At 57.9% G+C, this 192,774-nt stretch carries 174 protein-coding genes, 2 tRNA genes and 2 pseudogenes; 84 read left to right on the top strand and 94 right to left on the bottom strand.

Features of this window, described 5'->3' with window-relative positions:
- Positions 1-488: 488 nt before the first annotated feature.
- The 3 genes from JJO78_RS19690 to gdhA all read left to right on the top strand — a co-directional run bounded on the left by JJO78_RS19690 (position 489) and on the right by gdhA (position 3,222).
- Positions 489-857, top strand: coding sequence for a VOC family protein (locus tag JJO78_RS19690; protein WP_075196083.1), 369 nt, complete (start codon positions 489-491; stop codon positions 855-857).
- 618 nt (positions 858-1,475) lie between these two features.
- The gene (gene rnk / locus JJO78_RS19685) at positions 1,476-1,862 is read left to right on the top strand and encodes a nucleoside diphosphate kinase regulator (protein ID WP_075196082.1); all 387 of its coding nucleotides are present in this window, start codon (positions 1,476-1,478) and stop codon (positions 1,860-1,862) included.
- A gap of 13 nt (positions 1,863-1,875) precedes the next feature.
- Complete coding sequence (gene gdhA, locus JJO78_RS19680; RefSeq protein WP_075196081.1) at positions 1,876-3,222, top strand: NADP-specific glutamate dehydrogenase; 1,347 nt, start codon at positions 1,876-1,878, stop codon at positions 3,220-3,222.
- Between the two features lie 28 nt (positions 3,223-3,250).
- Here gdhA and JJO78_RS19675 read toward each other — a convergent pair whose 3' ends face one another.
- Positions 3,251-3,622: a GreA/GreB family elongation factor gene (locus JJO78_RS19675; protein ID WP_178380767.1), complete on the bottom strand. Its 372-nt coding sequence runs from the start codon at positions 3,620-3,622 to the stop codon at positions 3,251-3,253.
- A 2,435-nt stretch (positions 3,623-6,057) separates the two neighbouring features.
- On the opposite strand from JJO78_RS19675, the gene JJO78_RS19670 reads away from it, so the two are divergent.
- Complete coding sequence (locus JJO78_RS19670) at positions 6,058-6,738, top strand: LysE family translocator (protein ID WP_075194971.1); 681 nt, start codon at positions 6,058-6,060, stop codon at positions 6,736-6,738.
- Positions 6,739-6,872: 134 nt separating this feature from the next.
- Here JJO78_RS19670 and JJO78_RS19665 read toward each other — a convergent pair whose 3' ends face one another.
- Positions 6,873-7,355, bottom strand: coding sequence for an Lrp/AsnC family transcriptional regulator (locus tag JJO78_RS19665; RefSeq protein WP_075194972.1), 483 nt, complete (start codon positions 7,353-7,355; stop codon positions 6,873-6,875).
- Positions 7,356-7,486: 131 nt separating this feature from the next.
- Here JJO78_RS19665 and JJO78_RS19660 point away from each other — a divergent pair, with 131 nt between their 5' ends.
- Positions 7,487-8,113 (top strand): LysE family translocator, encoded by a 627-nt coding sequence (locus JJO78_RS19660; protein ID WP_075194973.1) that lies wholly within the window; start codon positions 7,487-7,489, stop codon positions 8,111-8,113.
- A 300-nt stretch (positions 8,114-8,413) separates the two neighbouring features.
- Positions 8,414-9,289, top strand: a complete 876-nt coding sequence (locus JJO78_RS19655; RefSeq protein WP_075194974.1) for a DMT family transporter — start codon at positions 8,414-8,416, stop codon at positions 9,287-9,289.
- A 21-nt stretch (positions 9,290-9,310) separates the two neighbouring features.
- Here JJO78_RS19655 and JJO78_RS19650 read toward each other — a convergent pair.
- Positions 9,311-9,463 (bottom strand): annotated as a pseudogene (locus JJO78_RS19650) (transposase domain-containing protein); the annotation flags it as partial.
- 83 nt (positions 9,464-9,546) lie between these two features.
- Entirely contained in the window at positions 9,547-10,500 is a 954-nt protein-coding gene (locus JJO78_RS19645) for a GlxA family transcriptional regulator (protein WP_075194975.1), read from the bottom strand.
- 145 nt (positions 10,501-10,645) lie between these two features.
- Here JJO78_RS19645 and JJO78_RS19640 point away from each other — a divergent pair, with 145 nt between their 5' ends.
- Positions 10,646-11,524, top strand: a complete 879-nt coding sequence (locus JJO78_RS19640) for an MBL fold metallo-hydrolase (RefSeq protein WP_075194976.1) — start codon at positions 10,646-10,648, stop codon at positions 11,522-11,524.
- Positions 11,525-11,567: 43 nt separating this feature from the next.
- A complete protein-coding gene (locus JJO78_RS19635; protein ID WP_075194977.1) occupies positions 11,568-12,110 on the top strand; it encodes a cysteine hydrolase family protein in 543 nt (180 codons plus the stop codon).
- Between the two features lie 277 nt (positions 12,111-12,387).
- Here the strand turns inward: JJO78_RS19635 and JJO78_RS19630 are convergent, their stop codons facing one another.
- Together JJO78_RS19630 and JJO78_RS19625 are read right to left on the bottom strand one after the other, a co-directional pair.
- Positions 12,388-12,699 (bottom strand): AzlD family protein, encoded by a 312-nt coding sequence (locus JJO78_RS19630; RefSeq protein WP_075194978.1) that lies wholly within the window; start codon positions 12,697-12,699, stop codon positions 12,388-12,390.
- Positions 12,689-13,402: an AzlC family ABC transporter permease gene (locus JJO78_RS19625; RefSeq protein WP_075194979.1), complete on the bottom strand. Its 714-nt coding sequence runs from the start codon at positions 13,400-13,402 to the stop codon at positions 12,689-12,691. The genes JJO78_RS19630 and JJO78_RS19625 overlap by 11 nt, the downstream gene beginning before the upstream one ends.
- A gap of 115 nt (positions 13,403-13,517) precedes the next feature.
- Between JJO78_RS19625 and JJO78_RS19620 the strand changes: the two genes are divergently transcribed.
- On the top strand, positions 13,518-14,384 hold the full coding sequence (locus JJO78_RS19620; RefSeq protein ID WP_075195034.1) for a LysR family transcriptional regulator: 867 nt from the start codon (positions 13,518-13,520) through the stop codon (positions 14,382-14,384).
- Between the two features lie 395 nt (positions 14,385-14,779).
- On the opposite strand, the gene JJO78_RS19615 is transcribed toward JJO78_RS19620, so the two are convergent.
- From JJO78_RS19615 to JJO78_RS19590, 6 genes are all read right to left on the bottom strand, one after another.
- A tRNA-Arg gene (locus JJO78_RS19615) sits at positions 14,780-14,856 on the bottom strand.
- A 101-nt stretch (positions 14,857-14,957) separates the two neighbouring features.
- Positions 14,958-16,802, bottom strand: coding sequence for a protein kinase domain-containing protein (locus JJO78_RS19610; RefSeq protein WP_075194980.1), 1,845 nt, complete (start codon positions 16,800-16,802; stop codon positions 14,958-14,960).
- 9 nt (positions 16,803-16,811) lie between these two features.
- Positions 16,812-18,422, bottom strand: coding sequence for a dihydrolipoyllysine-residue acetyltransferase (locus JJO78_RS19605; protein WP_075194981.1), 1,611 nt, complete (start codon positions 18,420-18,422; stop codon positions 16,812-16,814).
- Between the two features lie 26 nt (positions 18,423-18,448).
- Positions 18,449-19,426, bottom strand: a complete 978-nt coding sequence (locus JJO78_RS19600; protein WP_036202919.1) for an alpha-ketoacid dehydrogenase subunit beta — start codon at positions 19,424-19,426, stop codon at positions 18,449-18,451.
- Between the two features lies 1 nt (position 19,427).
- The gene (locus JJO78_RS19595) at positions 19,428-20,612 is read right to left on the bottom strand and encodes a thiamine pyrophosphate-dependent dehydrogenase E1 component subunit alpha (protein ID WP_036202922.1); all 1,185 of its coding nucleotides are present in this window, start codon (positions 20,610-20,612) and stop codon (positions 19,428-19,430) included.
- A 172-nt stretch (positions 20,613-20,784) separates the two neighbouring features.
- Positions 20,785-21,327, bottom strand: coding sequence for a YaeQ family protein (locus tag JJO78_RS19590; protein WP_075194982.1), 543 nt, complete (start codon positions 21,325-21,327; stop codon positions 20,785-20,787).
- Between the two features lie 75 nt (positions 21,328-21,402).
- Here JJO78_RS19590 and JJO78_RS19585 point away from each other — a divergent pair, with 75 nt between their 5' ends.
- The 12 genes from JJO78_RS19585 (at position 21,403) to JJO78_RS19530 (ending at position 32,813) form a co-directional block, all read left to right on the top strand.
- Entirely contained in the window at positions 21,403-21,768 is a 366-nt protein-coding gene (locus tag JJO78_RS19585) for a CidA/LrgA family protein (RefSeq protein ID WP_075194983.1), read from the top strand.
- Positions 21,761-22,486, top strand: a complete 726-nt coding sequence (locus JJO78_RS19580) for an LrgB family protein (protein ID WP_075194984.1) — start codon at positions 21,761-21,763, stop codon at positions 22,484-22,486. The genes JJO78_RS19585 and JJO78_RS19580 overlap by 8 nt, the downstream gene beginning before the upstream one ends.
- A 154-nt stretch (positions 22,487-22,640) precedes the next feature.
- Positions 22,641-24,203 carry an ABC transporter substrate-binding protein gene (locus JJO78_RS19575; RefSeq protein ID WP_075194985.1) on the top strand — a complete coding sequence of 521 codons (1,563 nt, stop codon included), beginning with the start codon at positions 22,641-22,643 and terminating at the stop codon, positions 24,201-24,203.
- A gap of 75 nt (positions 24,204-24,278) precedes the next feature.
- Positions 24,279-25,328: an ABC transporter permease gene (locus JJO78_RS19570; protein WP_075194986.1), complete on the top strand. Its 1,050-nt coding sequence runs from the start codon at positions 24,279-24,281 to the stop codon at positions 25,326-25,328.
- Complete coding sequence (locus tag JJO78_RS19565) at positions 25,325-26,257, top strand: ABC transporter permease (RefSeq protein WP_036202948.1); 933 nt, start codon at positions 25,325-25,327, stop codon at positions 26,255-26,257. Before JJO78_RS19570 ends, JJO78_RS19565 begins: the two co-directional genes overlap by 4 nt.
- A gap of 4 nt (positions 26,258-26,261) precedes the next feature.
- Positions 26,262-27,260 carry an ABC transporter ATP-binding protein gene (locus tag JJO78_RS19560; RefSeq protein WP_075194987.1) on the top strand — a complete coding sequence of 333 codons (999 nt, stop codon included), beginning with the start codon at positions 26,262-26,264 and terminating at the stop codon, positions 27,258-27,260.
- Positions 27,257-28,276, top strand: a complete 1,020-nt coding sequence (locus tag JJO78_RS19555) for an ABC transporter ATP-binding protein (protein ID WP_075194988.1) — start codon at positions 27,257-27,259, stop codon at positions 28,274-28,276. The genes JJO78_RS19560 and JJO78_RS19555 overlap by 4 nt, the downstream gene beginning before the upstream one ends.
- Positions 28,277-28,333: 57 nt before the next feature.
- Positions 28,334-29,248, top strand: coding sequence for a LysR family transcriptional regulator (locus tag JJO78_RS19550; RefSeq protein ID WP_075194989.1), 915 nt, complete (start codon positions 28,334-28,336; stop codon positions 29,246-29,248).
- Positions 29,241-30,533 (top strand): Xaa-Pro dipeptidase, encoded by a 1,293-nt coding sequence (pepQ, locus tag JJO78_RS19545; protein WP_075194990.1) that lies wholly within the window; start codon positions 29,241-29,243, stop codon positions 30,531-30,533. The genes JJO78_RS19550 and pepQ overlap by 8 nt, the downstream gene beginning before the upstream one ends.
- Before the next feature lie 96 nt (positions 30,534-30,629).
- Positions 30,630-30,836 (top strand): bacterioferritin-associated ferredoxin, encoded by a 207-nt coding sequence (locus tag JJO78_RS19540; protein ID WP_007153573.1) that lies wholly within the window; start codon positions 30,630-30,632, stop codon positions 30,834-30,836.
- A gap of 129 nt (positions 30,837-30,965) precedes the next feature.
- Positions 30,966-31,442, top strand: a complete 477-nt coding sequence (bfr, locus tag JJO78_RS19535; RefSeq protein WP_007153572.1) for a bacterioferritin — start codon at positions 30,966-30,968, stop codon at positions 31,440-31,442.
- Between the two features lie 12 nt (positions 31,443-31,454).
- Entirely contained in the window at positions 31,455-32,813 is a 1,359-nt protein-coding gene (locus tag JJO78_RS19530; protein ID WP_075194991.1) for a phosphomannomutase, read from the top strand.
- 152 nt (positions 32,814-32,965) lie between these two features.
- Here the strand turns inward: JJO78_RS19530 and JJO78_RS19525 are convergent, their stop codons facing one another.
- Positions 32,966-34,135, bottom strand: coding sequence for a phospholipase A (locus JJO78_RS19525; protein WP_036202968.1), 1,170 nt, complete (start codon positions 34,133-34,135; stop codon positions 32,966-32,968).
- Positions 34,136-34,145: 10 nt separating this feature from the next.
- Positions 34,146-34,478, bottom strand: a complete 333-nt coding sequence (locus JJO78_RS19520) for a hypothetical protein (protein WP_036202970.1) — start codon at positions 34,476-34,478, stop codon at positions 34,146-34,148.
- A gap of 195 nt (positions 34,479-34,673) precedes the next feature.
- Between JJO78_RS19520 and JJO78_RS19515 the strand changes: the two genes are divergently transcribed.
- On the top strand, positions 34,674-35,087 hold the full coding sequence (locus JJO78_RS19515; protein WP_036205573.1) for a c-type cytochrome: 414 nt from the start codon (positions 34,674-34,676) through the stop codon (positions 35,085-35,087).
- A gap of 81 nt (positions 35,088-35,168) precedes the next feature.
- Here the strand turns inward: JJO78_RS19515 and JJO78_RS19510 are convergent, their stop codons facing one another.
- The 3 genes from JJO78_RS19510 to rep all read right to left on the bottom strand — a co-directional run bounded on the left by JJO78_RS19510 (position 35,169) and on the right by rep (position 40,105).
- Positions 35,169-35,699, bottom strand: coding sequence for a hypothetical protein (locus JJO78_RS19510; RefSeq protein WP_036202972.1), 531 nt, complete (start codon positions 35,697-35,699; stop codon positions 35,169-35,171).
- 17 nt (positions 35,700-35,716) lie between these two features.
- On the bottom strand, positions 35,717-37,981 hold the full coding sequence (locus JJO78_RS19505; protein ID WP_075194992.1) for a galactose oxidase-like domain-containing protein: 2,265 nt from the start codon (positions 37,979-37,981) through the stop codon (positions 35,717-35,719).
- Between the two features lie 105 nt (positions 37,982-38,086).
- Positions 38,087-40,105 carry a DNA helicase Rep gene (rep, locus tag JJO78_RS19500; protein WP_075194993.1) on the bottom strand — a complete coding sequence of 673 codons (2,019 nt, stop codon included), beginning with the start codon at positions 40,103-40,105 and terminating at the stop codon, positions 38,087-38,089.
- 143 nt (positions 40,106-40,248) lie between these two features.
- Here rep and JJO78_RS19495 point away from each other — a divergent pair, with 143 nt between their 5' ends.
- The 4 genes from JJO78_RS19495 to rmf all read left to right on the top strand — a co-directional run bounded on the left by JJO78_RS19495 (position 40,249) and on the right by rmf (position 46,351).
- Positions 40,249-41,985 (top strand): EAL domain-containing response regulator, encoded by a 1,737-nt coding sequence (locus tag JJO78_RS19495; RefSeq protein ID WP_075194994.1) that lies wholly within the window; start codon positions 40,249-40,251, stop codon positions 41,983-41,985.
- A gap of 47 nt (positions 41,986-42,032) precedes the next feature.
- The gene (locus tag JJO78_RS19490; RefSeq protein WP_273624477.1) at positions 42,033-44,363 is read left to right on the top strand and encodes a Tex family protein; all 2,331 of its coding nucleotides are present in this window, start codon (positions 42,033-42,035) and stop codon (positions 44,361-44,363) included.
- Between the two features lie 68 nt (positions 44,364-44,431).
- Positions 44,432-45,985 (top strand): glutamate--cysteine ligase, encoded by a 1,554-nt coding sequence (gene gshA, locus JJO78_RS19485; protein WP_075194995.1) that lies wholly within the window; start codon positions 44,432-44,434, stop codon positions 45,983-45,985.
- 153 nt (positions 45,986-46,138) lie between these two features.
- A complete protein-coding gene (gene rmf, locus JJO78_RS19480; RefSeq protein ID WP_036202988.1) occupies positions 46,139-46,351 on the top strand; it encodes a ribosome modulation factor in 213 nt (70 codons plus the stop codon).
- A gap of 36 nt (positions 46,352-46,387) precedes the next feature.
- Here the strand turns inward: rmf and JJO78_RS19475 are convergent, their stop codons facing one another.
- A complete protein-coding gene (locus JJO78_RS19475; RefSeq protein WP_075194996.1) occupies positions 46,388-46,840 on the bottom strand; it encodes a flagellar basal body-associated FliL family protein in 453 nt (150 codons plus the stop codon).
- Positions 46,841-47,001: 161 nt separating this feature from the next.
- Here JJO78_RS19475 and JJO78_RS19470 point away from each other — a divergent pair, with 161 nt between their 5' ends.
- Both JJO78_RS19470 and JJO78_RS19465 read left to right on the top strand, forming a co-directional pair.
- Positions 47,002-47,508: a disulfide bond formation protein B gene (locus tag JJO78_RS19470; RefSeq protein ID WP_036202995.1), complete on the top strand. Its 507-nt coding sequence runs from the start codon at positions 47,002-47,004 to the stop codon at positions 47,506-47,508.
- Between the two features lie 105 nt (positions 47,509-47,613).
- Positions 47,614-48,096, top strand: a complete 483-nt coding sequence (locus tag JJO78_RS19465; protein ID WP_075194997.1) for an Rsd/AlgQ family anti-sigma factor — start codon at positions 47,614-47,616, stop codon at positions 48,094-48,096.
- Between the two features lie 73 nt (positions 48,097-48,169).
- On the opposite strand, the gene JJO78_RS19460 is transcribed toward JJO78_RS19465, so the two are convergent.
- From JJO78_RS19460 to JJO78_RS19450, 3 genes are all read right to left on the bottom strand, one after another.
- Positions 48,170-48,880, bottom strand: coding sequence for an FKBP-type peptidyl-prolyl cis-trans isomerase (locus JJO78_RS19460; RefSeq protein ID WP_036203000.1), 711 nt, complete (start codon positions 48,878-48,880; stop codon positions 48,170-48,172).
- Between the two features lie 105 nt (positions 48,881-48,985).
- Positions 48,986-49,372: a hypothetical protein gene (locus JJO78_RS19455; protein WP_036203003.1), complete on the bottom strand. Its 387-nt coding sequence runs from the start codon at positions 49,370-49,372 to the stop codon at positions 48,986-48,988.
- Positions 49,366-49,896, bottom strand: a complete 531-nt coding sequence (locus tag JJO78_RS19450) for a DUF2390 domain-containing protein (protein ID WP_075194998.1) — start codon at positions 49,894-49,896, stop codon at positions 49,366-49,368. The genes JJO78_RS19455 and JJO78_RS19450 overlap by 7 nt, the downstream gene beginning before the upstream one ends.
- 48 nt (positions 49,897-49,944) lie before the next feature.
- On the opposite strand from JJO78_RS19450, the gene JJO78_RS19445 reads away from it, so the two are divergent.
- Entirely contained in the window at positions 49,945-51,900 is a 1,956-nt protein-coding gene (locus JJO78_RS19445) for an ATP-binding cassette domain-containing protein (protein WP_075194999.1), read from the top strand.
- On the opposite strand, the gene ppx is transcribed toward JJO78_RS19445, so the two are convergent.
- A complete protein-coding gene (gene ppx, locus JJO78_RS19440; RefSeq protein ID WP_151982892.1) occupies positions 51,897-53,408 on the bottom strand; it encodes an exopolyphosphatase in 1,512 nt (503 codons plus the stop codon). The two genes, JJO78_RS19445 and ppx, sit on opposite strands and share 4 nt — an antisense overlap.
- Before the next feature lie 373 nt (positions 53,409-53,781).
- Here ppx and trxA point away from each other — a divergent pair, with 373 nt between their 5' ends.
- Positions 53,782-54,108 carry a thioredoxin TrxA gene (gene trxA, locus JJO78_RS19435; protein ID WP_007153552.1) on the top strand — a complete coding sequence of 109 codons (327 nt, stop codon included), beginning with the start codon at positions 53,782-53,784 and terminating at the stop codon, positions 54,106-54,108.
- Positions 54,109-54,324: 216 nt separating this feature from the next.
- Here the strand turns inward: trxA and JJO78_RS19430 are convergent, their stop codons facing one another.
- The 4 genes from JJO78_RS19430 to moaB are packed head-to-tail and all read right to left on the bottom strand — an operon-like array spanning position 54,325 to position 56,829.
- Entirely contained in the window at positions 54,325-54,771 is a 447-nt protein-coding gene (locus tag JJO78_RS19430; protein WP_036203014.1) for a molybdenum cofactor biosynthesis protein MoaE, read from the bottom strand.
- Position 54,772: 1 nt separating this feature from the next.
- A complete protein-coding gene (gene moaD, locus JJO78_RS19425) occupies positions 54,773-55,042 on the bottom strand; it encodes a molybdopterin converting factor subunit 1 (protein WP_075195001.1) in 270 nt (89 codons plus the stop codon).
- A complete protein-coding gene (locus JJO78_RS19420) occupies positions 55,039-56,253 on the bottom strand; it encodes a molybdopterin molybdotransferase MoeA (protein ID WP_075195002.1) in 1,215 nt (404 codons plus the stop codon). Before JJO78_RS19420 ends, moaD begins: the two co-directional genes overlap by 4 nt.
- Before the next feature lie 3 nt (positions 56,254-56,256).
- The gene (gene moaB / locus JJO78_RS19415; protein WP_036203020.1) at positions 56,257-56,829 is read right to left on the bottom strand and encodes a molybdenum cofactor biosynthesis protein B; all 573 of its coding nucleotides are present in this window, start codon (positions 56,827-56,829) and stop codon (positions 56,257-56,259) included.
- Between the two features lie 367 nt (positions 56,830-57,196).
- Here moaB and rho point away from each other — a divergent pair, with 367 nt between their 5' ends.
- The 3 genes from rho to JJO78_RS19400 all read left to right on the top strand — a co-directional run bounded on the left by rho (position 57,197) and on the right by JJO78_RS19400 (position 61,233).
- A complete protein-coding gene (gene rho, locus JJO78_RS19410; RefSeq protein WP_036203025.1) occupies positions 57,197-58,459 on the top strand; it encodes a transcription termination factor Rho in 1,263 nt (420 codons plus the stop codon).
- Between the two features lie 280 nt (positions 58,460-58,739).
- The gene (ubiD, locus tag JJO78_RS19405) at positions 58,740-60,227 is read left to right on the top strand and encodes a 4-hydroxy-3-polyprenylbenzoate decarboxylase (protein WP_036203027.1); all 1,488 of its coding nucleotides are present in this window, start codon (positions 58,740-58,742) and stop codon (positions 60,225-60,227) included.
- Between the two features lies 1 nt (position 60,228).
- Positions 60,229-61,233: a 2Fe-2S iron-sulfur cluster-binding protein gene (locus JJO78_RS19400; RefSeq protein WP_273624499.1), complete on the top strand. Its 1,005-nt coding sequence runs from the start codon at positions 60,229-60,231 to the stop codon at positions 61,231-61,233.
- Between the two features lie 17 nt (positions 61,234-61,250).
- On the opposite strand, the gene JJO78_RS19395 is transcribed toward JJO78_RS19400, so the two are convergent.
- The 6 genes from JJO78_RS19395 to JJO78_RS19370 all read right to left on the bottom strand — a co-directional run bounded on the left by JJO78_RS19395 (position 61,251) and on the right by JJO78_RS19370 (position 67,283).
- The gene (locus JJO78_RS19395; protein WP_036203032.1) at positions 61,251-62,489 is read right to left on the bottom strand and encodes a heme biosynthesis HemY N-terminal domain-containing protein; all 1,239 of its coding nucleotides are present in this window, start codon (positions 62,487-62,489) and stop codon (positions 61,251-61,253) included.
- Complete coding sequence (locus tag JJO78_RS19390) at positions 62,486-63,604, bottom strand: uroporphyrinogen-III C-methyltransferase (RefSeq protein WP_036203035.1); 1,119 nt, start codon at positions 63,602-63,604, stop codon at positions 62,486-62,488. The genes JJO78_RS19395 and JJO78_RS19390 overlap by 4 nt, the downstream gene beginning before the upstream one ends.
- A gap of 2 nt (positions 63,605-63,606) precedes the next feature.
- Complete coding sequence (locus JJO78_RS19385; RefSeq protein ID WP_036203038.1) at positions 63,607-64,419, bottom strand: uroporphyrinogen-III synthase; 813 nt, start codon at positions 64,417-64,419, stop codon at positions 63,607-63,609.
- Entirely contained in the window at positions 64,400-65,341 is a 942-nt protein-coding gene (gene hemC, locus JJO78_RS19380) for a hydroxymethylbilane synthase (RefSeq protein WP_036203041.1), read from the bottom strand. The genes JJO78_RS19385 and hemC overlap by 20 nt, the downstream gene beginning before the upstream one ends.
- A gap of 85 nt (positions 65,342-65,426) precedes the next feature.
- Entirely contained in the window at positions 65,427-66,182 is a 756-nt protein-coding gene (locus JJO78_RS19375) for a LytR/AlgR family response regulator transcription factor (RefSeq protein WP_085681696.1), read from the bottom strand.
- 6 nt (positions 66,183-66,188) lie between these two features.
- Entirely contained in the window at positions 66,189-67,283 is a 1,095-nt protein-coding gene (locus JJO78_RS19370) for a sensor histidine kinase (protein ID WP_051946537.1), read from the bottom strand.
- Positions 67,284-67,414: 131 nt separating this feature from the next.
- Between JJO78_RS19370 and argH the strand changes: the two genes are divergently transcribed.
- Entirely contained in the window at positions 67,415-68,806 is a 1,392-nt protein-coding gene (argH, locus tag JJO78_RS19365) for an argininosuccinate lyase (protein WP_273624470.1), read from the top strand.
- Here argH and JJO78_RS19360 read toward each other — a convergent pair whose 3' ends face one another.
- The gene (locus tag JJO78_RS19360; protein WP_273624468.1) at positions 68,807-71,251 is read right to left on the bottom strand and encodes an EAL domain-containing protein; all 2,445 of its coding nucleotides are present in this window, start codon (positions 71,249-71,251) and stop codon (positions 68,807-68,809) included. It abuts the gene before it with no gap.
- Positions 71,252-71,385: 134 nt separating this feature from the next.
- Here JJO78_RS19360 and JJO78_RS19355 point away from each other — a divergent pair, with 134 nt between their 5' ends.
- From JJO78_RS19355 to JJO78_RS19325, 7 genes are all read left to right on the top strand, one after another.
- Complete coding sequence (locus JJO78_RS19355) at positions 71,386-74,256, top strand: class I adenylate cyclase (protein ID WP_273624467.1); 2,871 nt, start codon at positions 71,386-71,388, stop codon at positions 74,254-74,256.
- A gap of 87 nt (positions 74,257-74,343) precedes the next feature.
- Positions 74,344-74,523 carry an LPS translocon maturation chaperone LptM gene (gene lptM, locus JJO78_RS19350; RefSeq protein WP_041332617.1) on the top strand — a complete coding sequence of 60 codons (180 nt, stop codon included), beginning with the start codon at positions 74,344-74,346 and terminating at the stop codon, positions 74,521-74,523.
- Between the two features lie 38 nt (positions 74,524-74,561).
- Entirely contained in the window at positions 74,562-75,812 is a 1,251-nt protein-coding gene (gene lysA, locus JJO78_RS19345) for a diaminopimelate decarboxylase (protein WP_085681690.1), read from the top strand.
- Between the two features lie 14 nt (positions 75,813-75,826).
- Positions 75,827-76,792 carry a diaminopimelate epimerase gene (gene dapF, locus JJO78_RS19340; RefSeq protein WP_052479657.1) on the top strand — a complete coding sequence of 322 codons (966 nt, stop codon included), beginning with the start codon at positions 75,827-75,829 and terminating at the stop codon, positions 76,790-76,792.
- A 16-nt stretch (positions 76,793-76,808) separates the two neighbouring features.
- The gene (locus tag JJO78_RS19335) at positions 76,809-77,555 is read left to right on the top strand and encodes a DUF484 family protein (RefSeq protein ID WP_036203058.1); all 747 of its coding nucleotides are present in this window, start codon (positions 76,809-76,811) and stop codon (positions 77,553-77,555) included.
- Between the two features lie 2 nt (positions 77,556-77,557).
- Positions 77,558-78,511 (top strand): tyrosine recombinase XerC, encoded by a 954-nt coding sequence (gene xerC, locus JJO78_RS19330; RefSeq protein ID WP_273624463.1) that lies wholly within the window; start codon positions 77,558-77,560, stop codon positions 78,509-78,511.
- 48 nt (positions 78,512-78,559) lie between these two features.
- A complete protein-coding gene (locus tag JJO78_RS19325; RefSeq protein WP_041332620.1) occupies positions 78,560-80,236 on the top strand; it encodes a GGDEF domain-containing protein in 1,677 nt (558 codons plus the stop codon).
- Position 80,237: 1 nt separating this feature from the next.
- On the opposite strand, the gene JJO78_RS19320 is transcribed toward JJO78_RS19325, so the two are convergent.
- Entirely contained in the window at positions 80,238-80,471 is a 234-nt protein-coding gene (locus JJO78_RS19320) for a DUF2789 domain-containing protein (RefSeq protein WP_036203064.1), read from the bottom strand.
- A 141-nt stretch (positions 80,472-80,612) separates the two neighbouring features.
- Here JJO78_RS19320 and JJO78_RS19315 point away from each other — a divergent pair, with 141 nt between their 5' ends.
- Positions 80,613-83,441 (top strand): transporter substrate-binding domain-containing protein, encoded by a 2,829-nt coding sequence (locus JJO78_RS19315; RefSeq protein ID WP_091642220.1) that lies wholly within the window; start codon positions 80,613-80,615, stop codon positions 83,439-83,441.
- Between the two features lie 10 nt (positions 83,442-83,451).
- Here the strand turns inward: JJO78_RS19315 and JJO78_RS19310 are convergent, their stop codons facing one another.
- A complete protein-coding gene (locus tag JJO78_RS19310; RefSeq protein WP_036203070.1) occupies positions 83,452-83,814 on the bottom strand; it encodes a hypothetical protein in 363 nt (120 codons plus the stop codon).
- A gap of 219 nt (positions 83,815-84,033) precedes the next feature.
- On the opposite strand from JJO78_RS19310, the gene JJO78_RS19305 reads away from it, so the two are divergent.
- A complete protein-coding gene (locus JJO78_RS19305) occupies positions 84,034-84,645 on the top strand; it encodes a hypothetical protein (protein WP_036205590.1) in 612 nt (203 codons plus the stop codon).
- Positions 84,646-84,657: 12 nt separating this feature from the next.
- Positions 84,658-86,862 (top strand): patatin-like phospholipase family protein, encoded by a 2,205-nt coding sequence (locus tag JJO78_RS19300; protein WP_199446909.1) that lies wholly within the window; start codon positions 84,658-84,660, stop codon positions 86,860-86,862.
- A 12-nt stretch (positions 86,863-86,874) separates the two neighbouring features.
- Here the strand turns inward: JJO78_RS19300 and JJO78_RS19295 are convergent, their stop codons facing one another.
- From JJO78_RS19295 to JJO78_RS19285, 3 genes are all read right to left on the bottom strand, one after another.
- Positions 86,875-87,549: a GntR family transcriptional regulator gene (locus tag JJO78_RS19295; protein ID WP_036203076.1), complete on the bottom strand. Its 675-nt coding sequence runs from the start codon at positions 87,547-87,549 to the stop codon at positions 86,875-86,877.
- 108 nt (positions 87,550-87,657) lie between these two features.
- A complete protein-coding gene (gene cls / locus JJO78_RS19290) occupies positions 87,658-89,094 on the bottom strand; it encodes a cardiolipin synthase (protein ID WP_087148993.1) in 1,437 nt (478 codons plus the stop codon).
- Positions 89,091-90,155 (bottom strand): AraC family transcriptional regulator, encoded by a 1,065-nt coding sequence (locus JJO78_RS19285; protein WP_087148992.1) that lies wholly within the window; start codon positions 90,153-90,155, stop codon positions 89,091-89,093. The genes cls and JJO78_RS19285 overlap by 4 nt, the downstream gene beginning before the upstream one ends.
- 433 nt (positions 90,156-90,588) lie before the next feature.
- On the opposite strand from JJO78_RS19285, the gene JJO78_RS19280 reads away from it, so the two are divergent.
- The 4 genes from JJO78_RS19280 (at position 90,589) to JJO78_RS19265 (ending at position 94,077) form a co-directional block, all read left to right on the top strand.
- Positions 90,589-91,380 carry an alpha/beta fold hydrolase gene (locus JJO78_RS19280; protein WP_085681685.1) on the top strand — a complete coding sequence of 264 codons (792 nt, stop codon included), beginning with the start codon at positions 90,589-90,591 and terminating at the stop codon, positions 91,378-91,380.
- A 91-nt stretch (positions 91,381-91,471) separates the two neighbouring features.
- On the top strand, positions 91,472-92,563 hold the full coding sequence (locus JJO78_RS19275) for an SMP-30/gluconolactonase/LRE family protein (RefSeq protein WP_075195015.1): 1,092 nt from the start codon (positions 91,472-91,474) through the stop codon (positions 92,561-92,563).
- A complete protein-coding gene (locus JJO78_RS19270; protein ID WP_126810658.1) occupies positions 92,556-93,032 on the top strand; it encodes an acyl-CoA thioesterase in 477 nt (158 codons plus the stop codon). The genes JJO78_RS19275 and JJO78_RS19270 overlap by 8 nt, the downstream gene beginning before the upstream one ends.
- 55 nt (positions 93,033-93,087) lie before the next feature.
- Positions 93,088-94,077, top strand: coding sequence for an NADP-dependent oxidoreductase (locus tag JJO78_RS19265; protein ID WP_036203087.1), 990 nt, complete (start codon positions 93,088-93,090; stop codon positions 94,075-94,077).
- Positions 94,078-94,082: 5 nt separating this feature from the next.
- Here JJO78_RS19265 and JJO78_RS19260 read toward each other — a convergent pair whose 3' ends face one another.
- The 4 genes from JJO78_RS19260 to JJO78_RS19245 all read right to left on the bottom strand — a co-directional run bounded on the left by JJO78_RS19260 (position 94,083) and on the right by JJO78_RS19245 (position 98,339).
- Positions 94,083-95,942, bottom strand: a complete 1,860-nt coding sequence (locus tag JJO78_RS19260) for a cation:proton antiporter (protein WP_126810656.1) — start codon at positions 95,940-95,942, stop codon at positions 94,083-94,085.
- 29 nt (positions 95,943-95,971) lie between these two features.
- Positions 95,972-96,799, bottom strand: a complete 828-nt coding sequence (tcdA, locus tag JJO78_RS19255) for a tRNA cyclic N6-threonylcarbamoyladenosine(37) synthase TcdA (protein ID WP_273624460.1) — start codon at positions 96,797-96,799, stop codon at positions 95,972-95,974.
- 299 nt (positions 96,800-97,098) lie between these two features.
- A complete protein-coding gene (locus JJO78_RS19250; RefSeq protein ID WP_041332624.1) occupies positions 97,099-97,743 on the bottom strand; it encodes a ChrR family anti-sigma-E factor in 645 nt (214 codons plus the stop codon).
- A complete protein-coding gene (locus tag JJO78_RS19245) occupies positions 97,740-98,339 on the bottom strand; it encodes a sigma-70 family RNA polymerase sigma factor (RefSeq protein ID WP_036203098.1) in 600 nt (199 codons plus the stop codon). Before JJO78_RS19245 ends, JJO78_RS19250 begins: the two co-directional genes overlap by 4 nt.
- 242 nt (positions 98,340-98,581) lie before the next feature.
- Here JJO78_RS19245 and JJO78_RS19240 point away from each other — a divergent pair, with 242 nt between their 5' ends.
- Entirely contained in the window at positions 98,582-99,613 is a 1,032-nt protein-coding gene (locus JJO78_RS19240) for an AraC family transcriptional regulator (RefSeq protein ID WP_273624459.1), read from the top strand.
- 6 nt (positions 99,614-99,619) lie between these two features.
- Here the strand turns inward: JJO78_RS19240 and speA are convergent, their stop codons facing one another.
- Positions 99,620-101,530, bottom strand: coding sequence for a biosynthetic arginine decarboxylase (gene speA, locus JJO78_RS19235; protein ID WP_085681683.1), 1,911 nt, complete (start codon positions 101,528-101,530; stop codon positions 99,620-99,622).
- 198 nt (positions 101,531-101,728) lie between these two features.
- Between speA and speE the strand changes: the two genes are divergently transcribed.
- Positions 101,729-102,610 (top strand): polyamine aminopropyltransferase, encoded by an 882-nt coding sequence (gene speE / locus JJO78_RS19230; RefSeq protein WP_273624458.1) that lies wholly within the window; start codon positions 101,729-101,731, stop codon positions 102,608-102,610.
- Positions 102,611-102,669: 59 nt separating this feature from the next.
- Here speE and JJO78_RS19225 read toward each other — a convergent pair whose 3' ends face one another.
- Entirely contained in the window at positions 102,670-103,950 is a 1,281-nt protein-coding gene (locus JJO78_RS19225; protein ID WP_036203109.1) for an ammonium transporter, read from the bottom strand.
- Between the two features lie 72 nt (positions 103,951-104,022).
- Positions 104,023-104,361, bottom strand: coding sequence for a P-II family nitrogen regulator (gene glnK / locus JJO78_RS19220; protein ID WP_004578958.1), 339 nt, complete (start codon positions 104,359-104,361; stop codon positions 104,023-104,025).
- A 418-nt stretch (positions 104,362-104,779) separates the two neighbouring features.
- Here glnK and JJO78_RS19215 point away from each other — a divergent pair, with 418 nt between their 5' ends.
- The 3 genes from JJO78_RS19215 (at position 104,780) to trmB (ending at position 107,410) form a co-directional block, all read left to right on the top strand.
- A complete protein-coding gene (locus tag JJO78_RS19215) occupies positions 104,780-105,034 on the top strand; it encodes an accessory factor UbiK family protein (protein ID WP_036203113.1) in 255 nt (84 codons plus the stop codon).
- 59 nt (positions 105,035-105,093) lie between these two features.
- Complete coding sequence (locus tag JJO78_RS19210; RefSeq protein WP_136633757.1) at positions 105,094-106,617, top strand: YifB family Mg chelatase-like AAA ATPase; 1,524 nt, start codon at positions 105,094-105,096, stop codon at positions 106,615-106,617.
- Positions 106,618-106,693: 76 nt separating this feature from the next.
- Positions 106,694-107,410: a tRNA (guanosine(46)-N7)-methyltransferase TrmB gene (gene trmB, locus JJO78_RS19205; protein WP_007154277.1), complete on the top strand. Its 717-nt coding sequence runs from the start codon at positions 106,694-106,696 to the stop codon at positions 107,408-107,410.
- A gap of 25 nt (positions 107,411-107,435) precedes the next feature.
- Here the strand turns inward: trmB and JJO78_RS19200 are convergent, their stop codons facing one another.
- The 10 genes and pseudogenes from JJO78_RS19200 to JJO78_RS19155 all read right to left on the bottom strand — a co-directional run bounded on the left by JJO78_RS19200 (position 107,436) and on the right by JJO78_RS19155 (position 116,528).
- A complete protein-coding gene (locus tag JJO78_RS19200) occupies positions 107,436-107,969 on the bottom strand; it encodes a hypothetical protein (protein ID WP_041332628.1) in 534 nt (177 codons plus the stop codon).
- A complete protein-coding gene (hemW, locus tag JJO78_RS19195) occupies positions 107,969-109,123 on the bottom strand; it encodes a radical SAM family heme chaperone HemW (RefSeq protein WP_136633756.1) in 1,155 nt (384 codons plus the stop codon). The genes JJO78_RS19200 and hemW overlap by 1 nt, the downstream gene beginning before the upstream one ends.
- Positions 109,124-109,125: 2 nt before the next feature.
- Positions 109,126-109,737, bottom strand: coding sequence for an RdgB/HAM1 family non-canonical purine NTP pyrophosphatase (gene rdgB / locus JJO78_RS19190; protein ID WP_041332631.1), 612 nt, complete (start codon positions 109,735-109,737; stop codon positions 109,126-109,128).
- A complete protein-coding gene (locus JJO78_RS19185) occupies positions 109,737-110,192 on the bottom strand; it encodes a DUF4426 domain-containing protein (RefSeq protein ID WP_036203129.1) in 456 nt (151 codons plus the stop codon). Before JJO78_RS19185 ends, rdgB begins: the two co-directional genes overlap by 1 nt.
- A complete protein-coding gene (gene metW, locus JJO78_RS19180) occupies positions 110,189-110,791 on the bottom strand; it encodes a methionine biosynthesis protein MetW (protein ID WP_036203131.1) in 603 nt (200 codons plus the stop codon). Before metW ends, JJO78_RS19185 begins: the two co-directional genes overlap by 4 nt.
- Positions 110,788-111,936 carry a homoserine O-succinyltransferase MetX gene (gene metX / locus JJO78_RS19175; RefSeq protein WP_036203135.1) on the bottom strand — a complete coding sequence of 383 codons (1,149 nt, stop codon included), beginning with the start codon at positions 111,934-111,936 and terminating at the stop codon, positions 110,788-110,790. The genes metW and metX overlap by 4 nt, the downstream gene beginning before the upstream one ends.
- 1,324 nt (positions 111,937-113,260) lie before the next feature.
- Positions 113,261-114,070: pseudogene (locus JJO78_RS20630) on the bottom strand (dynamin family protein); the annotation flags it as partial.
- 243 nt (positions 114,071-114,313) lie between these two features.
- Positions 114,314-114,895 carry a YggT family protein gene (locus JJO78_RS19165; RefSeq protein ID WP_036203140.1) on the bottom strand — a complete coding sequence of 194 codons (582 nt, stop codon included), beginning with the start codon at positions 114,893-114,895 and terminating at the stop codon, positions 114,314-114,316.
- 23 nt (positions 114,896-114,918) lie between these two features.
- A complete protein-coding gene (proC, locus tag JJO78_RS19160) occupies positions 114,919-115,752 on the bottom strand; it encodes a pyrroline-5-carboxylate reductase (RefSeq protein ID WP_036203143.1) in 834 nt (277 codons plus the stop codon).
- A gap of 83 nt (positions 115,753-115,835) precedes the next feature.
- On the bottom strand, positions 115,836-116,528 hold the full coding sequence (locus JJO78_RS19155) for a YggS family pyridoxal phosphate-dependent enzyme (RefSeq protein ID WP_085681675.1): 693 nt from the start codon (positions 116,526-116,528) through the stop codon (positions 115,836-115,838).
- A 145-nt stretch (positions 116,529-116,673) separates the two neighbouring features.
- Between JJO78_RS19155 and JJO78_RS19150 the strand changes: the two genes are divergently transcribed.
- From JJO78_RS19150 to JJO78_RS19140, 3 genes are all read left to right on the top strand, one after another.
- Entirely contained in the window at positions 116,674-117,708 is a 1,035-nt protein-coding gene (locus JJO78_RS19150; RefSeq protein WP_027830795.1) for a type IV pilus twitching motility protein PilT, read from the top strand.
- A 174-nt stretch (positions 117,709-117,882) separates the two neighbouring features.
- A complete protein-coding gene (locus tag JJO78_RS19145) occupies positions 117,883-119,004 on the top strand; it encodes a PilT/PilU family type 4a pilus ATPase (protein WP_036203149.1) in 1,122 nt (373 codons plus the stop codon).
- 115 nt (positions 119,005-119,119) lie between these two features.
- Positions 119,120-120,526 carry an OmpP1/FadL family transporter gene (locus tag JJO78_RS19140; protein WP_177190611.1) on the top strand — a complete coding sequence of 469 codons (1,407 nt, stop codon included), beginning with the start codon at positions 119,120-119,122 and terminating at the stop codon, positions 120,524-120,526.
- Positions 120,527-120,555: 29 nt separating this feature from the next.
- Here JJO78_RS19140 and JJO78_RS19135 read toward each other — a convergent pair whose 3' ends face one another.
- On the bottom strand, positions 120,556-120,924 hold the full coding sequence (locus tag JJO78_RS19135; protein WP_136633844.1) for a hypothetical protein: 369 nt from the start codon (positions 120,922-120,924) through the stop codon (positions 120,556-120,558).
- 221 nt (positions 120,925-121,145) lie between these two features.
- Positions 121,146-123,881, bottom strand: coding sequence for a DNA polymerase I (gene polA, locus JJO78_RS19130; protein ID WP_151982878.1), 2,736 nt, complete (start codon positions 123,879-123,881; stop codon positions 121,146-121,148).
- Between the two features lie 129 nt (positions 123,882-124,010).
- Here polA and JJO78_RS19125 point away from each other — a divergent pair, with 129 nt between their 5' ends.
- Positions 124,011-124,337 carry a DUF2782 domain-containing protein gene (locus JJO78_RS19125; RefSeq protein WP_273624496.1) on the top strand — a complete coding sequence of 109 codons (327 nt, stop codon included), beginning with the start codon at positions 124,011-124,013 and terminating at the stop codon, positions 124,335-124,337.
- Between the two features lie 16 nt (positions 124,338-124,353).
- On the opposite strand, the gene JJO78_RS19120 is transcribed toward JJO78_RS19125, so the two are convergent.
- A complete protein-coding gene (locus JJO78_RS19120) occupies positions 124,354-124,878 on the bottom strand; it encodes a fibronectin type III domain-containing protein (RefSeq protein WP_127402122.1) in 525 nt (174 codons plus the stop codon).
- A 338-nt stretch (positions 124,879-125,216) separates the two neighbouring features.
- Between JJO78_RS19120 and JJO78_RS19115 the strand changes: the two genes are divergently transcribed.
- The gene (locus tag JJO78_RS19115) at positions 125,217-125,639 is read left to right on the top strand and encodes a hypothetical protein (RefSeq protein ID WP_075195031.1); all 423 of its coding nucleotides are present in this window, start codon (positions 125,217-125,219) and stop codon (positions 125,637-125,639) included.
- 86 nt (positions 125,640-125,725) lie between these two features.
- On the opposite strand, the gene JJO78_RS19110 is transcribed toward JJO78_RS19115, so the two are convergent.
- Together JJO78_RS19110 and pyrE are read right to left on the bottom strand one after the other, a co-directional pair.
- A complete protein-coding gene (locus JJO78_RS19110; protein WP_036203157.1) occupies positions 125,726-126,373 on the bottom strand; it encodes a DUF4124 domain-containing protein in 648 nt (215 codons plus the stop codon).
- Positions 126,374-126,452: 79 nt separating this feature from the next.
- Complete coding sequence (pyrE, locus tag JJO78_RS19105; RefSeq protein ID WP_075195032.1) at positions 126,453-127,091, bottom strand: orotate phosphoribosyltransferase; 639 nt, start codon at positions 127,089-127,091, stop codon at positions 126,453-126,455.
- A gap of 81 nt (positions 127,092-127,172) precedes the next feature.
- On the opposite strand from pyrE, the gene JJO78_RS19100 reads away from it, so the two are divergent.
- On the top strand, positions 127,173-127,979 hold the full coding sequence (locus tag JJO78_RS19100; protein ID WP_036203162.1) for an exodeoxyribonuclease III: 807 nt from the start codon (positions 127,173-127,175) through the stop codon (positions 127,977-127,979).
- A gap of 166 nt (positions 127,980-128,145) precedes the next feature.
- Here JJO78_RS19100 and rph read toward each other — a convergent pair whose 3' ends face one another.
- Positions 128,146-128,862: a ribonuclease PH gene (gene rph, locus JJO78_RS19095; protein ID WP_036203164.1), complete on the bottom strand. Its 717-nt coding sequence runs from the start codon at positions 128,860-128,862 to the stop codon at positions 128,146-128,148.
- A 162-nt stretch (positions 128,863-129,024) separates the two neighbouring features.
- Here rph and JJO78_RS19090 point away from each other — a divergent pair, with 162 nt between their 5' ends.
- From JJO78_RS19090 to JJO78_RS19070, 5 genes are all read left to right on the top strand, one after another.
- On the top strand, positions 129,025-129,891 hold the full coding sequence (locus tag JJO78_RS19090; protein WP_273624452.1) for a YicC/YloC family endoribonuclease: 867 nt from the start codon (positions 129,025-129,027) through the stop codon (positions 129,889-129,891).
- 118 nt (positions 129,892-130,009) lie between these two features.
- Positions 130,010-130,642, top strand: coding sequence for a guanylate kinase (gene gmk / locus JJO78_RS19085; RefSeq protein ID WP_036203170.1), 633 nt, complete (start codon positions 130,010-130,012; stop codon positions 130,640-130,642).
- A 91-nt stretch (positions 130,643-130,733) separates the two neighbouring features.
- The gene (gene rpoZ, locus JJO78_RS19080; protein WP_036203173.1) at positions 130,734-130,946 is read left to right on the top strand and encodes a DNA-directed RNA polymerase subunit omega; all 213 of its coding nucleotides are present in this window, start codon (positions 130,734-130,736) and stop codon (positions 130,944-130,946) included.
- 175 nt (positions 130,947-131,121) lie between these two features.
- Positions 131,122-133,269: a RelA/SpoT family protein gene (locus tag JJO78_RS19075; RefSeq protein WP_091642245.1), complete on the top strand. Its 2,148-nt coding sequence runs from the start codon at positions 131,122-131,124 to the stop codon at positions 133,267-133,269.
- Positions 133,270-133,372: 103 nt separating this feature from the next.
- The gene (locus JJO78_RS19070; RefSeq protein ID WP_036205609.1) at positions 133,373-133,759 is read left to right on the top strand and encodes a RidA family protein; all 387 of its coding nucleotides are present in this window, start codon (positions 133,373-133,375) and stop codon (positions 133,757-133,759) included.
- A 69-nt stretch (positions 133,760-133,828) separates the two neighbouring features.
- On the opposite strand, the gene JJO78_RS19065 is transcribed toward JJO78_RS19070, so the two are convergent.
- Positions 133,829-134,701: an NAD-dependent epimerase/dehydratase family protein gene (locus JJO78_RS19065; RefSeq protein ID WP_273624451.1), complete on the bottom strand. Its 873-nt coding sequence runs from the start codon at positions 134,699-134,701 to the stop codon at positions 133,829-133,831.
- Between the two features lie 89 nt (positions 134,702-134,790).
- Here JJO78_RS19065 and JJO78_RS19060 point away from each other — a divergent pair, with 89 nt between their 5' ends.
- The 3 genes from JJO78_RS19060 (at position 134,791) to JJO78_RS19050 (ending at position 139,328) form a co-directional block, all read left to right on the top strand.
- Complete coding sequence (locus JJO78_RS19060) at positions 134,791-135,750, top strand: hydrogen peroxide-inducible genes activator (protein ID WP_041332640.1); 960 nt, start codon at positions 134,791-134,793, stop codon at positions 135,748-135,750.
- Between the two features lie 8 nt (positions 135,751-135,758).
- A complete protein-coding gene (gene recG / locus JJO78_RS19055; protein ID WP_273624450.1) occupies positions 135,759-137,834 on the top strand; it encodes an ATP-dependent DNA helicase RecG in 2,076 nt (691 codons plus the stop codon).
- 129 nt (positions 137,835-137,963) lie between these two features.
- On the top strand, positions 137,964-139,328 hold the full coding sequence (locus JJO78_RS19050) for an HDOD domain-containing protein (RefSeq protein ID WP_036203187.1): 1,365 nt from the start codon (positions 137,964-137,966) through the stop codon (positions 139,326-139,328).
- Positions 139,329-139,664: 336 nt separating this feature from the next.
- On the opposite strand, the gene JJO78_RS19045 is transcribed toward JJO78_RS19050, so the two are convergent.
- The 6 genes from JJO78_RS19045 to JJO78_RS19020 form a co-directional block, all read right to left on the bottom strand.
- Positions 139,665-140,126 carry a DUF2489 domain-containing protein gene (locus JJO78_RS19045; protein WP_036203189.1) on the bottom strand — a complete coding sequence of 154 codons (462 nt, stop codon included), beginning with the start codon at positions 140,124-140,126 and terminating at the stop codon, positions 139,665-139,667.
- Positions 140,127-140,146: 20 nt separating this feature from the next.
- Positions 140,147-142,441: a molybdopterin-dependent oxidoreductase gene (locus tag JJO78_RS19040; RefSeq protein ID WP_273624449.1), complete on the bottom strand. Its 2,295-nt coding sequence runs from the start codon at positions 142,439-142,441 to the stop codon at positions 140,147-140,149.
- A gap of 277 nt (positions 142,442-142,718) precedes the next feature.
- On the bottom strand, positions 142,719-145,874 hold the full coding sequence (locus JJO78_RS19035) for an Ig-like domain-containing protein (protein ID WP_273624448.1): 3,156 nt from the start codon (positions 145,872-145,874) through the stop codon (positions 142,719-142,721).
- A gap of 13 nt (positions 145,875-145,887) precedes the next feature.
- Entirely contained in the window at positions 145,888-147,225 is a 1,338-nt protein-coding gene (gene aupA / locus JJO78_RS19030; RefSeq protein ID WP_085681665.1) for an alkane uptake protein AupA, read from the bottom strand.
- Between the two features lie 339 nt (positions 147,226-147,564).
- Positions 147,565-148,155, bottom strand: a complete 591-nt coding sequence (locus JJO78_RS19025; RefSeq protein WP_273624446.1) for a PEP-CTERM sorting domain-containing protein — start codon at positions 148,153-148,155, stop codon at positions 147,565-147,567.
- A 236-nt stretch (positions 148,156-148,391) separates the two neighbouring features.
- Positions 148,392-148,628, bottom strand: a complete 237-nt coding sequence (locus tag JJO78_RS19020; RefSeq protein ID WP_273624445.1) for a TIGR02647 family protein — start codon at positions 148,626-148,628, stop codon at positions 148,392-148,394.
- Positions 148,629-148,738: 110 nt separating this feature from the next.
- Between JJO78_RS19020 and JJO78_RS19015 the strand changes: the two genes are divergently transcribed.
- Positions 148,739-149,419 carry a glutathione S-transferase family protein gene (locus tag JJO78_RS19015; protein ID WP_273624444.1) on the top strand — a complete coding sequence of 227 codons (681 nt, stop codon included), beginning with the start codon at positions 148,739-148,741 and terminating at the stop codon, positions 149,417-149,419.
- 34 nt (positions 149,420-149,453) lie between these two features.
- Positions 149,454-149,786 carry a tRNA-binding protein gene (locus JJO78_RS19010; protein ID WP_036203207.1) on the top strand — a complete coding sequence of 111 codons (333 nt, stop codon included), beginning with the start codon at positions 149,454-149,456 and terminating at the stop codon, positions 149,784-149,786.
- Between the two features lie 17 nt (positions 149,787-149,803).
- Here the strand turns inward: JJO78_RS19010 and JJO78_RS19005 are convergent.
- From JJO78_RS19005 to rpsU, 4 genes are all read right to left on the bottom strand, one after another.
- Positions 149,804-149,880 (bottom strand) — tRNA-Ile (locus JJO78_RS19005).
- A gap of 114 nt (positions 149,881-149,994) precedes the next feature.
- Positions 149,995-151,845 (bottom strand): RNA polymerase sigma factor RpoD, encoded by a 1,851-nt coding sequence (gene rpoD, locus JJO78_RS19000; protein WP_036203209.1) that lies wholly within the window; start codon positions 151,843-151,845, stop codon positions 149,995-149,997.
- Between the two features lie 180 nt (positions 151,846-152,025).
- A complete protein-coding gene (gene dnaG, locus JJO78_RS18995; RefSeq protein WP_127402101.1) occupies positions 152,026-153,759 on the bottom strand; it encodes a DNA primase in 1,734 nt (577 codons plus the stop codon).
- A 152-nt stretch (positions 153,760-153,911) separates the two neighbouring features.
- Positions 153,912-154,127 carry a 30S ribosomal protein S21 gene (rpsU, locus tag JJO78_RS18990; RefSeq protein WP_007153483.1) on the bottom strand — a complete coding sequence of 72 codons (216 nt, stop codon included), beginning with the start codon at positions 154,125-154,127 and terminating at the stop codon, positions 153,912-153,914.
- Between the two features lie 239 nt (positions 154,128-154,366).
- On the opposite strand from rpsU, the gene tsaD reads away from it, so the two are divergent.
- A complete protein-coding gene (gene tsaD, locus JJO78_RS18985; RefSeq protein WP_127402100.1) occupies positions 154,367-155,422 on the top strand; it encodes a tRNA (adenosine(37)-N6)-threonylcarbamoyltransferase complex transferase subunit TsaD in 1,056 nt (351 codons plus the stop codon).
- Here tsaD and plsY read toward each other — a convergent pair.
- On the bottom strand, positions 155,419-156,012 hold the full coding sequence (gene plsY / locus JJO78_RS18980; RefSeq protein ID WP_036203213.1) for a glycerol-3-phosphate 1-O-acyltransferase PlsY: 594 nt from the start codon (positions 156,010-156,012) through the stop codon (positions 155,419-155,421). The two genes, tsaD and plsY, sit on opposite strands and share 4 nt — an antisense overlap.
- A gap of 159 nt (positions 156,013-156,171) precedes the next feature.
- Here plsY and folB point away from each other — a divergent pair, with 159 nt between their 5' ends.
- Together folB and folK (JJO78_RS18970) are read left to right on the top strand one after the other, a co-directional pair.
- Positions 156,172-156,528 carry a dihydroneopterin aldolase gene (gene folB, locus JJO78_RS18975; RefSeq protein ID WP_036203216.1) on the top strand — a complete coding sequence of 119 codons (357 nt, stop codon included), beginning with the start codon at positions 156,172-156,174 and terminating at the stop codon, positions 156,526-156,528.
- Positions 156,528-157,046 carry a 2-amino-4-hydroxy-6-hydroxymethyldihydropteridine diphosphokinase gene (folK, locus tag JJO78_RS18970; RefSeq protein ID WP_036203219.1) on the top strand — a complete coding sequence of 173 codons (519 nt, stop codon included), beginning with the start codon at positions 156,528-156,530 and terminating at the stop codon, positions 157,044-157,046. Before folB ends, folK (JJO78_RS18970) begins: the two co-directional genes overlap by 1 nt.
- Positions 157,047-157,053: 7 nt before the next feature.
- On the opposite strand, the gene pgi is transcribed toward folK (JJO78_RS18970), so the two are convergent.
- The 10 genes from pgi to dksA all read right to left on the bottom strand — a co-directional run bounded on the left by pgi (position 157,054) and on the right by dksA (position 169,076).
- Complete coding sequence (pgi, locus tag JJO78_RS18965; RefSeq protein WP_136633950.1) at positions 157,054-158,718, bottom strand: glucose-6-phosphate isomerase; 1,665 nt, start codon at positions 158,716-158,718, stop codon at positions 157,054-157,056.
- Positions 158,719-158,749: 31 nt separating this feature from the next.
- Positions 158,750-159,598: a pantoate--beta-alanine ligase gene (gene panC / locus JJO78_RS18960; protein ID WP_036203225.1), complete on the bottom strand. Its 849-nt coding sequence runs from the start codon at positions 159,596-159,598 to the stop codon at positions 158,750-158,752.
- Positions 159,595-160,389 (bottom strand): 3-methyl-2-oxobutanoate hydroxymethyltransferase, encoded by a 795-nt coding sequence (gene panB, locus JJO78_RS18955; protein WP_273624434.1) that lies wholly within the window; start codon positions 160,387-160,389, stop codon positions 159,595-159,597. Before panB ends, panC begins: the two co-directional genes overlap by 4 nt.
- A 118-nt stretch (positions 160,390-160,507) precedes the next feature.
- Positions 160,508-161,023 carry a 2-amino-4-hydroxy-6-hydroxymethyldihydropteridine diphosphokinase gene (gene folK, locus JJO78_RS18950; protein ID WP_273624432.1) on the bottom strand — a complete coding sequence of 172 codons (516 nt, stop codon included), beginning with the start codon at positions 161,021-161,023 and terminating at the stop codon, positions 160,508-160,510.
- A gap of 3 nt (positions 161,024-161,026) precedes the next feature.
- The gene (gene pcnB, locus JJO78_RS18945; RefSeq protein WP_273624430.1) at positions 161,027-162,370 is read right to left on the bottom strand and encodes a polynucleotide adenylyltransferase PcnB; all 1,344 of its coding nucleotides are present in this window, start codon (positions 162,368-162,370) and stop codon (positions 161,027-161,029) included.
- Between the two features lie 744 nt (positions 162,371-163,114).
- Positions 163,115-164,524: a sigma-54-dependent transcriptional regulator gene (locus JJO78_RS18940; protein ID WP_036203235.1), complete on the bottom strand. Its 1,410-nt coding sequence runs from the start codon at positions 164,522-164,524 to the stop codon at positions 163,115-163,117.
- 7 nt (positions 164,525-164,531) lie between these two features.
- Positions 164,532-167,492 carry an ATP-binding protein gene (locus JJO78_RS18935; RefSeq protein ID WP_036203238.1) on the bottom strand — a complete coding sequence of 987 codons (2,961 nt, stop codon included), beginning with the start codon at positions 167,490-167,492 and terminating at the stop codon, positions 164,532-164,534.
- Positions 167,482-167,658 (bottom strand): hypothetical protein, encoded by a 177-nt coding sequence (locus JJO78_RS18930; RefSeq protein ID WP_007153470.1) that lies wholly within the window; start codon positions 167,656-167,658, stop codon positions 167,482-167,484. Before JJO78_RS18930 ends, JJO78_RS18935 begins: the two co-directional genes overlap by 11 nt.
- Before the next feature lie 50 nt (positions 167,659-167,708).
- Positions 167,709-168,581 (bottom strand): tRNA glutamyl-Q(34) synthetase GluQRS, encoded by an 873-nt coding sequence (gene gluQRS / locus JJO78_RS18925; protein ID WP_036203241.1) that lies wholly within the window; start codon positions 168,579-168,581, stop codon positions 167,709-167,711.
- A gap of 54 nt (positions 168,582-168,635) precedes the next feature.
- Positions 168,636-169,076 carry an RNA polymerase-binding protein DksA gene (gene dksA, locus JJO78_RS18920; RefSeq protein WP_036203245.1) on the bottom strand — a complete coding sequence of 147 codons (441 nt, stop codon included), beginning with the start codon at positions 169,074-169,076 and terminating at the stop codon, positions 168,636-168,638.
- Positions 169,077-169,252: 176 nt separating this feature from the next.
- Between dksA and sfsA the strand changes: the two genes are divergently transcribed.
- Positions 169,253-169,981 carry a DNA/RNA nuclease SfsA gene (gene sfsA / locus JJO78_RS18915; protein WP_273624427.1) on the top strand — a complete coding sequence of 243 codons (729 nt, stop codon included), beginning with the start codon at positions 169,253-169,255 and terminating at the stop codon, positions 169,979-169,981.
- 5 nt (positions 169,982-169,986) lie between these two features.
- Here the strand turns inward: sfsA and JJO78_RS18910 are convergent, their stop codons facing one another.
- Both JJO78_RS18910 and JJO78_RS18905 read right to left on the bottom strand, forming a co-directional pair.
- The gene (locus JJO78_RS18910; protein WP_036203251.1) at positions 169,987-170,343 is read right to left on the bottom strand and encodes a pentapeptide repeat-containing protein; all 357 of its coding nucleotides are present in this window, start codon (positions 170,341-170,343) and stop codon (positions 169,987-169,989) included.
- Between the two features lie 67 nt (positions 170,344-170,410).
- Positions 170,411-172,039, bottom strand: a complete 1,629-nt coding sequence (locus tag JJO78_RS18905; RefSeq protein WP_273624426.1) for a bifunctional aminoglycoside phosphotransferase/ATP-binding protein — start codon at positions 172,037-172,039, stop codon at positions 170,411-170,413.
- A gap of 80 nt (positions 172,040-172,119) precedes the next feature.
- Here JJO78_RS18905 and mrcB point away from each other — a divergent pair, with 80 nt between their 5' ends.
- Both mrcB and JJO78_RS18895 read left to right on the top strand, forming a co-directional pair.
- Positions 172,120-174,444: a penicillin-binding protein 1B gene (mrcB, locus tag JJO78_RS18900; RefSeq protein WP_036205614.1), complete on the top strand. Its 2,325-nt coding sequence runs from the start codon at positions 172,120-172,122 to the stop codon at positions 174,442-174,444.
- Complete coding sequence (locus JJO78_RS18895; protein ID WP_273624425.1) at positions 174,441-175,016, top strand: tetratricopeptide repeat protein; 576 nt, start codon at positions 174,441-174,443, stop codon at positions 175,014-175,016. Before mrcB ends, JJO78_RS18895 begins: the two co-directional genes overlap by 4 nt.
- Before the next feature lie 61 nt (positions 175,017-175,077).
- Here the strand turns inward: JJO78_RS18895 and JJO78_RS18890 are convergent, their stop codons facing one another.
- Positions 175,078-175,983, bottom strand: coding sequence for a DUF4382 domain-containing protein (locus JJO78_RS18890; protein ID WP_273624423.1), 906 nt, complete (start codon positions 175,981-175,983; stop codon positions 175,078-175,080).
- Positions 175,984-176,261: 278 nt separating this feature from the next.
- Here JJO78_RS18890 and JJO78_RS18885 point away from each other — a divergent pair, with 278 nt between their 5' ends.
- The 4 genes from JJO78_RS18885 to JJO78_RS18870 all read left to right on the top strand — a co-directional run bounded on the left by JJO78_RS18885 (position 176,262) and on the right by JJO78_RS18870 (position 179,385).
- Complete coding sequence (locus JJO78_RS18885; protein ID WP_228210406.1) at positions 176,262-176,798, top strand: RNA polymerase sigma factor; 537 nt, start codon at positions 176,262-176,264, stop codon at positions 176,796-176,798.
- A 10-nt stretch (positions 176,799-176,808) separates the two neighbouring features.
- Entirely contained in the window at positions 176,809-177,543 is a 735-nt protein-coding gene (locus tag JJO78_RS18880) for an anti-sigma factor family protein (protein WP_075195726.1), read from the top strand.
- Positions 177,540-177,917, top strand: coding sequence for a hypothetical protein (locus tag JJO78_RS18875; RefSeq protein WP_227517804.1), 378 nt, complete (start codon positions 177,540-177,542; stop codon positions 177,915-177,917). Before JJO78_RS18880 ends, JJO78_RS18875 begins: the two co-directional genes overlap by 4 nt.
- A 154-nt stretch (positions 177,918-178,071) precedes the next feature.
- Positions 178,072-179,385 (top strand): tetratricopeptide repeat protein, encoded by a 1,314-nt coding sequence (locus tag JJO78_RS18870; protein ID WP_083637214.1) that lies wholly within the window; start codon positions 178,072-178,074, stop codon positions 179,383-179,385.
- 45 nt (positions 179,386-179,430) lie between these two features.
- Here JJO78_RS18870 and JJO78_RS18865 read toward each other — a convergent pair whose 3' ends face one another.
- The 6 genes from JJO78_RS18865 to JJO78_RS18840 form a co-directional block, all read right to left on the bottom strand.
- Positions 179,431-180,351: a lipase family alpha/beta hydrolase gene (locus JJO78_RS18865; protein WP_075195702.1), complete on the bottom strand. Its 921-nt coding sequence runs from the start codon at positions 180,349-180,351 to the stop codon at positions 179,431-179,433.
- Between the two features lie 331 nt (positions 180,352-180,682).
- Positions 180,683-181,963 (bottom strand): glutamate-1-semialdehyde 2,1-aminomutase, encoded by a 1,281-nt coding sequence (hemL, locus tag JJO78_RS18860; protein ID WP_075195701.1) that lies wholly within the window; start codon positions 181,961-181,963, stop codon positions 180,683-180,685.
- Between the two features lie 3 nt (positions 181,964-181,966).
- Positions 181,967-182,680, bottom strand: coding sequence for a thiamine phosphate synthase (thiE, locus tag JJO78_RS18855; RefSeq protein ID WP_273624421.1), 714 nt, complete (start codon positions 182,678-182,680; stop codon positions 181,967-181,969).
- Entirely contained in the window at positions 182,668-183,429 is a 762-nt protein-coding gene (gene thiD, locus JJO78_RS18850; protein ID WP_164732137.1) for a bifunctional hydroxymethylpyrimidine kinase/phosphomethylpyrimidine kinase, read from the bottom strand. Before thiD ends, thiE begins: the two co-directional genes overlap by 13 nt.
- Positions 183,430-183,467: 38 nt before the next feature.
- Entirely contained in the window at positions 183,468-183,890 is a 423-nt protein-coding gene (gene hemJ, locus JJO78_RS18845; RefSeq protein WP_036203287.1) for a protoporphyrinogen oxidase HemJ, read from the bottom strand.
- A 3-nt stretch (positions 183,891-183,893) separates the two neighbouring features.
- Positions 183,894-185,672: a chloride channel protein gene (locus JJO78_RS18840; protein WP_273624420.1), complete on the bottom strand. Its 1,779-nt coding sequence runs from the start codon at positions 185,670-185,672 to the stop codon at positions 183,894-183,896.
- Positions 185,673-185,805: 133 nt separating this feature from the next.
- On the opposite strand from JJO78_RS18840, the gene argC reads away from it, so the two are divergent.
- The 4 genes from argC to erpA all read left to right on the top strand — a co-directional run bounded on the left by argC (position 185,806) and on the right by erpA (position 188,486).
- Positions 185,806-186,843 (top strand): N-acetyl-gamma-glutamyl-phosphate reductase, encoded by a 1,038-nt coding sequence (gene argC, locus JJO78_RS18835; protein ID WP_041332668.1) that lies wholly within the window; start codon positions 185,806-185,808, stop codon positions 186,841-186,843.
- Positions 186,844-186,852: 9 nt separating this feature from the next.
- On the top strand, positions 186,853-187,593 hold the full coding sequence (locus tag JJO78_RS18830) for a DUF6776 family protein (protein ID WP_036203295.1): 741 nt from the start codon (positions 186,853-186,855) through the stop codon (positions 187,591-187,593).
- 1 nt (position 187,594) lies between these two features.
- The gene (locus tag JJO78_RS18825) at positions 187,595-188,071 is read left to right on the top strand and encodes a bactofilin family protein (protein ID WP_036203298.1); all 477 of its coding nucleotides are present in this window, start codon (positions 187,595-187,597) and stop codon (positions 188,069-188,071) included.
- A gap of 61 nt (positions 188,072-188,132) precedes the next feature.
- Positions 188,133-188,486, top strand: a complete 354-nt coding sequence (erpA, locus tag JJO78_RS18820) for an iron-sulfur cluster insertion protein ErpA (protein ID WP_036203301.1) — start codon at positions 188,133-188,135, stop codon at positions 188,484-188,486.
- A 9-nt stretch (positions 188,487-188,495) separates the two neighbouring features.
- Here the strand turns inward: erpA and JJO78_RS18815 are convergent, their stop codons facing one another.
- Positions 188,496-189,593: an anhydro-N-acetylmuramic acid kinase gene (locus JJO78_RS18815; protein WP_151982848.1), complete on the bottom strand. Its 1,098-nt coding sequence runs from the start codon at positions 189,591-189,593 to the stop codon at positions 188,496-188,498.
- A 5-nt stretch (positions 189,594-189,598) separates the two neighbouring features.
- Positions 189,599-191,020 carry a peptidoglycan DD-metalloendopeptidase family protein gene (locus JJO78_RS18810; protein WP_151982846.1) on the bottom strand — a complete coding sequence of 474 codons (1,422 nt, stop codon included), beginning with the start codon at positions 191,018-191,020 and terminating at the stop codon, positions 189,599-189,601.
- Between the two features lie 306 nt (positions 191,021-191,326).
- Between JJO78_RS18810 and tyrS the strand changes: the two genes are divergently transcribed.
- The gene (gene tyrS, locus JJO78_RS18805; protein WP_085681652.1) at positions 191,327-192,529 is read left to right on the top strand and encodes a tyrosine--tRNA ligase; all 1,203 of its coding nucleotides are present in this window, start codon (positions 191,327-191,329) and stop codon (positions 192,527-192,529) included.
- Positions 192,530-192,774 lie beyond the last annotated feature (245 nt).

Here is a 192,774-nt window from a genome sequence, read left to right as displayed (position 1 = left end):
CCCGTGATCATCTTCGGCATCGCTCTTCTCCTGTTGAGGAGTTATCGATGCGTGTCTACTGAAGTGGGGGAAGTCCAAGGCCATTTTCGACAGTATGTTAGGCGAAATTAAGCCGGCTGTGAATGGCATAAGGTTATCTGTTGCGATCCCCATTTTATTTTATATGAAAGGATTATATAGATTCACACACGATCTGTATGGATCGGGTTCTCTCGGAGCGAATTCTCTTGGGGTGGACTCATATTCGATACGTGAAATAATCCGGCAAGATTTTATCGAGTTAAGTTACGATCTTCCGTTTAATGGAATACTGGTAAGTGAAGGTAATTATCTGCTGTGGAGCTTCAATACTTACTCAGTTTTTATTGATTAGAGTGAAGTGGTGGCCAGTCGGTCGCTCCGGCCTAGCCCGCGATCTTCATCTGACGTCCTTGTCAGGGCGTCGCTAAGCAAAATCGCTATGGTTACACCGAAGATCAGGATGCAAAATGCATATAAAAACAGCCAACACGATCTTTTATTGTAGAAAGTGGAAGGAATGTGTCGACTTTTATAAAAATAAAATCGGGTTTGAGGTAAGGATGTCTCTTAATTGGTTTGTTGAGTTCAAATTAAATGAGGCGTGTCGTTTAAGCATTGCAGATGAATCAAGAGCCTCAATTGATAGCAATGAGGGTAAAGGAGTAACCATTGCACTCGAAGTAGGTGATATCGAAACTGTACATATATACTTGAATGAGGCGGGCCTTTCCCCTCCACCTATAAAAGATCATTCTTGGGGAGCAAGAGTCATTCATATTCATGATCCGGAAGGCAACCGGATCGAATTCTGGTCTATAAACTTGGGGGCTAAATAACAATGCTAAGGAGACTCTGAATAAGTCTCAACATCCGCGACAAAAGGGCCATCGCCAACCGCATAGAATTCGTTGTCGCCATGGATCAGATAAACTTCTCCGAAGCCGAGCGCCAGAACGCACAACCTCCTTATCCGCTATCTGCCGTGCTGCTCGATGGCGCCGTTCATACGAACGTACATTACGATCAGCCTGTTGGTCCCGAAGGACTGTCCCTCCCCCAGCCCACACGCTGTTGCTAAGGTTGGCCATTGATCGTGACTTCACAGCAAGACAGTCTTTGCGGCGTTAAAAGATGTTGCTGTCCATTTCAAAAAGCGAACTGGCGAGCCGCTTGGGATCGCTGGTGAAATTGAAGAGTGAAGTGGACCCGTTTGCTTAATTTTGGGTTTGGGTTATTGTGGGACTGAGAAAGACATTTTCCTGGGTAAGAAACCTATGAATTTTCCCAACACTGCACCCCTTAAATTTCATCGGACTATGTTGTCCGAGAGGGCGTTGTGTCTTGCCGCTTTTCACTATTTCCGCTGAATTCGTCGTACTAATCGCCGAGTTCGGCGAGCCCCCCTGAACAAGCACACCAATTGAATATTGCATTCCAGGCTTAGAGGAGTCGGTATGTCCGAACGTCCAGCTATTTATGTCTTAGACCATGATTTTGATCGCTTATCTGCCATGTTGGAAAAACAGCCAAATGGCAACGCGACAGCTGAAGCGCTCTTGCAGGAGCTTGATAGGGCCACTCTGGTTGAGACCGAAAACCTTCCTGCTGGCACCGTGACCATGAATTCTTTGGTCCATTTTAAAAATGAGGGGAACGACGCCGAGTATAAGCTCAGGCTCGTTTATCCGAGACAGCCAGAGGCAGATGAAGAGCATGTATCCGTCTTGGCTCCGGCAGGTGCGGCCCTGTTGGGGCTTCGAGTAGGTGATCGTATTGATTGGCCTTTGGCCGGCAAGAAAAAGCTCAGTCTGAAAATCATCCATGTGACTCACGTAAACTAAACAAGGAAGGCCCATGCATCAAAAAGACACCCTTGAAGCGCTTTACGAGCAGGTGGTCCTGAGAAACCCTGCGGAGCCAGAGTTTCACCAGGCTGTTCTGGAAGTTCTGGAGTCTTTGTCGCCGGTAATCGCCAAGCACCCGGAGTACAAGGAAGCAAAGCTGCTGGAGCGAATTTGTGAACCAGAGCGGCAGATCATTTTCCGGGTTCCCTGGGTGGATGACTCAGGAACGGTGCAAATCAATCGTGGTTTTCGGGTTGAGTTCAACTCGGCCCTTGGGCCGTTTAAGGGTGGTTTGCGGTTTCATCCCTCCGTCAATCTGGGCGTGGTTAAATTCCTGGGTTTCGAGCAGATCTTCAAAAACTCTCTGAGCGGGATGCCAATCGGAGGGGGTAAGGGTGGTTCGGATTTCGATCCCAAGGGACGATCTGACAATGAGATTATGCGGTTTTGCCAGTCCTTTATGACCGAGTTGTACCGACATATTGGTGAGTACACCGACGTACCAGCAGGCGATATAGGCGTTGGAGCCAGAGAGATTGGCTTCCTGTTCGGCCAATACAAACGCCTGACCAACCGCTACGAATCCGGTGTGTTGACCGGGAAGGGGTTGGGCTGGGGCGGAGCCCGTGTTCGTAAGGAGGCGACAGGATACGGAACCGTTTATTTTGTCCGGGAAATGCTGGCTGCTCAGGGAATGGAACTGGAGGGCAAAGAGGTGGTGGTCTCTGGTTCCGGGAACGTCGCAATTTATGCGATGGAAAAGGTTCAGCAGTTCGGTGGCAAGGTTATCGCCTGCTCCGACTCGGAGGGCTACGTCTACGACCCTGCCGGAATTGATGTCGGTTTGGTTCGCCAGATCAAGGAAGCGGAACGTGGTCGGATTAGCGACTATGCAACTCGTCGTCAGAACGGCAGTGATTTTGTGGCGGGAGCGTCCATTTGGTCGTTGCCCTGTCAGGTTGCCCTCCCGTGCGCAACTCAGAACGAACTGACCGGCTCAGACGCGATGGCGTTGATTCGCAATGGCACCATGGCTGTCGCCGAAGGTGCCAATATGCCGTGCACCCCAGAAGCGGTGAAGTTGTTCCGTGATGCTGGCACCTTGTTTGGTCCGGCAAAAGCCGCCAATGCAGGTGGTGTCGCAACCAGCGCTCTGGAGATGCAGCAGAACGCTTCTCGGGATTCCTGGAGCTTCGATTACAGCGAACAGCGCTTGAAAGACATTATGATTGAAATCCACCGAGCCTGTTTCGAGACGGCCGAAGAGTATGGCAGGCCCGGAGATTATGTGTTTGGTGCCAACACCACAGGGTTCTGTAGGGTGGCTGATGCGATGTTGGCATTCGGTGTTATTTGAGTCGAAGCAATCTTGAATCGTTAGAACGCTAAAATTCGTCAAATGTCGCCATTTTTGCGTTCGCTTCCAACTTTTCATTGTTAATGGATAAAATGACGATGCCACTTTCCTCGCCGCCGACGCTCAGTTTTATGTAGTCGCCAGGCCTGCTGCCAAACAGCGCGAGTCCAAGAGATGAGTCTATCGGTAGGTCTTTCGGATGGACGTCTCTTGGCCCAATAGCTTCCACTAACCGGAATTCATGAGGCTGGGAATCTGCACAATCTATAATCGTGACCCAGCTTCCAATCGTTGCCATTTCATTCTCTCCAAGAATAATCGCTTTTATCAGGCGACGACACTTTCTTCTCATGATTCCCAAAGTATCTAAAGACACAAGAAAACCAACATCAATGTTCATAAAACCTCTGATCAGAAACATGATAAATTCATATAAGGTGTGAGAGTTCGATAAGTAAATGCAGATGACATTACCGGAAAAAACCGTTATTGAAGGGGAAAGGTTGACCCTTTCCCCTATTGCTAATCAGGCGTTTTTTTGTTTTTTATCTTTTCTTTTCTCTTTCAATGTTTTTTTAGCCTGTTTTTTCGGTTTTTCCTTACTCATTTTCATGCTCTCAGTTATAAATAGCGCTGCCGATAGGCGCTTTATAAAAACTGGTCGGCATTTTATTCATGCAATCTGATCACCTTTGATATTTTTCGGGTTTGCCAATAGGCTACCTTCTTTATTTATTTAATCAAGTGAAGGTGACGTGTGCTCATAAGGTTCTAGTGGTTCCGGTTGCAGACATAGAAATACTAAGAAAATATCAGTGTGTGTCTTCGGTGCTCGTCCTGATGTACAGGCGTCCGTCTTCGCCCTCAAAAATAACGCCAGCGCCGATCAGGCGGCATAGTCCATGCATCGTTATGTCTTCGTTAAAATCCAAGAGTTCTGAAAGCTCATGTGGGTGGGGCAGCGGTTCGTTGATGTTCCAATAATTAGAGTCAATAAAAAAACGTAACGCGTCAGTAGCCTGCTGTTTTTTTATTAATCCAAAACAATATTTTCGAAACAAAAAAATTATTACGTTCACGAAGATCAAAGCCTCCAAATAATTATTTGGTGAGCATTTTTCGAAAACGAGCAGAAAATGGGAGGCTCAGTCGCGGAGCCTCCCTAATCTATTTTTATTGTTGTTGTTCCGAAAAATGCCTTGTGCAACTTTGGCCTGAATCCCCTCAGTATTAGTTACTACTATGCTTTCAGGCGATGTACCTAATAGCGCTAGTCCAACGGAGGAGATCGTTTATGTTATTTTGCAGTAACTTTAATGGTTGCGAGCACAGAGCGTGCCGTGCTCGCTTACTAATGGAAGGTGGTCAAGAGATACTTTCGTGAAAACATGGCTGCTCTCAATGTGTCCTGAATCCCAACCATAGCAACAATTAAAATAAAGGCAAGAGTGGAGCTTACAATAACTGGCAAGACGACGAGCGGATGGACTTCTCGCTTCTGTGAGGCCGCTAGCGTTTGCCAACTTTAGACGGAGAGCTGGATGCGCTGGAAGGAGGACGTCCGGTCAGGAGAGGAGAGACAAGGCAATAGTTTTACTACGCCCTGTTTCTTACTCTGCACCGCGCCTAGCGAGGCTGTCTCTGGAGGTCATGGTTGATCTGTTCTCGCGTCGTATTGTGGTGTGGTTCATGAAAACCACTCTAGATCGTTGCCTGGCATTGCGGTTGCAATGCTGATGGCGGTCTGGCGTTGAAGATCGAAGGAAAAAGTAATGGTTCAATCGGATAAGGAAGCAAGCATGCCGGCCGTGAGTTTCGCTAGAGGCTCTGTCCCTATCGAACAACACATCGCATTAGCCGATGTTGCAACTATCGGGAGAGCACATTGATGGAGAGGCATTCCGGTGTCTGAACTCTGAGTAACTAGTGAAACTTGCCTGAGACCAAAAGAAGAAGTTGATGGCTATCTGATGCACTACTGCACCGGGGTAAGTCCATTACGCCGAATCCGATGTCCACCACATTTCGCGCGAAACACTGCGGAACGAGGGGATCTCTGTGGCGGATGCTGTCGCCCGCCTGGACATGAGCCTCGCCGGGGCTGAGGTTTACTCTGACTATGTGCCTGCGGACCGTCCATGGATCGCCAAACTATACGGCTATCAAGGCAGGGAGCCATCTTTTCGGTTCCGTTCTTTTTATAGCCTGCTGCCCCCGGATAAGGTACGCCTCGTACATAAGGAAATACGATTCGACTCAAACTGAACACCGCGCTTTCGCTGATGTCAGGAAGATCATCTGCACGCTGAACTATATTTCGCCAGATTAATGGCATGGTAATCGCGATCAAGGCATCCTCTATGGACACCTCCTGATGCACATTGGACCTACGCCAGTCCACAAAATCGTTTTTGGCTGTCTTGTACTGAGAGTTGGACTTACCCCGGTGCAGTAGACACTCCTAGCCTATGATAAATGGGGCGTGTCCATTTTATTGGGGGAAGTCCACAAGGAATCCCCATTCCTAGGCAAGGCCACCATGACCTACAGCATGGGGCTCCCAGAGCCAGAGAATAACTTCGGCGTTGATCTATCAGTCTTCTGGGGGGATTAAGGTATTGATGGAGCAGAAAGGATCGTCAACCGCTTAATCCGGATACCCCAAAAACTCATGAACTAAAAGGCACAGTGCGTGACGTTTAACTTATGCGCGGTGTCTTTATTCATAAGCTCAAGCCTGATGCCTCGGGCCAGAATGTATAAGAAATATTTTCAATAAGTCGCTGAGAATATGGTATTAATGCCCGCAACACGCATATCGAAGGTAATATTTACATGCAAGATATTGGGGTATCCGTCAGTGGGCTGCTGGGGCTAATTATTACCAGCTCGATACTCATTGCTGTACCTGGCCCAAGCATCATGCTTTTTGTTGGGCAAGTTATTATGAAGGGCAGAAGTCATGCGTTGCGTGGCGTGATCGGCAATGCAATTGGCATGTTAAGCATTGCGATACTTCTTTCTTTTGGGCTTGGCCCTCTTATACTGAAATCCGATTTTGCTTTGCCTGCTATTAGAATGCTGGGTGCGGTCGCCTTGCTGCTTATCGGCATAGGGTATCTTGTAGCCTCAAAAGCGGCGAGTCCGGCTGCAACTGACCAGCCAGCAAAGAGAAAGTCACCGCTCACTGCGGGAGTGATAGTGGGTATAACCAACCCCAAGGCATTGATCATGTTCGGAACCATAGTTCCAAGCTTCCTCAGCGGCAATCTTGCGAGCCCCACGAACGTCCTAATCATGTACTCGATGATACCTATCCTATTGGGTATTGCGATCGATAGCGTGTGGGTTGTAGTTGCTCACAGCTTAAGCTCCCGCCTTTTTTCCAACGCAGACAGTGTCAGAATAGTAAACCGTATCGGAGGAGGCTTAATTATTCTGATGGCCCTTATTTTGGCACGCGAAGCTGTTTCTGGGTTTTTGTCAATCAACAGGTGGCCGGCACCGTGGGCGTGACCGAACTGGGGGAAGCTTTCGCTATTTGTTGAAAAACTGAGTGTGCCGTGGCACAGAACCGGGCTGCTGTTGTTCCCTCCGGTAATGATCACGGCTATTCCGTATCTGAAGATAATCGATTTCTGGTGACCGATTTACCCCGGCAAATGAATCAGCGGAAGTGGCGATTGGGGTTTGACGGTCTGGATCGCAAAGTTGCTTCGAATGTCCCGAACTCCAGGTAACTTGAGCAGCGTATTGGTCAAAAACTCCTTGTAGGCGCGAAGATCGGGTACCACAACCTGCAACAGGAAATCCGACTCCCCGGACACTAGGTGAGCCATCACCACTTCCGGCATAACACTCACCGCCTCGCAAAAAGCCTCGGCTTCCTTTTCTTGATGACGCTCCACTTTGATGTCAACGAATACGGTTAGCCCCAAACCCACTTTTTCCTGATCCAGGATTGCGCTGTAGCCCTTGATCACCCCGGATTCTTCAAGCAGCCGCACCCTCCGTGAGCAAGGCGACGGGGACAGGTCTATTCCCTCGGCCAGATCCGTGTTGGGCGCGCGGCCATCCGTCTGCAGTGCCTCCAGAAGCTTTCGATCAAATCGGTCTAACTTATGGATTGGCATAAGAATCTCCATATAAGAATAAAGTTAGCGAATAGCACCAATTTTATATTCCTTTGTGGCTGACAACGCAACCATACGCTAAACAACGGGCGGTATAATCAAGGCCTTAATACCGACAAGAGACATGACCCGTGGCTGACCTTCTACTGTTCCTGACTGCGCTCGTTGCGATTTACCTTACGCCAGGACCGGACATGTTCCTCGTGCTCGGCACCTCCGTGAGCAGTGGCCCCAGAAACGCCATGGCCGTCGCTGTGGGCCTTGCCATTGCCCGGGGCTGCCATGTCCTGCTGGCGGCGGTAGGGCTTGCGACACTGTTTGCGACTCATCCCTGGACCTACCACACGGTACGATTACTGGGCGCGGCTTATCTGTTCTACCTGGGTTGGCAATTCTTCCGGACAGGTCATTCTCTCCCTGATCAACCCCAGTCAGCGGCAGGTACTCTGCCACCAGCGGGATATCTGGCTGATTTCCATAGAGGGCTGGCAACCAACCTGCTCAACCCCAAATCCCTGATCTTCTGCTCTGTACTGCTCCCGCAGTTCATCCACCCGGAACTCTCAGGTATTGCCGGACAGTTCGCCATACTGGCACTGATTCTGGTGCTGACCGGACTGGTCTTTGATTTTGTCTACGCAGTTCTGGGGCGGGCACTCTGGGCAGTTACCAGCGGCAATGCCCGATACCGCAGGACCCAGAACAACATCTTTGGCTGTCTGCTGACAGGCATCGGGCTGAAGGTTGCGTTGGGTTGATTCAGCGAAAGCGTCCGGCTATCACACCCAGTGAGGCAGACACTCACCTGGGCGCGATTGTGGTCGCGGACAACATGATTCGCGCTGCCCAATATATACATATGAGTTGGACCGACGCTCTCCCAGGTTACCCTTCCCGTAATTGACAGCACCGGCACGGGGAATTGTATACTTGCGCAAGCTTAAGGCATCTGTACTGGTTCGCTCTAACGTTAGAGAAGAAATTGGGAGCGACACCGGGCCTTTTTGCGGCCTCCGCATACTCTAACCATTTTGTAATTCCAACAAATGGTTAGAAACATGCAAAAACCTCACGTATTCCTCCTGTTACTCATACTTGGAACGGCCTTCTGGGGAGTGTCGTTCTCTTTCGTCAAAGTCGGTGTGGCAGACGGCTCACCTTATGTCTTCCTAGCCTATAAATTTGCCCTGGCAGCAATAGTCCTCTCAGTACTGTTCGCGAAAAGATTCAACCGCCTGAACCGGAAAACCATTGCCGCCGGCGCGTTGATTGGACTTCCGTTGCTCTTAGGGAACGTGTTTCAGACTATTGGGCTACAACACACCAGTGTCACCAACACCGCATTTATCACCGGCCTGGATGTTCTTCTGATTCCGCTATTCAAGTGGGGCTTATTCCGAAAGCCAGTGCAAAACCGCATATGGATTTCCTGCTCACTTGCACTTTTCGGGCTTTACTTGATAGTCGCGCAATACGGTTTACACCTGAATGTTGGCGATCTATGGACGATGGCCTGTGCAGTGTTCTTTGCTTGCTATGTTATGGCTGTAGGGTATTTCTCACATCGATGTGACGCAATGCTGACAGTGACAATTGCGATGACGGTATGCAGTCTCGGCAGTGGTCTCGCGGCACTGTTCGATAAGCAAGCAGTATGGATGCCTTCAGATACGCACTTTTGGGAGGGGATTTTGTTTGCGGGCCTGCTTGGTACCGCTTACATGTATGGTATACAAAGCTCCGCTCAAAGGTATCTTGAGGAAGAGAAAGTAGCATTAACCTATCTTTGCGAGCCTATTTTCGCAGCCATCGCCGGCATGATCATGCTCGGGGAGCCTCTCAGTCTTCGGACCATGGCTGGTGGGGGGTTAATCTTGATCGCGCTAGTAGTAGCAGAACTTGATTTCAAGCGCCGGCAACCGCGAGATGCTTAACTGATCAGGCATCACTTCGTATTAGTGCGAGCTTGTTTTCCATTGGTGGGGCAATAGCTCTTCGATGTTGTTCTTCTTCTGGGTAGGCAGGCGGTTCAACACATCTTTCGAATAGGTATAGGGATCATGCCCCTTGAGTTTGGCAGACTGGATTAACGTCATCACCGCAGCGGCGTGCGTTTGGGTTGCTTTTTTGTAGCCCATTTCTGTGAATGAACATTCTATAGGTCCAGCGGCATTCCCGAACACTCGGAATGTCAGGCATTCTCACCAAACGTTTTGCGCCAAACCCGAGGACTTACATGGTGACGCTGCTTGAAGTGTTGCCGGAAGGACGTTGCGGTATGGAAGCCGATTCTTTCCGCGATGGCTTCCACCGAAAGTGATGTGCTTTCCAGCAGCTCACGTCCTTGCCGCAGCCGCTCACCGACCAACCACTCCATCACCGTCATGCCGGTTGCCTTCTGAAAATGGCGCGTGAAAGTGCGCCGGCTCATGGCGGTGCGGGCAGCCAACTCATCGATGCTGTGGGTGTCGGCCAGATGTTCCCGCAAGTAATCCAGTAGCCGGTTGATGTGGGCATCCTGGGTGGAGATTGCGACTGGCTGTTCGATGAACTGGGCCTGGCCGCCTTCCCGGTGCGGAGGGACCACCATAAGGCGGGCAATAGTATTGGCGATCCTGGCACCGTAGTACTCCCGCACCAGAAACAGGCAGCAATCGAGCCCAGCGGCGGTTCCTGCGGACGTAACCAGCCGGTCGTCTTCCACATAGAGGGCGTTGGTATCCAGATTTACTTTCGGAAATCGCTTGAGAAAATCCTGCTCAGCCAACCAGTGGGTTGAGGCCCGTTTGTTATCCAGCAAACCCGCATAGGCCAGCGCATAGGTGCCGTAGCAAAGGCCCACCACATGAGCGCCGCGCTCATGGCAGCGGAAAAGGGCTTCAGACAACTCAGGGGGTGGTGGTTCGTTCAGATCATGCCAGCCGGGTACCAACGCAATATCAACCGCATCCAATAGTTCCAGCCCCCCATCCGGCTGCACGGTCATGGCCCGCTCGGATGCCAGGGGCTTTCCGTCCGGGGTGATAATCAGCAACTCGAACAACGGGCCTTCGGGCAGGGCAATGCTGAACACCATGTAGGGCACGGAGAAATGGAAGGGGCTGAATTGCGGGTGAAGGATAAGGCCGACTCTGGGTAGTGCCACGATGTCACTCCTGAGGTTCATTTAACCCGATGATAACTGATTGGCCCAATTCTTTCGATCACTGTCTTTCAGGTCAATATTGCTGGTGATCAGATCTCCGTAGACTTTATTCCATCAACGAACACCCTGTTGGAGGATGAATACCATGTTGATTAAAACCTTTGCTGGCGCTCTGGTGCTGGCTTCGACTGTTTTCGCTGGCGCTGCTTTCGCCGAATCTGGCACTCAGGCATCCAGCCACCAGATACAGCAAATCCGTAATGCCACCATAAAGGTTACCTACGGAGAGACCACCTTTTTGATCGACCCCATGCTGGCGGAGCAGGGCGCTTATCCGGGCTTCCCGAATACGTACCGTAGTGAGCTGCGGAACCCTCTGGTTGGCTTGCCCATGGCGGCAGAGGACGTGATCGAGGGTACCGATGCGGTGATTGTGACCCACACCCACCTGGACCATTGGGACGATGCCGCCCAGAAGCTGTTGCCGAAAGAGCTTCCGCTGTTTGTGCAAAATGCGGCGGATGCCGAGATGATCCGTTCACAAGGCTTTCAGGATGTACGCATCCTCGATGACCAAGTGGAGTTTGGCGGCGTGACACTCCACAAAACCGGCGGGCAGCACGGCTCCGATACCCTCTATGCCGTTCCTGAACTGGCCAAGGCGCTCGGTGAAATAATGGGTGTGGTTTTTGAAGCCGAGGGGCGGGAAACTACGTACGTGGTCGGCGATACCGTGTGGCGTGATGAGGTGGTGCAGTCGCTGGAGCGCTTCCAGCCGGATGTTGTGGTACTGAATGCCGGCGCTGCGGAGTTTACCGGCTTTGAGGGCGACCCGATCATCATGGGCAAAGAAGATACCCTTCGCGTTCACCGCGCTTTGCCAGATGCGGACATTGTCGCCGTGCACATGGATGCGGTGAACCATATGACCCTGAGCCGCGAGGAACTGGCAGAGTTCGTTCAGAACGAGGGAGTTGATGAGCAGGTTTTGATCCCGGCGGATGGTGAGAGTCTTTCTTTCTGACCAGAACACACCTGAAATAAATGACCAAATGAGGAACCGTCTAATGAGTAAACGAGCCGTTATTGTCGTCGATATCCAGAATGAGTATTTTGCCTCCGGCAAACTGCCACTGGTGAATATTGAACAGGCAGCCGCCAAGGCGGCACAAGTGATCGACGCAGCGCGTCAGAACAAAGACCTGTTGGTGCATGTTCACCACGAGTTTCCGGATCCGAATGCGCCTGTATTCACGCCAGGCTCAGACGGCGTCAACATCCACGAATCCGTGGCACCGGAAGGCGATGAGCCGGTTATTCTCAAGAACTATCCCAACTCATTCCTGAAAACCAGCCTGAAAGAGTTGTTGGATTCCAACGACATTGAGGAAGTGGTGGTAATAGGTGCCATGAGCCATATGTGCATCGAGGCTACCAGCCGCGCCGCTTCAGACTTCGGTTACAAGGTCACTGTGCTAGAAGACGCCTGCGCCACGATGGATCTTGAGTTCAACGGTATGACCGTGCCTGCGGCACAGGTTCATGCCACGGCTATGGCGGCGCTTGAGTTTGCCTATGCGAGTGTCCAATCTACAGCGGATTACCTGTAAGAGCCATTATCCACTGGCCGAATGGCTTGGCGCAGTGGGAAGGCGGAATGTCGTGGAGCCTGAGTTGACTGGAAATCCAAAGACCGAACGGGGTAGAGCTCGGTAAGCGTCCGAGGATCTCATCTTGAGTCAGACACTGCGGGCGTCAGGATAGTGTCCACTTATTTTCTAGTGGACACTTAACATGAACAACCAAGCGTACCGGAGACTTTAAAAATACCACTCATGCGGAAGTTGAACGGGAATGATCCGTATGCCTATCTGAAGGATGTGCCGGCTACCAGAACGCTCTAGATAATCCAGCCGCCAGAATACCTGAAGCAATCGCCAGTAATGGTCTTTTAATCAGTAACATCACAACGGCTGTGCTCACTAACGCCAGACGAGCTCCATGGTCCCCTTCGACTGCCATGGGGGCAATAATAGCCACTAACACGGAGCCAGACATGGCATGGATGAACTGTTTGACTCGAAAGCTGATCGGCACAAAAGACATCACGTAAACACCGCCCCAGCGGGTGGCCAACGTAACCAATGCCATCGTTAGCACAATAACTAGTACACCAATGCTGCTGGTTTCAATGTTCATCACGATCCTCCCATACCAACCCGGCAAGACCACCGGCCAGTGCGCCAGTAATGACGTGGCTGTTTTCCGGCAGATACCAGTGAGCGAGTAGAGAGGACGTAGTTGCAACGACCCAGATGGCAAGCATTCGCAGATTCTTGTCACCGCCAACAACCATGGCTAGCAGGAAGCAGCCCATCACCATATCCAGACCCAGACTTTTCGGATCTGTGACCACATTGCCAAAGTAAATGCCGAGCCAAGTGCCGAAAACCCAGAATGACCAGAGTGCGAGGCCACCGCCAAATAACAAGCCCAACCCCGGCTCTTTACGACTGAACGCTTGCATGGCAGTGGCCCAGTTGGCATCCGAAGCAACCATCATTATGCCGTAACGCTTTGTCGGCGTGAGTTGGCTGAGCCAGGGGTAAAGAGTGGCTCCCATCAGAAGATGTCGAGCGTTAATGGCGAATACCGTAATCATCATGGTGAAAAACGGCACCTGTGAGCCCCAAAGGTCGAGGGCCGCAAACTGCGCAGCACCCGCGAACACGAGGGTGCTCATGAGCACAACCATGCCATCACCTAGCCCGGCCTGATTTGCTGCGAGCCCAAATGCTGCCCCGAATGCAACGACGAACAAAGAGATGGGCACCAATTGCTTGAAGCCTGACCATACCAGTGGTTTGTCGAGCCGGTGTAATTCAGTGTTAGTAATGTCCAATTTTCACTCCGCATTAATCTCACAAGCCTGGCAACTATGGATTTAGACGATGCTTTAGAAAAGCGCATATATCGACTAGGATCTATTTGATATTCGAATGTTTCCGGAGGTGTTGGTGAATTACCACGATCTTCAGGTTGGCTGGCTTAAGTGCTTCGTAGCGGTGGTGGATGCTGGCTCTTTGTCTGCGGCAGCACCGGAGGTTCATCGCTCCCAGTCGGCTGTCAGTATGCAACTTAAGAAGCTGGAATCTGCATTGGGGTGTCGGTTAATGATGCGCGGGCCACGCCAGCATCAACTGACACCGGAAGGACAGAAACTGTTGGGCTATGCCCGGCGCATGCTGGACCTGCATTCTGAGACTCAGGCTGCGTTTCATGGAGAAGAGCTAAAGGGGCGCATTAGGCTTGGCGTACCAGACGACTATGCGGCGAAATACCTGACTCCCGTCCTGAAAAGATTTGCGCCACAACACGGTTCGGTAGAAATTGAGCTGGACTGTGAACAATCCACCTCGCTCATCCCCCGCGTTGAGTGTGGTGAACTGGATCTCGCATTGGTTTCTCGGGATCACCCCCGACATGGCACTCTATTATTTTATGAACCTATGGTGTGGGTAGGATCCGCGCAGTTTCAGGTCTGGCGCAAAGATCCACTGCCAATTGCTGTCTATGAAAGCACCAGCCTTGCCAAAAGGAGCGCCATCAACTCACTGGGCTTGCAAGGACGCCGCTATAAAGTGGTTTACAATAGTTCTAGTCTGGCGGGCCAGGTTGCGGCCGTGGAGAGTGGTCTTGCGGTCGCGGTGCTGACGCAATGTAGTGCACCTTCCCACCTGGAAGTCCTTGGTAGAGACCATGGCCTGGGCCCGCTGGAGCCAATGGAGGTGTCGGTCTTCCGTAGTCAGGCATCTCAGAATTCCGAGGCGGTAGACCGACTTCACGCACTATTGGTTAAAACACTCCGCATGGCAAGTCTCTAGTACATCGGGAGCTTGTCAGGATGTCATGGCCGGATGTTTACATTTACCGCTCAAAATACGACCCTCCTAATACGCACCGAAAGGAGATGCTGAGATAATAGTGGTTCGACATTTTGACCGGTGGAGGAGGCTAGTGGGCCGGAGTAAGTCCAAGTCAGCGGCGGATCTGAAAGCCGTGCAAAGGTCACGTTAATCGGTGGTGATGCATCGGCCTAAATTAACTGGGCACTGCCAAGGCACCGTTTGGGCACAGGCGCAATGATAGAGAAAAATTCCTGCTTTTAATCTTGCCGTGCAAAAGTCACCGATCGAATCAGAGGTTTTCGGATTGCTTAGGTGCGAGTGACACAGGTGAGGAGGTTTTCTTGAGGATAACTCATTGATTTGCCAATTAATGGCCCGCCCGTCAGGATTCGAACCTGAGACCTTCGCCTCCGGAGGGCGACGCTCTATCCAGCTGAGCTACGGGCGGATGAAATCTAACGCTTTGGCGTCAATTTCGAGTGCGCAATCTTACGTGTGATGGGGTGCTCTGTCCAGTCCTGTTGGTGGCGATCTGCTGTCCATTGGGCATCAACCAGGGATATTCTTTGCCCTGGGATTTTTGGGGTAGTAACGCTCCGGCAGCCGTTCGATATGAGGGAAGAAGCGGGTGTCCTTGTAGGGCATTTTCATAAAGCCGGAGACGCCCAGGCCAGTGATCTGGCCCACAGCGGAGAGTATCTCATCCAGCAGGCGGCTGAATTCACTTTCCCGGTCCGGGTCCAGCAGGCGGTAATGGCTGTGGATCTTGAGGTGTCGGGGCAGGGCCTCGAAAATGATCATGCCGGTGTGGTGGATGTCGTTGAGGGATTCCAGCGCGGTGATGATGGCTTGCGGCAGCACCAGGAATTCTTCCGGGTCGGGGCCGTCTTCGAAGTAGGAGTGCACCCGTGACTCGTCTTCCACTTCCGGCGCGGCGCTGACTTCGTATTTCAATTGCATGCCGGGCTCGGGCACGAAAGGCTGGTCGGGTTCGGCGCGGTCGATGTGCAGGGTGTTGCGGGCGTTGAACAGGCAACTCTTGAAAATCCCCTGGCGGTAGATGGCCTGGGCCAGGTACACCATGTTGTTGACGGCGCGGATAAACGCGGTTTTCAGTGTCGGGTCATGCAGGTTCAGGGACGTGTCGATATAAACGCCATCGGTTTCCCAGCGCACGGCGAGTCCTCCTTCGACGGGATACCGCCCCAGTCGGCTGACGGCGGCCAGGAAGGCTTTTTCGGTTTCTCCCATGCCTTGCATGAAATTTTTATAGTAGCGGTCCAGCTGCACATCGTTCACATCATTGAGGGTTTCCGGGGCGCCTTCCTGACGGAGGAAAGACTTCCGGGAGCTGTAAACGACCGTGTCGATTTCATGGTCGGAGGCGCGGGTCCATACCGGCACCATGGGGCCCAGCGGTGGTTCCGCGAGATCGATCATCACCGTGCGTGCCATTCGCGACATTTCGTTCAGGTAGTAGTCACCGGCTTTTCGCCGCGTCTGTGGGTCCGGAGACAGCATTCCGTCGAGCATGCGGGCGAACTCCATCGGCAGCCCGAGGGACGCGGCGGGAATGGCCTGGTGCCCGAACCGGCAAGATTGGCCGGATGCCAGCGCATACAATGTGCCCGCAGCGCCCTGTTCATCAAAACGAGGGGAAGACAGCCCACCGTTCAGTTGTTCCTCGCCGATAAAGTAGACATCCCCCAACCGGGCGTTGGTCTGTTGCAGGTTATCGGACATCAATTCCATCACGTTGGTGGTGAGGAACTGCTGGTTAGCGTCCAGCTGGGCGAACACCGACGAGCCCCAGTCGATCAGGGCAATGTTCTCGGTGCTGGCGTCAAACACCAGGTTCGAGGGTTTGATGTCACCGTGCACGATGGGGCGCCCCGAGGGGCCATTCTCGCGGCGCAGGTTGCGCAGGATATCCGCAATCTGGTCGGCAATCCGCATGACCAGTCTGGGCTTCAGTCGGCCCTCCCGCAGGGACACCTCTTCCAGGTTCAGGCCTGCCGCGCGTTCCATCACCAGGATGGGTTGGTTGTGGGCCCGTTGATAGGCAACCAGGCGAGGCACCCTCGGATGCCGGACCTGCTCGAGGATATAGGCTTCATCCTCCAGTCGGTCCTGCAGGTGTTGGGGAAGGTTGATGCGGGTGAATTTGAAGACGTGTTCGGGGCCGGAGCTGTCCTGGTGTGGCAGGCGGCCGGCGAATACGAAGCCGTAGGCGCCTTTGCCGATCAGTTCGATGTCCTGGTAACCCAGTTGGCGGAGCTGGGCGGCGCAGAGCGCCACCCAGTCCTTGAGCTTCTTGGCATCGTCATGGCTGAGCAGATAGATCGACTGCTCTTCTGGGATGTAGAACTGCTGCAGTTGCGTCTTCTGCGCCATGATGCTCCGTCAGCCTAGATGCAGCAGCATCGACTGCGGCGATTCCAGGTAGCCTTTCCAGCGATTGCAGAAGCGTGCAATGGTGCCGCCATCGATGATGCGATGGTCGCCTGCCCAGCTCACGGTCATGATGGCCCGCTCGACCACCTGGCCATTGCTGTCAAAGCGCGGCAGTTTCTGGGTACGGCCAAGGGCCACAATCGCCACTTCCGGTGGGTTGATGATCGGGGCGGCGTAGGTGCCACCCAAAGCGCCAATATTGGAAATGGTGATGGTGCCACCCTTGAGATCCTCCTGGCTGACACGGCCCGAGCGGGCAGCCTCGGTCAGGCGAGCTACCTCGTCGGCAATGCCCAGCAGAGTCAGGTCTTCCACACCCTTGATGTTGGGAACCATCAGCCCGGCTTTGCCGTCCACGGCCATGCCGATATTGCACTGCGGCTGGTAGTGGATCTCGGTGACGTCGTCGTTGAGGCGGCTGTTGAGTACCGGGTATTCCTGCACAGCCAGGGCCATGGCCTTCATGAAGAAGGGCATCAGAGTCAGCCTTGATCCGCTGGCTTCGGCTTCTGGTTTCAGCTGTTCCCGTAGTTTGAGCAGGTCGGTGACATCGATGTCCTCACTGTAGATGAAGTGGGGAATGGTGGTCGCCGAGGTAACCATGCTGCGGGCCATGGCGGCTTTCATGCCGCGGATGGGCTCAACGCGCACTTCCTGTTCCCGGGATGGCCGGCGGCGCTCACCGCCTGAGCTTGCCGGTTGCGATTCGCCGGAGCTGTCCTGTGCCGGTGAGGTTGTGGCGGGTTTGTCGAGATGAGCCAGTACATCGGCCTTCAGTACCCGGCCATCCTTGCCGGAACCTGTGATGTCCGCCAGGTCCAGGTCGTGTTCGCGAACAATGCGGCGTACAGCCGGGCTGGCCGGCGTCCGCGGTTGGTTGCGGGATACGACGGGTTGCGCGGTGGTTGGCGTTGGTTTCGATTCTGCGTCCGGGGCTGCGTGTGACGTTTTCTGGGCCTGAGCCGGCTCGTCACGCTCACGGGGAACGAACTCAAACAGCGGTGAATGCACCCGCGCCATTTCCTGCTGCTTATGGTAAAGCTTCGTGACACGGCCGGCCTTGGGGGCGGTGATCTCGACCATGGCCTTGTCGGTCATGACGTCCACCACCGGCTGGTCTTCTTCGATCTCGTCGCCCTCGGCCACGCGCCATTCCACCACTTCGCATTCGACGATGCCTTCGCCGATGTCGGGAAGGATGAAGTCCTCCGTCGGGTCGTCGCCATCGGCTTCGCCGGAGCTGGCTTGTGCCTGGGTTGCCGGTGTTTCACTGGCCGTTTTCGGGGCTTTGGGCTCAGGCGTTGAATCATCCTGGCTGTCGCCACCTTCCTCCACCAGTTCGAACAGCGGAGCGTGCACTTTCGCGATGTCCCCTTCCTTGTGATAGAGGCGCGTCACCTTGCCTTTATAGGGCGCCGGGATCTCCACCAGCGCCTTGTCGGTCATGACTTCGGCCACCGGCTGGTCTTCTTCGATGATGTCGCCTTCGCTGACCAGCCACTTGACCAGTTCGCACTCCACGATACCTTCGCCGATATCGGGCAGTATAAAATCACTCATGATTGCTCTCCTGTCCTGATATCAACCTAGAAATCCACGCTCGACCTGATGGCCTCGTAGACCTTCAGGTGATTGGGCAGGTGCTCTTTTTCCAGCACCAGTGGGAAGGGGGTGTCCATCCCGGTCACGCGAGCGATCGGGGATTCCAGGTACAGGAAGCAGCGCTCCTGTATGGTCGCCGCGATTTCACCGGCAAAACCACCGGTCAGTGGCGCTTCGTGGGTGACCACCAGGCGCCCGGTCTTGAGTACCGACTTGGCCACGGTTTCCACATCCCAGGGCAGGATGGTTCTCAGATCGATGACTTCACAGGAAATGCCTTCTTTCTCCGCCCGTTCGACGGCGTGCTCAATCACTTCCATCTGCGCACCCCAGCCCAATACGGTGATATCGGTGCCTTCCTTGATCACTTCGGCTTCGCCCAGCGGTAGCCGGTAGTCTTCGTCGGGCACTTCCCCGACGGAGGCGCGATAGAGACGCTTGGGTTCAAAGAACAGGGTTGGGTTGGGGTCGTGGATGGCGCCCAGTAGCAGACCTTTGGCCTGATGCGGGTTGCGGGGCACCACGATTTTCAGGCCCGGTGTGTGGGCAAAGTAGGCTTCCGGCGACTGTGAGTGGTAAAGCCCGCCGGCGATGCCGCCGCCGTAGGGCGCACGAATCGTTAGCCCGCCCACGTCGAACAGACTGCCCGAGCGATAACGGAACTTGGCCGACTCGTTCACGATCTGGTCGAAGGCCGGGAAAATGTAATCGGCAAACTGAATCTCGGCCACGGGCACGGAACCCTGTGCGGCCAGGCCGTTGGCAAAACCGACGATACCCTGCTCGACCAGCGGCGTATTGAAACAGCGGTCCTTGCCGTATTTCTGTTGCAGGTTGCTGGTGGCGCGGAATACACCACCGAAAATGCCCACGTCTTCACCGAAACACAGCACCCGCTCGTTGGCGGCCATGGCAGTGTCGAGGGCGTTGTTGATGGCCTGGAGCATATTCATCTGGGTCATCTCACGCACCTCCCTTTGCTTGTTCTGCGGTTTTCGGATATTCGTCCGGATGCCGGCGGATGTGCGCCTTGAGTTTGTCGAATTGCTCGGCCAGCCCCGGCGGTACCTCGTCGTAGACGTCGCTCACCAGGGTGTCGAGCGCGGGTGGCGGCCGCTTCTGTGCCCGTTTCATGGTTTCGAGCACTTCCCGGCGCATGTTTTCCTGCAGCTGTTTCTCATCGTCCTCACTCCACCACTTCTTGCGTTCGAGCCAGAGACGCATGCGCAGGATAGGGTCTTTCTCGCGCCATACCGCTTCCTCGTCCTTGCTGCGATAGCCGGAGGGGTCGTCCGAGGATGAGTGTGCCGCCAGGCGGTAGGTCATGGTTTCAATTAGCACCGGCCGGTTGTGCTCCACCGCCAGCTTGCGGGCTTCCTTGGTGGCCTCATGCACGGCGAGGATGTCGTTGCCGTCAACACGGATCACGTCCATCTTATAGCCGTAGGCCCTGGGTGCCACGCCGTCAGCGGCGAACTGCTCGGCGGCGGGGGTGGAAATGGCGTAGCCGTTGTTCCGGCACAGGAAAATAACCGGAACGCGGTGGACGGCGGCCATGTTCAGGGCAGCGTGGAAGTCTCCTTCCGAAGCGGCGCCTTCGCCAAAGTAGGTGATGGTGCAGTGGCCTTCGCCCGCCAGTTTCTGACCGTAGGCGTAGCCCGTGGCCTGAGGGATTTGCGTGGCCAGTGGCGAGGAAATGGTCATGTAGTTCAGCTTGCGGGAACCGTAATGAACTGGCATCTGGCGACCTTTGCCATAGTCCAGTTCGTTGCCGAACAGCTGGTTCATGAACTCATCAATAGAAAAACCGCGATAGGTCAGAGAGCCCTGTTCACGGTACTGAGCCATGATCATGTCGGCGTCATCCAGTGCGGCGGTACTGCCAATAACCGCGGCTTCCTCGCCGGTGCACTGCATGTAAAAGCTCAGGCGCCCCTGCCGTTGGGCCGCGAGCATGCGTTCGTCGAGAATCCGGGTGGTGACCATCGCCCGGTAGATGCGCAGGGCTTTGTCTTTGTCGAGCTCAGGAGCCTTGGCGCCTTTGTAGAGCGAGCCGTCCTGCTTGAGTAACTTGAAGGTGGGAATTCGGAACTCCGCACCGTCGGTAAAAACCGGGTTATAAACAACTTTGGATTTTGTTGTTGTCATAATCCTCTTCCTGGGGTAGTGGCCTGAGGAACAAAACACCCCTTGTGAGGGTGTCGATGCTTGCTTTGAGTATAGCCAAACTGACGGAACCTGGTGCGGCCCGGGTCAATATCGGCTAAAGTTTACCTTAACGTAAACTGGATCGTTCTGGTAGACCCCGGCGGGGGATTTTTTACTCAGGGTAGAGCGGCAGGGGTGTCACACTGACGAGCGAGTCGTCATTGCCAATATTGACGGTGCCGTCCTGGACGGTGCATTGCAGGTTCATGCCGCGCTCAGCCAGGGCAGCCAGAGACTCGGTGTCGTCTGTCGGCAGGTCGACGATGGTGAGGTTGTCGAAGCGAGTCAGTTTGCCCTGGTGTTTCTCCCACCACAGTGGCACGGCGCGGCCACCGTAGGTGTACAGGATAACCTGATCCGCCCGGTTGCAGGCCTTGCGCAGACGGCTCTCGTCGGGCAGGCCGAGTTCGATCCACAGTTCGATCTCGTCGCTCAGGCTTTTTTGCCACAGATCCGGCTCGTCGTCCGTGCTGATCCCTTTGGTGAATTCCAGGCTCTCGCTGGCGTTCAGTATGAAAGCCAGCAGGCGTATCATCATGCGCTCGTCGGTCTCTGACGGGTGGCGGGCGATGGTGAGGTGGTGGTCACCGTAATAGTGCCGGTCCATATCCGCGATGTTCAGTGTTGCTTTAAAGATGGTTGCCTTGAGCGCCATGGGGTATCCGAACTGGTGTCAAACTTTGGGTATGGGCTAGTGTAGAGCAATTCGTTACTTGATGAGCATGACAATATGTCGATGTTGCGGGGTTTCCTGACTCTGGTTTTATGTTTCATGCTTGGCGAAGCCTTGCGACTGGTTTTCCTGATTCCGGTCAGCGGCGGTGTGCTGGGCATGATTCTGATGACAATCACGCTGATGCTTAAGGGCAGTGTCAGTGATGACCTGGCCACGGCGAGCCAGGGACTGATTTCGGTGCTGGTGCTGCTGATCATGCCGGGCGTGGTGGGTGTGTTCTTCTCTGCTGATCAGTTCAGCGGCCAGTGGCTGGCGGTGGCGGGGGCGCTCTTGGTGGGCACCTTTTTGAGTGTGCTGACCACGCTGCTGCTGATGGCGTCTCTGGTCAAGGCAGGGCAGCGGAGAGCGTCGGATGACTGATCTCCTGGAGCGTTTTCTCGCACTTCCCAATACCCTGTCTGCGAGCCCGATACTGGCGATTGGGTTAACCCTGGGCGCGTTCTTCGCGGGCAACTGGCTTTTCAGGAGGATGGGGCGACCGCTTTGGTTGCCACCGGTGGTGCTTTCGGCCTTCCTGTTGTCGGCCACCATCGCGCTACTGTCACTGGATTACACCCGTTATCAGCAGGGAGCCCAGTGGCTGATGCTGTTGCTCGGGCCAGCCACCGTCGCGCTCGGTATACCGTTGTACCAGCAGATGCACCACGTGCGGGCGTTGTGGTGTCCGATTCTGTGCACCCTGCCAATAGCGGCCACCCTGGCGGCCGTATATGCGGTCGTGATCGCCTGGGCTCTCGGGGCGACACCTCTGGTGCTGGCGTCCCTGGCGCCGAAGTCGGTGACCGCGCCCATTGCCATTGGTATTACCGAACAACTGGGCGGTTCGGTGCCGCTGATGATGGGCGGGCTTCTGGTGACCGGTGTTGTCGCAACGCTCTTTGTCGACCTGCTTTCCAGGGCGCTGTCGATCACCGACGACCGCATTCTGGGTTTTGTGCTCGGGCTGAACGGCCATGCGGTGGGAACGGCGCGAGCGTTCGAGATCAGTCGCACAGCCGGTGCCTTTGCCTCCCTGGGAATGGGGCTTACAGGGGTGTTCACCGCACTGATTCTGCCGCTGGCGTTTCGCCTTTGGTAAGCGCCCCAAACAGGGTCATTCACTTCACGAATAACGCCAAGTCGCAATTTCGATTGCTGTTCGGGTTTTCCACGACTAGTTTTTAGCGCAGACATCTGGCGTGAAGTTGCGCCGATGTGCCGCAAAAATTCTTAAAACAGCGACGGAAAACGCGATGAAAACACTACTGACTGCTTTTGTTGGTTCCATGGCCCTGGCAACAGCCCCGATGGCGATGTCTGCCGAGGCGAACAAGGAACTGAAAATGGCGTACGACGCCGACCCTGTAAGCCTGGACATTCACGAACAGCTCTCCGGCGGCATGTTGCAGTTAAGCCACATGACCTTTGATCCCCTGATCCGCTGGACCAAGGATCTCGGCTTCGAGCCGCGTCTGGCGAAAAGCTGGGAGCGTATTGACGAGAACACCATGCGCTTCGAGTTGCGTGAAGGTGTGAATTTTCATTCTGGCAACGAGCTGACCGCCAAAGACGTCAAGTTCACCTTTAATCGCCTGAAGCAGAGCCAGGACTACAAAGCCATCTTCAAACCGTTCAGCGAACTCAAGGTGATTGATGACTACACCTTTGAGCTGGTGACCAACGAGCCATACCCGCTGCTGCTGAACACCGCGACTTACATCTTCCCGCTGGACAGCGAGTTTTACACCGGTAAGACCGAAAGCGGGAAAGACAAGAGCGCCATCACCAAGCACGGCAATTCTTTTGCTTCCGAGAACCTGTCCGGCACAGGCCCTTATGTCATTACCGGTCGTCAGCAGGGCGTGCGTGTCGAGTTTGAGCGCTTCGACGATTACTGGGACACCGAGTCACCGGGTAACGTCGGCAAGATCGTGCTGACTCCGATCAAGGAAAACAACACCCGTGTCTCCGCGCTGCTGTCTGGCGGTGTGGATTTCATTGCACCGGTGCCGCCGACCGATCTGGAGCGTATTCGCCGTGACAAGAACGCCGATCTGGTGACTATGAGCGGTACCCGCATCATCCTGTTCCACATGAACCAGGACCGGGTTGAAGCGTTCAAGAACCCGAAAGTGCGCGAGGCCATTGCCTATGCCATCAACCAGGAAGGCATTGCCGCCAAGATCATGAAGGGCTTCGCTACCCCGGCCGCTCAGATGTCGCCGGAAGGTTACCAGGGCCACAACGAATCCCTGGCAACGCGGTTTGATGTCGAAAAAGCCCAGCAGTTGATGAAAGAAGCCGGTTATGAAGACGGTTTCACCATCTCCATGATGGCGCCCAATAACCGTTACGTGAATGACGACAAGATCGCCCAGGCGGTTGCCGCCATGCTGGCGCGTATCAACATCAAGGTGGATCTGAAAACGCTGCCGAAAGCCCAATACTGGCCGGAGTATGACGCCCGCGCCGCCGACATGATGATGATCGGCTGGCACGCAGACACCGAGGACTCCGCCAACTTCTACGAGTTCCTGACCTTCTGCCCGGATGCGGACAGCGGTTCGGGCCAGTACAACGCCGGTAACTACTGCAACCCGGAGATTGACGAACTGGTCAACAAGGCCAACGTCGAGACGGACCTGGACAAGCGCACCGCCATGCTGAAAGAGGTGGAGCAGCGCCTGTATGACGACGCAGCGTTCGTTCCCCTGCACTGGCAGGACCTGGCCTGGGCCAGCAAGAAGAACGTGAAGATCGAACCGATCCTCAACGTGATGAACTTCCCGTACCTGGGCGACCTGGTCGTGGAGTAACAGCCTTTATGGGCGGGCCGGCTTCGGATCAGCCTGGAGCCGGCCTTTTGTTTGCAGCTTGACCCGGAATTTTTCATGTTAGCGTTTTTGGTTCAGCGAATTTCCCAGGCCGTACTGGTCATGTTCGTGATCAGTGTGATTGCTTTCGCCATTCAGGATGGCCTGGGCGACCCGCTTCAACAGATGGTGGGCATGTCCGTCTCGCAGGATGAGCGGGAAGCGATCCGTGAGGAAATGGGACTGAATGACCCATTGGTTGTGCAATACGTCCGGTTTGCCGGTAACGCCCTGCAGGGTGACCTGGGTATTTCCTATTTTTACGGAAAGCCCACCATGGACGTAATCCTCGAGCACCTGCCGGCCACCCTCGAGCTGGTGATCGGCGCCAGCCTGATTATTATTGTGTTCTCGGTGCCCATCGGGGTGTTCGCCGCGATTCGCCCTCAGGCATGGCTGTCCAAATTCTTCATGGGGGTCAGTACCGTCGGGATTTCCATTCCGGTGTTCCTGACCGCCATCGTACTGATTCAGATTTTCTCGATCGGTATCACCGTCGACTGGTTCCCGCAGGATGCTGGCTGGGGGCAGTGGCTGAACGCCGCACTATCCACTGAAGGCGGATTGCCGTCCTACGGTCGGGGTGATGACCTGACGCCGTTATTCGGCACCTGGGAATCCGGCTTTTTCTCCCAGGGCGGCCTCCTGCACCTGATTCTGCCGTCGGTATCGCTGGCGTCCATCATGCTGCCGCTGTTCATCCGCCTGATCCGTGCGGAAATGATGGAAGTGCTGCAGAGCGACTACATCCGGTACGCCCGCGCCAAGGGCCTGAGCTCTTCCCGGGTCTATTTCCTGCACGCGCTCAAGAACACCATGCTGCCGGTGATTACCGTGGGCGGTGTGCAGATCGGCATCATGGTGGCCTACACCATTCTTACGGAAACCGTGTTCCAGTGGCCCGGTGTCGGGCTGATGTTCCTGGAGGCCATCACCCGCAGCGATATTCCCCTGATCGTGGCGTACCTGATGGTGGTAGGCCTGATATTCGTGATTACCAATACCGTGGTGGATCTGATCTACGGTCTGGTGAATCCCACCGTAAAACTGACAGGTAAGAAAGCATGACGACGGCGACTCTTTCACGCTGGGATCGCTTTCGCGAGTCCTTCCTCTGGTACAGCTTCAAGCGCGACAAGGTGGCGATTGCCAGCTTTATCGTGCTGTTGTCCATGGTGCTGGCGGCCGTCTTTGCGCCTTTGCTGGCGCCGGCCGACCCCTACGACCTGGCCCAGATCAACATCATGAACTCCGAGCTGCCACCGGTCGGCCTGGATGGCTCCGATCCGGCCTTCCCGCTGGGCACCGACGCCCAGGGCAGGGATTTGCTCTCCACCATTCTGTATGGCACCCGGGTGTCGTTGTTGATCGGGTTTGGCGCGGTTGTCCTGCAAGCGGCGCTGGGCATCCTGTTCGGCCTGCTGGCGGGCTATCTGGGCGGTCGGGTCGACTCCATCCTGATGCGGATTGCCGATGTGCAGCTGTCGTTCTCTACTCTGATGGTCGCGATCATTGTGGGTGCCGTGTTCAAGGCCAGCTTTGGCAATCTGATGTTCGGCGAAGTCGCTATCTACATGCTGATCTTCATCATTGGTGTGGCAGAGTGGCCTCAGATTGCCCGTACAGTGAGGGCCTCGGTATTGGCGGAGAAGAAAAAGGAATACGTGGATGCGGCCAAGGTGATGGGGTTTCGCACCCGCCGGATCATGTTCCGCCACATCCTGCCCAATACCCTGTCACCGATTTTCGTCATTGCCACGGTACAGATCGCCAACGCGATCATTTCCGAGGCGGCGTTGTCGTTCCTGGGCCTGGGCATGCCGGAAACACAGCCGTCGCTGGGCTCGCTGATCAAATCCGGTTTTGACTACATCCAGAGTGGTTCCTGGTGGATCACCCTGATCCCCGGTCTGGTGCTGGTGGTACTCGTATTGGTCATCAACCTGCTGGGTGACTGGTTGCGGGATGTCATGAACCCACGGCTGTACAAGGGGTAACGCCATGCCATTGCTGGAAGTAAAAGATCTTGAGGCCCGCTTCGCTGTCCGTGGCGGGGACCTTACCGCTCTGCGTGGCATCAGTTTCAGTCTCGACAAGGGCGAGCGCCTGGGGCTGGTGGGGGAATCTGGCGCGGGTAAATCCGTAGCGGCTTTCTCCATTCTCAACCTGATCGCCCGGCCCGGTTACATTGCCGCTGGCGAGATCCTGTTCGAGGGTAAGGACCTGGCAGCCATGAGCGAGCGGGAACTGCGCAAGATTCGCGGCAACCGCATCGCCATGATTTTCCAGGACCCGATGATGACCCTGAACCCGGTGCTGACCATTGGCACCCAGATGGTGGAAGCGCTCAAGGCGCATCGCCGGATCAGCACCAGGGCGGCCCGGGATATCGCCCTGAACAAGCTGCGGAAGGTACAGATTCCGTCGCCGGACAAGCGCCTGGATCAATACCCCCATGAACTGTCTGGCGGCATGCGCCAACGCGTTATCATCGCCATCGCATTGCTGCTGGACCCGGAGATCATCATCGCGGATGAGCCGACGACGGCCCTGGATGTGACGATTCAGGCTGAGATCATGGCGTTGCTGTTGGAGCTGTGCGAGCAGGACAACGTGGCGCTGATGCTGATCACTCACGATCTCGGTGTGGTGTCTCAGGTCACCCAGCGCATGCTGGTGATGTATTCCGGCCGAATCATTGAGCAAGGGCCCACCCGCGAAATCATCAATGATGCCCAGCATCCCTATACCCAGGGGCTGATCAACGCGCTGCCCCAGATGGGTGAGCCCGGCGAGCGGCTGTTCCAGATTCCGGGTTCCATGCCGTCCCTGAAGAATGTGCCCACAGGCTGCCCCTTCCACCCACGCTGTTCCTTCGCCACTGATCAGTGCAAGCGTCGGATGCCGGAGTATGTTCGGTCGGGTAATGTGGATGTGGCCTGTTACGAAGTCAGCAACCTTATTGAGCAGGAGAAACGCATGCAGGAGGTGGAATCGTGACCTCCCCGTCATCCACGCTGGTCGATATACGCGGCCTGGAGAAGAAGTTTGATCTTTCCGGTGGCCTGCTGGAGCAGATCTCATTCAAAGGCGGTCGTTTCCACCGCAAACAGGAAGCCGTGCACGCGATCAATGGCGTTGATCTGCAGGTCCAGAAAGGCGAAGCGCTGTGTGTTGTGGGCGAGTCCGGCTGTGGTAAATCGACCGTGGCCCGTACCGTCATGGGGTTGTTGTCTCCCAGCGCTGGTGAGATCCACTACGACGGCCAGCGTATCGACAATCTTGACGGTAAAGAGGTGCTGCCGTACCGCCGCAAGATGCAGATGATATTCCAGAACCCCTACGCCTCGCTGAACCCGAGGATGACCATCCAGCAAACCCTGGAAGAGCCAATTCGCTTTCATCAGCCGGATGCCTCGGAGTCCCAGATCCGTGACAAGGTGCAGGATGTTATGGAGTCGGTGGGGATCGACCCGGACTGGGGTAGCCGTTTTGGTCATGAATTTTCCGGCGGTCAGCGCCAGCGCATTGCCATTGCCCGGGCGCTGGCGGTGGACCCCGAGTTCATCGTTGCGGACGAACCGATTTCGGCGCTGGACGTCTCCATTCAGGCGCAGGTGCTCAACCTGCTGATGGAAGCTCAGGAAAGCCGCAACCTGACCTATCTTTTTATTACTCATGATCTGGCCGTGGTCGAGCATTTTGGTACCCGGGTTGCGGTCATGTACCTTGGCCGGGTGTGCGAGCTGGCAGATACCAGAACGCTGTTCAGTATGCCGAGGCATCCATATACCCAGGCGTTGCTGTCGGCCATTCCAAAGCTGGAGGACGACCGGCCCAACCATATCCGGTTACAGGGCGAGGTTCCGACACCAGTGCAGTTGCCGTCAGGTTGCGTCTTCCATGGTCGCTGCCCGTATGCCGACGACCGATGCCGGCAGGAAATACCTCAGTTGATAGCGACGGATGGCGGCGCCCAGGTTGCGTGTCACGCGGTGGAGGAAGGGCGGTTATAGCCGGTTCTCCACGATGGGCTATGATGCCTGACAACCATTCCCGACGCTGGTAACACCATGGAAATACGCTGGCTTGAAGACTTCATGGCGCTGGCCCGAACGCGTCATTTCTCACGTGCCGCTGAACTGCAGCATGTGAGCCAGCCGACGTTCAGTCGCCGCATCAAGCTTCTCGAGGAAGCCATGGGGGCAACACTGATCAACCGCCAGACCCTGCCATTGTCGCTGACACCGGCGGGGGAGGTTTTCGTTGAGCTGTGCGAGCGCGTAACGCGGGACGTTCGTGAAACCAAAGACCGGATCAGCGACATGGAGTCCGAGGCGTCTGCCCGGATCAGTGTGGGATCAACCCAGGGGCTGTTTTCCCACTTTTATCAGGGGTGGGCCCGGCAGGAGGGCTTGGCCGAGCGGCTACAACTGAACCTGAAAGCCACCAACTGGGTGGGGGAGCAATTTCTGGATGCGCTGGATAGCGGCGAATGTGACCTGGTGCTGTGCTACTGGCATGAGGATCTGCCCTGGAAAGATCATCTGAGCGAGGACCGCTACGAATGGGTGACGCTGGCGAGGGAATTTCTGGTGCCTGTAAGTGTGGCCGATGAAAACGGGCAACCACGATTTGCGCTGCCGGGCACGCCGGAGCAGCCCGTCCCGCTGATTGCCTATCACTCCCGGGGGTTCCTGCAGTCTGCCATTGAGGGGCACCTGAACAGGTGCAAGCTGCCAGCCAACCTGTTGCCACTGAATGAAAATACCCAATCGGCCGGTATCAAGGCGCTGGTAAAACAGGGCTTCGGCATGGGGTGGCTGCCACAACGAATGACGGAAAAGAGCGAGCGTTTTGGCAGCCTCACCCGGGCCGGGGACAAGCGTTGCGACGTGCCATTGGAGATCCGCTTGATTCGCCTGCGTGAGCCCCGTTCCGACGATCTGCTAACCCTCTGGAAAACACTGGAAAACAAGCATGTCTGACACCGAGTTACTGTCACTGCAGACGGACCATATTCGCACGCTTCAGCAGCGTTACGAGCACGCCATCGCCGAGCAGGGTTATGACGGTCTGCTGATCAGTTCCGGCGCCGCACCCGTGCGTTATGGTGACGACCAGGCATGGCATTTTCAGGGCTATGGCCCCTTCCTGCACTGGACCGGGCTGACCGGGCAGGAACACAGCTGGTTACTTATCCGGCCCGGGCATAAACCGCTGCTCAGTCTTTATCACCCCGTGGACTTCTGGCATGCCACTCCGGAATTGCCGGACGAGCCCTGGCTGCAGTCGATGGAGGTGCGTTCCAGTGATCGTCGGGAAGCGCCGGTAATGAACGTCAATGGCAGGCTTGCCGTTGTGGGCGACCCGTCCCAGTTGTCCGGGGTTGATGGGGAACATAATCCGGAGGGCCTGTTGTCTGCTCTGGACGAAACCCGGGTGCATAAGACCCCGTATGAAATAGCCTGCCTGGCTCGTGCCAACCACGTTGCCATGCAGGGCCACCAGGCGGCCCGAAAGACGTTTCTGGACGGAGGCAGTGAGTTTGAAATAAACCTGGCCTACCAGCAGGCGACCGGGCAGCGTGAAGCCCAAGCGCCGTACCACAGTATTATCGGCGTGAATGAACACGCCGGCACCCTGCATTACCAATACTATGATACCGAAGCCCCTGCGCCTCCCCGCAGCCTTCTGATCGACGCCGGTGTCCGTTTTCGCGGTTACTGTTCCGACATTACCCGCACCACGCCCGGGGCAGGGGAAAGACGTTTTTCCGCGTTGATTCAGGGGCTGGAACAATTGCAGCAACGGCTGTGCGGGATGGTTGCACCCGGCGTGGAGTATGTGGCGATCCATCGCAAGACCCACCAAGGCATTGCGGCACTGTTGAATGCCGCCGGAGTGGTTCAGGGGGTGGATGACGAAACCCTGGTGGAGCAGGGCGTTACCAGGGCGTTCTTTCCGCACGGTATTGGTCATTTCCTGGGAGTTCAGGTGCATGACGTCTCTGGCAAGAAAGAACCGCCGCCGTCAGACGCCCCATTCCTACGCCTGACCCGGACCCTGGAGGCAGGCATGGTCGTCACCATAGAGCCGGGGCTTTATATCATTCCTTCATTGCTGGACCCGGTATTGGATGGGCCACTGGGGAAGAACTTTAACCGTTCAGTGATCGATGAATTACGAGGGTGCGGCGGTATTCGCATTGAGGATAATGTGGTCGTTACACACGATGGCGCCAGAAACCTGACCCGTGAGGCGGGCGGTTAAAAAGAATTTGCACAAAAATCGCTCTTTGGGCTTGCAAAGCTGCATGCAAATGACAATAATTATCACTAGCTTTGTTATCGTTAGTGAGATGCTCCTATGTATGTATGCCTCTGCCATGGTGTAACAGACCGAGAAATCCGTGAAGCCGCCGACAATGGCGTCAGTTCCATGCGCCAGCTTGGCAAGGAGCTCGGTGTTGGCACGCAATGCGGTCGTTGTGCCTGTACAGCACGGGAGATTCTCCGCGAAAGCCGCACCCCCGATTACCTGGCCATGGCTGACATGCTAGCCCAGCCCGCCTGACGGATAGGGTAGTGATAGGGAGAGTGCGGAATCCGTTCTTGCCTGCACCTGATTCCTAAATGTGATTTTTTCTCCCCGCGTGAAAGACTATCCTTGTAAGGATCGCACACTCACGAAAGGAGATCCGTCATGAAAGGCGACAAGAAAGTCATCCAGTTCCTGAATAAAGTACTCGCCAACGAGCTGACCGCCATCAACCAGTACTTCCTCCATTCCCGCATGTACAAGGATTGGGGTATCACCAAACTGGCGGACAAGGAATACGAAGAGTCCATCGACGAAATGAAGCATGCGGATCTGCTGATCGAACGCATCCTGTTTCTGGAAGGGCTACCTAACCTCCAGGACCTAAACAAGCTGCTGATCGGTGAAAACGTCGAGGAAATGCTGTCCTGTGACCTCAAACTGGAAATGATCGCCCATCAGGACCTGAAAGATGCGGTTGTTCATTGTGAGCAGGTGAAGGACTACACCAGTCGTGAACTGTTCCGTGGCATCCTCGACAGCGAAGAAGAGCACATTGATTGGCTCGAAACCCAGCTCGACATGATCGGCAAGATGGGTATCCAGAACTACATCCAGCTTCAGTCGTCCGCCGCGGAGTAAACATCAGTGACAATGGATCTGTCCTGTTTTAAAGCCTATGACCTTCGTGGCCGAGTGCCGGACCAGCTTAACCCAGAGCTGGCCGAACGCATCGGTCGCGCCTATGTGGAAGTGACGGGGGCGAAAAGAGTCATCGTCGGCTACGACATCCGGCTGTCCAGCCGTGAAATCGCCGATGCCCTCTGCTCCGGCCTTATGGCCGCCGGTGCCGACGTTTTCGACATCGGCCTGTGTGGTACCGAGCTGGTCTACTTCGCCACCAGCCATTACAAAATGGACGGCGGCATCATGGTCACCGCCAGCCACAACCCGCGTGATCACAATGGCATGAAGATGGTGGGGCCGGACTCGCGCCCTATCAGTTCCGACAACGGCCTGAATGACATCCGTGACCGGGTGCCTGAGCCCTTCGGTGATGCGCCGGAACAGGGACGATATGAGCCGCTGGAAGTGGTTACCGCCTATATCGATCACCTGTTGGGTTATATAGCGGCAGGATCGCTCAAGCCCAAAACCATCGTGGTCAATGCTGGTAACGGCGGGGCGGGGTTGATTGTCGACGAGCTGGAACAACACCTGCCGTTCGATTTCGTCAAAGTGCACCACCAGGCCGATGGTCATTTCCCGAACGGTGTTCCCAACCCCATTCTGGAAGAAAACCGCGCCGCCACCGCGGATGCGGTTGTGGAGTATGGCGCTGCCATGGGCATTGCCTGGGACGGCGACTACGATCGCTGCTTCTTCTTCGACGAAAACGGCCGCTTCATCGAGGGCTATTACATTGTCGGCCTGCTGGCAGACCAGTTCCTCCGCAAAACCGGCGGCGGTAAAGTCATCCACGACCCAAGACTGACCTGGAACACCATCGACCTCGTCAACGCCGTTGGCGGCGAAGCCATCGAAAGCAAAACCGGCCACGCCTTCATCAAACAACGCATGCGCGACGAAGATGCAGTCTACGGCGGCGAAATGAGCGCCCACCACTACTTCCGCGACTTCGCCTACTGCGACAGCGGCATGATCCCCTGGTTGCTCGTCGCCGAACGCCTGTGCCAGTCCGGCCAGACGCTGTCCTCCCTGATAGACGCCAGAATCGAGGCCTATCCGGCCAGCGGCGAAATCAACCGCACGATCGATGATCCCCCCAAGGTCATTGCCGCCATCGAGGCCAAGTACAGCCCGGGCGCCAAAAGTGTCAGCCACGTCGACGGTGCCAGCATCGAATTCGACGACTGGCGGTTCAACCTGCGAATGTCCAACACCGAACCGGTGGTTCGCCTGAACGTGGAATCCCGTGGTGATATTGCCTTGATGAAGGAAAAAACGGCAGAGCTGCTGGCGGAAATGCAAAGGCTCAACGAGGAAGGTTAACTCACTGTTCTGGGGCCGGTCGGGGCGATACCGATGTCAGAAACTGTGCGGAGCCATGGATGGCGGAGCTCAAGCGCCACATGGATGTGCTTGAGCGTGTTTCTGACATCGGTATCGCCCCGAGCGGTCTTGCACCAAAAGCCAGAAATAACTCAAAGCCAGTCGTTCAACATAATCCCGATGCCAATCCGCTGAATCCGCTCATTGTAGTCAATCAGGCTCTCACCATAGCCATTGTAATAATGGACATACCCCTTGATCGTATCCCCCATCGGAAAGCTATAACCCAACTCAATCGACGTCTTGTTGTCTGACCGCAAGTTGTTCATCAGCTTCATCGACAGCGTCCGATCCTCACTCCACTTGTAGATCGCCATGTAGTTCGCATAGCCCAGATAGCGCTCAATATCCTCATTGTCGTCCTCGCTGTCATCCTCCGGCAGTCGATACCAGGGCTGAAGGATGAACAGCCAGCGATCATAGCTGTAGGCTGCCGACCCCACGATCCGGTTCCAACTGCGGGAACGGGGTTCCGACTGGCCATTGGACTCATGATTAAAGCCCAGCGTGACACCATTCAGTCTGCCAGGGCCCAGGTCATAATTCGTCTCATAGCGTACAAAGACTTCCGGCTCATAATTGGTTTCCCGGAATGGCGCTGAATCATCCGTGTTATACACCTGCCAAAACGATTTCTGGGTGTAGCCGAACCAGAGCGTCGTGCGGTCATCCAGCCAGCCAGTCAACAAGGGTACCTTGAAACTGATCTGGTACTTGGCTTCCTGGTTGTCGATGCCATAGTCGTAATCGGTTGCGCCCAGTCTCGGATTTGTGGGTTCACGATTGGCATTCTTCATATAGCTGAACGGCAGGATATACATCGGCCGATGGCCAACAAAACTGCCGGAAAACGAGAAAATAGCCTTCTCTGCGGCGACATAACGGTTCAGGATCGCCGACATCACACCGGTATCTTCTCCGTCCTCTCCTGTCGTGCTTTCTTCCGCGGGCCCCAGTGTTGCATCGCCGTTTTCCGCATTCGCTGCCTCTTCGTACTGCAGCGCCTCCGTCGACTTGTCGATGGCGTCCAGGCTCTCATCAGAGGCACCATTGCGAGCGCTGGCCGGGTCATTGATGGCGTCGTAACATGCGAGACGCTGAACGCCATCCTTGATCAGGGCACAGTCTTCCGGCTTCACTCCCTCAAAATTCCGGTTCCCGGGGGGCTCGTCCTGCGCGGTGGCCGTTCCGGGAAGGAACAGGTTCAGAGACAATAGCAAGCCAGTAAACCTCAAAAGTTCAGGGCGGCGAACGATGGGCATGGTCCAGTCCTTATGCGTTTGAAACACTGATCCAGGTGTTGGCGACGCCGTAAGCCCATACTCCGAGCAGCGTCATCACCAGCAGGGAAAATACGATTTTATGCCGGGGTTTGCGTTCAGCAGCTGCTGCAACCACCCAGCGCAGGTACATCAGCCCGATAAAACTGATGAATACCGCAAGACTTGCGGCGGCGGGAATCAATAACCACACAGGGCTCAGTGCGGCACCCTCTGCCGCGCGGCTGGAAAACCAGCCCATGGACGCCAGCAGTATGGCTACCGCGGTAAACTCGGTGATCAGTAATGGCTTTCGCCAGGGGTGTGGCTGGTTGGTATCAGGCATACATTCGAACCTTCGGTATCTGTTTGGTGCATGGTACCCGGAAAGTGCTTCCGGAGCGCTCTGACTTACGAAATGGCAACGAAAATTGATTGAAATCGGGGGTTCATTTTGCAGTTTGGTTTTTTTGGCCTGCCGCAGTCGCTATAATGCGTGCACTAACGATTATAACGCCCAATTGTGAGGTGCATTGTGATGATGAAGAGAGTCCTGGCTGCCGTATTGCTTGGTTTCGGCCTGACCGCAGGTGCCGTAATGGCCAATGTTGAAGATGAAATTCGTGCTCGCATTGCCCCGGTTGGCGAAGTGTGCGTCCAGGGTGAAGACTGTGGGCAGGCAGCTGCTCCATCTGCAAGCGCAAGCTCGGGCCCTCGTTCTGGAAGTGACGTTTACGATGCAGCCTGTACCGCTTGCCACAGCACTGGCGCGGCAGGCGCTCCCAAGAAGGGCGACACAGCCGCATGGTCACCCCGTATTGAAAAAGGACTGGACACACTGGTCAATCACGCAATCAACGGCTTCAATGCCATGCCGGCCAAGGGCGGTTGTTCCGGGTGCTCTGATGAGGAAATCGAGAGCGCCGTCGAGCACATGGTTGAGGCCAGCCAGTAGCAACTGTATTCCGGCCCACGGTAGATCAAAAAGCCCCCGATATTACGGGGGCTTTTTATTGGTTAGCGGAATGGTCGCCCGTTAGTGAATGGGCATATAGGTCAGTTGCCCTTCGATTCGCTCAGTGCCGTTTTTGGGCGTTGTCACTGCAATTGACCAGGTTTTGGGTCCATCTGCGCTGTTGCTGTCATGCAGAACATTGAGCCGGGAGTCCAGCCAGCCAAAAGCGCCGGATTGAGACATTGTCACCCAGGACGTCTGGCTCGTTTCCGCCGACTGGTTTGGTAGCGCTTTCCAGCTGGGGCTCTCCGTATTAACGGTGACTTCGGTTCGGGTAAATCGTATAAACGCCTCCCCGTCCGTGCCCAATACGGTCAGAGGTTCTTCACCTTGATATCGAAGCAATATGCCCGGGCGCGGTGCATCCAGAATGATTGCACTGAGTCCGGGAATGTCGGGTTGATGGGCTATTCGAGCCTTTACGATGCCGTCCGGAACGTCCTCTGTCTCCAGTGCACCGTGGGCCCCTGCCAGCCCGGAGGCTGACAGGGACACCAGGCCGAACAACACCGGGGCCGCCAGGCGAGCTCCGATCTGTTCGATGTGTTTCATAACAATCCTCCTGACGGTCACAGCAGCTCGAGGGTTGACTCAATGATGCCACCGCTGGTGGTGGTATCGCTGGCCACCTGCGTGGGCGCCATGCAGGCGAGATTCTCATTCACCACAGTGATCGGCGCGGACACCGAGGGTACGCGGCCATCTGGGGTGTCCTTGCTGACGAACAGCATGTATTCGCCGGCGGGCACCACGTTGTGGTTGTCGGGCATGGTCAGAGTCAGCTTGTTGCCAGGGCCCCGCTCCATGACCAGTTCAATGGCACGCTGGTCACCGTCAATGACGTGGGTCATGACTGTACGGCGAATCAGCAGGGCCTTGTCGATCTGATCCACCTGGTCGACCTTGATGTTGAATCGGTCGCCAATGGTCAGATTGCTGGGTGCACTTCTGATTTTGGGGCGGTCGTCCCGCATGGCGTAGGGCGGAGTGTAGATTTCGAAACTCGGATCGCGGCCGTCATAGGGTGCGAGTCCGAAATCCTGAAGATCCACGAACGTCAGGTAAGCGGTGTTGATTGGTGAGTGGCCGGCAACCATAACGCGGCCGTCCTCCATCAGTACCGCAGTGTTGTGATAAGTGCGGGCGCGGTGGCCGGTAGCCATTTCCGTCCATTCTCCGGTTTCCGGGTTGAACTGCTCGGCGGTGCGGATCGGGCCTTCCAGGCCGGGCGCTACCACACCGTCGCGATTGCCGCCACTGAACACCATCACGGTGCCGTCGGGCATCACAACGTTTGTGCCGTACCAGCGAGGCTGATTCAGTGGGCCGGCCAAACGCGACTCGTAGCCGATTTCGTCGCCGTTGGTGGTGACAGTATCGATGCGGGTCTGGTCGGTGGGCAGGTAGCCGCCGGGGTTCGTCAGTACTGCATAACTGGGTACGCCGCCCGCGGTCAGCAGTTCCACTTCATTGTAGTTACCGCTGGCGTCTGGTTTCAGCGGCAACATGGTGGACGACGTGGAGCCCCGCATACCACCGGCGATCGCCATGCGCAGATCTTCTTCAGATACCCCAAGATCGGCTGCGCTGGTCAGCAAATCCGTGGGCGAGTCGAGAACATCGCCAAGCAGTGAGCCGACCTGATCAAGCGACAGGTTGGTGATGTTCAGGGTGCTGCTCAACTGACCCAGCCCGGCTTCATCCAGCCTTAGTGGGAGGCCGGCATAGCCAATGTCGTTCCAGCGCTGGGTATCCGGGTTGAAACTGGCGACAATGTTCCACAATGCCTGGTCGTAACCCTGGCCGAATGGGTTGAAGGCCTGGCCACCAGCGTTGTAGAAGATGTGTCCATTCGGCAGCAGATGCATGCGTGGATAGAGCGGTAAGGAGCGATCAGCGGTGGACGGATTCTGCGTCCAGGCGCCGGCGCAGGGGTCGTAGGTCTCCGTTTGCACCACGTTGCGTCCGCTGTTCAGTGGCTCATCCGGGTACACTGGCTTTAGCAGCTTGGTGACACCACTGGCGACGAAGACGTTGCCGTTGCCCATGGTTACGAGTGATGGATACCAGCGCCCGTAGGTCATATCGCCACTTTGGCGCCAGGTGTTGGTCTCCTCGTCGAATATTCTCGAATTCTTGATACCTTCCAGTTCCGCCACCCCAAGAGGCAGGCCATCAATGCCTGGCTCGGAATAGTAGTCGGTGCCGCCAACGGCCATCACATCACCGTTGGCCAGGCCGATGACGTCGGAGCAGAACAGGGCGCCGTCGTTGGCGCTGGTGTTGTCGGCGGTATCGAGCAGGCCATCCAGCTCGGTGCCATTCAGCAGTGTTTCACTGTCGTTGCCATCCGGGTTGGCGCCGGCGTCCAGGGGAGAGGGTTTGATCCAGGATGGATTGTCGTTTTCATCCAGCGACAGAACGCGGGTCTGATCGTTGACGGACACTTCGCCAAATTCCGCAACAATGGATAACTCAACGTTCTCAGTGCCTTCCAGGGCGTTCAGGTAAAGCAGGCGACCGTCTTTGAGAAGTGCCATGGTGCCGGCCGCGGGTTTGCACTCATCCATGCCGTCAGCGCGGGTAATGCATTTTTCGTCCGTTTCGACAGCTTCACCATCCACAATAATGGTGGGTTCCGCAAAGGGCTCACTGAACGTGCCCTTGCTGTTGTAACTGTCAGGAGCTGCCGGTTCCTCAGTCTGGGTCGTTGAGTCCTCGGATGAGCCGCCCAGCAGGCTGCCGAGAAGGCCCGCGTTGGCGGTGCCTGATCCTGCGATGAGCAGAATCAGCGAACCGGTGACGCTTGATAATCGATTGAATCGACGGGACATGGTGTTCTCCTGATCTTGTTTTTGTGTTTGCCGGAAGCAAAGCTCCCTAGGCTGTTACGGATCAGGAGGTCATAAGGTTGCAGAGATTGTGAAAAAACGTGAAATTCAGCTTCCGAGGTCGCCGAGTAATGCACTGAGGGTGGCCTTACCTTTTTGCTGGTTGGCTTCCACGTCCAGGTCGCCGGTGCCTTCCCATCTCAGGTCGTCCTCGGGCAGCTCATCAAGAAACCGGCTTGGAATAGTTTCCAGCTTTTCGCCGTACTGTTTTCGCTGGGCGGCAAACGTAAGGGTCAGGGTTTCCCGGGCTCGGGTGATACCCACGTACATCAGTCGCCGTTCTTCCTCGACATTGCCTTCCTCAATGCTGGAGCGGTGGGGCAGTATTTCCTCTTCCAGACCCATGATGAACACGTGGGGGAATTCCAGGCCTTTTGAGGCGTGGAGGGTCAGTAGCTGGACCTTGTCGCTGTCGTCCTCTTCTTCGCGCTGCTCCATCATGTCGCGCAGGATTAGCCGGCTGATGGCGTCTTCAATGCCCATTTCGTCGGCCGTACCCTTGCCGTCGTCCAGCATGCGCTGGATGGATTCCACCAGATACCAGATGTTCTCCATTCGCCGTTCCGCCTGTTTTGGCGAGCCGGAATGCAGGTGCAGCCATTCCTCGTATTCGATATCGGTGAACAACTGCTTGATCACCGGAATCGGATCTTCGCTGTGCAGGCGCTCGCAGGTGTTGTCCACCCAGTGAGCGAAGCGCCGCAGACGGTCCAGCCCCTTCTCGGTAACGTGGGTTTCGGCACCCATATCGCCCAGGGCACGAAACAGGCTGACGTTGCGGGAGCGGGCGTAATGGCTGAGCTGTTCCAGCGTGCGGGGGCCGATCTCCCGGCGGGGCACGTTCACGACGCGCAGGAATGCCGCGTCGTCATCCGGGTTCACCAACAGACGCAGATAGGACATGGCGTCCTTGATCTCGTTCTTGGAGAAAAACGACTGGCCACCGGAGATGTGATAGGGGATCTGGTAAGCCTGCAGTTTCATTTCCAGCAGCCGTGCCTGGTGGTTGCCCCGATAGAGAACGGCGAAGTCCCGGAAAGCCAGGCCTTTCTTGAGTTTCTGGTCGAGAATTTCCGTGGCCACCCGTTCGGCTTCCGCGTCTTCGCTGCGGCAGCGGACGATTCTTAGCTCGTCCCCGACCGTATGATCACTCCACAGGGCTTTCTCGAACACGTGGGGATTATTGGCAATGACCGTGTTGGCGCAACGAAGGATGCGAACCGTGGAACGGTAGTTCTGCTCCAGTTTGACGATTTTGAGGCTAGGGAAGTCTTCCTTGAGCTGAGCAAGGTTTTCAGGCCGGGCGCCGCGCCAGGCGTAGATCGACTGGTCGTCATCACCAACGACGGTAAAGGCGGCCCGTTCTGCCACCAGCAGTTTGACCAGCTCATACTGGCACAGGTTGGTGTCCTGATACTCATCCACCAGCATGTAGCGGATCTTTCGACGCCATTTCTGCAACACCTCGGGGTTGTCGCGGAACAGCTGTACCGGCAGCAGGATCAGATCATCGAAATCCACCGCGTTATAGGCCTTCAGGTATTCGTTGTAGTGGCGGTAAATGATGGCAATACGCTGCTCCCGCTCATCAGCGGCCCGGCTCCAGGCGTCCTGGGGGCTGCGCATGGCATTCTTCCAGGACGAGATGGTCATCTGCACGTCAGACAGTTCATCGCCGGCATCCGCGCTGGCCTCGCGCATCATCAGGTCCTGCAGCAGGGCCTTGGCATCTTCCGCATCGAAGATCGAAAAACCGGGGTGATAGCCCAGGTGCTCGTGCTCCTCGCGGATCATGTTCAGCCCGAGGTTATGGAAGGTGGAAACAATCAATCCCCGGGTCAGTTTGCGATCCACCAGGCGTCCGACACGTTCTTTCATTTCGCGCGCGGCCTTGTTGGTGAAGGTCACGGCGGCGATATGACGCCCTGGAATGCCAAGGTGTTCGATCAGATAAGCCACTTTGCGGGTGATCACGCTGGTCTTACCACTGCCGGCACCAGCCAGTACCAGCATAGGACCCTCCGCATAGCGGACGGCTTCACTCTGTCGGGGGTTGAGCTTGTTCACAATAATTGCGCCAATCCGGGAAATTCCGAGATAACCTGGGAAGCAAACATTCTACACTAGGCAGACATGCTGTACCTTGACGATCTATCAGCTATTCTTGAGGGAACGGAGATGTTTGATCACGAGGAACGGGACGCTTCTTAATGACCCTGGCAGTAAAACAACCCAATCCCAGCCATGTACGGCTGCTGGTGCTGACGCCGGAGTATGCGGATTTTCTCTGGCTGGGTGCGCTCCTGTCACGTGATTGTGAAATGGAACCGGACCTGACCTGGTGCCCGGATCTTATCGACTGCGATGATCTGATTCGCAATACCCATTTTGACGTTATCCTCTGGGACTGTGTGTTTCATGGTGGTTCCGAAGACGCTTTCCTGCAGTACCTGTCCGTGTCCAGCAACGAAAAACCGGTGTTGGCACTGAGTGCCGAGCCAGCCTCCGAGCGTGCTGTTGACCTGCTTGCCAATGGCGCCTCGGACTACCTGAGTCGCCAGTCATTGGAAGAGTGGGGGCTGCGCCGCGCGGTACGCTGTCTTTGGTATCGGCAGCAGCTTTCGGAGTCCGCTCACGGCCAGTTGGGCCGGGAAGTGGCCAGTGGTTTTATCAACCGTGACCTGTTCTTCGATCGCCTGCAACAGGCATTGCTGAGGGCCGAGCGTGCCAGCCAGCGGCTGGCGTTGTTGCACATCAACCTGGATGATTTCCGCAGCTTCAATGAATCCTTCGGTTACCAGAAGAGTGACCAGATCATGCTGAAGCTGGCGGAACGGCTGCGACAGAATTTGCGGCGAGTGGATTCGCTGATGCGCATTGGCGGCGACGAGTTTGCGATCATTGTCGAGAAAGTGGAAGACTCCCTGGATATTACCCAGATCATCCGCAAGCTCGTGACTGCGATGGGTGAACCATTCAGCCTTGACGGCCAGAATGTCGTCGTCAGCGCCAGCCTCGGCGTGGCCACCTACCCGGAAGCGGGTGACAGCCCGGAAAACCTTCTGCGACGTGCCAACCGAGCCATGTTTGAAGCCAAGCGCGACCCAGGTACCAGTTACCGGTTTTACGATCGTCAGTTGCACATAACGGCCGGATACCAACTGCGCCTGGAGGCGGATCTCCGTAACGCTCTGCGGGGCAATGAGCTGGAAGTGTATTATCAGCCGCGCATCGACCTCGCGTCGGAAGAAGTTCGGGGGGTGGAGTGCCTGCTCCGGTGGAATCATCCGGAAAGGGGGTTGGTGGGGCCGGACGAATTCATTCCAGTGGCAGAGCGCAGCGGGTTGATCGTTCCTATCGGCTACTGGGTGATCGAACAGGCCTGCAAGCGTCTGCAGGAGTGTTCAGATCTCGGGCACCCGGGGCTGGTGTTTGCCGTGAACCTTTCGTTCCGTCAGTTCCATGATCGCAAGATGACCGAAACCATTTTCCGCATTATCTTCAATGCCAATATCGACACCAGTCTGTTGGAGTTGGAGCTTACAGAAAGCGCCATGATGCATGACCCGGAATATGCCCAGCGATGTCTGCGGGAGCTCAATCAACTGGGTATCAGTTTTGCCCTGGATGACTTCGGAACCGGGTTCTCCTCACTCAGCAATCTTCAGCACCTGCCTATATCCCTCGTAAAGATCGACAAGTCTTTCGTTCAGGAGTTGGGGCAGTCTGCCGACGCCGAACATATCATCCGTGCCATTATCAGCCTGGCTCACAGCCTGCAAATCAGCGTGGTGGCGGAAGGGGTGGAGACGGAAGGACAACTGGAATTCCTGCGCCAGCAACACTGTGATGAAATTCAGGGTTACTACTACGCGCGCCCCATGCCATGGGCAGATCTTGTGCAATTCCTGGACAACCGTAGCCGCGCTGCTTGCCTGCAGCAATAAGCCGCTGTACCTTTGCGCTTTGACTCGTAAGCATCAGATGAGGTTGCATGAACAGTATCATCAGGCGCATTGCTGACGAACTGGGTGTTCGTGAACAGCAGGTGAATGCCACCGTTGAAATGCTGGACGGTGGCGCCACCGTTCCTTTTATTGCCCGTTATCGCAAGGAAGTCACCGGTTCGCTCGATGACAGCCAGTTACGGTCCCTGGAAGACCGCCTGCGTTATCTGCGTGAGCTGGAAGACCGTCGTTCCACGATCCTCAACAGCATTGAGGAGCAGGGCAAGCTGACCGATGAGCTGCGTGCCAGCATCGATTCGGCGGACACCAAGAACCGCCTCGAAGACCTCTACCTGCCGTATAAGCCCAAGCGCCGAACCAAAGCGCAGATTGCCCGTGAAGCCGGTCTGGAGCCCCTGGCCGATGCCCTGTATGACGACCCCACGCTGGAGCCAGAGAGCACAGCGGAAGGCTATATCAATGATGAGGCCGGTGTTACCGACACCAAGGCCGCGCTTGATGGTGCCCGCTACATTCTGATGGAACGCTTTGCCGAGGATGCGGAACTCCTGGGTGAGCTGCGTGACTTTATCTGGCAGCAGGGGCAGCTCAAGGTCACCGTGGTGGACGGCAAGGAAAATGAAGGTGCCAAGTTCCGCGACTACTTCGACCATGTCGAGCCACTGAAAAAGGTGCCATCCCATCGTGCGCTTGCCATCCTCCGGGGGCGCAATGAAGGCGTGCTTGCCTACTCCATTGTGGTTGGCGATGCGGAAGACGACCGTCGCCAGCCCCATCCGGCGGAACAGCGTATCGCCGCGCGCTGGCATATCCGTGACAACGGCCGTGCGGCCGACCGCTGGTTGTCGGAAGTGGTGCGCTGGACCTGGCGCGTAAAGCTGTCCACCCAGATCGAAACCGACCTTATGGCCCAGGTGCGGGAAGCGGCAGAAACCGAGGCCATCAATGTGTTTGCCGCCAACCTCAAGGATCTGCTGTTACTGGCGCCGGCGGGCCCCCGCGCCACACTGGGGCTGGACCCCGGCCTGCGCACCGGTGTGAAGGTGGCCATCATCGACGGCACCGGCCAGGTGGTGGGGCACGGTGGTATTTTCCCGCACGCGCCCCGCAACCAGTGGGATCAGTCCATTGAACAGTTGGCGAGCTGGTGTCGGCAGTACCGCATTGAACTGGTGGCCATTGGTAACGGTACGGCCTCCCGCGAAACCGAAAAGCTGGTCGCGGACCTGAGCAAGCGTTACCCGGAGCTGAAGCTGGCGCGGATTGTGGTCAGCGAATCCGGTGCTTCGATCTATTCCGCCTCTGAATTCGCCTCCCGCGAACTGCCGGACCTGGACGTGACCATTCGCGGGGCGGTCTCCATCGCCCGCCGGTTGCAGGACCCATTGGCGGAAATGGTGAAGATCGAACCCAAGTCCATCGGTGTGGGGCAGTACCAGCACGACGTGTCTCAGGTGCAGTTGGCCCGCAGCCTGGATGCCGTGGTGGAGGACTGTGTTAACGGTGTTGGTGTGGATCTCAACACCGCATCCATCCCCCTGCTGGCACGGGTGTCCGGCCTGAACCAGAGTATTGCCCAGAACATCGTCGATTTTCGTAACCAGAATGGCGTGTTCCGTGATCGCAGGCAGTTGCTTAAAGTGTCCCGCCTTGGTGATCGTACCTTTGAGCAGTCGGCCGGTTTCCTTCGCATTGCGGGGGGCGACAATCCGCTGGACCGCTCGTCGGTGCACCCGGAAGCCTATGGTGTGGTTGAGGCTATTGCCCGCCAGAACAATCGCAAGATTGAAGGTATCGTCGGCGACGCCGATTTCCTGCGCTCGTTGAACCCGCAGGACTATGTCACCGAACAGTTTGGTCTGCCGACCATAAAGGATATTATTACGGAATTGGAAAAGCCGGGCCGTGACCCCCGGCCGGAGTTCCGCTTTGCCAGCTTCGAGGAGGGAGTGGAAACCCTCAATGACCTGAAGCCGGGTATGGTGCTGGAAGGGTCGGTCACCAACGTGACCAACTTCGGCGCGTTCGTGGACATCGGCGTCCATCAGGATGGCCTTGTGCATATCTCTGCGTTGTCGAATACCTTCGTGAAAGATCCGAGGGAAGTGGTCAAGGCAGGGGATATCGTCAAGGTGAAAGTGATGGACGTGGATATCCCGAGAAAGCGGATTGCGCTTTCCATGCGTATGGATGACCAGCCCGGGGAGAAATCCGACAACCGCGCCGGCTCCAGCAGTAAAGGTGGCAAACCTTCCGCAAGAAATGACCGCCACAAGGGCGCAGACAGCGGGCAAAAGGGTGCCATGGCCGGAGCGCTGGCACAGGCTCTGGCGTCGGCCCGCAAAGACGGCCGTTAACCCGCGCCGCTACACACTACCGTAATGGCCGCCGGTGTTCCCGGCGGCCATTCAAGCAGGAGTCATTCATGGGTGAATCCCGCCATCAGCTTTTTCAGCAGTTCACGGCCAACCAATGGGCCGGATTTCGAAAAGGCGTTGAGAAAGAAGGCCTGCGGGTCGATCGCAACGGCTTTATCGCACAGACTCCGCACCCCCGCTCGCTGGGTTCCACACTGACTCATCCCCGTATCACCACGGATTACTCCGAAGCTTTGTTGGAGCTGATTACCCCGGTGTTTGATACCACGCGAGGGATGCTCGATTCGCTCCGGGATACCCATCGCTTCGTTCAGTGCAATCTTGGGGATGAGGTGTTCTGGGCCGCGAGTATGCCGTGTGAGCTGGACGGCGACGCGAGCATTCCCATTGCCGAGTATGGCACTGCCAATATCGGTCGCCTGAAGCATGTGTATCGCCAGGGGCTGGCCGTGCGTTACGGTCGCATGATGCAAAGCATTGCTGGCGCCCACTACAACCTGTCGCTGCCTGACAGTTTCTGGAGGCTTTGGCAGGACGCCCTTGGTAACCAACAAAGCCTGCAGGACTTCAAGTCGGACCAGTATTTCTGGCTGATCCGCAATTTCCGTCGTCGCAGCTGGATGCTGATGCTGCTGTTCGGCGCTTCTCCGGCGCTGGATGCCAGCTTTGTGGCGGGTGTACGTCATGACCTGAGCAGGTTCAGCGATGATACCTGGTATGGCCGCGAGGCCACATCGCTGCGCATGGGCGATCTGGGCTATCACAACAACGCTCAGGCATCGCTGAATATCTGTTTCAATGAACTGAAGACCTATACCGACACTCTGTTCAGGGCGATTCATACCCCGTGGCCAGCTTACGAAAAGATGGGAACCCGGCGCGACGGCGAATTCATCCAGATCAACACCAGCGTGCTGCAGATTGAGAACGAGTACTACAGCGCCGTGCGGCCAAAGCGCACCACCGAGCGTGGGGAAAAGCCGATACAGGCCCTGGAGTCACGGGGCGTGGAGTACATTGAGGTGCGTTGCCTGGACCTGGATCCGTTCTCCCCGGTTGGCGTTAACGAAAGCCAGATCGATTTTCTTGACCTGTTCCTGCTGGATTGCCTGCTGTCAGACAGCCCCCGAATTGACGATGACGAATGCGATCGCCTTGATGACAATTACCAGGATGTGGTGGCTAGGGGCCGGAATCCGGACCTGACGATCTGTCGCTCCGGTGAACGCGGCCGGGTCGGTGACGCTGCCATTGCCCTGATGGACCGTCTTGCCCCTCTTGCAGAACAGTTGGACAGCTTGAACGGAGATTCCACCTATCGGCGAGCGCTGGATGACCAGCGTGCCAAGCTCGACGATCCGCGTGAGTTACCTTCAGCGAAGGTGCTTGAAGCCATGGAGGCTTCCGGCATGGGTCACCGGGAATGGGGGCTGGAAATGTCCAGGCAGCACCAGCAAACGCTGCGAGGGGAAGGGCTGTCGCCGGATGTGATGGCGGCGTTTGACAAAATGACCGCTGATTCGCTTTCCGAGCAGGATGAAATGGAGCAAGCCGAAAACCAGCCATTCGGAGAATTCCTGGAGCAATACCTGCAATCCTGAACCGGGAGTGCCCCTCCCGGTCGGGCGTCACACTCTCCCCGGACCTGTCGCACAGAAACGTAATTAACGTTTGTCAGCTTCGGTTAGCGCTGTTAATTTCTGTAAGCAGAGTGACAGCATCTGATGGTGGCTACAGGTAAAGGGAGAACCGGTATGGCCAGAGACATCAAGTTAGGGTGGGATGTTGAGTCCCTGAATAAAGCCTATCGCCAGGGCTATATGGCCGCCTCTATGGGCATGGAACGCAGCCGCTGTCCCTATCGCGGAGAAGTTGTTGTTGCCGCCTGGGAAGCAGGATGGGAAGACGCTGAACAGGTTACCAATGAGGCGCGGCCGGTCGACGACCTGTTCTCCCGCATCGCCTGATACCTGTGCTTGCCGCCTGCTCACCCGGCCGTTGTATTACTTCTGTACAACGAACTCCGTAAACAGCACACCGGTAATGCTCTCACCGGTCTGTTGCTCTTCCAGGGCCGTGTTTATTCTCTTCGTGGCCTCTTCACGCAGCGACTGCTGTCCCTCTGTCGAGGACAGCTGTTCCGCGTCAGTCTGCTCCCCGAACAGCATCACCAGCTCATGACGTAGCCTGGGCATGTGTGCCTCCACCGCCGGACGGGTGGTTTCCTTCGACGCCCTGATGGTAACCGCTGCCTTGAGATAGGTCAGTTTGGCGCCCGGGTCCCCCACGTGGGTGACAAAGGGCGGATCCATTTCGATGTAGTCCGTGATGGCTGGTTCCTTTTCCTGCTCTTCCTGTGTCTCGTCTCCCCCTTCTTCCTCTTGGGCAAAGGCGGTTGGAGCCAGGGGAAAGGCAAAAAACAGGGCCAGCAGAAGGTACTTTGGCTTAAGTGTCATAGGCTTGAAGTTCGTATTGGTTTAAGGTTAAGTGGCTGGGCGCACGCAGCCGCCACCTGATGCTGGGAGAATAGCAGGCTCGATGCGCGGTTGCAGCATCCGATGCTTTACCGCCCAAGGCGGGCGACAGACTGACCTGAACGTTAACCCGAGGTACCCCTTTGAACTCCAGAGCCGTTTTCTTTCTGATATTCCTGCTATGCGCCGGGCTGCTTGGCGTGGCCTTCTACATGGAGCACGTTATGGGGTTGGAGCCCTGTCCTCTGTGTTGGCTGCAGCGATTCGGTTTTATGGCCGCTGGCATCGTCAGCCTCCTGGCAGCGCTCCATGGCCCCCATGGGTTCGGTGCAAGGGTCTATGGGTTATTGTTGTCTGTCAGCGCCGGTGCTGGCCTGGCGATGGCGGGCCGACAACTGTGGCTTCAAAGCCTGCCGGCGGATCAGGTGCCGGCCTGCGGGCCATCGGTGGATTACATGCTGGATGTGTTGCCCTGGATGGAGGTGTTGACCACGGCGCTGAAAGGCACGGGCGATTGCGCCGAAGTGACCTGGCGTTTCCTGGGGCTCAGTATTCCTGGCTGGACGGCCATCTTTTTCTTGTTGCTGGTGATTGTCGGCCTGGTGATGCTGTTCCGGCCCCCAAGAAAGCCGGAATGGATACAGGGATGAAACGGTTGCGACCGACCGCTGGCATGGGGTAACTTGAGTTTCGATACACTTGAGTTTCGATACAACAGAAATCAAACCAGAACGCGGTAACCGGAGATAGGCGTCATGTTGGATAATTGCCGTAATGCCAGGGAGCGTTGGGGTGGCGTCAGCGAGCTGATTGATCGCTGGCTGAAAGAAAGGCAGGAACTGCTGGTACACTACTGCGATTTGTCCGGTACGACGGACTATTCCCAGACAGAGGCGCTGCGCACGAAATTCATCAAGCTGTGTGAGGTGCTGGTGGATTACGTGTCGGCAGGGCACTTCGAAATATACGAGCAATTGGTTCAGGAAGCCCGTGAATTTAACGACGGTGGACTGGAGCTGGCGGTAAAGCTGTACCCGAAAATTGAGCAGACCACGGAAACGGCACTCAATTTCAACGATCGCCTTAACGGGCAGTCGCTGACGGAGAGCGAAGTTCGCGATTTGTTCCAGCAGCTATCAGAGCTCGGTGAAACTCTGGAAAGCCGGTTTGAGATGGAAGATTTCCTGATTGAGCATCTGCACAATGCCCATGCTGACAAGGTAATGTCGTCGGCTTGAGGTGAAGGCTTGAAACCTCCCCCCGATTCCAAAAGGAAATGGGGGGAGTGGCCGTTGTTGCCAAGCGGCTTATTTATTCCGGATTGATTTCCAGAAGTTCCACGTCGAAGACCAGGGTCTCGTTGGGCCCGATCCGCTGGTTTCCTCCAGGCCCATAAGCCAGTTCCGAAGGAATGTAGAGTTTCGCCCTGCTGCCTTCAGACATCAGTTGCAGTCCTTCGGTCCAGCCCGGTATGACCTGGTTCAGTCCAAAGGTGACCGGCTCGCCGCGCTCGCGGGAGCTGTCGAACACTTCGCCTGAGATTAACTCGCCGGTGTAGTGCACCTGCACGCGGTCTTCGGCCGTCGGCTTTTCACCATCGCCTTCTTCCAGGATTTCATATTGCAGGCCGGATTCCGTGGTTTTGACGCCGTCGCGTTTGGCATTCTCCGCGAGGAACTGTTCCCCGGCTTCCTGATTTTTCTTCGCCAGTTCTTCCGCCTGGGCCGACTCCTGCTCCTGGAGCTGAGTCTGGTAGGCCATCAGGGCTTCCTGGATTTCCTCACGGCTCATTCGCGTCTGTTCTTCGTCGCCGTCGTGGCCGTGCTGAATGCCTTGGAGGAATTGCTCCATCTTAAGGTTCGGCAGGTCGTTGCTCATTCTCTGGCCCATGACCAGGCCCATGCCGTAGCTGACTTTCTCATCCGTGGATTCCAGCGCCGGATCTTCCGGAACCGCTTCCTGGGAAGAAGAACAGCCTGCCATGACACCGGCCACAGACAGTGCGATCAGGGTTTTTCTCATTACATCGTCCTTAGTTAAGCTTGCGTTGAATGATCGGGAACGCACAAAAGGTAACGGGTTCTGTCGCCAGATGCCACTGAACATGTGTTAAGGAAGGGAGTAATCTCAACTACCGTTATTGGCAGTGTCAGGGCCGAGCGAAAAAGGTGCGCGGTAGGGCGATTGCCAATCGGTTTCCGAGTCGGACACGGGCGGGCGTACGCTCTTGCTTTCAGATCGCTCTATTGCCAGCGCGTTCCAGGGCCCTTGCGCAGGTGGCTTGTCAGCGTAGTGCCAGCTGCCGTCGCTATCCTTCCACTTGAAGACGATGTCGGGCCCTTCAGTTGGAACCGGTGAGGGAACCAGGCCCTCAAACGCGGGAATTTCGGCATTGGTTTCGGCCTTTGCGGGTTTGCTGGTGGTTTCGGCGGGGTCATTCAGGCCGAAAAACATCAGTGCCACCAGGACGCCGAGAGCGGGAAACGCCAGCCGGATTAGCCATTTCATCAACATGGCTTGTTATCTCCTTCAACGAGGGTCGACAGTTCTCTGGTCAAAATGTCCAGCAAGCTGCCGGTCTCGTTATCCATTGTCTTCTCTGGTGCTGCGGCGAGCAAGTTGCTGAGGGCCAGATTGGCCATTGTTGCCTCACCGCTGCCTGTATGTTTGTTTGAAACCAGAGCCTGATAGGCCAAGGCCAACTCGACCCGTTCCGCTTCAAGTTCGCTACGGGCGATGCACTCTCTTACAATAGCAGTGCCGGGGTCATTCTTCGTAATGGTTTTCTTCGCTGATCGAAGCGGCTCCGTGACTTGGCGCCGCCATGCGGTTACCTGCGCGCTCTCAGTGCCCGGAAGCACGTTGCCTGAGGTGGTCAGCCACGCTGCGCAGAGAATCCGGGTAACGCTCCAGCCTCGGTCCTGCAGGCCGAGGCACGCATCCCGTGCTGCAGAGGACTCCCAGAAACGGCAGGCAAACCGCCACAATGGGTTTTCCGGATCTGCATCCTCAGGTATCTTGCTACCGCTACACGCCATAGGGGCCAGGCCGGTTCCTTATCAAACGTTCCTTGATACCATTACGTTATGCTTACGATAACCGATCTCAGTTTACAACGAGGTGGCGTCTGGTTGCTAGAAGCCGTCAACCTGACCATCCAGCCCGGCCAACGGGTAGCGATAGTGGGTGCCAATGGCGCTGGCAAGTCCAGTTTGTTCCAGTTATTGCTGGGGCAGCTGGCGCCGGAGCAGGGCAGTGCGTCTTTGCCCGGAGGGTGCCGAATCGCTCACATGGCTCAGGAAGTGGCCGCCTCGTCCCGCACGGCTCGGGATTTTGTGCTGGATGGCGACTATGATCTGCGACGCATGGAGTCAGAGTTGGCTGACGCCGAAGAGCGGGATGACGATCACCGCATTGCCCGTATTCATGGCGAGCTCGACATCCATGAAGCCTGGTCTGCGCCTCGCCGCGCGGAAGCGTTGCTGAGAGGTTTGGGGTTTTCGGATGCCGACGCTGATCGGCCAGTGTCTTCGTTTTCCGGCGGCTGGCGGATACGCCTCAACCTGGCCCAGGCGTTGATGCGCCCGTCCGACCTGTTGTTGTTGGACGAGCCCACCAACCACCTGGACCTGGACGCCTGTCTTTGGCTTGAGAACTGGCTGCGGCGGTACGAGGGCACCCTGCTGTTCATTTCCCACGACCGGGACTTCATGGACCGTGTGGCGACTCACCTGGTGCATTTCGACCAGCGGCGGCTGGACCTGTATACGGGTAATTACTCATCATTTGAGACCCAGCGCAGTGAGCGCATTGCCCAGCAGCAGGCCGGGTATGAGCGCCAGCAGGCAAGAATTGCCGAGATCCAGCGTTTCATCGATCGTTTTAAAGCAAAAGCCACCAAAGCCCGCCAGGCCCAGAGCCGGGTCAAAGCGCTGGAGCGCATGGAAAAGATTGCTCCGGCCCATGTGGATTCCCCGTTCAGTTTCGAGTTTCCGGTCGCCGATAAAGTGTCCAATCCGCTGATGTCGATTCGTAACGGCGCGGCGGGTTATGGCGACGCCGTTGTACTCGAAGGCATCAACCTGTCACTGCTGCCGGGCAGTCGTATTGGTCTCTTGGGCCCCAATGGTGCGGGCAAGTCCACGTTGATGGATGCCCTGCGGGGGCAAAGCACCCTGTTGCGGGGTGAGCGGACCACGGGAGAACATGTGGCGATCGGTTATTTTGCCCAGCATCAGTTGGAGTCGCTGGACCTGGACGCAAGCCCGTTCCTGCACCTGCAGCGGCTGGCCCCCAAAGCCTCCGAGCAAAGTGTCCGTAATTTTTTGGGCGGCTTTGACTTCCACGGCGACGAGGCCTTGAGTGCTATTCGTTCATTCTCCGGTGGTGAAAAGGCCCGTGTGGCGCTGGCGGTGATTGCCTGGCAAAAGCCCAACCTGTTGCTGCTGGACGAGCCCACCAACCACCTGGACCTGGAGATGCGTCAGGCCCTGACCATGGCGCTGCAAAACTTTGAGGGGGCGATTGTGGTGGTTTCCCATGATCGTCACCTGCTGCGTAACACGGTTGATGACTTCTGGCTGGTGAACGAGGGTCGGGTTACGGAATACGACGGCGACCTGGAAGACTATGAGCGCTGGCTGGCGGACCGTCGCAAGGACGAAACCGAAGCTCCACGCCGGGAAAGTAGTGAGGTCCACGCTGCAGGCGGTAACGCATTGGCTGCGGATAGTGGTGCGGGTGAGAACGCCGAAGATCGCAAGGCCCGCAAGCGGGCGGAGGCGGCCATTCGCCAGAAACTTAGCCCCTATCGCAAGCAACAGGGGGCTCTGGAGAAAGAGATGGATCAGCTCCAGTCCACGTTGGTGACACTGGAGCAGAGCCTTTCAGAGCCGGAGCTCTATGCCGATCAGGGTAAGCAGAAGCTAAAGGAGCTTTTGGGTCAACAGGCCGCAGCAAAGAGTCGTCTGGCAGAGGTAGAAGCCGAATGGCTTGAAATCAGCGAAACGGTCGAGAGCCTTGAGGCAGAGCTAACGCCCTAGGATTTCACCTCCAGGGTGAAATCCTGTTTGGCCAGGTAATCCCGTTCGTTTTCAAGATCGGCCAGGGTTAGCGGGCGTTCATCCAGCCACCCTTCAGTGAATTCCACGGCCAGACCATTGGTGGACGGGTGCAGGCGGAATTCGGGCGGCTGCTCATGATTCCGCGGATGCTGCAATAGCACTGCCAGTCGAACCAGCACGCACAGGTAGCGTAGACGGGGAATGTCCTCGGGGTTCAGCCCGTCGAAAATGGCGGAAGAGAACTTGCGCCGGTGCCCACGAACCAGGGTTGCCAGATCGCGCTGAAACTGTTGACTGAAGCCGGGTAGGTCGGAATACCGCAACAGGTAGGCGCCGTGCTTGTGGTACTGGCTGTGTGAAATGGTCAGGCCGATTTCATGCAGCCGGCAGGCCCAGCGCAGCACTTCTTCATCAACTGCTGTGTTCAGCTCCCAAGTGCTCGCCACCTGTCTCCAGGCCGCGATGGCGGTGTGTTCCACCGCGCTGCCGTGTTCCTGGTCTACGTGGTAGCGTTCCTGCAGGGCCTGAATTGTTCGTACCCTTACATCCTCGTGCTGAATCCGGCCGGCGATGTCGTACAGCAGGCCTTCCCTCAGGGCGCCATCAGCGAACGTCATTTCGGTTATCCGCAGCGACTGGAACGCGCCCATCAAAATCGCAAACCCCGCGGGGAAGATACTTTGGCGATCGGCGCGGACGCCCAGGTCCCCGAGTTTCTCAGCCTTGCCCATGTCGACCAGCCGGGTCCTGAGTTCCATCATCGCGTCCAGGGTGATGGTGCCGTCCGTGATCCTGAGGCTGGTCAACACGCTGGCAATCGCCTTGATTGAGCCGGATGACCCTACAGCGCTTTGCCAACCCTTGTTGCGGAAATGCTGACGGATGTTGAGCAGTTCCTGTTCGGCGTGGGTAACGGCCTTATCCATTTGCTTGCGGGTGATCTTGCCGTCCGGAAAGTATCGGTTGCGGAACGACACGCAGCCCATGTGCAGACTTTCGAGCTCCTGGGGTTCGAAGCGTTCCCCGATGATAAACTCGGTACTACCGCCCCCGATGTCAATCACCAGTCGCCGGCCACTGTCATCCGACAGGGTGTGTGATACGCCCAGGTAAATCAGACGGGCCTCCTCCCGGCCGGCAATGATCTCCACCGGGTATCCCAGCACCTCTTCCGCCCGGGTCATGAATTCATGGGCGTTGCGCGCCACCCGCAACGCGTTGGTGCCCACCACCTGAACCGCCTCCGGTGGCATGCCCTGAAGCCTCTGGGCAAAACGACTAAGGCAGGCCAGGGCACGTTCCTGGGCGTCTTCGGTCAGACGGTTATGACTGTCCAGCCCGGCACCGAGCTGTACCTTCTCCCCCATCTTCTCCAGGGTGCGGATCTCACCGTGAACCAGGCGGGCGACCACCATGTGGAAACTGTTGGAGCCCATATCGATTGCAGCGAGCAGTTCTGGCGGGGTGGCGGAAGAGTTGGCCGTCACGTGTAATGAATTCCTTCTGCCAGGCCCTAAATAGAGGGAAGGGAGCTTGAAAGACTGCATGCCGGAAACTCGGCAGCGTTCATGTAACCATTGTTATCAGGGCGAAAGTGGACGTTTAACCACCATGCCTGGGGATTACTATAAGCGATATGCGGTGTAACGCAATGGGGCGGTATTGCTCAGGATGAGGGTAATCCGAAGTGCCGGGGTGGAACGAAGCGCTTCACATACGCCTGACCAATCGCGTAAAGTAAGGCTTACAATAATTTAGGAAATCGGTTGCCCCAAGCCTTTTGCGGCAACTGTCAGAACAGTCAACAGCATCATTCAGGCGGCCAGAGCCGCTGGTGGGTGCACGAATCGGGAAACTGAAATGAGCGGAAATATTGTAAACGTTACAGATGCCTCTTTTGAGCAGGATGTACTGCAGTCAGACGTACCGGTACTGGTCGACTACTGGGCAGAATGGTGCGGCCCATGCAAGATGATCGCGCCAGTCCTGGAAGAGATGGCTGAAGAGTACGAAGGCAAGCTGAAAGTCTGCAAACTGAACATCGACGAAAACGAGCAGACCCCGCCCAAATTCAACATCCGCGGCATCCCCACCCTGATGCTGTTCAAGAACGGCAACGTGGACGCCACCAAAGTAGGCGCACTGTCCAAGTCACAGCTGGCTGCGTTCCTCGACAGCAACCTCTGATTGCTGCGAGTTGGCCAAAAGCCGCCCCTGAGCAAACGCTCACGGGCGGTTTTTTATTGCCAGGCCAACAACCAGTCAGGCGAGTAGTTCCGAACACCCCTTCCGAAAATGTGCGGAGCCAAGGATGGCGGAGCCCAAGCGTACACGGACGTATTCAAAGCGTTTTTCGGAAGGGGTGTTCGGAATTGCTCGCCGTCTGGCCACAAAGTCTCGGAGTTAATCCCAACTCTGAGTCCGGTCCAGATCAGCAGCCTTCTGCTCAACCCAGTGCTCCGTGTCGCCCGTGATCTCCTTCTTCCAGAACGGCGCCGACGTCTTTAGTGCATCCATGATGAACTCACAGGCCGCAAATGCATCACCACGATGGGCGCTGCACACCCCCACAAACACAATCTGATCAGACAATGCCAGCGATCCCACCCGATGAATAATCCGCGCGTCCCGCACATCCCAGCGTTGTGAGGCTTCATGAACCAGTCCCTCGATAACCTGCTCCGTCATCCCTGGATAGTGCTCCAGAAACAGCCCCGTCACACCGCTCAGGTCACCACTGTCCCGAACGAGTCCGGTAAACGTCGCGATGGCCCCGGTGCCGGAACCGCTGTTTCGAAGGGCACGGTACTCTTCAGCCGGGTCAAAATCCTGTTGCTGGACGCGGATCACATCAACCTCCTGTCACTGGCGGAAAAAAGGCCACTTCATCACCGGGCTGTAGCGCCCTGTCAGGCTTGGTCATTACCTGATTGACCGCAATCATCACCGGTTGCGCGCCGTCCAGCTGGGCCCAGTTCCCCCCTTTAGAAGCAAGGCTGTGCAGCAGTTGACCGGCAGTCAGCCCGGGTTGGGCCTCAACCGTCAGCGTGGTTGTATCCAGTTCCTCCCTCAGGCGGGCAAAGAACTTCACCGTAATAGAATTATCCGTAGCCATGGTCATTCCAGCAGCTCCGCAAACGAGTAATAGGTAACAGGGTCACCGAGGTTAATGGTCGTGTTCTCAGGTACCACAGCCAATCCCTCAGCCCAGCAGGCAGAGCTCAGGACGCCGGAGCTCTGGTTGGGATAGGCCGTGATCATAAGGCCGTCATCGCCAATGCTCTTGCGGGCACGGACGTATTGTCGACGAATTGAGGGCTTCTCCGTCGAAAATCCGGCCGGGATCTGTTCTCCGCCACCAGTAACCCCCGTTCGGCTCTGGCAGGCGCGAATAAACGGCATGCCCATCACCATAAAGCTGACCAGCACGGCCACCGGATTGCCGGGCAGGCCCAGCACCGGCGTGTCGCCAATCGTACCGAAGGCCATTGGTTTGCCAGGTTTGCTGGCAAGCCGCCACAGGGACAGGTTGCCAGATTCCTCCAGCACCGCCCGAACATGGTCTTCCTCGCCCACCGACACGCCGCCGCTGGTGATGATCAGGTCGGCCTCGGCTGCGGCCCGCTCAAGAGTCTTGCGGGTCGCGTCCCGAGCGTCCTTCAGGGCCTCACAGAGCACCACCTCGCAGCCTGCTTTCGCCAGCAATCCCAGCAGGGTGTAGCGATTGCTGTTATAGATCTGTCCAGGCCCCAGTGGTTGTCCGGGATCCACCAACTCGTCACCGGTTGTGAGAACGGCGACTTTCAGTTTTGCGTACACGGCAACGTCTGCCGTACCAATGGAGCCCAGTAGGCCCATTTCCTGGGGGCGGATCCTGGTGCCCGCCGCCAATGCCAGCTCGCCCTGAGCCAGATCCTGGCCACGGCGACGGATATTCTGGCCTTCGCTGACAGGCCCATTGACGGTGATACCGTCGCCGCAAACGCTGACCCGTTCCTGCATGATGACCGCGTCCGCGCCTGAGGGGATTTCCGAACCGGTGAAAAGACGCACGGCCGTTCCAGGCTTGAGGGTCAGGCGTTCTTCACCAGCAGCTGTGCGCCCGGACACCGGTAGTGGTTCCCCGCCAGCAAGATCCCCGGCACGCACGGCGTAACCGTCGACGGCGCTGTTATCCGCTGGTGGTACATCCGCCGGAACTGTGTAGTCCCGGGCCAGAACCCGGTCCAGACTGTTTGTCAGTGCCACGGTTTGCGAGCGCGTGATCGGGCGCGCCCGGGCAACCAGATGGTCAATGGCTTCTTCAACAGGAGTCAGGTCAGAGCTTGCCATGGATTATCGCTCCGAGCGCTCGCCAATAACCTGGTCGATCCGGCTGAGAGGCTTGTCCGGTTTGCCGAGGGCCAGGTCTGAGAAGTTGCAGGGGCCGTGGCGACTGTCCAACTGACTGACGAGAATGCCGTTCCAGCCGGTGCGGCAGGCACTTGTTGAACCGGGCAGGCAGAAAATCACCGTGTGATTGGCCAATCCGCCAAAGGCTCGGGACTGAATCGTGGAAGAGCCAATCTCGCTGGCGGAAAGCCGGCGGAACTCCTCACCGAAGCCGTCGATGGCCTTGTCCAGCAATGGGGAGACCGCTTCTGGCGTACTATCGCGCTCATGGAAGCCGGTGCCGCCGGTGATGATCACCACGTTGATCTCCGGGTCGGCGATCCAGCCGGACATCAGCGCCCGTATGAGATAGACATCGTCCGGCAGGATGCGTCGGGCAACCAGTCGGTGGCCCGCTTCAATGATGCTGTTCTCCAGGAACTTTCCTGATGAGTCTTCCGCTTCACCCCGGCTGTCGGACACCGTCAGCAGGGCGATACTCAGGGGTTTCAGTTCGACGGTGGCGTCGATACTCATGGATGCTCTCCAAAGTTTTTATAGGTCTGTCTAACAGTATCTCTATTGGGAATGATGAATGGAAGGGGAGACATTCATCAGAGGGATACGGGGCATTTGCGGAGGCTGTGGGCGACCCCTTAAGGAGAAATTGGTTCAAAAATGCGCGACATTACTTGACATTGGTACGCAAGGTGGCTGATGATCGCTCTTGCCCGGCGAACGGTTGTTCTTCCTGTCTCTGGCTTCAGTACCTTTCCGGACTCCATCTACACCGGTTGCTCCATCTGGCCAGCACCAAGTTCAACGTATATCCGATCAATCCGTTTAGGGGCACCCCTTTCATTTCAATATTCGTTTACTTCCATTCCTGACTATCTAACAACCTATGAACCTTACTGAACTCAAGCAGAACTCCATGCCCGAATTGCTCGATATTGCGCAAGAGATGGGCCTCGATAACCTGGCTCGCTCGCGCAAGCAGGATGTCATCTTCACGATCCTGAAGAAGCATGCTAAAAGCGGCGAAGACATTTATGGTGACGGCGTACTGGAAATTCTGCAGGACGGTTTCGGCTTCCTCCGTTCCGCCGACGCCTCATACCTTGCCGGTCCTGACGACATCTACGTGTCGCCAAGCCAGATTCGCCGTTTTAACCTGCGGACCGGTGACACCGTTGCCGGCAAGATACGCCCGCCGAAAGACGGCGAGCGTTACTTTGCCCTGCTGAAAGTTAACGAGATTAACTTCGACAAGCCGGACAACGCCCGAAACAAGATCCTGTTCGAGAACCTGACACCGCTGTTCCCGGACGAGCGCCTGATGCTTGAAGCCGGTAATGGCAGCACCGAGGATCTGTCCTCACGGGTTCTGGATCTGGTTGCGCCCATCGGCAAGGGCCAGCGCGGCCTGATCGTGTCTCCGCCCAAAGCCGGTAAGACGCTGCTGATGCAAAGCATCGCCCAGTCCATCACCCGTAACAATCCAGAGTGCCATGTGATGGTGCTGCTGATTGACGAGCGTCCGGAAGAAGTAACCGAGATGCAGCGCACCGTGCGTGGTGAAGTGATCGCCTCCACCTTCGATGAGCCCCCGGCCCGTCATGTGCAGGTGGCCGAGATGGTCATCGAAAAGGCCAAGCGTTTGGTCGAGCACAAGAAAGACGTGGTGATTCTGCTGGATTCCATCACCCGTCTGGCCCGTGCCTACAACACGGTGATTCCGTCCTCCGGCAAGGTACTGACCGGTGGTGTGGACGCCCACGCCCTTGAGAAGCCCAAGCGTTTCTTTGGTGCGGCCCGTAACGTGGAAGAGGGCGGCAGCCTGACCATTCTTGCCACCGCGCTGGTCAACACTGGCTCCAAGATGGATGAAGTCATCTATGAGGAGTTCAAGGGAACCGGTAACATGGAGATCCATCTGGATCGCAAGATTGCCGAGAAGCGCACCTATCCCGCCATCAATATTCGCAGCTCTGGCACCCGCCGTGAGGACCTGCTGATGAGCGAGGCGGATATCCAGCGCATCTGGATTCTGCGCAAGCTGCTGCACTCCATGGACGACGATACTGGTGCCATTGAGTTCCTGCTGGACAAGCTGCGTGAAACCAAGACCAACGACGAATTCTTCCAGTCGATGAAGCGTCGTTAAGTTTTGGTTTCGGTTCGGGCCCTCTTTGCGCACTGAGCTTGGGGGCTGGTAACGCCGGGGATCGTCTCCCCGGACACGCCGTGAACCCATCCATGGGGGCTCGGCATTGCCATCCTTGGCAATGCACGGTCCGGGGGAGACGATCCCCGGCGTTACCGACCAGACTTCTCGCGCGCACGTCTCCCCATCTCCTGTTCCTGCACCAAAGCTGAAACCTAGGCCAGAGCCGAACCAAATAACCAGAATTCGCGTACAATGCCGGAATCAACCGGAGTAGCCGATGAAATACAACGACCTGAGAGACTTCATAGGCCAGCTTGAAAAGTTGGGAGAGCTGAAGCGTATTTCAGTGGAAGTCGATCCCCACCTGGAAATGACCGAGATCTGCGACCGCACGCTGCGGGCAGGTGGCCCCGCGTTGTTGTTCGAGAACCCCAAAGGCTACGACATGCCCGTGCTGGCCAACCTGTTTGGTACGCCGAAACGCGTGGCCATGGGCATGGGGCAAGACAGCGTGACCGCGCTGCGGGACATCGGCAAGCTGCTCGCCTTCCTGAAAGAGCCCGATCCTCCCAAGGGCTTCAAAGACGCCATCGAGAAACTGCCGCTGTTCAGGCAAGTGATGCGTATGAGCCCCAAAGTGCTTCGCTCGGCGCCCTGCCAGGACGTGGTGATCGAAAAGGACCAGGTGGATCTGTACCAGATACCGGTTCAGCACTGCTGGCCCGGGGACGCAGGGCCTTTGGTGACCTGGCCGTTGGTGATAACCCGTGGGCCCCATAAAGAACGCCAGAATCTTGGTATTTACCGGCAACAGGTCATTGGCCGTAACCGGCTGATCATGCGCTGGCTGAGCCATCGTGGAGGTGCGCTGGATTTTCAGGAGTTCCAGAAAGCCAACCCGGGTAAACCCTATCCTGTGGCCGTTGCCCTTGGGGCGGACCCGGCGACCATCCTGGGTGCGGTGACGCCGGTGCCGGATTCGTTATCGGAATACGCCTTTGCTGGCCTGCTCCGCGGTGGAAGAACTGAATTGGTGCAGTGTGGTCTCAGCGATCTGCAGGTGCCGGCCAGTGCCGAGATTGTGCTGGAAGGGTTCATCTATCCGGACGACGTAGCGCCGGAAGGCCCGTTCGGGGACCATACCGGTTATTACAACGAAGTGGATGAATTCCCGGTGTTCACCGTGGAGCGGGTGACGCACCGCAAGGACCCGATTTACCACAGTACCTACACTGGCCGCCCACCCGATGAGCCCGCCATTCTGGGTGTGGCACTGAACGAAGTCTTCATTCCCATCCTGCAGAAGCAGTTCCCCGAGATTGTGGATTTTTACCTGCCTCCCGAGGGGTGCTCCTACCGTCTTGCAGTGGTGACCATGAAGAAACAGTACCCCGGCCATGCCAAACGGGTGATGATGGGAGTATGGTCATTCCTGCGGCAGTTCATGTACACCAAGTTTGTGATCGTTACCGACGACGACGTAAACGCACGGGACTGGAAAGACGTGATCTGGGCCATGACCACCCGCATGGACCCATCCAGGGATACCACGCTGGTTGAGAGCACTCCCATCGACTACCTGGACTTCGCTTCGCCGGTGTCCGGGCTGGGCTCGAAAATGGGGATGGATGCCACCAGCAAATGGCCGGGCGAAACCGATCGGGAGTGGGGCACGCCCATCACCATGTCCGACGACGTCAAAAGGCGTGTGGACGACATCTGGGACAGCCTGGGGATTGAAGTTTCATCCGATCGCCCCGATTGATATGGCCAGCCGTGAATGTCGTATTCAACTCGTGCCGGCGGTATTGTCCTTTGCCGCAGCCGCCGACGAGACGCTGCTTACGGCAGCCGGCAGGGCGGGCATTGCGGTTCCCGCCGCCTGTCGCAATGGCGTGTGCGAGCTCTGTGAGGCTCGCCTGGTCAGTGGCGAGGCCCTGAATACCCGCAATCAACACACAATTCCGGTCACCGGGCGACTGATGATGTGTCGCACCCTGGCGCTCAGTGACCTTGAACTGGAGATAGACGCCGTTATGGCAGCCGGAGACAACCAGCCTCGCAAGTTCCAGGCAAAGGTGGTGGACGTTCGTTCCATCAGCCACGATGTTTACCGTGTGGAACTGCAACTGCCCCGTCGCCGGGAACTGTCGTTTCACGCCGGCCAGTACCTGTCCGTGAATCTGCCGGATACAGACCCCTGTTATTTTTCCATCGCCAGCAGTCCGTCTGAAGAATTGATTGAGCTGCACATTCAGGCGACACCGGAGTGGGTGTCTGCACAGAAAGTGATTGATGCATTGACCTCTGGCGGAGAGGTGACCGTTGAATTACCCCACGGCCGCGCGTGCCTGGCGTCCGCGCCGGACAAACCGCTGTTGCTGGTCGCCGCCGGAACGGGGTTTGCCCAAATGAAGAGCCTGGTGGACTACCTGCAGAACACGTCTTACGACAAGCCTGTGAAGTTCTACTGGGGCGTTCGCCGCCACGAGGATATGTACCTGCGATCCCTGGCCCAGCAGTGGCAGGAAGAATGGCCGCCCTTTACCTTCCTGCCCGTGGTAGGGGATGACGAAGACAACGAGTGGAGTGGCCACCACGACCAGTTGGTGCGAACCGTGCTGGCGTCGGGCATGGACTGGAGCAACGTGGAAGTTCACGCCAGCGGCTCGCCGACGATGGTCTATACCTTGATGGATGCGTTACTGGAGGTGGGGTTGCCGCAGGAAGCATTTTTCTCCGATGTACTGGAATACGCCCCGAGAGGTTGAGACCCGGGGCCAGCCCCTCAGGCCTTGGGCATCGGCAAATCCGGCAACCCACTATCGTTAACCAATCCCTGCATCAACAGCTTCACACTGTTCTCACCCTCGCCCATGTGAGCATTCAGGCGGCTCAGCTCGGCCATGGTTTCACGGCTGCGGCGTAGCCGAAGGCTGGTTTCGAAATACTCCCGCGCCTTGCCCCAGAGCTCGTTGCGCAGGCTCAGACGGCCGAGTGCCAACAGCAGCTCTGCATTGTTGGGACGATCCTTCAGCCACTGCTCCGCTACCAGCAACTGCTCATCCGGCTTCAGGCCTTTTACGCGGCCATACAGATTGACCAGTTCATCACCCCAGTGATTGCGCAGGACTTTCCTCAGCAGGGTTTCAGCCTGGGCTTCGTCGCCCAGATCGGCAAGCAGCCGGGCATACTCCCGAATGGTGTGTTCGTCACGGCGGAGAAACCCTGGCAGCTCATCCCAAAGTTTGGTGAGAGGCTCAAGGGACGCTGAAGGCTCACCCGAGTGGCGGCGGCACTCCTCTGCGGCACGCTGCAGAAGGTTTTGCCAAACCAGGCGTTCCAGGTCGCCTTGTTCTTCACTCTCCATCAGGTTGCGCTTGCGGATTTCCGGCAACAGGCGGGACAGCTCACGCCAGTCTTCCAGGCGCACATAGGTGTTTTTCAGCAACTTGAGTACAAACGGATGGTGGGGCGCCTGCTTGCGCAGCCGCACCAGGGTTGCCAGGGCCTGCTCCAGTCGGTTGCCCGCCAGTTGCAGTTGGGCCTGAGTAATGCCCACGGCCATGTCGGAGCCCGGGGTGCTTTCAAAGGCCTTGCGCAACAGTTCGTCAACGGCCTCGTGATCGCCGGATTCAAACGAGGCCTGGGCCGCTGCCAGGTAGTTGATCAGTGGCGTGTCCGCGTGCTCTGCTGAAGAAGTGAGCAGCTTGCGGGCACGTGGCCAGTTACCCTCCGCCAGGGCCAGCAGCCCCTGAGTGGTTCGGCGCCGGGCTCGGCGTTCATTGCTGCGGGCCAGCCAGCCGGCGACCATGCCGGTGCCATGGCGCAGTCGACGGAACAGATTGATGGTTAGCACGGAGGCTGCCACCAGCAGTACCAGCAACGCCAGACCAATCCAGAAATTGGTTTCAATCAGATAGTTGCCCAGGCTGATGCGGATGTAGCCAAGGTCGTACTGCAACCCCAGCGCAAGCCCGGTGCCCAGCAGTAAGGCGACCAGGATGATCAGCAAAATGCGGATCATGATGCGTCTCCCTGTTCACCGTTGCTGCCATTCTTTTCGGCCTCTCCGTTGTCCAGTCGACCGGCCAGTCGTGCCTTGAGCAGTTCCAGTGAGCGGCTGATGTCTGGCAGTTCCGGATCAACGTTCTTTTGTGAGAGTTCCTCCAGGGTCTGCGAGAGCGCGATGATGCGGGTGTTGCTGCTGTCGTACCAATTATTGATGGCATTGCTGGCTTTGGTCAGGGAGCGTGAGTAGAGCTGTTGATGACCGCGAAGTACGGCCAGCTCGGCTTCTTCCAGCATCAACTGCAGATTGAGCCGTGCATAGGCGCTTTGCTCCGGAGACAGCAGGGGTTTGACCGGCTCATCGAGCCTGCGGACCACAACCACCTGAGACAGGGTTTGCTTGACCTTGTGCCATCCCTCGGCAACCAGGCCCTGCCCGGAAGCATCGGCTTCCGGGTTCTCGCCGCTACTGACAAATCCTGGGGCGCGATCATGAATCAGTGCACTGTCTGTCAGTTGGTGGATGCTGTCGATAGCCGCTTCCAGTTTCAGGTAGAGCCCGGTGCGGTCGACATCGACAATGCCCTTGAGCGCCAGGATTTCCTTGGCTAGTTGCTGGCGAACCGGGTAAACGCCGATATCGTCTGATTCCGCCAGAACTTCATCACCGGATTCCAGTGCCGCCAAGGCTCCGCGAATGTCCTTTTCGATCATGAGCCTCTGGTTGGCCACCCTCAGCAGATATTCCGCCTCGGCCAGCAGCCAGTCAGTACGAGTGCGGCTTCCGGCCTCCAGCAGTTCACGGGCGTTGTGGTCGATCTGCCGTTGCTGGGTCGCGATCAGTTCACGCTGTTCAGACAGCTTGTCTTCCAGCGCCTGCAGGCGACGGCTCTGCTCACTGCCGGTCTGGCCGTACATCCGGTCCAGTTGCTCGGTGTCACTCTCCAGATCGGTGATGGACTGTTGCAGTGCCTGGTAGTTGTTCCATTGCTGCCAGCTCCAAAGAGCCAGGGCAACGGCCAGGGCGAGCGCCAGTAGTGTAATGATCCAGAGGGGCCACAGTTTTTGCCGTGTTTGCTGATGCTTTTCGATCGGGGCAGGCAGTTGTGCGTTTGATTCTGTCACGGGCATCCTTACTTGGTGTTTCCGGAGCCTCCGTCCAGGCTGGCAAGTTGTTCTGCAACTGCAGCCACAATCGAGCTATCGGCAAGGCTTCCTGGTATACACGTTCGCCGGAGGCCGGCCAGACGTGCTTGTTCGGCAATCCGCTCAACGGGGACAACCAGTAAAGTGTTTTCAAGATTATGGCCGGTATTGTCACTGAGTGCGATGAGATTGTTCAATGTTTCTCCCGACAGTGTGACGATGGCCTCGGGGGAAAAGTCGTTCAGCATCGCGTTCAGCGTCGCTTTATCATAGTCGGGACAGAAGCGACGATAAAGGGGCAGCACGGTGACTCGCGCGCCTCTGCGTTCCAGGGTTTGCGGGATCAGTTCCCGGCCTTCCTGTCCGCGCACCACCAGAACCTTTTGGTGCTCCAGTGTGGCCAGCTCCGGCAACTGTAGCAAATCTTCGCTGGTGTGGCCGGTTTCCGGTTGCCGCGTTTCCAGGCCATAGTTGCTCAGCACCGTGGCGGTTCCTGCCCCGACGCCGTACCAGTGGATGTCGGTGGGTGTCTGGGGCCACCACTCGTCCAGCCAGTCGAGCAGCAAGGCGGCGGCATAGGGGCTGACGGCAATGACGTGGGCGAACTCGTCCAGGTTGAGGATCAGCGTGCGGGTTGCGGGGTCTTCCGGGAGCGGCTCGCGGGCGATAAGCGGCATGACCCGCGCATCGGCGCCGGCATCGCAAAAGCGCGAGGCCAGCCGGTCGGCTTCCGGTTGTGGCCGGCAGATGAGTATCCGCCGGCCCTCAAGGGGTAGCGAATCAGGTTGGGGTGTGGCCATAGATGTCAGCCAGTACCTTGTCTGCACCCAGTGCGAGTAGGTCTTCCGCCAGTTCGCGTCCAAGGCGCTCGCCTTCGCTGCGGGGCGCGCGGCCTTCAACGCGGAATACCTGGGTGCCGTCGACAGCGCCCACGAGTCCCCGAAGCCAGAGCATGTCATCGTCTTCCAGCAACGCGTAGGCCGCGATGGGTACCTGGCAGCCGCCCTGCAATCGCCGGTTCAGGGCCCGTTCCGCTTTCACTCGGTCCGAGCTGTCGCGATGATCCAGGGGCTCCAGCATGGCGATCAGTTCGGCATCATCGAGGCGGCATTCGATGCCAAGCGCACCCTGGCCCACGGCAGGCAGGGATATACTGTCTGGCAGGCAGTAGCGGATACGGTCATGGAAACCGAGGCGTTTGAGCCCGGAGCTGGCCAGGACGATGGCCTGGTAATCGCCGGCATCCAGCTTTGCCAGGCGGGTGTTGACGTTGCCACGCAAGGTGCGGATTTCCAGGTCGGGCCGGTAGGCACGCAACTGGGCTTCCCGGCGCAGGCTGGCAGTGCCGACTACGGCGCCGTGGGGCAGGGCGTCCACGTTATCGTAGTCATTGCTGACGAACGCATCGGTGGGGTCTTCCCGCTCACAGATGGCCACCAGCCCCAGCCCTTCCGGAAACTCCATCGGCACATCTTTCATGGAGTGCACCGCCAGGTCGGCACTGCCTGCCAGCATGGCCTCTTCCAGTTCCTTGACGAACAGACCCTTGCCGCCAATCTTGGCCAGCGGCACATCCAGGATCTTGTCGCCCTGGGTTTTGATCTTGACCAGTTCCACGGTCACGTTGTCGTGGAGCCGCTCCAGTTCAGACTTGATAAATTCCGCCTGCCACAACGCCAGTGCGCTGCTGCGGGTTGCAATGCGAAGGGTTCGTTTTGACATGGTGTACGTTGCCGGATCTGAAAAATGGTACGCCAAGGGTACTCTTTGTGAGGCAAATTGTGGAGCCGAATGTTGAGCGCCCAGGCTACCCGGGGCGATGCTCCTTTAGCCACTGCCGTACAGAGGCGGCGTGTCTCCGGCTCACGGGCAGTTGCCCGTGCTGGTCTGTCAGATCAATCAGGTTCTGGCCATCCCGTTGTTTCAGCAGCGCTCGGATATAGCGCACGCCTACCAGGGTGTGTCGGTGAATTCGCAGCAGGTATTGCGAGTAGGTGCTTTCCAGTTCTTTCAGGGTGTAATCGGTGACGGTTTCGCCGCGCAGGTGATGGATGGTGACGTATTTCTGATCGGCTTCGCAGTACAGAATGCCCTGGATGTCGATCAGTTCAGTCCCGCGGTGGGTGCGGATGGCCAGCTGTTCATCCGTACCCGATTGTTTTTCAGTCAGTGCCTGTAATTGCACCCGGTTGACTCGGCCAGCCCGATTGAGGGCGTCAGCCAGCGCTTCACGACGTACCGGTTTGAGCAGGTAGGCCACCGCGTGTACATCGAACGCCTGGATGGCGTAATGATCATAAGCGGTGCAGAAGATGATGGCCGGAGGGGCCTCCAGCGAAGCCATCCGTCGGGCGGCTTCCATGCCATCGGTACCCGGCATGCGGATATCGAGCAGCAGGATGTCCGGCGCCAGGCGCGCGGTTTTCTCCAGTGCTTCGTCGCCGTCGCCAGCCTCGTCACAGACATTGTAGCCAGGCAACGCCTCCACCAGTCGGCGTATGCGCTCCCTGGCCAGAGGTTCGTCGTCGGCAATCAGTACGCTGCGGTGATTGTTGTCGCCCATGCTTGCCTACTTGCTCCCTGTTGCCGGTTTTCCGTTGCCACTCGCTGTCTGCCATGGCAGCCGGAGAGTGACAGTATAGATATCATTCTGGTGGCTGTGTTTCAGCACGGCGGGCTCACCGAACAGAGCGTGCAGGCGGGACTGAATGTTGGCCAGCGCCATTCGGTTGCCTTCGTGGCTACCCTGGTCAGAATCCGGGCGCGGGTTCTGCACCATCAGGTAGACCGAGGGGCCCTTGCGGTAGGCCTCAACCTTTACGGTACCTCCGTTCGGACGGGGCTGAATGCCATGATAAATGGCGTTTTCGACCAGTGGCTGGAGGGTCAGGGGAGGGATGGCCTGTTGTTCCAGTCCATCTTCGATATGCCATTCCAGTGTCAGCCGGTCTTCCAGACGCAGCTTTTCAATGGCCAGGTAGCGTTTGCACAGGTCCAGTTCGGCGCTCAGAGGAATCAGGCGGTCACCGGTGCGCAGGCTGGCGCGGAACAGTTCGGACAGATCCAGCACGGCGTCTTCGGCCCGTTCCGGGTTAACGACAATCAGGCTGGCAATGGTGTTCATGCTGTTGAACAGGAAGTGTGGATGGATTCGTGCCTGCAGGGCGGTCAGCCGGGCCTGCATTTCTGACTCCCGCTGTTGTTGCCACTGGAACTGCAGGTAGAAGTATCGCAGCACCATCAGTGTGATCAACAGCGCCAGCAGCAGTTTCTTGGCCACGCCCTGCCAGGCTTCGAGGCCGGGTTGCGGGTGGAGCACGCTGTCTGCGAAGAGGCTGAAGGCCAGCACATCCAGCATCACGATGGTAACAATCACTGTGGTGGCACGGGTAACTGTCAGCCGTGAGAGCCAGCGCCGCATGGGGCAGATCAGGGCGGCGCTGGTCAGCACCGTCCATTGCACGAACAGGGACAGCAGGCCGAAGTAGTTCCAGTCAATCCAGTGGCTTTCGGCCTGAACGATGGACAGCACCAGCACCAGCAGTTCACTGGTGACCACCAGCAGGAAAACGGCCCTGACCCGGCACAGGTCCGGCACATAGAAATCGGCGTCGCTGTCCGCGACTGCCTGGGCTGGGCGTTCCCTGTTGTGTCTTGCGGCCATTGGACCTGTTCCTGATTCCTGTTCCTGATTAGGGGAGGGCAACTGGGCGCCGCGGAATGCTATAATCCTGCGATATTCCATTTACCCATTCCCGCAGAATGATGCCGGGCTGTCAGCAGGAAAGATAGACCATGACGGATCAGAACAAGAGCGCCGAGAAACCCTGGGGCGGTCGTTTCACCGAACCCACCGATGCCTTTGTGGAGCGTTTCACCGCTTCCGTGGGCTTTGATCAGCGCCTATACCATCACGATATTACCGGGTCCATTGCCCATGCCACCATGCTGGCGGAAGTGGGTGTGCTGACTGTGGAAGAGCGTGACACTATTATTGACGGCCTGAAAGCCGTCAAGGCGGACATTGAGGCCGGCACCTTCGAGTGGTCGGTCAGTCTGGAAGACGTGCACATGAACATTGAAGCACGGCTGACGGATCGGATTGGTATTACGGGCAAGAAGCTGCACACCGGTCGCAGCCGTAACGACCAGGTGGCCACAGATATTCGCCTCTACCTGCGCGACGAAATCGACGTCATCGCCGAAGAGCTTCGGCGCCTGCAAGCCGGCCTGCTGGATCTGGCCGAGCGCGAGGCCGAGACTATCATGCCGGGATTCACCCACCTGCAGACCGCTCAGCCGGTTACCTTCGGTCATCACCTGTTGGCCTGGTACGAAATGCTGGTGCGGGATGCCGAGCGCCTGCAGGACTGCCGCAAGCGTGTGAATGTGATGCCCCTGGGTGCTGCGGCGCTGGCGGGCACAACCTATCCGATTGATCGCGGTATCACTGCAAAACTGCTGGGCTTTGATCGGGCCAGTGAGAATTCCCTGGATTCCGTGAGTGACCGGGATTTCGCCATCGAATTCTGCAGCTTTGCCGCCCTGTTGATGACCCACCTGTCGCGCTTCAGCGAGGAACTGGTACTGTGGACCTCTGCCCAGTTTGATTTCATCGACCTGCCGGACCGTTTCTGCACCGGGTCGTCGATCATGCCCCAGAAGAAGAATCCGGACGTGCCCGAGCTGGTACGCGGCAAGACCGGCCGGGTGAACGGCCACCTGATCAGTTTGCTGACGCTGATGAAGAGCCAGCCGCTGGCCTATAACAAGGACAATCAGGAGGACAAGGAGCCGTTGTTCGATACCGTGGACACCGTGAAAGGCTGCCTCAAGGCTTACGCGGATATGATCCCGGCCATCGAAGCGCGGGCCGACAACATGCGCGTGGCGGCCAAGCGGGGATTCTCCACCGCAACTGATCTGGCGGACTATCTGGTCAAGAAGGGCGTGGCTTTCCGCGATGCCCATGAAATCGTGGGCAAAGCGGTTGCGTTTGGCGTTGCCGAAGGGCGTGACCTCTCGGAGATGACCACGGAAGAGCTCACCCGCTTCTCCGACGTCATTGGCGAAGACGTGTTCGATGTGCTGACGCTGGAAGGCTCCGTGCAGGCGCGTGATCACCTTGGCGGCACCGCGCCGAAGCAGGTGCGCGCGGCAGTCGCACGCGCGCGCAAGGCGCTCTAGCTAGCCGCCGATCTTCCCCGTGGTCAGGGTAACCTCCACCGGTTTCAGCTCATCAAGTGGGCGTGGCCGGTAGAGGCGGAAGCCCTGGCCGTAGTGAATGCCGAGGGTTCGTACCTTTCGGAGGGTGTCGTCGTTCTCAATGAAGGTGGCGACCGTCACCTTGCCCGAGGCTTCCGCTATTTTATGAAGCGCCTCTACCATTACCTGCTGCACCGGATCGTCGCTCAGGTGCTGCATGATCTTGTGGTCCAGCTTGATGATGTCCACCGGCAGTTTCGCCGCCAGGCCATAACTTTCCACCGACGCTCCCGCACCATCCAGCGCTACCCGGCAGCCAATGCGGTGCAGGCTGTCGCACAGCACCGCGACATCGTCCGGATACTGGGTGGCGTGGGCTTCCCTTATCTCCAGGCAGAAGCATTCCGGGGCAAAGGGTGATCCTTTCAGTGCGGCTTCCATAAAGTCCGCAAACGAGTCATCCAGTACGCTCGCCAGGGACAGGTTGAAGCCGCAGTACTTGAGGCGCGGCTCCAGCAGACGGTGCTGTTCGAGCCAGGCCAGGGTCTGACGGATCACCTGGCGATCCAGGCGCTTGGCCAGGTCAAATCGTTCGGCAACGGGCAGGAAAGCGTCCGGGGTCAGGGGAGGGCTGTCAGGCGTCTCACCGGGAATCCGGGTCAGTATTTCGATGTGGTCGCCCCACGTAACGCTGGCCACGGGGCGCAGCGATTGGTATTCAAGCTTCAGGTAGCCGCTGTCGAGTGCCTGCTGGATTTGTGCCAGCACCTCGTTGGCCGTGCCCTCGTCCAGCGACAGGGACATGGCCCGGGCGGCATGAATCCGGTTGCGACCGGACGTTTTTGCGGTGTGGCACAGGTCAGCCGCCTGGGTCAGCAGTTGTTCGGAATCGGTGGGCGCGTCGTCGTCCAGAAATAGCAGGCCGCCACTGGCCGTTGTCTGTAACTGCTTGTCCTGCCAGTGGAACACGAAGCCGCCGATCAGCTCGAGAATGCTGTCGGCAATCTTGCGGGCGCGCGCTTCGGGGCAGTTTTCGATCAGCAGGGCGAAGGTGTCGCCGGCCAGTCGTGCCAGCGCATCCCGCTGTCGGATCTTGACCCCGAGATTGCCGGCCAGCTCACGCAGGTAACGGTCGCAGGTGCCGCTGCCGGCGATGTCGTTGAAGTGGTCAAACCCATCCAGGTCGAGATAGAGCAGGCTGTCACTGCTCTCCCGCCGTGGCTTCTGCTCCAGTGTTCGTTGCAGGCGGCCCAGGAAGGCTTTGCGGTTCATCAGGCCGGTGACCGGATCATGCTGGACGCGGTATTCGCTGCTGGAGGAATTCTGCAGGCGGTCGCTGATGTCCCGGGCCACATGAACGGCGCCAATCACGTCGCCCTGGTCATTAGTCAGGCGTTGATAGTGGATCTCGTACAGGGGCAGCTCCCGGTGCTGCTGCGCCATGGGCATTTCCACCACGAAGCTGTCGCGTTCGAAGGCGCGGTGCCAGAGTCGCTCGATAAGCCGTCGTTCGTTGGGGAAGCCCTGCAATACGGCGCTCAGGTTGCTTCCGGATTCCGGCCGGAGGCCGAAGGTAATCTCGAACTGGCGACTGAAGGCGCGGTTGAAATGCAACAGGTTTAGCTGGCGATCAACGGCGACCACCAGGTCGTTGGTGGCGTTGATCGTGGCGCCAAGCATTTGCTCCGCCTGCTGGCGGGCGAGGGTGTGATTGCGCTCAGGCGTGTGGTCAACCAGCGTTCCGCCCAGTCGCTGTATCCGTTCGCCGGCTTTCAGGGCCCGGCCCGTCAACGTCACTTGGCGAACGTTCTGTCGCGCGGTTATCAGATCCAGCGTCAGGGAGAAGGGCTGCCCGGTGCGGATGCAGCGACGGAACAGGGCGCGTATCCTGCCCTGGCTGGACTGGCAGTAGAAAAGTGCCTGTTCGGGCGTGATTTCGCTACCGGGTCTTAATTCCAGCAAATGATACATGCCGTCCGTCCAGATCAGCTCATTGCTGTGGAGGTCCAGCTCCCAGATGCCAACGCCGGCCGAAGTTTCAGTCAGCCGAATCAGGCGGTGGTCGATGGGGGAATGGTCCCGCTGGCTTATAAATGCGCTGGCGGCCTGGTCGGAATCGCGAATGTCCATGCGCAGGCTGAGACCCGCTGTGAAGAAAAAGCCTTCTTTGTGGCGGAAGGTGATCAGTATCGACTCGCCATTATCAATTCGGTGGCGATGGGCCGGTGCAAAGGGATCGTCCTGGCGTGCGGCCAGGATGCACTGAACCTTGCGACCCTCCAGTTCGCTGGCGTCGTAGCCCAACACTGCCTCGGCGTGATGATCAGCGAACAGGATCACGCCGTCGTCGTTGATGCGGATCAGGGTTCGACGTTCGGCACCCTGGGGGGTGTCGGAACGGTCTCGACGGATAAAGAATTCTTTCACGACGGAAAAGCCTCAGCCAGGTTGTGGCAGGAGCGTGCTAATGTTCTCCCGCTTTTATTTTTTTGCCGATTTTGCCACGATTCGGTCATCATACTGATAATGGTATCGGAAAGAACCTCTCCCGCGGAGTCGCCTTGACCATCCAAACCGCTCCTATTGCCCTGGACTTTGATGAGGGTATAGACCGAAAAACGCTGCGCCGGCTGCGGGACCGGTTCATGGCTGTCAACCGGGAGCGCTGGGATCGTGCCCATTCGGCCCTGACCTATCGGCAACAGGCTGTCCTTGAAGTGTTGCCACTGGTGTTCCATCTTAATCACCCGGCTTTGCCCGGCTATCTCGACAGCGACTGCCCTTACGGACTGAGCCACTATCGGCCCCCTGAGTCCACGCTGAACGCTGCCCGGCGCCTGGCAAGAACCTTTTCACTCAAGGACGAGGGGCGCAGAAAACCAGACCTGGAAGCCCTCTTCCTGATGGGCAGCCCCGGGACCCTGGGCCATTCGGTGGCCAGTGATCTGGATATCTGGCTGTGTCATCGCCCGGATCTCTCGGAGCGGGGCGTGCGTTGCCTGGAACGTAAGGCTCAAAGTCTGTCCATCTGGGCCGAAAGCCTGGGGGTTGAGCTTCATGTGTTTGTGTTTTCCGCCGCTGACTGGCGTGCCGGAAGGCAGCGAGCGGAAGTGACCGGGGAAAACTGCGGCAGTTCACAGCATTATTTGCTGCTGGACGAATTCTACCGCACGAGCATTCATCTTGGCGGCCGTTATCCATTGTGGTGGCTGGTCCCCGTGGAGGATGAGCGACGCTATGACGAGTGCGCCCGGCAGCTGATTGACTGCCGTTTTATCCGGGGTGATGAGTACATTGATTTCGGCCCCGTGTCCTCGATACCGCAGGAAGAGTTTCTGGGGGCTGGAGTCTGGCAGTTGTACAAAGGCATCGACATGCCCTGGAAGTCGATCCTCAAGCTGCTGCTGATCGAGTGTTATGCCCGTAGTAATGAGAGCCAAGAGAGCGATGAGAAACCACTGCTGTCCCGGGTCTTCAAGGCGGCGGTGTATTCCGGTGAAACCAACCCTGACCGGCTCGATCCCTACGTACTGCTTTACGAACGCCTTGAGCAGTGGCTGCTTGAAGAAGATGCCCCCCAACGCCTGGTCCTGGTGCGTCAGAGCCTTTATCTCAAGGCAGGCCTGCCGCTTACCCGTTCGGCACAGACCCTCTCAGGCTGGAGAGCCAGGCTGTTGCAGGCCCTGGTGGACTCCTGGGGCTGGTCGGCTGCTGAGTTGAAAAACCTGGACAACCGGATCCGCTGGCGCGCAGAGGACGTGGTCACCCTTCGGCGGGCCGTGGTGGCCGAGTTGACCCACAGCTACCGGCTGTTGTCTCGGCTGGCTCGGGATCATGGCACCCGTGCGGCCATCACCAGCAATGACATGAACCTGCTGGGGCGTAAGTTGTATGCGGCGTTTCAGCGTAAGGCCGGGAAGGTAGAGCAGATCAACCCCGGGCTAGCCCCCTCCCTGGCAGAAGAGAATCTTGCGTTCCATCACCAGTCGGAACAGGGTGGTTCGGCTGGTCACGACGGCTGGTTGCTATACCGTGATCTTGAGGACCCGTCAGATGCGCTCTGGCAACCGGTCATACGCCGTTCGGGCAATCTCAGTGAACTGTTGGTGTGGGGCTATTACAACGGCTTGCTGACCCGGGCCACACGGTTGAATGTGCGAGCCGGCAGCAGCATTGCCTCGGTGGCAGAACTGCGGGAAATGCTGGATGCACTTGGTGCGTTCCTGCCATTCCCGGTGGAGCCGGCTGGCCGGGAGGCGCTTTCCCGGGGTGTGCACCCGCTGCGCAACCTGCTGTTTGTCAATGTCGGGGTCGACCCTCAGGCCTATCTGACCGAGCGGGGCTTGCACAAGCTTAGCGCCCGTCACGATTCACTGGGCTTCAGCGGTGGACGGGAAAACCTGGTGAATACCATTGACCAGGTCACCTTCAATAGCTGGCACGAGGTGAGTTTGCAGCACTACGCTGCCGGAGACACGCTGGTGCAGTGCCTCAAAAACGTGCTGGCATCAGTCGCCAACGCTCCGGACCGGTTGCCGGACATCATGGTTCATAGCCACAGCTCAGGCCACGGAGCCGCCATAGCCCGGCGCGTACGCGAGCTGTTCATGGACGTGATGCGTTATTTCTTCGCCGGTGGTGTCGGCCCTCATCCCCTGCGTTACGTCATCGAGATGGATCGGCGATACTTCCTGCTTCAATTCAGTGGCACCGAGCCCGGATTCGTGGCCCTGGACAGCAACGAAGCACTGATGGCGTATCTGTCCAAGCCGCAGGAATCCTACGTGCCAGTGGTGTTTGACCAATACGCCTTGCTGGATGACCTGCCATTACGCGCCGTGTGCCATGCCAGCGAGCCGGATAACATTCAGGTGTTCTACCGGGTCACAGGAGAGACCGCGAAGGTGTGGGTCGTGGATGAACTGGGATCGGTGTTCTGCTGGCAGCAGGGTTACACCAATCGTCGCTTCCTGCTGGTGCCCTTGCTGCGATTCCTGGAGAACCTGATTGAACGCCGGCAGTTGCGACAACTGGACGCCGTGACCGATGTTGCAGGTGTCCAGTGCTATGAGATGGTGCTTCGCGACAGTCAGTGGCGTGCGGAGAGGCGGCCGGACGCCGACAGCAACGTGCGCCTGCCCGGGCTGGATGTGCAGGCCATCGGTATTCAGGAGGGTGACTCTCAGGTGCGTTTCGATATTTTCTGTGGCGACCAGGAATTTACCGTCCAGGAGTATGGAGACCAGCTGATACCCGCGGTGGCCCACTATATTCGTTCGCTCCGCCAAAGTGATGAGCGCTACCCGGTCTACCTGACGGATGTTCACCTACCCCATGACCTGGATCCACAGATATACCAGCAGCATATCCAGACCATCCAGTATCTCTACTACCGTACCGAGTTGGAAGATTTGCTGAACCGGCATCTGTAGTATCCGGAATCGTGGGTGGTAGCATCTCGCCGGGCGCGGCCTCACTCAGGTATACTGCGTGCATACAGACAACGGGGGCAGCTACCCATGAAGCCAGGACAGACACTTACGTTCCTGCTGGTGATGGTCGTGTTTCTGGTTGGGTGTGGCCAGAAGGGGCCGTTGTATCGTCAGGCACCTGCCAGTGACGATGCCGCAACCGAGCAGGCCGCACCCAGTCAGAAATCCAGCGAACACGACAGCAGCGAACCGGCTGAAGACCATTAGGTTCGGCAGGCTGCCCCGATAACAGGCTCAGGAAATCCATGGATCACTTCAATTACCGCAGCGGTGAATTGTTCGCTGAGAACGTGGCGGTTGAGGACATTGCCCGGCGTTTTGGTACGCCAGCCTATGTCTATTCCCGCGCCACCCTCGAGCGCCATTACCGCGCCTATGATGATGCGCTTGCCGGTCGGCCACACCTGGTGTGCTACGCCGTCAAGGCCAACAGTAATATCGCCGTGCTGAACGTGTTGGCAAGGCTCGGCGCCGGTTTTGATATTGTGTCTGCCGGAGAACTGGAGCGGGTGATCCGTGCTGGCGGGGATCCTGCGAAAACCGTCTTTTCCGGGGTCGGCAAACAGCGCTGGGAAATGCGCCGCGCCCTCGAGGCCGGTGTTCGCTGTTTCAATGTGGAGTCCGACACCGAACTGGATCGCCTGAACGAAGTGGCGGGTGAGCTCGGTGTCAGGGCGCCGGTTTCCCTGCGTGTGAACCCGGACGTGGACGCCGGTACCCACCCCTATATTTCCACGGGGCTGAAAGAGAACAAGTTCGGCATCGACATTGCGGAAGCTCCGGCCGTCTATGAGCGTGCCGCCGCCATGCCAAACCTGGACATACAAGGTGTGGATTGTCACATCGGCTCGCAGCTCACGTCGGTGTCACCTTTCCTCGATGCGCTGGACCGTGTGTTGGAACTGATCGATACCCTGGCGCAAAAGAATATTAATATCCGGCATCTGGACATGGGCGGTGGCCTGGGGGTCACCTACGATCAGGAGCAGCCGCCGCAACCGTCGGATTATGTGACCGCGCTGGCGGAACGCCTGGGCGATCGGTCGCTGGAGCTGATCATGGAGCCGGGGCGGTCCATTGCCGCCAACGCCGGCATCCTGCTGACGCGTGTGGAATTCCTCAAGTGCACTGAACATCGCAACTTCGCCATCATAGATGCGGCAATGAACGACCTGATTCGTCCCGCGCTCTACAGCGCGTGGCAATCCATTGTCCCGGTAACGCCCCGCAACGACGGTGACGAGAAAGCGTGGGACCTGGTTGGGCCGGTGTGTGAGACCGGTGATTTCCTCGGCAAGGATCGCAAGCTGAGACTCCAGGCGGGCGATTTGCTGGCGGTTCGGTCCGCCGGGGCCTATGGTTTTGTGATGAGCTCCAACTACAACACCCGTAACCGTCCACCGGAACTGATGGTTGATGGTGAACAGGTGCACATTGTGCGTCGGCGGGAAACCCTGGAAGAACAGCTTGGCCCAGAAAGCTGTTTGCCGGAATGAGTGGAGAGGCGGAGATGAGTCAGTCCCGGCGCAATCAGGGCCCAATGCTTAACTTCACCAAGATGCACGGTCTTGGGAACGACTTCATGGTGGTGGACGCCATCAGCCAGCCCTTTCGCCTGCGCCCGGAGATGATCCGCGAACTGGCCGACCGGAATTTCGGCATTGGCTTCGATCAGTTGCTGGTGGTTGAACCTCCGGGACTGCCCGACGTGGACTTCCGCTACCGTATATTCAACAGCGATGGCTCGGAAGTCGAGCAGTGCGGCAACGGGGCCCGCTGTTTTGCCCGCTTTGTCCGCGACCAGCGCCTGACCAACAAGAAGGTGATCCGGGTTCAGACCGCCAAGGGCGTTATCGAATTGAGAGTCGGACGTGCAGGCATGGTCACCGTCGATATGGGGGTTCCTGAACTCAATCCTCCGGCCATCCCGTTCGCTGCCGACCGCCGCAAGGACGTGTACACGGTGGAACTCGGCGGTGATACCGTGGAACTCAGTGCCGTCTCCATGGGCAATCCCCATGGGGTGCTATTGGTGGATGACGTGGATACCGCCCCGGTAGGCGAGTTTGGCCCCAGGCTTGAGAGCCATCCGCGGTTCCCGGCGCGGGCCAACATCGGGTTCCTGCAGATTATTGACCGGACCCGCGTTCGCCTGAGGGTGTTCGAGCGTGGTTCCGGCGAAACCATGGCCTGCGGCAGTGGCGCCTGTGCGGCGGTGGTCGCCGGCTGCCTGCGAGGGCTGCTGGACAGCCGGGTGGACGTCGAGCTGAAAGGCGGGCGCCTGGTCATCGAATGGCAGGGTGAGGGGGCCCCTGTTATGATGGAAGGCCCGACGGCCAGCGTTTTCGAGGGTCAGCTTCGCCTGCCGGCAGACCAGCCCCCGAAACGACGTAAGAGCACGCGGCACAGCGATGCAAAATCAGGTACCAACCGACAGAACAATCGCCATCGCCAGCCGGCCACATCAAGGCCCTGACCATCAGGAGAGCAGCATGACAGAACAAACGGCCCACAAGAAGGCCGAAGGGCTCACCCGGGAAGCCGTCGCAGATTATCTGCGGAATAACCCCGATTTCTTTATTGATCAGGACGAGCTCCTGCGCAGCCTGACCCTGCCCCACGACAGCGGCCGGGCGATCTCGCTGGTAGAGCGCCAGGTGCACCTGTTTCGCGAACAGCGCGACACCTTGCGTCGCGAGTTGGTAGAGCTGGTGTCCATTGCACGCCACAACGACCGTCTGTTCGAAAAGAGCAAGCGCCTGCTGATGCAGGTGATCGAGGCCCGCAACCTGAATGATATGGCCGCCGCGATTGATGACAGTATCCGTGGTGATTTCGGTCTGGACGCGGCCTCGGTGATTCTCTTCACCGACAGCGAGTTGCCGGCAGCGGCGCAAGGCGCCCTACACGTGGTGTCGCCGGATGAGGCGAAAGCGCGCCTGGGTGGCTTGCTGGAAGGGGATCGCGCCGTTTGTGGCCAGTTCCGTGAGAGCGAGCGCAGTTTCCTGTTCCCGGACCGGGAGGAACCCATTGCCTCCGTGGCGTTAGTGCCACTGCGTAACAACGAATTGGTCGGGGTGTTTGCCGTGGGTAGTTGCGAACCCGGGTACTTCGACCAGAGTATGGGATCACTCTTCCTGACCTACATCAGCGACACCCTGAGCCGTCTGTTGCCGCCTATCCTGCAAAGGCATGCCGCCACGTTGCCTGTCACCGATGTGGTCGCGGAGTCCCGCTGACCATGTCGCTGGCTGACGAGGAAACCGGCCCGGCTGCCACACTGGCAGAGCCTGTGGCCGCGTTCCTGCGTTATCTGGCGTCGGAGAAGCGACACTCACCACGCACCTGCGGCAGTTATCGCGATGACCTGAACCGCTTTGCTGCGTGGGTTGAGCATCTACCGTCACCGGCCTGGCGATCGGTCACCAGCCACGACTTGCGACGATACGTTGCCCAGCTCAGCCGTGAAGGTTTGTGCGGTCGGAGTATTGCCCGTCACCTGTCTGCCATCCGCCGGTTCTACGAATACCTGTTACGGGAACACCTGGCTGTCGACAATCCGGCGTTGGACATCCGGGCTCCGAAGTCCGGTAGGCGTCTACCGAAGGTGGCGGACGTGGACCAGCTCAATCACCTGCTGGACGCAACGCCCGATGATCCGCTGGAAATTCGCGACCTGAGCATGTTCGAGCTGATGTATTCCTCAGGGCTGCGGTTGTCGGAACTGGCGGGGCTGGATCTCCAATCCGTAGACGCCCGAGGTGGGGAGGTCCGGGTGCTGGGTAAGGGGCGCAAGGAACGCCTCCTGCCGGTTGGGCGAAGGGCGTTGGAGGCACTGGCTCGGTGGCTTGACGTGCGCGGAGCGATGGCGCCAGAGGGAGAGAATGCCCTGTATGTGAGCCGGCGAGGTGATCGGCTCAGTACTCGCAGTATCCAGTCCCGCCTCAGCCGGTGGGGAATGTCGAAAGGGGCGGACCAAAGACTGCATCCCCACCTGCTTCGGCATTCCTTCGCCAGCCATATGCTGGAGTCCAGTGGTGACCTGCGAGCGGTGCAGGAGTTGCTGGGCCATGCGGACATCGCGACGACCCAGGTCTATACTCATCTGGATTTCCAGCATCTGGCAAAGGTCTACGATCAGAGCCATCCCAGGGCTCGCCGTCGTGGTAACAGGCAGGAAACGGAGCATCGTTGAGGCATCAGTCACGGAACAGGCGTCCAGTAAAAGGGCCAGGAGCGCTAAATGTCATCGGACCCATCCTGGAAGGATAAATACCTCCAGGCACTTGAATCTTCAGAACAGCGTGAATCGCATTGGGAAGCTGAAAGGAACCTACTTCAGCGTATGCTGGTGCGTACCAGTCTGGCGTCCGAAGGACAGACTGCGGAGCTGGACCGTTTGCTGGAACGGGTTCGTGACGAGTTACGAAAACCCCCTCTCAACGCAGACAGCTGGCGGGATTTGCAGGAGAGAATTGACCGCCAGGTGGCGGCCCTGGACGACCGCAAATCTGAATCCACGGACCGGCTGAGAACCACATTCGAGCAGTTGCTGTCGGAACTGCGCTCCCATCCTATGTTCAAATCCGGCAAGGACCGTATTCGAGACCTGGAGAAGCGACTCCGGAAACCGGAAACCCTTCAGCTCGATGCGACCGGATGGTTGGTCGATCTGGCATTGGTGTTGGAAACTGGGCTGGGCAGCGGTGACGGGCAGGATCGCAAACGAAGTCGGTTTGGCCGGCTGTTTGGTGGCCGGGGAAGCCAGGAGCCGTCCGACCAGCCGATGTTGGCGGAAGCCGCCGAGAACACGCTGGCTTCGCCTGCCGTTGAACTGGCGATGCCTGGCACAGAAGACAGCGAACGCCTGAAGATTGCACGGCGGGTTGGTGAGCTGCTGGGGCATATGCTGGATCAGGTGACACTGGAGGCTGCGTCGGAGGCAAGAGCCCGACGGCTACAGGAATCGCTGTTGAGCAGCGATAACTGGGATGAGCTGCGGGAGGGGCTGAGCAGCGTGGCGGAACTGGTAATCGCCGCGGTTACCCGGGGGCAAAGGGAGTTTGAGGCCTTCCTTCGGCGTCTCGATGAACGGCTGGACGCGTTGCGCCAGTGTTTTACCGAGCAGGCGAATGCCCAGGCCGGGCGACTGGATGCCTCGCAGGAATTGGATCGCGATATCCGCCAGGAGCTATGGTCGTTCGGCCAGCAAGTGGAAAGCAGTGTTGACTTCGACGGGCTGAAAGACTCAGTGAGCCAGCACCTCGAGACGATCAGTGGGGCCGTCGAGCGGTTTCGGGAGCAGGAGTCCGAGCGCGAGCGTAACCTGTCGCTGCAACTGGAGCTCATGCAGGAAAAACTGGTGACGATGGAGGCCCAGTCGGAACAGGTCCGGGAAAAACTCCGGGAGGAACGTGAAAAAGCCCTTACCGATGTCCTGACCCAATTACCCAACCGGGAAGCCTGGCAGGAGCGACTGTCGTTCGAGTACCAGCGCTGGCAGCGTTATCGTCATTCACTGTCGGTCTGTGTGCTTGATATTGATTTTTTCAAGCGTGTGAACGATTCCTATGGCCACAAGGCGGGTGATCGCGTGTTGCAACTGGTTGCCCGTGCCCTCCGTGAGCGGCTGAGGGCAACCGACTTCATCGCCCGTTTTGGCGGGGAAGAGTTCGTGATCCTGTTGCCGGAAACCAATGTGGACAACGCCCGGTCGGTATTGGATAGCATGCGCGGGCATATCGCGGAGCTGCCGTTCCATTTCCGGGGAGAACCGGTGTCGGTGACGTTTTCGGCAGGGCTGGCGGAATTTGATGGGGACGATGACGAGGACGATGTGTTCGACCGGGCCGACAAGGCTCTGTACCTCGCCAAGGACTCCGGCCGCGACCAGGTGCTTATTGCAGGACGTGATGTCTGACTCAGTGCCGCATCAGGGCATCGAGCTCATCGATAATTTCCGCCCAGTCTGAGTCGTCCTCGAGGCCCTCTTCGAGGAAATGTGACTGGCTTTCCGACCAGAAAGGGGCATCCTGCAACGCAATTTCCGGGGGCAGTGGCGAGTGCTGGGCGATAAAACTCTCAATGCTGACGCTGTCGGATGGCATACCGAGTTGTTCAAAAAGCGTGCTGAAATCGTGTTTGCTGGTATCCATGGTTATGGTTCTCCCCAAGGTAGCCGGTGCTTTAAAACGCTGTGGGCACGATCAGAGTAGATCGGGTAACCCGCTGAATGCAATCGGAAGAATTTACGGGTATGGTTCCCTGAACTGTAGCCGAACCGGTGAGGATATCCAGTGAGGTCCGTTTTTCATTTTGTGCTGTTGCTGACCGCTATTCTGGTGCCCGGCGTGCCCGCTGCTGAGCCGCCGCAACCCTCTCCGGCGCCGGTGCTGGGTAGCGAGGATCTGCGCTGGCTGGCGGAGAGAGAATCGTTCCGGGTCGGGGTGCGAAGTGGTCAGGTGCCGCTGGTGTTTGATACCGGCGAGGGGGAGCTGGCGGGCATCTTCATTGATTACCTCAATCGGCTGTCAGAGAAGCTTGGTGTGCCTATTGAGCCGGTGTCGGCTCCGGAAGAACAACTCGGTGAATGGTTGCAGGATGGGACCCTGGATGCCCGGTTGAGTACCCATCTGGCCCATCGTTCCCCTCCTTCCAATGTAGTGCTTTCCTCGCCGCTGATGAGTTTGACCTATGGCATATTCGTTGGTGCCGATGATGCAGGCATTCGCACGCTCTCGGACCTTGAGGACGCGAACATTGCCCTGATCACCAACGATCCCAACCAGTTCGCATTGCTTGACCCTGTCGATAGCTTTTCACCCGTGCCGGTTTCCAGTATCAGCGAAGCCGTTGGCAGGGTGTTGTCAGGACAGGCGGATGCGTTTCTGGGCCCGGTTCCGGTGGTGTCGGACTATCTGCAGTCTGCCATGGTCAATGGGGTTGGGGTGGCCACGCTGCTGAACCAGCAATCGGTCGACGTGGTGCTGGAAATGGCAGCGGAGAGTCACCAGGAGAATGACCAGGAGCGCGACCAGTTGTATCGGGTGCTCAACCAGGCAGTTCTGGCGATTGACCACGGTGAGCACCGGTCGATCCGCCAGTCGTGGTTGCAGACCGAGTTGCCGGAACTGGATCCCTCCGCCATTTCCCTGTCGGTTGACGAGAGGGCATTTCTCAATCAAAACCCGAATCTTCGAGTGGCCTTCCGGCCGGATTGGCCGCCGTTCGAGTATACCCAGAATGGTCAGTCTGCCGGGCTCGTGCCGGATCTGGTCAAACGCCTGGAAGAACAACTGAACATTCGCTTCAGCCGTCAGGTGATGGACAACAGCGCCGATGAGGAAAACGCTTTGCGTTCGGGGGAGGTGGATATACTGCCCGCAATGTCCCGAACCCCAAGGGTCGAGGAATCTTTCCTGTTCAGCCGTGCCTATTTGACCGTTCCCATTGCCCTTGCCATCCGTGACGACGGTCGCTTTATCGGCGAATTGAGGGAGCTGAGAGACGAAAAGGTGGGTGTGGTTAACCGCCAGGCGGGGCATGACTACCTATTGATCAACCACCCCAATCTCGATCTGTATCCGATGACGTCCATCGAGGAAGGGCTGCTGGCCCTGTCCAACGGCGACCTCGACGTCATGGTGACTCATATTCCGGCAGTCAGCTATACCGTTGCCCGCCTGGGGTTGTCCAACCTTCGGATAACGAGCATTACGCCTTACCAGTATGAGCTGAGGTTTGCCGTCAGCAAGGAGCGGCCCGAACTGCAGCGTATCCTCAATAAAGCGTTGGGCAGTCTGGACGCGGCCGAGACCGAGTCGATCTACAATCGCTGGATCCACCTGGATATCGAGCAGGAAACGGACTACACCGTGGTGCGCCGGATCGTGCTTATCGCCTTAGTGGTGGTGCTGATCTTCCTATACTGGAACCGCAAACTGTCACGGGAGGTGGACGAGCGAATCCGATCTGAAAACGCACTACGCCGCAGCGAAGACGAACTTCGGGCGGCCAAGCTGGAGGCGGAACGCCTGGCGCGGGAAGCTGAGGCGGCCAGCCTGACGAAAAGCGAATTCCTCGCCAATATGTCCCATGAGATCCGCACGCCGATGAACGCGGTGATTGGCTACAGCGACTTGCTCAGTAATACCGTCAAGGATCCCCAGCAGCGGAATTACCTGGATGCCATTCGCGCGGGCAGCCGCAGCCTGTTGATGCTGATCAACGACATCCTGGACCTGTCCCGCATCGAAGCAGGAAAGATGCGGCTGGAGTATTCGGCGGTGTCGGTGCGGCGGCTGCTCAGTGATGTACGCCACATATTCGACCTGCGCGCCACCGAGCAGGGTATCTCGCTGGAAGTCAGCGTTGACTCCAAGATGCCGGCGGCGATGATGCTGGATGAAACACGACTGCGGCAGGTGCTTTTCAATCTTGTTGGCAATGCCATCAAGTTTACCCATGAAGGTGGTGTGACGGTCCGCGCCACGGCCACACCGCGGAAGTCATCGGAGAAGCAGCCGGTCGAAGAGGTGGCCAGTGAGGCAGATCGTCGCTGCTTTTACCGGTTGGTTGTGACGGTGTCCGATACCGGCATCGGCATTCCTCCCGGCCAGCAGGAGCAGATCTTCGACGCCTTTGAGCAGCAGGAAGGGCAGAACACGCGGCGTTATGGGGGCACGGGGCTGGGCCTGGCCATCAGCCGCAAGCTGGTGCGCATGATGGGCGGTGAACTGCAGGTTGAGAGTGAGCCTGGCTCGGGCTCCACCTTTACGGTCAAGCTTCCTCGGGTTGAGGCAACCGGTGCCCAGGCCGAAGAAGATGGTACGCCCCAGGAGTCGGAACGACTGCTGGCACAGACGCTCAGCATGCAGGAGCGTGGATGGTTGCAGGAGCAACTTGCACGGGATTTTGGCGACGAGTGGGAGACGGTACGTGAAAGCGGCGATCCGGAACAGATGAAGGATTTTGCCAACCGGGTGCTGGAATGGGGTAAGCGGTTCCGTTCGCCCTCGGTTACCCGATATGGAGAGAAACTGCTGGCGGACGTGGAGGCGTTTAACCTGGATTCCGTGAACAGTGCTCTCGAATCCTTTCCGCGCCTTCTGGGACGGGATCAGTGACTGGACAGTGTCAGAGGCAGTCGAACTGCGACTTGCGGTCAAAGGCGACAGCGACCATGTCGTAGCCCGAGTCGGACAGCGAGCGAATCAGCTCGCGATCTTTCAGCAGAGCCATGCAGACCCGGTGTACGTTGGCCTGAAGCTGTTCCTGAGGGGGCTCGGACTCGAATCTGAAATCGACGATCAGGTATTTACGCTCGACGGCCGATGTGGCGGGAATGTCTTCACGCTCAATGCTTTCATAGCCAATGTAAGTAGCTTGTTTATCGGGGAAGATTCCACTTAGCAACACGTCCAGGTTGCCTGCCATGACCGGTTGCGAGGCCAGTGCCAGTAACAGGCTGAGAGCGCCGGTGATGCGTTTGATGGCCATGAGAGCCGCTCCTTTGGAATCGGTTCGTCGATCAATGTAAACATATGTAACGTTTAGTTACTGATGATTATCGCAGAGTGCGAACAGGTTTGCGTATTTTTTGCACGAATTTTTCAATTGTTTGCAATGTTCAGAGAATCCATCGGCTGGGTGTGGATTTCCGCAGCCTGCCAGGATCAACTACTATGGATAAAAACAGAAGCGCATAGAGGCAGGATGATGTTCCAACTCGTCTTCAAAGGTGAATGCACACCGGGAACCGACCCGGCAACCGCCCGCAGTAATGCCAGAACCCTGTTCAAGGCAACGGTGGACCAGATTGAGCGTATGTTCAGCGGTCAGCCAGTCGTTATCCGCAACAAACTGGAGGAAGTCCAGGCGGAAAAGTACCGCGCGGTGCTGCAAAAGCACGGCATGGTGGCTTATGTGCAGCCCATGGAGGGCGCCGTTGCCTCTGCAGCCGAGCGCGCGGCGCCCGCCGCTCAACCACAGGCTGAGCCAAAACCTGCCCCTGCAACACCCCCAGCAGGGGCAGCGGGTACTGATGCCGGGTCCGGGAGCGCCGTTGCCGTGGAGCCGGGCGACCGCTTGCCAGTGGCGGGCGATAAAGTCGACAGCATTCTTTCCGGGTCCGGGCTGACACTTGACCCCGTTGGCGTCACGCTTGAGGAACACCGGGAGGCTCCCGCTCCCATGTTCCAGCATTTGGACGACTGGACACTGGCGCCTCCGGGCAGTGACCTGGGCGTGAAGCGTGAGGTTCCACCACCGGTTGTACCTGATGTCTCTCACCTGTCCCTGGCGGACGAGGATCCCACAGACGATGCCTGACAGTCGGACGGGATGATGTTAACAGCCAGATTGACCGCCCTCCTGCTTGCCGTGCTCGCAGCTATGCCCCTTATGGCCGACGTAGGGCGGCCGAAAGTGGGCCTGGTGCTAAGCGGCGGAGGGGCCAAGGGTATGGCCCATGTGGGTGTGCTGCGAGTGCTGGAAGAATTGAAGGTGCCCGTGGACATTGTGGTGGGCACCAGTGCCGGCTCCGCGGTTGGGGCACTCTATGCCTCTGGTATGGAGGTCCAGGAGATTGAAGAGCGCTTTATCGAGATGGACTGGGTGTCCAGTTTTCGTGACGACCCGGGCCGTGCCTACAAGCCTGTCAGGCGCAAGCGTCAGGACTGGCGCTACCCGGTCTCGCCCGGCATCGGTGTGCGCATGGACGGTCTGCATTTGGGGGGCGGTATCATCGCCGGTCAGAACCTCGGTTTTATCCTCAATGAGCTCACCCGTGATGCAGCCCTGGTTGAAGATTTTGATGAACTGGCCATCCCGTTCAGGGCCGTCGCCACGGACCTGGAAACCGGCGAGGAAGTGGTGATCGGCAGTGGCAACCTGTCGGAAGCGATCCGCGCCAGCATGAGTATTCCCGGCGTCTATGCGCCGGTCACACTGAATGGGCGTTTGCTGGTGGATGGAGGTGTGGCCAATAACCTGCCGGTCAGCGTGGCCCATGAGCTTGGGGCCGACATTGTCATTGCCGTGGACATCACCGATCCCCTGTTGGAGCGGGAGGACATACGCGAGGCGTTCTCTGTGGTTGGTCAGTTGACCACCATGATGACGCGGCAAAACACCGAGCGGCAGCTCAAGTTGCTGGATGATCAGGACATCCTGATGCGACCGGATCTGCAGGGCTTGTCCTCAGCAGATTTCTATGAGGCTCCGGCGCTGTTTGAGCTGGGCGCCAGCAGTGCTCGTGGTCACGCAGGGGAACTTCGTCATCTGAGCGTCAGTGATGATGAGTGGGATCGATTTCGCGGTCGCCTGAAGGCGCACTCGTTCAACCCGGGCGTTATCACCGATATTCGCATTGACGACCGTTCTCGCCTGGCGGGGGATTTCCTTCGTGAGCGCATACGCCAGCAGACGGGTGAGCCTCTGGATGTGGATGCACTGGAGGAGGATCTCAAGCGTATTTACGGTCTTGGCTACTATGAAACCGTTTCCTATTCGCTGGTGCCGACCGACGGCCCCGGCACGGACCTGGTTATTCGGGTTCGCGAGAAAAGCTGGGGGCCGAACTACCTGTCCTTTGGCCTGAACTACGAAGACAATTTCGAGAACGATACTCGGTTTAATGTCGCCACGTCGTTGCGGATGACGGGGCTGAATGCCCTGGGCGGTGAGTGGACGACCGGGCTTCAGTTGGGCACCCAGCCCCGGGTTCGAACCGAATGGTTCCAGCCACTGGACTATGGTTTCGAAAGATTCCTCACGCTGGGCGGTGCCTATTCCCGTGAAAGCCTGAGTGCGTTCGATGGCGAAGGCGAGCGCATAACCGAAGTGGATATCACCAATCGCCAGGTGGATCTGGCCCTGGGTACCGAACTGGGTGTAAACGGAGAGGTGCGTCTTGAGTATGTGCGGGGCTACGCCACCGTCGACGAGCAGATCGGCGAACCGATGGCGCCCTCCGGCTCCATCCAGAGTGGCAGTCTCCGGCTCCAGCTTGTTCACGACTCCCTCGACGATACCTTCCTGCCGGAGTCCGGCGGGTTCGCCGGCATTCGTGGCCGGTTCGAGCGCCCGGGCCTTGGGTCCGACCGTCATTTTGATTCGGTCACCGTCATGGCCCTGGGCACCGCAAGCTGGAGACGGGCGAGTATCACCGGCCTGTTGTATGCCAACGCGGTCACCAAGGGCGTTGCCGGCATCGAGAATTCAGTACTGCTGGGCGGCTTTCACCGGCTATCGGCATACAGCCAGGGCGAAGTGGCGGGAGAGGATGCGGCTCTGGCAGGCGTCTTTGTCCGGCAGGAATTTGGCGGGCCGTTTGTGCCCTGGTTTGCCGGAGCCGGGTTCGAGACTGGTAACGCCTGGTCCTCGCTGGGGGAGGCCCGCTGGAACAACCTGTTGCGCTCTGGGAGCCTGTTTGCCGGCGTTGAAACCTTCCTGGGACCGGTGCAGATTGCCACGGCCTACAACAACCGGGATGACTGGAGTGCCTACCTCAACGTCGGCTTTTCGTTTACCCGGCTGTTTGAATGAGCCGCCCGTTGCTCAAGCCGTAGCCGATGCGCTGTGAATAGCGTCAAGCACCTGCTGACACTGTTGTTCCGCGTACCCGGCCAGAATGGCCGCAAGACGTTCCTCGTCCCGTTCCTTGATCGCACCGATCGATTCCCGCACATGGGCCAGGTTGTCTTCCAGCACCCGGTTGCCACCACGCTGGAACGCCACAAAGGCGCAACGTTTTGCCGATGGCCACAGATCCTCAATGGCGGAAATGATGAAATAGTTGTCGGCATAGGCCAGTGAGGCCTGAGTGTACTCTATGCCCAGCTCCAGAAACGCCAGCAGGTCGTTATTGTCATGGCAGCCTTTCATACGCTGGTAGAGGGATTCGAGTTTGTCCATGTCGGCTGCCTGCCACTGCCGCACCAGCTTGCGACCGGTATGGGTCAGGTACAGTTGCAGCACTTCGTACAGGCTGCGTACAAAATAGTCGTCCAGCGGCGTAACGAATGCGCCCTTGCGGGGCACGTTCTGTACCAGATGGCGTTTTTCAAGCAGCAGCAAGCCTTCGCGGATCGACCCGTGGCTTACGTCCATTTGCTTTGCCATGGCGCTTTCGTAGATGCGTTCGCCGGAGCGAAGCTGACCGAAAGCGATGAGGTTTTCGATGTGACGGGCGACCTGTTCGGTCAGGGTTTCGCGAGGCTTGAATGTGGTCATGGTCCTGCTTCGTTACAGCATGCTGGCTCAATGGTTCTGGAATACTCTCACATTCTTTGCGTATGGAAAATGGGCACACCAAAACGGGCCAGGCCCTGGTGGAGGGTTTCAGAGCAGGGGGCCAAGCAACCGTATGGTGCGGCACGTCAACCGGAAGGCCACAGAACGGTCCCGGTAATCCCGTTCCGTCATCAGTCGACTGGTGGTGAGATCCTGTTCCAGCAGATGTTCAATGCCGCTCACAAACTCAACGGCGGTACTGATGGCGGTTATCTCGAAGTTCAGTCGCATCGAGCGGTTGTCCAGGTTGGCGGTGCCGATGGCCGCGTAGCGGTCATCCACCAATACGACTTTCTGATGCATGAAGCCCGGCTGGTAGCGATAGATGCCAATGCCGGCGCGGCATGCCTGTACCAGGTATGAGTACGCAGCCAGTCGGATCAGCCGGCTGTCAGATTTCTCGGGGATAATGATTCGCACGTCCACACCCCGCAGGGCCGCCAGTTGCAGGGCGTTCATGATCTGAACGTCGGGCACGAAATACGGTGAGGCGATCCAGATCCGCGTACGGGCATTGTTAATGCAATTGAGGAAAAACAGCGTGCAGGTTTCGTAGGTATCCGCCGGGCCGGTGGGCAGAATCAGAACTTCCTGGTTGCCAGGCTTCGGTTGGGAAGGCGTCCAGTTGAGCGTCGGGAAGTCCTCACTGGCCCAGTTCCAGTCCTCGAGCCAGGCCAGTTGCAGCCCGGTCACCGCCGGGCCGGTAATGCGGCAGTGGCTGTCACGCCAGGGCTCCTCGTCCATGGCAGTGCCCAGATACTCGTCGCCGAGGTTGATGCCTCCGACAAATCCGACCTCACCATCACAGACCAGCAGTTTCCGATGATTGCGGAAGTTGACCTGCAGGCGCATGCGACGAAAATTGCCGTCTCCGAACGAGGCAACCTTTGCACCGGCGGCGGCCAGTTCCCGGAGGTACTTCCGCGGTAGCCAGACACTGCCAATGTCGTCATAGAGGAACCAGACCTGAACGCCCTGGGCCAGCTTGCGTTTCAGGATCGACTTGATGCGTTGGCCGACCTTGTCGGAGCGAACAATGTAGAACTCCAGGAGAATGTAGTGTCGGGCGTTTTCCATGGCATCGAACAGCGCCTCAAAGGTGGCTTCCCCATTCTTGAGGAGGTCGCATCGATTCCCGGTGGTAAACGGCTGTCGGCCCAGCTTGCAGAGGACCTGGAGTTCGTCCGGAACATGTTCATCGTTGCGTTTGCTGACCGCTGCCGTCTGCTGTTCGAAATGGTTGAGCAGTTCCGTCAGCGCGGCGTCGCCGGTGCGTCTGGCCCTGATATAGCCGCCGAACCGGTTGCGTCCGAACAACAGGAACATGGGAACGGCGACATAGGGCAGGCCGATCAGTGCCAGAATCCAGGCGATGGCTCCCTGTGCCACGCGGTAGGTCATCAGTATCCGATAGATGCAGGCAGCCGCGGCCAGGTAGATCAGGGCCAGTGCGAGGGGCAGCCAGGGCACGTCAGCGATACTCATTCCGGCGCGTCTCCATTGTCGATGTTCAGGTGGCGGGCGCGGTACTGGGCCGGTGCCATCCCGGTCCAGCGCTTGAACGCGCGGCTGAAGGCGCTGAGCTCGGAAAAACCCAGCAGGAAAGCGATTTCGCCCAATGCGTAGTGGTCCGACGCCACGTAGCGCATGGCTTTGTCCTTGCGGACTTCCTCCACCAGCTCGTGAAATCCAAGCCCTTCTTTCTTTAACCGTCGATATAGGGTTTGTCGGCTCATATGGCACTGTTTCGCCAGTGTGTCGGCGTCGATGCGATCGGTGGACATCTGGCGTGAAATCAGTCGCCGGATCTTGCGGCCGAAGGTACGCCTGCTTTGCAGCCGGGCCAGCACTGCGTTGACCTGCTTCAGCACGGCGGAATAAACGTAGGGGTTGCGATGGGGAATCGGATGGCTCAGGTGGTGGCTACTGAAGGCCAGGCGAGTTGCACCACAGCCAAAAAACACCGGGCCACCCAGTAATCGCTGGTATTCATCGGCATAGCCCGGTTTCGGGTGGGCGATCTCGGCCCACTCGGCAACGATGGATGGGTGGATGAAATGCCGGGTGCGGCATAGAGCCGCCGCCAGCGTCCGGTCCATATCCTGGCGACAGTAGTGCCCGGGGGTGTCCGCCTGCCAGGTCAGGATGGCCTGCTCGCCGGTTTGTTCAAAACTCAGGATCACCGATTCGTTAATCAACCGGTGCAGGCGAACATACTGGGTAACGGCCTCGCCGAGAGTGTCGCAATTGAAAAACACGTGGCCGACCAGGCCCATTCGGTCAGGATCGACCACCTGGCCGGCATGGAGGCCAACGGCAGGGTCTCCGGTGACCTTTTCAGCGTGTTCCCAGAGGCGGTAATGGCGCTCGGCCGGAATGCGCAGGTCCGGGTCTGCCAGCTCGTTTTTGTTGAACCCGGCGATCCGCTCAACGGTGGGGATGTCCAGCACGCCCTGGCGGTCCAGGTAATGAACCAGGGCCAGCGTGCTCGAGGCTGCAACCAGTGGCGATGTGGTGGCTTTTGCCTGGGGTGAGTTCACGGTCACCTATGATTGAGGGTTAACAGGAATTCATCGGTGCTGATACAAAATGTCAAACCTGTGGGACAGCCTGTCAACGGTTTATTGTCCTAACAACGATAGCATTAAGTCATCGAGGATTCTCACTCGCACATCTGGATTGGAGGTGTTTTCATGGAACTGGAAATTTTTGTGCCCCATAACGAGCTGGAGCGCTCCAATATTGCCGCTTTGGCTGAGTACCTGAACAGCATGTACTACTGCTAATCAGTTTCAGCAAACGTTTATGACCTGAGCCGGGGGAGACCCCGGCTTTTTTTTGCCTGAATTATCTGACCGGTTGTCGGGTAAGCCTGCGGCTTGCCCTTGTTCCAATAACATTCGATGGTAATGTAGTCGGCTTAACGATAGCAGCCCGTTCTCACACGAACCTGTCCGGCGACTCCAGGAGGTCATGACCATGAGTGTTGAACTCAATTACCGCATTACCGGCGAAGGCCCGCCATTGATCCTTCTCCATGGCCTGTTTGGCTCGCTGGAAAATCTGGGAGGCATCACCCGTCGCCTGCAGGACCAGTGGCAGATTCATGCTCTGGATCAGCGCAATCACGGCGCTTCCCCCCATACCGACACCATGGATTACCCGGCTATGGCCGACGATGTGTTGGCTTACATGGATGCTCAGGGGCTGGAAAAGGCGTCTATTCTGGGGCACTCCATGGGCGGAAAGACCGCGATGCAGGTGGCATTGCAAGCTCCGGGCCGGGTTGAGCGAATTATCGTGGCGGATATCGCACCGGTGACCTATAAACCCCGTCATGATGCGGTGCTGGAGGGGCTGACCTCAGTGGATCTGGGCTCTATCCGCACGCGACAGGATGCCGACAGGGTGCTGGCGGAACATGTAGAGGAGCTTGGTGTCAGGCAGTTCCTGCTGAAGAACCTGGTGCGGGTGGGGGATGACGAACAAGGCCAGCATCCCGGACCGTACCGCTGGCGGCTGAACCTGCCGGTGATAGAGCAATGTTATCCCCGCCTTGCGCAGGCACCGGAGGGGAGCGGGCCGTTTGAAGGTCCGGTATTGTTTATCAAGGGGGCCGATTCGGCCTATATCCAGGAGAAACACCGCGACGACATCCGTCAGCGCTTTCCCGCAGCGGATTTGCGAATCATCAACGGCACAGGGCACTGGTTGCACGCAGAGAAACCCGACAGCTTTGCGGCACTGTGTCGTCGTTTCCTCACGGATTAGCGCCTGGTAGCGGCGGGTACCTGCCAGTTTAGCCGCTGGCGGGTGTCTGATAAGGTTACGGAATCGTATCTGACAGGAACAGGCATCCTCTATGAAGTGGCTTCTGGGCGCATTGCTGATTGGTTTTTTGGTGCTGGGGGGCTTCCTGTTGTCGCCATCTCCCATTAATAGCCAGGCCTGGAACGCCCCTTCGCCGCAGCCATTGACCGGTAAGCTGGCGCCCAACGAACGCCTGAGACTGGCAGACCTGCTGGCCAGGGGAGAGGTGTACGGCCCTGAAGACACCACGGTGGATGACGACGGTATTCTCTACACTGGCACGCAGGATGGCTGGATCGTCCGGGTCAAACCGGATGGCCAGACGGAGAAGTGGCTGGAAACCGGAGGCCGGCCGTTGGGGATGGTGTTTGATCGCCACGGCAATCTCATCGTGGCGGATGCCTGGAAGGGGCTTCTCTCCATAGCGCCGGACAAGACCGTCACCGTACTGACCCGAGAGGCAGAAGGCTTGCCATTCCGTTTCACCGACGATGTGGATATTGCCCCGGACGGCCGCATCTACTTTACGGATGCCAGTTCGCGATTCCGTCAGCCTGAGTATCAGCTGGATTTGCTTGAGATGCGCCCTCACGGTCGCCTGCTTCGTTATGATCCGGCCACCGGTAAAACCGAGGTGTTGCTCAGCAACCTGCATTTTGCCAATGGTGTGGCGGTGTCGCCGGACGGCGAGTACCTGTTGGTGAATGAAACCTGGAAGTATCGAATCCTCAAGTACTGGATCGGTGGCCGCTATCCCGGACAGGCGGAAGTGTTTGCCGACAACCTGCCCGGGTTCCCCGACAACCTGGCGGTCGACCACGAGGGCCGCTACTGGGTTGCGTTTCCCACGCTCCGGAATGCCCAGGTGGATGCCCTGCATCGGCAGCCATGGCTGAAAGACCTGCTGGCCAAACTGCCAGATTACTTCAAGCCGAAGCCCCAGGAATACGGGCTGGTAGTGGCCATGGACGCGGACGGCAGCGTGATTACCAGTCTTCACGACACCAAGGGTACCCATCTGCGGGAGATCACGTCGGTCAACCCCCATGACGGTCACCTCTACTTTGGTTCACTTCACAACGACCGCATCGGCCGGCTAGCCTTGTCGGCTATTCCGGGGTTGGGAGACAGCGACAATGAGTGAGTTTGATCCGGTGAACTGGGATCTTCCCGAACCATTCACCATGACCATCGACGTCCGGGACGCGGACACTGACAAGCTCGGGCACGCCAATAACGTGGTGTACGTGCGCTGGCTTGAAGATATCAGCTGGCAGCACATCGACAGCCTCGGCATGACCTGGGAGCTGCATGAAAAAACCGGCAAAGCCATGGCCATTACCCGTACTGAAATCGATTACCTGGCGTCCGCCAATGCCGGCGACCGGCTGGTGCTGGGCACCTGGCTGACCGGGTTCGATGGGCGCTTTCGCTCGGCGCGGCAATTCCAACTGGTGCGTGAATCCGATGGCAAGACCCTGGTGCGCGCGGTATCCACCCATGCCTGTGTCAACATGAAGAGCCAGAGGCCCTCGCGGATGCCTGCGGAATACGCCGACATCCTCGGTGGAGCGATGGTGCCCGGTGGTCGCGGCTTTGATACCACACCTTGAGGATTCTGCTAGTCTGAACAAATGATCCTGTCCCTGAAGCTGTCTGGAGAGCCCCATGGAAAACACCGTTGATCCGAATTCTGGTCATGCCATGCGTCACGTGGTCTATGACCACTTTGGCGATACTGACGTACTGCGGATCGAAAGTTCCACCATCCCCGAGCCGGGCGCCGAGGAAGTTTTGCTCAGGGTGGCGGGCGCGGGGTTGAACCCCATCGACTGGAAGACGCGGAAAGGCCTGGGATTTGCCGCCCGGCAGATTGAAGACCACCTGCCATGGACGCCCGGCTACGATGTTTCGGGCGAAGTGATTGCGGTTGGTGCTGACGTGACGACGTTGGCGCCAGGCGATCGGGTGATGGGCATGGTGGGCTTCCCGGCTGGCGGAGGAGGTTATTCCCAATACGCAGTGGCTCGCGCCGACGAGTTGGCCATTGTGCCCGAGGAACTGGACCTGATGACTGCCGGCGCTTTGCCGCTGGCCGCGTTGACCGCCTGGCAGGCATTGTTCGAAGTGGCGGAACTGGAGGCTGGTCAGAAAGTGCTGATTCACGCCGGTGCTGGCGGAGTCGGGCATTTCGCCGTGCAGTTTGCGCTTGAACGGGGCGCCCATGTGATCGCCACTGCTTCAGCCAGTAATCGCGATTTCCTGGCGGCTTTTGGCGTCCATGAGGTGATTGATTACCACACCACCGACGTTGTAGACGAGTGCTATGGTCTGGACGTGGTGCTGGATCTGGTCGGCGGCGAAGCGGGCAAGCGTTCCCTGCACACCCTGAGTGAGCACGGCGTACTGGTCACGATTCCCACCGTGACGGCAGATGAGATCATAACCGCGGCTGAGTCCCTTGGGTTGAGAGCCCATGGCATGACCGTCCGCCCCGATGTGTTTCATCTCGATGAGATCGCCGAACTGATCGAGGACGGCGAGGTGCGTGTCCATATCGACAAGGCCTTCCCGCTGGATCAGGTCGCTGATGCCCACCGCTTGCTGGAGGGTGGGCACGTTCGGGGTAAACTGGTCCTGGACTGCGGGGCCCGCTGATACGCTCAGGTTGGAGCGGGTTCCGGTGGCTGTTCCGGCGACTCCCCGGTATCCCGCTCCTTGCGTTCCTTCCTCGCCTGGGGTGGCACCAGGCTTACCAATGTCCAGTCTTTCTCGGGCTTGATGGCCTCCATGCTCTTGACCGGCGTGATGTGTTCGCGCGTGTTCACCACGAACAGCACCATGGCCTGACGGTCGTACTTGTCCAGGAAATCCTCGAACGTAAATTCGTCACTGAGCTGGGTGGTCTTCACCGTATACCCTTGGCTGGCCAAACTGGCCAGCTTGGCGTAGCTCACTCCGTCGAAGAGTCCTCTCGTAAGCTGTATTTTCTCGGCGGTCTGGTGCCGGGCCTTCTGGTCCTGATCCCCTTCGGCCAGGGTTAGCACTGAGTCTTTTCCGAACCAGTCCAGGAAGTGGTAGGTGGCCAGGGAATTCATGTGCTTGTAGGGGGAAATGACCAGCAAATTACCAATGCCGGTAAGGTCCAGATGGGTCGACGCATGCTCCGACACGGGGTTGCCGAAATACACCTGGAGGTTTTCCATGCGCGCCTGTTTGACGTTCTCCCAGTTGGTGTCCGCCAGGGTAACGGGAACCTCCAGTTTCTTCAGCGCCAGGCCGATTTTTCGGGCCACCGGGTTGGCGCCGAGAATCAGGAAGCCGTATTCCGCCGGTTCGGCGACCTTCAGAAGCCTCGCCAGAGGCCTCGCGGTAAGACTCTGCAGGGTGACGGTGGCGATGATCAGCATGAATATCAGCGGTACCAGGGCTCCGGCGCTTTCGTAGCCCAGTTTCTGCAACTGAAACGCAAACAGGGCGGATACAGCAGCGGCTACTATGCCTCGGGGGGCAATCCAGCTCAGGAACAGTTTGTCGCGCCAGTTGAGACTGGTGCCAATGGCCGACAGGAAGATGCTTGCCGGGCGTGCAACCAGCATCAGCAACGCCAACACGGCCACCAGCCCCCAGCCCAGTTGAGCGATGGCTTCGAACTCCACCCGTGCTGCCAGGATAATGAAGAGAGCGGAAATCAGCAGCACGCTCAGGGATTCCTTGAACTCCAGGATGCTGTCGATGGGGACCTGCTTCATGTTGGCCATCCAGATGCCCATCACAGTGACCGTCAGCAGGCCGGACTCGTGGGCCATTTCATTCGACAGGGCATAGACCCCGAGCATGAACGTCAGGGTACCGGCGTTGTGCAGGTATTGCGGCAGCAGGTGCTTACGCAGCGCAATGCCGTTCAGCCAGCCAGCCACTGCGCCAATCAGGAAACCCACTGCCAGGGTCTTGCCAAAAATGTACAGCGAGTGGCTGAACACGTTGCCCTGGCCCCAGGACACAATGCCCTCGAAGACCAGCACCGCCAGCAGGGCGCCCACTGGGTCGATGATGATGCCCTCCCAGCGCAGAATGTTGGCCAGTTTTGCGTCCGGTCGCACGGATCGGAGCAGAGGGGCGATGACGGTAGGGCCGGTGACGATGGAAATGGCGCCAAACAGGAGGGCCACCTCCCATGACACATCAAGGATCCAGCGGGCGGCCAGGGTGCCAATGATGCAGGTGACAATGGAGCCGACGGGAATCAGATTGCGGACCATCTTGCCATGGCCGCGGATTTCGTCGTAGCGAAGGGTCAGGCTGCCTTCAAACAGAATGATGGCGACGGCCAGGGAAATGACCGGGAACAGCAGGTCTCCAAACACGATTTCGGGGTCCAGAAATCCCAGCAGCGGCCCTGCGGCAATGCCGCCGGCCAGCAGGAACAGGATGGCCGGCATGCGAACCCGCCAGGCGAGCCACTGGCAAAACAGGGAGAGCACACCGATACAGGCAAGGAGAAAGACAGTGCTGACGGTCATAATGGGGTCAGTTCCGTTGAAGTATGGGTTTAATTCTGTAGTCCTGCAGGAAAGTCTGCCGTCTTGTCGGAATTGGCCTTGCGCGCCAGGCGAGCCAGCAACCGCGCCGCCGCGAAGAAACCAAAACTGGCGGTGACGGGGCTGGCAGCACCAAACCCGGAGGCGCAATCCAGACGGACCGGGCCTTCGGTGGCAGGCTTCTGTAGGCAAACCTCACCGTCCCCTGCAGGATACGTGAGCTGTTCCAGGGAGTACACGGCTTCAATTCCGAAACGCCGTCTGGGATTGCGTGAGAACCCGTACTCCCGACGGAGTGTATTACGCACCTTGGCCAACAATGGATCCTGTGTGGTTTTGCTCAGGTCACTGACGCGGATCTGGGTCGGGTCCATCTGACCGCCGGCGCCGCCAGCACACACCAATGGAATCTTGCGACGCTGACAGTGTGCAATCAGCCCGGCCTTGGCTTTGACGCTGTCGATGGCATCGACCACCCCTGACATCTCCGGGGTAATCAGTTCATCGACGTTTTTCGTGTTCAGGAACCCGAAATGGACCCGAATGTCACCCTCCGGGTTGATCGACCGCAAACGGTCTGCCATGGCGTCCGTCTTGGTGCGCCCGTACTGCCCGCTAAGCGCGTGGAGCTGGCGATTGGTATTGGACACGCAGATATCGTCCATGTCGATCAGCGTCAAGGTGCCGACGCCGGAGCGGGCAAGGGCTTCAGCCGCCCAGGAGCCCACGCCACCCAATCCAACGATGGCAATGTGAGCGTGACGGAAGTGCTCCAGCGCCCGGCGGCCATAGAGTCGTTCGATACCGCCGAAGCGGAAATGGAAGTCGTCACCCGTCATGCTGCATCTCCGGAGAAAAGTCACGATTGTAACCCAGCCCTGCCGGCTGTCTCTAATCAGTCGTCGGATATCGTATTCATGGGGTGAGGTGAGCAGGCATAAAAAAGGCCACGCAAGAGCGTGGCCTGTAAGCGAGTGCCCAACCCGACGGGGGGGGGGGCCGGACTAGTTCAGAGACACTAATCAACGTAATCAGTATCGTTTATCAACGTGTCGTCCGGAAGGTCACAAACTGACAAAGGCCGGTCATTTTCGGCCAAGGCTTCGGCCAGGCCGGTACAGTTTCCGGTCCATCCGCCTCAGCGTATAAAGGGGTTCAATAAGCGAGTGAACGTGCCGGTTAATTTAACCGGTGCGCTGAGCACCGACAGGGTGATGCAGTCTTCGCAGCCAACCGCCACAGGTTTGTGCTCGTCTTCCTGATTGAGTACCACGAAGTCCCACTGGTTGAACACACCTTTCTGGTCTGAGAATGCACCCTGAAGAACTATCGTGGTTTCACTCCCTCTGTGGGTATGCGCGGGTGCCTTCCCACCGGCGGCCAGTTTCTGAAGCACCACCTGCTCGCTCTGGCCGGGAAACCGTTCGCTGATATCCAGCACACTGACATCGCCGAGCTGACGTTTCCAGGGCAGCGAGTTGAGATCGTCGCCCAACAACTTTTGAAGAGGGCTCATGCGCTTGGCTTGTGTACTGATGTAGGTCTCCGTCATGTCAGGCTCGCTGTCTATGCGTGACAGGATAGCGTCAAACATGTCCGATGAAACACCGACCTGGGGCTGACTTTCCATCATGACGGCCCCCAGGCTGTCGAGCGTATCCACACGGCTGCGACAATGGGGGCACTGGTCCAGATGGAGACGAATGCACAGTGCGTGGGGCTCACTGAGGTTGCCCGCACTGAATTCCATCAGGGTAAGTGTGTCTGGATGGTGCCGTGTCATACGTTCTGGTCCTGCAAAATCACTTTCAGTTTGTTCAGCGCCAGGCGTACCCGGCTTTTTACGGTACCTAGCGGTATGTTGAGCTCGTCCGCCACCATCTGGTGTGACTTGCTTTCCATGTAGACCTTGGCGATTACTGTAATCTGTTCTTCCGGCAGGTGGCTGAGGGACTCTCGCACGCGACGTTCAGACATCAGGCGGTGCAGCGACGTAACCGGCTCGTCTTCGTTTTCGCCGGGAATTTGCCACAGATCTTCCGTTTCAACCGGCATCTCCGCACTCGTGCGCTTCATCTTGCGCAGCATATCAATGCGTTGGTTACGGGCGATGGTGAAAATCCAGGTCGACGCGGCTGCCTTCCTCCAGTCGTACAAGCAGGAGCGCCGCCAGATCGATACGAAAACCTCCTGTACCAGCTCCTCGGCGTGACTCGCCATGCCATTGGCCATGGCGTAATACTTGATCTGAGGACCAAAGTGCTCGAACAAAGCGTGGTAGGCCTGCCGATCCTGGTTCTTTCCCACTTTCTCCAGCAATTGGCTCCAGGGGTCCTTGCGGCCCTCGGCTCGTGCTGGCTTCTGATCCAGTGTGGACACCGGACGCTCCTTGACAGTCGCATGATTTGGCATTGTTGTGTTCATCATTCTATGCACTCGCCCCGGGTTTGTCAGTCACGATATTTACGGGGGCGATGGGCAGACGGATCTGTTGGGCGGTATTTTTTCCCAGTTGTACTGGCTGGCTTCTCCGCCGCTCGGTGTCGTCTGCAGGGAGATTGCCGACCGCTATCATCACGGCTAATCTTTTGCAGGTATTTATTCAGGAACGCTTGGCCAACATGAATGCTCCCGGAAAGACCGGCAATCTGCCCGTTATTCGCGCCCACTACGCCGATATCCTTTGCCAGTTGGCGGAAGAGAAGGGTGCTGCGCGTCCCGAGTTGCTGCGCTCGGCCGATATTCGTCCGGCCATGTTGGGGCACCCCGACAACTTCATCACCGTGGAGCAGTTCAGTCGTCTTTGTCGCTCGGCATTGGCATTGAGTCACGATCCGGCCCTGGGGCTGGAATATGGCAAGCGCCTGAAGTTCACTACCCACGGTTCCCTGTCACAGGCCGCCATCAGCTGTGACAACATTGGCCAGGCTCTTACGGTGCTGATCAAGTATTTCCGTATCCGGTTCGTGTATATGAATCTGAGTTTCTTTACCGAGGGCAGCGACGCTGTGCTGCAACTCGATATCGTGCACGCCCTGGATGATCTGCATCGGTTCAATGCAGAAGTAGTGCTGGCCTCGCTTATGGATGTGAACTTGCTCCTGTTCGGACGCCGCCTGCTTGATGGTGGAAGTTGTCGACTGAATTATCCGCCACCGGAGTATGCCCAGGCCTATGAATCCCTGTTCGGCAATCGTATCCGGTTTGACGCCGGCGCCAATCAGCTCCGTTTTCGCAAGGAGTTTCTGGAACTGCCAATTTCCCTGTCCAATCCTGTGGCGCGTCGGGTAGCGGAAGCGCAATGCCAGGAGGAAATGCGATCGCTGGAGGCGACCACATCGATTCCCGAGCGTGTGGGGCGGTTGCTGGAATCGGTACGGGATGGCCGGCTTCCGGGTATTGATTCCGTGGCGGCGCAACTGGGTGTGTCACCCAGGACGCTGCGCCGTCAGCTCAGTGCCGAAGGCGCGAAATTTCAGGGCATCCTTGATGACATCCGCCACCGGCGCTCCCTGGAGCTGCTTCGGCGCACCGACCTCGGGATCGATGACATTGCCTATCGCCTGGGGTATAGCGACCCGTCGAATTTCGGCCGTGCCTTCCGCAAGTGGGAGGGTCTGTCACCCTCAGCCTGGCGCGCAAGCAGGGTCTGATCCGGGTTACTCTTCCAGGTAGGTATAGCCGCCCAGGCCATTCTCCAGTTCTTCCAGCAGGCTCGTCTGTATGTCTTCCGGCAATCCGCTGGCGGCAAATTTCTGCTGATAGGCCCGAAGCAGGGCAGTGGGTTCGAAGTTCACATACTGCAGCACCTTGGCCACGGTATCGCCATGGATTGGCTCACTGACGGTATGGCCGCCGCCGGGATTGCGTCGCACATCCACCGAATGAGTGTCGCCGAACAGGTTGTGCATGTCACCGAGGATCTCTTGATAGGCACCGGTCATGAAAAAGCCCATCAGCATGGGTTCTTCCGGCGCCTCTTCAGGCAGCGGGAAGGTGGTTTCGATGCCCTGGCCGTCCACGTACCGGTCAATTCGCCCGTCGGAGTCACAGGTAATATCCTGGATGACCGCACGACGGGTGAGGGGGCGATTCAGTCCGTTCACAGGCATGATCGGGAAGATCTGATCAATACCCCACACGTCCGGCAGTGACTGGAACAACGAAAAATTCACGAAGAGCTTCTCCGCCAGTTTTTCATTGAGCTCGTCAATGATCTCCCGGTGCGCGCGATTCGCGGAGTTCAGCTGTTTTCTCAGAGCCCGGCAGCAGGTGGTGTAGAGCGTTTCCGCCCGTGCGCGGTCCGCCAGTGACAACAGGCCGTGGGCAAACTGGGTGTGGACATCCGCCATGGCGTGGAGCACGTCGTGGTAGATCTCAGCCAGGGAACGGCGCGATGCCTCATCCCGCAGGCTCTCCAGGTCGCGCCACAAATCCTGCAGCGGTGCCGGGGCATCACTGACCGGTTGTTCAGGCGGACGCTTGTCGGGTATCTCCCGGTCAATCACATTGGTCACAAGTACCGAGTGGTGAGCCGTCAGCGCACGGCCGGATTCACTGATCAGGTTGGGATGGGGGATGCCCGCCCGATCGCACTCCGATTGCAGGATATGAATCACGTTGTAAGCGTATTCGTGTACGCTGTAATTCATCGAACAACTGCTGCGTGAACGGGTGCCCTCGTAGTCCACACCGAGCCCGCCGCCAATATCGACCGTGCCTACCGGTGCCCCCATGTGGCGCAATTCACTGTAGAAACGGGCACACTCGCGCAGTCCGGTCTGGATGTCTCGGATATTGGCTATCTGCGACCCCAGGTGAAAATGCAGCAACTGAAGGGATTCCAGGGCCTCGGCACGGCGCAGGGTTTCGACCACATCCAGTACCTGGCTTGCGGACAGGCCGAATTTCGACTTCTCACCGCCGGTGTTCTGCCAGTTGCCTTTGCCGATGGTGGCCAGCCGTGCGCGCACACCAATCAGCGGAGTCACTCCCAGACGGCGCGCTTCCTCGAGGATGAGCGGCAACTCGGACTGTTTTTCAACCACAATGAACACCCGGTGCCCCAGTTTCTGCCCGATCAGCGCCAGCCGGATATATTCGCGGTCCTTGTAGCCATTGCAGACAATCACCGACTCCTGCTGGCGCGACAGTGCCAGAACCGCCATTAACTCCGGCTTGCTGCCGGCTTCGAGGCCAATCTGGTTGTCGCTGGCGGCCGGTTCGGCGCAGAGCAGTTCCTCAACCACCCGGCGCTGCTGGTTGACCTTGATCGGGTAGACGGCGGTGTAGCCTCCCTGGTAGCCGTGTTCGCGAGCGACCTTGTTAAACGCGCCACACAGTTTGTTGACCCGATCATGGAGAATATCGGTAAAACGGATTAACACCGGAAGCTGAACCCCCTCACTGACCAGGGAGCGGGTAAGGTCGGGCAGGTTGATGTCCTCGCCGCTGTGCCCCCGGTCGGGTCTTATCAGTACCTCGCCACGGGCATTTACATCGATATAGCCATCGCTCCAGTGGGCGATGTTGTACACCTTGTGGGCGGCGCTGAGGGTTGGTTCACTCATGGGGCTTTCCTGTGCTGAGTCCGCAGCCGGCAACGGGCCGGCCTATGGCGCTCATTGTATGGATTCCACCGCCCCGCTAAAAGAACAACACCCGAAAAACACGGCCCGGGGGTAATGATAGTCCTTTAGGTGTGCTGGTTACGCACCTACAATAGCCTCAATACGAACAGGCTCAACGCGCACATCCGGAGACACGACATGACTGCACTGAACGATGGCTGGTTTACCGAAGTATTCCAGGATCAGGGAACCGCCTTTTCCCTGCAGGTAAAGAAAAAGCTGCACGAAGAACAAACCGAGTTCCAGAAACTGGAAATCTGGGAAACCGAAACCTTCGGCAACCTGATGGTGCTCGATGGCTGCGTGATGCTGACCACCAGAGACAACTTCCTCTATCATGAAATGATGACTCATCCGGCCCTGTTTACCCATAAAGACCCGAAGAAAGTGGTCATTGTTGGCGGTGGTGATTGTGGAACCCTGAAAGAAGTCCTCAAGCACCCCGGTGTGGAAGAGGCCTGGCAGGTGGAAATCGACGAACGCGTCACTCGCCTCTCGGAACAGTACTTCCCCGAGCTATGCGAATCCAACACTGATCCACGCGCCAATTTCTTCTTTGGCGATGGTATCCAATGGATACGTGATGCGGTGCCCGGAAGTCTCGACGTCATTATCATCGACAGCACCGATCCGGTCGGTCCCGCTGAAGGTCTGTTCGCCCTGGACTTCTATCGCGACTGCATGATCGCCCTGCGCGACGGTGGCATCATCGTCCAGCAAAGCGAATCGCCGCTGCTGCACACCAACACCATCATCAAAACCATTCACGACGACATGAAAAAGGCCGGTTTCGACCACGTTCGCACCCTGCCGTTCCCGCAACCGGTGTATCCCACCGGCTGGTGGAGCTGCACTATGGCGGGTAAGGAAAAGCCGGTGGTGTACTTCCGTGAGGAAGACGCGGATCAGCGGCCGTTTGTGACCCGCTATTACAACGCCGACACCCACCGTGGGGCATTGGCGATGCCGCAGTTCATGGTGGATGCACTGGAAGATGAGGTGATGTCGAGCGAGCGGTAAAGTGGAAAAAAAGAGGGGCGCCCGTGGGCGCCCCTCTTTCGATCCAGTGTCAGCCCATATTACTTGCTGCTGACAAACTCCGGATAGGCTTCCATGCCACACTCGGACAGATCCACACCTTCGTACTCTTCCTCTTCGGTCACCCGAATACCCATGATTGCCTTGAGGGCGCCCCAGACAATCAGGCTGGTCACGAAGACCCAGACGAAGATGGTCAGCATACCAACCAGCTGACCCATGAAGGTCGCGTCCGCGTCGGACAGCAGTACCGCGAAGATACCCCAGATACCAACCACACCGTGTACGGAGATGGCACCGACCGGGTCATCAATACGCATCTTGTCGAGTGTCACGATTGAGAACACCACGATAATGCCGCCGATGGCGCCAATAATGGTCGCCAGCAGAGGCGAAGGATCGGCGGGTTCAGCGGTAATCGCAACCAGGCCAGCCAATGCACCGTTCAGGGCCATGGTCAGGTCAGCCTTGCCGAACATGATGCGGGCCACAATCAGAGCACCGATCAGGCCGCCGGCAGCGGCCGCGTTGGTGTTCAGGAACACGTTGGCCACTTCGTTTGCAACACCGATGCCGCCCAGTTTGAGGGTAGAACCGCCGTTGAAGCCGAACCAGCCCATCCACAGGATGAAGGTGCCCAGAGTCGCCAGCGGCAGGTTGGCACCAGGGAAGGCCTTGATCTGGCCATCCGCGCCGTACTTGCCTTTACGGGCGCCCAGCAGCAGGACACCGGCCAGAGCCGCAGCGGCACCCGCCATGTGTACGATGCCAGAACCTGCGTAGTCGCTGTAGCTCAGCTCATAGATACCGAATACGGCATCGCCGTTCCAGGTCCAGGAGCCCTGCATCGGGTAGATGAAGCCACACATGACAACGGCGAAAGCCAGGAAGGCCCAGAGCTTCATGCGCTCGGCCACGGCACCGGAAACGATGGACATGGCGGTTGCAACGAAGACAACCTGGAAGAAGAAATCAGAAGCCCCGGCGTATTCACCCATCTCACCAAAACCGGCTTCGTTGGAAGCAGCAAGGACTCCGGCAATCGCCGCATCGTCCATTTGAGCGACCGTGGTAACGCCGCTGAGGAAGAGACCGCCACCGTACATGATGTCGTAGCCGCAGATGAGGTACATCGTGCAGGCAATGGCAAACAGGGAGACGTTCTTGGTCAGGATTTCAGTGGTGTTCTTGGCACGTACCAGGCCTGCTTCAAGCATTGAGAAGCCTGCGGCCATCCACATGACCAGGGCACCGCAAATAAGGAAGTAGAAGGTATCCAGCGCATACTGGAGTTCAAAAATATGATTGAGATTGCTTTCCATGTGAAGCCCTCCGCACGAGGCTTTTCAAGTTATAAATTTTTTGCGTTGGCTGTCTGGTTGATCAGGCTTTGATCAAACCGCTTCTTCGCCGGTTTCCCCGGTTCGGATCCGGATCGCCTGTTCCAGTTCGGTCACGAAAATTTTGCCGTCACCGATCTTTCCGGTGTTGGCTGCCTTGGTGATGGATTCGATGACCTGATCCAGCAGGTTGTCGCCGATAGCAACTTCAACCTTGACCTTGGGCAGGAAGTCCACCACGTATTCTGCGCCTCGGTAGAGTTCGGTATGACCCTTCTGGCGACCGAAGCCTTTGACTTCAGTGACCGTTACGCCTTGTACGCCAATCTCGGATAGTGCCTCACGGACATCATCCAACTTGAAAGGCTTGATGATCGCTGTCACAAGTTTCATTGCTTTCTCCTTGGTAAAGCCGTCTCAACATCTGGAACTCTTCGGCCCGTTGTTGAGGTCGGGATGCTGCCACCTCGCACACCAATTGTGCGGATTGCGTACAAGGCTTTTAGCATCGGGTGTGCCAACGCAAAAAATAATATAACTATCAGACAGTTGGCTGTCTGTTGATCCAGAATGGATCGTCAGGGCGCACCATTTCGGGGCTTGTCTGTCTTGGGCGAACCATAATGATGCACGAACTCGGTGCAAGCATTAGGGGTGCCTGAGCCACATTATACTGTCGACGGCCACAGTATGGCAGGGGAGGCATTAGTGTTACACTCCGAACCGTCGTTCAGGCACGACGAAAAGCCCGCCGAGGACGAGGTATAGTCCAGCGCAGCTATTTTGACCGGTGATTTTTGAGAGGTGACTCGTGAAAGGTCCACAGGATTTCTTTTCCCAGCTTCAGGGACAGTTCGGCCAGTTCGTTCCCGATATGGCCCGTGCCGCCCGTGAGGACTTTGAAGCTCAGGCCCGCGCCACAGTGATGACGGTTCTGTCGCGCCTTGAGTTGGTCACCCGAGAAGAATTCGATGCCCAGCAAGCTGTACTGATGAAAACCCGCGAAAAGGTCGAAGCGCTGGAAAAGCGCGTGGCTGACCTGGAAAAGCAGTTCCCGAGTAGCTGACAGGCAGGACGCCCGTCAGGCGGCCAAGCCGCTATTCCCTATAACCATGGAAGGTTGTCATGTTTGCCGTTGTCCATACCCGCGCCAGTATTGGCGTTTCAGCACCCTCCGTTACCGTTGAAGTCCACCTGTCAGGCGGCCTGCCGGCGCTGTCCATCGTCGGGCTCCCCGAAACGGGGGTTCGTGAAAGCCGGGAGCGTGTTCGCAGTGCGCTGATGAACGCCGGCTTTGAATTCCCCGCCCGCCGAATCACCATCAATCTGGCTCCTGCGGACCTGCCCAAGGAGGGCGGCCGCTTCGATCTCCCCATTGCCCTGGGCATTCTTGCCGCTTCCGGACAGATTCCGGCGGAAAGCCTCGCACAGTATGAATGCGTGGGAGAGCTTTCCCTGGATGGTGCGCTGAGACCGTTGAAAGGTGTGCTCCCGGCGATACTGGCAGCCCGCAACGAGGGGCGTCGGTTGCTGATCCCCCAGGCCAATGCCGCGGAAGCCGCACTGGCCAGCCAGGACGATGTGTTGCCAGCCGGCCATTTACTGACGGTCTGCGAACACCTGTGTGATCGGGCAAGGATTTCCCCGGTACCGCCAGCGGTGCCGGACACGGGCGTGAACGCCGGTCCGGACCTTGCGGACGTGCATGGTCAGAGCGTGCCGCGGCGGGCGTTGGAAATCGCCGCCGCCGGCGGGCATAACCTGCTGATGTTTGGTCCACCGGGCACTGGTAAAAGCATGCTCGCCAGCCGTCTGCCGGGTATTTTGCCGCCGCTAACCACCGAATCTGCGCTTGAGGTAGCAAGCATCCACTCCGTGGCCGGTCATCCCGTACGGGACGGAGAGTGGTGCCGGCCGCCGTACCGCGCGCCCCATCATACTGCCTCGTCGGTTGCCATGGTGGGTGGCGGTAGCAGTCCGCGCCCCGGAGAAATCTCCCTGGCGCACCGCGGTGTGTTGTTTCTCGACGAACTGCCAGAGTTCGAGCGCCGGGTGCTGGAAGTGCTGCGGGAACCCATGGAGTCCGGCGAGATTGCCATCAGTCGCGCAGCAAGGCAGGTGACTTTCCCGGCCTGTTTCCAGGTCGTGGCGGCCATGAACCCGTGCCCGTGTGGCTATCTGGGGCATCCGACGATTGAGTGCCAGTGTACGCCCCCGCAGGTGCTCCGTTATCGGGCAAAGATATCAGGGCCACTGCTGGACCGGTTCGATTTGCATGTGGAAGTGCCGGTTCAGAGCGGGGAAGTGCTGATGAAGCGTGACGGTGGGGGTGAGTCCAGCACGGTTGTGCGGGATCGGGTGTATCAGGCCCGCGAGCGGCAAATGCAGCGAGGATCCGGAAACGCCGCGTTAAGTGGCGGTGAGCTGCAGACGCACTGCCGCGTGGATGCAGCAGGCGAGGCCATGTTATCCGCCGCCATGGAGCGGCTGGGGCTCTCTGCCAGGGCATTGCATCGCATCCTGCGGGTGGCACGGACCCTGGCGGACCTGGACGGCCTCGACCACATTGGCAATGGCCATCTGGTTGAGGCGTTGGGTTACCGCAAGCTGGACCGGCAGCAGACCCGGAATGCGCAGGTTTCGGTATAGTCCGCTGGGCGGCCTCTGGTAAACTGTCGCCATAACCCATTGAAGGAAAACCGCACAGGGCGGTTGAGGACGTCAGATGACCGATCACAACGATGTTTCCGGCGATTCACCCGTGACGACCCGCCGTGGCGTACGCAGTTTCGTGCTGCGCCAGGGGCGGATGACCGAAGGCCAGAAAAAGGCCTACGACCGCAGTTGGCCCAAATACGGCCTGACCCGTGAACAGGGCATGATTGACCCACGCCAGATCTTTGGACGGGACAACATGCTTAACCTGGAGATCGGGTTTGGTATGGGCAAGTCCCTGGCAGACATGGCGGAAGCGGCACCGGAGCAGGACTTCATCGGCGTGGAAGTGCACCTGCCCGGGGTTGGTGCACTGCTGAAAGAGATTGAAGACCGGGGGCTGGAGAATGTTCGTGTCTACGCCATTGATGCCAACGATGTGATCGACCGGTGCCTGCCCGATGCAGCGCTGGACCGGGTGATGGTGTTTTTCCCGGACCCGTGGCACAAGAAGCGCCACCACAAACGCCGGCTGATCCAGCACGAATTCGTCCAGCGCCTGCGCCATAAACTGCGCGTGGGCGGGATCCTGCACCTGGCCACCGATTGGGAAAACTACGCGGAACACATGATGGAGATCATGGGAGAATCCGAGGGTTTTGCGAACTCACAGGACATCGGCGAATATTCGCCGCGCCCGGAAGACCGCCCGATCACCAAGTTTGAGAAACGGGGCGAGACGTTGGGGCACGGCGTCTGGGATCTGGTGTTTTACCGCACCAACTAGGCTGTCGGTACGCTGACGGAAGTTGCTACTCGTGGGCCAGCGGATGGCGCCGGGCGGCACGAATGATCACCAATCCGGCGCAGCCCAGCATCAGGCCGGTGAATTTCACCAATGCGCAGAGCGTGGCGGACAGGCTGACCATATCCGTGGGCGGGTCCATGTTATTGAGTAGCAAGATGTTTTCCGTTAGATCGCCGGCCCCCGCGGTCACAAACAGGGCCTTCACCCAGCGTGCCACGTTACGTTCCCGAACGCCCGGCCGGTCCCGCATCAGGTGATTGGTCAGGAAAATCAGCGTGGCCAGGTAAGCGGGTACAAACAGGAAGTCCAGCCAAAGGGATATCTGTGCCCATAGCATGCCGTCCTGTCGCCAGCTGCGCAGTATGGCCATGGACTGGTCCGCCGTGGCGGCCATCTGAAGGCTGACGATGCCCTGGGGAGCCGAACCGGTCTGCAGGGGCTGATTGACCACAACCAGGACCAGCAACAGGACGGCGGTGGCCGCCAGGCTCAGGTTGAGCCGTTTGGGCAACAGGGTCATAAGGCGCGGCAGTGACATCAGAGGAAGCGCTCCAGCAGACTGTTCAGATAACGCTGTCCGAGTTCCGTGGTCTGTATCCGTCCCGGTTCCAGCATGTTTTCTTTTCTTAGCGCCTCAAGTTTTACCGCAACTCTGCTCAACGGTAAACCTGTACGCTCTGTGAACAGGTTTTCCGACACACCGGACGTCAGCCTCAAGGCATTCATCAGAAACTCCAGTGGCCTTTCTTCCAGTTCGACCATTTGGCTGCCCGCGGTGCGGCTGCCGATGCGGTTCATGTAGGCTTCGGGTTGCCGGGTTTTCCAGAAACGCCGGATATCGCCGTTGCGGAAGGTAACCTTGCCATGGGCACCAGCACCCAGCGCCAGATAATCCCCGAACATCCAGTAATTCAGGTTGTGGCGGGACGCCATTCCAGGCCTGCTCCAGGCTGATACCTCGTAGTCCGTAAACCCCTGCTGATGCAGGTAGTCGGCACCCTGGCAATAGATTTCCCAGAGGTGGTCGTCGTCGGGCAGTTGGGGCGGGCGGCTGTAGAACTCGGTGTTGGGCTCCAGGGTCAGCTGGTACCAGGACAGGTGCGGGGGTTGCCACGACATGGCCGCCCGCAGGTCATCCAGGGCGTCTGCCGGTGTCTGGCCCGGCAAGCCATGCATCAGGTCCAGGTTGAAGTTGTCAAAGCCGGCATTGCGGGCCGCCTCGATAGCCCTGTGGGCCGCCTTGTCATCGTGGATGCGCCCCAGTGCCTTCAATCGCAGGGGGTTGAAACTCTGGATGCCCAGTGAAAGCCGGTTTATGCCGGCGCCACGGAAGCCGTTAAAGCGAGTCTGTTCTACTGTGCCCGGGTTGGCCTCCAGTGTAATCTCGGCATCGTCAGTAAACGACAGGTGAGTGCGCAGCCGGTCGAACAGTATGTTGTAGAAGTCCGGCGACATTAACGAAGGCGTGCCGCCGCCGATGAAGACGGTTTCGATCGGGCGCCCCTGAATTAATGCGAGGTCACCGGCAAGGTCCTCCATGATTGCATCAAGATAGTCGTTCTCGGGAATGTCGCCGGTCAGTGCGTGGGAGTTGAAGTCGCAGTAAGGGCACTTTTTCACGCACCAGGGTACGTGAATATACAGGCTTAGCGGGGGCAGGGTGCTCACCGCTGTGTCGTGCGTCGGGGTCATGGTCACCCCGGCTCTTTCCCCAACTGGTCCAGAAGCAGCGCCAGTGCCCGCCCGCGGTGGCTGATACGGCCTTTTTCAGCGCGGGGCAGTTCAGCGGCACTGGTGCCGGTTTCCGGTACCAGGAACACCGGGTCGTACCCGAAACCACCCTCACCCCGGGGCTCTGGCAGGATGCTTCCTGGCCAGCGGCCATGACAGATCACCGGTGTGGGGTCATCGGCATGGCGCAGGTAGACCAGTACGCAGTGGAACTGGGCCGTGCGTTGGCCCTCGGGAACGTCTTTCAGCGCGTCGAGCAGTGCCCGGACGTTGTCTGCGTCGCTGGCTGTGTCACCGGCGTAACGGGCCGATCGGACGCCGGGTGCCCCGCCAAGGGCATCCACCGCCAGGCCAGAGTCATCCGCAAGGGCCGGCAACCCGGTGATCCGGGCGGCATGGCGTGCCTTGAGGATGGCGTTCTCCACGAAGGTGACCGCTGGCTCCTCCGCCTCGCCAACCCCCAATTCACCCTGGGCTACGGGCGTCAGCCCGAGTGGGCCGAGCAAGTCTGTGAGTTCGGCGATCTTGCCCTTGTTGTTGCTGGCAATGACCAGTCTGTTGGTGGCGTTAGTCATCAGTCGTTAAACAGCGTGTGGGTGAAACGGATGGGCAGATCCTGTCTGGCACCCGTGGGACGGGTGGTGATCTGGAAGGTCATCAACTCGGCGTTGCTGTATTGGTATTCGGCGATGAAATAGACAGCGTTGCCTTCCTGGATGCGTCGAAACGCCAGGAACCGGGCCTGCTGGATATCGTTCATGACCTTGCCTTCCACCTGGCCTGATACCGGCTCCAGGCCGCCATCCTCGGTTTCCCTCATGATGGATATGTTGACGATACCGATGCCGCGGCTGCGATTAAGGTTGTTCTCGCGGGCAATTTCCGGGGCCAGGAAGGTGCTTGGGAAAACGCTCCAGTGTACTTCGAATTCACCAAAATCCTTTGAGTCGGCATGGCTCTGGCTGGCGAACAGAATCAGGCACGCCAGCGACAGTATCGCCTGCCAGTGATTGCGACTATGTATGGTCATGATTCCTCCCGGGTTATCCGGTAAATGGCGATCTGCCCCAACATATTGGGCCAAAGGCGGCTGAGCCAACGATCCTGGTGTTCACCGTCAACCACCGTGCGGTTCAGTATCCGGACGTCCTTGCGGAAGCAGAGGGCTTCAAAATCCTTGAAGGTGCACAGGTGGATGTTAGGGGTGTTGTACCATTTGTACGGTAGCGTTTCGGATTCAGGCATACGACCCCGGCGCATCAGGTACCAGCGCAATCGCCAGTAAGCGAAGTTGGGGAAGGTTACGATGCCCTCGCGGCCCACGCGAAGCATCTCGTCGAGGACCATGTCCGGGCGCCGGACCGCCTGCAAGGCTTGTGTCATCAGCACGGTGTCGAAGGAGTGATCTTCGAAGTTCCCCAGGCCCTGGGTGTCCAGGTTCTGCTCAATGACGGACACCCCGCGACCCATGCAGGTGGTGATATGGTCCGGATTGATTTCCAAGCCAAACCCTGTTGCTCTTTTTTCCCGCTGCAGGTAGTCCAGCAGGGTGCCGTCGCCGCAGCCCAGATCCAGTACATGGCTGCCGGCGCTGATCCATTGCTCGATGATTTTCAGGTCTGTTCTCATGCGCCTACCTCCCGTGCGACCCGGTCCATGTAGGAATGGAAGATGGCGGTGTAACGTGGTGTGGGAATCAGGAAGGCGTCATGCCCCCAGGGTGCGTCGATTTCAGCATAGCTGACCTTGCAGCGGGCCGCGATCATGGCATTTACTAATTCCTCGGACCGTGCCGGGGTAAACCGCCAGTCGGTGCTGAACGACACGACAAGGAATTCGCAGCGCGCACGGAGCAGCGCCTTTGCCAGGTCATTGTCGTGCTCGTAGGCTGGGTCAAAGTAATCCAGAGCCTTGGTCATCAGCAGGTAGGTATTGGCGTCGAATGACTCCGAGAAGCGCTCACCCTGGTAACGCAGGTAACTCTCCACCTGGAACTCTGCGTCATAGCCGAACTTGTAGGCCTGGTCGCGCAGTTCGCGGCCAAATTTCTCGCCCATGGAGGCGTCGGACAGATAGGTAATGTGGCCCACCATGCGTGCCAGCATCAGCCCCCGGCGCGGCAATGTGTCGTGCTCATAGTAGCGGCCGTCGTGGAACTCACGGTCGGACGTGATCGCCTGTCGCGCCACTTCATTGAAGGCGATGTTCTGGGCACTCAGGCGTGGTGTGGAAGCAATGGTCACGGCATGCCGCAAACGGTCCGGGTAGTCCAGGCTCCACTGAAGCGCCTGCATCCCGCCGAGGGAGCCTCCCACTACGGCGGCCCAACATTCAATGCCGAGCCGATCAGCCAGTAACGCCTGGCTGTGGACCCAGTCGCGTACCGTGATCACCGGGAAATCAGGGCCGTAGGGCTGGCCGGTTTTCGGATTGACGCTGCCGGGTCCGGTGCTGCCATGGCAGCCACCCAGATTGTTCAGGCTGACAACGAAAAACCGGTTGGTATCGATGGGCTTGCCGGGGCCAATGCAGCTGTCCCACCATCCCGGCTTGCGGTCTTCCTTGCTGTGATAACCGGCGGCATGGTGGTGGCCGCTGAGGGCGTGACAAATCAATACCGCGTTGGTGGCATCCGCATTCAGCTTGCCGTAAGTCTCAATCACCAGATCGTAACTCTCCAGCGTCTGACCGCAGGCGAGAGTGATCGGTGTATCGAAGTGCAGTGTCTGTGGGGTGACTATCCCGACAGAATCCGTTGGCAAGGGATCGGGCATTGGCGCGACAGGTTCCTGATTCAGTCCGTATTATCTGGAAGACGTTTCAGGCAATGGCCGGGCGGAAACCTGCATGTAAGTGCAGGCCTAATTGATATGGCCAGGCGATTGCCAGCCAAGCAGTTTAAAGGCCGGCCTGCATGGCTGCAACCGCCATTTCCGGCGCCGGTCAGACCGCGCCGGAAATGTTGACCACCTTCTGTTGGATCAGGGTGGGTGCCGGTTTACGGATTTGCCGCTGCATGGCATCAGCCAGTTCAAGCTGGCGCGTCAGATCGCTGATGGTGTTCTGCAGTCGTTCGCGTTCGGCCCGGCTGTCGCGGTCGCTGCGAACCATGTCCCGGAGGCGGCGGATCTGGTGCTCCAGCAACTGTTTCTGTTCCATGGAGTACTGCATGATTGGTAGTAGTGCTTCCGATGGCCAGCGTTCGACATCGGCCCGCACGCGCAGATGCAGTGTTCGGGCTTCGCCCACCATCACGTTGAAGAAGCGCCTGACCAGAAGCGACTGCTCCGTCAACAGATTTTTGGGGCTGATGCGGAAACGTTTTGCCTTCTTGCGCAGTTCGCGAATGGCAATAACGTGACGACCTGCCCGTAATGGAATTGGCTCCAGGTGGCGGGCCCGGGTGTCTTCGTTGTAGCGGCGGTAGATGGCGCCCACCATTTTTTCGGCCAGCCGCCCTTCGCTGAGAAGGTTGCTCAGATCATTTTCCAGCAGCTCGAAGAAATGATCCATGCTGTGGTTCATGCCGGCAGTGGTCCAGCTCTTCGACATCTTCTGGCGGACTTTCTCGGCATGGGACTCAAACCGATCCTCGCTGACCAGCCCCTTGAGCATCTCGCCCTGGGAATCCATCAGCCGGCGGCTGGACCGGAGCGTAATCAGCTTCTTGTAGTAGAAGTCATAGTCCCGCTGGGCGCGGTCAGCCAGGCGCCGCAGTGCGTCAGTGTCCATGGTGACGCCAGAACAGGCCTGCAGCTCTTCTTCCAGTGCGTCCAGCCGGTTTTGCATGGCGGCCTGACTGTTCTGCAGCATGCCCAACAGGTCGTTGATCAGGCTCTGTGTAATCAGCTGTTCCTTGTGCATCAGGATGCGCTGGATGATCAACTGTTCCAGTTGGGCGAGGTTCGAACGTTCAAGCAGTTCTTCATTGCCTTTGACTCGAGCCAGCAGACCTTGCTTGGCGGACAGCGGTATCACGTCGTTCTGGCGCATGCCGAGGTGGTCGGCGGTGTAGCCACGCACCCGGTCAATGGCCTCCTGGGTATGCTTCTCGCCCTGGAGATCGTCCCAGAGCACGTCGATCTTGTTGAGCACTGCGAATCGGCCAGCGCGGTGGTCGGCGTGCTCGGTGTCGATGTGATCCTTCCAGATCGTCATGTCGCTGGCAGTGACGCCGGTATCCGCGCTCAACAAGAAGATAATGGCGTGGGCGCGAGGCAACATACTGATGGTCAGTTCTGGCTCTGAGCCGAGAGCGTTGAGCCCCGGGGTGTCCAGTATGCGCAGGCCGCGTTCGAACAACGGATGGCGAATGCTGATCTGGGCGTTGCGCCAGGCCGGCACCACGACATTACCCGGCTTGTTGCGGTCATGCTCCAGCATGTCCTCGTCGAAGCCCAGTTTGCGGGCTTCCTGCGGAGTGACGCTCTTTACGCGAGCCACTTCCGCCAGAACTTCCCGCATGATTTCCGGGTCGCGCTCGTCCAGGTCGTGTTTGACCCAGCGTTCGGGCTGTTTGCGCAGTTGCTGCAGGGAGAGCTCGCCGGTCCTGGTTTCGATCGGGAGCAGCAACAGGTAGTTGCTGTTTGACGTGCGGTCAAAGAACAGCTCGGTCGGGCACATGGTGGTGCGGCCCGCCTGGGATGGCAGCATGCGCTGGCCGTATTCTGAAAAGAAGAGGGCGTTGATCAGTTCCGTCTTGCCACGGGAATACTCACCCACGAAAGCAATGGTGAGTTCGTCTTCGATCAGCAGCTCAAGGCCGTGACGAATGCGGTTGCTGACATCGTCTGAAAACAGGTTGTTGTCCTGCAGCCACAGACGGTAGCGACCGATCTGTCTGATCAGTTCTTTTTTCCAGCCGTGGTAGGCCTCTACCTGCTGCGACAGGGTTCCTTGCTTGTTCATCGGACCATCCTTCTGCGCGACTTCCGGGCGACTGCGTTGGATCTTGGTTGGTTAAAGTTGTGCCAAAAATATAGCTAATGTTACCGCATTGGCGCGGCAAATCTGCGGCGGCGATCACGGGTCTGTATAGCAGGGCGACGTGTAGAAGGCAAAAAATGCAGCTGATTCAGATAGATGAACCAGCTGCAGGTGAGAGTAGTTTATTGTCCTGATATGTAACGGAATGTGTTTTTGAGAGGTGGTCTACATTCCGACGATGGAGCCCATGCCGGCGGCTACCTTCATGTGGTCGATCACCACCGAAACCACATTGAGGATCAGGAACACGATAATCGGGGACAGATCCAGGCCGCCCATGGATGGCATCACATTGCGTACGGGGCGCATCACGGGTTCGGTGATCTGCGCAACCAGTTGGATAGCAGGGTGGCCGCTTTGTGGCGCAATCCAGCTGACGACCACGACTGCAATGACGGACCAGAAGTAGATCTTAACGATCAGATCAAGAACGTTAAGGATAGCCCAGCTGAGCAGGGTGAGCGGGTTGATCGCCGGTATGCTGCTGTTCAGGGCCACAAGAATGAGGAAGAAGGTGATCGCCTGGATGATGACCGCCAGCACCAGGGCTGCGCCGTCGATACCGCCCCAACCGGGAATAAAGCGGCGAAGCGGGCGCAGCAGCGGGTTGGTGGCTTTCACAACAAACTGCGAGATCGGATTGTAGAAATCCGCCCTGGCCAGTTGCAGCAGGAAGCGCAGCAGCACGATCGTCAGGTAGAACGTCGAGGCAATGAGCAGAATGGTGATCAGAATGTCAGCCAGCATGAAGCCGTGTCTCCCGTTATTGGTTACTGTTTATTGGCGAGTTCTTTGGCCATTTCCCCGGAGCGCTTGTAAGCGGCTGAGTAGGCCTTCTTGACCAGATCTCTCATGCCACCTTCTTCAAAGGTCTGGATGGCCTGTTCTGTGGTGCCACCGGGAGACATGACATTGCGTTTGAGCTGGCCGGGGTCGTGTTCACTGCGTCCTGCCATTTCGGCGGCGCCGGCCATGGTCTGGATTGCCAGTGCGCGTGCGGTCTCGCCGGCAATGCCGGCATCGGTGGCCGCCTCTTCCAGTGCTTCCAGCATCAGGAAGAAATAGGCGGGGCCGCTGCCAGAAAGTGCAGTCACTGCATGCAGGAGGGATTCGTCCTCCACCCAGAGCGCCGAGCCAATGCTGTTAAAGACCGACTCCACCATGGTCTTCTGCTTTTCCTTGACCTGATCATTGGCATAGAGCCCGGCAGCCCCTTTACCAACCAGCGATGGTGTGTTGGGCATCACGCGCACCAGCGGCAGTCCGCCACCGAGCCACTCGTCCAGGGTGGAAGCTTCCAGCCCGGCCGCGATCGACACCATTAGCGGGCGGGTGTTCTGCACCACCGGGGCGATGTCTGAGCAAACACTTGCCATAACCTGTGGCTTCACCGCCAGAACCACCATGTCCGCCTGCTCGGCGCAGTAACGATTGTCGGTGGTGACGCTGACACCAAATTGTTTGCGGATGGATTGAAGATGGTTGTCATCGGGGGCGCTGACCCAGATGTTGGCGGCCTTGAAGCCGCTGTCCAGCATGCCACCGATGATGGCGCTGGCCATGTTGCCGGCACCGATAAACGAAATCGTTGGTGATGTGCTCAAGGTTCACTCCACGTTTGGATCAGTAGTGGTCAGTTGTCAGTCTGCCGCTGATGATAACAGGATCTGGGGCTGTCAGCCTCCGGTTACCGAGGGCCGAACAGGGCGGTACCGACTCTTACCCAAGTTGCGCCCTCCTCAATGGCCATCTCAAGGTCACCGGACATGCCCATGGAGAGGGTGTCCAGCGGGCCGCAACCAGGGGCCTCCTGGCGCATGTGTTTAAGCGCATTGGCCAATTTGCGGAAGCTTGAGCGCAACTCCGCCTCGGGCTGATCCGGGTCCGGAATCGCCATCAGCCCCCTGAGCGAGAGATTTGGCATCTCTTCGATGGCGTCTGCCATGTCGGTGAGATCCTCCAGGGCACAACCGGACTTGCTCTCCTCATTGTTGATGTTCACCTGAAGGCAGATATTCAACGGCGGGAGAGTGGAAGGGCGCTGATCGTTCAGGCGCTGAGCAATCTTGAGTCGGTCAACGCTGTGTGCCCAGGCAAATGCCTCGGCAATCTGGCGGGTCTTGTTGGATTGAATCGGGCCTATAAAGTGCCATTCGATGGCGTCCAGTTCCTTCAGCTCCTCCATCTTGTCCAGAGCTTCCTGAACGTAGTTTTCACCAAACGCCCGTTGGCCGGCGCTGTAAGCCGTGCGAAGCTCGTCGGCCGGGCGCGTCTTACTGACCGCCAGCAGATGCACGGAACCCGCGCTGCGGCCGGCCTTCAATGTTGCTTTTTGTATGCGTCGGGTTACGCTCCCGATGTTGTCTGCTATGCTGCTCATAGTGCGAATCCGCCGATTCCGGTCAGTCTCTGATACGCTGACACGTTACCCGCAGGTTACTGAAATGCCAAGTGAAGCCGTTCAGTGCCAATGACCGGAGCCGGCGCATACCGGGATAAAAGAAAAAAGCCTTCCGAGGACCCCTATGGATATTACTGAACTGCTTGCCTTTTCGGCCAAACAGGGCGCATCAGACTTGCACCTGTCTGCCGGCCTTCCCCCGATGATCCGTGTTGATGGCGATGTCCGCCGCATCAACCTTCCGCCAATGGAGCATAAAGAAGTCCATGGGCTGATCTACGACATCATGAACGACAAGCAGCGCAAGGACTACGAAGAGTTCCTGGAGACCGACTTCTCCTTCGAGGTGCCTGGTGTCGCCCGCTTCCGTGTTAACGCGTTCAACCAGAACCGTGGCTCCGGTGCTGTCTTCCGGACCATCCCGTCAAAGGTACTGACGATGGAAGACCTCGGTATGGGGCAGGTGTTCAAGGACATCGCCTCTGTGCCACGAGGTCTGGTGCTGGTTACGGGCCCAACAGGCTCCGGTAAGTCCACCACGCTGGCGGCGATGATCGACTACATCAACGACAGCCGCTATGAGCACATCCTCACCATCGAGGACCCCATCGAATTCGTACACGAATCCAAGAAGTGCCTGCTGAACCAGCGGGAAGTGCATCGTGACACCCTGGGCTTCAACGAAGCCCTGCGCTCCGCACTGCGGGAAGACCCAGACATTATCCTGGTCGGCGAGCTGCGGGACCTGGAAACCATCCGCCTGGCCCTGACGGCGGCGGAAACCGGTCACCTGGTGTTCGGCACCCTGCACACCACCTCGGCGGCCAAAACCATCGACCGTGTGGTGGACGTGTTCCCAGCGGAAGAGAAATCCATGGTTCGTTCGATGTTGTCAGAGTCGTTGCAGGCGGTTATCTCCCAGACCCTGATGAAGAAGATGGGCGGTGGCCGGATTGCGGCTCACGAGATCATGATTGGCACCTCGGCGATCCGTAACCTGATCCGCGAGGACAAGATTGCTCAGATGTACTCGGCAATCCAGACCGGTGGCTCCCTGGGCATGACAACCCTGGACCAGTGTCTGGAAAAGCTCTTGAAGAAAGGCCTGATTTCCCGCGAAGCCGCGAGAATGAAGGCAAAAATGCCGGATAATTTCTAAGCTTGGTAGCGGGCTTGGCACATAATTCGGGAGGTGTCGGGTAGGGCCCGTTCCAGGGACGTCAAAAAGCAGGGATGTTTTTGTCGAGCGTACATGGACGTATTAACAGCGTGCCCTGGAACGGGCCCTACCCGACACCCGGACACCGAAAGTCAGAAAAATAGGTAGAAAGTCATGGAATTCGAAAAACTGCTCCGTTTGATGGTGGAAAAAGGCGGTTCCGATCTTTTCATAACCGCCGGTGTGCCACCCTCCATGAAGGTCAACGGCAAGGTCCTGCCTGTCACCAAGAATGCATTGACGCCTGAGCAGACGAGGGAGTTCGTCTATGGTGCCATGAACGACAAGCAGCGGGTCGAATTCGAAGAAAGCCACGAGTGTAACTTCGCCATCAGTGCCCGAGGCATCGGTCGCTTCCGTGTCAGCGCCTTCTTCCAGCGCAACCTCTGCGGCATGGTCCTGCGGCGGATCGAGGTGAAAATCCCGCAGATTGATGACCTGGCACTGCCGGAAATCATCAAGGATCTGGCCATGACCAAGCGTGGACTGATCATGTTCGTGGGTGCCACCGGTACCGGTAAGTCCACCTCGCTGGCGGCTATGCTCGGGCATCGTAACCGCAACAGCCGGGGCCACATCATCTCCATCGAAGACCCCATCGAATTCGTGCACCAGCACCAGGGCTGTATCGTGACCCAGCGAGAGGTGGGCATCGATACCGATAGCTTTGAAGTGGCTCTGAAGAACACCCTGCGCCAGGCACCGGACGTGATCCTCATCGGTGAGGTGCGTACCCGCCAGACCATGGAATACTCTGTGCAGTTTGCTGAAACCGGCCACCTGTGCCTCGCTACCCTGCACGCCAACAACGCCAACCAGGCGCTGGACCGGATTATCCAGTTCTTCCCGCCGGAACAGCACAACCAGATCTGGATGGACCTGTCCCTGAACCTCAAGGCCATCGTCGCTCAACAGTTGATCCCGACGCCAGACGGGCAGGGCCGCAAAGCTGTCATTGAAGTGTTGATCAACACACCGTTGGTCGCGGACCTGATTCGAAAAGGCGAAGTGCACCGACTTAAGGAACTGATGTCCAAGTCCAACGAGAGCGGCATGCGCACCTTTGATCAGGCGCTTTATGAACTCTATGCCGAAGGCTCCATCACCTATGAGGATGCCCTCGCGCACGCGGATTCAGCCAACGACCTGCGCCTGATGATCAAGCTGGGTGCCGATTCCCAGGGCGCTGACAAGCTGGCTTCCAGTGTCGACAAGTTGTCGATCCAGGACGATTGATCGAGGATTAGACTAAAGTAGTAAACGATTAGGAATCTGAATCAGTAGTGATGGCATTTGAGGCCATTGGCCCGCGATGCGTATACTCCGCCCCGACGATCATCCAGGGGGATTTATGCGCAAAAACAAAGTATTGCCCGGCTCTGTTATCCGAATCGCGACGGTATCGGCGTTGGTGGCACCCGCCGCAGCGCTGGCCGGCGGTTTTTCACTCAATGAGCAAAGTGCCAGTGCCATGGGCGTTGCTAACGCCGGCACCGCAGCCAATCCGGAAAATGCCACCACGGTTTTCTTCAATCCGGCCGGCATGAGCCAGCTTTCCGGCACCAATATGTCGTTTGGTGCCGCCGTTCTGGATATTGATGCCGAGCTCAAGGAAGGCACCGGCAGTGCCGTTCGCGATGACGGCCGTCCCGTCGCCGGTGGAAACGGTGGTGATATCGCCGACCCGGCCGTCCTTCCCAATTTTTACATGACCCACGAAATCAACGACTGGTTGGACGTGGGCTTCGGTCTGCACGCCCCCTATGGCCTTGCGGCGGATTACGAGGATGACTTCAAGGGGCGCTTTTTCGCGGACAAGACCGAGTTGACCGCCATTGCATTCAGCCCGTCCATTGCCGTTAACGACGGTAATGGATTCTCCATGGGTGCTGGCGTCAATGTGATCTACGCCGAAGGCCGGCTGACCAAGTTCCAGGACTACAGTGGTACGGAAGCCCGCTTCGGGTTGCCCCCGGGGACCCTGGAAGACGGTTACGCGGATATCGAAGGCAGTGACGTGGCGCTCACCTTCGCCTTTGGCTTGCTTTGGGAAATGTCGGAGCGAACACAGTTTGGTATATCCGCCCAGACCGGAACAGAACTGGAGCTGGATGGCGACGCGGAAGTTCGTAACTATCCGCAGGGTAGCCTTAGCGGTGGTGGCCTGACGTTCAGCCAGTCCACGGTCACTGAACGGGTGACTGTCCCGCTGGATATTCCCGAGAGCATTACCTTCGGTGCCCGTCACCAATTGACCGATACCGTAACACTGCTGGCAGGTGCGACCTGGGCCAAGTGGAGCCGGTTTGAGGCATTGGATGTGGTCAGCCGTGAGGACAATGGCCCAATTTCTTCTCAGGCAGGGCCCGGTCTTGGTGATGAGCGCCTGGTGACGCACGTTTCGGAAAACTGGAAAGACACCTGGCAGGCCAATGTCGGCGCCATCTGGCAGGCGACCCCGGAGTGGGCATTCAAGGCTGGCTATGCCTGGGATGAGTCGCCGGTGAACGACGATTTCCGTACGGCTCGAATCCCGTCAGGGGATCGCGATTGGGTCACGCTGGGCGCACAGTACGCCGACGCCCGTTCAGGCTGGACGGTAGACGTGGCCGCCGGGGTGTTGCTGTTCGACGACGAAGAGGTGAACGAACAGAACTATGACGTCAACGACGAGCCCATGCCCGGGGCGGCTCGCTACCGTGGTACCTACGAGCTTGATGCCTGGAGTGCGGGGGTACAGGTCAGCAAGCAGTTTTAAGTGATACCTTGAGGGGCGTACGGCGCCCCTCAACCAATAACCTGCCCACGATAGATAACCTTCTTCTTTCTCGTCCTTTCTGCTTCCGTTTCGGAAGCACTACTGTCGCCCCTAGACGTTTCCTCGGCAATTTCCTGTCCGCGATACATTCGCTTCGCATTGTCGGTATCGTCGTGCAGGTCCAAGTGAGGGATCTGGGGTCTGAGTATTTCCCAGGTGTGGATGAGGTGGGCTGAGCGGGTTTTGCTGGCATAGTCCGCTAGATGCCTTTCCAGGTGCTCTTCCGTGAGGTGCAGCTTTACCCCGAACTCAGACTGAATTAAGCGGCGACACTGGTGAACCAGTTTCAGTAAGCCAGGGTTCATAAGCCAACTGCGCTCGGAAGCCAGAAAAGTCATGGTGAGTGCCTCGGGTAGAAAAGTGTCACAACATGGCCCCGGTATTCACTCATGCGAATGCGGGGCCGACCCTCACAAGGCTTGCGAATTTCGTGCCGTTTTCGGCTGTCGAGCCCAGCGCCGTCGTTGCTGGGAGCATACTGGTGAGACTGCAAAAAGAATGGTGTGTTTTGGGGCGAAACCACCTTGTTCGCCCCAAAACGGAACCTGGGCGAGAGGGTTCAGTGGGCTTCGTCCCAGTTATTACCGACGCCGGCCTCCACCAGTAAGGGTACATCCAGCGATGCCGCAGCAGACATCCGCTTCTCAAGGCCTTCGCGAATCTTGTCCACGGCGGATTCACGCACTTCCAGAATCAGTTCGTCGTGAACCTGCAGGATCATTCGGGCATCGTCCTGGTGATGTTCCTGTAGCCAGTCCTCAACGCTGACCATGGCCCGCTTGATAATGTCCGCGGCAGTCCCCTGCATGGGGGCATTGATGGCCGTACGCTCGGCGGCCTGTTGCAGCTGCTTGTTGCGGGCGTTGATTTCCGGCAGGTACAGGCGACGGCCGTAGAGCGTTTCCACGTATCCGTCGTCGTGGGCCTGTTTGCGAATACTGTCCATGTATTTCAGCACGCCGGGATAGCGCTCGAAATAGCGGTCAATATACTCCTGTGCTTGGTTGCGGCCCACATCCAACTGGCGGCCAAGGCCAAAGGCGGACATGCCATAAATGAGTCCGAAGTTGATGGCCTTGGCGCTGCGGCGCTGGTCGCCGGAGACGTCGTCGACGGCCACGCCAAAGACTTCGGAAGCCGTCGCCCGGTGAATGTCCTCGCCCTTTTCGAACGCCTTGAGCAGTCCCTTGTCGCCCGACAGGTGCGCCATGATGCGCAGCTCAATCTGGGAGTAGTCCGCCGCCATCAGCTTGTAGCCCTCCGGGGCCACGAAAGCCTGGCGAATGCGCCGGCCCTGTTCGCTGCGGATGGGAATGTTCTGCAGGTTCGGCTCCGAGGACGACAGCCGGCCGGTGGCCGTTACCGCTTGGTGATAGGAGGTGTGAATCCGGCCAGTGCGATGGTGAATCAATTCCGGCAAGGTGTCGGTGTAGGTGGATTTCAGCTTGCTCAGGCTGCGGTGCTCAAGGATCAATCGGGGCAGGGTATGCTCGTGGGCCAGTTCCTGCAGTACCGGTTCCGCCGTGGAGGGCGCGCCTTTCGGGGTTTTCTTTACCACCGGCAGCCCCATCTTGTCGTAGAAAATGGCCTGTAGTTGCTTGGGAGAGCCCAGATTGAAGCTTTCGCCGGCTTCCTCGTGGGCTTCCTTCTCAAGCTCCGCCATACGCTCTGCCAATTCCTGGCTGTGCTTGCGCAGCGTGCTGGCGCTGATCATCGCACCTCGTTGCTCCATACGGGACAGTACGGGCACCAGTGGCAGGTCGATGTTTTCATAGACGTCCCGCAGCCGGCCGGTTTTCTCCAGTTGCGGTCGCAGCGCCTGGTGCAGTCGAAGGGTGATATCGGCGTCTTCTGCCGCGTAGGGGCCAGCCTGCTCCAGATCAATCTGGTTGAAGGTCAGTTGCTTGGCGCCTTTGCCGGCGATGGATTCGAAAGTGATGGTCTGCTCGCCCAGGTATTGCCTGGCCAGCGAGTCCATGTCGTGACGAGACCCTACGGAATTGAGTACGTAGGACTCCAGCATGGTGTCTTCCGCAATGCCTTCCAGGTGGATGCCGTGGTTGGCCAGCACGTTCTTGTCGTATTTGAGGTTCTGGCCGAGCTTAGCTTTCTTCGGGTCTTCCAGCAGTGGTTTCAACTGGTTCAGCACTGTTTCCCGGTCCAGTTGTTCCGGGGCGCCCATATAATCGTGGCCAAATGGCACGTAGGCAGCCTCGCCGGGCTCAATGGCAAAGGACACACCAACGACATCGGCGTCCATATAACGCAGGCTGGTGGTCTCGGTATCAAAGGCGAACAGCGGTGCCTTGTTGAGGCGATCAATCCAGGCATCCAGCTCTGCCTGATCGGTCACTATTGTGTATGTTTTCTCTTTGCTGGCCGGATTGGCGCTGTTGTCGACGGCATCGTCCGCGCTTTTTTCATCGGCTGAGTCGCCGTTTTCGAGCTCGGCAATCCAGGATCGAAGCTCATATTCCCGGAACAGTTCCAGCAACTGACCGTCGTCCTGGGTCCTCAGCTTGAGGTCTTCCAGCCCGAACTCAAGATCCACGTCGGTTTTGATGGTGGCCAGTTGGCGACTGAGCGGCAGGGTTTCGGTGGCTTCCCGAAGGTATTCGCCAATTTTGCCTTTGACCTCATCCGAGTGCTCGATGATGTTATCCAGGTTGTCCCACGCCTGTAGCCATTTAACGGCGGTTTTCGGGCCGCACTTGTTGACTCCGGGAATGTTGTCCACCTTGTCGCCCACCAGCGCCAGGTAGTCCACGATCTGCTCCGGGCCAATGCCGAATTTCTCGACCACGCCGTCGCGGTCCATGCGGGTATCCGTCATGGTGTTAATCAGGGTGACGTGATCGCTCACCAGCTGCGCCATGTCCTTGTCGCCGGTCGACACCACCACATCAATGCCCTTGCTGGTGGCTTCATGGGCCAGGGTGCCGATGACATCGTCGGCTTCCACGCCACTGACGATCAACAAGGGCAGGCCCATGGCCCGAACCATGTCGTGGATTGGCTGGATCTGCATGGCCAGGTCGTCCGGCATAGGCGGGCGGGTGGCCTTGTAGTCTTCGTACAGGTCGTTGCGAAAGGTCTTACCCTTGGCGTCGAACACCACCACCATTTTTGAGCCTGGAAAATCCTGTTCCAGCTTCCGGATCATGCTGATAACGCCCTTTATGGCGCCCGTGGGGTGGCTCTTGCTGGTCATCAGTGGCGGCAGGGCATGATAGGCGCGGAAGAGGTAGGAAGAGCCATCTACAAGAACTACCGGCGGAGTCTGCTGCTGTGTCATATCAAAACGGATCCGGATTCTGATTGAAGCGTTGATAGGCTTGTGCAACTCTGACATAAACGGGGTGCATTTCCCGTGTGTCAGCATGATTATGCACGTCTCTAAACAGAACCGAAGAGTACCATGAAAATGAAACGTATCGCTTGCTCGGGTCTTGTGTTGGCTGTGCTCTGCGGGCCTTCAATGGCCCAGGAGGATGTCGATGTTGTACAGACACCCAGGGAGCCCCTGGTGGTGTCTGATTATCAGCCATCCGCTGACGGGGCGCAGATCGTGATTCGCCCGGGTGAGAACGAGGTGTTCTACGAATACCGGGTGAATGGTCAATTGGTGGAAATCAAAGTAGTGCCGGAAGTCGGTCCCGAATACTACCTCGTGCCAGCAGATGGTGGTGGCTGGATTCGTGAGAGCGAGACCGACATGCTGGTGCCCAGTTGGGTCATCTTCAGGTGGTAAATTTCTCGGATGCTACTCAGATCAGGTCGACGGTAACTGCGTCGGAGCGCTTGCTTTCCAGCCCGCTGTCGTCGAGGGCGGTAACGCTGAACTCATAGGCACCCGGCGGAAAATCCTCAAGCTGGTAGCGAGTGTCTTCGTCACCGGAAAGTGATATGACCTCGAAACTGTCTCTGTGCCGCAGGCGATAATAAATGCGATAGCCGCTGATGTCGCTGGCATAGAGGCGTGAGCCGTCTTCCCGGGTGAGCGGAGCGTCCCAGCGTAGTGTGGGAGGGGTGATCGACTCCTCGTCGGCCGGAACTCCAGTGTTGGATGTCTCTTCCTGTACCGGTTCAGGCTGCCCGAGGGTGTCCCGAATGGACGAAACGGCATCTCCCAGCCTTTGTTCAGATGCTTCGTTGGCTTGGCTTGAAGCGGCTCTTGATGCCCCGGAGTCTTCCTGGCATCCGGCCATGATGGCCAGCGCCATTCCGGCAACGACCATTTTCCAAAGCTGCCGATGGCCCGCAGCGTTCTGGCTGAGTCTTATACCTGGCATGGTGTTTCTCGCAATCCGTTTGTCAGCGCGTTATTGGTGCTGTTGTTACTGTAATGGGATACGTCAGAAGCGAGGCCTGAATAAAACGGGGAGACGGGCTTTCTCATTTCAAGGCGCAGAGCATGCCGAATCTTTAAAAAATCATCAAGTGAACTATCCGTAAATTCCGAGACGATCCTGTTCCCCCGTTGACAGATGGCGAATAGGGGGTGGTTTTAGTATGAACATTCTAATTTTTGACCGTAACCTTCGACATGTGATCAGAAGTCGGCATCGGTTTGCCGGCGATAACGATGCAGATTTTCAAACCACGCATCCACAATCTTAGGAGATTCATCATGGGTAAACTCAAGACCTATCAGGAACAGCTTCAGGACATCGTAGAGAAGGGCATCAACGCAGCTGAAGAGCAGCAGAAGAAGCTGGCTTCCAAGCCGTTCGAGTACGCTGAAAAGCTGGAAACCGAAGCCCGCGAGTACAGCGTAAAGACCCTGCGCACTCGTTACTATGGCTACAGTGAAAACCTGTTCGAGCAACTGCGCAGCCTGAACACCCGTTTCGGCAGCTTTGCGGCTGACCTGGTTGCCAAGCTGGAAAAAGAAGCGGCTGAAGGTGCAGATACCGTTGCCGACGCAGCGGACGAAGTGACCAGCGTCGCCCAGTCAACCAAGGCTACTGCGCAGGCCAAGAAGCCGGCTGCACGCAAAACCACAGCTCGCAAAAGCACCAGCACTGCCAAGAAGAGCCCCGCTACTGCCTGAACGGCAACCGGAGTTCTTTGAAGCATAAAAAAAGGTCACCGTGAGGTGACCTTTTTTGTGCCTGATTGTTCGAGTCGTGTGGTTTATTATTCTTCCAGGTCGTCCGGGTCCAGCGGAAGCGTTCTTTCCTCGCCTGTAATCTCTTCCAGCCGTTCGATATCGGCTTCGAAACGTTCCCGCAGGGCTTTTATATTGGCGTTCTGCGAGTTGATTTCCCGTTCGATGTCACGAATCTGGGCTTCCAGTCGCCGTATTTTTTCCAGTGTCGCTTCGGGGATGTCGCGACCGGATCGCTCCAGGTCTGCAGCCCGGCTCTGTTCGCTGTCCAGTTGGCTGACGATCACCGAAATGTTGCCTCGCTTGAGCTGATTCAGCCCCTGCAGCTCACGTATCTTGCGGTGCATGGCGCGCACGGCTTCGTCTGGGTGGCTGTAGCGCTCCAGAAGCTTGCGATCGAGCTCCCGCTGTCGTTCCGCTTCGGCCTGGCGTTTTTCCTCGGCTTCCCTGGCGGCAATTTCCTCTTCGGTGGGTTCCGGATCGATCGTTTCAATTACCCGACCGTTCTTGCTGAGAATGTCGTAGCCCCGTCTGGATGCTTCCTGGGGGATGGTACTGCTGATGACAATCTGACCGTTTTCATCGGTATAACGATACATCCTTGCCTCTACGATAGAGGCAGACATCAGCGCAGCCGCAGCAGATACAGCGATTGAAAACCTGGTCAGACGATTCATGGTGAGAGACTGGCGCTCCGCTTGAAACAATGTATGTCAGGAAGCATACCAAAAGCTGAACGATAAACCATGCCCGGATTCAGACTCCGTACTCGTCCCGATATGCGGCGACTTTGTCAGCATGTTCTGAAAAGCCGGGCCTGCTTTGCAGGTAGGCAAGCACCTGCTCAAGCTTGATAATACTGACCACAGGAATGCCGAACTCCTCTTTGACTTCCTGGATGGCGGAGAGTTCGCCAGCGCCTCGCTCCTGGCGATCCAGGGCAATGAGTACGCCTGCAGGCTCCGCCCCTGAGGTGCGGATCAGCTCCATGGATTCCCGGATAGCCGTGCCAGCGGTAATAACGTCATCAACAATCAGAACCTTGCCTTCCAGGGGGGCGCCCACGATATTGCCACCCTCGCCGTGATCCTTCTTTTCTTTTCGGTTGAAGGCGAATGGTTTGTTGTTACCCTCGGCGGCCAGGGCCATGGCGGTGACCGTCGCCAACGGTATGCCCTTATAGGCAGGCCCGAAAATAATGTCATAATCCAGCCCACTACGCTGGAGTGCTGCGGCATAGGCCTTGCTTAACTCAAGCAGATCCTCCCCGGTATTGAACAACCCCGCATTGAAGAAATAGGGGCTGGTGCGGCCGGATTTAAGCGTAAATTCTCCGAAACGGAGTACGTTACGGCGGATGGCGAACTCAATGAACTGTTGCTGATAGTCGTGCATGACAGGGCTTCTGGCGGGTTTGGATCTTTAATTAACGCGTAAAACCGGTATCATACACACAAACCGAATCAGGGAACACGTATGCGGGTAGTTACAATCAGCGTCAACGGTCTCGCCCAGGCTGTTGAAAAAGGTTTCTTTGAATGGCTAGCCAGGCAGGACGCTGACGTGGTTTGCGTTCAGGACCACCGCATGCGGGCCTACGAGGTCGAGGATTTCAACCTGATCCCGGACGGCTATGAGGCCTACTTTATTGATGGCGAGCGTAACGAGGATGGGGGCGTTGGTATCTATACCCGCCATTTCCCGAAGGCCATTATGTACGGTTTCGCCAATGAGCAGGCAGATCGCGAAGGCCGTTTCATTCAGGCGGACTTTGACAAGGTATCTGTCGCCTGCGTTCTCTCTCCCTGCGCACTTGGCCGCGAAGAAGAATTGATTGGCGAGGACGACCTGACGGTTCTGGATCACAAGGACGACTTCATGGAAGCCTTTGGCCTCCATATGCAGAAAACCCTGCGCAAGCGCCGTCAGTTTATTTTCTGCGCCAACCTGCAAACCGCCCATCACGTAACTGACGCCAGCCCGCTGTACCACAAACTGGATTTTTCCGGCTTCCTGCCCCATGAGCGGGCATGGCTGGACCGTTTGTTTGATGAAATGGGCTGTGTTGATGCATTCCGCGATATCAACAAGCAGAGTAACCAGTACACCTGGTGGCCAGAGCAGGCTGAAGGGTCCCGCAAGAGCGCTGGTATTCGGGTGGATTATCAGCTTCTGACGCCGGGTATCCGCAAGACCATTCAGGATGGCTGGATTGACGACAGTACCCGTTTCTCCGATCACGCGCCGGTGATCATGGATTACGACATCGGAATCGGTTTCTGATCCGAGCTAGTCCAGAGTAGAGGGATATCGGAAAGTAAGCGGGTTCGGAGAGGATCTCTTTTCCGGAACGTCTCCGGCCAGGGAAGGCCGGAGTCGAGCGCACAGGGATGTGCTTGTAGCGTGTCCGGAAAAGAGATCCTCTCCGGACACGCGAAAAGGCTGCACCTTAGTCGGCCAGCGCCGCCTTCTGCGCCTCAAACAACTGGCCAATACCCAGTTTCGCCAGCTTCAACATGCCGTCCAGTTCTTCCTGTTCAAACGGCGCACCCTCGGCAGTTCCCTGAATTTCAATGAAACCACCTTGATCCGTCATGATCACATTCATGTCGGTTTCGGCTTCGGAATCCTCCGGGTAATCCAGGTCCAATACCGGTGTGCCTTTGTAAACGCCCACAGAAAACGCTGCAATCATCTGCTTCAGCGGCGATTTTTTCAGCCGGCCTTCTTTCACCAGATGGTTCAGCGCATCCACAAGCGCCACGCAGCCACCGGTAATCGCAGCGGTGCGGGTGCCACCGTCGGCCTGGATGACGTCACAGTCGATGGTGATGGAATGCTCGCCAAGAGCGCTCAGATCAACCGCTGCACGCAATGAACGGCCGATCAGTCGCTGGATTTCCACGGTGCGGCCGCCCTGCTTGCCGCGAGCAGCTTCCCGCCCCATACGGCTGCCGGTAGAGCGGGGCAGCATGCCATACTCGGCGGTTATCCAGCCTTTGCCTTCGCCCCGCAGGAAAGGGGGGACCTTGTTTTCAACAGAGGCGGTGCAGATCACCTTGGTGTCGCCAAATTCCACCAGCACGGAACCCTCGGCGTGGCGGGTGTAGTGACGGGTGATGCGAATGTCTCTGGATTGTTCCGGCGTTCTTCCGCTCGGTCTCATAATTGTTCCTGGTATCAGTGGTGAGTGTCCGGGGTGAATCCCCGGTCGATTGCAAAGTCGAAAGATTGCGGAGTATAACACGCAGTCTGTGGCGTCTGTTCGATGTTGGAGCGGCCAGCCTGCTAAACTTGAAATCTGCTTCTTCGCAAACGTGGAGTCACCATGATCAGAAGTATGACGGCCTTCGCCCGCCAGGATGCCCAGGAAGACTGGGGAACGCTCACCTGTGAAATTCGCACGGTTAACCACCGGTACCTGGAGCCGTCCTTTCGCTTGCCCGAAGCGCTCCGGGAGCTGGAGAACAGTTTCCGTGAGCAACTGCGCAAGCAATTGCGGCGCGGCAAGGTAGACGTGGCCATTCGTCTTCAGGCCAATGAATCGGCAACCCAGGGCTTCGAGATCGACGAAGATGTGGCAAACGCTGTCAATGAGGCGGCCAACCACATCAACAGGATGCTGGACAACCCGGCCCACATTAGCGCACTGGATATACTCCGTTGGCCGGGAGTGCTGGCCTCCACTGAACAGGATTTTGGCCCCGCCAGGAAAGCGGCTGGCGAACTATTCGAGCGTACTGTGAGTGAATTGGTGACGGTCAGGGAGCGGGAAGGTGAACGCCTGCGGCCGCTGTTTGAAGACAGGCTCACCACCATGGGTGAGCGGGTGACTGAGGTTCGGGAGCGAATGCCGGAACTGATTCGTGCCCAGGAAGAGCATCTGAAAAACCGCTTTGAGCAGGCGAAGGTGGAGCTTGACCCGGATCGCGTGGCCCAGGAAATGGTGATGCTGGCCCAGAAAAGCGATGTCGCCGAAGAGCTGGATCGCTTGGAAGCCCATATCACCGAGGTGTCGGACACTCTGCAGTCCGACGATGCCATCGGTCGCCGTTTGGATTTCCTGATGCAGGAGCTCAACCGCGAGGCCAATACGCTCAGCAGCAAAAGCATCGATGCCCGGGTGACAAGGGCAGCGGTTGACCTGAAAGTGTTGATAGAGCAAATGCGGGAGCAGGTCCAGAACCTGGAGTAACCTCACTTGGATGCGGGGGCGGCGCAAACGCCGTATAATTCCGCCCTCGTTATTGTGGTGGCGCCGGGGTTGTTCCGCGCCAACTGAAAGCCCGTCAATGCCCGGAGTTGTTAGTCCCATGAGCCAGGAATCAGAACAAGGCACGCTGTATGTGATTTCCGCCCCCTCGGGAGCCGGTAAGACCAGCCTGGTGGCTCAAATGCTGAAGCAGGACGAAAAGCTGGGTGTTTCCGTGTCCCATACAACCCGGCCTATGCGGAAGGGGGAGCAGGATGGCGTCAACTACCACTTTGTCACCCGGGAGGCCTTCGAGGCGATGATCAGCCGGGGCGACTTCCTGGAGCATGCGGATGTCTTCGGGAACTACTACGGCACCTCCCAGGTCTGGGTGAAGCAAACACTGGCCACGGGTCAGGATGTAATCCTGGAAATTGATTGGCAGGGTGCGGAGCAGGTCCGCCACCTGATGCCAGACTGTGTCAGCATCTTCATCGTGCCACCGTCTCCGGAGGCCTTGAAAGACCGCCTGACTGGCCGGGGCACAGACGCACCGGAGGTGGTGGCGCGTCGCCTCAATGAGGCGGCGGATGAATGCAGCCACGCGGTGGAATTCGATTATCTGGTGGTTAACGATGATTTCGACACTGCGCTGGACGACCTGCTGGCGATTGTTCGTTGCCATCGTCTGCGCATGCAGGCCCAGCAGGTCAGGCATTCCGGGCTATTGGTCAGACTGTCCGAGCGCCATTGATCGGCGCACATTGCCTGTATACAAATTGAACCGGCCGCAGTAAACTACGCGGTCTGCTGAAATCAGTCATTTTGCTATTGTCGGGGAAGTTATGGCACGAGTTACCGTTGAAGATTGCCTTGAACACGTTGATAACCGCTTCCAGCTGGTTATGCTGGCCACCAAGCGTGCCCGCCAGATCGCAACCAAAGGTTTCGAGCCGCTGGTCGCCGAAGAGAACGACAAGCCTACCGTTATCGCCCTGCGTGAAATCGCGGAAGGCAAGATCTCCCGCGATCTCCTCACTGAGGATGACGACGAATAAGGTTGAATGTGGCCGAAGACGGGAATATTTTCTGGTTACCCGTCCAAAGCATTGAAATCTGTTCTTGCGGTTTTATAGTGTATCTATAGGCATGACTGGAAGAACGTCGGAAGGACCCGAATGCTTGCATTCGGGTTTTTTTATCCCTGGCATTTATGATCCCCACGGAGGCGCGGTGTCGGCAGAGGCAACGGTTGATGTGCTGGCCAATGAACTCAGCACGTATCTTGATACCAATCGCATCAATCAGGTGCGAAGAGCCTACTATTATGCCGAACAGGCCCACGAAGGGCAGATGCGCAAAAGCGGCGATCGCTATATTACCCATCCCCTGGCGGTTGCTCGAATCCTTGCTGGCCTGAAACTGGATCACCAGAGCCTGATGGCGGCCATGCTCCACGATGTCATCGAAGATACCGGCATCCCCAAGGATGCGCTGTCGGAGCAGTTTGGCGAGGATGTGGCTGAACTCGTAGACGGCGTCAGCAAGCTCACTCAGATTGAGTTCCGTTCCCGCGCCGAGGCCCAGGCCGAAAACTTCCAGAAAATGACGCTTGCCATGGCACGGGATATCCGCGTGATCCTGGTCAAACTGGCGGATCGCCTGCACAACATGCGCACCCTGGGCCCGATGCCTTATGAGAAGCGTCAGCGCATCGCCAACGAAACCCTGGATATCTACGCCCCGATTGCCAATCGCCTGGGTATGCACTCCATTTGCACCGAACTGGAAGATCTGGGGTTCTCTTCACTGTACCCGATGCGGTCAAAGTACATTTCCAAGGCGGTCGCAAAGCTTCGGGGCAGCCACCGGGAAATCATTGACGATATCCGTGGCAAATTGCAGGAGAAACTGGAAGAGCGAAGCCTGCCCGGCCGCATCCTGGGCCGGGAAAAGCATTTGAACAGCATCTACAACAAGATGAAGTTCAAGCAGAAATCCTTCCACGAAATCATGGATGTGTACGCGTTCCGCATCATCACCGACACCGAGGACGACTGCTATCGCATCCTCGGCGCCGTACACAGCCTCTACAAGCCGCTGCCGGGCCGTTTCAAGGACTACATTGCCATGCCCAAGGCCAATGGCTATCAGTCCCTGCACACCACTCTGTTCGGCATGCATGTGAATATTGAAATCCAGATCCGCACCGAGGAAATGGAGCACATCGCCAACAACGGTATTGCGGCCCACTGGATGTACAAGAACGAGCCCTCCAGTGTGACCAGCGTCAACCAGACACGGGTGGACCGTTGGGTGAAGGGCTTGATGGAGATGCGTGAGCGCGCGGACGACTCCCTGGAATTCATCGAACACGTGAAAGTCGACCTGTTCCCGGACGAGATCTACGTGTTCACGCCCAAGGGCAAAATCATGGAGTTGCCCAGCGGAGCGACCCCCGTCGACTTTGCTTACGCCATCCATACGGACATCGGTAATGCCTGCGTGGCCTGCCGTATCAACCGCAACCTCGGATCCCTGAGCCAGCCGCTACAAAGTGGCCAGACCGTTGAAATCATTACCGCACCCGGAGCACGGCCTAATCCCGCCTGGCTCAGTTTCGTGGTAACCGGTAAGGCTCGCAGCAGTATTCGTCATGTGCTCAAGAACCAGAAGCGTGCCGAATCCCTGGACCTGGGCAAAACCCTGTTGAAGAAATCCCTCAAAGGGTTTGGTACCAGCCTGTCCGAGATCAACGAGCATCAGATCCAGGCGGTGGTCCGCCACAACCAGGTGGACAGTTTCGAGGATCTGGTCAGCGATATTGGTCTGGGCAATCGCATGGCTTATCTCGTGGCGCGCCAGTTGGTCAGCGGCAGTACAGACGATGAGGCATCGGACGTGGCATCCGCGACAATCATGGACAAGGCCGATAACAGCCCGGTTACCATTCGTGGCACCGAAGGCTTGCTGGTTCGGTTTGCCAGCTGTTGCAAGCCGATTCCAGGTGACCCGGTGGTCGGTGCCATGGACTCGGGCAATGGCATGGTGATCCACTCGGATACCTGCTCACGGTTGCCAGAGGACGATGAAGGCAGGGCGCGCCTCACTCATTTGAAGTGGGCCAAGGACATTGCCAACGAGTTCTCCGTTGAACTTCGAGTGGAGCTTGAACGCCAGCGTGGGGTCATTGCAGAGCTTGCCAACGCGGTTGCCATGGCGGATGGCAATATCGAGCGCATCAACGTGGAAGAGCAGAACGCCAAGCTGGGCATTGTCAGCCTTGTGGTGCATGTGAACGGTCGCCGGCATCTTGCCAGGGTGATGCGGCGGATCAGGAATATTCGCGCTGTCACCCATATCAACCGGGTAAGGCACTGACGCAACCGTGGTGCAACGGGCCAGAGCCGCGACGTTTGGCCTGTTGACACGCCTGCCACCCAGAGGTGAGGATTGGCGTTTTGATAAAGAGGACCCCAAGGTCATGACCAACAAATCCGTAATACAGACTGATAACGCGCCACAGGCCATCGGCACATACTCCCAGGCAGTGAAAGCCGGGGACACCGTGTACCTGTCGGGGCAGATTCCGCTGGTGCCGGAAACCATGGAAGTGGTCGCGGGTGATTTCGCCGCCAAGACCCGCCAGGTGTTCGAAAACCTTAAAGCCGTCTGCGAGGCCAGTGGCGGCGAGCTCAAGGACATCGTTAAGCTCAACATCTACATGACGGATCTGAGCAACTTTGCGACGGTGAACGAAATCATGGCCACCTATTTTCAGGAGCCGTACCCGGCGCGTGCCGCCGTGGGTGTCGCGGCGTTGCCCAAGGGTGTCCCGGTTGAGATGGAAGCGGTGATGGTGCTGAGCTGATACTCGTTCAAGCAAACACCGAAGGCGGCCCATGGGCCGCCTTTTTCGTTGGTAGGGGGCTCGCCAGGACTACCGGGTTTTTTCGGTAATCATCTCCTGGTAGCCCACCCGGAAGTCCGGATAGCGGAAATGGAAACCAGAGTCCAGCAGCCGCTGGTTGTTGCAGCGTTTGCTCCCTGCGCGACCACCCTGGCGGGCGTCGGGGCCAGGCTTGGCACAGGGTAGTTGTTCACGCACCCACGCCACCACCTCATCCAGTCGCACCGGCTCGCAATCACTGGCAAGGTAGCAGTCTTCAAGTGGTTGGCCGGCGAGTGCCCGCTCCACGATATGGCAGGTGGCCGCGGCCGCATCCGCTTCGTGGATACGATTGCTGTAGGGGCCGGGAGAGGTCGGGTTCATGTTGCCGTTCATCACGGCATCGAGGAAGCGCGCCCGCGACGGGCCGTAGATGCCACTGAAACGGATTACGGTTGCCGGACTGCCGCTCTCCAGCGCGATCCTCTCACCCGCGAGTATCGCCTGGCCACTGTATCGGGTGGGGTCGGTTGGGCTGGTCTCATCCACCCAGGAATCGTCGTCCTGAGCGTAGACACTGCTGCTACCGATAAACACCAGCCGCGTGAGCTGGCGCCCGTCCAGTGCGTCGATCAGGTTCCGCAGGCCCTTTACGTAGGCATTTTGATAGCCCTCGTTGTCGTAGCTTGCTGGCGTGAGGCAATAAACCACAATGTCGAGGTTGTCCGGCAGTACTGAACGCACCTGCTCCGGCACCATGAGGTCCGCCCCCAGCGCCTGGATGCCCTCCGGGACCTTGTCCGGACTGCGCCGTAGGCCGTATACCTGCGCCGTTCCGGTAAGCCGAGAGGCAATGGCGCCACCGAGCTTGCCACAGCCCGCAACCAGTATTCTTGGCGTTTGTTGGTGCTCAGTGATTGCCATAGACAATATCAATCCTTATGCTTTGGCTAATAAATTAACGGAACGTTTGTACGATCCCTGACCTGGACGAATTCTGACCGGAGCCCGCCATGACTCTGACCGAGTTAAGATACGTTGTTACCCTTGCCCGGGAAAGGCATTTTGGCCGTGCCGCCGAGCGCTGTCATGTCAGTCAGCCGACCTTGAGTGTGGCCGTCAAGAAACTGGAGGACGAACTCGGCATACCCTTGTTTGAGCGTAGCAAAAACAGTATCCGGGTCACCGAAACGGGCAAGCGTATCATCGACCAGGCCCAACGGGTCCTGGATCAGGTGGGTGTTATCCGTGACATGGCTCAGGATGGCAAGAACCAGCTCAATGCCCCCCTTAAGGTGGGTGCCATCTACACCATCGGCCCCTACCTGTTCCCGCACCTGCTGCCGGAGCTGCGCCGCGCGGCGCCTGACATGCCGCTCTACATTGAGGAAAACTACACTGCCACACTGCGGCAGAAACTGCGCCAGTCAGAACTGGACGCCATCATCATCGCACTGCCGTTTGAAGAGCCGGAGGTCGTTACCCTGCCGCTCTACGACGAGCCTTTCGTGGTCCTGCTGCCGGGAGGTCATCCACTGACCAAGCGTGACAGCCTGACCGCCGAGGAGTTGGCGAAGGAACAGTTGCTGCTGCTTGGCCCCGGCCACTGTTTCCGTGACCAGGTGCTGGAATCCTGCCCGCCGTTGGTGGATGCGGTCACCCGTAATCCGAGTGCTGCGGCGCCGTCACTGGTGACTGAAGGCAGCTCTCTGGAGACCATACGTCACATGGTTGCCTCTGGTTTGGGTATCACCGTTTTGCCTTTGTCCGCTGCAACGGCGATGCAGTATGACGAGAGCATACTTGCGGTCAGGCCTTTTGCGGCGCCAGTACCCTATCGCACGGTGGCGTTGGCCTGGCGGGTCACTTTCCCACGACCAAAGGCGATTGATGTGCTGTCGCTGGCGGCCAGCCAGTGTCGGGTAATCGAGAAAGCGAAGATTGAAACCCCGGCTGCGGCCGCAACCGCCTGAGCCAGGCCATGATGTCACTGGACGACATTGCCGTTACCACCCTGAAGGGCGTCGGTAATGCCCTGGCCGACAAGCTGTCGAAGCTGGGCATCCGTTCGCTGCAGGATCTGCTGTTCCATCTTCCCCATCGATACGAGGATCGCACACGCATTGTCTCCATGGGCAACCTGCGCATTGGCGACGTCGGGGTGGTGGAAGGCGAGGTGATGAAAACCGATCTGGTGATGGGCCGGCGCCGAAGCCTGCAGGTGACCCTGAAGGATCACAGTGGCTTCGTGGTCATGCGCTTCTTCCATTTCAATGCCGCCCAGAAGAACCAACTCACGGAAGGCTCGAGGGTGCGTTGTTTCGGCGAAGTTCGGCCGGGGCGGGCCGGTTACGAATTCTACCACCCTGAATACCAGGTCAATCCGCCGCCGATGCCCGCGCAGGGTGAGGCCACGCTAACGCCCGTTTATCCCCTGACAGAAGGCATTCAGCAGCCGCGAGTGCGCGCTCTGTGCCAGCAAGCGCTGGGCTACCTCAAACGTTACCCGATCCGTGACTGGTTGCCGGAAGAACTGCTCGCCAGTTACCAGTTGCCGGGTATCACCGAAGCGGTCGAGCTGGTGCATTCGCCGCCGGCCAATGCGCCGGTTCATCTGTTGATGGAGGGGCGGCACCCGGCCCAACAGCGACTGGTTATGGAAGAGCTGCTGGCCCACCAGCTAAGCCTTTTGCAGGTACGGCAACAGGTTCAGGCCCGGGAAGCGCTGCCGTTACTGCCAACCGGTGATCTGCCGGAACGTTTTCTTGATCTGCTTCCGTTCAGCCTTACCGGGGCACAGCGACAGGTTATGACCGAGATCCGCCAGGACCTCAGCCAGCCGGTACCCATGTTGCGGTTGGTGCAGGGAGACGTGGGGTCTGGTAAAACCGTGGTGGCGGCGCTGGCAGCACTGCAGACCATTGGTGCTGGCGCCCAGGTGGCGCTGATGGCACCCACGGAAATACTGGCGGAACAGCACTACCAGAATTTTCGTGGCTGGCTGGAGCCGCTTGGCATCCAGTTAGCGTGGCTGTCGGGAAAGATTAAGGGCAAGGCACGAAAGGAAACTCTGGAGGCCGTTGGCAGTGGCGAAGCCACCGTGGTGATAGGTACCCATGCCCTGTTTCAGGAAGATGTTGCGTTCAGTCGCCTGGCACTGGTGATTGTGGACGAACAGCACCGTTTTGGCGTGCATCAGCGGCTGGCCCTGCGGGAGAAGGGCGTCGGCGGAACCATGGCGCCACACCAGTTGATTATGACAGCGACCCCGATTCCGCGTACGCTGGCCATGAGCGCCTATGCGGACCTGGATACGTCGGTGATTGATGAGCTGCCCCCCGGCCGCAAGCCTATCGAAACCATCGCCATTCCCGACAGCCGGCGTGACGATGTGACCGATCGGGTACGAAAGGCCTGCAAGGAAGGCCGGCAGGCATACTGGGTGTGCACGCTGATTGAGGAGTCAGAAGCGCTGCAGTGCCAGGCGGCGGAAGTGACTGCGCAGGAGCTGGCGGAACGTCTGCCAGATCTGAAGGTGGGGCTTGTTCATGGTCGCCTCAAGGCGGCCGAAAAAGCAGCGGTCATGGAACAGTTCAAGAACGGCGAGCTCGACCTTCTGGTGGCGACCACCGTAATTGAAGTGGGGGTGGATGTGCCCAATGCCTCGCTGATCATCATCGAGAATCCGGAGCGCCTGGGCTTGGCGCAGCTACATCAGCTGCGGGGCAGGGTTGGCCGGGGCGAAGAGGCCAGTTTTTGCGTGTTGATGTACCATCCACCATTATCGCTGAATGGCAAGGCGCGTTTGCAGGCCCTGCGCGACAGTCAGGACGGTTTTGTGATTGCCGAGAAAGACCTGGAAATACGCGGGCCAGGAGAAGTGTTAGGCACCCGCCAGACCGGTATGATGCAGTTCCGGCTGGCAGACTTTGAACGAGACAAGGGCTGGATCGAGCCAATCCGTGAAATGGCGCCGCCGCTGATGAAGCAGCCGGCGTTGGTGAACGGTTTGATTCGCCGTTGGTTGGGGGAACGAATTCGTTACGGCGACGTGTAACTGCGCCGCGCCGGTAGAAAAAATCGTGTGAAAACCCGCCTGATGTCAAAGTTGGGTCGCTGTTTGTGCCCTATACTGAGTGAAACCAATGTGTCCAACGGGGCACCGTCTACATTTTGGGAGAAACTTATGGAGCTACCTGTCGTAGTCAGGCAGGCGTTGGGTGAGTCTGCTGCCGGCGTTTCCCTTAGGGATGTGAGCCAGGCCCGGGACGACGAACTGTTGCGAATGGTGTTGCTCACGGATGAGGAGGGGAATCTCCAGGCCATTTGCCGCGAGGGTGACCTGCTCGATATCAGTGCCCTGAACAAACAATTGGGGCGAGACCTGCGGGTGATGAAGCGACGGGAGCAGGTCCGGGTTCGTGAGCGCTCTGGCCTGACCGAGCTGCCCGCCTTACCGTCTCTGACCGGCTGGCCCACGATTGTGGACGCGCGGGTGGATGAGTTGGCGTCTGTGGCATTGGTCCTGGGCGAGCAGAATCTTTGTATGGTCATGCCCGGCGACGAGTTCCGGGGAATCACCGTCGCGGCCGACCGCCATTCGTTTTCGGTGGCGCGGGATACCATTGCCGTGAATCTCAACAGCCCGGAAAAAGACCGGGACCAGCTGCATTCCGCCATTCGACGGTTTACCTCGCTGCGCATTCAGCAGCGCCTGGAAGACACTCTTGAGTTGCCTCCTCTACCCGAGACCGCCCAGCGCATTATTCACCTGCGGGTGAACCCCAATGCTGTGATGGGGGACTTGGTGGACGTTGTGGAAAGTGACCCCAGTCTGGCGGCTCAGGTGGTCAGTTGGGCGTCCTCGTCCTTTTATGCGGCGGCGGGGCAGGTGCGTTCTGTGCACGACGCGGTCTCTCGGATTCTGGGGTTCGACCTGGTGATGAACCTGGCCATGGGCCTGTCTCTGGGGCGTGCCCTGAAGCAGCCCCAGGATCATCCGGAAGGCTATGTGGATTACTGGCAACAGGCAATATGGCAGGCTCAGTCGGCCGGTATCCTGGCCAGCATGATGCCTCGTGGCGAACGTCCTATCTTTGGTCTTGCGTACCTGGGGGGGTTGTTGCACAACTTTGGCTACCTGGTGCTGGCACAGGTGTTTCCTCCCCATTTCAAGTTGGTGTGCCGGTCGCTGGAAGCAAACCCCCATCTCGACTCCTCAATGATTGAGCATTATCTGCTGGGCGTGACCCGGGAGCAGATTGCGGCGGAACTGATGCAGAACTGGGGTATGCCTGACGAGGTCTGTCTGGCAATCCGAAACCAGAAGAATCCTGGTTACGACGGCCCCCACGCGGTATACAGCAAACTGCTCTGGCTGAGTCGGCAACTGCTGACCAAGCGCGGTGTTGCGTTGGGTGCGGGGGAAGAGGTGTCGGACGCGTTCTACGAATCTCTCGGTCTGAACAGGGAGAAGGTGGAAGCGCAGTTTGATGAACTGGTCGGAAACAAGGACAGCATTATGGCGATGGCGGGGATGATGAATCAGTAGGTCCTCTCTACCGCCAAACCTCTCTAGTTTAGCCCCGCAAAAAAGCCGGCCCGAAGGCCGGCAAGCTCACCCGCTTGTTGCAGATCAAACCAAACGTGTTCAGGAGAAAACAACGTGAGCAGTTGCAGGGTCGGTAGTGGCAACGTGCTTTTTTAAACTTAGCCAATATGGAGTGAAATAAAAGCTGGCTACGTTGTTGTTTGGTGAATGAGCCGGGCGTCATAATTTCGTGACATCTGAAGAGATTGATTTGTAAAGCTAATCAAACCTTCAGTGATGAAATTCGATTACAAACTGTTACAAAATACTGGGGCGTCAGACTCAAATTGGTAAGGGTCAGGCCTGGAACGGATGGTGGCGAATGGCCGTTGCGGCGCGGCGAATGGCGTCGGCGTGCTCCTTTTCGACTGCCAGGCGCTCGCGGTCCATCTTTTCCACGAAGCGGGCATCCGTTTCCTGGCGGGCGCGATGGGTCGGCATGTGCTGGATCTGCTCATGCACTTCCTGGAACACCCGGAAAGGAGACTGGTCCAGCAACTCCGGTGCCACGTGGTCCAATAGGCCCTTGATTCGCAGACAGGCTTCGGAGTATTCAACCTGATTCTCTTCTACCGCCATGGCCAATACCCGGATACTTTCAATCATGCTGTCGCGGCGTTCCTTCTGGAAAGACTCTGCTTTCTCCTGCCGCCTCCTGCTGTCCTGCAGGGCACGGGACTGGCGGCCGATAAACGCGACAAGCAGCGCGATGGCCAGCAGGCCGGCAATAATCAGTGTCCATTGAAGCCACGGCGGCATAGAAGTCTCCCTTGAGAATGTCAGGCCTGTTTACGCTGGCGGTCCGCACGCCAGACTTTTACAGACACGGTCTGCCCATTAAGTACGGACGTGCCAACAAGCGGATCAATCTCCTGATCGCTCAACACGTCGTTTATACTGGCGCCAGCGTGGGCAACCGCCACACTCTGCCCGGTACCTTCCCGATGGTGGCCCCAGCCATGGGGTACTGAAACCACGCCCGCCATCACATCCTCGGTGATCTCCACCGGTAATACGATCTGCCCGGAGGTGGAGCCAATCTCGGCGGAATCACCAGCCTGAAGGCCACAGCGAGCAGCATCTTTCGGATGGATCATCAGGGTACAGCGGTCCTTGCCTTTCACCAACCGCTGGCTGTTGTGCATCCAGGAATTATTGCTGCGAACGTGCCGGCGCCCGATCAGTAGCAGACCGTCGGAGGCCGGTGCCGTGAGTAAGGCATGGAGCCGCCCCAGATCCTGTAAGTAGCGGCGTGGGGCGAGGTTTACCTTGCCGTCGCGGGTAAACAACCTGCCGGGCATGCATGGGCGAAGTGGCCCGAGATCCACACCGTTGGGTAGTTCCTTAAGGGCGCTGATGGACAGCCCCTTGGGCAGGTCCTGCCAGTGGCGGTTCAGTGGGCTCATTTTTGCCAGACCCCGCAGGGGATGGCGCTCCGGAAGTATATCCATCACCAGGTCGATGGCGGGTTGGATCAGGCCGCGTGCAGGACCGATGTCGGTTCCGTAGGGCCCGGCCCGCAACATAAGATCAAGGATCGGGTCCGGCCCGATCTGTTTGAACGCACGCCAACCCATCTCGGAACGCAGGGGCAGGCGGCCACCTTTTCGCTTCTTCTCCAGACGGTGGGCCAGTTCCAGCAGTATCTGCCAGTCGTGGCGGGCGTCTTTGCCAGCATCGAACAGGGCAGGGCTGTATTTGGCGGTGTTGCGAACCGCAAACATGCTGAAGATCAGGTCGTAGTGGCTGCGTTCAAGCCCGGCGGTGGGAGGCAGTATGACGTCCGCATGACGGGTGGTTTCATTGAGGTAGTAATCCACCGACACCATGAAATCGAGGCCGCCGAAGGCCTCGTCGAGCCGTCCACCGTTGGGGCTTGAAAGCACCGGGTTGCCCGCCACCGTCACGAATGCCCGTATCTGGCCCTCGCCCGGCGTGAGAATCTCATCGGCAATGGTGCTTGAAGGGTATTCGCCGGCAAACTCAGGCAGTTTTTTCACCCGGCTGAACCGCTTGCCGAAATGGCCCTTCTGGCCGGACATGCCACCGAGTGCGATCAGATCAATCGCAGGTTGCGTGAACATCATGCCGCCAGTGCTGTCCAGCTTCCCGGTCAGGATATTGAGCACGTAGGCAAGCCAGGTCGCAACGCCGCCAAAGGCCTGGGTACTGGTGCCCATGCGAGTGTACAGCGCAGCCCTCGGTGTTGTGGCCAGTTGCCGCGCGAGGTTGCGGATATCAGCAGCCGGCATGCCCGTCTGTTCGCTGACGGCTTCGGGGGTGAAGCCCATTGCGGCCAGCCGGACCAGGTCTACGTCTTTCGTCCATTGTTCTGCATGGCCGAGGTTCACCAGGTCTTCTTCAAACAGGGTGTGCACCATGGCCATTAACAGCAGGGCATCGGTGCCAGGGCGAATGAAGTGGAACTCGTCGGCCAGTTTGCCGGTCTCTGTGCGGCGTGGGTCCACGACCACCATCCTGCCGCCACGGCCCTTGAGTGCCTTGAGTCGCCCACGGAAGTCCGGCACGGTCATCAGGCTGCCGTTGGAGGCCATCGGATTGGCGCCAATGCAGATGAACAGGTCGGTGCGGTCGATGTCCGGTATCGGGAAGAGAATCTGGTGCCCGAACATTTCCAGGCTGGCCAGCATGTGGGGCAATTGGTCGTTGGAGGTGGCGGAGAACCGGTTCTGGGTACCCAGGGCCCGGAGGAATGGCATGGTAGCCACCAGCGAGCCGTGATTGTGTACGTTGGGGTTGCCGAGGTAAGCGCCAATACTGTTGCGGCCGTGCTCTTTGCGTACCCGGTGCAGTCGGCTGGCCACCAGGTCAAAGGCTTCGTCCCACTCCATTTCCTGCCAGCCGTCGGTGGTGCGCCGTACCGGTTTGCGCAGGCGCTCCGGGTCTTCGTGGAGGTCCTGGAGGGCGACGGCCTTGGGGCAGATGTGGCCATGGCTCAGCGGATCGTCCTCGTCGCCCTTGATGGAGGCGACGTGGCCATCCCTGACCTCGATGGCCACGCCGCACATGGCTTCACACAGATGGCAGGTACGGTAATGGGTGCCGTTTTCCATGGGGTCTCTCCGGTCTTTTTATTGATTATGTGCTTTGGCAAGCGGACAGGGTATTCCGAAACACGCTGTGAATACGTCCCTGTACGCTCGGGCTCCGCCATCCATGGCTCCGCACGGTTTCGGAATACCCTGCCCGCTTGCCAGTCCAATTTTGGAGTTAGTTTCAATAGAAAACCAGATTAGCAGGAATTGCTTGGCGGGGGAAAACCGCTTTCTGGTTCATCAGGCCACAAAAAAGGCCAGCCCGAGGGCTGGCCATAAGTAGCGGAGCCTGAAGTTAGTACTCTGCTGGAATTTCCTTGATGGGGTTGGACAGGAAGTTCAGGTAAACGCCGCCAGCTGGAATTTCCAGAGGAATGTTCCCCAAGCTTTCTATGTTGACTGTCAGCGGCACACGATTGGTGTTTCTTTGCTCTATTTGCATCCTGCCATCATCAAAGAAATTGATGTCGCCTTTCAGTTCAAGAGTGAACGGTTTGCTGTACAGGTCGTGTGGTCCGCCAATGGGTGGTTCCAGCAGCGGGGCGTCGAGCTGAAGGCGGGCTTCGGTTCTGAACTCGGTCTGGCCATCATCATTCTCGACAATAACGCCTTCCACCAAGCCTTGTGGATTGTCCTCGGAAGTCTCCGTGTTGTATCGCATCCGAAGGATCTGTGGCCCAGTCGGTTCTTCCAGCGTGATCAAGCCGGCAATCCGCAGGTAAACCGAGGTAGAGGTTGTCGCGAGCATGGTTGGGTATAAGAGTACCCTTACACCGGTCTGCTCTCCTGAGTCCGGGTCGATGTAGGGGCCGATAACCTCTGTATTCAGTCCATAGGTCTGATAGATGAATTTATTCTCTGGGCATTCATCACCGTTGGTCGGGCACCCGACTCTTGCCGGAGTGGACATTAGCAGTATTGTTGCGTTGCCTGCTGATTTCAGTTTTGCGGCATTGGCGGACGGCAGGAACTCGCTGGCATCGTTTGGATCCACTTCATGATCGAATGGCTCCAGGCAGTCCTGGGAACCCAGCGCGTCGCAGTCAACCACATAGTTCGAGTTTGTATCCCGAATCGGCAGGTTCCGTAAGGGAGTGAATACTGTATCTAGCGCTTCACCACCTCGGAAGTAAATGTCCATATTTGGCCCGCCAACATCTTCAGGGTTTACCAGGAGATCGGTTTGCAGGGCAAGGCCGTTGGCGCCGCAGATGAAATCCTCGGTTCCGGTCTGGCATTGGCCTCCGGAAGTGGATTTCATGCGATAACGATACAGGCTATCGATTTCCCAGGGCTCGTCCGGGTAAAACCGAATCCGTTGATTGTTCTTCTCCAGCCGGCCGGATACCGCTTCAATTGCAGCGCCGCTCTCGTCCACTCTCTCAACCACAAACGTCTCGCCGCTGCGGATGGAGTCCAGATCCATGGACTGGGAGAACACGACCACGATGGGGCGGTCCGTAGGCATGGTAGTTACCGGCAACTCGTCCCCGCGAGGACCATTAGGTGCGTTATCCACACACTGCCCATGGCTATCTTGGCTTAGGTTGACCCCGGTGGTGACGCATGGGTAACCGGGATAGGTTGTCAGCGCCAGAGGTGACCTCTGTGGGACTGAACCGCCGCCAATGTCAGGGAGGGCGAAGCTGAGGTTCTGCGGTGTGACACCATTGCCTGCAAGGTCGGTCAACGCGTTGCCGATCTGCACGGTGTAATCAACACCATGCTCCAGGCCTCCGACCGGGTTCAGTACCAGGGCGGTTCCGTCGAGTTTGGCGTCCAGTGTGTTGTCGCCAACCGTCAGCGGTGTGCCTGCCGCGTCCAGCACAATGCCATCGGCGATGGTATCGGCGTCCAGCGGTTCGTCAAAATTCAGTACGATCGGGTCGCCAGGGCGCTGCATCTGATCACGATCACCCGGGAAGGCATCGTCCGGTCCTGGCATCCAGCTCACTAACTGTGGGCCGGTGTTGTCCGCCAGTTCTTCGTCCCGTTGTTCGGCAGCATCCAGTGCGGACTCGGAATCTGTCGCGGCTTCGATGCGAAAGGCAATGGTGGCATCGGTGAATTCCTGGCCCAGCAGGTTGGGTTCCACCATGCCGATGGCGTCGATGGTCAGAACGCCGTCTTCCACGATCGCGATGCCGGTCAGCTCCACCCCAAGCAGGTCCTGGGATAACGAAGCATTGGGCTGCGCCTCTTCCGTGTTCATGGCAACATCCATGAACAGTTTGACGTGGCGCGGCGCGTTCATGTTATCCGTGTAGGGGTTTGGCATCAGGTAACCGGTGGCGTCCGACAACATGGTCACCTTGATGTCACCGGTTTGCTGGATGTTTCCGGTTGCCGGATCTATAACCGGCACCTCACCGTTGACACGGACATCCAGGCTGCTGCTGGTTAGCACGCTGCCTTTCGGAACTCGCAGTGGCAGGGGCTCATCCGCCGTAAATGCCGGTGCGTAAGCGAGCTCTGCAAACAGATCGCCGGTTTGCTGGGACGGCCCGGCATTGCCCTGCAGTACGGAGTTCAGAGTAATTCCGTTGATGATTTGCCCGTTTAGCCGAGACTTGCGGGTGTTCGCGGCGCTCTCGCCGGCGTTCAGACCGGAATCCACCACTTGCTGGGACAGCACAACGGTTGGGCCGGTGTCGCGTGGGGTGATAGTTTCGCTGAAGTCGTCCAGCGTGTCGCCATGGAGACTCGGCAGGTTGCGGACTGACACGGTGTAGGTCTCGCCCGAGGTGAGTATGTCCTCCTCGCGGCCACAGCGCTCTTTCGAGTCTGCCAGGCAGGGGTCGATGGTGATGTCCCGGCCTTTCACAAGAACGGTGGCCGGCACCACGTTCGCGTTGCTGTCAGTGATTTCAATGACACCACCGAGTGCCTTCCAGTCCGGGTGTACGGTCTGGGTCATTTGCAGTCGGAACGTCGAGAAGTTCATGGGCTGGAATACATTGCCCCCGGAGGGAATCATTTCCGCAACTGTGAACTCGGGGCTCAGGTTGTCCAGCCCGGCGATGCCGCTGAATGCACCCCGTGTTGAAAACTGCACGCCCTCCGGGCCAAAAGCATTTGGGGTCGGAATCGCACGGCCGCCTTCTGCCTGCAATGCCTCGGTAAACTCAATGGTGTAGTCGGCGCCCGGGCTGAGTTCGCCCTGTGGCGACAATGTCAGACTGCGCCCACCATCCACACTTTCGGCCGTGAAGCTCAGGTCGGTGCTACCATCGGTGATGCGGATTTTGCTGGCAACATCGTTGTCAGACAGCGCGTGGGAGAAGCGCAGCACCATGTCGGCCTTGGGGCTAACGTTGCTCTGGCCATCCGCCGGGTAGGAGTAAACCACCTCTCCCGGAGTTGTGGGCTCGTCGATGGTCTGTTCATCACCCCCGCCGCATGCTGCCAGGAACATCGCGGGAATCAGTGCCAATGTATTGTTGTGTTTCATGGCAAACCTCTCCTCAGAACTTCAGGGTGATGGAGCCGCTGATAACGTGAACGTCACCGTCGGCGGTTGCCTGCTGTTCGTTACCGTCATAGTCGACGATGGTGAAATCCCGGTCCTGCAGCTGCTGATATTGGTAACCGATATCCAGCCGCACCGGGTAGGCCAGCACACGGGTGCGTTCATAGGTTGCACTGATGCCTAGCCCGGCCACGATCTTGTCGGTGTCCAGATAGTTCAGCTCCGGGTTGCGGGTGGTTTTGAGGGGAGACTCCTCATACGCCAGCCCGCCCCGGACGGCAAAGTGACGGCTGAGCTGGTATTCAGCGCCGATGCGAGGCACCAGGATGTCATCAAAACGGATGCGATTGGCTGCGCTGACATTCTCCTGATCCTTGATTGTATCGCCGGCGAACTCGTCTTCCAGTTCAGACCAGTTCTGCTGCTCAATGCTGCCGCCGATGCGCCAGCCGTCACCCTTGTACTGGGTGCCGATGGCAAAGGTTTCCGGTTGGAAGGAATCGATAGTAGCCACCGCAAGGCTCAGGCCCGGGTCGGGGATGGTCTGTGTAACGATAATGTTGGAGTCTACAGACGTCGAAGCGGATGACTTGGTGCGATAGGTGATCGCGCTTTCCCAGCCGTCGAGGAAACAGTCACTGTCCGGACAGAAAGTATCGCCCCACTTGATGGTGGTGCCAAGGATGGACTTCAGCGAGGGCTCGGCGTTAACCGCCAGTCGCTCGCGGCTGGTTTCGCCGCCAAGTGTTGAAACGGCATCCAGTTGAGCGGCTGCTTCCAGAGTGACACGCACCGAAAAACCGCCTGAGATGCCCCGCCAGAGGGGGGTGGCACCACCAATGTTCAGGAACAGGGGTTCCTTGCCATATTGCAGGTACTGCCCGGTTTCGGAGGTTTCCGAGGAGAATGCCAGCATTTCCTTACCATACTTCTCAACGCCTGCGATGAAGCCCAGGTAAATCGGGTGATCGAAGCGGGTCAGGGACGCCAGGTTGGTTTTCATGCCGATCAGGACGTGCTGGCTCGGCGAATCCGAAATGATATCGCCGTCTGCATCGGAACGGCTGGAGCGCAATTCCTGCTCCGCGTGAAGGATGCCGCCGGTCAGCTCGCCACGCTCGTCACTGGTCAGATAGGATGGATTGTAATAGGTGGCTGACACCTGCTCGTTGAACATCGACAGGGATTGTGCGGTAGCCACGTCCACGGGCATCACGCCATAGGTTGTACCGATATTGCCCATACTGGCAGAGGCATTCAATGAAAAACCGGCCGAGGCGGCTGCAACGGCGAGTGTCATCGCACGCAGGGAAAAGCGGGAGGTTGAAACCATGAAACACACTCCATTTGTTTGTCTTTGTTATGGACCTTTGCCGTGCCCCCGGAGTCGGGTAACAGGGCTGGCAATTATTGTTGGTACATTTGTTCGAAAAGCAGTGTAGTGCTCTTGTCTTATCGGGACGTTGGCTTCTTTGACAGCTTTTGGTGTCGAAACGACCACCCTCTAGTTAAAGATGGTTTAAAAATGAAGGAAATACAGAGTCTTATCAGGCCGGAAGGTGTTTATTTCTGTAACGAAGAGTTGTGAACTGTTTCAGATTTTTGGCGAGCAATAAAAAACCCCTCTATGGAGGGGTTTGTAACAGCGTAAAATACTTCGACAGACTTCGATCTATTTGTTCCCTGTCCTTCTCCGGGAATAGACTAAGCCCATCAGCCCCAAGCCCAGCAGTCCAAGTGTTCCTGGCTCTGGAACTTCTACCGCAGGGCTACCCCATATAGAAATATGGGAAATGGCGCCGCGGCCATTACTCCAGAAGTTGCTGAACACAAGGTCCTCCTGACCGTCCCACAGGGCGCTGATGTCGTAAAAGTAGTAACGAGGATCGATATTGCCATCTTTCACTGCCACATAGCACTCACCACAAGCAATGTGGGAGGTATCCAACAGCCATGACAATGTTCCTCCCGAGGGTTCACCGTCGTCAAGAGTCCAGCTCATCTCGTATGAGCTAGTAAAAGTACCTTCTTCCGAACCGCCAAAATTCGCCTTATAGAGCAGTCCGCTGTTGCCGACGAAGGTTGTTCCAAACAGGTCGTTTAAACAACTAGGTTCGCAGTTGCTGGGACCATAAGAGCCTTCGCCGTCATTTCCGTCATAATCCGCATCGCCAGGTTGCAACAGCAAAGCACTTGATGTCGCTGAGGCGACCATGAGGGCAGTTGCAACAAAAGCCGTTTTCAGTAGCTTTCCGAGTTTCATGGTTTGTTTTCTCCGTACCGCAGCCAAGCGATAAGCGCTTCCAAACGTCAGCGCTGAGACCGGTGTTGGCTGATACCGCCGAGTCGCTAGGGGGTAGAAGCAAACATTGTTCCAATATTGGAAATGCCCATGAAATCATCAAGCAAAAAAAACAGGAGAAAGTCGGTCTGTAAAATAGTTCGACGCTTTCAGGGCCGACTCCGAAATTAGAAAACCTGTGTAATGCTGGCTGGGTATCAGCTGGAAAGCACCGATAACAGTTTCTGCGCATGCTCCACGGTTTCACTGCCCAGACTTGTCAGGTAACCGCCGTCCTTCTGAGTGATCAGCCCCTTCTGGTGTAGGCGTTCAGCCGCGGTCACCATCTCCGGTGCAGCTGAATGCTGGTGAACCTTGATGCCCTCCTGCGCGGAAGACAGATCGAACATCGCCAGCAGGTTGAGTTCATCAATGTGGTCGGAAGAGAAAGGCATGGTGCGTTCCTTGTGTTATTTTTAATGGTCTTAGTGTAGTTGTATACGAAGCCACGGTATTCGGCAAAACTGATTTCCGGATAAACCACCCCACCTGGATGGAGACAGGGATGTACACCCTTCATATTGCGAACAAGAACTACTCGTCATGGTCGTTGCGCCCTTGGGTCCTGATGAAGGAGCTGGGCATTGAGTTTAATGAGCAGCTCATTGTGTTTGGTGATGAGCCCACCTGGCAGGCTTACAGGCGCCTGAGCCCCAGCGGCAAGGTACCCTGCCTCACGGATGAAAGCACAACCGTATGGGACTCGCTGGCCATCATTGAGTATCTGGCCGAGCGTCACGAGGGCGTCTGGCCCAAAGACGCAAAGGCCCGCGCCTGGGCTCGCTGTGCTGCTGCTGAAATGCATTCCGGGTTCCAGTCGCTACGGGATATCTGCAGCATGAACGTGGGCCTGCGTATCCGCATGAACACGGTCAGTGAGGGCCTGCAAAAGGATATCGACCGCATCGACAGCCTGTGGTCCCATGGCCTGCAGCAGTTCGGTGGCCCGTTCCTCGCCGGTGACCGCTTTAGCGCTGTGGATGCCTTCTTTGCCCCTGTCGTCTATCGGGTACGCACCTACGGGCTGGACCTGAGCGAAGGCGCCGCTGCCTACGTTGAGAGGGTTCTGGCGTTAGGCAGTATGCAGCAGTGGGAAGCCGAATCCCTCGCGGAACCGTGGCGAGACACCGAACACGAGAACATCGCGTTCACCGTCGGCACCTTGCTCGCGGACCACAGACAATAGCCACTTTCTTTAACAGACAGAGGACTCACCAGGCATGATCAGTTGGGAAGACTTTGAGAACGTAGAGCTGCGCATCGGCACCATCATCGAGGTAAACGAATTTCCGGAAGCCCGCAGGCCGGCGTACAAGTTGAAAGTCGATTTCGGCCCGGAAGTGGGCATCCGAAAATCCAGTGCGCAGATTACCGACCTGTACGATCCTGAGACGTTATTGGGTAAACAGGTGCTCGCCGTAACAAACTTCCCGCCAAAACAGATTGGCAAATTTATGTCCGAGTGCCTGGTGACTGGGATCAAGAATGATGAGGGGGCGATAACCCTGGTAAGCACGGATCACAAGGTGAGTAATGGGCAGAGGCTTATCTGAAGGTAAAACTGGGGGAGTGGTGGGCCCACCTGGACTCGAACCAGGGACCAAAGGATTATGAGTCCTCTGCTCTAACCAACTGAGCTATAGGCCCTTTTTCAGCGGATGCTGCTTAAAGGTTTGCTTTTTGGGGTGTCGCTTCCGGGCGGGAGCAACAAAGCGGGCGCCATTATACCGGTGAGGGATGGCGCCCGCTACTGTTGTGGTGTTATCCGTTGCCCTGATCGTCAATGAAGCCGCGCAGGTGATCGGAGCGGGAAGGATGGCGCAGTTTGCGCAGGGCCTTGGCTTCGATCTGGCGGATTCGCTCGCGGGTTACGTCAAACTGCTTGCCCACTTCTTCCAGGGTGTGGTCGGTGTTCATTTCGATACCGAAGCGCATGCGCAGCACCTTGGACTCGCGCGCGGTCAGGCCGGAGAGCACGGAGCGGGTAGCTTCGCGCAGGCCCTCAGCGGTAGCGGAGTCAACAGGTGACAGGGCCTGGATATCTTCAATGAAGTCGCCCAGGTGGCTGTCTTCGTCATCACCGATCGGGGTTTCCATGGAGATCGGTTCCTTGGCGATCTTCAGTACCTTGCGGATCTTGTCCTCGGGCATTTCCATGCGCTCGCCCAGCTCTTCCGGCGTGGGCTCGCGGCCCATCTCCTGCAGCATCTGACGGGAGATGCGGTTGAGCTTGTTGATGGTTTCGATCATGTGCACCGGAATACGGATGGTGCGTGCCTGGTCCGCGATGGAGCGGGTGATGGCCTGACGAATCCACCAGGTGGCGTAGGTGGAGAACTTGTAGCCACGGCGATACTCGAATTTGTCGACCGCCTTCATCAGGCCGATGTTGCCTTCCTGAATCAGATCGAGGAACTGCAGGCCGCGGTTGGTGTACTTCTTGGCAATGGAGATAACCAGACGCAGGTTGGCTTCCACCATTTCCTTCTTGGCACGGCGGGCCTTGGCTTCGCCAATGGAAACGCGGCGGTTGATTTCCTTGATGTCGGAAACGTCCAGGTCCACTTCGGTCTGGATATTGGCAATGCGCTTCTGCAGGCGGACAATTTCGTCGATGCGCTCAGCAATCAGCGGTGCATAGGGCTTTTTGCCCTTGGACATCTTCTCGGCCCAGTCCAGGCTGGTTTCGTTACCGGGGAACGACTTGATGAAATCCTTACGCGGCATCTTGCACTCGCGTACGCAGATTTTCATGATCGCCCGCTCGTTCTCCCGCACCAGATCGTTGGTGGAGCGAACGACGTTCACCAGTTCGTCAAACGCCTTGTTGCCCAGCTTGAACGGGGCAAATACCTGGCCCAGTTCGTTCAGGGCTTCCTGGGTTTTCTTGTGGCCGCGGCCGTGTTTGGCCAGGCTTGCGTCGGCGGCATCGAGCTTTTCTTTCAGCAGCTCAAAACGTAGACGGGTTTCTTCCGGATCCGGACCGCTTTCGGTTTCTTCTTCGCTGTCGTCATCGTCATCATCGTCGTCGGATGAATCGTCCGAGGTGCTGGACGTGTCCGGGGTAGTGTCTTCCTCCATGAACGGCTCGGCGCCGTCGGGGTCGAGGAAGCCGGAGACGATGTCGCTGAGGCGGCCTTCGTTCTCGATGATGCGGTCGTAGGCCTGGATAACGGTACCGGTGATGCCGGGAAAGTGGGCCACGGCGGCCATGACATCGCGGATACCTTCCTCGATGCGCTTGGCAATGACAATTTCGCCTTCGCGGGTCAGCAGCTCCACGGTGCCCATTTCGCGCATGTACATGCGGACCGGGTCCGTGGTGCGGCCAGCGTCGGATTCCACGGCTGCGAGTGCCGCAGCGGCTTCAGCGGCCGCTGCTTCGTCAGCGGTGGAGTCGCCGTCGGTCATCAGCAGCGTGTCCGCGTCCGGTGCCACTTCAGACACCTGGATGCCCATGTCGTTGATCATGCGAATGATGTCTTCGACCTGGTCCGGGTCAGCAATGTCTTCCGGGAGGTGGTCGTTTACCTCGGCGTAAGTCAGGTAACCTTGTTCCTTGCCTCGTGCAATGAGGTCTTTAAGACGTGATTTCTGCGAATTGCCTGACATAGACACCCTGTGAACTCGCTGGTAAAAGGAAAAAAGTGAAACAGCCATTATAGCTGTCGCGCGGTTGCTCTGCCACCGGATGGTTAGATGGTGATCAATACTGCAAGTTTCAAGTGCAGTGCCGTTTCCGGCGGCAGTTATTGCGTTTTTTGGCCCGCCGGCTCTGTTTCCTGGCGCTGGTCAGTCGTCGTTCTGTCCGGTCAGTGCCTTCAGCTCCTGCCGCTCTTCAGCGCTAAGGTCTGCCAGGCTACGCTTTTCCGATAGCAGAGACGCCAACCGCTGCTTGCGCGCCACTTCCCGGTTCGGGTTCAGCATTTCCCTGGCGCCAGCCAGGGTCTGTTCCCGTGCGGGGATGTGTTCAATGCCATCGAACAGGCTGTAAAACTGTTCTCTGGCGCGGTTATCCGTTGCCAGTTCGCGGACCAGGGAGCGCCGGTCTTTGATGGCGTGCTCCAGGATCCAGCTGGCGAACTGGCCTGCCTGCCGGTATTGGCGGCTGCTGCGGCAAAGTTCAGCAATTTCGCTGGCCATGTCCGGTGCTTCAAGCAGGGCCAGACAAAGCTGGGTATCCTTGCTGAGTTTTACGTCAATCCGTTGTTCCTGCACCCGGCGTTCGCCGTATCCGCCCTTGCCGTTTGGCTGGCGGCGGTTCTGCCAGTCGCCCCGGTTGTTGCCGCACAGCCGCAGCATTTCATGCCACATGGCATCCCTGAGGGTGCTCCTGGGCATTTTCTTCAGCAGCGGTTCTACCCGTGCCTTCAGCTCACCCCGGTCTTCCGGCAGCGTCAGGTCCAGCCCTTCGCTTTGCCGGTTGAACAGGTAGCGAGACAGGGGCGTGGCGCCGTTGATGCGTTCCTGGAACGCGTCGGGGCCCTCCTTGCGCACCAGTGTGTCCGGGTCTTCACCGTCCGGCATCATCAGGAACTGCAGATGAAGGCCGTCGGTCAGCAATTCCAGAGCATTCTCCAGGGCCTTGTCGGCCGCCCGGTAACCGGCCTGGTCGCCGTCAAAACAGAACACCAGATGCCGTACCTGCTTCAGCAGTGCCGACAGGCTGTCCTGGTTCGTGGCTGTGCCCAGCGTGGCCACGGCAAAGTGGATGCCGTTCTGCGCGAGCGCAATGACATCCATGTAGCCTTCCACCACCAGCAGCCTGTCGAGTTGGCGGATCGACTGTTTGGCTTCATAAAGGCCGTAGATTTCGCGGCTTTTATGGAACACATCAGACTCCGGAGAGTTGATGTACTTGGCCTTGTCATCACCCAGTGTGCGCCCGCCAAAGGCAATGGTTCGTCCGCGGCTGTTGCGGATCGGAAACATCACCCGGTTGCGGAACAGATCCCGTGGCCGGCCATACTTGTCGGAGACCGTGCCGGTTTCAACCAACGGCCCCTGCAGGTCCTTGCTGGCACTGTCGAACAACGCGGTGCCGGTGCCGGGCGCGTAGCCCAGCTGGTACTGTTCGATAATGCTGTCGTCCAGGCCCCTCTGTTTGAGGTAGTCCCGGGCGAATTCGCCTTGCTGGCCCTTCAGAGCGGACTGATAGAAGCGGCTGGCGTAATCCAGGGCGTCCGTCAGCGTTCGCGCCTGCTGCATTTCCTGGCGTGCGCTCTGGTCGTAGGGCACTTCCATGCCGGCTCGGCGGGCCAGTTCCTCTACCGCGTCGGTAAAGCCCAGGCCATCGAATTCGCGGACAAAGCTGATGGCATCGCCATGGGCGCCACAGCCAAAACAGTGGTAAAAGCCCTTGTCCGGCCGAACGTTGAAAGACGGCGTTTTCTCATCATGGAAGGGGCAGCGGGCCTTGTAGTTGCCGCCGGCCTTTTTCAGGGTGATACGTGATCCGATCAGCTCCGCCAGGTCTATCCGGTCGAGCAGGTCTTCAACAAAGCGTTGCGGGATCAGTCCACTCATGATGTCTCCGGTCGCGCGGAAAGTGCCGGGCCTGGAAGTACAGCCAAAAATGCCGCCGAAGCCAGGCCTCGGCGGCATTTTGGTATCGCTCTGTGCAACCTGCGGCTATACAGGCGATTATAGGCTTGCAGTCAAGCGGCGTCCGGTAAAGCTTAGTACAGACGCTCGAACTTGCGCTGTTCCCGCTGAAGCTTCTTGAGATGACGCTTGACGGCTGCGGCTGCCTTGCGCTTGCGCACGGCTGTCGGCTTCTCGTAGTGCTCACGGCGACGTACTTCCGACAGAACGCCTGCTTTCTCGCAGGAGCGCTTGAAGCGACGAAGGGCTACGTCAAACGGTTCATTCTCTTTCACTTTAACAGCTGGCATTCGAAAATCACCTACCTGATTGATTCGGTTTCTGTTTTGTCTGATCGACCGGTCTGTCAGATCGACTCGATACCTGGTCAGATTGGCTAAAACTCGACCAGTGCGTATTTAAGGCCGGCAATGATAGCGCCTGCCCATGGCCGAGGTCAATGTTTGTTCGATGAAACTGACGGAGGGTTTCGGGTTTCTGCTAAAATGCTCCGCTGATGTTCACCAGCCCGGAGTTGTGGCCCTTATTTATGCTGATTCTCGGTATTGAAACCTCCTGTGATGAAACCGGCGTTGCCCTCTATGACAGCGAACGCGGGCTGCTGGCGCATGCGTTGTTCAGCCAGATTGATATGCACGCGGATTACGGCGGTGTGGTGCCGGAGCTGGCCTCCCGCGACCATGTCCGCAAACTGCTGCCGCTGTGTGATCAGGTGCTTGCCGATGCCGGCAGGGTTCGCGCTGATATCGAAGGCATTGCCTACACCGCCGGTCCCGGTCTGGTGGGAGCGCTGATGGTAGGTGGTTCTGTGGCCCATGCCCTGGGATTTGCTCTAGGTGTGCCGGTGCTGGGTGTCCATCACATGGAGGGTCATCTGTTGGCACCAATGCTGGAAGACAATCCCCCGGCGTTTCCTTTTGTTGCCCTGCTGGTTTCCGGCGGCCATACCCAGTTAGTGCTGGTTAAGGGCATCGGCGAGTATGAAATGCTGGGTGAGTCTGTGGACGATGCCGCCGGCGAGGCTTTCGACAAAACCGCCAAGATGCTGGGGCTGGATTATCCCGGTGGGCCAAGGGTGGCCGCGCTGGCTGAAAAGGGCACGTCGGGCCGGTATCGGTTCCCGCGCCCGATGACAGACCGGCCGGGGCTGGATTTCAGTTTTAGTGGCTTGAAGACGTTTACCCTGAATACGGTCACTGCGGCAGAACGTGCTGGGGGGCTGGATGACCAGACCCGCGCCGATATTGCCCTGGCCTTCGAGGCAGCGGTGGTGGATACCCTGACCATCAAATGTCGCCGTGCCCTGGAGCAGACCGGTTGCAAGCGTTTGGTGATTGCCGGCGGCGTTAGCGCCAATAAGCGGTTGCGTGCCGGGCTTGAGAAAATGACTGAGAAACTTCGTGCTGCCGTGTTCTACGCACGCCCCGAGTTTTGTACGGATAATGGTGCCATGATTGCTTACGCGGGTTGCCAGCGTATGAACTCAGGCCAGCAGGATGGCGATCGAATTGTGGCGGTGCCGCGCTGGCCGATGAATACACTGCCACCGGTTGGCGAACCACGGACGAATGGGCTGGTGGACTAGAAGCCCGGTTCCCGGCCCTGGGCCATACGGATCAGATTGTTGCGGTGACGTACCACAATCAGGATGGCCAGCAGGCCGAACAGTGGCAGGGTGTCGGGTTCGATCAGGGCACTGATGATGGGGCCGCTGACAATGGCCACAATCGAAGCCAGCGCCGAAATTTTCCAGCGCCACATCACCAGGGCCCAGATGGCGGCGAGTAGAAGCGTGGTCGCTGGAGCCAGCGCAAGCCCGGCGCCCAGTGCCGTCGCCACGCCTTTTCCACCCTTGAATCGATAGAACAACGGAATCATGTGCCCGGTCACCGCGCACAGCGCCACCATGGCCTGGGAAAGGATGGTCAGGTCTGCCTGGTGGGCAAACCACACCGGAAGCCAGCCCTTGGCGGCATCCAGGAATAACGTCAGTGCCGCTGGCGGCCATCCGCCGGTACGGTAGACGTTGGTGGCGCCGGGGTTCCCAGAGCCCTGGGCGCGTGGGTCTGGAAGATGCCAGGCGCGACAGACCGGCAGTGCAAACAGCATTGAGCCCGCCAGGTAGGCCAGGGCGCACAGTAGAACGGTCAGTACCGGGTCACTCAGATAGCTCATCGGTGGCGATCATTGGCAAAGTGAAAAAGACGCAAAGACGCGTACTGGTCATTTGTGAGAAAATGCCGGCCCCGCGACGAAGCAGGTCAGGTTTTACACAGTATCCGCTGCCTGCGCGTTATTCAATCAGCAAAGAGTGTAAGCCCGGGAGTGCCTCCGTTGACAGATAGTGTACTGATCGAAGGTCTGGCCGTTGAGGCAATCATCGGCGTGTACGACTGGGAGCGGGAAGTCAGTCAGCGGCTGTTGGTGGACCTGGAGATGGCCTGGGATAACAGGGCACCGGCGGCGTCGGATGATGTCAGTGATGCGCTGAACTACGCTTTGGTCAGTGAGCGGGTCTCAGACTACCTTGTCGAGGCTCGCCCCCAATTGCTGGAAACCGCTGCGGAAGGCATTGCCGGTTTGCTACAGAGTGAATTCAACGTGCGCTGGGTCAGGTTGACCCTTCGTAAGCCAGGCGCCGTTCCGGCTGCAGCAGCCGTGGGTGTAAGGATTGAACGGGGGAGCCTCTGATGGCGCGGGTGTATATCAGTATCGGTAGCAACATTGACCGCGAGCGCTATATCACTGCGGCGCTGGATGCACTGGCTGGCTGGTTTGACGAACCGCTTATCTCATCTGTCTACGAGAGCGAGTCGGTCGGTTTTGATGGCTCGCCCTTCTACAATCTGGTGGTGGGCGTCGATACCGACCTGAGCGTGGCCGAGCTGTCGGCCCGCTTCAAGCAACTTGAGGCGGACAATGGTCGACGGCGGGGTGTGCCAAAGTTCAGCCCCCGAACACTGGATCTGGATATTCTCACCTACGATCACGAGGTGGGCCGGGTCGATGGTGTCGAGCTGCCCCGGGGCGAGATCCTGAAAAACGCCTTCGTGCTGTTGCCACTGGCGGAAATTGCGCCGACCGCCGTTCATCCGGTCTGCGGCGAGCGTTACCAGGCACTGTGGCAGGCCTATGACCGTGACCAGAAATTGTGGCCGGTGGACTTTACCTGGCGGGGCCGGCGCATCTCGCAGGCCGCTGCCCGATAAAGGGACTTTACGCCCCGTGATGTGAGCGGTATATCTGGATCAGGCTGGCCGTTGAGCTGTCGATGGCCTCGTCGCCTTCGGCAGTATCGCCGGTCAGGCGGTCCAGTATGCCCTTGCCCATCTGTTTCCCCAGTTCCACGCCCCACTGATCGAACGAATCCACATCCCAGATAATGCCCTGCACAAAGGTACGGTGTTCATAGAGAGCGATCAGCGCGCCGACGGTTTCCGGCGTCGATTTCTCCATCAGCAGGGTATTGCTGGGTTTGTTGCCGGGAATCACCTTGTGAGGCGCCAGTTTGTCGATCTCTCCAGAGCTCATGCCTTCGGCTTTCAGTTCCGCTTTGGCTTCGTCCAGGGTCTTGCCGGACATCAGAGCTCGTGACTGGCTCAGGCAGTTGGCAAACAGCGTAACGTGGTGACTGGCGACCGGGTTGTGGGTCTCCAGAGGAATAATGAAGTCCGCCGGAATCAGGCGTGTGCCTTGATGCAGTAGTTGGTGGAAGGCGTGTTGGCCGTTGGCACCCACGCCGCCCCAGATCACCGGGCCGCTTTGGTAAGTTAGCGGCTCACCGCCCTGGGTCACGCTCTTGCCGTTACTTTCCATGTCCAGTTGTTGCAGGTGCGCGGGCAGGCTGCGGAGGTAATGGTCGTAGGGCAGGATGGTGTAGGTTTCCGCGCCCCAGAAGTTGTTGTACCAGACCCCCAGCATGGCTATGACCACAGGCAGGTTCTGCTCCAGTGGCGCAGTATGGAAATGTTGGTCCATGGCATTGGCGCCGGAGAGCAGGGCACGGAAATTCTCCATGCCGATGGTCAATGCCACGGGCAGGCCGATGGCGGACCACAGCGAGTAGCGTCCGCCCACCCAGTCCCACATGGGGAAGATGTTGTCTTCGGAGATGCCGAATTTAACGGCTTCCGGGGTATTGGCAGTAACCGCCACGAAGTGCTTCGCGATCTGATCCTCGCTGCCGCCGTTGTCCAGGAACCAGTCCCGGGCCACCTTGCTGTTCTCCAGGGTTTCCTGGGTACGGAAGGATTTCGACTGGATCAGGAAGAGGGTGGTTTCCGGGTTGACCCGGCGCAGTACCTCGGCTATTTGGGTGCCGTCGATGTTGGCGACGTAGTGGCCCTTCAACTGGCCATGCCAGTAAGGGCGTAGAGCTTCCGATACCAGTTTGGGGCCGAGGAAGGAGCCGCCAATGCCAATACTGACCACATCGGTAAAGGCCTTGCCGGTATGCCCCTGCCAGCGCTCGCTAAGCACGTCGTCTACGAACTGCGCCATGCGATTCAGCGTGCCTTCCACTTCCGGAGTGATGTCCGTGCCGTCAACGTGGATGGAAGCGCCGCTGGTGTCCCGCAGGGCGATGTGCAGCGCCGGGCGCTTTTCAGTGACGTTGATGTGGTCGCCACGAAACATGGCTTCGATTTGCTCCGGTACACCGCATTTCCTGGCCAATGCCATCAGCTTCGCCAGGGTGTCATCGGTCATGCGGTTGCGGGAGTAATCCAGCGACAGGCCGCCGCCGCGAATGAAAAAACGGCTGGCTCGGTCGGGATCGTCGCTGAAAAGCTCCCTCATGTGGGTGCTTTCCAGTTCCGCCTGATGTGTCTTCAGTGCCTGCCACTCGGGCCGGCTGGTGAGTGGTACAGAGCCCTGGGACATTGTGGAATCCTTTCTGTCAGTGAATGTCGGATCAGCGGGTGATCGACAGGTTGTCGATCAGTCGTGTGGTACCCAGAAACGCTGCCACCAGTAGAGTCAGTTCGGTATCGTCGGCGCTGGCCGGTTTCAGGGTCAGGCTGTTGGCGATGTTGAAGTAATCCGGGCGTAACCCCGCTTTACTGAGGGCATCGTTGGCCTCTTGGGACAGCACTGTGAAATCGGTCCGGCCTTCGTGAATCTGTTCTGCGGTGTTCTTCAGTGTCTGGTAGAGAGTCGGTGCAATGGCGCGTTCGTCCTCGGTAAGGAACCCGTTGCGGGAGCTTTTCGCCAGACCGTCCTCTTCGCGAACGGTCGGGCCGCCGATGACTTCCACCGGTATCATCAGATCCTGGGTAAGTTTGCGAATGACTGCCAATTGTTGGTAATCCTTCTCGCCAAACACCGCGATATCCGGCTGAACCATATTGAACAGCATGGTGACGACCGTGGCTACGCCCTCAAAGTGTCCGGGCCGGCTGGCGCCGCAATGGCCCTCACTGACTTCCGGAACAATAATACGGGTGTGCCTGGCCAGTCCCTCGGGATAGATTTCTTCATTGGAGGGGGCGAACACCAGGGTGCTGCCTGCAGCCTCAAGCCGCTCCTGATCTTCAATCAGTGTGCGGGGATAGGTGTCCAGGTCTTCCGTAGCGCCGAACTGCATCGGGTTCACGAAGATACTGGTCACGACGATGTCGGCTGCTTCACGGGCCTTTCTGACCAATGAAATATGCCCGTCATGCAGGTTGCCCATGGTGGGAACCAGCCCAATACGTTTCCCTTGCTGGCGATAGCTGCGCAGCATGGCACGGAGTTCTTTAAGCGTATGTACGGTTCTCATGCCTTGAACGTATGCTCCTCGGCGGGGAATGAGCGGTCGCGAACTGCGGCCACATAGGCTTCGATGGCACCTTTGATGGAGCCGGACTCCGCCAGGAAGTCCTTCACAAAGCGTGGTTTTCGGCCGGTGACCATGCCCAGCATATCGTGGACCACCAGTACCTGACCGTCGGTGTCTGCGCCGGCACCAATGCCGATCACCGGCGCTTGTACGGCCTGGGTGATCCTGGCTGCCAGCGGCGCAGGTACGCATTCCAGCAGGATGGCATCGGCGCCCGCGGCCACCAGTTCACAGGCGTGTTCAATCATAAGCTCGGCGTGCTTTTCGTCCCGGCCCTGGACCTTGTAGCCGCCAAACTTGTTGACGAACTGCGGGGTCAGGCCCAGATGGGCGCATACCGGCACGCCGCGTTCGCTCAGGGCGTGAATGGTGTCCTTCATCCAGTCGGTGCCTTCCAGCTTGACCATGTGGGCACCGGCGCGCATCAGCTCGGCGGCGTTCTCCAGGGCGGCCCCGGTGGTACCGTAGGTCATGAACGGCATGTCGGCCATGATCAGCGAGCCCCGGTTGCCTTTGGCTACGGACGACACGTGGTACACCATCTGATCCATGGTCACGGGGAGTGTGCTGTCGTGCCCCTGAAGCACCATGCCAAGAGAGTCGCCAATCAGGATAACATCAACGCCGGCCTCACTGACGATTTGAGCAAAGGTGGCATCGTAGGATGTCAGAACGGAGAAAGCTTCGCCCTTCTGCTTGTAATCGCGCAGAGTATTGATGGTAACAGCCATAGAATCCTTGCCTTGTGGGTGGATGGGCCAGACCGGGCCGGGTGTATGCCGGCATCCAGGCCTTTAGGGTAATCCGGGGGTGTGTTTGTGGCAATAGCCGCACGCCGAGCCGTTGGTCTCAGCCGGGCGGGAAAGGTGCCCGTTCCACCGGATTGAGTTTTTGCAGGTTGTTATCAGGGCATTGTTGTCGCAGTTGCGCGATGGTGCGGCCGTCTGGCAGTGCCAGTCCGGGCTCCAGGTCCAGTAACGGCTGCAAGACAAAGTCGCGGTTGGCGAGTTCGGCGTGGGGTACGGTCAGGCGTTCGCTGGCGATGGTTTCATTGCCATAGAGGAGCAGGTCCAGATCCAGGGTTCTCGGCCCCCAGTGCTGTATGCGTTCGCGGCCATGAGCCTTTTCAATGGCCTGTAGCTGGTCCAGCAGTTCCAGGGCGGAAAGTTCCGTGCGTAACCAGGCTGCGCCGTTTACGAAATCGGGCTGGTCCTGCGGGCCCACCGGCTTACTGCGATAAAAAGGGGACTGGGCCACCAGTTCAGTTTCCGACAGCGCAGCCAGCCGGGCCACGGCACCGGCCAGTTGCGCGGAAGGGTCAGCCTGGTTGCTGCCGAGCCCGATAAAAACATCCGTGGCCGTCATCGGTCAGGCCTTTTTCGCGGGCTTCTTGCGGCGGCGTTTCTTGGGGCCGTCACTGCCCAGTTGTGTCAACATACGTTCCTGGCCGCGCTCGTCCGTTTCCTGGAATTCCGTCCACCACTGGCCCAGTCCGGGTTCGATTTCGCCCGAGGCTTCCCTTACTAGCAGGAAGTCATAGGCGGCCCGGAAGCGGGGATGGGACATGGTGGCGAATGCGCGCTTACCCTGGCGACGTGGCAGGCGCATCTGCAGTTCCCAGATCTCCTTCATCGGGCCGGAGAAGCGCTTGGGGATCGAGGTGGCCTGAACCTGTCGGCCGATCACCTTGGCGATGGCCATGTGCAATGCCGGTTGTACCGGCTCCCCATTATCCTGGCGTTTCCGCCATTCCGCCTGCAGGGCTGGCCAGAGCATGGCTGCAAACAGGAAGTAGGGCGTTACTGACTTGCCCTGAGCGATGCGGGCATCGGTATTTCGCAGGGCCTTGCGGATCAGTTCATCCGGCTCGCCGTTGTTGATGGCCTGCACCGTCTCCGGGAACAAAGGCGCCAGCAGGTTGTATTCGCTGAGCAGGTCGTAAGTGGCTTCACCGAAACCTGCGGAGAACAGCTTAAGCACTTCTTCGAACAGGCGAGCTGGCGGAATGTGCGTGAGCAGTGGTGCCAGTTCCCGGATCGGGGCTTCGGTGTCGGGTTCGATATCGAAGCCCAGCTTGGCGGCGAAGCGTACGGCGCGGAGCATACGTACCGGGTCTTCCCGGTAGCGGGTTTCCGGGTCACCAATCAGGCGCATCTGACGGTTTTCCAGGTCTTCAATGCCGTTCGCGAAATCCACCACGGTGAAGTCGCGGATGCAGTAATAGAGGGCATTCACGGTGAAGTCCCTGCGCAAGGCGTCTTCTTCCAGATTGCCGTAGACGTTATCCCGCAGCAGCAGGCCATGCTCGCTGGTTCTGCGGTCATCGTCGTCGTCATCTTCCTGCGCTTCTGCCGCATTTCCGCGAAAGGTGGTGACCTCAATGACTTCCCGGCCGAACAGGACGTGAACAATGCGGAAGCGCCGGCCAATCAGCCTGGAGTTGCGGAACAGGTCATGCACCTCTTCCGGCGTGGCGTTGGTGGCGATATCAAAATCCTTGGGTTTGCCGCCAAGCAGTATGTCGCGAACACCACCGCCCACCAGATACGCTTCGTAACCGGCATTGTTCAGCCGGCTGAGCACTTTCTTGGCGGGCTCGCTGATGAATGAGCGGGAGACGTTATGCTGGTCCCGGGGGATTTCCTGACGTTGATAGGTTCGGGCTTTTTTCTTCCCGTTTCCTGACACGTATGACAATAGTCGTTTAAGCATTGAATTCCGTTATTGCGCTGAGCAAAAGCGAGAGTTTAACGGTTTGGACGGGATTTGCACACGTTTGGCGACACAAGCTGGTGAAAACAACCAAAGGAAGGGCGTAAATGGTCGGTTTGAAAAATGGTTGGGCCAGATAATCAAAAGGCGGATTCGTTTACACGAACCCGCCCTGAAAGCGTTGACGATCTGCATTGTTTTTGTTTTTACCGGGATTTTTCTTCGTTTTTCTACCCCACTGTCAATCCCCAAGCTTAGGGATTCCAGGAGTGCAAACGGAAAGCTTTGAATACACAGAGCAGTCAGAGACATCGGGCAAGTCATTGGGTAAATGCAGTGCCGCCTGGAAGACGATTCTTCTCTACATCTACAACTCGCACGTGCCGTGGGACCACTAAAAAGCAAAGTACCCAAAACACTCAGTTCGCTCACGTTCTGTTTTTGTTTTTGTTACCGAACGTCTTCTACAGCTTTTTGTTCTTGTTGTTGGCGCTGCGTTGTCACTGTTGTTTTTGTTGTTGTGCGCCCTATAGACTGCAGTCCGTGTGCCAGTTTTTGAAAACTGTTTATTAACAGTAGGTTAGTATTGTCGGTCTATTTGGGAAGGTGGATCGTAAGACTTAAGTGTTACTGAGGTCGCGTTTTTTAGATCTGGGGTGTTACCGTCAGGAACACTGGGTAACAACTGAGCTCAGGTTCACACTTTCCCGGTAACAACGCTTGCTGAGGAGTACCGGAAAAGTATCAGTTCCCCGAACTTTTCTTTCGTGGGATGCCCAGGCGTTGCCGCCGCTCCCACAGAGATTTACGGCTGATCCCCAACTTTTGGGCCAGCTCGGTTTCACTCATACGATCCTGGTTTTCCAGCACAAAGTGTTGGAAGTAATCTTCAAGGGAGAGGTCACTGGTGGCCTCGGCTTCCCGGGAGGGCGCCTGCTCGTTGTTGCCGTCCACCAGGGTTTCGGGGATGTTGACGTCGCCGCCTTCGCCGTCCAGATCCAGCAGGGACGGGGTGATCAGGTCGCTGTCACAGAGGATGGTGGCGCGCTCGATGGCGTTTTCCAGCTCCCTGACGTTGCCGGGCCAGCGGTGTCGTTCCAGCGCACGCATAGCCTCTGGTGTCAGGTTCAGGCCGGGTTTACTCATCTTTTCGCCCTGGCGTTGCAGGAATCGCTGGGCCAGGCCAAGAATATCCGACTGCCTTTCCCGCAGCGGCGGTATGCGAACCTGCATGACGTTCAGTCGGTAAAACAAGTCTTCGCGGAACCCACCGGTTCGTGTCATGGCCTTCAGGTTACGATGGGTGGCTGCAATCATACGCACGTCCACCTGGCGGCTCTGGGTGGAGCCCACCTTGCGAATCTCGCCTTCCTGCAACACCCGCAGCAGACGGGCCTGAGCCTCAGCGGGCAATTCGCCGATTTCGTCCAGAAACAGGCTGCCGCCGTCGGCTGCTTCGATCAGGCCGGTCCGAGCCGATACCGCCCCGGTAAACGACCCCTTTTCATGGCCGAACAGTTCCGACTCGATCAGGCTTTCCGGAATCGCGGCGCAGTTCACGGAAATAAGAGGTCTGGCGGCCCGGGGGCTCATCAGGTGAAGCGCGCGAGCAGCCAGCTCCTTGCCGGTTCCGGATTCGCCCTGGATCAGCACTGTGGTCTCCGTCGGCGCCACTTTGCGTATCAGGGTGAACACCTTCTGCATGGCATCGCAGTGACCAAACATGATGCTGGCCGGGTCGCTGTCCGGTGCAGCTGCATCTGCCTGATTCGATGATGACTGGGCATTCGAGGAAGAAATCTGCGGCTTTCTGGCGAGAATGCCCTCGACCGCTTCCAGCATTTCATCGTGATCGAAGGGTTTGGCAATGTACTCCACGGCGCCCATTTTCATGGAGTCCACGGCGGAGCGGAGGCTGGCATAGCTGGTCATGATCAGCACCGGAGTGTCCGGTGCGCGCCGTATCAGTTCCGTTCCGGCTGCGCCGGGCAGTCGAAGGTCGGAGATGATCAGGTCAAATTCGCCGGGGTCGTGGTTGTCTTCGGCTTCTTCAACGGAGCCAGCATCGGCAACCTCGTAACCGGCGTGCTGAAGCAGCTTGCGAACCGCTGAACGGATGATCTCTTCGTCTTCTACAATCAGAATGCGAGGCATAACGCGTTTACGACCCTTCGTTCTGGCTGATGGTGGTACCGGTGTCCGGCTCGTAGGCCGGCAACCTCATGCGCACACAGGTGCCGCGGCTAGTGTCAGCATCAGCCGGGCTGTCCACTTGAATGTTGCCGTAATGCTCTTCAATGATGCTGTACACCAGCGACAGGCCCAGGCCCGTTCCTTTGTTGGGGGCCTTGGTGGTGTAAAAAGGCTCGAAGATATGGTCCAGCTGGTCTTTCGGTATGCCGGAGCCGTCATCGGTGACCTCGATAATAGCGGAGTAGCCATCACGGTTTCCACTGATACGCACTTCTCCACCGATGGGTGAGGCGTCCCGGGCATTGGCCAGCAGGTTGATAAACACCTGCACCAGCCGTTGTTCATCCCCCAGGATGGTCAGCTCATTCGGACATTCGTTGCGGTAGTGAATGCCCATGCCCTTGTCACTGAGGGACAGCAGGTTGATGGACTCGTCCACACAACGGTGTATGTCCACCGGTTCGTAGCGGTTGGCGTGGGCATGATTTCCGGTACGGGCAAAGTTCATCAGCGACTGCAGGATGGTGGAGATCCGCCGGGTCTGCTGTTGGATCTGATCCGCGGTGGACAGGATGTCCGGGTCGTCGGTTTCCAGTTTCAGGTTCTGGGCCAGGGAGGAGATACCGGTGACCGGATTGCCAATTTCGTGGGCGACACCGGCCGCGAGCCGGCCCACGGAGGCCAGGCGCTCGCTGTGCATCAGTTCGTCTTCCAACAGGCGGGTTTCCGTCTGATCTTCCACCAGGATAATGCTGCCGCCCTCGGTGTGATCGGGGCCGCTCAAGGCTGCTTTGTGCAGGTTAAGCCAGTGGGGGCGGCCTTTCAGATCCAGGCGGTGCTTGTACCGGTGCAGGTCCTCACCGCTGTTGAAATCGTCCAGCAGCAGGTGCCAGTGCTCGGGCAGGGCCATCAGTCGGGCGCCCACCACATCGTCGGCTGTAATGCCGGTGAGGGCTTCCATGGCGTTGTTCCACATGAGTATTTCGCCGTCTTCGCCAACAGAGCAAGCGGGAATCGGAAGGTTCTGAAGGGTCTGGCGATAGTGGCGGCGCAGGTTGTCCAGTTCCCCGGCGAGCCCGGTCAGGCGATTCTGGTAATCCCCGAGGGCCCGTTCGACATAGCGTATATCCTGTGCGGTGCCGCCGCTGGCCATGGGTTTATAGCCCAGATGCCGTTTAACCAGATCACGAGCGACAGCGGGGCCCAGCAATCCCGAAAGGTTTACCTCCACTCGGTCGCGCAAGCGCCGAAGTTGGTAGGGCCGGTATTCCACGTTGGGCAGCTTGAGCTGGGTAAGGGCTTTTTCCACTTCCCGTCTTGCAACCCCCAACCCTAATGGAACCGCAAGCTGGCGGGTGAAGTCCGCAGACGAGGTTGCCAGTAACTCTCTGCGCTGGGGGCGGGAAAGCGCGCCCAGAGAACATGCCTGGGCAGCCCCGGCTTCTTCGGCGGAGCTCGTACTCAGTACTGAAATGAGGGTGAATATGGTGACATTCACCGTCAGGCTAACGAAGGTGAAGATGTGCCAGTTGCTGTAGTCCGGTACCAGCGGGGCACCGATGAAATCCAGCAGGTTGGCGGTATGGGAGAAGGGCAACACCAGGGTAATCACCCAAATGACCAGGCCGGAGACCAGCCCGGCGATCAGGCCACGGCGATTGCCTTCTGGCCAGTAGATCACACCAAGGGCGCCGGGGAGTAGCTGGAGCATGCCTGATAGTGAAATGGCGCCGAGGATCGACAGGTCCAGGTTTTTGCCCAGGGTTTCATGGAACAGCAGCGCAGCGAAGATGATGGCCGCGATAAGCAGGCGCTTGACCCATTTCAGCCAGTGGTAGATGTCACCGTGGTCCTTGGGGGTTCGTAGTGGAAGAACCGCATGGTTCAGCACCATGCCCGCCAGAGCCAGGGTGCTGACGATCATCAGGCCGCTGGCGGCGGACAGGCCGGCAATGTACATCATCAATGTTAGCGCCGGACTGCCGAGGGCCTGGGCGGTGCCGATGGCGTAGAAGTTCGGTCCCGTGGTGGCAGCCAACGCCTGGCCGCCCCAGAGAATCAGTGGAATCGGCAGGCCGAGCAGCAGCAGGTAGAGGGGCAATCCCCAACTGGCCTTTGCCAGTGCTTTGGGCGATGGGTTTTCACTGAAGGTCATGTGGTACATGTGGGGCAGTACCAGGGCACCGGCGAAGGACATCAGCATCAAGGCGCGCCAACTGCCGTCATCGATGCTCATGGTCATTGTGCTAACCGGAGTGCTCTGGTCCGCCAGCCAGGTTTCCAGTCCTGCCATACCATCGAATACGCCAAACAGGATGACTCCGCCAAGGATCAGCAGTGAGAAGAGTTTCACCAGGGAGTCGAAGGCAATGGCCAGTACCAGGCCCTGGTGGTTCTCGGAACCCTGGCTGCGACGAGTGCCGAACAGCATGGCAAACAAAACCACGATAATGCTGAAAAGCACACTGATGAGTTGAGGGGAGGTGTCTGGCGCCAACAGGCTGGCAGACGTGGATACCGCCTGGATCTGCATGCTCAGCAAGGCCAGTATGGCGGTGCCGGAACAGATGGTTACCAGCGTGCCCGCCCACTGGCTTCGATACCGGTAGGCGAACAGGTCGGCAAGGGAGGTGAGCTGGTAGGCGCGGCCAATCCGCATCACCGGGTTGAGCAGAACCGGTGCCAGCAGAAAGGCGCCGCTGATGCCCAGGTAGTAGGCCAGGAAGCCAAACCCCGATTCAGCGGCCATGCCCACCGCGGCGTACACGGCCCAGATGCCGGCGTAGACGCCAAGGCTAAGCGTGTAGACCAGAGGGTGCCTGATCCAGCTGCGGGGCAGCGCGCCTTTTTCGGTCACCCACGCAATGCCGAAAAGCAGGACCAGATACAACAGGCTGGCCAGTAATAGGCTGGGAGCGCTAAAACTCATTGGGATCCCGTCGCCACTCCAGCCAGAAGCCGATGGCAATCAGGCCGGCCCAAATTACGTAGGGGCTGTACCAGGCATTCCCTGGCGACGTCCACCAGTCAAGAATGTTGGGAGAGAATATGTAGATGGCCAGAACCAGAAGGAAGACCAGACGGTAGATATACATCAGGCATGATATCCGCACTGTCGCTTGTGAAAAGGTTTATAACACGTCGTTCACCGGGCTGTCAGGTGAATCCGCTCCGGCGCCCAGTTGGCAGCGGCCCGGGCAAGCAGGGTACCGATGTCTGATGCCTCTGCCAACAAACGTTGATCCTGTCCCAATGCGACGAGGGCCTGTTTCAGGTTGTCTATTGCTTTTCGGTCATCCAGGGCTGGTGCATGGTTTTGCTTGCTGAGCTTCTGGCCTTCGGCGTTGAGAATAACCGGAATGTGCATCCACTGAGGTGGTGGCGCGCCCAGTGAACGATAGATCTGCTGTTGCTGTGCGGTCATGTCCAGCAGGTCTGAGCCCCTGACGACGTGGCTGATGCCCTGGTCGATGTCGTCGGCAACCACCGCCAGTTGGTAGGCGTAGAAGCCTTCCTTGCGGAGGATGACTGGATCGTCTAGTTCAGCGTGTACCTGCTGCACTTGCGGCCCCAGTAATTGATCGTGCCACTCGCTGTGTTCGTCGTGAAGGGCAAAACGGACCGCGAACGGGCGTTCGCCCGGTTCGGCCTTCCCTTCACGGCAATGCTCCGGGTGGCGCCCATTGTTTTCCCGCAGTTGCTTTCGTGAACAGGCACAGCGATAGGCCAGCCTTTGGGTGAGTAAACGATCAATCAATGCGTGGTAATGGGCGTGGCGTTCTGACTGGAAGCGCACGGGTTCGTCGGAATGCAGGCCGTGGGCGTTCAGGCTATCCAGTATCCGCTGGGTGGCTTCAGGGGATTCCCGGAGAGGATCAAGGTCTTCAATCCGCACCAGCCAGGTGCCTTTATGACTGCGCGCCTCAAGGTAACTGGCAACCGCGGTGACCAGGGAGCCAAAATGCAGAGGCCCGGTTGGAGACGGCGCAAACCGGCCGCGATAGTGGGAATCAGTCATGGCTGGTGAACACCGGCCCCGGGTTCAGGGGCCAGCATATTCAGAGGCGTGGGGTCAGATGCCAGTCTGGCGCTCGCGAATTTCAGCGAGAGTCTTGCAGTCAATGCACAATGTCGCGGTTGGCCGTGCCTCAAGGCGACGGATACCGATCTCAACGCCACACTGGTCGCAGAAGCCGTAGTCGTCCTTGTCGATGCGGTCGATGGTCTGGTCAATTTTCTTGATCAGCTTGCGCTCGCGGTCGCGGGTGCGCAGTTCCAGGCTGAATTCCTCTTCCTGGGTTGCACGGTCACTGGGATCCGCGTAATTTGCCGCATCTTCCTGCATGTGGTGCATCGTGCGGTCCACTTCTTCCATCAGCTCCTGCTTCCATTGCAGCAGCAGATCCTTGAAGTGCTCCAGCATTTCCGCACTCATGTACTCTTCACCCTTCTTCATTTCATAGGGGGTGAAGTTGGTGAAACGTTCGCGTGGTTGTTCTGCAGTCTTTGCCATTGAACCCGGCCTCATGTTTGTACTTCGCAAGAACGCTTTATTTCCGGCGGCCAGCGAATACTGGCCGGCCATTACCCTGGAAAAAGCATTCGTCCTGAAACGGGAATTTGCGGAAAATAGCAGATTAGTCACAGGGGTGCCAGCCTTGTGATGCCTACTTTTGCACGGAGACCAAAATGAAGTTGCCCGTACCATTGATCGAAGGCCGGCTAATGCGGCGCTACAAGCGGTTCCTGGCTGATGTCCGGTTGCCGGATGGCAGCGAGGTCATTGCCCATTGCCCCAACACGGGCTCCATGCTGGGGTGTCAGCCCGAGGATGCCAGAGTATGGCTGAGTACCAGTGACAATCCCAAACGCAAGTTGAAGTATACCTGGGAGCTGGTTGAAACCGCGCCGGGTGAGGTGGCCTGTATCAACACGGCGCGACCGAATGCGCAGGCCCGTGAAGCCATTGAAAGTGGGGATGTTCCGGAGCTGGCCGCGTACCAGACCTGCAGGGCAGAGGTGCGTTACGGCACTGAAAAAAGCCGGATTGATCTACATCTGTCAGGTCACGAGCATCATCCGGATGCCTGGGTGGAGGTGAAAAATGTGACCCTGTGCGAGGACGGGCAGGGCTTTTTCCCCGATGCCGTAACCACTCGTGGCCAGAAGCACCTGCGGGAGTTGATGGCCCAGGCCAGGGCCGGCGAGCGTGCGGTGCTGTTTTTTGTGGTCAACCACACCGGTATCGACAGTGTGCGGCCGGCTGATCATATCGACAGCGCCTACGGTGTGCTGCTGCGTGAGGCAAAGGCCGCGGGCGTGGAGGTGCTGGCATACCGGGCGGGGCTTTCCGGCCCGCAAGGGCCGGATGGGGATATCTCGCTAGGGGAGGCCGTGCCGGTTATCTTGGGCGCCTGAGTCGGTTACTTCAGGATGTTGTAGCGCATTCGGGTGCCGTGATTGAGCGACAGGATGATTTCGTCCGAATGCAGCTGTGAAGGAAAGTAGCAGCCCGAAATCTTGGCACCAGCGATGCTCGCACCTTCCAGGTTGGTCTGGCTGAAATCGATACCGCGCAGGTCCGCGCCACGAAAATAGGCGTGGCTGAGGTCCAGCCCTCTTGCGTCCATCCCGCGAAGGTCCAGTCCCCGGAAATCACCGTGCGCCAGGCTCGGGAGTTCGGTCAGTCTGCTTTTTGCGGTATTGAAAGCGTCAATGTCTTCGCTACGAAGCTTTTCGTAAAGCGGGTCATTGATGTGGCGAACGGCATCGGTGTCCATTGTGGAGCTCCAGGAATCTATTCACAGTGGCCCGGCCAGGGGCCGGGCACTGTTCAGTGTAGACGTTTTACATCCCGGGAAGGCCAAAATGCTGGCGGATTCGGTCTGCGACCGCTTCCCCCACATGCTCCTGGTCGGTGTACAGATGAATGGTGTGGGTTTTTTCCTCGGTGGTAAGGGGCTCAAGCCACGCTTCCTGTTCTTCCAGGAATTCTTCAGTGGCTTCGGAGGCATCGCCTGAGCGGTTGCGAGCCCATTCCTTACGGCTTTCCAGGGGCGCTTCGCAGTGCAACAGAGCGAACGGCATGCCCCGGCTCTCTGCCACGTCCGCCATCATCTCCCGCTCGGACTGTTTCAGGCAGGCAGAGTCTACGATGACCGGCAGGCCGCTGGTCAGCAAGGCGCCGGCCAACTCGGCCAGGCGCTCATAGGTGCGCTGGTTGGCTTCTTCGGTGTACAGCTTTTCGCCGGTCGGGGATTTGCTCTGGTCCAGCGGGCCCAGGCCAAAGAGCCGCTTGCGCTCTACGTCCGAACGCAGCCGAATCAGCCCCAACTCCGCCGCCATGGAACCGCTGACACAGGATTTTCCACTGGCGGAGAGCCCGGTGGTGGCCAGTAGATAAGGGTTGGGTATGGCGCTGTAGTCTTCCGCCAGTTGGGCGTAATCGCGATAGCGCTGCATCAGCCCCTGTCGCTCAGCATCGGTCAGCGATGGGTTGCCCAGGGTAAACAGGGCGATTTTGGCGCGGACCATGGCCCGGTACGCCTTGTAGAGGGGCAGCAGCGGCAGGGCCTCGAAGTCGCCGCGGTATTCCAGGTAGGTATTCAATACCAGGTTCGCCAGCTCGGGCTCACGGCGGGACTCCAGGTCCATCAACAGGAACGCCAGGTCGTTGATCACGTCAATCCAGCGGAACGGCTCACTGAACTCGATGCAATCGAATACGGTCACGTCGCCGTCATAGATTGTGATATTTGCCAGATGCAGGTCGCCATGGCACTTCCGTACAAATCCGCCCTCGTAGCGCTCGGAAATCAGGGCCGATTGGCGCTCAAAGGTGCTGCGGGTCCATTGCTCCAGGTTGTCGAGCTGAAGCAGGAGCACGTCATCGTCAATCATCGGGCGGATCTGGTCGAAGTTTTCCTGCATTGCAGCGAAGACCGCTTCTGGCGTTCCCAGTGGTTTGCCGGGTTCAACCGGTGGTTGGCTGTCGTGGAAGTTCGCGGCCTGCCGGGCGAGGCTGGTGAGCAGTTCAGGCGTGAGTTTGCTGTTTTCCTGTCGCACGTCGAACAGCTCGTTCTGGTCGAACTGGCGCATGCGGATGGCGTACTCGAACGCGTCCCCCTCGCCACCGAGTGCCGGAGCCTCGGCCGAGCCGGTGATGGGCAACACGTCGAGGTATAGATTGTTGGCGAGACGCCGATTCAGGCGCAACTCCTCTTCGCAAAAGCGTTTGCGCCGTGCCAGGGTCGAAAAGTCGAGAAAGCCGAAGTTCATCGGCTTCTTGATTTTGTAGGCATAGTCGCCGGTCAGGATGACCCATGAGATGTGTGTTTCGATAACCTGAAAGTCTTTCACCGGGTGGTCATACAGCGCCGGATCCTGCAGTGCCAGAATCAGGTTGTCGGAAGGTGCATCGCTCACGGCTCTCTCCTTGGGTTCCTTGAACTCGTTGATTTTTATCGCCCCCATCATAACGAGCAAAACGGGCAGATTACAGAAATAACACACGGATGACCTGCCGTACCGATGCCCGGATTCGTTATAATCCCGCCATGAAAAAATCTGCTTCCCCCCGGAAATCGCCCAAGAAAAACACCCGCAAGGGAAAGTCTGCCCGCCGGCCCTGGTTCTGGCGCCTGTTTTTGCGCGTCTTTTTTATCGGTGTGGTGCTGCTCGCCGGTTGGATGGTTTACCTGGATGCGGTGGTCACCTCCCGCTTTGAAGGCCGTCGATTTGAAGTGCCTTCTCGAGTCTACGCGAGACCACTGGAGCTGTATGACGGCGCGAGCGTCAGTTCGGGGGCTCTGCAGCGGGAGCTTGAGCTGTCCGGCTACCGTGCCGGGGATGGCAGCCGGGCAGGTACCTATCGTCGCAATGGCGGCCACTTTATTATCAGCACTCGGGGCTTTCTGTTTACCGACGGGTTGGAACCTCGTAGACGCCTGTCGCTTAACATATACAGCGACCAGGTGCAGGATTTCCGGGTACTGTCGGGCGACCCTTCGCCGATTGTGCGCCTGGAACCGGCCCAGATCGGCGGTATCTATCCCGCCCACAAGGAAGACCGGGTGTTGGTGCAGCTGGCGGATGTACCCGAACTTTTCACCGATACGCTATTGGCCGTTGAGGACCGCAATTTCCATGACCATGTCGGGATCGCCCCGCTATCGATTGGCCGGGCAATGCTGGCTAATATCCGGGCCGGGCAGATCGTGCAGGGGGGCAGCACGCTGACCCAGCAGTTGGTGAAGAACTTCTTCCTGACCCGGGATCAAACCTTGTTGCGCAAGGGCAACGAAGCCCTGATGTCGCTGCTCCTGGAGCTCCATTACGAGAAGAACGACATACTGGAAACCTACGTCAACGAGGTGTACGTGGGGCAGGCCGGCACACGAGCCATTCACGGATTCGGGCTGGCAAGCCAGTTCTATTTCGGCGAGTCGATTCGTGATCTTCAAACCCATCAGATTGCCTTGTTGGTCGGCCTGGTGAAGGGGCCGAGCTACTATAATCCCCGACGCCATCCGGACCGTGCCCTGTCCCGTCGCAACTTGGTCATTGATGTGATGGCTGAAACCGATCTTATCAGCGAAGAGGATGCCGCCAGGGCCCGTGCCCAGCCGCTGGGTGTTACGAACCAGGCTTCATACTCTGAAAACCGGTACCCGGCCTACATCGATCTGGTTCGTCGTCACCTGGCCCGGGATTACAAGCAGGAAGACCTGCAGAGTGAGGGGCTTCGCATCTTCACCACCCTGAACCCCGCGATCCAGTATGCGGCGGAATTTGCCGTCAAGGATATGCTCGGGCGAATGGAGGGGAGCTCCGATACCACGCTGGAGTCCGCCATGGTGGTGACCTCGCGGGACAGTGGAGAGGTGTTGGCCCTGGTTGGTGGGCGTGACCCGAAATACGCCGGTTTCAATCGCGCCGTGGATGCGAGCCGTCCTATCGGTTCCTTGGTCAAGCCGTTCGTTTACCTGACGGCGTTGCAGAACCCGGATCGGTATACCCTGATCACACCTGTCGAGGACAAGGGCTTCTCCCTGGTGTTCGACGACGGACGCCGCTGGGAGCCTGAAAACTACGATAAGGAACAGCGCGGCGAGGTGCCCCTGCACAAGGCGCTCTCCCACTCGTATAACCTACCTACTGTGCGTGTAGGGCTGGATGTGGGTATCGGCGCTGTGAAGTCTACCTTGCAGGGATTTGGCGTTCCCGGGGGTATTTCGGAGTATCCATCAATGTTGTTGGGCTCAGTCTCCATGACGCCGGTAACGGTCGCCCAGATCTATCAGGGGCTGGCTACGTCCGGTTTCAATACGCCCCTGAGAACCATTCGGCAGGTCACCGATGCCGAAGGCGAGGCCCTGTCTCGCTATAGCCTGAAAGTGGACCAGGTAGCGGATCCCGCCGCGGTACATCTTGTCCAGTATGTTATGCAGGAAACCATGCAGGAAGGTACCGGGCGTTCCGCGTACCGGACCGTGCCACGAGAGCTCACGCTTGCAGGTAAGACCGGAACCACCGATGATGGCCGCGATTCCTGGTTCGCCGGTTTCAGCGGCGACCTGCTGGCGGTGACCTGGGTTGGCAGGGACGACAACGGCCCAACGTCTCTGACAGGCGCCACCGGCGCCTTACCGGTGTGGTCCCGGTTTATGAGCCAGGTACCGCAGCACGGCTTCTCGCCGGTGGTGCCGGATGGGGTAGAGTACCTCTGGGTCAATCCCGACGAAGTCGCCCTGACAGAAGAACATTGTGACAATGCACGCCTCGTACCGTTCATCACCGGCAGTGAGCCTGATGTGGAGGTTTCCTGCGGAGGTAATATCGAGCGGCGGATACGGGGCTGGTTTGAAGGACTTTTCCAATGAAATCGAACACGTTTACATGCGCTGGTTTATTGGCCCTGTCGCTGACGGTGGCCGGTTGCGCCTCTGGCCCGGGCGGTGGCTCCATTTATGTGCCAGCCGGTGATCGGTCATCCCCTGACGAGGCGCCCCAGCCGCCACAAACCGGTGAGCCTCGTGACGAACCGCGGGTTGAGCGTAAAAGCGAGCAGCCTGATCAACCGGTGCGGCAGCCAGAGCGCACGGCCCCCAGCTACCAGGATGAGGGTGACGCTCTGTCGCCGGCAGCACGAAGCCTTATCCAGCGGGCGGACAGCCTGATGGCGTCCGGCGAGACCCAGGCCGCCGTGGCGCAACTGGAGCGGGCACAGCGAATCGCCCCACGCTCGGCGCAGGTGTACTTCAAGCTCTCACAAGCCTACGTGGCACTGGATCAACTGGGTTCGGCGGAGCAGTTCACGTTGAAAGGGTTGTCTTTGGCCGGCAGCAATTCGTCATTGCAGCGCTCGGGATGGCTGCTGCTGGCGGATATCCGGCGTGCCAGGGGGAATGTGGCTGGGGCGGATCAGGCTGAGGAGCGTGCGTCCGCTCTATAAGCTTGATCCGCCGTCTGCATTAAGCTGGGCCTCTGATGAGCCCAGCCTGTTGTTCCGTTTTTTACGGTGATTGGATTTCGAAGTCCGCCGTTACAGTTTCGCCGGCTATTACTGTTACGTTTTGGGCACCGACGAACGTGATGTCATCGTCTGAGGGCTGTTCCTGATCATCTTCGATCAGATCGTCGCCACAGGTGTAGCTGACGGTATAGTTCCCTGCCGGAATAAAGGCTGCGATGTAGGAGTAGTCTCCTCCGTTCTCTTCAACCGGCACAGCAACCAGCGGCTCGTTGGCGCTGCCAATGTCGTCTGGCTGCGCATTCTCACCGTCATGAACGTATACGTTGCCGGCAAAATCGGGAGTGAGGGCATCGCCGCATTCCTGTGTAATTAGCTCGCCCGCCACGGTTCCTTCAACGATGCCAGTTTCCGAATTGTCGACCAGCCTGAGCACAGGTTTGAGTTTGTACCCATCCTGTCCGACGGGGTCTACGAGCGATTTGCGAACGTCAAAGTCAATGGTGAAGCTTACTTGCCCGCCAGCGGGAACGACAAAGCCAGACGTTTGGACGCCCCTGGCTGACGGCGTGGTAAGTAGGTGGGTCCCTGAGTCGTTTACGACGGTGTTGTCGTCGCCGAGTTCGATTCTCATCCAGTTGTAGTTGCCAGCCGGAACTTCCTCATCAGTGACGAGGCTTTCAAATGAACCTCCCTGCAGGTCGAGAAGATTGATCGGTGCGGGGAATTCCAGCTCAAACCTGCGACGTTCGCCGTCTGAAGGTTGAAGTACCAGCGCGGTAACCTCAATGTTTACTTCCTGGGCGCTGTCTACAGGTGCATCAGTCAGTCCGACGCTTACGCTGCCTGTTTCCCCTCCGCTAAGACTGCTGCTGTCGCTGTCACCGCCACAGGCAGTCAGCGCTCCGGTAAAGCCAAGTATTGTCAGGTATTTCAGAGACTGATTCATTGCAAACCTCCTTAGGGAAAGACACTGGCCGGTTGAAGAAATGTTGGGTGGCCACAAGGGCATAACGCTGAAATGTCGTCAGCCGTTCCATTGTGTCTGCTAACCCTTGCCTATGGGACGGCTGATGCGACTTTGATCGGTGGTTTGGTCATGGGCCAATACTTACGTGCGGATTGTGTTGTAAACTGCGTCCTCTTTTTGCGCGATTAATCAGACGAGTACCGGTTTTGGCTTTACTTTCCTTTAACCCTTCCCGGGCCAAGCGATTTGAGAAACTGGTGCAGCCGCATTTGGAGGCTATGTACCGGTTTGCGTATCGTTTGGCTGGGCAGCAACAGGATGCAGAGGATTTGGTTCAGGATGTGGTCTTGAAACTATATCCCCGTCTCTCGGAGCTGGAATCAGTGGAGCAACTGAGGCCATGGTTGAATCGCGTGTTGTACCGGCACTTTATTGATCAGGTCCGTCGCAAAGGACGTCGCGCCGACAGGCCTGTTAGCGACGTAGCAGAGCCGGAACAGCAATCCTCCTTTTTAGACTCCTACGCCGCGGATGTCCCCGATCTCAGTGAGCAGATCAGTTCTGAGCGCTTGAAGCCCGTTATGGATGAGATTATTCAGACTCTGTCGCCGGATCGGCGCACGTTGATGCTGCTGCACGATGTGGATGGCTGGAGCCAGGAAGATATTGCTCAGGTGCTTGAAATACCGGTTGGCACGGTGAAGTCGAGAGTCCATCGTTGTCGGGCCGCCCTGCGGGAAAAGTTACTTGAGCGTCCGGAACTTTTTCCGCAGGCCGAGCGTGTGAAAGAATGAGGTGATGGCAATGATGTGTGACGAGTGCAAAAACAATCTGGGTTCCTGGGCCAAGGCCGAGCTGTCGGCTGCTCAGGCTAACCGCCTTGAGCAGCATCTTGCCGAGTGTGAGAGCTGTTCCGTTGCCGCACACAACGAATTGGCAATCGTCACCGCGATGCGTGAAAGTCAGGAGATACCGCCCTCGTCGCCGGGTTTTGAGAAACAGGTTCTGGATGTTGCCATCGGAAGGGAGCGCCGGTCCCGCAAAAGCCTTACGGACTACGGTTGGAGTGCCCCGTGGGTGGGAGGTGCCATTGCGGCGGCCCTGGTCCTGGGGATTGCACTTGGTTTTGGCTGGCGTTCAGGCCAGGAACCGGCGGATGAATTGGCGCAGATTAAAACGGATTCAGTAACCGATCATCGAGTAACCGTTGTTGATGAAAGCGCGGATGAACGCTCGGCACTGAAGCCGGTTGCCCGGAATGTTCGGCTTGCGTTTCGCTCCAGGGAAGCGCTGCAGGGTGTTACTTTGACAGTGGAATTGCCGCCTCATGTAGAGGTTTCTGATTATCCCGGGCACCAAAGGTTGAGCTGGAGAGTTGATCTGGATAAAGGCGAAAATGTGGTAAACCTGCCATTAAACATTCTGTTCTCTGGTGAGGGTGAGCTGGTCGCTCATCTTGACGATGGCCAAAGAACCAAAACGTTCCGGGCCAGTCTCAACGGCCCATCAATAAATGGACGTCCGGAGCCCTCGTCATGATGTCGGGAATCTGGCAGAGAGCTGTCTGTTTCGTCGGTCTCAGCCTGTTTTTGGTGGGACCGTCAACGGTTTTTGCCAGTGATGATCTTGATGTGACCATGAGAATGGTTACAGACGACGAAGACCTTACGGAATCTGTCGTGCGTGAGATTAACCTGCGTGAACCGGTATCACTTGGTCGACCGTCGAAAGATCGTGGCATCGATAAGTCGGTTCATTCCGCGGATAAGGCCCGGGACGCACGCGAGAGAGGGCGGGATGCCGCCAACGCAGCGTCTGAGCGGGCTCGGGAAGTCCGTAATGACAATGGGCGAAAGGGGCGGCCTGAGTTGCCTGATCTGCCAGATGTCTCCAATCGTCCCGACCGGCCCTAGCTTCCCTTGCTAACTACTTACTAACTATACGGCATCGTAATTTTCCTTCTGCGACGAAGCACTTCGTCAGTTGCTATACTCCGGTTTTTGTCGTGCCCTCACTCAACGCGTCTGTTTTGAGGGGCGCCACCACAGCGTATTTCCGGAGTAAAGCTTGGGGTTCCCACGATCAGCCATTCTGTTTATTGCCCTGATGACCTCGACTCCTGCGGCGATGGCCATGGAGGTCACCAATAGGCCGGATTTCGATGCCGGTGTGGAGGCCTTTCGGCAAGGAAACCTGGAAGAGGCCCGGATTTTTTTCGAGCGAGCTCGGGCGGCTGGCACCAACTCTCCATCCCTACTCTACAATCTCGGCGTTGTTTACTTCCGTCTCGGCGATCTCGAGTCGGCCGAAACCGTATTCCTGACATTGCTGGAAACGCCTCATGCGCCTCTGGCTTACTACAACCTCGGTCTGGTAAAGCAGAGGATGGGTAAGGTGGGCGACGCCCGCCAGTGGTTCGAACGTGCTGCCAGCGAGGATTCACCTGAAGAAGTCCAAACGTTGGCTCGTCACCAGCTGGCTGATGTCACCGCGGAATCTCCATTGGGTCAGCGCCATGGTAGTGGCTATCTCGCCGTCGCTGGCGGATACGACGACAATATTGCTGGAACTCCGGATGATGTTTCCAGTGATAAGGAAGGCGGGTTTGCGGATGCGCTGGCGGCGGGAACTGTTCAACTCGGAATGAAGGAACTCAGCTTGCACGGGGTTGCTTTCACTCGTCAGTACCCTGGGAACTCTGCCTTTAATAACACTTATCTCAGCACTGGTGCGTCGTTGCCGAAAGAGCTGGGAGACGGAGAGCTTACATCAACCCTGAGCCTGTCGGCATCCTGGTTTGGCGGTGATCCCCTTGAGCGCGAGGCCCGGGTCGAGATGCTCTATCATCCCGATCGGTGCGTTTTGGCTCCTGTGGTCTCTGGTGTTGAATGCAGCGTAAGTGGTTCGGTTTCAACGATTGACGGTGGCAGCGATTACAGCGCCTACGATGGAGAAATGCTGCGATTCCGCGCCAGCGCCGATAAAGCGTTGGGAAGTTGGGTTCTGAGCGGTCATTATCAGCTGGAAGATAACCATCGAAGGGATCTCTCGACACAGCAGGAGTTCTTCAGTGTATCTCCCATACGAAATCTTGTGTCGGCGGAAGTCCGTCACTATGTGTCGGGCCGATTTTCGTTGGGCGGCAAGGCCGATGTTCGTTACTCCCGCTACAAGGATGACCAACGATTCGTGTCGAACGGGGCTCTGGTCTCTGAGCGGCGCACGGATAACCGGTTGCGCGGTTCGCTGCTGGCGGAATACCGACTGGCCGGGGAATGGATGATGCTGGCGGAATGGAGCATGCTGGACAACCGCAGTACCATTGAACGTTATGACTACAGCCGTCGGGAAGTGATGCTCGGGTTTGAGACCGTGTTCTGAAATCATGGCGGGATATCCGTATCCAGCCATGGCGAACGGGGCTATTTAAAGCCCGGCATTTCTCAGGCGGTTGGCCTGCTGCCGGAAGACGGTTTTTGGATCAGTCTCGAACAGACTATGCAGTCCAAGAGCCTGATTCACCTCATCCAGGTGGTTCATGAAATAGTTATCACGAATCACTTTGCCAAAATGGCTGCTGCAGCGGCCTACCAATCCATCGTTGGGGCTGAACGTAAACGCCAGGCTGGTGGTGCCCAAAAGTACGTCGGATGGGTCCAGCACGTTGGTCAGTACGCCAGTGCCACCCCATGAATAAAAGCGCACGCCGTTGCTGGAATAGGCACCTTCACCACAGGCACTGGCCGGAACGCCGGCGGGGGCGAAGTTGTTGAACTCGGCGCTGCCTTCGGTGGTGAGTGAGTAGAGGCTGGACTGGAGGTCCTGATTGTAGCCGCCACCGGAGAGCAGGTCGATCAGGCTGCCCAGTGCGTTACCCAGTGATGCCGCAAGACCGTCCGCCGGAGATCCGTGGATCAGGTCTGCAACCGGTGAGCCTTTGTGGGGGGAGCCCACGGAGGTTACCGAGGCCACCAGATCCGGCCTTACCCGTGCGACGTATCGAGCGGTGGGCCCGCCATGGCTGTGGCCAATCAGGTTTACCTTGCCATGAACCGCTGCGATTGAGGCGATCTGTGGTAGCAGTGCCTCACCCCTGGCGATGGTGCTGTCCAGAGCGGGTACCTGGGTGGTGTAGACATCGGCACCGTACTTGCGCAGGTCTTCGGCAATGCCATACCAGTAGTCTACCCCCGCAATTGAATCGAATCCGAACATACCGTGAACCAACACCACCGGATAGCGGGTGTCGGTGTAGTTGGATGGCGTGGAATTCCACCACCAGGCCATTGATGGCGCCGACCATGCCAGTGCCACCAGCATGGCGAATACCTTGATCCATTGTTTCATTGTTGCACCTACAGTTTGCTGTTGTATTTATTGTCAAACTGCGGCTCGACCTAACAGGTTGTGCCGACTACTGCATTTTGGGGCAGTCCAAGGCAGTACTGCGTGGCGTCCATGCGCTGACTTCTGTCTTGTGATTGTTAGATGGTCGCAGTCAGTGCATCTCTTGTCCGAGATCTGACCATAATTTGATCATAGGGTGAGTGAAGTCAACGGCAGGAGGGGCCGGGGCGGTTTGGGCGGTCAGAAGTGTGATGCGGGTCACCCCTGGGGCCCCGAAAGACATGTCCCTGTTGCTGACAGGCTTTCGGGGTCAGGGATCAATCGGTCGCGTTCAGAGCGTTTTCATGACACGGCGTGCCGCTTCCGTTGTCTGTCGGATGTCGTCATCGGTCAGGGCTGCGCTGGTAAAGCCGGCCTCAAAGGCTGAAGGCGCCAGGTAAACACCTTCCTTGAGCATCCCCTGGAAGAATTTTTTGAACCGCTCTACGTCGCAGGCCATGACCTGGTCGAAGCGTGTGATCCTGGGGGCGTCGGTAAAGAAGAAGCCGAACATGGCGCCAGCACTTTGCACTGCCAATGGGACTCCGGTGCTGTCCGCAGCCTCCTTTAACCCATCGCGCACGGCATTGGTCTTTTCCGTCAACCGGTCATGGAAGCCCGGCTCTGAAATGGCGTTCAATGTAGCCAGCCCGGCACACATGGCCAGCGGGTTGCCACTCAGAGTTCCGGCCTGGTAGACCGGCCCCAGTGGCGAAATGTGTTCCATGATCTCCCGCTTGCCGCCAAACGCGCCAACAGGCAGGCCGCCGCCAATCACTTTGCCCAGGGCGGTCAGGTCCGGTGTGACACTGTAGAGTTCCTGAGCGCCACCGAGGGAGACACGGAAGCCGGTCATGACCTCATCGAAAATCAATACCGTGCCGTGCTCGTCGCATACCTCCCGCAACGCTTCAAGGAAACCGGGGACAGGCGGTATGCAGTTCATGTTGCCCGCCACTGGCTCAACGATGATGGCTGCGATTTCATCGCCCATTTTTGCGAAGGTTTCCCGAACACTTTCAATATCGTTGAACGCCAGGGTCAACGTATGTTCCGCGAGGCTGGCGGGAATGCCCGGTGAGTTGGGGACACCCAGGGTCAGCGCGCCGGAGCCGGCTTTCACCAGCAGTGAATCCACGTGGCCGTGATAGCAGCCTTCGAACTTCACGATCTTGTCTCGGCCGGTATAGCCGCGGGCGAGTCGAACCGTGCTCATGGTGGCCTCGGTGCCGGAATTAACCATGCGCACCAGGTCAATGGAAGGGACCAGTTCGCAGACCTTCTTGGCCATTTCGGTTTCGATCGCTGTCGGTGCTCCGTAACCGATGCCCTGATCGACCTGGGCATGGAGCGCATCCTTGATGATCTGGTTGCCGTGGCCAAGGATCATGGGCCCCCAGGAACCGATGTAATCGATGTAGCGGCGATCGTCTTCGTCGTACAGGTAGGCGCCGTCGGCGTGCTTGAAAAACAGCGGGGTACCGCCGACTCCCCGGAAGGCCCGGACTGGAGAGTTGACGCCTCCAGGGATGTATTTCTGAGCCTGTTCGAATAGGGTTTCGGACTGGGTCATGGTTCAGGACTCCTGAGATACGGACGATGAAAAAAGTGGGTGATGTTGCGCAAACAGCTGGCTAAATCGGCGTGCGCGCTCTTCAATGGTGGCAACGTCACCATCGAACAGGCCGCCGACCACGGCCAGCAGGTCGGCGCCGGCGCGGATCAGGCCTTCGCCGTTATCTATAGTAATGCCCCCAATGGCGGTTACGGGTTTGCCAAACTGCCGTGACTTGGTCAGAACTGAAGGCTCGGCAACGGGTGCGTCAGGCTTGGTGGTTGAGTTAAAGAAGCGGCCGAAGGCCAGGTAGTCGGCGCCGTCCGCATCCGCCCGGGACGCCAGTGCCAGGTCGGCATGGCAGGTTGCACCGACGATGGCATGGTCACCAAGCTGCCGTCTGGCCAGGGCCAGGGAGTCATCGGACTGACCCAAGTGCACACCGGCGGCTCCGCAGCGACGGGCCAGTTCGGGATCATCGTTGATGATCAGCGGCACGCGGGCATTGTGGCAAAGGGCCGCCAGGTCCTGCGCCTGTTTCAGCCGTTCTGGCTCCGGCGCCTTTTTTTCACGGTACTGTACCAACACGGCCCCGCCTCGAAGGGCCGCCTCAACCGCGACCAGCAGTCGGTCTTCCGGTAACAGTTGGCTGTCGGTAATGGCGTAGAGGCCTGGCTTCAGGCCCTTGGCGATGGCCTGGGCACTGAAGGTGCCGGAAGGCGTTAGCTCTGCCATGGAATGCCCCGGTCGGGTACCGGTTGCCCTTTGCCGACTCGCAGTGCGTGCCGGATCGCACGGAGGACATAGTCCTGCGCCTGGTCAATCGCTGCCCCGGCTGAGAGGCCTGATGCCCTGCCAGCGGCGATCGAGGCCGCCAGGGTGCACCCGGTGCCGTGATACTCACCACCAACCCGCTCAACGTAAAAATGGGACGGTTCTTCAGCCTGGTGGTAGAGAGTGTTGATGATGTCCTCGCCTTCGCCATGCCCCCCCGTGGCCAGTACGGACTGGCAACCAGCGTTTAGCAGCTTGCGGGCCGCTTGCGCCGGATCTTCGTTCTCGCCCAGCAGGGCCAATTCAATGCTGTTGGGCGTAATCATCTCTGCGTGTCGGAACAGGCGTTCCTTCATGCGTGCAATCAGCGCTTCGTCGGCGAGGTCGCCGCCACCGGCGGCCTTGATCACCGGATCGGTAATCAGAGGGATGTCCGGGTGGTTGGCGAGAAAATCCACCAGTACATCCACCACATCGGCGTTGCCGAGGGCTCCGGTTTTGATGGCATGAATGGGGGTGTCCCCGGCCAGGCATTCCAGTTGTTGGCGGACGATGTCCGGATCCGTTGCGGTGGCGTTGTAGACGTTCCGGGTGTCTTGCACGGTCAGGCAGGACAACACAGGCAGCGGGTGACAGCCCAGGGCGGTCACTGCCTGGATATCAGCCTGGATGCCGGCGCCGCCGGAGGGATCCAGGCCAGAAATAATCAGAACGTGAGGACGGCTGTTAAGGTTGATAGTCGGGCTCCTCAGAAGGGTTTGACGACAGCGAGAATGACGATGGCGACCAGTGCCAGAACGGGCATCTCGTTAAACCAGCGGTAGAACACGTGGCTACGAGTGTTCTGGTCATCGCGGAACACCTTCACCAGATGTCCGCAGTAGAAGTGGTAGCCGATCAGCAGGACCACCAACAACAGTTTGGCGTGAATCCAGCCCTGGCTCATATAACCTTCGACATTGTAACCGATGAGCCAGAGACCAAAAACAACCGTTGCTACCATAGACGGTGTGGTGATTCCCCGATAGAGCTTGCGCTCCATGATCTTGAAGCGCTGGCGGCCAGGTTCGTCCTCACAGGCGGCGTGATAGACGAACAGTCTTGGCAGGTAGAAAAGGCCGGCGAACCAGCACACCATGGACACAATATGCAGGGCTTTGACCCACAACATTCATCAACTCCGTCGGTATTGGTAGTAGCTCTCGATATCCGATTTCAGCACAACGCCATAGACGCGCTGGATCATCGGGGCAACATGACGCTGCACGTAGAGGGCTTCTACGTTGGTCTGGTCAAATTCGTTCAGTGCTTCTTCCAGGGTCGCCTGGTACTGCACCGGTGCGATGTCCCGGCGATTGGCGGGAATGTCCATCAGGTCAATCTGCTCTGGTGTTGTGTCTTCTTCGCTGTCTGTTGCCGGCGCTTTGGTGTCTTCCATGTAGCGAGCAAGATCCACCGCCGGCAGCAGGCCAGTGGGGCCGCTACTGCCTTCCACCACCAGCCATTTTGGTTCGGATTTGAGGATTTTTCTGGCTTCTTCACGCGACAGGAAGCGTTCGGTGCGCAGGATGTTCCTGTCCATGATGGCGCCAACGGACACGCGCCGTAAAGCCTGGATAACCGGCGAGTTCTGGTAACTCAGGCCCTGGCTCTTGAGTATGGTCAGGAACAAAGATTTCTTGCCAAAGGCTTCGCTGGTTACCAGGCTCGAGGTCGTAATGATCAGCATGCCTGGCAGAATAATGTGGGGATTCCTGGTAAGTTCCATCAGCGCCATGAGCGCTGCCAGTGGCGCCTGCAGCACGGCCCCCATCATGGCGCCCATGCCCAGCATGGCGTAAAAGCCCACGGACGATGCCATATCCGGCAGTATCTGGGCGCCAATCAATCCCATGGCTCCTCCCAGTGTGGCTCCCATGAACAGGGTGGGGCCAATCACGCCGCTGGGCATGCCAAGGCCGAGGGTGACCGAAGTGATCAACAACTTGGCGATGCCGGCGCCCAGCAATAGCCAGAAGGGCAGTTGGTTGTCGATCGTGAACTGCACCGTGTCGTACCCGATCCCCATCACTTCCGGTACAACGATGGCAAAGGGCACCATGAGAAGTCCGGCGATGGTGAGTCGCAGTAATACCGGACGATGGTGGTGGCGTCCGGTGGTGTCGATCAGTTGTATAAAGGCCGCCGCCGCGACCCCGATAATGATTGCGATGGCGATGATCCATGGGATTTCCAGCAGGGAGTTCATGGTCAGCGGCGGCACACTGAACGCTGGCTCCGAGCCGTACGCGGCCTGAGTGACCACCGCCGCGGTCACGGATGCCAGGATGATGGGGGTGAAACCGGCGATGGTGTATTCCATCATCACCACTTCCATGGCAAAAATAACGCCGGAAATCGGGGTGTTGAACGACGCGGAAATAGCGGCCGCGCAGCCGCAGGCAACCAATGTCCGGATGCTGTTGTTGGGTAGCCGCATCCATTGCCCCATCAAGCTGGAGATGGCCGCCCCAAGATGTACGGCGGGGCCTTCCCGGCCGGCGGATTGGCCGGTAACAACGGTGCTGACACCGGTGGCGAACTGGACGAGGGCGCTGCGAACGGAAATATAGCCCTGATGGTAGTTCAGGCGTTCCATGACGTGCACGATGCCAACCTTGCGGTCGTGGGTTGCCAGGTTGTGCATCAGCAGGCCCAGCGCAATGGCGCCGGCCAACGGCAGGATGGCACGGGTAAGAATGTCCAGCTCTTCAAACGACTCGGAGCCGTCGCCAGGCAGGAAGTACTCGAGTGGCCATTCGATGGCCAGGCGAAAAACCAGAATCACGCCACCGGTAAACAGGCCGGATAGCAATCCGAGAACCGCCAGTTGTGGCAATGCGTCGACACCGGACAGCCGGCGCCGGAAAACCGGGATCAAGTTTCCAGTGATCTTGTTTCTCAGTTTACGCATGAACGCCGGTTTTCCAGGGACGAGTGGTTTCTTGACGATATTGTAACCAGCGCCGCTCGGGCTGCAATAAGTCATTGGTTTATCATGTTAGACTATGGGTGTGTTATGAACCCGATTTCAGCTGGAGAAACAGGTGATAAAAGTAGGCATTGTAGGTGGAACCGGTTATACCGGTGTTGAGCTTCTGAGGATTCTTGCGGTTCATCCGGACGTGACGGTGAGTTGCATCACCTCGCGTTCCGAGGCCGGCATGCCGGTCGCAGATATGTATCCGAACCTTCGCGGCCACTACGACCTTGCCTTTTCCGAGCCGGACGTAAAAACGCTGGCAGCCTGTGATCTGGTCTTTTTCGCCACGCCCCACGGTGTGGCCATGCGGATGATGCCGGAACTGATGGCTGCCGGAACCCGTGTTGTGGATCTATCAGCGGACTTCCGCCTCCGGGATCTGGATGTCTGGGCCGAGTGGTACGGCATGCCTCATGAAAGTCCCGAATGGGCGGAGAAAGCGGTTTATGGCCTGCCGGAAGTGGTGCGGAACAAGATCCGTACAGCACAACTGGTGGCTAACCCGGGCTGTTATCCCACAGCTGTCCAGTTGGGCTTTCTGCCATTGCTGGAGAGCGGGCTGGTCGATCCGTCACGACTGATCGCGGACGCCAAGTCGGGCGCCAGCGGTGCCGGACGTCAGGGCAAGATCGGTATGCTGCACGGTGAGGTGGGCGAGAGCTTCAAGGCCTATGGCGCATCCGGCCATCGCCATCTCCCGGAAATTCGTCAGGGCCTGTCCCAGGCGGCGGGTGGTGATGTCGGTGTTACCTTCGTGCCACACCTGATTCCGATGGTCCGGGGGATCGAGGCAACGCTATACGCAGAGCTTCGGAACCCTGCTGATTTTGACCGTCTCCAGTCGCTGTTCGAAGACCGCTTCCGGGATGAGCCTTTTGTGGACGTGATGCCATTTGGCAGTCATCCGGAAACCCGCAGTGTCCGTGGTGCCAACAACTGCCGTATGGCTCTTCACCGGCAGGAGCAGAGCAATATTGTGATCGTTTCATCGGTCATTGATAACCTGGTAAAAGGTGCGGCAGGGCAGGCGGTCCAGAACATGAACATCATGTTTGACCTCAAGGAAACCCTCGGGCTGGAAGCGCCCGCGCTGCTACCATAGGTCTGATCGGTGAGCGAACACAGAAAACCCGCTGAAGAATACGTTGTCATCCGGCATCGCCCGGGGTACCGGCTGCGCCGAAGCTTGATATTGCTGACGTTTTCCATCCTCGCTGCGGTGCTGGGGTATGTGACCGGTATGGCGCAGGGTGGATTCCGTTTTTCAACTGCCGAAGAGTCCCGCGACCTGCTGGAAGAGCAGGTTGAAGACCTTCGAGAGCAAAACCGCGAGGCCAGCCAGCAACTGGTCAACCTGGAGCGGGGGCGAACCATAGATGCACAAGCCCTGAATCAGGCGAGAAGGAGCATTGTTGATCTGGAAACCCGGATCGCGTCACTGAAAGCGGATCTGACTTTCTATAAAAACATCATGGCACCTTCGGAAACCAGCAAAGGGCTGCAGGTGGATCGGTTCACGATGCAGCAGGGGCGCCAGGACGACACCTATGGTTTTAAGCTGGTGCTCACCCAGATCGGTGACAACAAGAGTTATATATCGGGCGTGGTCGCGGTGAACGTCATTGGTATGCGAAATGAAGAGAAAGAAGTGATCGCGCTGAGGGACCTGTCGGACGATATCGACGATCTGGGCGTCAAGTTCCGCTTCCGGTATTTTCAGGATATAGAGGGGCTTTTACGAGTGCCGGACGGTTTCGAGCCGGTTGAGCTGCAGGTGGTCGCCCGTGCAGAAGGCAGTAAATCGTCCCAGGCCGAACGAACTTTTGATTGGGATGAATTGACGGAGAACTAAAATGCTTGGCAAAAAGAAACAGAAACCTAGGCGCCCCGCTGGGCACTTCGATACCCTGGTTTCGTCCCGCACGACGGTTAAGGGGGATGTGCATTTCTCCGGCGGACTGCATGTGGATGGCACTATCCGCGGCCGGGTCGTTGCCGAAGAAGGCGGCGACGCGGTGTTAAGGGTGTCTGAGGTGGGTTCCGTGGAGGGTGACATTGTCGCCCCTCATGTGATCGTAAACGGCACGGTTCACGGCGATGTGTACGCGTCAACGCACCTTGAACTGGCCGAAAAAGCCTCCATCCATGGCAATGTCTATTACAATCTGATCGAGATGGCTATGGGCGCGTCCGTTAACGGGAGCCTGGTTCACCAGAACGAGCCCGCGGGTTTGTTGAGCAGGGACAAGCAATCTGATGCTGCCGGCAGAGTCATTCCTGAAGAGAAGCAGGCGGAGGAAGAGTCGGTAGAGGTACCTGGCAAGGAATAGTTGATTGTTTTAGTCAGGAATATGATAATCAGGTCAGGTTTTTCTGTAACCGGAGGCGGACTTGAGTGTAGTTCAGCAACAGGCAATCACACCGCTGTTTTTCAGTGACAGCGCGGTATCCAAAGTACGGGAGCTGGTGGATGAGGAGGGCAACTCCGACCTCAAGCTTCGCGTGTTTGTGACCGGTGGCGGCTGTTCCGGTTTCCAGTATGGTTTCTCATTCGATGAAGCGCAGGATGAGGAAGACACGGTCATCGAAAGGGATGGCGTGATGTTGCTTGTGGATCCTATGAGTTACCAGTATCTGGTCGGGGCAACCGTGGATTACCAGGAAGGGTTGCAGGGGTCGCAATTTGTCGTTCAGAACCCCAATGCCAGCTCCACCTGTGGCTGTGGTAGCTCCTTCTCGATCTGACGTGCGTGTTCAGGCGTAGTACACCGCCCCAAGTATTCTTTTCCCCTCTGCGCCTGTAACTTCCGGAACATTGCCGGGCTTGCCGGCGAGTGTCTGGCTTGCGAGCCAGGCAAAGGCCGCCGGTTCTACCCATTGCGGGTCCAGGCCCAGGTCATCTGTTGACGCGAGGCGGGCCGGGCTACAGGTTCGCTGCAGAGCCCGCATCAGAATCCTGTTTTTAGCACCGCCCCCACACGCAAATATTGTCATTCCCGGCGATTGCGGCAACTGCTGCGCGACGGATACTGCAGTTAATTCGAGCAGGGTGCGTTGTACGTCGGCGCCGGAAAGGTCCGGGTGACGACGTAATTGAGTCCTGATCCACTCAATATTGAACTTTTCGGTACCCGTACTCTTGGGTGGCTGTCGCGAAAAGTAGGCATCCGAAAGCAGGTCGCTTAGCAGTGCCTGATTGATCTCCCCTTCCTTGGCCCATGCGCCATCCTCGTCAAACGCCCGGCCAGTCTGATCCATGCACCAGGCATCCATCAGCGCGTTCGCAGGGCCTGTATCAAAACCGGTGATCGGCTCATTGGCGCCCGCTGGAAGGTGGGTGATATTGGCGATGCCGCCAAGATTAAGGATGCACCGGCTCTCGCCTTCAGCGCTAAAGAAGGCTTTGTGGAATGCCGGCACCAGTGGCGCTCCTTGACCGCCTGCTGCCAGGTCGCGCCGCCTGAAGTCTGCCACGGTCGTGATGCCGGTTCGTTCAGTGATAACAGTGGGATCGCCAATCTGCAGGGAAAAAGGTGCTGAACTATCAGGGTGGTGACGTAGGGTCTGGCCGTGACTGCCGATGGCGTTGATGGATGAGGCCGGGAAACCGGACTTCCCGATCACAGTTTCCGCCGCGAGGGCGAACAGTGAGCCGACGGCGTGATCAAGCTCGCCGACATCATCCGGCGTTCCCCGGTTCTGGCCGAGATTGACCAGCCGTCTGCGTATGTCGTCCGGGTAGGCGGTGGTGTGGGTGGCATGCACCTGGATTGTTTGACCGTTGAACGACACCAGTATGGCGTCAATGCCGTCCATGCTGGTGCCTGACATCAATCCAATCCAGGCTTTCATTCAGTTCACTCGTCAGCGGCCAGGGCTAGATGCTGGTAGTTTTGGCGGAACAGTTCGAACTTGGCAACTTGCTGTTCCGCAAATCCCTTGAAGCGAGCCATTTCTGACTTGGGTACCGGTTTTGCATCAGGGAGCTTGACCGTTCGCGAGTTTCTCGGAGAGCCGTTGACCCGGAATTCATAATGCAGGTGGGGCCCGGTCACCATGCCGGAAGAGCCAACATGGCCAACGGTGTCGCCCTGCTTGACCTTGGTGCCGGTCTTGATGCCTTTGCCGAGACGGCTCATGTGGGCATAGAGAGTGGTAATGTTGTCGCCGTGCTTGAGAATGACCGTGCGGCCATAGCCGCCTTTCCATCCGGCAAACTGTACCCTGCCATGTCCAGCCGCCTTAATGGGAGTGCCTGGAGGCGCGGCGTAGTCAGTGCCCTCATGCGGGCGAACGACGTCCAGCACCGGGTGACGACGCTGAAGGTTGAAGGAAGAAGAGACGCGGGCGTTGATGGGTGTGCGCAGGAACGCCTTGCGCATGCTGCTGCCGTCCGGGCTGTAATAGTCAGTATCACCGTTGCTGTCAGTGTACTGCAGGGCAATAACCTCTTTGCCCCGATTGATAAAGCGAGCAGACAGAATGTTGCCAGTGTCGAATTTCTCGCCGTCCAGATACAGTTCCTCATACACCACTTCGAACCGGTCACCCTTGCGAACGTCGTATACGAAGTCGATGTTCCACCCGAAGATGCCCGCCATTTCCATGGCCAGTCTGTCGCTCATGCCGGCTTCGCGCGCCGCCACATAGAGGGAGCCGTCAATAACGCCTGACGCAAATGCCGGTTTAACGTCAGGCTCGCGGACCACGGTTTCGCCGGTAAAACCTTCTTCGGTTTTTTCAACGTGAAGGGTTTCCAGCAGGTTGCGCTGGAGGTCTATGGCAGCGAGTTCGCCGGCGTCATTGGTTGCAAACGCGATGGTTTCGCCAGCATAGAGCCGCTGAAGCTTATCGGCTTCGCCAGAGCCGTGGATCACAGACAGCATGATGCCGTCGTTGAAGCCGGCCTTGCCGAACAGGGATGAAAGTGTGTCGCCGGACTTGATCTTGTATTCCTGCCATTGCAGCTCTGGCCCGCTGACCTCAGCCATGGCCGCAGCGGTGTCCAGTGCTTCGGGTAGCTGAGGCTCGTCGCTGATGGATGCCAGTTCAGGTGCTACTGTTGCGTCTTCTTCTGGCATCTTGTCGGCAGCGGGCTGTTCGTTCATGCGGGGAGTCGGCTTGCCTGACGACTTGACGGTGCCTTCGTCGAGATCCAGCGAGTAAGCCATTCTATTGGCTTCTACATCGGCGCTGGGGCTCATCAGAATAGCGGCTGCAACGACAACACTGGTCGCAGCGGCAATGGTGATATGGGTTTTCGGAAACATTTTCAGCACGTGTCGCATCCGTTTTAATCGGTATTCCGGTAGGTTGTACTACCTAATTAAAGCTGTTGTTCAAGTATAGTCCAACAGATTACCGTATAAAATGCGCTCAGGACAGCATCAAACATTACCGTTACTGGCATACTGGCCGGATTTCTGAGGCCGGGATTGTTATAATACCCGGCCTTAAATACGCGGCTTTGTTCAAAAACTGAGCAGGTACACTTTAACAGGGGTGCTGGTAACGCACAGATTTCTTTTGTAGATCTCTGTAACTGTCGTCCGGCCCTAATGATCAGAATTGAGGGTGTGTGGTACATGGCATCTATTGATGAGGCGCTGGCCGTTATCAAACGCGGCATGGATGAGTTGATCCCCGAGGAAGGGTTGATTGAGAAGCTCCGGGAGGGGCGCCCTCTCAGGATAAAGGCCGGATTCGATCCTACGGCCCCAGATCTTCACTTGGGCCATACGGTTCTGATCAACAAGCTGCGACAGTTCCAGGACCTGGGGCATGAAGTGATCTTCCTTATAGGGGATTTCACCGGAATGATCGGTGATCCCACCGGCAAGAGTGCAACTCGCCCGCCTCTGACGGAAGCGCAGGTTGCTGCCAACGCCATTACCTATAAAGAGCAGGTGTTCAAGATCCTGGATAAGGAAAAGACACGTGTGGTGTTTAACTCCGACTGGATGAGCAAGCTTTCTGCGGCTGACATGATTCGTCTGGCGGGGCAGTATACGGTTGCCCGTATGCTCGAGCGCGATGATTTCACCAAGCGCTACCGTGCCGAGCAGCCCATCGCCATTCATGAGTTCCTGTATCCACTGGTTCAGGGGTATGACTCGGTCGCCCTTGAGGCTGATGTGGAGCTGGGCGGGACAGATCAGAAGTTCAACCTCTTGATGGGGCGGATTCTCCAGAAGCACTATGGTCAGAAGCCGCAGGCTGTATTGACCATGCCGTTGCTGGAAGGGCTGGATGGTGTCCAGAAGATGTCAAAGTCGTTGGGCAACTATGTCGGCGTTAATGATTCGCCCGGTGAAATGTACACCAAGCTGTTGTCCATGCCGGATGACCTCCTGTGGCGTTATTTTGAATTGCTGAGCTTCCGGCCGTTGGCGGAAGTGGATGAGTTTCGTGCTGCAGTGTCCGGAGGTGCAAATCCGCAGGACTACAAAAAGCTGCTGGCAGAAGAAATTATCACTCGCTTCCATGACGCTGAAGCGGCGGCGACAGCACACAAGTCCGCGGGTAACCGGGTGGGCCTGGGTGAAATACCCGAGAACGTGCCGACTATCGAGGTTTCCCTCTCCGGGCAGGAGCAGTTGCCCGTTGCTACAGTGCTTCGCCTCGCAGGGTTGGTGAAGAATGGGGCCGCTGCCAGAGACGTACTTGGGCGTGGCGCTGTCTTTATTGATGGTGAAAAGCACGAGGGTGATCGCTTCTTTAATCTGGGCGACGACTGCGTTGTGCAGGCGGGTAAGAAGAAAATTGCTCGCGTAGTGATCACGGATTGATCGAAAAGTAAGGTTTTTGAGAAAATATTGAAAACCGCGTTGACAGTCGGAGTGAGCTCTGTAGAATACGCATCTCTTTCGAGGGGCACGCCACTGAGGCGGACCAGAAATTGAAAGACAACCGTTTGAATTAATTGAAGATTTCGAGTTTCAAAATTCTTCAGAAAGCGGTTGACAAGGCAGCGATTCGATGTAGAATACGCCACCTTGATCGGGCAAGCCCCGAACGCTCTTTAAAAAGTTAA

The organism is Marinobacter sp. DS40M6 (genome assembly GCF_028581595.1).
Taxonomy (GTDB): Bacteria; Pseudomonadota; Gammaproteobacteria; order Pseudomonadales; family Oleiphilaceae; genus Marinobacter; species Marinobacter salarius.
Note: the sequence above shows the minus strand (reverse complement) of the source record. Positions and strands in the feature narration are given on the sequence as shown.

Bases quoted from the DNA above. Each gene is read 5' to 3' on its own strand.
- JJO78_RS19690 (WP_075196083.1), top strand. From the start codon at position 489: ATGCATATAAAAACAGCCAACACGATCTTTTATTGTAGAAAGTGGAAG.
- rnk (WP_075196082.1), top strand. From the start codon at position 1,476: ATGTCCGAACGTCCAGCTATTTATGTCTTAGACCATGATTTTGATCGC.
- gdhA (WP_075196081.1), top strand. From the start codon at position 1,876: ATGCATCAAAAAGACACCCTTGAAGCGCTTTACGAGCAGGTGGTCCTG.
- JJO78_RS19675 (WP_178380767.1), bottom strand. From the start codon at position 3,622: ATGAACATTGATGTTGGTTTTCTTGTGTCTTTAGATACTTTGGGAATC.
- JJO78_RS19670 (WP_075194971.1), top strand. From the start codon at position 6,058: ATGCAAGATATTGGGGTATCCGTCAGTGGGCTGCTGGGGCTAATTATT.
- JJO78_RS19665 (WP_075194972.1), bottom strand. From the start codon at position 7,355: ATGCCAATCCATAAGTTAGACCGATTTGATCGAAAGCTTCTGGAGGCA.
- JJO78_RS19655 (WP_075194974.1), top strand. From the start codon at position 8,414: ATGCAAAAACCTCACGTATTCCTCCTGTTACTCATACTTGGAACGGCC.
- JJO78_RS19640 (WP_075194976.1), top strand. From the start codon at position 10,646: ATGTTGATTAAAACCTTTGCTGGCGCTCTGGTGCTGGCTTCGACTGTT.
- JJO78_RS19635 (WP_075194977.1), top strand. From the start codon at position 11,568: ATGAGTAAACGAGCCGTTATTGTCGTCGATATCCAGAATGAGTATTTT.
- JJO78_RS19630 (WP_075194978.1), bottom strand. From the start codon at position 12,699: ATGAACATTGAAACCAGCAGCATTGGTGTACTAGTTATTGTGCTAACG.
- JJO78_RS19610 (WP_075194980.1), bottom strand. From the start codon at position 16,802: ATGGCGCAGAAGACGCAACTGCAGCAGTTCTACATCCCAGAAGAGCAG.
- JJO78_RS19605 (WP_075194981.1), bottom strand. From the start codon at position 18,422: ATGAGTGATTTTATACTGCCCGATATCGGCGAAGGTATCGTGGAGTGC.
- JJO78_RS19600 (WP_036202919.1), bottom strand. From the start codon at position 19,426: ATGACCCAGATGAATATGCTCCAGGCCATCAACAACGCCCTCGACACT.
- JJO78_RS19595 (WP_036202922.1), bottom strand. From the start codon at position 20,612: ATGACAACAACAAAATCCAAAGTTGTTTATAACCCGGTTTTTACCGAC.
- JJO78_RS19590 (WP_075194982.1), bottom strand. From the start codon at position 21,327: ATGGCGCTCAAGGCAACCATCTTTAAAGCAACACTGAACATCGCGGAT.
- JJO78_RS19585 (WP_075194983.1), top strand. From the start codon at position 21,403: ATGTCGATGTTGCGGGGTTTCCTGACTCTGGTTTTATGTTTCATGCTT.
- JJO78_RS19580 (WP_075194984.1), top strand. From the start codon at position 21,761: ATGACTGATCTCCTGGAGCGTTTTCTCGCACTTCCCAATACCCTGTCT.
- JJO78_RS19575 (WP_075194985.1), top strand. From the start codon at position 22,641: ATGAAAACACTACTGACTGCTTTTGTTGGTTCCATGGCCCTGGCAACA.
- JJO78_RS19570 (WP_075194986.1), top strand. From the start codon at position 24,279: ATGTTAGCGTTTTTGGTTCAGCGAATTTCCCAGGCCGTACTGGTCATG.
- JJO78_RS19565 (WP_036202948.1), top strand. From the start codon at position 25,325: ATGACGACGGCGACTCTTTCACGCTGGGATCGCTTTCGCGAGTCCTTC.
- JJO78_RS19560 (WP_075194987.1), top strand. From the start codon at position 26,262: ATGCCATTGCTGGAAGTAAAAGATCTTGAGGCCCGCTTCGCTGTCCGT.
- JJO78_RS19550 (WP_075194989.1), top strand. From the start codon at position 28,334: ATGGAAATACGCTGGCTTGAAGACTTCATGGCGCTGGCCCGAACGCGT.
- pepQ (WP_075194990.1), top strand. From the start codon at position 29,241: ATGTCTGACACCGAGTTACTGTCACTGCAGACGGACCATATTCGCACG.
- JJO78_RS19540 (WP_007153573.1), top strand. From the start codon at position 30,630: ATGTATGTATGCCTCTGCCATGGTGTAACAGACCGAGAAATCCGTGAA.
- bfr (WP_007153572.1), top strand. From the start codon at position 30,966: ATGAAAGGCGACAAGAAAGTCATCCAGTTCCTGAATAAAGTACTCGCC.
- JJO78_RS19530 (WP_075194991.1), top strand. From the start codon at position 31,455: ATGGATCTGTCCTGTTTTAAAGCCTATGACCTTCGTGGCCGAGTGCCG.
- JJO78_RS19525 (WP_036202968.1), bottom strand. From the start codon at position 34,135: ATGCCCATCGTTCGCCGCCCTGAACTTTTGAGGTTTACTGGCTTGCTA.
- JJO78_RS19520 (WP_036202970.1), bottom strand. From the start codon at position 34,478: ATGCCTGATACCAACCAGCCACACCCCTGGCGAAAGCCATTACTGATC.
- JJO78_RS19515 (WP_036205573.1), top strand. From the start codon at position 34,674: ATGAAGAGAGTCCTGGCTGCCGTATTGCTTGGTTTCGGCCTGACCGCA.
- JJO78_RS19510 (WP_036202972.1), bottom strand. From the start codon at position 35,699: ATGAAACACATCGAACAGATCGGAGCTCGCCTGGCGGCCCCGGTGTTG.
- JJO78_RS19505 (WP_075194992.1), bottom strand. From the start codon at position 37,981: ATGTCCCGTCGATTCAATCGATTATCAAGCGTCACCGGTTCGCTGATT.
- JJO78_RS19495 (WP_075194994.1), top strand. From the start codon at position 40,249: ATGACCCTGGCAGTAAAACAACCCAATCCCAGCCATGTACGGCTGCTG.
- JJO78_RS19490 (WP_273624477.1), top strand. From the start codon at position 42,033: ATGAACAGTATCATCAGGCGCATTGCTGACGAACTGGGTGTTCGTGAA.
- gshA (WP_075194995.1), top strand. From the start codon at position 44,432: ATGGGTGAATCCCGCCATCAGCTTTTTCAGCAGTTCACGGCCAACCAA.
- rmf (WP_036202988.1), top strand. From the start codon at position 46,139: ATGGCCAGAGACATCAAGTTAGGGTGGGATGTTGAGTCCCTGAATAAA.
- JJO78_RS19475 (WP_075194996.1), bottom strand. From the start codon at position 46,840: ATGACACTTAAGCCAAAGTACCTTCTGCTGGCCCTGTTTTTTGCCTTT.
- JJO78_RS19465 (WP_075194997.1), top strand. From the start codon at position 47,614: ATGTTGGATAATTGCCGTAATGCCAGGGAGCGTTGGGGTGGCGTCAGC.
- JJO78_RS19460 (WP_036203000.1), bottom strand. From the start codon at position 48,880: ATGAGAAAAACCCTGATCGCACTGTCTGTGGCCGGTGTCATGGCAGGC.
- JJO78_RS19455 (WP_036203003.1), bottom strand. From the start codon at position 49,372: ATGTTGATGAAATGGCTAATCCGGCTGGCGTTTCCCGCTCTCGGCGTC.
- JJO78_RS19450 (WP_075194998.1), bottom strand. From the start codon at position 49,896: ATGGCGTGTAGCGGTAGCAAGATACCTGAGGATGCAGATCCGGAAAAC.
- JJO78_RS19445 (WP_075194999.1), top strand. From the start codon at position 49,945: ATGCTTACGATAACCGATCTCAGTTTACAACGAGGTGGCGTCTGGTTG.
- trxA (WP_007153552.1), top strand. From the start codon at position 53,782: ATGAGCGGAAATATTGTAAACGTTACAGATGCCTCTTTTGAGCAGGAT.
- moaD (WP_075195001.1), bottom strand. From the start codon at position 55,042: ATGACCATGGCTACGGATAATTCTATTACGGTGAAGTTCTTTGCCCGC.
- JJO78_RS19420 (WP_075195002.1), bottom strand. From the start codon at position 56,253: ATGGCAAGCTCTGACCTGACTCCTGTTGAAGAAGCCATTGACCATCTG.
- moaB (WP_036203020.1), bottom strand. From the start codon at position 56,829: ATGAGTATCGACGCCACCGTCGAACTGAAACCCCTGAGTATCGCCCTG.
- rho (WP_036203025.1), top strand. From the start codon at position 57,197: ATGAACCTTACTGAACTCAAGCAGAACTCCATGCCCGAATTGCTCGAT.
- ubiD (WP_036203027.1), top strand. From the start codon at position 58,740: ATGAAATACAACGACCTGAGAGACTTCATAGGCCAGCTTGAAAAGTTG.
- JJO78_RS19400 (WP_273624499.1), top strand. From the start codon at position 60,229: ATGGCCAGCCGTGAATGTCGTATTCAACTCGTGCCGGCGGTATTGTCC.
- JJO78_RS19395 (WP_036203032.1), bottom strand. From the start codon at position 62,489: ATGATCCGCATTTTGCTGATCATCCTGGTCGCCTTACTGCTGGGCACC.
- JJO78_RS19390 (WP_036203035.1), bottom strand. From the start codon at position 63,604: ATGCCCGTGACAGAATCAAACGCACAACTGCCTGCCCCGATCGAAAAG.
- JJO78_RS19385 (WP_036203038.1), bottom strand. From the start codon at position 64,419: ATGGCCACACCCCAACCTGATTCGCTACCCCTTGAGGGCCGGCGGATA.
- hemC (WP_036203041.1), bottom strand. From the start codon at position 65,341: ATGTCAAAACGAACCCTTCGCATTGCAACCCGCAGCAGCGCACTGGCG.
- JJO78_RS19375 (WP_085681696.1), bottom strand. From the start codon at position 66,182: ATGGGCGACAACAATCACCGCAGCGTACTGATTGCCGACGACGAACCT.
- JJO78_RS19370 (WP_051946537.1), bottom strand. From the start codon at position 67,283: ATGGCCGCAAGACACAACAGGGAACGCCCAGCCCAGGCAGTCGCGGAC.
- argH (WP_273624470.1), top strand. From the start codon at position 67,415: ATGACGGATCAGAACAAGAGCGCCGAGAAACCCTGGGGCGGTCGTTTC.
- lptM (WP_041332617.1), top strand. From the start codon at position 74,344: ATGAAGCCAGGACAGACACTTACGTTCCTGCTGGTGATGGTCGTGTTT.
- lysA (WP_085681690.1), top strand. From the start codon at position 74,562: ATGGATCACTTCAATTACCGCAGCGGTGAATTGTTCGCTGAGAACGTG.
- dapF (WP_052479657.1), top strand. From the start codon at position 75,827: ATGAGTCAGTCCCGGCGCAATCAGGGCCCAATGCTTAACTTCACCAAG.
- JJO78_RS19335 (WP_036203058.1), top strand. From the start codon at position 76,809: ATGACAGAACAAACGGCCCACAAGAAGGCCGAAGGGCTCACCCGGGAA.
- xerC (WP_273624463.1), top strand. From the start codon at position 77,558: ATGTCGCTGGCTGACGAGGAAACCGGCCCGGCTGCCACACTGGCAGAG.
- JJO78_RS19325 (WP_041332620.1), top strand. From the start codon at position 78,560: ATGTCATCGGACCCATCCTGGAAGGATAAATACCTCCAGGCACTTGAA.
- JJO78_RS19320 (WP_036203064.1), bottom strand. From the start codon at position 80,471: ATGGATACCAGCAAACACGATTTCAGCACGCTTTTTGAACAACTCGGT.
- JJO78_RS19310 (WP_036203070.1), bottom strand. From the start codon at position 83,814: ATGGCCATCAAACGCATCACCGGCGCTCTCAGCCTGTTACTGGCACTG.
- JJO78_RS19305 (WP_036205590.1), top strand. From the start codon at position 84,034: ATGTTCCAACTCGTCTTCAAAGGTGAATGCACACCGGGAACCGACCCG.
- JJO78_RS19300 (WP_199446909.1), top strand. From the start codon at position 84,658: ATGATGTTAACAGCCAGATTGACCGCCCTCCTGCTTGCCGTGCTCGCA.
- JJO78_RS19295 (WP_036203076.1), bottom strand. From the start codon at position 87,549: ATGACCACATTCAAGCCTCGCGAAACCCTGACCGAACAGGTCGCCCGT.
- cls (WP_087148993.1), bottom strand. From the start codon at position 89,094: ATGAGTATCGCTGACGTGCCCTGGCTGCCCCTCGCACTGGCCCTGATC.
- JJO78_RS19280 (WP_085681685.1), top strand. From the start codon at position 90,589: ATGAGTGTTGAACTCAATTACCGCATTACCGGCGAAGGCCCGCCATTG.
- JJO78_RS19275 (WP_075195015.1), top strand. From the start codon at position 91,472: ATGAAGTGGCTTCTGGGCGCATTGCTGATTGGTTTTTTGGTGCTGGGG.
- JJO78_RS19270 (WP_126810658.1), top strand. From the start codon at position 92,556: ATGAGTGAGTTTGATCCGGTGAACTGGGATCTTCCCGAACCATTCACC.
- JJO78_RS19265 (WP_036203087.1), top strand. From the start codon at position 93,088: ATGGAAAACACCGTTGATCCGAATTCTGGTCATGCCATGCGTCACGTG.
- JJO78_RS19260 (WP_126810656.1), bottom strand. From the start codon at position 95,942: ATGACCGTCAGCACTGTCTTTCTCCTTGCCTGTATCGGTGTGCTCTCC.
- tcdA (WP_273624460.1), bottom strand. From the start codon at position 96,799: ATGACGGGTGACGACTTCCATTTCCGCTTCGGCGGTATCGAACGACTC.
- JJO78_RS19250 (WP_041332624.1), bottom strand. From the start codon at position 97,743: ATGACACGGCACCATCCAGACACACTTACCCTGATGGAATTCAGTGCG.
- JJO78_RS19240 (WP_273624459.1), top strand. From the start codon at position 98,582: ATGAATGCTCCCGGAAAGACCGGCAATCTGCCCGTTATTCGCGCCCAC.
- speA (WP_085681683.1), bottom strand. From the start codon at position 101,530: ATGAGTGAACCAACCCTCAGCGCCGCCCACAAGGTGTACAACATCGCC.
- speE (WP_273624458.1), top strand. From the start codon at position 101,729: ATGACTGCACTGAACGATGGCTGGTTTACCGAAGTATTCCAGGATCAG.
- JJO78_RS19225 (WP_036203109.1), bottom strand. From the start codon at position 103,950: ATGGAAAGCAATCTCAATCATATTTTTGAACTCCAGTATGCGCTGGAT.
- glnK (WP_004578958.1), bottom strand. From the start codon at position 104,361: ATGAAACTTGTGACAGCGATCATCAAGCCTTTCAAGTTGGATGATGTC.
- JJO78_RS19210 (WP_136633757.1), top strand. From the start codon at position 105,094: ATGTTTGCCGTTGTCCATACCCGCGCCAGTATTGGCGTTTCAGCACCC.
- trmB (WP_007154277.1), top strand. From the start codon at position 106,694: ATGACCGATCACAACGATGTTTCCGGCGATTCACCCGTGACGACCCGC.
- JJO78_RS19200 (WP_041332628.1), bottom strand. From the start codon at position 107,969: ATGTCACTGCCGCGCCTTATGACCCTGTTGCCCAAACGGCTCAACCTG.
- hemW (WP_136633756.1), bottom strand. From the start codon at position 109,123: ATGACCCCGACGCACGACACAGCGGTGAGCACCCTGCCCCCGCTAAGC.
- rdgB (WP_041332631.1), bottom strand. From the start codon at position 109,737: ATGACTAACGCCACCAACAGACTGGTCATTGCCAGCAACAACAAGGGC.
- JJO78_RS19185 (WP_036203129.1), bottom strand. From the start codon at position 110,192: ATGACCATACATAGTCGCAATCACTGGCAGGCGATACTGTCGCTGGCG.
- metW (WP_036203131.1), bottom strand. From the start codon at position 110,791: ATGAGAACAGACCTGAAAATCATCGAGCAATGGATCAGCGCCGGCAGC.
- metX (WP_036203135.1), bottom strand. From the start codon at position 111,936: ATGCCCGATCCCTTGCCAACGGATTCTGTCGGGATAGTCACCCCACAG.
- JJO78_RS19165 (WP_036203140.1), bottom strand. From the start codon at position 114,895: ATGCTGGCTGACATTCTGATCACCATTCTGCTCATTGCCTCGACGTTC.
- JJO78_RS19155 (WP_085681675.1), bottom strand. From the start codon at position 116,528: ATGAGCAGCATAGCAGACAACATCGGGAGCGTAACCCGACGCATACAA.
- JJO78_RS19150 (WP_027830795.1), top strand. From the start codon at position 116,674: ATGGATATTACTGAACTGCTTGCCTTTTCGGCCAAACAGGGCGCATCA.
- JJO78_RS19145 (WP_036203149.1), top strand. From the start codon at position 117,883: ATGGAATTCGAAAAACTGCTCCGTTTGATGGTGGAAAAAGGCGGTTCC.
- JJO78_RS19140 (WP_177190611.1), top strand. From the start codon at position 119,120: ATGCGCAAAAACAAAGTATTGCCCGGCTCTGTTATCCGAATCGCGACG.
- JJO78_RS19135 (WP_136633844.1), bottom strand. From the start codon at position 120,924: ATGACTTTTCTGGCTTCCGAGCGCAGTTGGCTTATGAACCCTGGCTTA.
- polA (WP_151982878.1), bottom strand. From the start codon at position 123,881: ATGACACAGCAGCAGACTCCGCCGGTAGTTCTTGTAGATGGCTCTTCC.
- JJO78_RS19125 (WP_273624496.1), top strand. From the start codon at position 124,011: ATGAAACGTATCGCTTGCTCGGGTCTTGTGTTGGCTGTGCTCTGCGGG.
- JJO78_RS19120 (WP_127402122.1), bottom strand. From the start codon at position 124,878: ATGCCAGGTATAAGACTCAGCCAGAACGCTGCGGGCCATCGGCAGCTT.
- JJO78_RS19115 (WP_075195031.1), top strand. From the start codon at position 125,217: ATGGGTAAACTCAAGACCTATCAGGAACAGCTTCAGGACATCGTAGAG.
- JJO78_RS19110 (WP_036203157.1), bottom strand. From the start codon at position 126,373: ATGAATCGTCTGACCAGGTTTTCAATCGCTGTATCTGCTGCGGCTGCG.
- pyrE (WP_075195032.1), bottom strand. From the start codon at position 127,091: ATGCACGACTATCAGCAACAGTTCATTGAGTTCGCCATCCGCCGTAAC.
- JJO78_RS19100 (WP_036203162.1), top strand. From the start codon at position 127,173: ATGCGGGTAGTTACAATCAGCGTCAACGGTCTCGCCCAGGCTGTTGAA.
- rph (WP_036203164.1), bottom strand. From the start codon at position 128,862: ATGAGACCGAGCGGAAGAACGCCGGAACAATCCAGAGACATTCGCATC.
- JJO78_RS19090 (WP_273624452.1), top strand. From the start codon at position 129,025: ATGATCAGAAGTATGACGGCCTTCGCCCGCCAGGATGCCCAGGAAGAC.
- gmk (WP_036203170.1), top strand. From the start codon at position 130,010: ATGAGCCAGGAATCAGAACAAGGCACGCTGTATGTGATTTCCGCCCCC.
- rpoZ (WP_036203173.1), top strand. From the start codon at position 130,734: ATGGCACGAGTTACCGTTGAAGATTGCCTTGAACACGTTGATAACCGC.
- JJO78_RS19070 (WP_036205609.1), top strand. From the start codon at position 133,373: ATGACCAACAAATCCGTAATACAGACTGATAACGCGCCACAGGCCATC.
- JJO78_RS19065 (WP_273624451.1), bottom strand. From the start codon at position 134,701: ATGGCAATCACTGAGCACCAACAAACGCCAAGAATACTGGTTGCGGGC.
- JJO78_RS19060 (WP_041332640.1), top strand. From the start codon at position 134,791: ATGACTCTGACCGAGTTAAGATACGTTGTTACCCTTGCCCGGGAAAGG.
- recG (WP_273624450.1), top strand. From the start codon at position 135,759: ATGATGTCACTGGACGACATTGCCGTTACCACCCTGAAGGGCGTCGGT.
- JJO78_RS19050 (WP_036203187.1), top strand. From the start codon at position 137,964: ATGGAGCTACCTGTCGTAGTCAGGCAGGCGTTGGGTGAGTCTGCTGCC.
- JJO78_RS19045 (WP_036203189.1), bottom strand. From the start codon at position 140,126: ATGCCGCCGTGGCTTCAATGGACACTGATTATTGCCGGCCTGCTGGCC.
- JJO78_RS19040 (WP_273624449.1), bottom strand. From the start codon at position 142,441: ATGGAAAACGGCACCCATTACCGTACCTGCCATCTGTGTGAAGCCATG.
- JJO78_RS19035 (WP_273624448.1), bottom strand. From the start codon at position 145,874: ATGAAACACAACAATACATTGGCACTGATTCCCGCGATGTTCCTGGCA.
- aupA (WP_085681665.1), bottom strand. From the start codon at position 147,225: ATGGTTTCAACCTCCCGCTTTTCCCTGCGTGCGATGACACTCGCCGTT.
- JJO78_RS19025 (WP_273624446.1), bottom strand. From the start codon at position 148,155: ATGAAACTCGGAAAGCTACTGAAAACGGCTTTTGTTGCAACTGCCCTC.
- JJO78_RS19020 (WP_273624445.1), bottom strand. From the start codon at position 148,628: ATGCCTTTCTCTTCCGACCACATTGATGAACTCAACCTGCTGGCGATG.
- JJO78_RS19015 (WP_273624444.1), top strand. From the start codon at position 148,739: ATGTACACCCTTCATATTGCGAACAAGAACTACTCGTCATGGTCGTTG.
- JJO78_RS19010 (WP_036203207.1), top strand. From the start codon at position 149,454: ATGATCAGTTGGGAAGACTTTGAGAACGTAGAGCTGCGCATCGGCACC.
- rpoD (WP_036203209.1), bottom strand. From the start codon at position 151,845: ATGTCAGGCAATTCGCAGAAATCACGTCTTAAAGACCTCATTGCACGA.
- dnaG (WP_127402101.1), bottom strand. From the start codon at position 153,759: ATGAGTGGACTGATCCCGCAACGCTTTGTTGAAGACCTGCTCGACCGG.
- rpsU (WP_007153483.1), bottom strand. From the start codon at position 154,127: ATGCCAGCTGTTAAAGTGAAAGAGAATGAACCGTTTGACGTAGCCCTT.
- tsaD (WP_127402100.1), top strand. From the start codon at position 154,367: ATGCTGATTCTCGGTATTGAAACCTCCTGTGATGAAACCGGCGTTGCC.
- plsY (WP_036203213.1), bottom strand. From the start codon at position 156,012: ATGAGCTATCTGAGTGACCCGGTACTGACCGTTCTACTGTGCGCCCTG.
- folK (WP_036203219.1), top strand. From the start codon at position 156,528: ATGGCGCGGGTGTATATCAGTATCGGTAGCAACATTGACCGCGAGCGC.
- pgi (WP_136633950.1), bottom strand. From the start codon at position 158,718: ATGTCCCAGGGCTCTGTACCACTCACCAGCCGGCCCGAGTGGCAGGCA.
- panC (WP_036203225.1), bottom strand. From the start codon at position 159,598: ATGAGAACCGTACATACGCTTAAAGAACTCCGTGCCATGCTGCGCAGC.
- panB (WP_273624434.1), bottom strand. From the start codon at position 160,389: ATGGCTGTTACCATCAATACTCTGCGCGATTACAAGCAGAAGGGCGAA.
- folK (WP_273624432.1), bottom strand. From the start codon at position 161,023: ATGACGGCCACGGATGTTTTTATCGGGCTCGGCAGCAACCAGGCTGAC.
- pcnB (WP_273624430.1), bottom strand. From the start codon at position 162,370: ATGCTTAAACGACTATTGTCATACGTGTCAGGAAACGGGAAGAAAAAA.
- JJO78_RS18940 (WP_036203235.1), bottom strand. From the start codon at position 164,524: ATGCCTCGCATTCTGATTGTAGAAGACGAAGAGATCATCCGTTCAGCG.
- JJO78_RS18935 (WP_036203238.1), bottom strand. From the start codon at position 167,492: ATGAGTTTTAGCGCTCCCAGCCTATTACTGGCCAGCCTGTTGTATCTG.
- JJO78_RS18930 (WP_007153470.1), bottom strand. From the start codon at position 167,658: ATGTATATCTACCGTCTGGTCTTCCTTCTGGTTCTGGCCATCTACATA.
- gluQRS (WP_036203241.1), bottom strand. From the start codon at position 168,581: ATGACTGATTCCCACTATCGCGGCCGGTTTGCGCCGTCTCCAACCGGG.
- dksA (WP_036203245.1), bottom strand. From the start codon at position 169,076: ATGGCAAAGACTGCAGAACAACCACGCGAACGTTTCACCAACTTCACC.
- sfsA (WP_273624427.1), top strand. From the start codon at position 169,253: ATGAAGTTGCCCGTACCATTGATCGAAGGCCGGCTAATGCGGCGCTAC.
- JJO78_RS18910 (WP_036203251.1), bottom strand. From the start codon at position 170,343: ATGGACACCGATGCCGTTCGCCACATCAATGACCCGCTTTACGAAAAG.
- JJO78_RS18905 (WP_273624426.1), bottom strand. From the start codon at position 172,039: ATGATGGGGGCGATAAAAATCAACGAGTTCAAGGAACCCAAGGAGAGA.
- mrcB (WP_036205614.1), top strand. From the start codon at position 172,120: ATGAAAAAATCTGCTTCCCCCCGGAAATCGCCCAAGAAAAACACCCGC.
- JJO78_RS18895 (WP_273624425.1), top strand. From the start codon at position 174,441: ATGAAATCGAACACGTTTACATGCGCTGGTTTATTGGCCCTGTCGCTG.
- JJO78_RS18890 (WP_273624423.1), bottom strand. From the start codon at position 175,983: ATGAATCAGTCTCTGAAATACCTGACAATACTTGGCTTTACCGGAGCG.
- JJO78_RS18880 (WP_075195726.1), top strand. From the start codon at position 176,809: ATGATGTGTGACGAGTGCAAAAACAATCTGGGTTCCTGGGCCAAGGCC.
- JJO78_RS18875 (WP_227517804.1), top strand. From the start codon at position 177,540: ATGATGTCGGGAATCTGGCAGAGAGCTGTCTGTTTCGTCGGTCTCAGC.
- JJO78_RS18865 (WP_075195702.1), bottom strand. From the start codon at position 180,351: ATGAAACAATGGATCAAGGTATTCGCCATGCTGGTGGCACTGGCATGG.
- hemL (WP_075195701.1), bottom strand. From the start codon at position 181,963: ATGACCCAGTCCGAAACCCTATTCGAACAGGCTCAGAAATACATCCCT.
- thiE (WP_273624421.1), bottom strand. From the start codon at position 182,680: ATGGCAGAGCTAACGCCTTCCGGCACCTTCAGTGCCCAGGCCATCGCC.
- hemJ (WP_036203287.1), bottom strand. From the start codon at position 183,890: ATGTTGTGGGTCAAAGCCCTGCATATTGTGTCCATGGTGTGCTGGTTC.
- JJO78_RS18840 (WP_273624420.1), bottom strand. From the start codon at position 185,672: ATGCGTAAACTGAGAAACAAGATCACTGGAAACTTGATCCCGGTTTTC.
- JJO78_RS18825 (WP_036203298.1), top strand. From the start codon at position 187,595: ATGCTTGGCAAAAAGAAACAGAAACCTAGGCGCCCCGCTGGGCACTTC.
- JJO78_RS18815 (WP_151982848.1), bottom strand. From the start codon at position 189,593: ATGAAAGCCTGGATTGGATTGATGTCAGGCACCAGCATGGACGGCATT.
- tyrS (WP_085681652.1), top strand. From the start codon at position 191,327: ATGGCATCTATTGATGAGGCGCTGGCCGTTATCAAACGCGGCATGGAT.